Origin of the sequence: Segniliparus rugosus ATCC BAA-974, from assembly GCF_000185725.2 — a bacterium.
GTDB classification, from domain to species: domain Bacteria; phylum Actinomycetota; class Actinomycetes; order Mycobacteriales; family Mycobacteriaceae; genus Segniliparus; species Segniliparus rugosus.
In genome coordinates this window covers 1,136,223-1,359,440 of sequence record NZ_KI391953.1, presented here as the reverse complement: position 1 = coordinate 1,359,440, position 223,218 = coordinate 1,136,223, and the positions used below count along the sequence as shown (strand labels likewise).

222 protein-coding genes, 3 tRNA genes and 2 pseudogenes (2 of these 227 running past the window's edge) are annotated in these 223,218 nt (G+C 68.2%); 104 read left to right on the top strand and 123 right to left on the bottom strand.

Features of this window, described 5'->3' with window-relative positions; all coding sequences use genetic code 11:
- Positions 1-2,288 carry the 3' portion of an alpha-(1->3)-arabinofuranosyltransferase domain-containing protein gene (locus HMPREF9336_RS19290; protein ID WP_051357171.1) on the top strand. It extends 1,930 nt beyond the left edge of the window, so only the last 2,288 of its 4,218 coding nucleotides appear in the window; its start codon lies beyond the left edge, outside the window; the stop codon is at positions 2,286-2,288.
- An 11-nt stretch (positions 2,289-2,299) separates the two neighbouring features.
- Here the strand turns inward: HMPREF9336_RS19290 and HMPREF9336_RS17815 are convergent.
- Positions 2,300-3,349 (bottom strand): annotated as a pseudogene (locus HMPREF9336_RS17815) (acyltransferase family protein); the annotation flags it as partial.
- Positions 3,350-3,418: 69 nt separating this feature from the next.
- On the opposite strand from HMPREF9336_RS17815, the gene HMPREF9336_RS06660 reads away from it, so the two are divergent.
- Together HMPREF9336_RS06660 and HMPREF9336_RS06655 are read left to right on the top strand one after the other, a co-directional pair.
- Complete coding sequence (locus HMPREF9336_RS06660) at positions 3,419-3,709, top strand: DUF3311 domain-containing protein (protein ID WP_007470251.1); 291 nt, start codon at positions 3,419-3,421, stop codon at positions 3,707-3,709.
- Positions 3,703-5,202 (top strand): sodium:solute symporter family protein, encoded by a 1,500-nt coding sequence (locus tag HMPREF9336_RS06655; RefSeq protein ID WP_244431602.1) that lies wholly within the window; start codon positions 3,703-3,705, stop codon positions 5,200-5,202. Before HMPREF9336_RS06660 ends, HMPREF9336_RS06655 begins: the two co-directional genes overlap by 7 nt.
- On the opposite strand, the gene HMPREF9336_RS06650 is transcribed toward HMPREF9336_RS06655, so the two are convergent.
- A complete protein-coding gene (locus HMPREF9336_RS06650) occupies positions 5,180-6,163 on the bottom strand; it encodes an LLM class F420-dependent oxidoreductase (protein ID WP_007470247.1) in 984 nt (327 codons plus the stop codon). The genes HMPREF9336_RS06655 and HMPREF9336_RS06650 overlap by 23 nt on opposite strands.
- A gap of 16 nt (positions 6,164-6,179) precedes the next feature.
- Positions 6,180-7,586 (bottom strand): amino acid permease, encoded by a 1,407-nt coding sequence (locus tag HMPREF9336_RS06645; RefSeq protein WP_007470245.1) that lies wholly within the window; start codon positions 7,584-7,586, stop codon positions 6,180-6,182.
- 171 nt (positions 7,587-7,757) lie between these two features.
- Between HMPREF9336_RS06645 and HMPREF9336_RS06640 the strand changes: the two genes are divergently transcribed.
- On the top strand, positions 7,758-8,909 hold the full coding sequence (locus HMPREF9336_RS06640; RefSeq protein WP_021030237.1) for an ATP-binding protein: 1,152 nt from the start codon (positions 7,758-7,760) through the stop codon (positions 8,907-8,909).
- A complete protein-coding gene (locus HMPREF9336_RS06635; RefSeq protein WP_007470242.1) occupies positions 8,906-10,078 on the top strand; it encodes a helix-turn-helix domain-containing protein in 1,173 nt (390 codons plus the stop codon). Before HMPREF9336_RS06640 ends, HMPREF9336_RS06635 begins: the two co-directional genes overlap by 4 nt.
- Here the strand turns inward: HMPREF9336_RS06635 and HMPREF9336_RS06630 are convergent.
- A complete protein-coding gene (locus tag HMPREF9336_RS06630) occupies positions 10,075-10,989 on the bottom strand; it encodes a S1 family peptidase (RefSeq protein ID WP_007470240.1) in 915 nt (304 codons plus the stop codon). The genes HMPREF9336_RS06635 and HMPREF9336_RS06630 overlap by 4 nt on opposite strands.
- 52 nt (positions 10,990-11,041) lie before the next feature.
- Here HMPREF9336_RS06630 and HMPREF9336_RS06625 point away from each other — a divergent pair, with 52 nt between their 5' ends.
- Positions 11,042-11,839: a fructosamine kinase family protein gene (locus tag HMPREF9336_RS06625; protein WP_007470238.1), complete on the top strand. Its 798-nt coding sequence runs from the start codon at positions 11,042-11,044 to the stop codon at positions 11,837-11,839.
- 80 nt (positions 11,840-11,919) lie between these two features.
- Here HMPREF9336_RS06625 and HMPREF9336_RS06620 read toward each other — a convergent pair whose 3' ends face one another.
- On the bottom strand, positions 11,920-13,404 hold the full coding sequence (locus HMPREF9336_RS06620) for a sodium:solute symporter family protein (RefSeq protein ID WP_007470236.1): 1,485 nt from the start codon (positions 13,402-13,404) through the stop codon (positions 11,920-11,922).
- 56 nt (positions 13,405-13,460) lie between these two features.
- Here HMPREF9336_RS06620 and speB point away from each other — a divergent pair, with 56 nt between their 5' ends.
- The 4 genes from speB (at position 13,461) to HMPREF9336_RS06600 (ending at position 17,558) form a co-directional block, all read left to right on the top strand.
- Complete coding sequence (gene speB / locus HMPREF9336_RS06615) at positions 13,461-14,462, top strand: agmatinase (protein WP_007470234.1); 1,002 nt, start codon at positions 13,461-13,463, stop codon at positions 14,460-14,462.
- A 466-nt stretch (positions 14,463-14,928) separates the two neighbouring features.
- The gene (locus HMPREF9336_RS06610; protein WP_007470232.1) at positions 14,929-16,194 is read left to right on the top strand and encodes a type III PLP-dependent enzyme; all 1,266 of its coding nucleotides are present in this window, start codon (positions 14,929-14,931) and stop codon (positions 16,192-16,194) included.
- A gap of 120 nt (positions 16,195-16,314) precedes the next feature.
- Complete coding sequence (gene speD, locus HMPREF9336_RS18925) at positions 16,315-16,695, top strand: adenosylmethionine decarboxylase (protein ID WP_007470230.1); 381 nt, start codon at positions 16,315-16,317, stop codon at positions 16,693-16,695.
- Positions 16,692-17,558 carry a spermidine synthase gene (locus tag HMPREF9336_RS06600; RefSeq protein WP_007470228.1) on the top strand — a complete coding sequence of 289 codons (867 nt, stop codon included), beginning with the start codon at positions 16,692-16,694 and terminating at the stop codon, positions 17,556-17,558. The genes speD and HMPREF9336_RS06600 overlap by 4 nt, the downstream gene beginning before the upstream one ends.
- Here HMPREF9336_RS06600 and HMPREF9336_RS06595 read toward each other — a convergent pair.
- Together HMPREF9336_RS06595 and HMPREF9336_RS06590 are read right to left on the bottom strand one after the other, a co-directional pair.
- Entirely contained in the window at positions 17,555-18,217 is a 663-nt protein-coding gene (locus tag HMPREF9336_RS06595; protein ID WP_007470226.1) for a pyridoxamine 5'-phosphate oxidase family protein, read from the bottom strand. The genes HMPREF9336_RS06600 and HMPREF9336_RS06595 overlap by 4 nt on opposite strands.
- Positions 18,218-18,504: 287 nt before the next feature.
- Positions 18,505-18,684: a hypothetical protein gene (locus HMPREF9336_RS06590; protein WP_007470224.1), complete on the bottom strand. Its 180-nt coding sequence runs from the start codon at positions 18,682-18,684 to the stop codon at positions 18,505-18,507.
- Positions 18,685-18,726: 42 nt separating this feature from the next.
- On the opposite strand from HMPREF9336_RS06590, the gene HMPREF9336_RS06585 reads away from it, so the two are divergent.
- Positions 18,727-19,047 (top strand): hypothetical protein, encoded by a 321-nt coding sequence (locus HMPREF9336_RS06585; protein WP_007470221.1) that lies wholly within the window; start codon positions 18,727-18,729, stop codon positions 19,045-19,047.
- 57 nt (positions 19,048-19,104) lie between these two features.
- Here the strand turns inward: HMPREF9336_RS06585 and HMPREF9336_RS06580 are convergent, their stop codons facing one another.
- Positions 19,105-20,061: an alpha/beta fold hydrolase gene (locus tag HMPREF9336_RS06580; protein WP_007470219.1), complete on the bottom strand. Its 957-nt coding sequence runs from the start codon at positions 20,059-20,061 to the stop codon at positions 19,105-19,107.
- 28 nt (positions 20,062-20,089) lie between these two features.
- Positions 20,090-21,070 (bottom strand): LLM class F420-dependent oxidoreductase, encoded by a 981-nt coding sequence (locus HMPREF9336_RS06575; protein WP_021030236.1) that lies wholly within the window; start codon positions 21,068-21,070, stop codon positions 20,090-20,092.
- A 119-nt stretch (positions 21,071-21,189) separates the two neighbouring features.
- Between HMPREF9336_RS06575 and mhuD the strand changes: the two genes are divergently transcribed.
- The 3 genes and pseudogenes from mhuD to HMPREF9336_RS06560 all read left to right on the top strand — a co-directional run bounded on the left by mhuD (position 21,190) and on the right by HMPREF9336_RS06560 (position 23,004).
- The gene (gene mhuD / locus HMPREF9336_RS06570; protein WP_007470217.1) at positions 21,190-21,498 is read left to right on the top strand and encodes a mycobilin-forming heme oxygenase MhuD; all 309 of its coding nucleotides are present in this window, start codon (positions 21,190-21,192) and stop codon (positions 21,496-21,498) included.
- Positions 21,499-21,529: 31 nt separating this feature from the next.
- A pseudogene (locus HMPREF9336_RS06565) lies at positions 21,530-22,535 on the top strand (YHYH protein).
- Between the two features lie 82 nt (positions 22,536-22,617).
- Positions 22,618-23,004, top strand: a complete 387-nt coding sequence (locus HMPREF9336_RS06560; protein ID WP_021030234.1) for a hypothetical protein — start codon at positions 22,618-22,620, stop codon at positions 23,002-23,004.
- Between the two features lie 13 nt (positions 23,005-23,017).
- Here HMPREF9336_RS06560 and HMPREF9336_RS06555 read toward each other — a convergent pair whose 3' ends face one another.
- From HMPREF9336_RS06555 to HMPREF9336_RS06545, 3 genes are all read right to left on the bottom strand, one after another.
- Positions 23,018-24,472, bottom strand: a complete 1,455-nt coding sequence (locus HMPREF9336_RS06555) for an APC family permease (protein WP_021030233.1) — start codon at positions 24,470-24,472, stop codon at positions 23,018-23,020.
- A gap of 46 nt (positions 24,473-24,518) precedes the next feature.
- The gene (locus HMPREF9336_RS06550; protein ID WP_007470213.1) at positions 24,519-26,525 is read right to left on the bottom strand and encodes a primary-amine oxidase; all 2,007 of its coding nucleotides are present in this window, start codon (positions 26,523-26,525) and stop codon (positions 24,519-24,521) included.
- A gap of 65 nt (positions 26,526-26,590) precedes the next feature.
- Positions 26,591-27,544, bottom strand: coding sequence for a hypothetical protein (locus HMPREF9336_RS06545; RefSeq protein WP_021030232.1), 954 nt, complete (start codon positions 27,542-27,544; stop codon positions 26,591-26,593).
- A 106-nt stretch (positions 27,545-27,650) separates the two neighbouring features.
- Between HMPREF9336_RS06545 and bla the strand changes: the two genes are divergently transcribed.
- Genes bla through puuE form a run of 4 tightly spaced genes read left to right on the top strand, consistent with a single transcriptional unit; the run spans position 27,651 to position 31,781 of the window.
- Positions 27,651-28,604 carry a class A beta-lactamase gene (bla, locus tag HMPREF9336_RS06540; RefSeq protein WP_021030231.1) on the top strand — a complete coding sequence of 318 codons (954 nt, stop codon included), beginning with the start codon at positions 27,651-27,653 and terminating at the stop codon, positions 28,602-28,604.
- Positions 28,605-28,628: 24 nt separating this feature from the next.
- Positions 28,629-29,849: a DUF6986 family protein gene (locus HMPREF9336_RS06535; protein ID WP_007470210.1), complete on the top strand. Its 1,221-nt coding sequence runs from the start codon at positions 28,629-28,631 to the stop codon at positions 29,847-29,849.
- Positions 29,846-30,886 carry an allantoicase gene (gene alc / locus HMPREF9336_RS06530; protein WP_007470209.1) on the top strand — a complete coding sequence of 347 codons (1,041 nt, stop codon included), beginning with the start codon at positions 29,846-29,848 and terminating at the stop codon, positions 30,884-30,886. Before HMPREF9336_RS06535 ends, alc begins: the two co-directional genes overlap by 4 nt.
- Positions 30,879-31,781, top strand: a complete 903-nt coding sequence (gene puuE, locus HMPREF9336_RS06525) for an allantoinase PuuE (protein ID WP_007470208.1) — start codon at positions 30,879-30,881, stop codon at positions 31,779-31,781. The genes alc and puuE overlap by 8 nt, the downstream gene beginning before the upstream one ends.
- A 203-nt stretch (positions 31,782-31,984) precedes the next feature.
- On the opposite strand, the gene HMPREF9336_RS06520 is transcribed toward puuE, so the two are convergent.
- Complete coding sequence (locus HMPREF9336_RS06520; protein ID WP_021030230.1) at positions 31,985-32,764, bottom strand: sensor domain-containing protein; 780 nt, start codon at positions 32,762-32,764, stop codon at positions 31,985-31,987.
- Positions 32,761-34,026 (bottom strand): DUF4185 domain-containing protein, encoded by a 1,266-nt coding sequence (locus tag HMPREF9336_RS06515; RefSeq protein WP_007470206.1) that lies wholly within the window; start codon positions 34,024-34,026, stop codon positions 32,761-32,763. Before HMPREF9336_RS06515 ends, HMPREF9336_RS06520 begins: the two co-directional genes overlap by 4 nt.
- Here HMPREF9336_RS06515 and HMPREF9336_RS06510 point away from each other — a divergent pair.
- The 6 genes from HMPREF9336_RS06510 (at position 34,025) to HMPREF9336_RS06485 (ending at position 41,236) form a co-directional block, all read left to right on the top strand.
- Positions 34,025-35,650 (top strand): APC family permease, encoded by a 1,626-nt coding sequence (locus HMPREF9336_RS06510; RefSeq protein ID WP_007470205.1) that lies wholly within the window; start codon positions 34,025-34,027, stop codon positions 35,648-35,650. The genes HMPREF9336_RS06515 and HMPREF9336_RS06510 overlap by 2 nt on opposite strands.
- A gap of 87 nt (positions 35,651-35,737) precedes the next feature.
- Positions 35,738-36,952 (top strand): D-alanyl-D-alanine carboxypeptidase family protein, encoded by a 1,215-nt coding sequence (locus HMPREF9336_RS06505; RefSeq protein ID WP_156920307.1) that lies wholly within the window; start codon positions 35,738-35,740, stop codon positions 36,950-36,952.
- Positions 36,953-37,028: 76 nt separating this feature from the next.
- Positions 37,029-39,332, top strand: a complete 2,304-nt coding sequence (locus HMPREF9336_RS06500; protein ID WP_007470202.1) for a carbon starvation CstA family protein — start codon at positions 37,029-37,031, stop codon at positions 39,330-39,332.
- Positions 39,333-39,353: 21 nt separating this feature from the next.
- Positions 39,354-39,938 (top strand): HdeD family acid-resistance protein, encoded by a 585-nt coding sequence (locus HMPREF9336_RS06495; RefSeq protein WP_007470200.1) that lies wholly within the window; start codon positions 39,354-39,356, stop codon positions 39,936-39,938.
- Entirely contained in the window at positions 39,935-40,624 is a 690-nt protein-coding gene (locus tag HMPREF9336_RS06490; RefSeq protein ID WP_007470198.1) for a hypothetical protein, read from the top strand. The genes HMPREF9336_RS06495 and HMPREF9336_RS06490 overlap by 4 nt, the downstream gene beginning before the upstream one ends.
- A 9-nt stretch (positions 40,625-40,633) precedes the next feature.
- Positions 40,634-41,236, top strand: coding sequence for a hypothetical protein (locus HMPREF9336_RS06485; protein ID WP_007470197.1), 603 nt, complete (start codon positions 40,634-40,636; stop codon positions 41,234-41,236).
- Positions 41,237-41,239: 3 nt separating this feature from the next.
- Here HMPREF9336_RS06485 and nudC read toward each other — a convergent pair whose 3' ends face one another.
- From nudC to HMPREF9336_RS06470, 3 genes are all read right to left on the bottom strand, one after another.
- A complete protein-coding gene (gene nudC, locus HMPREF9336_RS06480; RefSeq protein ID WP_156920306.1) occupies positions 41,240-42,187 on the bottom strand; it encodes an NAD(+) diphosphatase in 948 nt (315 codons plus the stop codon).
- A gap of 1 nt (position 42,188) precedes the next feature.
- Positions 42,189-43,217 carry a potassium channel family protein gene (locus HMPREF9336_RS06475; RefSeq protein WP_007470192.1) on the bottom strand — a complete coding sequence of 343 codons (1,029 nt, stop codon included), beginning with the start codon at positions 43,215-43,217 and terminating at the stop codon, positions 42,189-42,191.
- Between the two features lie 68 nt (positions 43,218-43,285).
- A complete protein-coding gene (locus tag HMPREF9336_RS06470) occupies positions 43,286-43,861 on the bottom strand; it encodes a CGNR zinc finger domain-containing protein (RefSeq protein ID WP_007470190.1) in 576 nt (191 codons plus the stop codon).
- 23 nt (positions 43,862-43,884) lie between these two features.
- On the opposite strand from HMPREF9336_RS06470, the gene HMPREF9336_RS06465 reads away from it, so the two are divergent.
- Positions 43,885-44,871 carry a DMT family transporter gene (locus HMPREF9336_RS06465; RefSeq protein ID WP_007470188.1) on the top strand — a complete coding sequence of 329 codons (987 nt, stop codon included), beginning with the start codon at positions 43,885-43,887 and terminating at the stop codon, positions 44,869-44,871.
- On the opposite strand, the gene HMPREF9336_RS06460 is transcribed toward HMPREF9336_RS06465, so the two are convergent.
- The gene (locus HMPREF9336_RS06460) at positions 44,868-46,418 is read right to left on the bottom strand and encodes a sensor histidine kinase (RefSeq protein ID WP_021030227.1); all 1,551 of its coding nucleotides are present in this window, start codon (positions 46,416-46,418) and stop codon (positions 44,868-44,870) included. The genes HMPREF9336_RS06465 and HMPREF9336_RS06460 overlap by 4 nt on opposite strands.
- Positions 46,419-46,489: 71 nt before the next feature.
- On the opposite strand from HMPREF9336_RS06460, the gene HMPREF9336_RS19285 reads away from it, so the two are divergent.
- Positions 46,490-46,564, top strand: coding sequence for a 50S ribosomal protein bL37 (locus HMPREF9336_RS19285; protein WP_156920367.1), 75 nt, complete (start codon positions 46,490-46,492; stop codon positions 46,562-46,564).
- A gap of 3 nt (positions 46,565-46,567) precedes the next feature.
- Here HMPREF9336_RS19285 and rsrA read toward each other — a convergent pair whose 3' ends face one another.
- Complete coding sequence (gene rsrA, locus HMPREF9336_RS06455; RefSeq protein WP_021030226.1) at positions 46,568-46,993, bottom strand: mycothiol system anti-sigma-R factor; 426 nt, start codon at positions 46,991-46,993, stop codon at positions 46,568-46,570.
- Positions 46,990-47,655, bottom strand: a complete 666-nt coding sequence (locus tag HMPREF9336_RS06450; RefSeq protein WP_007470182.1) for a sigma-70 family RNA polymerase sigma factor — start codon at positions 47,653-47,655, stop codon at positions 46,990-46,992. Before HMPREF9336_RS06450 ends, rsrA begins: the two co-directional genes overlap by 4 nt.
- A gap of 247 nt (positions 47,656-47,902) precedes the next feature.
- Between HMPREF9336_RS06450 and aroA the strand changes: the two genes are divergently transcribed.
- From aroA to HMPREF9336_RS06430, 4 genes are all read left to right on the top strand, one after another.
- Entirely contained in the window at positions 47,903-49,177 is a 1,275-nt protein-coding gene (gene aroA / locus HMPREF9336_RS06445) for a 3-phosphoshikimate 1-carboxyvinyltransferase (RefSeq protein ID WP_040584667.1), read from the top strand.
- Complete coding sequence (gene rsgA / locus HMPREF9336_RS06440) at positions 49,150-50,169, top strand: ribosome small subunit-dependent GTPase A (protein ID WP_007470177.1); 1,020 nt, start codon at positions 49,150-49,152, stop codon at positions 50,167-50,169. The genes aroA and rsgA overlap by 28 nt, the downstream gene beginning before the upstream one ends.
- 62 nt (positions 50,170-50,231) lie before the next feature.
- Positions 50,232-50,822, top strand: a complete 591-nt coding sequence (locus tag HMPREF9336_RS06435; RefSeq protein ID WP_007470175.1) for a nucleoside deaminase — start codon at positions 50,232-50,234, stop codon at positions 50,820-50,822.
- Between the two features lie 79 nt (positions 50,823-50,901).
- A complete protein-coding gene (locus HMPREF9336_RS06430) occupies positions 50,902-51,372 on the top strand; it encodes a nuclear transport factor 2 family protein (RefSeq protein ID WP_021030222.1) in 471 nt (156 codons plus the stop codon).
- Between the two features lie 23 nt (positions 51,373-51,395).
- Here the strand turns inward: HMPREF9336_RS06430 and HMPREF9336_RS06425 are convergent, their stop codons facing one another.
- The 6 genes from HMPREF9336_RS06425 to secA form a co-directional block, all read right to left on the bottom strand.
- Positions 51,396-52,763 carry a fatty acid desaturase family protein gene (locus HMPREF9336_RS06425; protein WP_021030221.1) on the bottom strand — a complete coding sequence of 456 codons (1,368 nt, stop codon included), beginning with the start codon at positions 52,761-52,763 and terminating at the stop codon, positions 51,396-51,398.
- Positions 52,764-52,859: 96 nt separating this feature from the next.
- On the bottom strand, positions 52,860-53,018 hold the full coding sequence (locus HMPREF9336_RS18345; RefSeq protein ID WP_007470169.1) for a hypothetical protein: 159 nt from the start codon (positions 53,016-53,018) through the stop codon (positions 52,860-52,862).
- Between the two features lie 10 nt (positions 53,019-53,028).
- Positions 53,029-54,363, bottom strand: coding sequence for a fatty acid desaturase family protein (locus tag HMPREF9336_RS06420; protein ID WP_007470167.1), 1,335 nt, complete (start codon positions 54,361-54,363; stop codon positions 53,029-53,031).
- 128 nt (positions 54,364-54,491) lie between these two features.
- Positions 54,492-55,640 (bottom strand): ferredoxin reductase, encoded by a 1,149-nt coding sequence (locus tag HMPREF9336_RS06415; protein ID WP_007470165.1) that lies wholly within the window; start codon positions 55,638-55,640, stop codon positions 54,492-54,494.
- A 224-nt stretch (positions 55,641-55,864) separates the two neighbouring features.
- Positions 55,865-56,398 carry a DUF6912 family protein gene (locus HMPREF9336_RS06410; protein ID WP_021030219.1) on the bottom strand — a complete coding sequence of 178 codons (534 nt, stop codon included), beginning with the start codon at positions 56,396-56,398 and terminating at the stop codon, positions 55,865-55,867.
- Entirely contained in the window at positions 56,395-59,169 is a 2,775-nt protein-coding gene (gene secA / locus HMPREF9336_RS06405; RefSeq protein ID WP_040585145.1) for a preprotein translocase subunit SecA, read from the bottom strand. Before secA ends, HMPREF9336_RS06410 begins: the two co-directional genes overlap by 4 nt.
- A gap of 194 nt (positions 59,170-59,363) precedes the next feature.
- On the opposite strand from secA, the gene HMPREF9336_RS06400 reads away from it, so the two are divergent.
- Complete coding sequence (locus HMPREF9336_RS06400; RefSeq protein ID WP_007470159.1) at positions 59,364-60,182, top strand: LLM class F420-dependent oxidoreductase; 819 nt, start codon at positions 59,364-59,366, stop codon at positions 60,180-60,182.
- Between the two features lie 30 nt (positions 60,183-60,212).
- On the opposite strand, the gene hpf is transcribed toward HMPREF9336_RS06400, so the two are convergent.
- The 7 genes from hpf to mtrA form a co-directional block, all read right to left on the bottom strand.
- A complete protein-coding gene (hpf, locus tag HMPREF9336_RS06395; RefSeq protein WP_007470157.1) occupies positions 60,213-60,929 on the bottom strand; it encodes a ribosome hibernation-promoting factor, HPF/YfiA family in 717 nt (238 codons plus the stop codon).
- Between the two features lie 226 nt (positions 60,930-61,155).
- Positions 61,156-61,863 (bottom strand): DUF1707 SHOCT-like domain-containing protein, encoded by a 708-nt coding sequence (locus HMPREF9336_RS06390; RefSeq protein WP_007470155.1) that lies wholly within the window; start codon positions 61,861-61,863, stop codon positions 61,156-61,158.
- 4 nt (positions 61,864-61,867) lie between these two features.
- Entirely contained in the window at positions 61,868-62,605 is a 738-nt protein-coding gene (locus HMPREF9336_RS06385) for a ComF family protein (protein WP_021030217.1), read from the bottom strand.
- Positions 62,606-62,798: 193 nt separating this feature from the next.
- A complete protein-coding gene (lpqB, locus tag HMPREF9336_RS06380; protein WP_007470151.1) occupies positions 62,799-64,601 on the bottom strand; it encodes an MtrAB system accessory lipoprotein LpqB in 1,803 nt (600 codons plus the stop codon).
- A complete protein-coding gene (gene mtrB / locus HMPREF9336_RS06375; protein ID WP_007470148.1) occupies positions 64,601-66,268 on the bottom strand; it encodes an MtrAB system histidine kinase MtrB in 1,668 nt (555 codons plus the stop codon). The genes lpqB and mtrB overlap by 1 nt, the downstream gene beginning before the upstream one ends.
- A 39-nt stretch (positions 66,269-66,307) precedes the next feature.
- Complete coding sequence (locus HMPREF9336_RS19170; protein ID WP_280110249.1) at positions 66,308-66,436, bottom strand: hypothetical protein; 129 nt, start codon at positions 66,434-66,436, stop codon at positions 66,308-66,310.
- Positions 66,433-67,119 (bottom strand): MtrAB system response regulator MtrA, encoded by a 687-nt coding sequence (mtrA, locus tag HMPREF9336_RS06370; protein WP_007470146.1) that lies wholly within the window; start codon positions 67,117-67,119, stop codon positions 66,433-66,435. Before mtrA ends, HMPREF9336_RS19170 begins: the two co-directional genes overlap by 4 nt.
- A 231-nt stretch (positions 67,120-67,350) precedes the next feature.
- Here mtrA and HMPREF9336_RS06365 point away from each other — a divergent pair, with 231 nt between their 5' ends.
- From HMPREF9336_RS06365 to HMPREF9336_RS06345, 5 genes are read left to right on the top strand one after another with little or no spacing between them, the layout of a single operon-like run.
- The gene (locus tag HMPREF9336_RS06365; protein WP_021030216.1) at positions 67,351-69,018 is read left to right on the top strand and encodes a thiamine pyrophosphate-binding protein; all 1,668 of its coding nucleotides are present in this window, start codon (positions 67,351-67,353) and stop codon (positions 69,016-69,018) included.
- Positions 69,015-69,707 carry an SRPBCC family protein gene (locus HMPREF9336_RS06360; protein WP_021030215.1) on the top strand — a complete coding sequence of 231 codons (693 nt, stop codon included), beginning with the start codon at positions 69,015-69,017 and terminating at the stop codon, positions 69,705-69,707. The genes HMPREF9336_RS06365 and HMPREF9336_RS06360 overlap by 4 nt, the downstream gene beginning before the upstream one ends.
- The gene (locus tag HMPREF9336_RS06355) at positions 69,704-70,720 is read left to right on the top strand and encodes a 3-oxoacyl-ACP synthase III family protein (protein WP_021030214.1); all 1,017 of its coding nucleotides are present in this window, start codon (positions 69,704-69,706) and stop codon (positions 70,718-70,720) included. Before HMPREF9336_RS06360 ends, HMPREF9336_RS06355 begins: the two co-directional genes overlap by 4 nt.
- A gap of 13 nt (positions 70,721-70,733) precedes the next feature.
- On the top strand, positions 70,734-71,747 hold the full coding sequence (locus tag HMPREF9336_RS06350; protein ID WP_040584665.1) for a pyridoxal phosphate-dependent aminotransferase: 1,014 nt from the start codon (positions 70,734-70,736) through the stop codon (positions 71,745-71,747).
- A gap of 37 nt (positions 71,748-71,784) precedes the next feature.
- A complete protein-coding gene (locus HMPREF9336_RS06345; protein ID WP_007472586.1) occupies positions 71,785-72,309 on the top strand; it encodes a MarR family winged helix-turn-helix transcriptional regulator in 525 nt (174 codons plus the stop codon).
- Here HMPREF9336_RS06345 and HMPREF9336_RS06340 read toward each other — a convergent pair.
- Complete coding sequence (locus HMPREF9336_RS06340) at positions 72,237-73,286, bottom strand: hypothetical protein (protein ID WP_021030213.1); 1,050 nt, start codon at positions 73,284-73,286, stop codon at positions 72,237-72,239. The two genes, HMPREF9336_RS06345 and HMPREF9336_RS06340, sit on opposite strands and share 73 nt — an antisense overlap.
- Positions 73,287-73,468: 182 nt before the next feature.
- Here HMPREF9336_RS06340 and HMPREF9336_RS06335 point away from each other — a divergent pair, with 182 nt between their 5' ends.
- Positions 73,469-73,666: a tautomerase family protein gene (locus HMPREF9336_RS06335; RefSeq protein WP_007470138.1), complete on the top strand. Its 198-nt coding sequence runs from the start codon at positions 73,469-73,471 to the stop codon at positions 73,664-73,666.
- Here HMPREF9336_RS06335 and HMPREF9336_RS06330 read toward each other — a convergent pair.
- From HMPREF9336_RS06330 to HMPREF9336_RS06295, 8 genes are all read right to left on the bottom strand, one after another.
- On the bottom strand, positions 73,663-74,292 hold the full coding sequence (locus HMPREF9336_RS06330; protein ID WP_007470136.1) for a dTMP kinase: 630 nt from the start codon (positions 74,290-74,292) through the stop codon (positions 73,663-73,665). The genes HMPREF9336_RS06335 and HMPREF9336_RS06330 overlap by 4 nt on opposite strands.
- Positions 74,293-74,458: 166 nt before the next feature.
- Positions 74,459-75,931: an adenosylhomocysteinase gene (ahcY, locus tag HMPREF9336_RS06325; RefSeq protein WP_007470134.1), complete on the bottom strand. Its 1,473-nt coding sequence runs from the start codon at positions 75,929-75,931 to the stop codon at positions 74,459-74,461.
- A gap of 175 nt (positions 75,932-76,106) precedes the next feature.
- The gene (locus HMPREF9336_RS06320; RefSeq protein ID WP_007470131.1) at positions 76,107-76,667 is read right to left on the bottom strand and encodes a hypothetical protein; all 561 of its coding nucleotides are present in this window, start codon (positions 76,665-76,667) and stop codon (positions 76,107-76,109) included.
- A gap of 46 nt (positions 76,668-76,713) precedes the next feature.
- Positions 76,714-78,243, bottom strand: a complete 1,530-nt coding sequence (locus HMPREF9336_RS06315) for a phospholipase D-like domain-containing protein (RefSeq protein ID WP_156920304.1) — start codon at positions 78,241-78,243, stop codon at positions 76,714-76,716.
- A gap of 17 nt (positions 78,244-78,260) precedes the next feature.
- Positions 78,261-79,811: a phospholipase D-like domain-containing protein gene (locus tag HMPREF9336_RS06310; RefSeq protein WP_007470127.1), complete on the bottom strand. Its 1,551-nt coding sequence runs from the start codon at positions 79,809-79,811 to the stop codon at positions 78,261-78,263.
- Positions 79,811-80,146 carry a type VII secretion target gene (locus HMPREF9336_RS06305; RefSeq protein WP_007470125.1) on the bottom strand — a complete coding sequence of 112 codons (336 nt, stop codon included), beginning with the start codon at positions 80,144-80,146 and terminating at the stop codon, positions 79,811-79,813. The genes HMPREF9336_RS06310 and HMPREF9336_RS06305 overlap by 1 nt, the downstream gene beginning before the upstream one ends.
- Positions 80,147-80,389: 243 nt before the next feature.
- On the bottom strand, positions 80,390-81,949 hold the full coding sequence (locus HMPREF9336_RS06300) for an APC family permease (protein WP_007470123.1): 1,560 nt from the start codon (positions 81,947-81,949) through the stop codon (positions 80,390-80,392).
- A gap of 110 nt (positions 81,950-82,059) precedes the next feature.
- Entirely contained in the window at positions 82,060-83,205 is a 1,146-nt protein-coding gene (locus HMPREF9336_RS06295; RefSeq protein WP_007470122.1) for a Nif3-like dinuclear metal center hexameric protein, read from the bottom strand.
- Between the two features lie 160 nt (positions 83,206-83,365).
- On the opposite strand from HMPREF9336_RS06295, the gene HMPREF9336_RS06290 reads away from it, so the two are divergent.
- Both HMPREF9336_RS06290 and HMPREF9336_RS06285 read left to right on the top strand, forming a co-directional pair.
- Complete coding sequence (locus tag HMPREF9336_RS06290; RefSeq protein WP_007470121.1) at positions 83,366-83,845, top strand: low molecular weight protein-tyrosine-phosphatase; 480 nt, start codon at positions 83,366-83,368, stop codon at positions 83,843-83,845.
- A 4-nt stretch (positions 83,846-83,849) separates the two neighbouring features.
- Entirely contained in the window at positions 83,850-84,737 is an 888-nt protein-coding gene (locus HMPREF9336_RS06285) for an SURF1 family cytochrome oxidase biogenesis protein (protein ID WP_007470119.1), read from the top strand.
- On the opposite strand, the gene HMPREF9336_RS06280 is transcribed toward HMPREF9336_RS06285, so the two are convergent.
- From HMPREF9336_RS06280 to HMPREF9336_RS06250, 7 genes are all read right to left on the bottom strand, one after another.
- On the bottom strand, positions 84,734-86,290 hold the full coding sequence (locus HMPREF9336_RS06280; RefSeq protein WP_244431601.1) for a carboxylesterase/lipase family protein: 1,557 nt from the start codon (positions 86,288-86,290) through the stop codon (positions 84,734-84,736). The two genes, HMPREF9336_RS06285 and HMPREF9336_RS06280, sit on opposite strands and share 4 nt — an antisense overlap.
- A gap of 54 nt (positions 86,291-86,344) precedes the next feature.
- On the bottom strand, positions 86,345-86,830 hold the full coding sequence (locus HMPREF9336_RS06275; protein ID WP_007470115.1) for a barstar family protein: 486 nt from the start codon (positions 86,828-86,830) through the stop codon (positions 86,345-86,347).
- Positions 86,830-87,243, bottom strand: coding sequence for a guanyl-specific ribonuclease (locus tag HMPREF9336_RS06270; RefSeq protein WP_021030209.1), 414 nt, complete (start codon positions 87,241-87,243; stop codon positions 86,830-86,832). The genes HMPREF9336_RS06275 and HMPREF9336_RS06270 overlap by 1 nt, the downstream gene beginning before the upstream one ends.
- Positions 87,244-87,317: 74 nt before the next feature.
- Positions 87,318-88,793, bottom strand: coding sequence for a hypothetical protein (locus tag HMPREF9336_RS06265; RefSeq protein WP_021030208.1), 1,476 nt, complete (start codon positions 88,791-88,793; stop codon positions 87,318-87,320).
- Positions 88,793-89,143, bottom strand: a complete 351-nt coding sequence (locus HMPREF9336_RS06260) for a hypothetical protein (RefSeq protein WP_007470109.1) — start codon at positions 89,141-89,143, stop codon at positions 88,793-88,795. Before HMPREF9336_RS06260 ends, HMPREF9336_RS06265 begins: the two co-directional genes overlap by 1 nt.
- Before the next feature lie 25 nt (positions 89,144-89,168).
- The gene (locus tag HMPREF9336_RS06255; protein WP_007470107.1) at positions 89,169-90,398 is read right to left on the bottom strand and encodes a hypothetical protein; all 1,230 of its coding nucleotides are present in this window, start codon (positions 90,396-90,398) and stop codon (positions 89,169-89,171) included.
- On the bottom strand, positions 90,395-90,943 hold the full coding sequence (locus HMPREF9336_RS06250; protein WP_007470104.1) for a hypothetical protein: 549 nt from the start codon (positions 90,941-90,943) through the stop codon (positions 90,395-90,397). Before HMPREF9336_RS06250 ends, HMPREF9336_RS06255 begins: the two co-directional genes overlap by 4 nt.
- Before the next feature lie 313 nt (positions 90,944-91,256).
- On the opposite strand from HMPREF9336_RS06250, the gene lipB reads away from it, so the two are divergent.
- From lipB to lipA, 7 genes are all read left to right on the top strand, one after another.
- Positions 91,257-91,952 carry a lipoyl(octanoyl) transferase LipB gene (gene lipB, locus HMPREF9336_RS06245; RefSeq protein WP_021030207.1) on the top strand — a complete coding sequence of 232 codons (696 nt, stop codon included), beginning with the start codon at positions 91,257-91,259 and terminating at the stop codon, positions 91,950-91,952.
- Positions 91,953-92,014: 62 nt separating this feature from the next.
- Positions 92,015-92,782, top strand: coding sequence for a hypothetical protein (locus HMPREF9336_RS06240; RefSeq protein ID WP_007470100.1), 768 nt, complete (start codon positions 92,015-92,017; stop codon positions 92,780-92,782).
- Complete coding sequence (locus HMPREF9336_RS06235; protein ID WP_007470098.1) at positions 92,776-93,366, top strand: hypothetical protein; 591 nt, start codon at positions 92,776-92,778, stop codon at positions 93,364-93,366. Before HMPREF9336_RS06240 ends, HMPREF9336_RS06235 begins: the two co-directional genes overlap by 7 nt.
- Positions 93,367-93,408: 42 nt before the next feature.
- Positions 93,409-94,113 carry an RAD23 family protein gene (locus HMPREF9336_RS06230; RefSeq protein ID WP_156920303.1) on the top strand — a complete coding sequence of 235 codons (705 nt, stop codon included), beginning with the start codon at positions 93,409-93,411 and terminating at the stop codon, positions 94,111-94,113.
- Complete coding sequence (locus HMPREF9336_RS06225) at positions 94,107-94,694, top strand: hypothetical protein (protein WP_007470095.1); 588 nt, start codon at positions 94,107-94,109, stop codon at positions 94,692-94,694. The genes HMPREF9336_RS06230 and HMPREF9336_RS06225 overlap by 7 nt, the downstream gene beginning before the upstream one ends.
- A 28-nt stretch (positions 94,695-94,722) precedes the next feature.
- Positions 94,723-95,340 carry a hypothetical protein gene (locus HMPREF9336_RS17425; RefSeq protein WP_007470093.1) on the top strand — a complete coding sequence of 206 codons (618 nt, stop codon included), beginning with the start codon at positions 94,723-94,725 and terminating at the stop codon, positions 95,338-95,340.
- 34 nt (positions 95,341-95,374) lie between these two features.
- Positions 95,375-96,397: a lipoyl synthase gene (lipA, locus tag HMPREF9336_RS06215; RefSeq protein WP_007470091.1), complete on the top strand. Its 1,023-nt coding sequence runs from the start codon at positions 95,375-95,377 to the stop codon at positions 96,395-96,397.
- 10 nt (positions 96,398-96,407) lie between these two features.
- Here the strand turns inward: lipA and HMPREF9336_RS06210 are convergent, their stop codons facing one another.
- Both HMPREF9336_RS06210 and HMPREF9336_RS06205 read right to left on the bottom strand, forming a co-directional pair.
- Positions 96,408-97,097, bottom strand: coding sequence for an MOSC domain-containing protein (locus HMPREF9336_RS06210; RefSeq protein WP_021030206.1), 690 nt, complete (start codon positions 97,095-97,097; stop codon positions 96,408-96,410).
- A 13-nt stretch (positions 97,098-97,110) separates the two neighbouring features.
- Entirely contained in the window at positions 97,111-99,174 is a 2,064-nt protein-coding gene (locus HMPREF9336_RS06205; RefSeq protein WP_007470087.1) for an MDR family MFS transporter, read from the bottom strand.
- Between the two features lie 88 nt (positions 99,175-99,262).
- Between HMPREF9336_RS06205 and HMPREF9336_RS06200 the strand changes: the two genes are divergently transcribed.
- From HMPREF9336_RS06200 to menE, 7 genes are all read left to right on the top strand, one after another.
- The gene (locus tag HMPREF9336_RS06200) at positions 99,263-100,006 is read left to right on the top strand and encodes a DUF4191 domain-containing protein (protein ID WP_007470085.1); all 744 of its coding nucleotides are present in this window, start codon (positions 99,263-99,265) and stop codon (positions 100,004-100,006) included.
- An 84-nt stretch (positions 100,007-100,090) separates the two neighbouring features.
- Positions 100,091-101,344, top strand: a complete 1,254-nt coding sequence (locus HMPREF9336_RS06195) for an HNH endonuclease signature motif containing protein (protein ID WP_021030205.1) — start codon at positions 100,091-100,093, stop codon at positions 101,342-101,344.
- 219 nt (positions 101,345-101,563) lie between these two features.
- Entirely contained in the window at positions 101,564-101,962 is a 399-nt protein-coding gene (locus tag HMPREF9336_RS06190) for a VOC family protein (protein WP_007470078.1), read from the top strand.
- 136 nt (positions 101,963-102,098) lie between these two features.
- Positions 102,099-103,358: an inorganic phosphate transporter gene (locus tag HMPREF9336_RS06185; protein ID WP_007470076.1), complete on the top strand. Its 1,260-nt coding sequence runs from the start codon at positions 102,099-102,101 to the stop codon at positions 103,356-103,358.
- On the top strand, positions 103,355-103,642 hold the full coding sequence (locus HMPREF9336_RS06180) for a hypothetical protein (protein WP_007470074.1): 288 nt from the start codon (positions 103,355-103,357) through the stop codon (positions 103,640-103,642). The genes HMPREF9336_RS06185 and HMPREF9336_RS06180 overlap by 4 nt, the downstream gene beginning before the upstream one ends.
- A gap of 67 nt (positions 103,643-103,709) precedes the next feature.
- On the top strand, positions 103,710-104,024 hold the full coding sequence (locus tag HMPREF9336_RS06175) for a DUF3349 domain-containing protein (protein WP_007470072.1): 315 nt from the start codon (positions 103,710-103,712) through the stop codon (positions 104,022-104,024).
- A complete protein-coding gene (gene menE / locus HMPREF9336_RS06170; RefSeq protein WP_007470070.1) occupies positions 104,017-105,168 on the top strand; it encodes an o-succinylbenzoate--CoA ligase in 1,152 nt (383 codons plus the stop codon). Before HMPREF9336_RS06175 ends, menE begins: the two co-directional genes overlap by 8 nt.
- A gap of 24 nt (positions 105,169-105,192) precedes the next feature.
- Here the strand turns inward: menE and HMPREF9336_RS06165 are convergent, their stop codons facing one another.
- The 3 genes from HMPREF9336_RS06165 to HMPREF9336_RS06155 all read right to left on the bottom strand — a co-directional run bounded on the left by HMPREF9336_RS06165 (position 105,193) and on the right by HMPREF9336_RS06155 (position 107,275).
- Entirely contained in the window at positions 105,193-105,624 is a 432-nt protein-coding gene (locus HMPREF9336_RS06165; RefSeq protein ID WP_007470068.1) for a DoxX family protein, read from the bottom strand.
- A gap of 49 nt (positions 105,625-105,673) precedes the next feature.
- Positions 105,674-106,432: a DUF1906 domain-containing protein gene (locus HMPREF9336_RS06160; protein WP_007470066.1), complete on the bottom strand. Its 759-nt coding sequence runs from the start codon at positions 106,430-106,432 to the stop codon at positions 105,674-105,676.
- A gap of 108 nt (positions 106,433-106,540) precedes the next feature.
- A complete protein-coding gene (locus HMPREF9336_RS06155) occupies positions 106,541-107,275 on the bottom strand; it encodes a DUF1906 domain-containing protein (protein WP_007470064.1) in 735 nt (244 codons plus the stop codon).
- A 97-nt stretch (positions 107,276-107,372) separates the two neighbouring features.
- Here HMPREF9336_RS06155 and HMPREF9336_RS06150 point away from each other — a divergent pair, with 97 nt between their 5' ends.
- Positions 107,373-107,870 (top strand): Imm61 family immunity protein, encoded by a 498-nt coding sequence (locus HMPREF9336_RS06150; protein WP_007470063.1) that lies wholly within the window; start codon positions 107,373-107,375, stop codon positions 107,868-107,870.
- A gap of 1 nt (position 107,871) precedes the next feature.
- Here the strand turns inward: HMPREF9336_RS06150 and HMPREF9336_RS06145 are convergent, their stop codons facing one another.
- Both HMPREF9336_RS06145 and HMPREF9336_RS06140 read right to left on the bottom strand, forming a co-directional pair.
- On the bottom strand, positions 107,872-108,579 hold the full coding sequence (locus HMPREF9336_RS06145) for a DUF1906 domain-containing protein (protein ID WP_021030204.1): 708 nt from the start codon (positions 108,577-108,579) through the stop codon (positions 107,872-107,874).
- Between the two features lie 106 nt (positions 108,580-108,685).
- Positions 108,686-109,558: an HpcH/HpaI aldolase/citrate lyase family protein gene (locus tag HMPREF9336_RS06140; protein WP_021030203.1), complete on the bottom strand. Its 873-nt coding sequence runs from the start codon at positions 109,556-109,558 to the stop codon at positions 108,686-108,688.
- A gap of 56 nt (positions 109,559-109,614) precedes the next feature.
- On the opposite strand from HMPREF9336_RS06140, the gene HMPREF9336_RS06135 reads away from it, so the two are divergent.
- Complete coding sequence (locus tag HMPREF9336_RS06135; protein WP_007470058.1) at positions 109,615-109,899, top strand: hypothetical protein; 285 nt, start codon at positions 109,615-109,617, stop codon at positions 109,897-109,899.
- Positions 109,900-109,946: 47 nt separating this feature from the next.
- Here the strand turns inward: HMPREF9336_RS06135 and HMPREF9336_RS06130 are convergent, their stop codons facing one another.
- The 7 genes from HMPREF9336_RS06130 to priA form a co-directional block, all read right to left on the bottom strand.
- Positions 109,947-110,873 (bottom strand): class I SAM-dependent methyltransferase, encoded by a 927-nt coding sequence (locus HMPREF9336_RS06130; RefSeq protein ID WP_007470056.1) that lies wholly within the window; start codon positions 110,871-110,873, stop codon positions 109,947-109,949.
- A gap of 108 nt (positions 110,874-110,981) precedes the next feature.
- Positions 110,982-111,884: a LysR family transcriptional regulator gene (locus HMPREF9336_RS06125; RefSeq protein WP_007470054.1), complete on the bottom strand. Its 903-nt coding sequence runs from the start codon at positions 111,882-111,884 to the stop codon at positions 110,982-110,984.
- A gap of 102 nt (positions 111,885-111,986) precedes the next feature.
- Positions 111,987-112,664: an MmpS family transport accessory protein gene (locus HMPREF9336_RS06120; RefSeq protein WP_007470052.1), complete on the bottom strand. Its 678-nt coding sequence runs from the start codon at positions 112,662-112,664 to the stop codon at positions 111,987-111,989.
- A gap of 68 nt (positions 112,665-112,732) precedes the next feature.
- Positions 112,733-113,278 (bottom strand): MmpS family transport accessory protein, encoded by a 546-nt coding sequence (locus HMPREF9336_RS06115; protein ID WP_040584659.1) that lies wholly within the window; start codon positions 113,276-113,278, stop codon positions 112,733-112,735.
- Between the two features lie 41 nt (positions 113,279-113,319).
- Positions 113,320-113,682 (bottom strand): phosphoribosyl-AMP cyclohydrolase, encoded by a 363-nt coding sequence (hisI, locus tag HMPREF9336_RS06110; RefSeq protein WP_007470048.1) that lies wholly within the window; start codon positions 113,680-113,682, stop codon positions 113,320-113,322.
- Positions 113,679-114,440: an imidazole glycerol phosphate synthase subunit HisF gene (hisF, locus tag HMPREF9336_RS06105; RefSeq protein ID WP_007470046.1), complete on the bottom strand. Its 762-nt coding sequence runs from the start codon at positions 114,438-114,440 to the stop codon at positions 113,679-113,681. The genes hisI and hisF overlap by 4 nt, the downstream gene beginning before the upstream one ends.
- The gene (gene priA, locus HMPREF9336_RS06100; protein ID WP_007470044.1) at positions 114,437-115,168 is read right to left on the bottom strand and encodes a bifunctional 1-(5-phosphoribosyl)-5-((5-phosphoribosylamino)methylideneamino)imidazole-4-carboxamide isomerase/phosphoribosylanthranilate isomerase PriA; all 732 of its coding nucleotides are present in this window, start codon (positions 115,166-115,168) and stop codon (positions 114,437-114,439) included. Before priA ends, hisF begins: the two co-directional genes overlap by 4 nt.
- A gap of 182 nt (positions 115,169-115,350) precedes the next feature.
- Here priA and HMPREF9336_RS06095 point away from each other — a divergent pair, with 182 nt between their 5' ends.
- Positions 115,351-115,638, top strand: a complete 288-nt coding sequence (locus HMPREF9336_RS06095) for a hypothetical protein (protein WP_007470042.1) — start codon at positions 115,351-115,353, stop codon at positions 115,636-115,638.
- On the opposite strand, the gene HMPREF9336_RS06090 is transcribed toward HMPREF9336_RS06095, so the two are convergent.
- The 4 genes from HMPREF9336_RS06090 to HMPREF9336_RS18670 form a co-directional block, all read right to left on the bottom strand.
- Entirely contained in the window at positions 115,635-116,858 is a 1,224-nt protein-coding gene (locus tag HMPREF9336_RS06090; protein ID WP_021030199.1) for an acetyl-CoA C-acetyltransferase, read from the bottom strand. The two genes, HMPREF9336_RS06095 and HMPREF9336_RS06090, sit on opposite strands and share 4 nt — an antisense overlap.
- Before the next feature lie 92 nt (positions 116,859-116,950).
- A complete protein-coding gene (locus tag HMPREF9336_RS17420) occupies positions 116,951-117,580 on the bottom strand; it encodes a TetR/AcrR family transcriptional regulator (protein WP_021030198.1) in 630 nt (209 codons plus the stop codon).
- Positions 117,547-118,413, bottom strand: coding sequence for a lysophospholipid acyltransferase family protein (locus HMPREF9336_RS06080; protein WP_169727298.1), 867 nt, complete (start codon positions 118,411-118,413; stop codon positions 117,547-117,549). The genes HMPREF9336_RS17420 and HMPREF9336_RS06080 overlap by 34 nt, the downstream gene beginning before the upstream one ends.
- A gap of 44 nt (positions 118,414-118,457) precedes the next feature.
- Positions 118,458-118,772, bottom strand: a complete 315-nt coding sequence (locus tag HMPREF9336_RS18670; RefSeq protein ID WP_007470033.1) for an LIM domain-containing protein — start codon at positions 118,770-118,772, stop codon at positions 118,458-118,460.
- A 181-nt stretch (positions 118,773-118,953) separates the two neighbouring features.
- Between HMPREF9336_RS18670 and HMPREF9336_RS06070 the strand changes: the two genes are divergently transcribed.
- Positions 118,954-119,412: a nitroreductase/quinone reductase family protein gene (locus HMPREF9336_RS06070; RefSeq protein WP_007470031.1), complete on the top strand. Its 459-nt coding sequence runs from the start codon at positions 118,954-118,956 to the stop codon at positions 119,410-119,412.
- Positions 119,413-120,332: 920 nt separating this feature from the next.
- Here the strand turns inward: HMPREF9336_RS06070 and HMPREF9336_RS06065 are convergent.
- From HMPREF9336_RS06065 to glf, 7 genes are all read right to left on the bottom strand, one after another.
- Positions 120,333-121,583 (bottom strand): amidase domain-containing protein, encoded by a 1,251-nt coding sequence (locus HMPREF9336_RS06065; RefSeq protein ID WP_244431599.1) that lies wholly within the window; start codon positions 121,581-121,583, stop codon positions 120,333-120,335.
- Positions 121,584-121,643: 60 nt separating this feature from the next.
- The gene (locus tag HMPREF9336_RS06060; RefSeq protein WP_007470026.1) at positions 121,644-121,970 is read right to left on the bottom strand and encodes a hypothetical protein; all 327 of its coding nucleotides are present in this window, start codon (positions 121,968-121,970) and stop codon (positions 121,644-121,646) included.
- 364 nt (positions 121,971-122,334) lie between these two features.
- Positions 122,335-122,407, bottom strand: a tRNA-Leu gene (locus tag HMPREF9336_RS06055).
- Between the two features lie 8 nt (positions 122,408-122,415).
- Positions 122,416-124,239, bottom strand: coding sequence for an arabinofuranosyltransferase AftB family protein (locus HMPREF9336_RS06050; RefSeq protein WP_169727310.1), 1,824 nt, complete (start codon positions 124,237-124,239; stop codon positions 122,416-122,418).
- Positions 124,240-124,354: 115 nt separating this feature from the next.
- Positions 124,355-125,269: a decaprenyl-phosphate phosphoribosyltransferase gene (locus tag HMPREF9336_RS06045; RefSeq protein WP_007470022.1), complete on the bottom strand. Its 915-nt coding sequence runs from the start codon at positions 125,267-125,269 to the stop codon at positions 124,355-124,357.
- Positions 125,266-127,185 carry a glycosyltransferase gene (locus HMPREF9336_RS06040; RefSeq protein ID WP_007470020.1) on the bottom strand — a complete coding sequence of 640 codons (1,920 nt, stop codon included), beginning with the start codon at positions 127,183-127,185 and terminating at the stop codon, positions 125,266-125,268. The genes HMPREF9336_RS06045 and HMPREF9336_RS06040 overlap by 4 nt, the downstream gene beginning before the upstream one ends.
- Positions 127,182-128,387, bottom strand: coding sequence for a UDP-galactopyranose mutase (gene glf / locus HMPREF9336_RS06035; protein WP_007470018.1), 1,206 nt, complete (start codon positions 128,385-128,387; stop codon positions 127,182-127,184). Before glf ends, HMPREF9336_RS06040 begins: the two co-directional genes overlap by 4 nt.
- Before the next feature lie 83 nt (positions 128,388-128,470).
- On the opposite strand from glf, the gene HMPREF9336_RS06030 reads away from it, so the two are divergent.
- Complete coding sequence (locus HMPREF9336_RS06030) at positions 128,471-129,625, top strand: MFS transporter (protein ID WP_021030194.1); 1,155 nt, start codon at positions 128,471-128,473, stop codon at positions 129,623-129,625.
- 27 nt (positions 129,626-129,652) lie between these two features.
- Here the strand turns inward: HMPREF9336_RS06030 and HMPREF9336_RS06025 are convergent, their stop codons facing one another.
- Positions 129,653-130,039 (bottom strand): PPOX class F420-dependent oxidoreductase, encoded by a 387-nt coding sequence (locus HMPREF9336_RS06025; RefSeq protein ID WP_007470010.1) that lies wholly within the window; start codon positions 130,037-130,039, stop codon positions 129,653-129,655.
- A gap of 35 nt (positions 130,040-130,074) precedes the next feature.
- On the opposite strand from HMPREF9336_RS06025, the gene HMPREF9336_RS19245 reads away from it, so the two are divergent.
- Entirely contained in the window at positions 130,075-130,740 is a 666-nt protein-coding gene (locus HMPREF9336_RS19245; protein WP_021030193.1) for a DoxX family protein, read from the top strand.
- A gap of 68 nt (positions 130,741-130,808) precedes the next feature.
- Here the strand turns inward: HMPREF9336_RS19245 and HMPREF9336_RS18920 are convergent, their stop codons facing one another.
- From HMPREF9336_RS18920 to HMPREF9336_RS06010, 3 genes are read right to left on the bottom strand one after another with little or no spacing between them, the layout of a single operon-like run.
- Positions 130,809-132,875, bottom strand: coding sequence for an ATP-dependent DNA helicase (locus HMPREF9336_RS18920; RefSeq protein ID WP_021030192.1), 2,067 nt, complete (start codon positions 132,873-132,875; stop codon positions 130,809-130,811).
- Positions 132,863-134,020 carry a UvrD-helicase domain-containing protein gene (locus tag HMPREF9336_RS18915; protein WP_021030191.1) on the bottom strand — a complete coding sequence of 386 codons (1,158 nt, stop codon included), beginning with the start codon at positions 134,018-134,020 and terminating at the stop codon, positions 132,863-132,865. The genes HMPREF9336_RS18920 and HMPREF9336_RS18915 overlap by 13 nt, the downstream gene beginning before the upstream one ends.
- Positions 134,017-137,124, bottom strand: coding sequence for an ATP-dependent DNA helicase (locus HMPREF9336_RS06010; RefSeq protein ID WP_021030190.1), 3,108 nt, complete (start codon positions 137,122-137,124; stop codon positions 134,017-134,019). The genes HMPREF9336_RS18915 and HMPREF9336_RS06010 overlap by 4 nt, the downstream gene beginning before the upstream one ends.
- A 219-nt stretch (positions 137,125-137,343) precedes the next feature.
- Here HMPREF9336_RS06010 and HMPREF9336_RS06005 point away from each other — a divergent pair, with 219 nt between their 5' ends.
- From HMPREF9336_RS06005 to HMPREF9336_RS05990, 4 genes are all read left to right on the top strand, one after another.
- Positions 137,344-138,801: a condensation domain-containing protein gene (locus HMPREF9336_RS06005; RefSeq protein ID WP_007470000.1), complete on the top strand. Its 1,458-nt coding sequence runs from the start codon at positions 137,344-137,346 to the stop codon at positions 138,799-138,801.
- Between the two features lie 325 nt (positions 138,802-139,126).
- Positions 139,127-140,536 carry a condensation domain-containing protein gene (locus HMPREF9336_RS06000; protein ID WP_244431598.1) on the top strand — a complete coding sequence of 470 codons (1,410 nt, stop codon included), beginning with the start codon at positions 139,127-139,129 and terminating at the stop codon, positions 140,534-140,536.
- A gap of 41 nt (positions 140,537-140,577) precedes the next feature.
- Entirely contained in the window at positions 140,578-141,939 is a 1,362-nt protein-coding gene (locus HMPREF9336_RS05995; RefSeq protein WP_007469997.1) for a condensation domain-containing protein, read from the top strand.
- 93 nt (positions 141,940-142,032) lie between these two features.
- On the top strand, positions 142,033-142,605 hold the full coding sequence (locus HMPREF9336_RS05990) for an SRPBCC family protein (protein ID WP_007469994.1): 573 nt from the start codon (positions 142,033-142,035) through the stop codon (positions 142,603-142,605).
- Positions 142,606-142,644: 39 nt separating this feature from the next.
- Here the strand turns inward: HMPREF9336_RS05990 and HMPREF9336_RS05985 are convergent, their stop codons facing one another.
- Genes HMPREF9336_RS05985 through HMPREF9336_RS05975 form a run of 3 tightly spaced genes read right to left on the bottom strand, consistent with a single transcriptional unit; the run spans position 142,645 to position 144,670 of the window.
- Complete coding sequence (locus HMPREF9336_RS05985; protein WP_156920301.1) at positions 142,645-143,280, bottom strand: hypothetical protein; 636 nt, start codon at positions 143,278-143,280, stop codon at positions 142,645-142,647.
- Between the two features lie 23 nt (positions 143,281-143,303).
- The gene (locus HMPREF9336_RS05980; protein ID WP_007469990.1) at positions 143,304-143,984 is read right to left on the bottom strand and encodes a sirohydrochlorin chelatase; all 681 of its coding nucleotides are present in this window, start codon (positions 143,982-143,984) and stop codon (positions 143,304-143,306) included.
- 29 nt (positions 143,985-144,013) lie between these two features.
- The gene (locus tag HMPREF9336_RS05975) at positions 144,014-144,670 is read right to left on the bottom strand and encodes a histidine phosphatase family protein (protein ID WP_021030189.1); all 657 of its coding nucleotides are present in this window, start codon (positions 144,668-144,670) and stop codon (positions 144,014-144,016) included.
- Positions 144,671-144,700: 30 nt separating this feature from the next.
- On the opposite strand from HMPREF9336_RS05975, the gene HMPREF9336_RS05970 reads away from it, so the two are divergent.
- Entirely contained in the window at positions 144,701-145,105 is a 405-nt protein-coding gene (locus HMPREF9336_RS05970; RefSeq protein WP_007469985.1) for an NUDIX hydrolase, read from the top strand.
- A gap of 37 nt (positions 145,106-145,142) precedes the next feature.
- Here the strand turns inward: HMPREF9336_RS05970 and HMPREF9336_RS05965 are convergent, their stop codons facing one another.
- The 5 genes from HMPREF9336_RS05965 to HMPREF9336_RS05945 form a co-directional block, all read right to left on the bottom strand.
- Positions 145,143-146,285, bottom strand: a complete 1,143-nt coding sequence (locus HMPREF9336_RS05965) for a PDR/VanB family oxidoreductase (RefSeq protein ID WP_007469982.1) — start codon at positions 146,283-146,285, stop codon at positions 145,143-145,145.
- Positions 146,282-147,175: a metal-dependent hydrolase gene (locus HMPREF9336_RS05960; RefSeq protein WP_007469980.1), complete on the bottom strand. Its 894-nt coding sequence runs from the start codon at positions 147,173-147,175 to the stop codon at positions 146,282-146,284. The genes HMPREF9336_RS05965 and HMPREF9336_RS05960 overlap by 4 nt, the downstream gene beginning before the upstream one ends.
- A 19-nt stretch (positions 147,176-147,194) precedes the next feature.
- Entirely contained in the window at positions 147,195-147,728 is a 534-nt protein-coding gene (locus tag HMPREF9336_RS05955) for a nitroreductase/quinone reductase family protein (protein ID WP_007469978.1), read from the bottom strand.
- A 248-nt stretch (positions 147,729-147,976) separates the two neighbouring features.
- Positions 147,977-149,164, bottom strand: coding sequence for a uroporphyrinogen-III synthase (locus HMPREF9336_RS05950; protein WP_007469976.1), 1,188 nt, complete (start codon positions 149,162-149,164; stop codon positions 147,977-147,979).
- A gap of 13 nt (positions 149,165-149,177) precedes the next feature.
- Entirely contained in the window at positions 149,178-150,326 is a 1,149-nt protein-coding gene (locus tag HMPREF9336_RS05945; protein WP_007469974.1) for an AI-2E family transporter, read from the bottom strand.
- Positions 150,327-150,380: 54 nt separating this feature from the next.
- On the opposite strand from HMPREF9336_RS05945, the gene HMPREF9336_RS05940 reads away from it, so the two are divergent.
- Genes HMPREF9336_RS05940 through HMPREF9336_RS05925 form a run of 4 tightly spaced genes read left to right on the top strand, consistent with a single transcriptional unit; the run spans position 150,381 to position 155,257 of the window.
- A complete protein-coding gene (locus HMPREF9336_RS05940; RefSeq protein ID WP_021030188.1) occupies positions 150,381-151,469 on the top strand; it encodes a lysylphosphatidylglycerol synthase transmembrane domain-containing protein in 1,089 nt (362 codons plus the stop codon).
- Positions 151,470-151,477: 8 nt separating this feature from the next.
- On the top strand, positions 151,478-152,680 hold the full coding sequence (locus tag HMPREF9336_RS05935; RefSeq protein ID WP_021030187.1) for a serpin family protein: 1,203 nt from the start codon (positions 151,478-151,480) through the stop codon (positions 152,678-152,680).
- 10 nt (positions 152,681-152,690) lie between these two features.
- Entirely contained in the window at positions 152,691-153,962 is a 1,272-nt protein-coding gene (locus HMPREF9336_RS05930) for an MFS transporter (protein WP_051357160.1), read from the top strand.
- Between the two features lie 32 nt (positions 153,963-153,994).
- Positions 153,995-155,257, top strand: a complete 1,263-nt coding sequence (locus tag HMPREF9336_RS05925; protein WP_021030186.1) for a saccharopine dehydrogenase family protein — start codon at positions 153,995-153,997, stop codon at positions 155,255-155,257.
- Between the two features lie 15 nt (positions 155,258-155,272).
- Here HMPREF9336_RS05925 and HMPREF9336_RS05920 read toward each other — a convergent pair whose 3' ends face one another.
- The 6 genes from HMPREF9336_RS05920 to rpsL all read right to left on the bottom strand — a co-directional run bounded on the left by HMPREF9336_RS05920 (position 155,273) and on the right by rpsL (position 161,811).
- Positions 155,273-156,196 (bottom strand): cyclopropane mycolic acid synthase family methyltransferase, encoded by a 924-nt coding sequence (locus tag HMPREF9336_RS05920; protein ID WP_007469962.1) that lies wholly within the window; start codon positions 156,194-156,196, stop codon positions 155,273-155,275.
- Positions 156,197-156,395: 199 nt separating this feature from the next.
- Positions 156,396-157,325: a class I SAM-dependent methyltransferase gene (locus tag HMPREF9336_RS05915; protein ID WP_007469960.1), complete on the bottom strand. Its 930-nt coding sequence runs from the start codon at positions 157,323-157,325 to the stop codon at positions 156,396-156,398.
- Between the two features lie 171 nt (positions 157,326-157,496).
- On the bottom strand, positions 157,497-158,690 hold the full coding sequence (tuf, locus tag HMPREF9336_RS05910; protein WP_007469958.1) for an elongation factor Tu: 1,194 nt from the start codon (positions 158,688-158,690) through the stop codon (positions 157,497-157,499).
- 87 nt (positions 158,691-158,777) lie between these two features.
- Positions 158,778-160,886 carry an elongation factor G gene (gene fusA / locus HMPREF9336_RS05905; RefSeq protein ID WP_007469956.1) on the bottom strand — a complete coding sequence of 703 codons (2,109 nt, stop codon included), beginning with the start codon at positions 160,884-160,886 and terminating at the stop codon, positions 158,778-158,780.
- Positions 160,887-160,966: 80 nt separating this feature from the next.
- Positions 160,967-161,437 (bottom strand): 30S ribosomal protein S7, encoded by a 471-nt coding sequence (gene rpsG / locus HMPREF9336_RS05900; RefSeq protein ID WP_007469954.1) that lies wholly within the window; start codon positions 161,435-161,437, stop codon positions 160,967-160,969.
- Entirely contained in the window at positions 161,437-161,811 is a 375-nt protein-coding gene (gene rpsL, locus HMPREF9336_RS05895) for a 30S ribosomal protein S12 (protein ID WP_007469952.1), read from the bottom strand. The genes rpsG and rpsL overlap by 1 nt, the downstream gene beginning before the upstream one ends.
- Positions 161,812-162,073: 262 nt before the next feature.
- Here rpsL and HMPREF9336_RS05890 point away from each other — a divergent pair, with 262 nt between their 5' ends.
- The gene (locus HMPREF9336_RS05890; RefSeq protein ID WP_021030184.1) at positions 162,074-163,588 is read left to right on the top strand and encodes an alpha/beta hydrolase; all 1,515 of its coding nucleotides are present in this window, start codon (positions 162,074-162,076) and stop codon (positions 163,586-163,588) included.
- 4 nt (positions 163,589-163,592) lie between these two features.
- Here HMPREF9336_RS05890 and HMPREF9336_RS05885 read toward each other — a convergent pair whose 3' ends face one another.
- Both HMPREF9336_RS05885 and HMPREF9336_RS05880 read right to left on the bottom strand, forming a co-directional pair.
- Positions 163,593-164,471 carry an SDR family NAD(P)-dependent oxidoreductase gene (locus HMPREF9336_RS05885; protein ID WP_007469948.1) on the bottom strand — a complete coding sequence of 293 codons (879 nt, stop codon included), beginning with the start codon at positions 164,469-164,471 and terminating at the stop codon, positions 163,593-163,595.
- Between the two features lie 54 nt (positions 164,472-164,525).
- Entirely contained in the window at positions 164,526-165,548 is a 1,023-nt protein-coding gene (locus HMPREF9336_RS05880) for an alpha/beta hydrolase (RefSeq protein ID WP_007469946.1), read from the bottom strand.
- 195 nt (positions 165,549-165,743) lie between these two features.
- Here HMPREF9336_RS05880 and HMPREF9336_RS05875 point away from each other — a divergent pair, with 195 nt between their 5' ends.
- The gene (locus HMPREF9336_RS05875; protein ID WP_007469944.1) at positions 165,744-167,348 is read left to right on the top strand and encodes a flavin-containing monooxygenase; all 1,605 of its coding nucleotides are present in this window, start codon (positions 165,744-165,746) and stop codon (positions 167,346-167,348) included.
- A 24-nt stretch (positions 167,349-167,372) separates the two neighbouring features.
- Complete coding sequence (locus HMPREF9336_RS05870) at positions 167,373-167,903, top strand: SRPBCC family protein (RefSeq protein WP_007469942.1); 531 nt, start codon at positions 167,373-167,375, stop codon at positions 167,901-167,903.
- A 60-nt stretch (positions 167,904-167,963) separates the two neighbouring features.
- Here the strand turns inward: HMPREF9336_RS05870 and HMPREF9336_RS05865 are convergent, their stop codons facing one another.
- On the bottom strand, positions 167,964-169,556 hold the full coding sequence (locus tag HMPREF9336_RS05865; RefSeq protein WP_007469941.1) for a flavin-containing monooxygenase: 1,593 nt from the start codon (positions 169,554-169,556) through the stop codon (positions 167,964-167,966).
- 192 nt (positions 169,557-169,748) lie between these two features.
- Here HMPREF9336_RS05865 and HMPREF9336_RS05860 point away from each other — a divergent pair, with 192 nt between their 5' ends.
- Positions 169,749-170,651 carry a TIGR03560 family F420-dependent LLM class oxidoreductase gene (locus tag HMPREF9336_RS05860; RefSeq protein WP_007469939.1) on the top strand — a complete coding sequence of 301 codons (903 nt, stop codon included), beginning with the start codon at positions 169,749-169,751 and terminating at the stop codon, positions 170,649-170,651.
- Positions 170,652-170,669: 18 nt separating this feature from the next.
- On the opposite strand, the gene HMPREF9336_RS05855 is transcribed toward HMPREF9336_RS05860, so the two are convergent.
- Together HMPREF9336_RS05855 and HMPREF9336_RS05850 are read right to left on the bottom strand one after the other, a co-directional pair.
- Positions 170,670-172,169 carry a flotillin family protein gene (locus tag HMPREF9336_RS05855; RefSeq protein WP_007469937.1) on the bottom strand — a complete coding sequence of 500 codons (1,500 nt, stop codon included), beginning with the start codon at positions 172,167-172,169 and terminating at the stop codon, positions 170,670-170,672.
- 190 nt (positions 172,170-172,359) lie between these two features.
- Complete coding sequence (locus tag HMPREF9336_RS05850) at positions 172,360-173,319, bottom strand: prephenate dehydrogenase (RefSeq protein WP_007469935.1); 960 nt, start codon at positions 173,317-173,319, stop codon at positions 172,360-172,362.
- 228 nt (positions 173,320-173,547) lie between these two features.
- On the opposite strand from HMPREF9336_RS05850, the gene HMPREF9336_RS05845 reads away from it, so the two are divergent.
- The 4 genes from HMPREF9336_RS05845 (at position 173,548) to HMPREF9336_RS05830 (ending at position 175,527) form a co-directional block, all read left to right on the top strand.
- Positions 173,548-174,057 carry a hypothetical protein gene (locus tag HMPREF9336_RS05845; RefSeq protein WP_021030183.1) on the top strand — a complete coding sequence of 170 codons (510 nt, stop codon included), beginning with the start codon at positions 173,548-173,550 and terminating at the stop codon, positions 174,055-174,057.
- 46 nt (positions 174,058-174,103) lie between these two features.
- On the top strand, positions 174,104-174,634 hold the full coding sequence (locus HMPREF9336_RS05840; RefSeq protein WP_007469931.1) for a tRNA adenosine deaminase-associated protein: 531 nt from the start codon (positions 174,104-174,106) through the stop codon (positions 174,632-174,634).
- A 35-nt stretch (positions 174,635-174,669) separates the two neighbouring features.
- Complete coding sequence (locus HMPREF9336_RS05835; RefSeq protein WP_051357282.1) at positions 174,670-175,131, top strand: nucleoside deaminase; 462 nt, start codon at positions 174,670-174,672, stop codon at positions 175,129-175,131.
- Positions 175,132-175,438: 307 nt separating this feature from the next.
- Positions 175,439-175,527, top strand: a tRNA-Ser gene (locus HMPREF9336_RS05830).
- A 57-nt stretch (positions 175,528-175,584) separates the two neighbouring features.
- Here the strand turns inward: HMPREF9336_RS05830 and HMPREF9336_RS05825 are convergent.
- Positions 175,585-176,505 (bottom strand): metal-dependent hydrolase, encoded by a 921-nt coding sequence (locus HMPREF9336_RS05825; RefSeq protein WP_007469925.1) that lies wholly within the window; start codon positions 176,503-176,505, stop codon positions 175,585-175,587.
- A 218-nt stretch (positions 176,506-176,723) separates the two neighbouring features.
- Here HMPREF9336_RS05825 and HMPREF9336_RS05820 point away from each other — a divergent pair, with 218 nt between their 5' ends.
- Both HMPREF9336_RS05820 and HMPREF9336_RS05815 read left to right on the top strand, forming a co-directional pair.
- Positions 176,724-177,272, top strand: a complete 549-nt coding sequence (locus HMPREF9336_RS05820) for a hypothetical protein (RefSeq protein ID WP_007469923.1) — start codon at positions 176,724-176,726, stop codon at positions 177,270-177,272.
- A gap of 33 nt (positions 177,273-177,305) precedes the next feature.
- On the top strand, positions 177,306-178,316 hold the full coding sequence (locus tag HMPREF9336_RS05815) for a malate dehydrogenase (protein WP_007469921.1): 1,011 nt from the start codon (positions 177,306-177,308) through the stop codon (positions 178,314-178,316).
- 73 nt (positions 178,317-178,389) lie between these two features.
- On the opposite strand, the gene glnA is transcribed toward HMPREF9336_RS05815, so the two are convergent.
- Together glnA and HMPREF9336_RS05805 are read right to left on the bottom strand one after the other, a co-directional pair.
- Positions 178,390-179,730, bottom strand: coding sequence for a type I glutamate--ammonia ligase (gene glnA, locus HMPREF9336_RS05810; RefSeq protein WP_007469919.1), 1,341 nt, complete (start codon positions 179,728-179,730; stop codon positions 178,390-178,392).
- A gap of 188 nt (positions 179,731-179,918) precedes the next feature.
- Positions 179,919-181,544 (bottom strand): alpha/beta hydrolase, encoded by a 1,626-nt coding sequence (locus HMPREF9336_RS05805; RefSeq protein ID WP_084206620.1) that lies wholly within the window; start codon positions 181,542-181,544, stop codon positions 179,919-179,921.
- Between the two features lie 170 nt (positions 181,545-181,714).
- Between HMPREF9336_RS05805 and panB the strand changes: the two genes are divergently transcribed.
- Positions 181,715-182,542: a 3-methyl-2-oxobutanoate hydroxymethyltransferase gene (panB, locus tag HMPREF9336_RS05800; RefSeq protein WP_007469917.1), complete on the top strand. Its 828-nt coding sequence runs from the start codon at positions 181,715-181,717 to the stop codon at positions 182,540-182,542.
- 327 nt (positions 182,543-182,869) lie between these two features.
- Here the strand turns inward: panB and HMPREF9336_RS05795 are convergent, their stop codons facing one another.
- The 6 genes from HMPREF9336_RS05795 to HMPREF9336_RS05770 all read right to left on the bottom strand — a co-directional run bounded on the left by HMPREF9336_RS05795 (position 182,870) and on the right by HMPREF9336_RS05770 (position 186,228).
- Entirely contained in the window at positions 182,870-183,403 is a 534-nt protein-coding gene (locus tag HMPREF9336_RS05795; RefSeq protein ID WP_007469916.1) for a hypothetical protein, read from the bottom strand.
- Positions 183,404-183,527: 124 nt separating this feature from the next.
- Positions 183,528-184,361 (bottom strand): alpha/beta hydrolase, encoded by an 834-nt coding sequence (locus HMPREF9336_RS18910; protein ID WP_244431596.1) that lies wholly within the window; start codon positions 184,359-184,361, stop codon positions 183,528-183,530.
- Between the two features lie 14 nt (positions 184,362-184,375).
- Positions 184,376-185,353 (bottom strand): hypothetical protein, encoded by a 978-nt coding sequence (locus HMPREF9336_RS18905; RefSeq protein ID WP_021030180.1) that lies wholly within the window; start codon positions 185,351-185,353, stop codon positions 184,376-184,378.
- Entirely contained in the window at positions 185,350-185,643 is a 294-nt protein-coding gene (locus HMPREF9336_RS05780; RefSeq protein ID WP_007469913.1) for a hypothetical protein, read from the bottom strand. The genes HMPREF9336_RS18905 and HMPREF9336_RS05780 overlap by 4 nt, the downstream gene beginning before the upstream one ends.
- Entirely contained in the window at positions 185,640-185,921 is a 282-nt protein-coding gene (locus HMPREF9336_RS05775) for a hypothetical protein (protein WP_007469912.1), read from the bottom strand. The genes HMPREF9336_RS05780 and HMPREF9336_RS05775 overlap by 4 nt, the downstream gene beginning before the upstream one ends.
- An 82-nt stretch (positions 185,922-186,003) precedes the next feature.
- A complete protein-coding gene (locus HMPREF9336_RS05770; protein ID WP_021030179.1) occupies positions 186,004-186,228 on the bottom strand; it encodes a MerR family transcriptional regulator in 225 nt (74 codons plus the stop codon).
- A gap of 307 nt (positions 186,229-186,535) precedes the next feature.
- Here HMPREF9336_RS05770 and pip point away from each other — a divergent pair, with 307 nt between their 5' ends.
- The 4 genes from pip to HMPREF9336_RS05750 are packed head-to-tail and all read left to right on the top strand — an operon-like array spanning position 186,536 to position 190,112.
- On the top strand, positions 186,536-187,489 hold the full coding sequence (gene pip / locus HMPREF9336_RS05765; RefSeq protein ID WP_007469909.1) for a prolyl aminopeptidase: 954 nt from the start codon (positions 186,536-186,538) through the stop codon (positions 187,487-187,489).
- Between the two features lie 42 nt (positions 187,490-187,531).
- Positions 187,532-189,022: a CYTH and CHAD domain-containing protein gene (locus HMPREF9336_RS05760; protein WP_021030177.1), complete on the top strand. Its 1,491-nt coding sequence runs from the start codon at positions 187,532-187,534 to the stop codon at positions 189,020-189,022.
- A 9-nt stretch (positions 189,023-189,031) separates the two neighbouring features.
- On the top strand, positions 189,032-189,550 hold the full coding sequence (locus HMPREF9336_RS05755) for a hypothetical protein (protein ID WP_007469904.1): 519 nt from the start codon (positions 189,032-189,034) through the stop codon (positions 189,548-189,550).
- Positions 189,551-189,584: 34 nt separating this feature from the next.
- On the top strand, positions 189,585-190,112 hold the full coding sequence (locus HMPREF9336_RS05750; RefSeq protein ID WP_007469902.1) for a PaaI family thioesterase: 528 nt from the start codon (positions 189,585-189,587) through the stop codon (positions 190,110-190,112).
- Here HMPREF9336_RS05750 and HMPREF9336_RS05745 read toward each other — a convergent pair.
- Genes HMPREF9336_RS05745 through HMPREF9336_RS05735 form a run of 3 tightly spaced genes read right to left on the bottom strand, consistent with a single transcriptional unit; the run spans position 190,109 to position 193,001 of the window.
- On the bottom strand, positions 190,109-191,689 hold the full coding sequence (locus HMPREF9336_RS05745) for a flotillin family protein (RefSeq protein ID WP_021030176.1): 1,581 nt from the start codon (positions 191,687-191,689) through the stop codon (positions 190,109-190,111). The two genes, HMPREF9336_RS05750 and HMPREF9336_RS05745, sit on opposite strands and share 4 nt — an antisense overlap.
- A 6-nt stretch (positions 191,690-191,695) precedes the next feature.
- The gene (locus tag HMPREF9336_RS05740; RefSeq protein WP_007469895.1) at positions 191,696-192,196 is read right to left on the bottom strand and encodes an NfeD family protein; all 501 of its coding nucleotides are present in this window, start codon (positions 192,194-192,196) and stop codon (positions 191,696-191,698) included.
- Between the two features lie 31 nt (positions 192,197-192,227).
- Positions 192,228-193,001, bottom strand: a complete 774-nt coding sequence (locus HMPREF9336_RS05735) for a rhomboid-like protein (protein ID WP_007469892.1) — start codon at positions 192,999-193,001, stop codon at positions 192,228-192,230.
- A gap of 260 nt (positions 193,002-193,261) precedes the next feature.
- Between HMPREF9336_RS05735 and HMPREF9336_RS05730 the strand changes: the two genes are divergently transcribed.
- From HMPREF9336_RS05730 to HMPREF9336_RS17405, 6 genes are all read left to right on the top strand, one after another.
- The gene (locus HMPREF9336_RS05730) at positions 193,262-193,534 is read left to right on the top strand and encodes an acyl-CoA carboxylase subunit epsilon (protein WP_051357155.1); all 273 of its coding nucleotides are present in this window, start codon (positions 193,262-193,264) and stop codon (positions 193,532-193,534) included.
- Positions 193,531-194,223, top strand: a complete 693-nt coding sequence (locus HMPREF9336_RS05725) for a Maf family protein (protein ID WP_156920300.1) — start codon at positions 193,531-193,533, stop codon at positions 194,221-194,223. The genes HMPREF9336_RS05730 and HMPREF9336_RS05725 overlap by 4 nt, the downstream gene beginning before the upstream one ends.
- A 128-nt stretch (positions 194,224-194,351) precedes the next feature.
- Positions 194,352-195,245 carry a sulfurtransferase gene (locus HMPREF9336_RS05720; RefSeq protein ID WP_007469886.1) on the top strand — a complete coding sequence of 298 codons (894 nt, stop codon included), beginning with the start codon at positions 194,352-194,354 and terminating at the stop codon, positions 195,243-195,245.
- 81 nt (positions 195,246-195,326) lie between these two features.
- Entirely contained in the window at positions 195,327-197,117 is a 1,791-nt protein-coding gene (locus HMPREF9336_RS05715; protein ID WP_007469884.1) for an acetyl-CoA carboxylase biotin carboxylase subunit, read from the top strand.
- A 47-nt stretch (positions 197,118-197,164) separates the two neighbouring features.
- Positions 197,165-197,878, top strand: a complete 714-nt coding sequence (locus HMPREF9336_RS17410) for an MFS transporter (RefSeq protein WP_021030174.1) — start codon at positions 197,165-197,167, stop codon at positions 197,876-197,878.
- Positions 197,851-198,576, top strand: coding sequence for an MFS transporter (locus HMPREF9336_RS17405; RefSeq protein WP_021030173.1), 726 nt, complete (start codon positions 197,851-197,853; stop codon positions 198,574-198,576). Before HMPREF9336_RS17410 ends, HMPREF9336_RS17405 begins: the two co-directional genes overlap by 28 nt.
- 30 nt (positions 198,577-198,606) lie before the next feature.
- Here HMPREF9336_RS17405 and HMPREF9336_RS05705 read toward each other — a convergent pair whose 3' ends face one another.
- The gene (locus tag HMPREF9336_RS05705) at positions 198,607-199,029 is read right to left on the bottom strand and encodes a GNAT family N-acetyltransferase (protein WP_007469881.1); all 423 of its coding nucleotides are present in this window, start codon (positions 199,027-199,029) and stop codon (positions 198,607-198,609) included.
- A gap of 453 nt (positions 199,030-199,482) precedes the next feature.
- On the opposite strand from HMPREF9336_RS05705, the gene HMPREF9336_RS05700 reads away from it, so the two are divergent.
- A complete protein-coding gene (locus HMPREF9336_RS05700) occupies positions 199,483-200,052 on the top strand; it encodes a cupin domain-containing protein (protein WP_021030172.1) in 570 nt (189 codons plus the stop codon).
- A 2-nt stretch (positions 200,053-200,054) separates the two neighbouring features.
- Positions 200,055-200,441 carry a rhodanese-like domain-containing protein gene (locus HMPREF9336_RS05695; protein WP_040584651.1) on the top strand — a complete coding sequence of 129 codons (387 nt, stop codon included), beginning with the start codon at positions 200,055-200,057 and terminating at the stop codon, positions 200,439-200,441.
- A 4-nt stretch (positions 200,442-200,445) separates the two neighbouring features.
- On the opposite strand, the gene pth is transcribed toward HMPREF9336_RS05695, so the two are convergent.
- The gene (gene pth / locus HMPREF9336_RS05690) at positions 200,446-200,991 is read right to left on the bottom strand and encodes an aminoacyl-tRNA hydrolase (RefSeq protein ID WP_007469875.1); all 546 of its coding nucleotides are present in this window, start codon (positions 200,989-200,991) and stop codon (positions 200,446-200,448) included.
- A gap of 50 nt (positions 200,992-201,041) precedes the next feature.
- Entirely contained in the window at positions 201,042-201,665 is a 624-nt protein-coding gene (locus HMPREF9336_RS05685; RefSeq protein ID WP_007469873.1) for a 50S ribosomal protein L25/general stress protein Ctc, read from the bottom strand.
- Positions 201,666-201,919: 254 nt separating this feature from the next.
- Here HMPREF9336_RS05685 and HMPREF9336_RS05680 point away from each other — a divergent pair, with 254 nt between their 5' ends.
- The 3 genes from HMPREF9336_RS05680 to HMPREF9336_RS05670 all read left to right on the top strand — a co-directional run bounded on the left by HMPREF9336_RS05680 (position 201,920) and on the right by HMPREF9336_RS05670 (position 203,950).
- Positions 201,920-202,594: a sensor domain-containing protein gene (locus HMPREF9336_RS05680; protein ID WP_021030170.1), complete on the top strand. Its 675-nt coding sequence runs from the start codon at positions 201,920-201,922 to the stop codon at positions 202,592-202,594.
- Positions 202,595-202,599: 5 nt separating this feature from the next.
- A complete protein-coding gene (locus HMPREF9336_RS05675) occupies positions 202,600-203,157 on the top strand; it encodes a hypothetical protein (protein ID WP_021030169.1) in 558 nt (185 codons plus the stop codon).
- A 118-nt stretch (positions 203,158-203,275) separates the two neighbouring features.
- On the top strand, positions 203,276-203,950 hold the full coding sequence (locus HMPREF9336_RS05670; RefSeq protein ID WP_007469868.1) for a sensor domain-containing protein: 675 nt from the start codon (positions 203,276-203,278) through the stop codon (positions 203,948-203,950).
- Here HMPREF9336_RS05670 and HMPREF9336_RS05665 read toward each other — a convergent pair.
- The gene (locus HMPREF9336_RS05665) at positions 203,947-204,507 is read right to left on the bottom strand and encodes a 5-formyltetrahydrofolate cyclo-ligase (RefSeq protein ID WP_021030168.1); all 561 of its coding nucleotides are present in this window, start codon (positions 204,505-204,507) and stop codon (positions 203,947-203,949) included. The two genes, HMPREF9336_RS05670 and HMPREF9336_RS05665, sit on opposite strands and share 4 nt — an antisense overlap.
- 255 nt (positions 204,508-204,762) lie before the next feature.
- On the opposite strand from HMPREF9336_RS05665, the gene HMPREF9336_RS05660 reads away from it, so the two are divergent.
- The 10 genes from HMPREF9336_RS05660 to HMPREF9336_RS05615 all read left to right on the top strand — a co-directional run bounded on the left by HMPREF9336_RS05660 (position 204,763) and on the right by HMPREF9336_RS05615 (position 212,918).
- Complete coding sequence (locus HMPREF9336_RS05660) at positions 204,763-205,638, top strand: UTP--glucose-1-phosphate uridylyltransferase (RefSeq protein WP_425277261.1); 876 nt, start codon at positions 204,763-204,765, stop codon at positions 205,636-205,638.
- Positions 205,639-205,647: 9 nt separating this feature from the next.
- Entirely contained in the window at positions 205,648-206,901 is a 1,254-nt protein-coding gene (glp, locus tag HMPREF9336_RS05655) for a molybdotransferase-like divisome protein Glp (protein ID WP_007469862.1), read from the top strand.
- Position 206,902: 1 nt separating this feature from the next.
- Entirely contained in the window at positions 206,903-207,550 is a 648-nt protein-coding gene (locus tag HMPREF9336_RS05650) for a GNAT family N-acetyltransferase (protein WP_040584647.1), read from the top strand.
- Between the two features lie 67 nt (positions 207,551-207,617).
- Positions 207,618-208,544 (top strand): divisome protein SepX/GlpR, encoded by a 927-nt coding sequence (sepX, locus tag HMPREF9336_RS17400; protein ID WP_021030165.1) that lies wholly within the window; start codon positions 207,618-207,620, stop codon positions 208,542-208,544.
- A gap of 92 nt (positions 208,545-208,636) precedes the next feature.
- Positions 208,637-208,709: transfer RNA gene (locus tag HMPREF9336_RS05640), tRNA-Ala, on the top strand.
- 241 nt (positions 208,710-208,950) lie between these two features.
- On the top strand, positions 208,951-210,555 hold the full coding sequence (locus HMPREF9336_RS05635; protein WP_007469856.1) for a flavin-containing monooxygenase: 1,605 nt from the start codon (positions 208,951-208,953) through the stop codon (positions 210,553-210,555).
- Positions 210,556-210,558: 3 nt separating this feature from the next.
- The gene (locus HMPREF9336_RS05630; RefSeq protein WP_007469854.1) at positions 210,559-211,125 is read left to right on the top strand and encodes an SRPBCC family protein; all 567 of its coding nucleotides are present in this window, start codon (positions 210,559-210,561) and stop codon (positions 211,123-211,125) included.
- 135 nt (positions 211,126-211,260) lie between these two features.
- Positions 211,261-211,896, top strand: coding sequence for a hypothetical protein (locus tag HMPREF9336_RS05625; protein ID WP_040585095.1), 636 nt, complete (start codon positions 211,261-211,263; stop codon positions 211,894-211,896).
- Between the two features lie 188 nt (positions 211,897-212,084).
- Positions 212,085-212,495, top strand: a complete 411-nt coding sequence (locus tag HMPREF9336_RS05620) for a hypothetical protein (RefSeq protein WP_007469849.1) — start codon at positions 212,085-212,087, stop codon at positions 212,493-212,495.
- 3 nt (positions 212,496-212,498) lie between these two features.
- Positions 212,499-212,918, top strand: a complete 420-nt coding sequence (locus HMPREF9336_RS05615; protein ID WP_007469847.1) for a hypothetical protein — start codon at positions 212,499-212,501, stop codon at positions 212,916-212,918.
- Between the two features lie 15 nt (positions 212,919-212,933).
- Here HMPREF9336_RS05615 and lepA read toward each other — a convergent pair whose 3' ends face one another.
- From lepA to HMPREF9336_RS05565, 10 genes are all read right to left on the bottom strand, one after another.
- Positions 212,934-214,772, bottom strand: coding sequence for a translation elongation factor 4 (gene lepA, locus HMPREF9336_RS05610; RefSeq protein WP_040584646.1), 1,839 nt, complete (start codon positions 214,770-214,772; stop codon positions 212,934-212,936).
- Positions 214,773-214,841: 69 nt separating this feature from the next.
- A complete protein-coding gene (locus HMPREF9336_RS05605) occupies positions 214,842-215,867 on the bottom strand; it encodes an aquaporin (RefSeq protein ID WP_007469844.1) in 1,026 nt (341 codons plus the stop codon).
- Positions 215,868-215,948: 81 nt separating this feature from the next.
- Positions 215,949-216,413, bottom strand: a complete 465-nt coding sequence (locus tag HMPREF9336_RS05600; protein WP_007469842.1) for a nitroreductase family deazaflavin-dependent oxidoreductase — start codon at positions 216,411-216,413, stop codon at positions 215,949-215,951.
- Complete coding sequence (locus tag HMPREF9336_RS05595; RefSeq protein ID WP_007469840.1) at positions 216,410-216,910, bottom strand: nitroreductase family deazaflavin-dependent oxidoreductase; 501 nt, start codon at positions 216,908-216,910, stop codon at positions 216,410-216,412. Before HMPREF9336_RS05595 ends, HMPREF9336_RS05600 begins: the two co-directional genes overlap by 4 nt.
- A 261-nt stretch (positions 216,911-217,171) precedes the next feature.
- On the bottom strand, positions 217,172-218,434 hold the full coding sequence (locus HMPREF9336_RS05590; RefSeq protein WP_007469838.1) for an acyl-CoA dehydrogenase family protein: 1,263 nt from the start codon (positions 218,432-218,434) through the stop codon (positions 217,172-217,174).
- 10 nt (positions 218,435-218,444) lie between these two features.
- Positions 218,445-219,317, bottom strand: a complete 873-nt coding sequence (locus tag HMPREF9336_RS05585; RefSeq protein WP_007469837.1) for an SDR family oxidoreductase — start codon at positions 219,315-219,317, stop codon at positions 218,445-218,447.
- A 58-nt stretch (positions 219,318-219,375) separates the two neighbouring features.
- Positions 219,376-220,245 (bottom strand): MaoC/PaaZ C-terminal domain-containing protein, encoded by an 870-nt coding sequence (locus tag HMPREF9336_RS05580; protein WP_007469835.1) that lies wholly within the window; start codon positions 220,243-220,245, stop codon positions 219,376-219,378.
- A gap of 13 nt (positions 220,246-220,258) precedes the next feature.
- Entirely contained in the window at positions 220,259-220,693 is a 435-nt protein-coding gene (locus HMPREF9336_RS05575) for a type II toxin-antitoxin system Rv0910 family toxin (RefSeq protein ID WP_007469833.1), read from the bottom strand.
- Positions 220,694-220,767: 74 nt separating this feature from the next.
- Entirely contained in the window at positions 220,768-221,970 is a 1,203-nt protein-coding gene (locus tag HMPREF9336_RS05570) for a lipid-transfer protein (RefSeq protein ID WP_007469832.1), read from the bottom strand.
- Positions 221,971-222,175: 205 nt separating this feature from the next.
- Positions 222,176-223,218, bottom strand: partial view of a globin domain-containing protein gene (locus tag HMPREF9336_RS05565; RefSeq protein WP_007469830.1) — the 3' portion only. Its footprint extends 232 nt past the window's final position; only the last 1,043 of its 1,275 coding nucleotides appear in the window; its start codon lies beyond the right edge, outside the window; it ends in the stop codon at positions 222,176-222,178.

Here is a 223,218-nt window from a genome sequence, read left to right as displayed (position 1 = left end):
CGCGGCGGGCGGGCCTCGATCCTCCGGTGGTCGTGGTGACCGACACCCCCATGCTGCGCGGAACCGATTACGGCCGAGTGGACGACCACGTCTCGGCCGTCCAAACCGACAAAGACCCGAAGCGGGTGGCCAACGCCGTCCCCGACTACCCGACCGAAGGCGCGGCGGTCGTGCGCGGCGTGTGGGAAGGCGCGAGAGTGAGCGTGTCGAGCTCCGTCTCCGAGGCCAACGGGCTCTCTCTGGTCTCCCCCGGCAACAGCCCGCGCGCCGCCTTCGACGGCGACCCGTCGACGAGCTGGCTCTCCGCCGGACTGGACCGCGCGGTCGGGCAATGGCTCCAGCTCGACTTCGACGCTCCGGTCTCCGATCCACAAGTGACCGTGACGGTGAGCCGGGCGATCGGTCCTGCGGTCAACCAGTTGGAAATCGCCACCGAGCAAGGCACCGCCACCCTGCGCGACGTCGTCGCCGACCGGCCCGCCAGCGCCACCGCGCCCACCGGGCAGACCCACTGGCTGCGGATCACCGCGACCGGCACGGAGAACGGCACGGCCGGCAATCAGTTCGGCATCAGCGAGCTGCAAGTCTTCGACCGCAAAACCGGCGAAGCGGTGCCGGTGCGCTTCAAAGTGCTCGTCCCCGACGCGGGCCCGGACGTCCGTGTCCGCCAGTGGGAGCTGGGCCAGGAGTTCCCAGGCAGGCCCAGCTGCGCGCGGGGGCCGGTCCAGACGCAGTGCGCGCAGTCGCTCACCCTCGCCCCCGAAGAGCCGACCGTGTTCTCGAGGACGATCGGGGTGGCGCGGGCGACCGAAGTGCTGCCCGCCCTCTTCGTCCGCTCCCGGCTCTCCCCCGCGAGCACGGACCTGCTGGCCGAACCCGGCCGTATCCTCGCGACCGGGGAGAGCGCGAGCGGCGATTCCCGAGGCTCCGCCTTCGCCTCGGCGGACGGAGACCCGCGCACCGCGTGGACGGCCTCGCCGAACGCGCTCAAGCCCGGCGCGCCCAAACCGAGGCTGACCCTTCAGCTCCCCGCGCCCGCCGATGTGGCGCGGGTGCGGATCGTCCCCGCTGCGGGGGCGCTGCCCGCACGGCCGACCAGGATCGCGGTGGACCTCGGCGACGGCAGGCAGATCCGCGATATCGACCCCGACGCGGATTCGACCACTGTCGAGCTGCGTGCGCATCGCACCGACCGCGTCGTCATCACCGTGCTCGACTGGCAGGACACGCTCAACGTGAACTCGCTCGGCTTCGCGGAGCTCCAACCGCCCGGCCTGGCGGAAGTCGAGCTGCTCGGGCCGGACGGCGGCCTGGTCCCCGGCTCCGCGCGGCAGAGCGGGCTCCGCCGCGACGAAGACCGGGTCGTCACCGTGGACTGCGAGCACGGCCCAGTGCTCAAAATCGGCTCCCGAGCCGTGCCGACCTCCGTGACCGCGACCGTCGGGGCACTGCGCTCGGGCGCTGTCGTGCGCGCGACGCCGTGCGATTTCAACCCGATCCCGCTCGGCCCAGGATCGCACGACGTCGTCGCCGCCCCCGGCAACGCCTTCGTCGTGGACTCGCTCGTGCTGCGCGATGTGCGGCTCCCTCCCCCACGCGCTGCCGATCCCCAGCGGGCCGACGTCCGTTCCTGGGACGTGACCGCGCGGGACATCGCCGTGCGGCTGTCTGAGGAAGTGCGAATCCTCGTGGTCCCCGAGAGCGTCAACCCCGGATGGCAGGCGACCGCAGCCGGGCAAACGTTGCGGCCGGTCACCGTCAACGGCTGGCAGCAAGGCTGGATCGTCCCCGCGCATCTCGCGGGGACGATCCAGCTGCGCTTCCCGCTGAACACTTGGTATCGCGCCGGGCTCGGCATAGGCCTCGCCGGGCTCGTGCCCCTCGCGGCGCTCGCGCTCGCCCCCGCTCTGCGCCGGAAGCAGCGGGACCTCGGCACTCCTACGGCCCTCCCGCGCGCGCGGCTGTTCGGAGCCCTTGCTGGGCTCGGCTGCGCATGGCTGATCACGGGCCCGGCGGGCGCGGCCATCGCCGCGACCCTCGGGCTCGGTTTCTGGAGCTTGTCCCGGCGCGGCGGCGACGTCCCCCGCGCAGCGGCCATCGCCGCCGGACTTTCAATGACAGCGGCTGCGGGCATGCTCGCGCTCGGCCCCTGGCGCAGCCCGCACTACCTCGGCAACGCCCTCGCGCCGCAACTGCTGACGCTGATCGCGCTCGGCAGCGTCGTCTGCTCCTCGGTCTTCGACCGCGAGCCCCAGAGTTTGGAGCAAGGAGCCTCGACCCAGGCGTAGCTCAACGCGGAGACGCCGATAGAGAACACTGTCGCGGCGGCCAGAGCCAATGGCATCCGGAAGGCCGACTCGGGCAGCCCGAGGATCGGCAGCAGCACGCCGAGCACCGCCAAATGCCAGAGGAAGAAGCTGTAGGACCAACGCCCAAGAGTCAGCGTGATCGGATGTCCGAGCACCTTGTGCCCGCTGTCGGGCCCGGCGAGCGCCGCAGGGGCGACGAGCGCCGCCGCGAGCACCGCCCCGAGGGCGATCTTCGTGGCGAACTGCCACGGCAGCACCGAGGCGAGGTCCGGCGGGCCGCCCAAATCGGTGCATTCCAACCCGAACGCGACGACCGCGACGGCCAGGCAGATCCGTTTCGCCCGCGCGCCGACGGCCCGCCCTTGGCCGCGCAGCTCGGCGAGCACCATGCCCGCCGCGAACCACGGCACGTACCCTGGGAGCCACAGCTTGGGACTGCCCAGGTTTTCGTCCTGCCACGGCAAGAACGCCCAACCGAGGGAAACCGCCGAGGCTGCGAGGAGCACCGGCACCCGCCACCGGGCGCGTTGCCCGGAGAGCTTCGCCATCGCCGCCGCGAACACCGGCAACGCGATGTAAAACGACACCTCCACCGACAGGCTCCACATCTGCGTGAGGCCCGTCGTGAGCGTGAACGGCACGAACGGCTGGGCCAACGCGAGGTTCGCGAGCCAAACGCGCGAGTCCGCGCCGACCGCGACGAGCGCGACGCACACCACGACCCAGTACGCGGGCAAGATGCGCACCGCTCTGGCGCGGTAGTAGTCCAGCAACCGGGGCGCGGAGCCAACTCCTGCGGCGGCTGCCGCGTGGGGCCGCCAGAGCAAGAACCCCGAGAGCGCGAAGAACACCCCAACCGCCAAATCCAACCTGCTGAACACGTGCTGGTACCAGTGGCCAACGCCCGCGCCGGTCATGAACGCCGTGTGCGTGCCGAGCACCGCGAGCGCGGAGAACCAGCGCAGGCCCTGCAACGCCGGCAGGAACTCGCGGGGCGGTGTGGCTCCGCCTGCGGGCGGGGCGGGCGTGGTCTCGCTCATCGGATCCAGAATAGGTCGGCCGTCGCCGCCGTCCTGCACGACAGCCGTCGTCGGCTTATGCTGGGCAGAATGTCCGCCCCCGACCTGCCACGCCCGGCGGAGCCTGTTCCTGGCCCGCTCCGCTCGGCCCCGCTCTGGCGCAAGCTGGCCATGGCCGTCGCCTCAGGCCTGCCCCCGCTCGGCTTGCTCGTCGCCATTCCCTTTGTGAACCGCCCTGCCCCGATTGTGCTGGGCCTGCCGTTCTTCCAGTTCTGGACCACCACGTGCGTGGCGCTGACCGGCGTGTGCCTGACGCTGGTCTTCCACCTCGACCCGCGCAATTCCCCGAAGAACGGGGACGGGGATGAAAAACTGTGCTGAGCCTTTCTATGCTCGCCGCCACTGCGGCGGCGGCGCTCGGCGCGGTGTGGCTCGCCGCCCGCAGACGGGCGAAAGACCTTTCCGAATGGGCGGTCGGCGGGCGCAGCTTCGGAGCCGTCATGGTGTTCGTGCTCTTCGCCGGGGAGAACTTCACGACGTTCACCCTGCTCGGCGCGGCCGGATGGGCGTACGACAAAGGCGTCGCCGCCGTCTACAGCTCCTGCTACGCCCCGCTCGCCTGCGTCTTGAGCTATTGGTACCTCCCGAAGATCTGGCGGTACGCCAAGGAGCATCGCTCGGTGTCCCAGTCGGACTATCTGCGCTCCGCGTACCGCAGCAAAGCGCTCGGCGTGATCGTCACGCTGGTCGGCGTCGTCGCGATGGTCCCGTACCTCGCCCTCCAGCTCAAAGGCCTCGCGATCATCGCGCACGAGACGAGCCATCAGCGGATCTCCATCGAAGCGGGCACCATCGCGGGCGCGGCGCTGATCGCGGCGTACGCGGTGCTCGGCGGGCTGCGCGGGGCCGCGCTCACCTCGATCGTCAAGGACTTCGTCGTCATCGTCGTGGTGCTGGGAGTCGGCGTGTGGCTGCCTTATCGCCTCTACGGCGGCTGGGGCGGGGTCACCCGGGCAGTCGCGAGCACGCACCCGGAGCATCTGGCGCTGTGGCCGGACCGAGGCTACGGCCCGGTCTGGTTCAGCACGACCGTCTTGCTGTGCGCGCTCGGCGCGCATATGTGGCCGCACTTGTTCGCCTCGTTCTTCTCCGCGAAGGACGAGCGGAACCTGCGGCGCACCTTGGCGACCGCGCCGTTCTACGGCATCGCGCTCGTGACCACGATGGTCATCGGCTTCACCGCGCTGGTGTCGCTCCCTCCGCTCGGCAAGGGGAACGAGGACCTCGCGTTCCTTCGCCTGGCGGCCGCCGAGCTTCCCGATCCGGCGCTCGGCTTCGTCGGCGCGACGGGCCTGCTCACCGCGCTCATCCCCGGTTCTGTGCTTGCCACAGCCATCGCCGCGTCGCTCGCCCGCGACGGCTACGCGAATCTGCGTCCGGACGCGTCCGAGGCCGGGCTCGCCCGTGCGGCGAAATGGCTGCTGCCGGTCGCAGTCGCGTTCGCGGCGGTCTTCGCCCTCGCGGGCGGCAAAACTATTGTGGGGCTGCTGCTCGCCGGGTACGCGATCGTCGTCCAAGTCTTCCCCGCCGTCCTGAGCTCCGTGCTGCCGCGCAGTCCGCTCACCCGCGAAGGCGTCGTCGCCGGGCTCCTGCTCGGATCCGCGCTCGCCACGGCCGCGCCGTTCGTCGGCGGCGATTGGCAGCATTTACGAGCGTTCCTGCCCGAACAACTCGCCGAGGTGAACGTCGGAGTCCTCGCGTTGGCGGCGAATGTGCTGGTCGCCGTCGCGGTCTCGGCCTGGACGCGGGCGAGAAGGCCGCCGGAGCCCGCCGTGGCCGAGCAGACCGAGGCTATTCGGCCAACAACGGTCTGAGCGTCTTGCCCGCGAGCTCGACGACTCCCGGCTCGTGGCCGTTCGCGGCGAGGTTGATGACCAGCCGGTCCACCCCGTGGTCGAGCACCCTGGTCTTGATCTCGCGGGACACTTCGACCGGATTGCCCGCGAACATCCGGTCGGTGAGCGCGAGCCGCTCCGCCTCGGAAAGAGCCGGGAAGTCGATCCCGCGCTTCGCGAACCGCTCGCGCAGCAGCTGCCGCGCCCGTTCGCCGTCCTCGTCGAGGATCACCTGGGCGAAATAGCTGACCTCGAGGGTCGCGGGGTCGCGGTCCGCTTCGAGCAGCCGCTGGTGCAGGACGTCGAGCTTGTGCGGCAGCTCGGAGGTGCCGCAGACGAGGTTGAGGTGGTCGGCGTGCCTGACGGCGAGGCCGAAGGTCTTGCGCTCGCCGCCGCCGCCGATGAGCACCGGGATGTCGTCGCGCAGCCGGGGCTCGTTGACCGCGTCCTCGACCCGGTACCACTTGCCTTGGAACGTCGGACGGCTCCCCCGCAGCATCGGGACGGCGATCTCGAAGGCCTCGGCGAGCCGTTCGAAGCGGTCGGCGAACGTGCCGAACTCGTAGCCGTAGCCCTCGTGCTCCTGCTCGAACCACCCCGCCCCGACGGCGAACATCGCCCGACCGCCGCTGATCACGTCCAACGTGGTGACGATCTTCGCCAGCAACGCCGGATTGCGGTAGGTGTTGCTCGTGACCAAGGCGGAGAGGCGAATGCGCTCGGTCGCCGCCGCAATCGCGCCCAGCGTCGTGTACGCCTCCAGCATCGGCTCGTCCGGCTCTCCGAGCGTCGGAAGCTGGTAGAGGTGGTCCATCAAGAACAGGCTGTCGAATCCGGCCGCCTCCGCGTCCTGGGCCTGCGCGAGCACCGTTCGGAAGACCTCGGAGGGCGAACCGCCATAGGTGAAGTTCGGTATTTGATAGCCCAGCCGGATACTCACGTGGGTCGAGCCTATCTCATCCGGCCGTCGTCTGCGCCGCGCGCCTGCGGGCGCAGGCGTCCCGAGCGAGGCCCCACGCCACCACGACGACCGCGATCGCCGTGGTCAGCAGGAATTTAGGGCGGGTCGCCCGTTCCAGGCCGAAGCCGAGGTAGAGGACCACGATTCCCGCGATAGCCGCCACCGTCAAGTGCGGATACCCCCACATCCGCACGGGCAGGAGCACGCCGTCGCGCTCGAACGTTTTCCGCATGCGCAGCTGGGACACCGCGATGACGAGCCAGATCAACAGCGCTATGCCGCCGGTGGACTCGATCAGGAACGAGAACACGCCGTCTTTCCACTTGTAGCTGCACGCCACTGCGGCAAAGCCGACCACCGTCGCCGCGAGCACCGCGTTCCGAGGAGACCCCGCCCCGTTGAGCCTGCTCAAGAACTTCGGCGCGTCCCCCCGCTCCGACAACGAGAACAGCATGCGGCTCGCGGTGTACAGGCTCGAATTGAGGCAGGACAAGACCGCGGTGAGCACGATGACGTCCATGATCGTCGCAGCGGACCCCGCGTCGTACAGCTTCATCACCGCCACGTACGGGCTCTCTTTGACCGACGCGTCGTCCCACGGCAGGAGCGTGACGACAATCGCGAGGGAGCCGACGTAGAACACGAGCACCCGCCAGACCACCGAGTTCACCGCTTTGCGCACCGCGTTCGCCGGGTCCTGCGACTCCCCAGCCGCGATGGTGGCGATCTCCGCGCCGATGAACGAGAAGGCCACAACCGGGACCGCGCCCAGCACCGCGAGCGGTCCGTGCGGGAAGAGCCCGCCGTGCCCGAGCAGGTTGCTCGTGCCCGGCGCTCGCAGCCCTGGGATCAGCCCGGCGACCGCCAGCACCCCGACCGCGAGGAACAACGTGATCGCGACGACCTTGATCGAGGCGAACCAGAACTCGAACTCGCCGTAGTTGCGCACGGAGAGCACATTGGCCACCGTGAGCGCGGTCATGAGCGCCAGCGCCCAGATCCACTGCTTGCTGTCGTCCCAACCAACCCAGCGGTTGATCGTGAGCGCGCCCGCCACCGCCTCCACCGGCAGGACGAGAATCCAGAACGCCGCGTAGAGCCAGCCGACGGAGAACCCCGCCCAGCGCCCGATCGCGCGGTCCGCGTAGGCCGAGAACGAGCCGGTCTCGGGACTCGCCGCCGACATCTCGCCGAGCATCCGCATCACGAGCACCACCACCAGCCCGGCGAGCGCGTAGGACAGCAAGACTCCGGGTCCGACGTCGTGGACGGTCTTCCCCGAGCCGACGAAGAGCCCGGCCCCGATCACGCCGCCGATGGCGATCATGGACAGATGCCGCTGCCGCAGGCCTGGGCGGAGCCCGGTATCGGACCCGGTCTCGCTGGTGTCGAGTTCGGCCATCGGCGATATCTCCTCTTGCGCAGTGCTTCACACCCTAGCTCCTGCCGCCGTGTCCCGCCGGGTTACGAGGCGCGCGGCGGGCGGCCGTCAATTGTACGACATAAATGTCGTACGTCATATCTGTCGTACGTCAATATTGACGTACGACAGATATGACGTAGGATGAAAGCTATGAGCTCTCCGCGCGAGCTACGCCCGATGCCCCTGGTCATCGGAGGGGTCGTCGCGTTGAGCGACATCGTCGGACGGGATCGGGAGGTCCAAGAGATCCTCGCCGCCATCCCCACCGGCGGAGTCATCTTGGTCGGCGACCGCAGGCACGGCAAAACCTCTTTGACAAGGCTCGCGCACGAAGCCGCCCGCGAAGCCGGACATCACGCGGTGCAGCTCTCCGCCGAGCGCGACTCGTACGAGAACTTCGTCCGGGCTCTCGCGGACGAGTTGGGGCGGCTCGGCTCTTCGGCCGCCCGCGAAGCAAAACGCTGGAAACTCACGCTGAGCGCCGGGCCGATGAAAGCCGAGCGAACCCCCGCCCCGGAACAGCACCTCGAAGGGTTGATCCGGTCGGCGATCCCCAGGGACAAGAGCAAAGCGCTCGTCCTTTTCATCGACGAGATCACTGTGCTCGCCCGCAACCTCGAGCGCAAAGAACGCGGGTCCGGCGAAGCGTTCTTGCACCTGCTTCGCCGGCTGCGCCAAGAGCACCCCGGCCGCCTCGCGACCGTGCTCTCCGGCTCCATCGGCTTCCACCACGTCTCCGACGAAGCGCTGACCACCGTCAACGACATCCCGAAGCTGCTTGTCGGCCCGATCTCCGAGCCAGACGCGGCCTGGCTCGCCGAATGCCTCCTGCTCGGCGGCCATGTGCCCGCGCGAGAAGGGACGGCCGCCGCCATCGCCACGGCAGCCGAGCGCATCCCGTATTACGTGCAGCTGCTGGCGAAGGCCGCGCGCGACGACGCGACGGCCATGCGCGCGCAGATCACCGTCCACGACATCCCGCATCTGATCGAAGACGCCCTCGCCAATACGTCCGACCCGTGGAATCTTCGGCACTACCGAGACCGCATACCCGAGTACTACGGAACCGAAGCGGGCCTGGTCCGCGCGCTGCTCGACGTCTACGCGAGCAGCGTCCCCGCGCTCGACATCGACGAGGCCCGCCGGCTGCTGTCTTCGACGAGCGATCACGTAGCGGACCGGGACACGCTGGTCGCGCTGGTCGAACGGCTGGAGCAGGACCACTACCTGCGCCGCCAAGGCAATGCCGATCGGTTCGCGTCGGAACTCTTGCGCCGCGCCTGGGTGGCGATGCGCCGATGAGCCAAGAAGATCTCGCGAACGTGTCCGACTATTTCTCAGCGGCCAGGAGCACAAGCGAGCACCTTGACCGATTGGACCGAGTCACCGTCGGGAGCGGTCCGCTCATCGAACGATTGGCGGAGCGCATCACGCAGGCGAGCGCCACCGGAGCGCGTCCGCACACATTGGTGATCGGCCCATACGGATCCGGGAAGACGCACGTCCTCAAACTCGCCCAGCACCGGGCGCTCCGCCAGGTCCGGGCGAAGGAGCACATCCTGCCGGTCTGGGTGGACGAGCGGACCCTCGGCATAGGATCCTATGCCGACCTTCTGCTCGAAATGATCAGGGGCACTTGGCCGCCAAGCGTCCAAGAGTCCGCCCTTGAGCTCCGAGCCTCGGCGGACACAGCAGGCCTGGAACAACTCTTCCTCGACCAATGCCGAGGCAAAATGGCGCTCGTCGTTGTCGAACAGCTCGACGATATTTTCAAGCGCATCGGCCTCGCTGGACAATCCGCTCTTCGCGGCTTTGTCGAATCGCAGAAATCCATTCTGCTCCTCGCGTCGGCAAGGGGGTTGTTCCCCGGCGTCGCGAATCGCGAATACCCCTGGTACGGATCTTTCGATGTGGAGAGAACCGTTGAGCTCACCGAACTCGAAGCGGAGGAATTAGTGCGGAAGCTCGTCCCTCGGTTCGCGCCGGAGAATTCGAGGCTGGACGGATTTACCGCGCTCAAAATTTCGACTCATTACGCGATGCTCGGAGGCTCCCCGAGAGTATGGCAATTCTTCGCCGCAGAGCTCGACGGCGAGACAAGAAATGACTTCCCCACCGCGTTCATACGGGTGATCGACCGGCTCACCCCTTATTACGCGCAGCAGCTGCAACGGCTCTCCCCCGCCGAACAGCGCCTGTTGGTCGAGCTCGGTCGCGGCGGGCGGCAGAACACCCCGCATCGGGTGACCGATCTGGCGAAGGCAGCCGGCATGAGCGTCTCGTCCGCGGCTTCCCTTCTTGGGCGGCTCGCGCGCTCGGGATGGGTGCGACCGCAAAAACATCCCTCAGGAGACCAACGCGCCAGTTGGTACGCCTTCACCGAACGGGCGCTCGCCACCTGGGTCGACGCGGTCTATTGGAGCACACGGCTCCGCGACAGCCCAGAAACGTCCGACACTGCCCTCGACTAGTCCGACCAGACCGCGTCCGGGGCGTGTTCTTCGATGAAACCCCTGGCAGCGGCGACGTCGGCGAACGCGTTGAAGCCGAACGAGAACACCCGCCCGGTCGTCTCGGTGCCGAAACTGACCACGCCGACGAGCACGTCCTCGCCGCCGGGGCCCTTCACGACGAGCGGGCCGCCGCTGTCGCCGAACCCGACCTGGACCGATAGTTCCGGCAGCACTGTGGTCTGCGCGCACACCGCGCCGATGTATTTGACGTCGACGAAAGTCTGCGCGTCGCAGTCTTGGTTCGAGATGAGGGTCAGACCGCCGCGCAGCAAATCGTCCGAGATATCCCCCGTCGGGGTGAGCCCGTGGCCGTAGACGCGGGCCCTCGCCCCCGGATCGGGCAGCGCGGCCGTCAGCGGGATGACCGCTTTCGGATCGCCGAACGGCCGGTCCAGCACCAAAACCGCGAGGTCGTGCCGCGCTGCCGCGCGGGACGGGTCGAGCGGCTCGATGGGCGAGGCGAGCAGGCGGAAGTCCGGGTCGACGAAGACCGACACCACCCTCCTCGCCACGGTGTTCGGCGCGTTCAAACCTCGGTTGGCCCGAAGCACTTCGACGGAGCGGGCGCTCATCGGACGCGGCGAGACGGCGGGGTCGACGCTGAACGAATCCGGGGCGACCGCGCAATGCGCGGCAGTGAGGACTTTGTCCGGCGCGATGAGCACGCCGCCGCATTTCAACCGGTCGGTCGACGGAATTCCCTCTTTTGTCGGAATGGTCAGCGCCACCACCCAAGGCGCCTCGTCAGGATCGGACACCACAGCGCCGTTGGACATCGCGACCGCGCGAGAGTGATTAGAAAACACCACGGCCAGAGCAAGCGCCATCGAATACGCGAGCATGCGCACGATGGGCGCAGTCCGGTGCATAAGAATCACTCTAACCGATGAGCCGTCGCTTTTTGCGGCGATAATTGGAAATATGGCAGAGTCGGTCTCGACAACGGACCCGCCCCGATTCGTGAAACGCAATCGGGCGGCTCCGCCCGGATTTTTCGCGTGCGAGGCGGCGGGGCTGCGCTGGCTCGCCTCGGCTCCGTCCGGAGTTCCTTGCGTGCCGGTGCTTGACGTGACCGACCACGCGCTGACCTTGGTCCGCCTCGATCCGGTCCCGCCGAGCGTCGGTGCCGCCCACGAGTTCGGTCGCGGGCTCGCCCGAACGCACCAGGCCGGGGCTCGCGGTTTCGGGGCGGGCCCCGACGGATGGGACGAGGACGGATGGTTCGGCCCGTTGGACTCGCCGATGCCGGTCCCGCTGCGCGACCGGGCGCGCTGGGGCGAGCACTACGCATACGACCGTCTCGGACCGATGGCCGAACGGGCGGGCAGAGCGTTCTCGGAAGAGCATCAGGAGATGCTGGCGCAGCTCGTGCGCCGCTGCGCGGACGGAGACTTCGACGACGAAGAGCCGCCGAGCCGGATCCACGGGGATCTGTGGAGCGGCAATGTCATGTGGACAGCGGCGGGGGCGGTGCTCATCGACCCCGCCGCCCACGGCGGGCACCGCGAGACGGACCTGGCGTATCTGAGCCTGTTCGGCGCGCCGCTCTTCGCGGAGACCGTCGCGGGGTACCAGCGCGAGTATCCGCTGCGCGCCGGATGGGAAGAGCGCCAATGCCTGCACCAAGCGTTCATGCTCCTCGTCCACGTGGTGCTGTTCGGACGCTCCTACGTGCCGCCGACGATCTCCGCGGTGGAGCGGGCGCTCGCGCTCCCCTGACGAGCCGGCCCGAGGCGGCGGCCGAAGCCGGGCCGGATTCCGCGTCGCGGCTGTTCCGCTGGCGCGCTTCGGCCTGAGGGCTACGCCTCGGCCTGCTCCGCCCGCAGATCGGACCGGAGGCGGGCCGCCCACCTCGCGCGGACCTGCGCCGGAGTCGGCGCGGTGGCGAGGCTCGTCGCGACGAACACGACCGCGGAGCAGGCCAATCCGAGATAGACCGGGGTGATCGCCTCCGGATCCCCGGTCCGCAGCAACTCGAACACCGCCCCCGCCGAGCCCGCGCCCATCGCCGCCAACGCCCCGGCCCCGGTGGCCCTCGACCACAAGAAGCCGCCGAAGACCGGCACGATCAACGCGCTCACGACGATGGCATAGCCGACCGAGAGCGCGGCGAGCACGTTGTCGATGAAGCAGGCGACGAACACGTTCGCGAGGCCGAACGCCAACACGTACGCGCGGTCGAGGCGGACTTCCGAGCGGCCTGGCTCGTCCTCGCCGGGCTTCTCCCGGTGCGGCTCTGACCTCCCGAGCAGGGCGGCCAACAACGGGACCACGTCGCGGCGCGCCACGGTGGCCGCCGCGAGGATCGAGCCGGACGCGGTGGACATCATCGCGGCCATCGCGCCCGCGAGGACCAAAGCGCCCAAGACAGGCGGCAGAAGCGAGACGGCGAGCTCGGCGTACACCTGTCCCGGGCGCAGCTCGGGGCGCAGCAACGCGCCGGCGGCCCCGATGAGCGCCACCGCGACCCCGTACGCGACGCAGTACAGACCGCTGACCGCCCCGGCCCAGCGCGCGACCGACGCGGAGCGGGCGGTCGCCGCCCGTTGCCACAGGTCCTGGGAGACTAGCGAACCGACGGTGTAGAGGACGAAAAAGGTGAGGATCTGCCGCCAACCGACGGCGAACGGGTCGAAGGCCTGGCCGTGGAATTTCTCCTGCGCGCCCGCGAGGCCGTGCGAGGCGGCCAACGCGGCTGGGAGCAGCAGCAGAAAAATCGCGGCCGTCTTCATCGCGAACTGCACCAGATCGGTCAGGCTGATGGCCCACATGCCGCCGAGGACGCAATACAGGACCACCACCGCGCCGCCGAGCAGCGTGGATCGCGTGTGGTCGAGCCCGAGGAGGGCGTGGAAGACCGTGGCGTAGGCGACGGTCGACGTCACCGAGACCAGGAAGACGTGCGCCGTCATCACCAGTCCGGACCAGCCCGCCTCTTCGACACCGTAGCGCAGTTTGAGCATCTCCGCGATGGTGTAGATCCGCAACGCCCGGATCTTCCCCGCCAACAGCAGGCTCACCCCCGCCGCGCCGAAACCGATGGCGACGACCATCCACATTCCGGCGAGCCCGTGCTGGTAGCCGTATCCGACCCCGCCGACGGTGGAGCCCCCGCCGATGACCAGCGCGCCCATGGTCGAGCAATACAGCACCGGACCGAGGCTGCGGCCGGCGAGGAGGAAATCGGCGGAGCCCTTCGCCTTGCGCCGTCCCCACCAGCCGATGGCCACCATGAGCGAGAAGTACGCGGCGATGACCCCCGCATTGACGATCGTCGGGCTCATCCCGCCAGCCTAAGGCTCGCGAGCGCGCCTCGCGCGGCGGCGGTAGCCTAGCGGGCATGACCGACAACGCCGACGGCCCAGGGGAGATTCGCCCCGATAGAGAGATCCTTGGCCCTTTTGACGGCTTCAAACGCCCCCGGTTCACCGAGCCGACCACCTTCGCCCGCCTGCCCCGGCTCGACCAGGTGGAGCGCGCGGACATCGCGATCCTCGGGGTTCCCTTCGACGGCGGGACGAGCTACCGGCCCGGAGCCCGGTTCGGCCCCGGCCACGTCCGCGCCTCCTCGAAGCTGATCCGCCAGTACCACCCGCCGCTCGGCGTGTACCCGTTCCAGAACTGGCAGGTGGCCGACGCGGGCGACCTCGGGATCGGGCCCTACAGCATTGTCGACGCGCTCGCGGTGATCGAGGAGGCGGCCGACGAGCTGATCGGCGGCGGGACCACGGTGCTCGCGATCGGCGGGGACCACACCATCGCCCTGCCGCTTCTGCGCTCCACCGTCAAAAAGCACGGCCCGGTCGCGGTCCTGCACTTCGACGCGCACCTTGACACCTGGGACAGCTATTTCGGCGCGGACTTCACCCACGGCACTCCGTTCCGCAGGGCGAGCGAAGAGGGCCTCATCGACCTCACCCGTTCGATGCACGTCGGCATCCGGGGCTCGCTCGCCGGGCACAAAGACCTCGAAGACGACGCGGTGCTCGGGTTCCAGATCATCCACACCGACGACTTCCAGACCGGCACGGTCGCGCAGGTCGTGGAGCGGATGTGCAAACGGCTCGGGGGCTCCGACGGGGCGGGCGGCCCGGTGTACGTCTCCATCGACGTCGACGTGCTCGACCCGGCGCACGCCCCTGGCACCGGCACGCCGGAGGCGGGCGGGCTCACCACACGGGAGCTGCAGCACGCGCTGCGCGGCCTGGTGGGGCTGCCGGTGGTCGGGGCGGACGTGGTGGAGGTCGCCCCTGCCTACGACCACGCGGAGATCACCGGAATCGCGGCCGCGCATATCGTCTACGAGCTTTTGGCGCTCCTCACGAAGAACCGGTTCGGCTGATAGCGTGTGACCGCTCCCGCAGGCGGTGTTCGGGTCCGAAGGGGGACGCACACGGCCTATCCGCCGCAGGAAGCCTCACGGGGCACGGCCAGCAGTGCAGGCCAGGTCTGCCCTTCCACCCCCCCCGGCGAAGAAAAAGCTTCCCCCTCCCGTGGGTTCTCGGCGCGGCGGGAGCTGTGGTCGTCATCGGCGTCGTGACCGCACTCGTCTTCGCCCTCGGCGGCAAACAGCCAACGCGCGGGCTCCGCGCGCCTGAGATGATCATCACGCCCCAGGCTTGCCCGCAGACTCCCGCAGACCGCCGGAATGCTGTAGTCTGGCTGGCTGGGCCGAGCGCGCGACGCCCTTGACCTTGGCGTATTTTTACTCGCCAAGAGCACAACAACACGTAACCCGCAACTGAACGAAACACCGCAGGACGGTTCACCACGGACACAGACCACCACCCGGAAGGAGGGGCAGCGCTATGACGGGTATTGCCAGCGATGTCGACGGACTTTCGACCCGCGCCGAGCAAAGCGCGTTGTCGCTCTTCACCCATGGTGGCGGTGATCGTCCCGAAGCGGGCGCGCCGAAAGCGGTGGCCAGAATCCGCGAATTCCTCCGCGACAACCCGACGCCGTCGCCGTGCGTGGTGATCGACCTCGCGACCGTGCGCGAGCGCTATTGGCAGCTGACCGCCGCGCTGCCGAGCGCCCGGATGTACTACGCCGTGAAAGCGAACCCCGCGCCGGAAGTGGTGCGCGAGCTCGCGACTATCGGCTCCTCTTTCGACGTGGCGAGCGTGCCGGAGATCGAGCTGTGCCTCGCGGAAGGCGCGAGCGCGCAGAACCTCTGCTACGGGAACACCATCAAAAAGCGCGCCGACATCGCCAGAGCCTATGAGCTCGGCGTGCGCCTCTACACGACGGACAGCGAGGCGGACCTCGAAGCGCTCGCCGAGCACGCCCCCGGCTCCTCGGTCTTCTGCCGGGTCCAGGCCGCCGGCCACGGAGCCGTGTACTCCTTCGGGTCCAAGTTCGGCTGCTCCCCCGAGCTTGCCGAGTCTTTGCTGCTCCGCGCGGGCAAGCTCGGCCTGGTCGCGGGGGGCGTGTCGTTCCACGCCGGATCGCAGCAACTGGACCCGAGCGCCTGGTCCGCCGGGATCGAGCAGGCCGCGTCGATCGCCTCCCGGCTCGCCGCCCAGGGAGTGCGGCTGCCGCTTTTGAACATCGGCGGCGGCCTGCCCGGCAGCTACACGCAGTCCGCTCCCCCGCTCGGGGACTACGCGGACGCGATCAGCGCGGCGGCGCGCGAGCATTTCGCCGCCGTCGGGCTCGAAGCCCCCCAACTGGTCCTCGAACCGGGGCGTTTCCTCGTCGCCGACGCCGGGCTGCTGCGCTCGGAGGTCGTGCTGATCTCGCGCAAGTCCCCCGAGGACGAGCACCGCTGGGTGTACGTGGACGCGGGCCGGTACAACGGTTTGACGGAGACAGAGGGCGAATGCGTCGCATACCTGATCTCCTCGCCGGAGCACACCGGGGAAGAAGCCGAATCCGAGAGTGGACCGGTCTATCTGGCCGGTCCGACCTGCGACGGAGACGATGTTCTCTACCAAAGGACGGTTTACAGGTTGCCGTCGGCGCTCCGCGTCGGCGACCACCTGGACTTTTTGAGTACCGGGGCCTACACGGCAAGCTACGCGTCGATCGCCTTCAACGGGTTCTCGCCGCTGAAGACGCTCTGCATCTGAACCCGATCAATCTCAAAACCACCGACCACAGTCGGCAACCCAGGACGGACACGTCCGCTCATCATGGCCGTTCGCGGCCGTCAGCCGTATGGCACGAGCACCTTCCGAAGGGAGTGAAAAATGACCCAAGTATTGGAGTCGGCGCACGCAGTTGGAGCTTTCACCGGGCAACACATCATTGCCGAGGTGAAAGGAGTCAAGGCCAAGCGCCTCAACGATGAATTGCTGCTGCGGGACATCATGGTCTCCGCCCTCGCCGAGGCCGGGGCGACCGTCCTCGACGTCACCTCGAAGCGGTTCGATCCGCAAGGGGTCACCGTCCTCGTGCTCCTCTCGGAGTCGCACGCCTCTCTGCACACCTACCCCGAGATCGGCTCGGCGTTCATGGACGTCTTCACCTGCGGGCACCGGGCGGACCCCGAGCACGCGGCGCGCCTGATCGCCGACCGGCTCAAGGCTCCGGTCTTGCAGCTGAAGACCATCCAGCGAGGGATTCAGTGACCGCCGGGCAGATCCACGAGCCGCTCGCGCCGGGCTTGACCCGTGTGTGGGAGCTGGAGAAGATCGTCTGGGAGGGCGACACGCCCTTCCAGCACGTCGTGATCGCGCAGACCGAGCAGGGCGTGTCGCTCTTCTCCGACAACGACCGGCAGTCGACCGAGTTCAGTCAGCTCGTTTATCACGAGGCGCTCATGGTCCCCGCGCTGCTGTTGGCCGACCAGGTCCGCTCCGTGCTGGTCATCGGCTCCAGCGAAGGCGTGGTCTGCCAGATGGCCGTCGCCGCGGGCGCGACCAAGGTCGACCACGTGGACATCGACGAGCAGGCGGTCAAGCTGTGCGCCGAGCACCTGCCGTACGGCTACACCCTCGACGAGCTCGCCGAGGCGGAGCGCGGCGAGGGCCCCGTCCGGGTGCACTACACCGACGGCTTCGGGTACCTCGCGGAAGCCGCCGGACGGCCCGAGCGCTATGACATCGTGCTGGTGGACTTGCCCGACGAGCGGCCCGACGATCCCGAAGCCCAGATCAACCGGCTGTACGGCGCGGACTTCTTGCGCCAGTGCAAGGCGGTGCTCGCCCCTGGCGGCGTGGTCGTGAACCAGTCCGGCTGCCCGACGCTGTGGCGCAACGAGACGCTCGCCACCTCGTGGCGACGGTTCAACGAAGTGTTCGAGACGGTCGCCTACTACGGTTCGGACGAGCACGAGTGGGCGTACCTGTTCGGGCGCGCGGACCAGGTCGCGGATCCGACCGAGCTGATGGTCTCGCGCCTTGCCGCGTGCGGCTACCGGCCCGTCTCCATCGACGCGGCGGCGTTGCGCGCGGGCGCGACGCCGCCGTACCACGTGCGCCACAGCGGCTAAGAAGCGGAGCGTTCGCGGAGCTGGGCCTCCAGCTCCGCGACTCTGCGCCGCAGCTGCTCCGCTTCGGCCTGCGCCTCCTCGACGTCGCGCTGATAAAGCTCCCGCATTCGGTCGATCGACGCTTTGGGCCACAACGGCTCGATATGCCTCGGGCAGTTGAGGTCGACAGCTTCCACCGCGACGAGGAAGGAGCGCTCCGGCTTGCCCAGCGTCGCCTCGCCCACCGAGGCGAGTCGCGCCAGCAGCTCCGGATCGTCCGCTTTCTCCACCACGCGCGCCCTGCCGTAGATTTTGGCCCGGCGTTTGCGCACGTAGTCGATGAAGAAGAGCGCCACCCGGTCGTCGGATTCGACGTTCCCCGTCGTGACGAACTGCCGATTGCCCGCCACGTCCGCGAAGCCGAGCGTGCGCTCGTCGAGCACGTGGACGAACCCTTGCGGGCCGCCCCGGTGCTGGATGTACGGCCAGCCCGACGGCGTTGTCGAGCCGAGGAAAAAATGCCAGGACTCGCGGATCATCGACTGGACTTGGGGCTCCAGCGCGTCGGGGCCCGCGTCCGGGGAGCCCAGCTTCGCCCCATAGGCGACGAAGCTGCCGACCTCCTCCTGACGGCGCACCGCCCCAGGGCCGAAGGCCAACTGGCCGTATCTCGTGCTCACGAACGCTCCTTCCCTGTCGAGCCCGCCATGCCTCGGGCCGGGCGGCCCAGCGCTGACTGCGCTTGCCAGCCCGCGATGCGGGCACTGTTGTATTGAACTCCTCCGGATTCCTCGGTATTCCGAAACGGCAAGCCTCCGAGGGAACCCCACGTCGGACTCCGGGGGCGCAACAACTCATACATGCACACATGCGCATTCTTAGATAAATATCAGGTGCGGGATGTTTTTCACGGCTAGCGTGGTGGCATCGCTGCGAAACGCAGCGGAGCGAGAAAGGAGAAAACATGTCACACAAACCATCGTTTTGGAGCAGAATCCTCGGAGGAAATCCCACCCCTCGCCGCGACCATGGCGGCGGGCGGGAGCCGCGCGAGCACGGGCACGGCGATGAGCACGAGCAACGAGCGCACCACCGCGAAACAGGTCGGCAAGAATCCCACGGCCGCCCCCGCCACCATTGAGAACATGCCGGACCTACCCGCCTTCCGCCGCGGACGAGAGGACAAAACATGAGATTCGCTTTTTTCATCGCGCTCTGCGCGCTCGCGGGCATGTTCGGGGCCGAGGCGAACGCCGCCCCCGCGCACAGCCTGTCCCTCGCCGCCGACGGCGACGAGGGCGAAGCCAGCAGTGACGACGGCGACGCCAATGATGCCGACAACGCCAATGACGGCGACACGATCGGCACTCCCAGCAGGCCGGGCGGCAACACCCACTATCCGAGAAATGGCACAACGCTGCACAAGGACGACGACGACGAGTCGAGCCAGGGCGCTCAAAACTTGGACGACGCCCTCGACACCGCAGGAGGGCAACATCCTGGGCATTGAAGCCAGCGGCCGCGCTTCGGCCCGGCCCGCCGCCCGTCGTCGGCCCAACGCCGACGCTTAACCCAAAAAGTCCAGCACTGCCGTGTTGAACTCCTCGGGGTTCTGCAACATTCCGAAATGGCTGACGTTCGGGAGTATGGCCAGGCGCGCTCCGGGGATCGTCGCCGCGATGTGCTCGGTGTGCTCGCGCTTGATGACCTCGTCGTACTGCCCGTCCGCGATCATCGTGCGCACGTGGATGGAGCGCAGCTGGTCGTCGCTGATGTCGGGCTGAGTGGCCCACATCTTGTTGACCTTCGCGTTGAGGTTGTCCCAGTCCTGCGGATGGGGCGCGACCCGCATGTACTCCTCATGGGCGCGTTCAGCGCCGAGCACGAAGACCGGGCTTTGGTCGCCACCTGGAATCAGCCCCTCCGGCTTGGTGTTCGCCCCGTATGCGAAAAGGCTGGAGAGCAATTCGGGGTTATGGATCGCGAGTTCGATCCCGATGATCCCGCCGTCGCTCCAGCCGACCAGATCCACCCTGGGCACCTGCAGATAACGGAGCAGCTGCTGGACGTCCTCCGCCAACAGGTCGTAGCTGTACGGCTGGGGGCTGATCGTCATGGTGCGCCCATGGCCCCTGCTATCCATGACGATCACCGTGCGGCCCTTCGCGACCAGCGCTGGCACCAGGTAGTTCCAATAGCTCGAATCCGCCAAGCCGCCGTGCAGGAGCAGCACCGGGGGCTTGGCCGACTCTCCCCCGGGCTCTGGCCCGTATTCGGCGTACCAGATCGCGATCTCGTTCGCCCGCGCCACGCCCACTCGGGCTCCTTCGGGTTGCGGGCCGAGCTCGGGAAGCGTCTTCCACGCCGCCCCCGCCCCGAGGACTTGCGCAGAGGCCGATTCCGCCCTCACCCACATCGAGGCGGCCCAGGCGATGACCAGCGCGGCCACGACGATCAACACGGCGAACGGAGCGCCGAATAGCAGCGTGATTCGTTGGGCTCTCCGGAGGGCGGTTGACGACATGAAGGTCAGCTTAAGCGAAAAACGCCCCCTACGAGAAAAGCGGGGCGAGCGTCGCTCCGGCGAGTTCCACGATCCCCGGCTCGTGGCCGCCGAACAAGACGACCGTCACGCCGCCGACGCCGGCGCTGAGGATCTGGCTCTTGATCCCCTCGGCCACCTCTTGGGGCGTGCCGACGAAGTGGCCTGCCGTCTGGGCCGCCCGTTCCTCGGGCGAGAGCGCGTCAAGGTCCACGCCGAGTTTGGCGAAGTGCTCGCGCTGCGACTGCCGCGCCCGCTCGCCGTCCTCGGACACTCCCACACAGATCATCGTGCTGGTCGCGAGCGTGGCCGGGTCGCGGCCGATCTCGGCGCAACGCTCGGCGAGCACGTCGAGTTTGCGGGGCAGCTCCCCCGGCGAAGTCCCGACGATGTTGAGGTGGTCCGCGTATTTCGCCGCGAGCCGGAAGGTCTTCTGCTCGCCGCTGCCGCCGAGCATGATCGGCAGGTCGTCGCGCAGCCTCGGCTCGTTCAACGCCTCCTTCGCCCGGTACCACTTGCCGTCGAAGCTGGGCCGCTCGCCGCGCAGCATCGGCGCGATGATCTCGAAAGCCTCCGCCAGGCGCTCGAACCGGTCGGTGAACGTGCCGAACTCGAAGCCGAGCGCGGCGTGCTCCAACTCGTACCAGCCCGCGCCGATTCCCAGGAACGCCCGGCCTCCGCTCACCACGTCCAAGGTGGTGACCACCTTGGCGAGCAAGGCCGGATTGCGGTAGGTGTTCCCGGTGACCAGCGTCGCGAGTTTGAGCCTCGACGTCGTCGAGGCGAGCGCGCCGAGCAGCGTGTACGCCTCCAACATCGGCTCCTCCGGCTTGCCGAGGGCGGGGAGCTGGTAGAAGTGGTCCATCACCGTCAGCGCGTCGAAGCCGGAGGCCTCCGCCGCTTTCGCTTGGGCTGCGACCTGCGGGAAAATGTCTTCCACCGTGCCGGGGTAGGTGAAGCTCGGGATGTGCAAGCCGATTTTGAACGTCATGCCGACCACGCTAGTACCTGGAGCGCTCTCCATGTCAAAACCCGCGAAGGCGCGAGCCGCCCCTGCCGGGCTCGCGGAGCCCGTTGCCCGCTTTCGGCGGCGAGGCGTAGGCTGGCTTTATGACCGTCGTGAAGATCAACGCCATTGACGTGCCGGAGGGCGCCGGACCGGAGCTGGAGCAGCGTTTCGCGAACCGAGCGCACGCCGTGGAGAACTCCGAGGGGTTCATCAGCTTCCAGCTGCTCCGTCCGGTCAAGGGCGAGAGCCGCTACTTCGTGTTCACCGAGTGGGAGTCCGAAGAGGCGTTCCAAGCCTGGGCGAACGGCCCGGCGCGGGAGGCGCACGCTGGCGAACGCGCGAAGCCGGTGGCCACTGGCGCGAACCTCTTGGAGTTCGAGGTCGTGCTGAGGGCCGAGAAGAAAGCCTGACCAGGCTTTCTCCGGAGAAGACACAACTGATATGAGCGTCACGGGGGGCCGTCGCGTCGGCCGTCTCGCGCTCGGGGCCGTGCTCCTGCTCGCAGCGTGCTCGCCAGAGACCAGGTCGGCCGATCCGCGCCCCGCGCGCCCGAACGCGGCGCAGCCGCTCCTGCTCGACCCTGGCAAGCGCTACGGCAACCGTTACGCCGACGGCAGGCTGCCGGTCGGCGACGGGAAGCACACGGTCGACGGGCCGCGCCCGGGCTATCTTTTCACCTGTCCCCAGTACGAGCGGAGCCTGACCGGGTTCGCGGGCGGGGCCGAGGTCCGAGGGCCGTGGTTCTCGGAGGACGGGCAGTGGTATTACCCCAGTAAAAAAAGTCCATGTGCAAGGCCATGTCCACCACCACGGCTCTTTCGCAGAGACGCATTCGGAGCAGGCTCGGGTGATCACCACGAACGACCTGCCGCGCGATCACCCCACCGGCCAGTTCCCCGTCGCCCAGGACGACACCGCCTACCAGTACGACCGCAACCCGAACACGATCCGGCCCCAGCGGTTGACCTACGTGCTGCCGCCGAAGCCGACCTACGGGAAGCCGCAGTGCGTCGCGAACGAGGTCGGGGTCATGCTCTCCGGCGTGATCTTGTTCAACGCGCTGGACTCCAGCGGCCGAGACGCGGGCGCGTGGGAAGTGCAGGACTCATGCTCCGGCCATCCGGAGATCGTGGGCGAATACCACTATCACACGCTCAGCCCGTGCATCCCCAATCCCGGCGTCGGCGAAGTGCTCGGCTACGCCCTCGACGGATTCCCGATCACCGGAGGACAGCTCGGTCCGGACAACGTGCTCACGACGGGCGACCTCGACGAATGCCACGGCATCACCAGCGCCATCGTGCTCGACGGGGAGGAAGTCACCATGTACCACTATGTGATGACCGAGGACTTCCCGTACTCGGTCGGCTGCTTCCGGGGCAGGCCGACGACCGTGCAGGGCCATCCCCAGCCCGGTCCGCCGCCGCCCCCTGCCCCGCCGCGATAGACTGCGGAACCAACCGCAACGGGGCGGGCGCGATGATCCACGCCGAACGGCGCGCTGTCGGCTGCCGGGAATGGAGTCCTTTATGTCTTGCCAACGCATTGCCACAGTCTGGCGAATCGCCGCCAGCGCCGCGCTGATGCCCGTCGCCGTCGCTTCTTCCTCCTCTTGGGCCGCCGCCGAGGAGGAAGGCTGGTCGCTCTCGGTGTGCGGGACCACGAACGCCGACGGCTCGCTCGTCGGCTCGTGGTCTGGGACAGGAGCGTCGAAACAAGCCGCCGTGGACGACATGAGAGACACCGCGCCGAGCGGCCTCACAGCCAGCGGCCCCTGCTTCGCCTTCGACAACCTCTCCGAATCGCAGGCGCGCGAAGGCCAAGAAAAGGTTCGCGGCAAACTCAACGCCAAACTGCCCGCAACGGTCTGGACCGAGCTGACCGGCAAAGAGGCTCCAGCCGAGCTGCGGCGATAATCCGCGCGAGCTGTCATCCCGCCGATTCGACGAGCGCCCGCGCGGGCCTCGGCTCGCCGCGCCGCCGCGCGGGGCCCGCGACGTACCAGGCCGAGGCTGCGAGCAGCACCCCGACGAAAAGCCACGGCATGAGGCTCGTCGGCCACTCCGGAACGGGGTACACGTTGCGGTAGAACACATACGCGAGGCAGATCGCGACAGCGCCGCCGACGGCGGCGGCCAGCGCGACGCCGGCTTGCGGAGCGAGCTTGCGCAGCAGCACGGGAGCGCCGAGGCCCATGAGGATATAGGCCATCATGTAGCCGAACGTGCCGAGGGTCCCCGAGTAGGAGTAGACGTCCAGCTCGTTGACCCCGCTCAGCGCCATGCCGACTGCGACCGCCAGCGCGGTGGCGCTGAGCAGCAGGATCGCGATATGCGGAGTCCGACGCTTGGGATGCGCGGAACCGATCTTCGCGTGCACGAGCCGCGATTCCCCCATGGAGTGGAGCACCCGGCTCGCCGCGGTGAGCGAGCCGGTGACGCAGGCGAAATTCGACGCGACCGCGCCGAGGTCGATGACGAGGGCGAGCCAGTGCTGCCCGATCCCGTCCGCCAGCGTGTTCAGCGGCGTCGCGTCGGCGGAGAGCTTGTCCGCGCCGCCGAAGCTGACGACTTGGGCGTACGAGGAGCACAGATACAACGCTCCGGCCAACAAGGCGCTGCCGAACACCGCGCGCGGGATGGTCCGCTGCGGATCTTTCGCCTCCACCGACAGGCACGCCGCCGATTCGAAGCCGACGAAGCCGAGGATCGCGAGCACCATGCCCGCGACCACCTGTCCCGGGGTGATCCCGGTCGCCAGCAGCGGAGCCGCCGAGAGGCCGTGCCGGACCAGGGCGAGCGTGAGGACCAGCAGAATCGCGCCGATGGACAGCACCTCGAGCACCACGCCGGTCCACGCCGAGACACGCACGCCCCGGATCATCATGACCGAGGCGGCGGCGACGCAGACGACCTCGATGACGAAGGTGAACCCGAACGAGGTCCCCGGAGCCCCCGCGCTGACGGGCGGGGCGACTCCGAAGAGCGGCTTGGTGTACTGCGCGAACTGGGCCACGCAGCCGACCGCGATCAAGAGGTAGCCGAAAGCCAGACCCATCGATCCGACGAACCCGACAGCCCGCCCGAACGCGGCGGTGATATGCGAGAGCAGGTCCTCGCCAGGGCGCAACCTCGCCACCTTGGCGACGCACCAGCCCACGAGGAGCAGCACGCCTAGGGAGACCGCGTAGGAGTACAGCGTGCCAGGCCCGGCGCTCGCCGCCACCAGCGTCGCGCCGGACACCATGACCGCGCTCGGCGCGATGCCCGCGGTGGACTGGGCCATGAGCTCGACGCCCCCCATCGTCCCTGCCGCGAGCCCCGTTCCGGCGCTCTGTCGGGCTTTCGCGTCCTCAATCTCTTCCACGATCGGCAAAGACGGCATCGGTGGGCGCTCCTCGGTTCAGTTCTCGGGCAGGGGCAGAGCAGGGTCAGTTGGGGACGTCGTCCTCGCTCGGGGGGCAGTGGCAGCCGGTCGCGCCGCCGTGCTCAGGCCTCTCCGGAGGCAGGTCCAGCACGGGGTTGCCGTCGAAGAAGCCGAACGGCTTGAGGTGGAAGCCCACCTTGGTCACCGGCATCACCGGCCAGTCCTCCGGACGCACGACGTGGTGCGCGCCGACGGTGTACCAGAGGACGAGGTCCGAATCCTCGAGCGAACGGTCCCCCGCCGTGTACGCGCCGCCGAGCCCGTCGCCGCCGGGATGCTGCGCGATGAACTCCCCAGCCGCGTAGCGCTGCTCGGAGTCGAACGGCGTGGCCCAGAGCTGTTTAGTGGCGAAGACTCCCCGGCTCGCCTGCTGCGAGCCGGGGAGCCAGAGCGGTCGGGTGTACGCGCCCGGCTCGATCTTGTACGCCGTCGGCGCGCCCAGCGCGGATTTCTTCTCCGCGCTCGCGACGAGCCAGGTGCGCCCGGCGAGCGGATCCGGCAGGCGTTGCGCCTCGGATTCGCTCCTCAGCCGCGTCTTCACCGTCTTCCACGCGTTGCCGTGCGGGTTGGTGGGCCCCTCGGGCTCGGCCACGGAGTTCACCTCGTAGAGGTTGTTGCGGTCCCCGTCCACCCGCATGTCCAGGCGCACCGAGAAGTAATGCTCGTGGTTCGGCGCGTACAGGCCAGGAGCGACCATCGTGCCGAATGCGGGCTCCTCGCCGACGGGCACGGCTCCGAGCGAGAGGATCCCGGTCAGCTTGATCTCGAACTCGATGGAGCCGTCAAGGTAGAAATGCCAGTAGAAGCCGTACTCGTAGTTGCCGACGGTCGAGACGAACGAGATCACCAGCCTGCGGCTGCGCCGGACCTCCGGCCGTCCGTGGCGGAAGTCCGTGTGCTTCCAGGCGATGGAGGCGTCCTCCTCGTGCATGCAGATCGCGTTCTTGATCACCACGGGCCTGCCGTCCTGGTCGTTGACGAAACCGTCGAAGTAGCGGATCTCGCCGAGGCAGTCGCAGCCGAGAGTCAGCGGGTTCGCGAGCCAGCCGAGGCCGTACTCCCCCTCGTCGAAGACGTTCTTGTTCCAATGCGTCGGCTGCGGGTCCCCGTACGGGACGTACATCTCGGAGAGCGAGGCGCGGTGCAGCACCGGGCGCTCGATCCCTTTGTCCACGTACCGGACGTCATGGAGCACAAGGCCCTCGCGCGGGGTGAACCCGATTCGCAGCCGCCAGTTCGCCCAGCTCACGGCGTGCCCGTCCACCTCGAACGAGGGGCCTTCCGGCTGGGCGATGACGATCGGCTTGAGCGGCGCGCGCTGGCCCTCGAACGCGGGCACGTTGTCGGGGCCGAGCAGCTCCGGGTAATAGTTGCCCGGTTTGGGCGGGAAGGGCACAGCGCCGTGGTCGACGACCTCCACCACCTCCATCGTGTCCAGATCCACTGTGACGATGAGCCCCTCCACCGGTCTCGCGTAGCCGTTGTCCGTCGGATGCGAGCGAAGGAAGGTGAGCGGACGGGCGATGCGCCGCACCCCTGGGTCGTCCTGCGGGCCGGTGTAGCCCGAAGCCCACGGGTCGACCATGGCGAGCGAGAAGTCCTCGACGCCCCGTCTGCGCATCGCCTCCTGCCAGCGGGGGTCCGCGATGACCGCCTGCTCGCTCGCCATGAACTCTTCGAACGTGAACGGGGTGGCTCCGGAGACTTCGCGGAGCGAGACGACTTCGGCGGCCGTGATCGAGACGACGGCCTTCATCGTGGTCCGACTGGCGGGGACGCGCAGCAGGATCGCGGCTCGCCGGTCCCAGCCCGAGCCCGGACGGAAGTCCGAAACCATCGCTTTGGGCGGCTCGGCGAGCTCGACGAAGACGAAACGCGCCCCGGCGGGGAAATCGGGATGCGCGGCGAGGATCGCGCTCGCCGAGGCGATCTCCTCCGCGCAGAGCGGTTCGAGCGGATGATTCGGGGACGCTGCAGCGGCGGCTGGCTGCTGCTCTGCGGCGAGGGTCATCACCCCAACGTAAAGACGAGGTGTTACCTGGGCTTGCCGCCGATGTTACGAACGTGAACAGCCCGTCAGGGCAGGTCGTGCAACCGTTGCGTGGTCAGCTTGTAGAGCTGCTCGGCGAGCGCGACGTCTTGGTCCGACTTGTCCCCGGTGACGTCGACCTCGGCGAACACGCCTCGGACCTCGGAAGCCATCGTGCGCATCTGCGTGACCGTGCCCCCGTGGCTCTGCCCGTCGAACGTCGTGGTCAGCGTCATCTGCATCTTCAGCCCGAAGGCTTTTTCGCCTGCGGTCGCGGGCGGATCGAACTGGCTCCAGGCGATATCCATCGCCATCGAGAATCCCCCGCCCGGCTCGCTTCGCTCCCCGTGCACCGTGGGGCATCTGCCGACGAACTCCTTGAACTGGTTCATCAGCCCGATGATTTCGGCCGTCACCCCGCCGGTGATCTTCACCTGGATCGCCCTGCCGCCGAAACCGGGAATAACCAGCCCGCTCTCCCCCGGAGGCGTCGCCTGCGCGTATCCGAGGATCTCCGGCGAGCCGGGGCCGACCCCGGCTCCGGGGGATCTCGGCATGGCATTGCCCAGCACCGCGCCCATCTTCTCCATCTCCGCCGAGAAATCACAGCCTGCGGGCGTGAATTTCATCCCGTCAGCCTCGTCGTCCTTGGACTCCGACGTCGCGACGGGATGCTCGGACGCGAGGCTGGCGAACTCGTCCATGGGATTCTTCGTGCTCAGCGTCCATCCGGCCGGCAAGTCGCCCTGCTGCGGGAGGGCTTGGGCCAGCTCCGCTTTCGACCTGCCCGCCAGGGAGCTCTTCTGCTCCGCCGCGCTCCCCGACGTGGGCAGCGGGAGGTGCGACCGGCCGTTGCGGCTGACGAACAGGACCGCGACAATCGCGATCACGAGGATGACCGCCGTCGCCCCCAGAATTCCGAACACCGCTCGCGCTTGTCTCCCGGTCTTCGGCGGCTGGGCCCCCGCTCCGGGCAATCCGTACGGCCCCTGCTCCGACATCGTCATCCTCCTCGGACTCGTCAGCTCGGAAAAGCGCTTCTTCTTCAAGCCGATTCACGCGCGGACCACTCTATCGCATCGCGATCACGTTGTTTACAGTGCGAGCATGTCCTCGCACTCGCCGACCCGGAACGCCCAGCTCCCCCGACGCGCCGCCCTTTGCGGCCTTTTCGCCTTGTCCGTGCTCTCCGCGTGCGGCGGCCCGAAGGACGGCCGAGGCGGCCGAACCTCCTCGCCGGAATCCGCCGATCTCGCGGCGGCCGCCGCGTTCGCCGACGCGGTGACGGCGCTCGAGCGCGGCCACGAAGCCGAAGTCGGCGTGTTCGTCCTGGACACCGGGTCGGGCAAAACCCTCGAGCACCGCGCCGACCAACGCTTCATGATGTGCTCGACGTTCAAGGCGTTGCTCGCAGGGGCGGTCCTGCGCAAAGCGCAGGACGAGCCGGGGCTGCTCGACCGGTCGATTCCCGTCCCGGCCGAAGCCGCAGCAGGGGCGGGCTACGCGCCTTTCGGCAACAGCCGCCTCGGCAAGAGCGCGACCCTTGCGGAACTCTGCGAAGCCTCGATCCAGATCAGCGACAACATCGCGGCCAACCTCTTGATCGACTTCCTCGGCGGTCCGCCCGCTGTGACCTCTTTCTTCCGTTCGCTCGACGACACGGTGACCAGGCTCGACCGGCACGAAGAGGCGATGAGCGACGGCGAGGCAAAGGACTTGCTCGACACCACGACTCCGCGCGCCATCGCGAAGACTTTGCACAAGCTCGCGCTTGGCGAAGCCCTCGCCAAGCCGCAGCGACAACAGCTGGTCGACTGGATGCTCGGCTCCGTCACAGGGACCGAATGCATTCGAGCCGGGCTGCCATCGGAGTGGAAGGTCGCGGACAAGACCGGCACCGGGGCGCGCGGCGAGCGCCACGACATCGCCATCGTCTGGCCGACCGGCGGGAAAGCGCCGTTGGCAGTCGCGATCCTCACCCGCGTGCAGAACAAAGCCGAGCGGAACGACCAGCTCCTCGCCGACGTGGCGAGCGCGGCGAGGGTCGCTCTGACGCGCTAAACGCCCGTCAGGTTCAATACAGAGATGGCCGCATCCGCCGATATCACCGTCGAATCCGTCCTCGCCGACGTCGACGCCCGGCTCGCCAAACGCTATCCGGGCAACAAGGTCGAGGGGCAGCCCGCGCACACCGTCTACGTGAGCGCGGCGAAGGCCGAGGCAGATCTGCCCGAGCAATGGGGAGCCGAAGCGCTCAACGCCGTGAAACGGCACGCGGACGTGCTGCGCGGGCTCGACGAGGCCGATTCGCTCAAACTCGTCAAAGCCCGGCTCGCCTCCCAGCCGATCCAAGACCTGCGGTTCGACTTCGAGGACGGCTACGGGGCCCATGACGACGAGGCCGAGGACGCGCACGCCCGGCGCGTCGGCGAGATCTTCAAGAGTTGGACCGAGCCGGGGTCGCCGGAGACGTTCGGGGTGCGGATCAAAGGGCTGACCACCGCCTGGCACGCCCGTAGCCGCCGCACGCTGGAGTTGGTCTTGGACGCTGCGGGCGGGGCGCCGGAAGGCTTCGTCTTCACCGTCCCCAAACTGCGCCTGCCCGTGCAAGCCCTCGCCGCCCGCCTGCTCTGCGAGGAGCTGGAAAAAGCGCACGGGCTTGCAGAAGGCTCGCTGCGCTTCGAGCTACAGATCGAGAGCCCGCAAATCGTGCTCGGCCACGACGGCGCGGCGGCGCTCGCCGAGGCGATGAACCTGGCCGCCGACCGGGTGACCGCGCTGCACTACGGAACCTACGACTACAGCGCGGCCTGCGGGATCGCCCCCAGCCAGCAGTCCCTCAAACATCCGGTGGCCGACCACGCGAAAGCGGTGATGCTCGCCGCCAGCGCCGAGCGCGGCGTGTGGGTCTGCGACGGCGGGTCCATCGTCGTCCCCGACGGCGGGCCTGACGAGGCGGACTGGGCCGTGGCCGAGCATTTCCGGCTGGTCACCCGTTCCCTCGACCACGGCTACTACCAGGGCTGGGATCTGCACCCCGCGCATTTGCCGACCCGATGGCTCGCCGCCTACGGCTTCTACCGGGAGGCTTTCGCCGAGGCCGCCCCCCGACTGCGCGCCTATCTCACGAACACCGCGTTCCGGGGCAAGCTCGACGAGCCGGCGACAATCCAGCAACTGGCCGCCATCACGCTGCGCGGCCTGTCGGTCGGCGCGTTCACCGAGAAGGAGGTCGCGGCCAAGACCAAATTCGCCACGACCGACGTGCTGCGCGCCCTCTATCGAAGGGAAAGGCCCACGCCATGAACGGACCCCGACCAGAGGCCGAAGCGGGGCCCCAGGACTTCGCCGAACTGCCCGACCTCGCGAGCCGCGCCCTCGGCGGCGCGGTGATCTGGGCGAACGACGAGTTCTTCGCCGAGAAAGAGAACCTGATCAAACCGGGAGCGCCCGCCTTCACTCCGGCCGATTTCGGGCACAAGGGGCAGGTCTACGACGGTTGGGAGACGAGGCGGCGGCGGGCTGCCGGCTCCGACCAGGCCATCGTCCGGCTCGGCGTGCCGGGCCGCGTGCACGGTGTCGTGGTGGACACCGCGTGGTTCAAAGGCAACGCCCCCACCCACGCGAGCGTCGAGGCGCTGTTCCTGCCGGGGCATCCGGACTCCGACGAGGTCCGGCAGAGCGAGCGGTGGGAGACGCTCGTGCCCAAAAGCCCGCTCGTCCCGGATTTCCCGAACGCCCTCCCGGTCCCCGAGGAGAACCGAGGCGAGCGCCGCACGCACCTGCGCCTGACCATCCACCCCGACGGCGGCGTGGCGCGGTTCCGGGCGCACGGCTTCGCGACCCCCGACCCCGCGTTCCTGCGCGGCGACAACATCGACCTCGCCGCCTCGGAGAACGGCGGGCGCGTCGTCGACTGCTCCAACCGGTTCTACAGCCACCCGCACCAGCTGCTCGGCCCCGGGAAGGCCCGCGTGATGGGCGATGGCTGGGAGACCGCGCGCAGGCGGGACTCCGGCAACGACTGGGTGCTCGTGCGCCTGGCCGAGGAAGGCGTCGCGGACTGGGCGGAGATCGACACCTCGTACTTCCTCGGCAACGCGCCAGGGGCCGCCAGCCTGACCGGCCTCACCGCTTCCGGTGAGCAGGTTCCGCTTTTGGGGCGGACCAAGCTCGCGCCCGACACGCGGCACCGGTTCCGGCTGGCCGAGGGCGGCGCGCCGATCACGCACGTGCGCCTTGACATCTTCCCCGACGGCGGCCTCGCGCGGTTCCGGCTCTGGGGCTCCTTCACCCCGAAGGGGTTCGCCGGCCTGGAAAAGGCGTGGGGCAAGGATGGCTGAATACCCGAGGGACATGGTCGGGTACGGGAAAAATCCCCCGGACCCGCAGTGGCCGGACGGCGCGCAGATCGCCGTGCAGTTCGTCCTCAACTACGAGGAGGGCGCGGAGAACTGCGTGCTCGACGGGGACGCGCACGCGGAGACCTTCCTGTCCGAGATCGTTCCCGCCGAGCCCTTCCCCGACCGGCACATGAGCATGGAGTCGCTCTACGAGTACGGTTCGCGCGCCGGGGTGTGGCGGGTGCTGCGCGCTTTCGAACGGCGCGGGCTGCCGCTGACGATCTTCGCGGTGACCAGGGCATTGGAGCGCAACCCCGAGGCGACGGCGGCGTTCGTCGAACTCGGCCACGAGCTCGCCTGCCACGGATTGCGCTGGAAGTCGTACCAGAACATCGCCGAAGCCGTCGAGCGCGAGCACATGCGCGAGGCGGTCGAGCTGCACACCGCCCTCGTCGGCTCCCGTCCGCTCGGCTGGTACACCGGCAGGGACTCCGCGAACACCCGCAGGCTCGTCGTCGAGCACGGCGGTTTCGCCTACGACTCCGACTCCTACGCCGACGACCTGCCGTATTGGGCCGAAGTGTCGGGCCAAAAGCATCTCGTGGTGCCGTACACCCTCGACACCAACGACATGCGGTACTCCTCCCCCGCAGGCTTCCCGAGCGGCGATCAGTTCTTCGCGCACTTGCGCGACGCGTTCGACGTGCTGTGGCGCGAGGGCGGCGAAGGCTCGCCGAAGATGCTCTCGGTCGGGCTGCACTGCCGCCTCGCAGGCCGCCCCGCCCGCGCGGCGGCGTTGGAGCGGTTCCTCGACCACGTGCTGTCCCACGAGCGGGTGTGGGTGGCCAGACGGATCGAGATCGCCGAGCACTGGCGGCGGGTCCACCCGGCGTAGCGTCCCCGCACGGACGGGCTCAGCCCATCAGCTTGGGCAGCGCCCCGCCGAGTCAGCCCATCGCAGCCTCCCGCACCACGAAACGGGTGATTCCCATCGCCGTTCGCAGGCCGCGGCCTTGGCGAGGATCTCGTCCTCCGTCCCGACGAGGACGAACGGCGCCGCGTCCAGCTGCGCTTCGACCTGGTCCCGCCGCCATAAGCTCAGTCTGGGATTTTCTCGCGCGACAGCTCGATCAAGGCGTCCAGCGGATCGCGGCCTTTCTTGGGCACGGGGCGGTGGAGCACCTCGAACTGGTACAGCACATTGCCCTTGTGCCCGACGACCAGCGGGTATGACCGCCTGGCCGCTCCAGCCGGGCTCCACTTCGCCCAGTCCGGCCCGACGGAGACCTTCGCGAGGCGCGCCGAGGACGCTTGGTCCTCGTCCACGGGGGCTTCGACGGCCTCCTGGAGCAAGTCGCAGCTCTCGAGCGCGTCGAGGAACGCGTCGAACGCGGCCTCGGCGCTCTTGGGGTCGGGGAAAAGCCCGACGTGCTCGACCACCGTCCACTCCGCTTTGCCCGCTTTGCGCCCGCGAGAGCTGTAGCGCACCGAGATCGGCGGCTCCGACGCACCTGAGAAGGCTTCCGGCCTGCCGAGCCCGGCCAGCACGGCGCATTGCGCGGGCTGGGACGAGGCCGCGCCGTCGCCGACCTCGCGCGCAGCGCGCGCGACCATATGCATCCGGCAGCCCACGATCAGACTGACCTCATCCGCGGTGACCAGCGCCTGCTTCGCCTGGCGCGAGCCGGGCAGCAACGACCCCGCAGGCTCCGAAGGGTCGTCGGGCGAGCAGGCTGGCCTCTTCGCCGCCGACGACGATCCGGCACGGGCCGCCGCGCCGACGAGAACGCCCCCGGATCCGCTGTTCAAATAGACCGCGAGGAGCAATCCCGCCGTCAGCAATGCCGCGCCCCAAACGCCCCACCATCTCATTGTCATTCGTAGTGTACATCCAACAGGTAGACGCTATACGGGTTCCATCGCGAGAGGGCGACTGTGATGATCCGCGCGGTTTCGTCCACGTCCTGGACGAAACCGCCGTACGGCCCGCCCGGCTCGTTGAAATGCGCGCCGACCGGCCCCCGGCCCTGGCCGGGATCGCAGGTGACGACGAGCTGCGGGGGGCTGAAGCTCGCCAAGTCCGAGAGCGGGGCCGAGCGCAGCGCGACGCCGAGCCGTTCGTCGGTGTAGACGATGACGAGTTTGCCGCCGACGACCGCCGCGCCGCCCTCGCCGACGTTCGGGAAATCGGGGATCGGGCGCGCCTGCTCCCGCGCGCGCCCCGGCTCGCCCCAGCCGTCCTCCCCGAAATGCCGCCACCTGGCGGGGTCCATGAGATCTTCGGCGGAGGCTTTCGCCAAATGCGGGCCGGGATTGCCCCGCGCGACCGCCGATCCGACGATGAAAAACTCCTCCTTGCCGTCCGCCGTGTGCGAGGCGAGCTGGATCTGCTGGAAATCGGAGTCCCCGACCGCCACCGGCTCGCCGGCCCGCACCTTCGAGCCGGTCCGCGTCTCGGCGTCGAGGTCGAACTGCTGCAGCCACGAGCCCTCGCCGCGCGCGGGCCCCGCCCCGCCGGGGCCCCAGTCCACTTGTTGCCAGGCCACGACCAGCTTGCCCGCCGCCATGACCGCGCCAGTCGGCACCACCGACCTCGGCCTGCCGTCCGGGTACTGCGTGCCGTTGAAGCGGCCCTCCCTCGCGCGCAGCGGCCTCGTCCGGACATGCGGGCGCTCCACCGGGAAAAGCTCCCAAGGCAGGAACCGGTATCGCGGGTCGCGGACGAAGCCGTCCAACTCCATCCGTCCGTCCGCGTCCTTGTGGGCGAGGAGCGCGGCGTTCCCCGCGATCCTCGGACCGCCGAAGCCGCCCGCGTTGTTCCCGCTCCCGTCGAGGTTGTCCTTGTCCCCGGTGTCCCCCATGAGGTACGCGTACCGCCGCACGCCGCCCCGGTCCTCGCCGAGGAAGACGGGGACGCCGAGGTCGGCGTTGCGCACATTCGGCAAGAGAGTTCTAGAGCGCCGCCCGCTGCCGAAAAGAGCACGGGCGATCCGCGCGCGGCGGCTCGTGTAGCCCCGGCCCTGGTTCTCAGGCCGCCAGAAGAAAATCTGCGCGCCGCCGACGATTTCCGCCGGTCCCGATTGCGAGGCCTGGACCTTCGTCACCGTCAAGAAACGACGCTCGCGCACGTCTTCGGACATGGCGGTCTCCTCTCGTCTGCGTCGACCTGTGAGCCAGGCTAGCAGCGGGGTCCGGCGCGGGCCAGCCCCGCTCGACAGAGCCGGAGCCGCCCGGTACGCTCGGCGCATCGCGACCACAGACCTCTCCCCCGAGCCCACCACGCGCGGCGAAGCCCCCAAAGGCCTGAAGTCCGGCGCCATCGGCCTGATCGGCAACATCGTCATCGGACTTTCCGCGACCGCGCCCGCCTATAGCCTCGCCGGGGCGCTCGGGCCGCTGGCCGGGACCGTCGGCGCGAAAACGCCCGCGATCCTGCTGCTCTCGTTCCTTCCGACGCTCTTCATCGCCTTCGCCTACCGCGAGCTGTGCCGCGACACCCCGGACTGCGGCACCACCTTCACCTGGGCCACCAAAGCCTTCGGCCCGTGGACGGGCTGGATGTCCGGCTGGGGCCTCGCGGTTTCGGGCATCATCTCGGTCGGCAACGCGTCCGAGATCGCCTCGATCTATCTGTTCCGGCTGTTCGGCCACGAGCCTTCCGCCGCCGCGAAAATCGCCACCGCCTCCGCGATCATCGTGCTCATGACCTGGGTCAGCTACCGGGGGGTGGATCTCGGGGAGCGCATGCAGAACGTGCTCATGGCCGTGCAGTTCGGGGTGCTCGGCTGCATCGCGGTCGTCGCGCTCGTCCGCGTCTTCGCCCATCGCGCGGGGCCGCAGGCCCTCACCCCGAGCCTGAGCTGGTTGGTCCCGACCGGCCTTTCCACCTCGCAATTCGCCACCGGCGTCATCCTCTGCGTGTTCATCTATTGGGGCTGGGACGCCTGCCTCGCGGTCGGCGAGGAGACCGAAGACTCGACCCGCACGCCGGGACGCGCCGCCGTCATCGCGACTTTGCTGCTCGTCACGACGTACATCCTGGTCAGCTACGCCGCGCAAAGCTTCGCGGGGTTCGGGAGCACTGGGATCGGGCTCAACAACCCCGAGCACGAGAGCGACGTGCTGACCGTGCTCGGCCTGCCTGCGGGCGGCCAGATCGCGGCGGTCGCCCTTCTGCTCACCGTGAGCGTCTCCGCCCTCTCCTCCACGCAAACGATCATTCTGCCCACCGCCCGCCAGGCCCTCTCCATGGCCACCTACCGCGCCTTGCCGGAGCGGTTCGGCGAGGTGAGCCCGAAGTACCTCACGCCGGGCTTCGCCACCGCGGTCACCGGCGCGTGCTGCCTGCTCTTCTATTTCGTGCTCTCCCTCGTGAGCTCGAACGTGCTGGTCGACTCGGTGTCCTCGCTCGGCTTGGCCGTGGCGTTCTACTACGCGATGACCGCCTACGCCTGCGTCTGGTACTTCCGCCGCAGCCTGACCGCGTCGCCGCGCAATTTTTTGTTGCGCGGGCTCCTGCCGCTGCTCGGCGCGCTCACCATGACCTGGGCGTTCGCCAGAAGCAGCATGGACATGCTCGGCCGCGACTACGGCGAAACCCATTTCGGACCGGTCGGCGGGGTCTTCGTCATCGGGATCGGCATCCTGGTGGCGGGCGTGCCGCTCATGCTCCTCGCGACGATCACCGGGAAGGACTTCTTCGCTGGTAGGACGCTCAACGCCACGACCGAGGCCAGGATTCCTCCACCGCCCGACTCGCTCTGATCACAACACCGCTGTTGCTCAGGTGAACATTGTGACTCGCGGGCGCGGCGGCCCGGATGGCGATGACCTCGACGTTATGCTCGGTCCGTGCCTAGGACCTCATTGCAGAGCCTCACGGCCGCCTCGCTCGCGATGCTCGCCGCCACGACAGTCGCGCCTTTGAGCTGGGCAGATCCCGACGACTCGCACAACGCCGCCTGCGCGCAACGCGTCACCCCGCCGCCCGCCGTCGACGCCTCCGAAGCCCCCCAGCCGGGGCATCCCGAGCTGCCGCCGCTTCCCGTCCCTTCGCCGCCGATCGGCGGCGAACTGCTCGCCGCCTGCGGCGTGGTGCAGCCGGCCGGCTCCCCCGCCCTGCCGGAGGGCCCCGCGCGCGGCTGGCTCGTCGCGGACCTCGACAGCGGCCAAGTGCTCGCGGCCTCGGACCCGCACGGCCGGTTCCGCCCCGCCAGCACGATTAAGACGCTCCTCGCCCTCGCCGTCCTCGACGAGCTGGACCCGAACCACGTCGTGCAGCTGACCGACGGCGACCAGACCGCCGACGAGGAGAGCCAGCACCCGTTCATCGAGCCCGGCGGCAAGTACACCGTGTTCGAGCTGCTCGAAGGGGCGCTCATGGTCTCATCCAACGGGGCCGCGAACGCGCTTGCCCGAGTGCTCGGCGCTGGCGGCGGCGTGGAGGCCGCCGTGAAGAAGATGAACGACCTCGCGGGCCTGCTCGGCGCGAAAGACACCAGGGCGACCACCCCTTCCGGGGTCGAAGCCCCCGGAGGACCGTCGACCAGTTCGCCCTACGACCTCGCCCTCATCTTCCGCGCGGCGATGAAGCAGGACATCTTCCGCAAGATCGTCAGCCAGAAGTCGATCACCATGCACGGCGATCCCGACGACTTCCCGCTGGTGAACGACAACGCGATGCTGGACGACTACCCCGGCATGCTCGGCGGCAAGACCGGCTTCACCGAAGACTCCCAGAAGACGTTCGTCGCCGCGGCGGAACGAGACGGGCGGCGGCTGGTGGTGACCCAGATGTACGGGCTCAACGGCGCGACGACCTTCCGCGAGCAAGCCTCGGCGCTTTTGGACTGGGGCTTCGCCCTCGATCCCGCGCTCGGCGTCGGCAAGCTGGTCAACCCCGCGCCGAAACCTGTGCCGCCCGCGCCCGTCCCTGCCGCTCAGCAAGCCTCCTCGTCCTCCGGAGCAACGACCACGCTGCTGCTCGTCGGCATCCTCGCGGGCGGCCTCGTGCTCGCGAACCGGGAGGTCCAGCGCCGCAAAGACCACACCCCGACCCACGCGTAGTTCAGTTCCGCGTCAGCGTCTGCCGGTATAAACGCGAGAGTGGCCGATTCGGCCTCCCACGAGCTGAAGGGTCGATATGACACATCGAACTGCCTGGCCCCACGCCGCTGACGAGCGCGACGGCGAGGTCGTCTACCTTCGCGCGGATCCGGACCTCCCCCCGGTCGGAGTCGTCGAACGCCGTCCGCCGAGCCTGGTCGAACGCGCCGCCCTCCTCGGCGTCGCCCTGCTCGGCGCGCTCGCGTGGAGCGTCGTCGCGCTGAGCCGGTCCGAACCGGTCAACGCGGTCTGGTTCGTCGTCGCGGCCATCGCCAGCTATCTGATCGGCTATCGCCTGTACGCGAAATTCATCGAGCGCAAAGTCGTCCGGCCTCGCGACGACCACGCCACCCCCGCCGAACTGTTCGAGGACGGGCGGGATTTCGTCCCGACCGACCGGCGCGTCCTGTTCGGCCACCATTTCGCCGCCATCGCCGGGGCCGGACCGCTGGTCGGGCCGGTGCTGGCCGCGCAGATGGGCTATCTGCCGAGCACACTGTGGATCGTCGTCGGCGTGGTGTTCGCCGGAGCGGTGCAGGACTACCTCGTCCTCGCCTTCTCGACCCGCAGGCGCGGGCGGAGCCTCGGCCAGATGGCGAAGGAGGAACTCGGGCCGATCGGCGGCGGGGCCGCGCTGGTCGCCGTGCTCGCGATCATGATCCTGCTGATCGCCGTCCTTGCCATGATCGTCGTCAACGCGCTCGCCGAGAGCCCGTGGGGCGTGTTCTCCATCGCCATGACCCTGCCCATCGCCTTGCTCATGGGGGTCTGGCTGCGCTTCGTCCGGCCTGGCAGAGTCGGGGAGACCACAGCGATCGGCGTGGTCCTGCTGATCCTGGCAGTGGTCGGCGGAGGCTGGGTCGCGCACACCGCGTGGGGCGCAGAAACCTTCACCCTGTCGAAGACGACCATCGCGCTCGGGATCGCGGCGTACGGGTTCGTCGCCTCCTCGCTGCCGGTCTGGCTGCTGCTCGCGCCCCGCGATTACCTCTCCTCCTTCATGAAGATCAGCGTCATCAGCCTCCTCGCCGTCGCGGTCCTCCTCGCCCATCCGACCGCGCAGATGCCCGCGATCACCTCGTTCGCCACGAACGGGGACGGCCCCGTCTTCGCGGGCAAGCTCTTCCCCTTCCTCTTCATCACCATCGCCTGTGGCGCGCTCTCCGGCTTCCACGCCCTCGTCTCCTCCGGCACCACCCCGAAGCTCTTGGAGAAGGAGAGCCAGGCGCGGCTCATCGGCTACGGCTCCATGGTCACCGAGTCTTTCGTCGCGATCATGGCGCTCGTGTCCGCCGTGATCCTCGACCCGCACCTGTACTTCGTGATGAACGCGCCGGCCGGAGTCACCAAGGGCACGGCGGAGGCGGCGGCGAGCTGGGTGAACAGCCTGGGCCTGCCCGGAGCCCCGCTCACGCCTGGAACGCTTGAGAAGGCCGCGTCGGAGGTCGGCGAGCACAGCGTCGTCTCCCGCGTCGGGGGCGCGCCGACGCTCGCGCTGGGGATGTCCAAGGTGCTCAGCGTGTTCGGCGGCTCCGCCCTCGCCGGGTTCTGGTACCACTTCGCGATCATGTTCGAGGCGCTGTTCATCCTCACCACGGTCGACGCGGGCACGCGCGTCGCGAGGTTCATGCTCTCGGACACCCTGGGCAACGTGCCCGCGCTCGCGAAGTTCAAAGACCCCTCGTGGCGGCCCGGATCCCTGTTGTGCTCCCTCGCCGTCGCGGGGGCGTGGGGCGGCCTCCTCCTTATGGGGGTCACCGACCCGCTCGGCGGGATCAACACGCTCTACCCGCTGTTCGGAGTCGCCAACCAGCTGCTCGCCGCCGTGGCGCTCACCGTGGTCACGATGACCCTGGTGCGCACCGGGCTCGTCCGCTGGGCCTGGGTGACGCTGGTCCCATTGGGCTGGGACCTCGTCGTCACCCTCACCGCCTCGTGGCAGAAGATCTTCTCCGCCGATCCCGCCGTCGGCTACTGGTCGCAGCATCAGCGCTACGCCGCCGCGCAAGGGCGGGGGGACCGCTCCTTCGGCTCGGCGAGGAACCCCGACCAGATCGACGCGGTCGTGCGCAACACGCTCGTGCAGACCGCGCTCTCCGTGCTCCTCGCGGTCCTCGTGCTCGTCGTCGTGCTGGCCGCGGCCCGGACCGCCTGGCGGACGCTGCACGGCTCCCCGGCGCGAGTCGAAGAAGAGCCCCCCGTCCCGTCGCGCATGTTCGCCCCGCGCGGTTTTTTCCCGACCAAAGCCGAACGCGCGGTGGCCCTGGAATGGGCCGAGACCGGCGCGAAACGGCGCTCCGCCCTGCCGCAGACCTCGGAAGTCACCCAGCGTTGCTGCTGAGATCGACGTATAATCGAAACTATGAACGCTACGCCTCGCTCCACCGGGTCCAGCTTCCTCGACGAGATCGGCCGTGTCCTTCGATACTGGCCGGCCGTCCTCATCTCCGGGATCGTCACCGTCATCGCGGGCGTCTTGGCCATCGCGTGGCCCGGCATCACGGTTTTCGTCGCGGCGATCTTGTTCGGCCTCGGGATCCTCTTCCAAGGCGTTCTGTTTTCCGCCACTGCCTTCGCCGCGAAACCAGGCACGCCCGGACGTGCCTGGATCGGCGTGTGGGCGGCGTTGAGCATCCTGGCGGGCGTGCTGACGCTTGTTTTCCCCGGATCCGGCGTGCTCGCCCTCGCCTACCTGCTCATCTTCTGGTTCCTCGTCAACGCCGTGAACAACATCGTCCGCGCGTCCTCGGACAAGGAGCACCGGGTCTGGTTCGGCGTGCTGGGCGCTTTGGAGCTGATCGTCGCGATCTGGTTGCTCTTCGACCTCGCCGCCGCGATCGACACCATCGCCCTCATCGTCGGTTTCGGACTGCTGCTGCGCGGCACGGCTGAGATCGCCCTCGCGTTCCGGCTCCGCCACGTCGGCAACGTGCTCAACGGGAAGTGAGCCCGAAGCGACGCGGAGCCCTCGCAGCGGCCTGCGCCCTCGCGGCCGCGGTCAACGCCGGGCACAGCGCTTGCGCCGATCCCGCGCCGATTCCGCCAGAGGCCGACCTCGCGCAGTTCCTGCCCCCTCGGCAGGAGTTTCCCGCCGGGTGGACCGTCGGACGGGCGGAACGGCATGAGGAGGCAGCGCGTTTCTCCAAGGACGGAGTCCTCTCCGACTTCGGCAAACACGCCACCCCGAAGAACTGCTACCCCGACGCTCTCGTCTTCTTCTCCGCCTTCGGGATCGCCGAAGGCGGGAAGCCTCCCGAACCCGCGACGGGCCCCTACGTCTTCGTCACCATCGCCCGTCCCGACGAGGACCCCCGATCCCGAGGGTATGCGAAGATCCTCCACTACTGGATCGACAACTGCTCGCAGTACTCCGTCGAGGCGATACCGAACTGGTCGTCCTCGCTGAACGGGAACGTCGTCGCCCGGAGCATGCCCGTCGTCGACGCGGACGACTCCGTCGCGATCCGCGTCAAAGAGAAGGGCGCGGCAGGCCGCGACGTGGAGCTGACCGCGATAGCCGCCCGGCTCCGAGGCGTGGAGATCCTGGTGACGGGTTATCCTGGTGCCGACGAGCAACTCGTCGACGCCCTCTTCCGCGAGACGGTCGAGCGGGTCAACGGGTGGGAGCCCTAGGAGGGGATCATGAGGCACAGGCTGACCCGACGGCTTGCGGTGTTCGGATTCGCGGCAGCGATGCTGCTCGCAGGGGCCAAGGCCCACGCGGAGCCGAACGATCTCCCCGCGAGCGCCGACCTCGGCCAGTTCTACCCGAAACAGGCCGATCTGCCCGACGGCTGGTCGCTCACCAGCCAGGAAGCGCTGGCCGCGCCCTCGCCGGATTCAACAACGCCCGCTGGCTGTTCCCTCGCCCATTTCTTCCCGCCGGGGAGCGCGCGCACCGTGGCGGGGCCGGGAAACTCGACCCTCGTCGTGCGGTTGCTCGTCGGGCGCGACGGCCTCCACACGGTTCGGTCCTGGGCCGAGAAATGCGCGAGCTTCACCATGCTCGGGGGCGGCGGGACGACCGGGAAGAACTGGATGAGCGTCCAGACCGCCGACGCTCCCGCCTCGGGCGCGCTCGCCTACCGGGTCACCGGGCAGGGGCCGTACGCGCCAGCCGAGCTGCTGCTCGCGGGGTCCGTCCGGGGAGCGCTCGTGCTCGTCGCCCAACTCGATCCGGCCGACGACGCCGCCGCCGACGTGTACCGCGCGGTCGCGGCGAAGATCAACGACTGGCGCGGCTGAGCGCTAGACACCGGCGCGTCTGCTCTGCACCCAGGATTCGATCATCGCCCTCGCGATAGAGATCGACCCCGGCAAAAGCAGCGGGGCTTCCGGCACATCGCCCCAGTCGCGACGGCGCGCCAGCGCCTCGGCCACCTCGTCGAGGTGGAACCAGCGCGCCTCCTCGATTTCGCCGTCGGCGAGGACGAGCGGCTGCGCCGGGTCGGCCACGGCCTCGAAACCGAGCATGAGCGAGCGCGGGAACGGCCAGGGCTGGCTGCCGAGATAGCCGATCTCCGACACCTCGACGCCGACTTCCTCGGAGATCTCCCGCTCGACGCACTGCTCCAACGACTCGCCCGGCTCGCAGAACCCGGCGAGGACGGAGAACCAGCGCTGCGGCCATATGGGCTGGCGGGCGAGGAGCACTTGGTCCGCGCCGTCGTGGACCAAGCAGATGACAGCGGGATCGGTCCGGGGGAACTCTTCTTTGCCGTCCGGCGCGACACGCACCCAGCCGCCTTTGGCGAGGGCCATAGGCTCTCCCGACCACGGGGCGAACTTCGAGCGGCCCTGCCAGCCCAGCATCGCGACCGCCGTGGTCGCCAAACTCGCCTCGACCGCCGAAAGCGTATGCCCGGCTGAACGCAGGTCGAGCAATTCTCCCCCGAACTCGGCGCTGTCAAGCTCAGGGACCTGGACCGCCCACACATGCGTCTCGGCGGCCTCGCCGAGGTTGATCTCACCAAGAAAAACCGCCCCCTCGGCAGGCGGCTCGTCCGCGAGCTCCGATGCGGGGCACAGCGCCAGGGCTCCGCCCCGCGCCGCGAGCTGCCCGCGCCGGGTCACCCGGAGCGCCCTGCCCGCGCGCCAGCCCACGGCGAGCGCCGCTTGGTCGGCGCGCAGCCGCTCGTTCCGGTCCAGCTGCGCCCTGGACAGCAGCGGCGGGTCGATCAACGAAAAGCCCATCAGGTCACTCCTTGTTCGTCGTGTGGACGTAGAGCAACCGGTCGCCTGGTTCCAACGCGTCCACCCGTTCGTCGCCGACGCGGATCAGATCGCCCCCGCGCACCACGCCGAGCACGATGTCCGCCACATGCTTCGGGTCCGCTCCGACTTCGGATTGCTCCACGTCCCGCTCGGACACCGCGAACCCCTCTTCCGGGGTGAGCAGGTCCTCGATCACCTCGACCACGGACGGGGCGCTCGTCGCGATGCCCAAGAGCCTGCCCGCGGTCTCCGAGGAGACGACCACCGAGGTGGCCCCGGACCGGCGCAAGAGGTGCACATTCTCGGTCTCGCGGACCGAAGCCACCACCTGCGCGGTCGTGGTGAGCTCCCGCGCGGTCAACGTCACCAGCACGGCGGTGTCGTCCCGGTTCACCGCGACGACGATGGACGCGGCGCGCTCGGCCCCCGCGGATTTGAGCACGTCCGACCGAGTGGCGTTGCCCTGCAACGTGACCAGCCCCAACTCGGACGCGGCGGAGAGCAGGCCGGGGTCCGCGTCCACGACGACGATGCGGGTCGGCTCGACGCCGTCGGCGAGCATGGCCGCCACCGCCGAGCGGCCTTTGGTCCCGTACCCCACGACAATGGTGTGATCGCGCACTGCGTGCCTCCAACGTTGGACTCGAATAGCTTGGCGGCTGCGCTCAGCGAGCACCTGCAAGGTGGTGCCGACCAAGATGATCAGGAAGAGCACCCGCATGGGGGTGATGACGAGGACATTCACCAGCCGCGCGCCCTCGGTCACCGGGGTGATGTCCCCGTACCCGGTGGTCGTCAGGGAAACCGTGACGTAGTAGAAGCAGTCCAAGAGGGTGAGCTGGCGCTCCACCACGTCGCGGTAGCCCGATCGGTCCGCGTAGACCACGAAAGCCGCGATCACCAGGAGCGAGACCGCGAGCAGCAGGCGCCCTGCGATGGCCCGCAACGGGCTGATCCGGCGGTCCGGGACCAGCAGCCCCGGCGACGACTCGGACGTTAGTCGCGCAGCCATCCCCTCAGCCCCCGATCACACAGACATCGCGGCGGGCTTCGGACACGAGCGCTAAGACTACCGCCCCTTCAAAGGCGCTGCGCGGCGCGTCTGGCCCGGTGCGCCCTCGCTTTGTCCCGGTTCCCGCAACCAGCCATGTCGCACCAGCGCCGATCGCCCCGCCGGGAGCGGTCGACGAAGATCCGCGTGCAGTTGTCGTCCTCGCATTGGCGCAACGCCGTGTCCGAACCGATGAGCCGGACCGCGTGCAGCGCGATGGTGGCGAGAGCCTCCAGCGCCCCGCCCTCGCGCCGGATCGCGCCGGACTCTGTGAGCTGCGGCGTCACCCGAGGCCGCCTGGCCCGCGCGTTGACGAGGCTCATGGCGTGCTGCGGGAGCGGATCCCCTCCGATCTTCGCCTGCGCGAGCACATACACCGCCTTTCTGAGCTCCATCGCCATCACGCGCTCCGCGTCCCCCACGACGGGCTCCTGGTCGAGCAGCCCGGCCAGCACCAGCCAACGCGCGAAGTCCGCCGGGGCGCGCAGCAATTCTTCGCGCCGCGTGTTCCAGTAGCGGAGCGTCCCGGCGAAATCCAAGGCCACATCGCCGCTGACGAATGTGAAGCCTGTCTCTTCGCCGACCGATCCCGACGCGCTAACCATATAAATAGGTTACGCTTTTCGGCATGGCAGCACAACACGAGGTCCCGGAGCGCTACGCGGAGACAATCGAGACGATGGAGGCTGCCGCCAACGGCTTCGCCGTCGAAGCAGGGCGCGGGCCCTCGGACAAGCCGCGCCATCTCGCGCTCGCCGAAGCGATCCAGGGCCCGGTGCTCATCGTCTCCTGGTCCAGCGCCTTCGTCGCAGGCGTGATCGGCACCAAAGCCGGCACACCGCTCTTGCTGTGCTTCCTGCGTTTCGCCTGCGCCGCGCTGCTGCTGACCGCGCTCGCGTTCGCGCTGCGCTCGAAATGGCCGAAGGGCAAGACGCTCGCGCACACCGTGTTCGCCGGCGTCTTCATGCACGCCGTCCAGTTCTGCGGCTTCTACTACGGCATGGCGCACGGCCTCGGCGGCGGCGTCTCCGCGCTCATCCAAGGTTTGTCCTCGATGATCGTGGTCGTCCTCGCTGCGCTCACCCTCGGCGAACGCCTCGCCAAAGCCCAATGGCTCGGGTTCGTCATCGGGATCGTCGGCGTCGTCGTCGCGATCGAAGACCGGCTCGCCTTCTCCCCCGTCGCCGTCGCCTCCGCGTTCCTCGGCCTTGCCGGGATCAGCGTCGGCACCTACTGGCAGAAGCGTTTCGTCTCCGGGGTCGACGTCGTCTCGGGCACCGCCGTCCAACTCGCCGCGTCGGCCCCGCTGGGGCTCGCCGCCACCCTCCTGTTCGAGCATCCCCAGGTGACCGACTCCACGAGGTTCGCCGGCGCGGTCGCCTGGATCGTGCTCGTGAACTCCCTCGGCGTGTTCTTGCTGCTCAACCACATGTTGCGCACGCTGCCCGCCAGCTCGGTCTCCACGCTCTTCCTCGCGGTCCCCGCGACGACCTCGCTCCTCAGCTGGGTCTTCGCCGGGCAGACGATGAGCGCCCAGGCGGTCGCGGGCCTGGTGATCGGCGGAATCGGAGCCGCGCTCGCCGCATGGGGGGCCACCAGGCGGACGAAGGCTTAACGCCCCGAGGCCCAGCGGCGGTCCACCACGGGGGTCACCGGCACGTCGAGTCTCGCGGACGATCCGCCGAGTTCGCTGCTGCCCAGCTCCAAGGAGGCCTGCAGCTCCGACTCCGCGAGCGTGGCGGCGATGCGCAACCCGAGCCGTTTGGTCGCTTTCGGGTCGAAACCCTCTGGAAAACCGACGCCGGTGTCCGCCACCTCCACGCTGAGCCATTTGCCCTTGCGCTCCGCGCGGATCACAACCTCGCCCTTGTCTCCGGGCTGGAAGGCGTGCTCAAGGGCGTTCTGCGCCAGCTCGGTGAGGATCGTCGTGAGCGACATGGCCCGCTCCGCCTCCAGGGAGCCGAACCTGCCTTCTCGCCGGATCGACACGCTCGTCCCCGGCGCGCCGAGGTCCGCCAGCAGCAGCATGAGCTTGTCCACGATCTCGTCGACCGAGACATGCTCGTCCGACGAGATCGACAACGCGTCGTGCACGAGGGCGATCGATCCGATCCGGCGGACCGAGTCCTCCAGCGCTTGGCGGGCCTCGGCGTTCTCGGTCCGCCTCGCTTGCATGCGCAACAGCGCCGAGACGGACTGCAAATTGTTCTTCACCCGGTGATGGATCTCGCGAATCGTCGCGTCTTTGCTGATCAAGGCTCGATCTCGATGGCGAAGCTCGGTGACGTCGCGGAGCAAGACCACCGCTCCCGCCATCTCCCCCGACTGGCGCAGTCCGACCATGCGCCACAAGGTGACCGCCCCGTTCGCCTCCACCTCGACCCTGGCGTCGGCGATCTCGCCTTGCAGCGCGGCGACCAGCGCCGTCAGCGTGTCTTCGACCGTGAGCGAATCGGGCACCGCCGCGCGGACGATCTCCACCAGATCCGAACCCATGAACGTGCCCTCCCATCCCAGCCTGCGCAGGGCGGAAGAGGCGTTCGGGCTGGAGTACGTGATGGCCCCCGTCTCGGCGAGCCGCAAAAAGCCGTCGCCGGCCCTCGGCCCCGGCCCTTTGTCGAGAGGATCGGGGAAGGCACCGTCGCACACCATCTGGCACAAAGCGTCCGCCGCGCTCGTGTACGCCGTTTCCAAGTTGCCCGAGGACCGGTTCTGGAGCAGATTCACGTAGCGGGAGATGACCGCGATCACCTCGCCGTCCTTGCGCACAGGGATCACTTCCCGACGAGTCGGCACGTACTCCAGCCACATCGGATCTTCCGGCTCGACGATCCTCCCCTCGACCAGGCCCCGGCGCAGCTGGCTCACCAACGGCTCCCCGACCTCGGTGCCCACCATGTCGCCCGGTAGCAGCGTGGCCGCCGTGGTCGGACGGCATTGCGCCACGCACACCACCCGCTCGCTGGGGTCGCCGAGGCTCTCCCTGCGCGCCGGGTCCTCCCCCTCGCACGCGGTCGGCGAGTCTTGGCGCACCCACATGAGGAAGTCGGCGAAAGCCAGGTCCGCGATCAGCTGCCACTCCGCGACAAGCCTTTTCAAATGTTCGACTTGGTCTCCGGTCAGCGTGGTGCGCTCGGCGAGCAGCTCGCTCAACGTCGCCACAACACAACCCCCGAATACCTCTTCGACCCCCCGGCTTCGCGACCGCCGCGTCTTTGTGTCATGCTTTCAGTATGGCAAAACGAGGACGTAAGAAGCGCGCACGGCGCAAGAGCAACGCTAACCACGGCAAGCGCCCGAACAGCTGACGATCAGTCGGCCGTTTCGGGCCTCGCCTCGACCCGAGGGTGCGAGACGTTGAGCATGTTCCGGATCTCGCCTCGAAGCTTGTCTTTGAGGCCTTCCGGCGCGCACGGCTCGGATTTGCACTTCTTCGAGAGCAGCTCCTTGATTCGGATTTCCACCTCGTACTGAGCGTGGCACGAGGAGCAGCGCTCGAAATGCGCTTCGAGCCGCGCGCGGAGCTTGACGTCGCACCCTCCGTCTGCGACCAGCCACAGCGCTTCGACCTCTTCCCGGCACTTCGGAATCGCTCCATCGCAGTCGAAGCTCTGCAAGATCTCGGCAAGTTTGGGGTCGACCGGCTCGAAGGCGCGCCGCATCTCTTGCAGCTGCGCCAGCTCGACCGCGCTCACGCTGACTTCGGATACTCGGCCCGATTCGTCATCCGCGCTCAACTTGCCACCTCTTCACTTTCGACTTCATTGTTGACACGACGCGCACGGCGCGACTCCGGGCCGATGCCGTACTCGGCGGCGAGGCCTGCGAGCTGGGCGCGCAACTGCTTTCTGCCCCGGTGCAGCCGGGACATGACCGTTCCGATCGGGATCTCGAGGATCTCTGCGATCTCACGATACGGGAAACCCTCGACGTCCGCGTAGTAAACGACCATCCGGAAATCCTCCGGCAGCGACTGCAAGGCTTTCATGATCTCCGTGTCGGGCAGGCCGTCGAGCGCCTCGACCTCCGCCGAGCGCAGCCCGACCGAATCGTGGCTCGCCACATCCGCGAGCTGCCAATCGGTGATCTCGTCGGTCGGGTACTGCGAGGGCTGGCGCTGGCGTTTGCGGTAGGAGTTGATGTAGGTGTTCGTGAGAATGCGGTGCAACCAAGCGGAGAGATTGGTCCCCTCCGCGAAGGTGTGGAACGCGCCGAACGCCTTGATATAAGTCTCTTGCACCAGGTCTTCCGCGTCTTGCGGGTTGTGCGTCATCCGCATCGCAGCCCAGTAGAGCTTGTCGAGCAACGGCATCGCCTCCTGCTCGAAACGACGGGTGAGCTCGGCCTGGGACTCGTCGGATCCCCCGGGCGATTCATCCGCTGGCCCCTTCACAGGCATCCGGACTCCGCCCTTTGGCAACGAACGCATGGTTGACGGCGCATAGTCAAAGATTACCGCAGCTGCTGCTGTTTCGGGCTTGGGGTCGAGCGCGGCCTGTTCGGGGCATAGCACTGGCATGGGATCCAGACTCCTCTCTACGCCCTGGAAAACACTCCAGAGCCAGAGTTTGTTCCCACGCCCCGTCCTGGCCGAACCGCAACGCCCCACTCGTCGCGCGAACGGCGGCGACTGCGACAATAGCGAGGTGAGCTTTTGGGACGCGCCTACGGTCAACGGTCCGCTCGACGCGACAGTGGGCCTGCCCGGCTCCAAGTCCATCACCAACCGGGCGCTCGTGCTCGCGGCGCTCGCCTCCTCCCCCTCCCGGATCGTCGGCACGTTGCGCAGCCGCGACACCGACCTCATGCTCGACGCGCTGCGCCGGATGGGCGCGGGCGTGCGGATCCACGACGATCAGACCACCGTGGACATCGAACCCGGCCCGTTGCGCGAGGCATCGGTGGACGTCGGGCTCGCAGGGACGGTCATGCGGTTTTTGCCCCCGGCCGCGGCCCTCGCCACCGGCGCCGTCTCCTTCGACGGGGACGAGCAGGCCCGCGCCCGGCCGCTCGACACCATCCTGAACGCCCTACGCGACCTCGGCGTGGCGGTGGACGGCGACAGCTTGCCGTTCGTGGTCCGAGGCCAAGGCCGGGTCCGAGGCGGCGAGGTCGCAGTCGACGCCTCCGCCTCCTCGCAGTTCGTCTCCGGCCTCCTGCTCTCCGGGGCCAGGTACGACGAGGGACTGACCGTCCGGCATGTCGGCGGGCCGCTGCCGTCTGCGCCGCACATCGAGATGACCGTCCAGATGCTCGAAGATTCCGGTGTCCGGGTCGAACAGCCCGAGCAGCACGTGTGGCGGATTCCGCCCAGTCCCATCGCCGGACGGGAGTGGTTGGTGGAGCCCGACCTCTCCAACGCGAGCCCGTTCCTCGCCGCCGCGGCGGCGGCCGGGGGCGAGGTCCGAGTCCCGCGCTGGCCGACGACCACCACGCAGGCGGGCGACGCGATCCGGCACATCCTCGCGAGAATGGGCGCGACCGTGCGGCTGCAAGACGGCTGGCTCACCGTCCAAGGAGCCGACGAGCTTATCGGGATCGACATCGACCTCGGCGACGTCGGGGAGCTCACCCCGACTGTCGCCGCGCTCGCGGCGCTCGCCTCCTCCCCCTCCTGTCTGCGCGGGGTCGCGCATTTGCGCGGCCATGAGACTGATCGGCTCGCGGCGCTCGCCTCCCAGATCAACGGTCTCGGCGGGCACTGCGTCGAACTGGACGACGGGCTGTCGATCACCCCGAAGCCGCTGCGCGGCGGACTGTGGAAAGCCTTCGCCGACCACCGCATGGCCACCGCTGGCGCGATCATCGGCCTGAAGACCCCAGGGGTGCAGGTGGACGACGTGGACTGCACGAGCAAGACGCTGCCCGGATTCGCCGACCTCTGGGCCACGATGTGCGCGACGGCGGGAGCTGGCTCCTGAGGCGCGGACAAGACCTCAGCCGGTACGACGAGTCCGACGTCCGGCTGCGGCCGGGGGCTCCGAACCGGGCTCGGACCAAACGCAGGCCAGAGCACACCGAGGCGAAACCCGCGATGGTCGTCGGCATCGCCCGCGGCCGCCAGCTCTGCGCGATGGACGGCTCCGACACGCTGGTCACCACCGTGCGCGCCCGCGAGCTGGGGCGGCGCGGGGTGGTGGTCGGCGACCGGGTGCACCTTGACGGCGATGTGTCCGGAACCCCGGACACCTTGGCGCGGATCGTCCGCGTCGACGAGCGCTCCTCCGCGTTGCGGCGCACCGCCGACGACGAGGCGGGCTCCGCCAGCGGACCGCTTGAGCGGGTCGTGGTGGCCAACGCGAGCCAGCTGCTCATCGTCGTCGCAGCCGCCGACCCGCCGCCGAGCGCGGGCCTGGTGCGGCGGGCGCTGGTCGCCGCCTACGCGGAAGGGATCACCCCTCGGCTCGCGATCACGAAGACCGACCTCGCCGACCCTTCCCAGTTCCAAGCCGGGTTCAACGGGCTGGGCCTCGACGTCGTGCGCTGCGGCAAAGAAGACGACCTCGCCGAGCTTGAAGGCGTGTTCGAAGAGCAACTGACGGTGCTGCTCGGCCACTCCGGAGTCGGCAAGTCCACGCTGGTGAACCGGCTCGCCCCGAGCGCGAACCGCGTGGTCGGCGAGCTGACAAGGATCGGCAAGGGCAAACACACCTCCACCGACGCCCGCGCCTTCCCCCTGCCCGAGGGCGGTTGGATCGTGGACACCCCCGGCGTCCGCTCCTTCGGGCTCGCCCACGTCACCGCCGAACAAGTCCTCGGCGCTTTCCGCGACCTCGCGGAGACCGCGGAGGACTGTCCCCGAGGTTGCGGGCATCTCGGCCCGCCCGCCGACCCGGAATGTCTGCTCGACGAGTTCCCCGACCGAGAACGGGTCTGTGCCGTGCGCGGGCTCATGCAGGCAGTCAGCGGGTAATCGAGCAGGTCAGGGCACCAAGATCTTCTGCGCGATCCACAATCGCGGGTTACCCTGGTCAGGTGAACCCGGCTTCGCGACGGACCTTCCTCACCGCCGCCCTCGGCGCATCGGCGGCCGCCTGCTCGCCGACGAGTTCCGACGGGCCGCACGCCGCCGCGCTCGCTAGATTGAACAGTTACAAACCTTCAGCCCAGGAGCTCGCGACGCACGAGGCGAACATGCGCAAGGCCATGCACGCCGCAGCTGGCAACCCTCGTCTCCCGTTCGGCTCGGTGATCGTCCGGACTTCGGACAACGCCATGCTCGCCAAAGGCGTCAACCACAACACGGAAAACCCCATGTGGCACGGGGAAGTCGTCGCGCTCAACGACTACACCGCCCGGCACGGCAACGCCGACTGGCGCGACGTCACGCTGTACACCACGGGCGAGCCCTGCGCGATGTGCGCTGGGGCGATCATCTGGGCAGGCATCCCACGCGTGGTGTGGGCCAGCTCGATCGCGACGATCCGAGCGTCGGGCGAAGGCCAGATCGACATCCCCGCGACCGAAGTGGCCGCCCGCGCGGAGGAGTTCTACCGGCCCGAATACTTTCTCGGGGGCGTGCTCTCCGACCAGACCGACCCTGTCTTCCTCTCCCGTCCGAGATAGGCTCCCCGCAGACTGTGCTATATCGAAGGGGCGAGAACGACCGTTCTCGGCGCATCCGAACTCCGTGAAAGAAGGCGCTGTGCCCGAAGAGCGTCCGCCCCTGCCCCCGTTCGACCGCGAGAGCGCGTTGGTCAAAGTCCGCGCCGCCGAAGACGGGTGGAACACCCGCGATCCCGAACGGGTCTCGCTCGCGTATTCCCCGGACAGCCGATGGCGCAATCGGTCGGAGTTTGTGACCGGACGCGAGCGCATCGTCGAATTCCTCGCCCGCAAGTGGGACCGGGAGCTGGACTACCGGCTCGTCAAAGAGCTTTGGGCTTTCGACGGCAACCGCATCGCGGTCCGTTTCGCCTACGAATGGCATGACGACTCCGGCAATTGGTACCGCTCGTACGGCAATGAGAACTGGCAGTTCGGGCCCGACGGCCTTATGACGCATCGGCACGCCTGCATCAACGACCTGCCCATCGCGGAGGCCGAGCGCCTGTTGCGTTGGCCGCTCGGGCGGCGCCCGGACGATCACCCCGAACTCTCGGACCTCGGCCTATGAGCTGATCAACGATCAGAAGTGCCTCAGGCGATTCGGTGCTCGATCGAACGCGCCGCCTCGCGAGCGCGGTCGGCTGCCTCGCGGGCCCGATCCGCAGCCTCAAGGGCGCGGTCCGCCGCGCGGTCGGCGGCCTCGCGGGCCCGCTCCGCAGCACGGCGGGCCTTGCGCTTAGTCGCCTCATACGCCGATTTGAGGCCGCGGCGCACGCCCGTCGCCGGGTCCACCCAGGCCTTCGCGGGCTCGCCCGCCACACGGAAGCGCAGCTCAGAGGAGGTTTCCGGAGCGTTGTCGCTGGTCGCTTTCAAAAAGCGGTCCGGCAACGAGAGCTTCGCGATCGTCCGCCACGTCAAGAAGTATTGCTTGGCGAACGAGCCGGTCGTGTAGGGCAGGTCGTACTTCTCGCACAACGCCCGCACCCGCTGTTGGATCTCGTGGTAGTGGTTGCTCGGCAAGTCCGGGAAAATATGGTGCTCGATCTGGTGCGAGAGATGCCCCGACAAGAAGCCGAGCACCCGGCCCGCGTTGAAGTTCGCCGAGCCAAGCATCTGCCGCAGATACCACTGCCCCCGGGTCTCGCTCTCCACGTCCGACTGGGCGAACTTCTCCGCGCCGTCCGGGAAATGCCCGCAGAAGATCACCGCGTTCGACCAGATATTCCGGATCACATTCGCCAGCGCGTTGGCGGTGAGCGTGGTGCGGAACGCCTTGCCCGTCATGGCGGGGAACAGGACGTAGTCCTTCGTGAGCTGGCGGCGGATCTTGGCCACTGCCTCGCGACGGCGTTTTTTGGCCAGCTCGCGTTCGGCGGGGTCTTCGATCTCGGCGATCTTGTGGTTGGTCAACGACACGCTCTGCAGCCCCACCCCCCATTCGAAGAACACGGTCAGCAGGGTGTTCCAGACCAGGTTGCCCAGGTGGCCGGGCTTCCAAGGGTCGTCCCTTGTGACCCGGATCGTGCCGTAGCCGATGTCGTCGTCCAGTCCGAGGATGTTCGTGTACTTGTGGTGCATGAAGTTGTGCGTGTACTGCCAGTGCGCGGACACGCCGACCATGTCCCACTCCCAGGTGGAGGAATGGACCTCGGGGTCGTTCATCCAGTCCCACTGGCCGTGCATGACGTTGTGCCCGATCTCCATGTTCTCGACGATCTTCGCGACGCCGAGCGAGACGGCCCCGAGCCACCACAGGCCCCGCCGCTTGCTGCCGATCAACGCGGCCCGCCCGACAAGCTCCAACGCCCGCTGGAAACGGATCGTGTTGTGGATGTACCGGGCGTCGCGCGCCCCGAGCGACTCCTCCACATCCCGGCGGACCGCGTCGAGCTCCGCGCCGATGGCCTCGACGTCCGCCTCCGTCAGGTGCGCGAACTCTTTGATGTCACTGATCGCCATATCGACCTTTCCAAGCAATAGGCACGCCGTCCGCAACCGAAAGCGTGTCGCGCGGATCATACCAGGCGCCCGCGCACGTCACATTGATATGAAAAATCATAAAACTCTGCGTCGGCCCTCCGGGCCCCACGCGCCAAAGGCCGCCGTCCTCGGCGGGCCCTCGACATCCCGGCGGGCCGCGCCAAGCTCCGCGCCGATGGCCTCGACGTCTGCCTCCGTCAGGTGCGCGAACTCTTCGATGTCGCTGATCGCCATATCGTGCTCCTTAGAGCGCGCTGTCCTCGGCCAAGGGAGCGGCGGGGCGAGCCGCAGCCCGGCCGACACGCCCTCGGACTGTCCGCAACGCCCTCGACCACACGGGCCGCGCCGCCCCGTACGCCGTCTTCAGCCCGCGCCGGACCCCCGTCACGGGGTCGGTAGTCGGCTTCGCCCGCTCCCCGTCCACGCGGAAACGCAGCTCGGAGGAGGTCTCTGGAGCGTTTTCGACCGTGGCCCGCAGGAACCGGTCGGGCAGGGAGAGTTTCGCGATCGTCCGCCACGTCAAGAAGTACTGCTTGGCGAAGGATCCGGTGGTGTAGGGCAGGTCGTACTTCTCGCACAACGCCCGCACCCGCTGTTGGATCTCGTGGTAGTGGTTGCTCGGGATGTCCGGGAAGATGTGGTGCTCGATCTGGTGCGAGAGATGCCCAGACAAGAAGCCGAGCACCCGGCCCGCGTTGAAGTTCGCCGAGCCAAGCATCTGCCGCAGATACCACTGGCCCTTGGTCTCGTTCTCGACGTCCGCCGTGGTGAACTTCTCCGCGCCGTCAGGGAAATGCCCGCAGAAGATCACCGCGTTCGCCCACACGTTGCGGATGAGGTTCGCCGTCGCGTTCGCCGTGAGGGTCGAACGGAACGCCTTCCCCGTCAGCGCGGGGAAGAGCACGTAGTCCTTCACGACCTGGCGGACGGCCTTATGCCGGAACTCGCCGAGCCGCTTTTGGATCTCGGGCAGTTTGATGCCCTCTTTGAACGGAAGTTTGACCCCGTCTTTCACCATGCCGCTCGCCAGGTGGAGGTGCTGCATGCCCACGCCCCATTCGAAGCCCGCGCACAGCAGGGCGTTGAAGAAGACGTTGCCGATGTTCATCGGCTTCCACGGGATGTCACGGGTCACGCGGAGCAGGCTGTAGCCCACGTCGTCGTCCATCCCGACGATGTTCGTGTACTTGTGGTGCGTGTAGTTGTGCTGCTGCTTCCAGTGGGCGGAGGCCCCGACGTTGTCCCACTCCCACACGCTGGAGTGGACCTCGGGGTCGTTCATCCAGTCCCACTGGCCGTGCATGACGTTGTGCCCGATCTCCATGTTCTCGACGATCTTCGCGAGGCCGAGCGTCGCCGCGCCGAGCCACCACAGGCCCCGCCGCTTGCTGCCGACCAACACGGCCCGCCCGACAAGCTCCAACGCCCGCTGGAAACGGATCGTGTTGTGGATGTACCGGGCGTCGCGCGCCCCGAGCGAGCTCTCGACCTCGCGGCGGATCGCGTCGAGCTCCGCGCCGATGGCCTCGACGTCCGCCTCGGTGAGGTGCGCGAACTCTTTGATGTCGCTGATCGCCATATCGACCTCCGCAGTCTGCTTCATGGCTCGCGATCACCGTCGATCACGCGCTCAAACCCGGACGAGGCCATGTCTTCTATGGCCTTCCGTGGCCAACCGCCACAGAGTGTGACGGCTCCCACTGACCACTATAAGTCGATAATGCAGTTTCCGACAGCAGCGGTGCAACAAGTTTGTATGCGCTCGCCCTCTTCATGCAAATTGCCGTTGCGCAGATCACATGCGACACCTGCGGAGAGCTGGGCGGTGCAGGTATGGCAAATGCCCATCCGGCAGCCGAAAGGCAGCACCAGGCCCGCCGCCTCGCCCGCTTCGAGGATGGTCGTCGCCCCGTCCGCCGTCACCTCTTTCTTGGACCGCTCGAAACGGATCGTGCCGCCGAGCGCTCCCGAGCCCGATCCCTCCGGCGAGCCTTTGCGGCGCAACGAGAACTGCTCCGTCTTCAGCCGCTCGGGGACTCCCGCCGCCGACCACCACGACGCGAGCGACTCCAGCAGCTCCGGAGGACCGCACGCCCACGTCTGCCGCTCTCGCCAGTCCGGGACGAACTCGGCAAGGCGACGCTCGTCGAGGCGGCCCTGCGCGCCGGTGAGCTGGAGGTGGAAAGCGAGGTTGGCGAAATTCCGGTCGAACTCGCGCAGCTCGCCGCCGAAGATGACCGATTGCTCGGTCCGCTCGGAGTGCACGTGGGCGACGTCGACCGGCATGTCCTGCCTTGCGAGGGAACGCAGCATCGACATCACCGGCGTGATCCCGCTGCCCGCCGAGAGGAAGAGGATCTTCCCAGGCAGCGGATCGGGCAGGCGGAAGTCTCCCGAGGGGGCTTGCAAGCGCACCACCGTCCCCGGACGCACTCCCGAAGTCAAGTGCGTGGAGAGCCTGCCCGCAGGCACCGCGCGCACAGTCACCGAGAGCGGCTCGTGCAGCGCCCTGCCCCGGATGGAATACGCCGGGACGCTCGTCAACGAATACGAGCGCCACACCCACCTGCCGTCGATCCGGACGCCGACCCCGACGTACTGTCCGGGCGCGAATCTCGGGTCGAACCCCCAGCCCGGACGGATCACCAGCGTGGTCGAGTCCGCGGTCTCCGGACGCACCTCGATGATCTGGCCGCGCAGCTCGCGGGCCGACCACAGCGGGTTGAACAGCTGCGCGTAGTCGTCCGGCAACAGCGGATGCGACAACCGGGCCACCGCCCCCCTGACCATGTTCACACCCCAATTCCGCGTCGGAACGTGCTGCGCGGGCTTCTCCAACCAGGTGCGTATACCCATATCGCGAGTCTAACGGCCAGCGCCGATGCGCTATTACGCAATACGCGGCAGCTCCCCTGACTGCTGGACAGGGAAGCCAGTCGCCGGACCGCCCAGCGGGATGGGCTGCGAGACGCGCCGGGCCGCGACGCGCGGACCGAGAGGAACTGGCGGGCACGCGATGCGGGCTTCCCCCACAAGCTCTGCGAATCGGGGAACGCCGCAGATCGCCAGCCGGGCCAGGGCTAGTCGGCCAAATGCAGGACTAAGGACAGCTCCGTGGAGGCGTACCACGCCAAAGGCTCGTCTTGCGCGTCGGCCACGACATGCTCCGCGTCCGGGTCGCCGAGGTCTGCCGCGTCCACCACCGCCGAAGCCTTCGCCACGGCTTCTTTCGCCGAAAGCAGATCGACGTACAGGCAGTCGACCGCATCGAGCCCGACTGGGCCCTGGATCCGGACCACCGCGTCGTCGAGGTCGGGGCGCGGCTGAGCCGACGGCACCTCCAGGACGAGCACGACCCGCAGCGGAGGAGCCCCAGGCTCTCCGGACAGCAGCCGCAGCGCGGCCAACGCGGCCTCGTCGAGCGCCACTTCGGCGAGCTCTTCCTCGTCGCCGCTGGCGTACGCCTCGCGCAATGCGGGCGTCACCGCGAACGCCGTGCCCGAGCGGGGACGGATCTCCCCGGCCTCCAGCCATTCGGCCAAGAGCGGCAAGGTCGCGGGCACGAACACCCGCCATGTCTGATCCGACGGGACGTGCCCCTCCGGCTCGGTCAACGTCCCCGCCTCAAGCCTCTGCCGCCCTTCGTCTGATCACGGGCGGCGGCGCGGCGCTCCCGGCGCGTGCCCGGCCCCAGCTCGCCCGGCGCGGGGCTGCGGCTCACCACAGCGGAGCCGTCCTCGCCCGGCGCGGTGTACGTGAGCGGCTCTTCCGGTTCCGACGGAGCCTCGAGCGCGCGCGCGACCTGCAGTTGGGGCTGCTCCTCCCCGGATGACGGCTCCTGCTCGGCTTGCGCTGGCTGCGCCGGGCCAGAAGGAGGTGCCTCGACGGTGACGCTCACGTTGAAGAGGAAACCGACGACCTCTTCCTTCAAGCCGTCGAGCATGCCGGTGAACATGTCGAAGCCTTCGCGCTGGTACTCGACCAAGGGGTCGCGCTGCGCCATCGCGCGCAGGCCGATGCCCTCCTTGAGATAGTCCATCTCGTAGAGGTGCTCACGCCATTTGCGGTCCAGCACTTGCAGCATGATCATGCGCTCCAGCTGGGCCATCCCGTCTTCGCCGACGACGGAATTGATCTCCTCCGTGCGCTTCTTGTAATGCGCGCGGGCGTCCTCGAGGAGCAATTCGAGCAGTTCCTCGGCGCTCACGTCTTTCCGCTGGCCCCGCTTGTCGGTCGGCACCGCTTGCTCTTGGGTGATCCCGACCGGGTAGAGCGTGCGCAGCGCCGCCCACAGCGCGCCGAGGTCCCAGTCCTCCGCGTACCCTTCCGCCGTCGCGCCGTTCACATACGCGGTGATGGTGTCGGTGATCATGTGCTGGACCTGGTCGCCGAGGTCTTCGCCTTCCAGGATCCGCCGACGCTCGGCGTAGATGACCTTGCGCTGCTCGTTCATCACGTCGTCGTATTTCAGGACGTTCTTGCGGCTCTCGAAGTTCATCTGCTCGATGTCGGTCTGCGCGGTCTTGATCGCCCTGGTCACGAGCTTGTGCTCAAGCGGGACGTCGTCGGGCTGCCCGCCCGAGCGCAGCGCGAATTCCAAGATGCCCTGGTTGAACCGGCGCATCAGCTCGTCGCCGAGGGAGAGGTAGAACCGCGACTCCCCAGGGTCGCCCTGGCGGCCCGCCCGGCCTCGGAGCTGGTTGTCGATCCGCCGGGATTCGTGCCGCTCGGTGCCGAGGACGTAGAGCCCGCCCGCCTCACGAACCTTCTCCGCCTGCTTCTCGGCCTCCTCCTTCACCTCGGTGAGGGTCGACTCCCACTGGGCCTCGTACTCCTCCGGCGTGTTCACGGGGTCCAGGCCCTGCTCGCGCAGACGCTGGTCGGCGATGACATCGACGTTGCCGCCGAGCACAATGTCCGTGCCTCGGCCCGCCATGTTCGTCGCCACCGTGACCGCGCCGAGCTGGCCCGCGCGCGCGATGATGGCCGCCTCCTGCTCGTGGTACTTCGCGTTGAGCACGGTGTGCGGCACCTTGCTCTTCTTCAAGAGCCGGGAAAGGGTCTCCGAGCGCTCCACGCTGGTGGTGCCGATGAGCACCGGCTGTCCCTTCTCATGCCGCTCTGCGACGTCCTTGACCACCGCGTCGAACTTCGCCTCCTGCGTTCGGTAGATCAGGTCGGCCTGGTCGGTGCGGATCATGCTCCGGTTCGTGGGGATGGAGACCACGCCGAGCTTGTAGATCTGCTGGAACTCGCTCGCCTCGGTCCGAGCCGTGCCGGTCATGCCCGCGAGCTTGTCGTAGAGGCGGAAGTAGTTCTGCAAAGTGATCGTCGCGAAGGTCTGGTTCTCGGCCTTGACCTCGACGTTCTCCTTGGCCTCGATGGCCTGGTGCAGGCCCTCGTTGTATCTTCTGCCCACCAGGAGCCGGCCTGTGTGCTCGTCGACGATGAGCACTTCCCCGTTCTGGACCAAGTAGTCCTTGTCCCTCGTGAAGAGCTCTTTCGCCTTGACCGCGTTGTTGAGGTAGCTCACCAGCGCGGAGTTCGCGGCCTCGTAAAGGTTGCCGATGCCGAGCTGGTCCTCCACGAAGCCCACCCCGGCTTCGCTCACGCCGATGGTGCGCTTGCGCAGGTCCACCTCGTAGTGCACGTCTTTCTGCATCCGCTCGGCGATCCGCGCGAACTCCACGTACCACTTCGAGGAGGAATCGGCGGGGCCGGAAATGATGAGCGGGGTGCGCGCCTCGTCGATGAGGATGGAGTCGACCTCGTCCACGATGGCGAACGAATGGCCGCGCTGCACCAGGTCGTTCACGTTGTGCGCCATATTGTCGCGCAGATAGTCGAAGCCGAACTCGTTGTTCGTCCCGTACGTGATGTCGGCGTGGTACGCCTCCCTTCGGCGGGCGGAGCCGCCCCCGGCAAGGATGGCCCCGACGCTCAGGCCGAGGAAGCGGTGCACGCGGCCCATCCACTCGGAGTCGCGCTTGGCCAGGTAGTCGTTGGTCGTCACGACGTGCACGCCCTCGCCCGTCAACGCGTTGAGGTATGCGGGCAGCACACAGGTGAGGGTCTTGCCCTCGCCCGTCTTCATCTCGGCGATGTTCCCGTAGTGCAGCGCCGCCCCGCCCATGACCTGCACGTCGAAGTGGCGCTGCGACAGCACGCGGCGCGACGCCTCCCGCGCCGTGGCGAACGCGTCGGTCAGCAGGTCGTCGAGGCTTTCGCCGTCCTCGTGCCGCTTCTTGAACTCGTCCGTCTTCGCCCGAAGCTCGGCGTCGGTCAGCTTCTCGTACTCGTCGGAGAGCGAATTGACCCGGCTCACGACGTCGCCGAGGCGTTTGATCGCCCGGCCTTCTCCGATTCGCAGCAGCCTGTCGAGCAACGACACTGAAGCACCCATTTCTCTCGTCGCCAGGCAAGTTCGCATCCCCTGCCCAACGTTCTTCTCGAAGCCGGACCTTCATCCGGCGAACGCATCTATACTAGGGGACGGAGCTGATCGGGCGCGTTATGCTCGGGGCACGCCCCTTTGACGGCATTGGACCGCCCCGAAGGACGGCGTGGAAAGGCGTTGCCATGACCACCCGCAAAATCCGTGTCGGCGTGCAGCTCCAGCAGCAGCACGCCCACGATTACCGAGCGATCCGCGAAGCCGTGTCCCGAGCCGAAGACACGGGCGTGGACATCATCTTCAACTGGGACCACTTCTACCCGCTGCACGGCGACCCCGACGGAACGCACTTCGGCGACGGCTGGACCCTCCTGGCCGCGTGGGCGGAGCAGACCTCTCACGTCGAGCTCGGCGTGCTGGTCACCTGCCTCGGCTACCGGAATCCGGACCTGCTCGCCGATATCGCCCGCACCGTCGACCACATCAGCGGCGGCAGGGTCACCCTCGGCGTCGGCGCGGGCTGGTTCCAGAAGGACTACGACGAGTACGGCTACGAGTTCGGCGCCCCCGGCTCCCGGCTCGGCCTCTTCTCCGAAAACCTCGAACGGGTCAAAGCCCGCCTGGCCAGACTCAACCCTCCGCCCCGCCACGACATGCCGATTCTGATCGGCGGCAGCGGCGAGCGCAAGACGCTGCGCGAAGTGGCCAAGCACGCCGACATCTGGCACAGCTTTCTCCCCCTGCCCGAATTCCTCCGCAAGAACGCACTGCTCGAAGAGCACGGAGCCGCCGTCGGTCGCGACACCGCGCAGATCGAGCGCTCGATGAACTGGCCGGGGTCGGGCAGCACGGTCATCGAGGCGGTCGCCCCCTCCGAAGCGCCCGGCGTCGCCGACGATTTCCTCAAGGCCGGGGTCACGCTCTTCACCGTCGGGGCCAGTGGACCCGACTACGACTTCGCCACACTGCGGGAGGCCATCCGCTGGCGCGACGCGAACTCGTAGGAGCGCGTCGCGCCAGCGCGGCGCTCGCGGCTACTGCTCCAATCTGATCAGCCCATAGTCGAAGGCGTGCCTGCGGTACACGACCGAGGGCAGTCCCGTCGCCTCGTCGTGGAACAGGTAGAAGTCGTGGCCGACCAGCTCCATGTGCGACAGCGCCTCGTCCACGCTCATCGGCGCGGCGGGGTGCGACTTGACTCGGACGATCTGGCCCGGCCCCGAGGGCTCCTTGTCCAGCTCGACGTCCCACTGCCCGGACTGGACGCGGCCCTCTGCGGACGCGCCATCGGCCCTGTCGCGCGCGATCGCGTCTCGGCCTGGGACGAACCCGGCGTACCCGTTCGCCGTGGCCTCGGCGACCGAAGTCGGGCGGTGCAAGCCTTGGTGCACTTGACGGCGGTCCTTGCTCCGCCGCAGCCGCTCCATGAGTTTGTCTCCGGCGAGCTCCAAAGCGGCGTAGAAGTTTTCCGCCCGAGCTTCTGCGCGGACGACCGGGCCTTTGCCCAGCACGGTCACTTGGACTCGTTGGCAATGCTTGGACTGCCTGGGATTCGCCTCGTGGGCGAGCTCCACTTCAATCCTGTGGCAGCGCGGGTCGAATTTCTCCAGACGTAACAGCTTTTCGGCGACGTGCTCCCGAAAATGCTCCGGAACGACAACGCGACGACCGGTCACCACGATGTTTGGATGGGATTCGGACTCCTCCGCGAACTCCGCCGCGTCCTGCCTGACTGCCAACTGCTGGGTCATTCTCGAACCTCCTTAGTTCTCAGGCCCCGGCTGCCGCAACCTTGAGGCAGCCTCCGGGCAACGAACTGGCGGTCCGAGCCCGGACGTGTCGCCAGTCCGCTACCTGTGACGTTAGTCGCATTTTCGCGATCTTGCCACCCAGGCCGTCGGCCGGTGATCAACTCGACGTCATATCCTGTTCAACTCGCGGTTCCCCCGCCGTGTTCGGCGGCGGCAGGGGGTCGCGCTAGACGCCTCGGGAATTCTTGCGCCGCAGTTTCGCGCGCAGCGCCCTGTTCCGTCCGGACGAGCGCACCACGTTGACCCCGCCCCAAAAGGCGAAACCTCCGATCACGACATGCGGCTGCCCCGCATCTCCAGCGCCGCTCGCCCGGTCGGCGAAACTGCCCATCAAGCCGGTTCCCACAACCTGGACGCTGAGTTCGGGCGGAACGATGACTGTCGCGCCGCCCATCAGCGCCTTGATGTTGATGACCGCCTCCGGCTCGGCGAAGACCGCATCGCGCAGATCCAGCACGCCGCCGCCCCAAAACACGAAGACATTGACCCTGCGCGGCACGATCCACTCGCCCTTGCGCCGGAAGCCGCCCATGACGCCGAGAAAAGTGCGCGCGCGCCCGCTCGGGCCGACGATCGCCCCCGAGCGGCGGACACCCGCCTGGACGTCGAGGTCGCAGGTCACCGTTTCGAGCTCGGCGTGGGTCTTCGCCGCGTACACGGCTTTCGTCCGCTGGTCGAACTCGTGCACGTCGAGCTGTCCCTCGCTCAAAGCCTGGCTCAACAGTCGGACGACCTGGTCCCGGTCCGCGTCAGAAGCACGGTACGCGGGCGGATCGGGCCGGAACGGCGCGAAAAGATCGGCGGCGTTCGGCCGCCGCTGCAGCTCAGAGCCTTGCTGCCCGTTGCCGGGCCGCTCGGGTTGCGCGTTCGCCATCGCCTCACAGTACCCCTCGGCAGCGCGTTCCACCAGAGCGAGGCGGCCCGGCCCGCGCGACCGGCGACGAGCTGGCGAGCACGACCACCGCCGCCACCTCGACGTGCGCGAGGGCCAGCGCCCGAACTGCCTCGCACGCCGTGGAGCCGGAGGTGAGCACATCGTCCACAAGGACTGTCAGCCTCCCGGAGGCGGGCTGCGGGCGCGTTCGCAGCCGCGCGTTGCCCCGCACGTTCGCGAACCGCTCTGCGGCCCCGAGCCCGACGGAATCGCGCACGCCGATCCGATAGCGGAGCAAGTCCTCCACGTCGGCCCCCGGCACGCTCGCCGAAGCAGCCGAGGCGATGCGGAGCACCGGATCGCCGCCGCGCGTCCGCGACGAGCGGGAGCGCGATGGCGCGGGGACCAGCCGCAGGCCCCGGTCCGGCGGGAGCACGCCCCTCCGGCGCAATTCGACGAGCGCGCGGGCGAGCTGCTCCCCGAGCGGGATCGCCATGTCCCGACGGCCGTGCGCCTTCGCCGCGAGCACCGCGCAGCGGCGCGGTCCGCCGTAGCGCCCGCACGAGTACACCGGGACGCCAGGGTCGAACTCCGGGCGCACCAGAGAAGGCTCCGGCCGGGTCTCCCGCTCGCAGCGCTCGCACCACGCCGCGCCCCGCGACCGGCAACCGCCGCACTCCTGCGGCACGAGCACATCGAGGAACGACCGCCCCGCCCACCGCAACCCAGCCCGGAAATCCATGCCGCCAGTGTGCGCGCGGAGTCCGACAAGAACGGGGCTCGAAACCTAGGAACCCGACCGCATCCGCGTGGAAGTATCCGGGGAATCCCGTGTGGATGAGATGCGAGGCGCGGCAGCCCGCGGCGCGTTGGGGAGCGGAGGCACACATGAGGGCCGCCGCAATGCGCAGACCGCCGCGCGGACCCCGGAGACGCTACTTGGGCAGGACGATGGTCGAAAGCGTCCCGTGCAGCATCGGGATCTCCTTCCAGAAGTCCTCCGGCCCGCCGTTCTTGCGCAGCTGCAGCACCGCCCTCGAGTCGGTGACGTAGATCATCGTCGCGGAGGCGGTGATGGAGGAGATCGGCGGAGTGAGGTTCCGGCTCGGCACGGGCGTGGAGAACGGGCTGCCGACGGGGACTTCGAGCACGGGGGGCTCGAGCCCCGGCGGGCCCGCGAGCGCCTGCGCCACGTACAGCACGTCGCTCGCGCCCCAGTCGACGCTCGTCACCTGCACCGGATGCTCCGGGTTCGACGTGAGCAGCGATTGCGCGTCGGTCAGGGCGTAGCCGCCGTTCGCGTTCTGCCGGACGTTCATGGTGATGAGCCTGCCGCCCACCACCAGCGCGGCTCTGACCCCGTCGTGCGATAGCCGCAGCTCGGTGATCGGACCGTCCTGCGGCGTGCGGCCGAGCTCGGAGATGTCCACTTCGGACCGGGTCAACTGGCCGTTCGCGTCGACGCTCACGCAGATCACGTCGCTGCCGTCGAGCACCGTCCACACTTTCAACCCGTCCGGGGTCCAGGTCGGACGGGTCATGGTGCGCTCGGCGGTTGCCCCGAGGTTCACGGTTTTGTCCGGCGGCCCGACCATCAGCTGGACCGAGCCGTCCGGCCCTTTCACCGCTGCGGCGGCGTAGCTCTCCTGGCTGTTCACAGCGGCCGCGAGAATCGAGTTCACCACCCCGAGCGCGCCCGACACCTTCTGCACGCCTCGGTCGGTGACCCGCGCCAACGTGCCCCCGTAGACCGCGTACATCGTGTTGCCGGAAGCCTCCGAAGTCGGATCCCAGCCCTCAACGTCCTTGGTCGTCCACCCCGCGCTCAACCGCTCCTCAATCGGCATCCCGCCGATGGAGATCGAGTACGGGCCGGTGACGCCCGCCCCGGCCAGCGTCCAGATCACTTGCGCCGCGAGCTGCTGCTTCTCTCTCTGGCCAAGCTCGCCCAGCCCTTTGAGATCGATGTTGAGCCCATGCGCGTTCGAGTTCCCCGGCTGTCCGCCCGACCGCGTGATCGCCGAGCGCAAAGCCGCGTGCTGGGGGAACTGCGTGCGGACCGCGCTCGCCAGCACCGGCCTCGGCCCGTTGATGAGGAGCTGGATCAGCTGTTCCGCGAGCGAGGTCGGGTCGCCAGAGACCCACCGGGGGTCTGGCACCAGCTGGGTTCCCGACGGGTTCAGGAAGTACAGGTTGCGGCGCTGGTAGCGGTACTGGAACTGCTTGGCGTCCACCAGCACGCCCTTGTCGAGCGCGCTGATCCGCCACTCCCCGTGCACCCTGGTCACTTCGATCTGCCGGTCCACAGCGGTGTCGTCCCGGCCCACCACGCCGTCCGGCTCGATATGGCCCACCGCCATGGCGCGGATCTGAAAGCGCATCCGGTCCGACTGATGCTCGTTCTGCTCCTCCGGGAGAAGCACGTCGATGGTGTCGATGACTGTGCCGCCCGGAGAGTCGTCCCAGGCCCGAGAGGCTTCCTCGGTCAGGAACTCGCGGGCCTTGCCGTGCCGCGCGGCGGGGTCGACGGCGGCTTTCAAGAAGTCTCGGATCAAGGTCTCTGGCGACATGCCGGGGGCGGGCTCCGGGACGGCCATGGTGTCCTGGGCTCCGGCCGCGCGCTGCACCGGCCCCAGCGCATGGGGCGGGCTGCCCGTCGGAATCGTCGCGCACGAGGCCACCAGCGCCGCGCAGAGGAGCGCGAGGACGACGCGCGACAAGAAGAAACGGCTCCGCATCACTCCTCCACCTTCCCCCGAAGCGGCGGCGAGTCCGCGAGGACCTCGCGCAGCTCGTGCGCGGATGGAATGCGCTGCGGGCTTGCCGGTTTGAGCGGCAGTGGGCTGCCGACCACTTTATGCCCGCGCACGAGCGGCAACGTCAGCCGGAAGCAGGCCCCTCGGCCAGGCTCTCCCCACGCCTCCAGACGGCCCTGGTGCAATCGCGCGTCCTCGTAGCTGATCGCGAGCCCAAGGCCGGTGCCGCCCATGCGGCGCACCCGCGAGGGGTCGGCGCGCCAGAACCGGTTGAAAACGAGCTTCTCCTCGCCAGGCTTGAGCCCGACGCCCCAGTCCCGGACCGTGACGGCCACCGCGTCCGCGTCGGCGCGCATCTTCACTTGGACCGGACGCGCCTCCCCGTGGTCCACCGCGTTGGCCAAGAGGTTGCGCAGCACGCGCTCCACCCTGCGCTGGTCGACCTCCGCGATCACCGGCGTGTCGGGGAGGTCGAGCTGGATCACCGTGCCCGAGCTTTTCGCCCCCGGCTCGACGATGTCGACGGCGGCGTGGACGCAGCGGCGCAAATCGACCTGCTCCGCGGAGAGGTCCGCGACGCCCGCGTCGTGCCGGGAGATCTCCAGGAGCGAGGTGAGCAGGGATTCGAACCGGTCCAGTTCGGCCTCCAAAAGCTCCGAGGCCCTCGCCAGCTCCGGAGAAAGCTCGTCGCGGTAGCCGCCGATGAGATCGGCGGCAAGGCGCACCGTGGTCAACGGCGTGCGCAGCTCGTGGCTCACGTCGGAGGTGAACTGCCGCTGCAGCTGTCCGTACTCTTCCAATTGGACGATCTGCCTTGACAAGCTCTCCGCCATCTCGTTGAACGACATCGCCAGCCGCGCCAAATCGTCCTCGCCCCGGACCGGCACGCGTTCGTCCAGCCTGCCGTTGGCGAATCGGACCGCGATCCGCGCGGTCTGCCGCACGGGCAGCACCACCTGCCTGGCCACGAACATCGACACCGCCGCCATCAGAATCGAAAGCACGAGACCGCCAGTGATCAGATTGCGCTGCACGAGGCTGAGCGTGGACTGCTCGTTGGACAGCGGGAAGATCAAATACAACTGCACGCCTACCGCCCCGGTGGCCATCGGGGTGCCCATGACGAGCACCGGCCTCGTCCCGCCGTCCGGCACGGGCTCGGTGCCGTAGATGTAGCTGACCTGCCCGGATCGCACGAAGTCCTGCAGCGCCTCACTGACCGTCTGGCTCGGCCCGAGGACGATCTTCCCCTGTTTGCCGTTCTCCGGGACGATGATCACCGAGTCGAACACGCCCGCGAGGCCCGCCGCCGAGCCCGGATCGGAGAGCCGGAGCCGGACCGCCCGCATCCGGCTCTCCAGCCCCTCGACCTCTCCCGCGCCGACCAACTCGCTCTCGACCGTGGTGCGGGCTCGGGCGAGCTCGTCGGAGGCCGCCGCGATCTTCTGCGAGAGCAACCGGTCTGCGATCTGGCTCGACAAAAAGAAACCGAGCACCAGCATCAACGTCAGCGACAACGCCATCGCGGAAACAAGGACGCGCAGCTGCAACGAGCGCCGCCAGCGCCGCCCCACGACCCTCGACCCGCGCTCGATCCAGGTCAGGAACGTGGCCGGGCCATGCTGCAGGCGACGGCTACCCCCGATCACGCGTCATCTCCTGTCACGATATCTAGTGAACCACGCCTCTCACACTTCCTGGGAAACCCGATGCGGATGGCGGTGTCGGCCGAACACGCCGAACGGCGAGCCGAGCCCGCCCGGCGGCGGCAGGGGCGAAGCGCCGTGCCGCGTCGGCCCCAGGAAGGTGAAGATCACGGCGGGCCGGCTTTGTAACCGACGCCGCGCACGGTGAGGACGACGCGCGGGGCGTCCGGATCCTTTTCCACCTTCGCGCGCAACCGCTGGACGTGGACGTTCACCAAACGCGTGTCCGCCGGATGACGGTAGCCCCAAACCTGTTCGAGCAGGACTTCCCTGGTGAACACCTGGCGGGGCTTGCGCGCGAGGGCGACGAGCAGGTCGAATTCGAGCGGGGTGAGGGAGATGATCTGGTCGGCCCGGCTGACCCGGTGGGCGAGCACGTCGATCTCGACATCGTCGATCGTCAGCACCTCCGGAGCCGCCACCTCGTTGCGCCGCAACCGGGCCCTGACGCGCGCGACCAGCTCTTTCGGCTTGAACGGCTTCATCACATAATCGTCCGCGCCGGATTCGAGGCCGACCACCACGTCGATGGTGTCGGTGCGCGCGGTGAGCATGACGATCGGCACCCCGGACTCGGCCCGCACCTGGCGGCACACGTCGATGCCGTTGAGCCCTGGGAGCATCACGTCGAGGAGCACGAGATCAGGGCGCAGTTCGCGGACGGCGGGCAGCACCTTGCTCCCATCGGACACGACAACCGGGTCGAACCCTTCTCCGCGCAGGACGATGGTCAGCATTTCCGCCAAGGCCACGTCGTCGTCAACCACTAGAATCCGCTGTCGCATGGGGTTCATGGTCGCATTTCAACCGGATAACGGTCCAGGCGGCGCGCCGTGACACGGCCATGCCGAACCCGCAGGCAGCGCGAGTCAGGCGAAATTCAGCCACATTTTCTCCGAGAAACCCTTGCGCTGCGCCTGTGACGCAACTAACGTCGAGCCAGATACATCGCTCGCAATTGAACTTGTTTCGCTTCGATTACCAGATCCTCACACCATCCCGCCGATCCCCCGGGAAGGGGCGACATGGCCACCGGCAGCAGGGCGACGAGCGTCGCGGATCACCTGGTCGCACGTATCGCCGACGAAGGAGTCGACACTGTTTTCGGCGTCGACGGCGCGAACATCGAAGACGTCTACGACGCCATCGACCGGTTCGGGCCCAAATTGCGCGGGATCGTGGCGAAGCACGAGTTCGGGGCCGCCACCATGGCCGACGGCTACGCGCGGACCGCCAACCGGCTCGGCGTCGTCGTCGCGACGTCCGGCGGCGGGGCGCTCAACCTCGTCGCCGCGCTCGGCGAGGCGTTCGACTCCGAAGTGCCCGTGCTCGCCCTCGTCGGCCAACCGCCCGTCGCCCTCGAAGGCCGGGGAGCTTTCCAAGACACGAGCGGCGAGGCCGGAACGATCGACGCGGTCGGCCTGTTCTCCCATGTCGCGAGGTTCTGCGCGAAAGCGACCGCCGCGAACGAGGTCCCGGCGCTTCTCGAACGAGCCATCGCCGCCGCCTGGGACGGCGGGCCCGCCGTGCTCCTCCTGCCCAAGGACGTCCAGCAGGCGGCTCTGTCCGCGACGGACCTGGCCGCCGGACCCCGTCCCCTCGGCTCCGCTACACCCCTGCGGCCCGCGCAGGCCGCCCAGCTGGAGCAGGCCGAGCGCATGCTCGCCGAAGCCGGCCGCGTCGTGGTCATCGCGGGCCCCGAGGTCGCCAGAGCCGACGCGAGGTCCGAGCTCGAAGCATTCGCGGCCGGCCTCGCCTCTCCCGTGCTCGTCGCCCCGGACGCGAAAGACGTCTTCCGCAACAGCCATCCGCTCTTCGCCGGAGTCTGCGGGATCATGGGGCATCGCGGCGGCGCGCAAGCCGTCGCCGACGCTTCGGTGTGCGTCCTTGCGGGCACGCGGTTGCCGCTCGTCGCGCGCGGCGGATTGGAGGAGGCGCTGGCCCGCCCCCGGCTGCTGCATCTCGGCGCGCGCCCTCCGCTCGTCGACGTCGAGCTCAGCGTGGGCGCTCCCCTCAAAACGGCCCTCGCCGCGCTCGCCGGCTCCCGTCCCGACCCCGAGCGCCCCGTCGTCCTGCCTTCGGTTCAACCGCTGAGCGTGCCCGTCAAAAGCGGCCCCGGAGTCTCGTACCGCGAAGCCGTCGCCGCCCTCGCCGAGCGGCTCCCGCCAGGGACGGACGTGTTCGCCGACGCGGGCAACACGGGAGCCTCCGTGGTCCACCACCTGCCGGTCCCGGACGGCGGCAGGTTCGTCGTCGCGCTCGGCATGGGCGGGATGGGCTACGCGTTCGGCGCGGGGATCGGCGGCTCGCTCGCCAGGGGCAGGCGGACATTCGTCGTCGCAGGCGACGGCGCTTTCTTCATGCACGGCTTCGAGGTCCACACCGCCGTCGAGCAACAGGCCCCGGTGACGTTCGTCGTCTTCAACAACAACGCGCACGCCATGTGCGTGACTCGCGAGCAGCTGTACTACTCCGGCGAGTACAGCTTCAACAGGTTCTCCGAGGCCAGGATCGGAGAAGCCGTCCGCGCGCTGCTCCCCTGGCTGCCGTCCCGAGCCGCCCGCACCCTCGCCGAGTTCGAGGCGGCGCTCGACGACACCGCCTCGGAGCCGGGGCCCGTGTTCATCGCCGTCGAATGCGATCCCGACGAAATCCCGCCGTTCATCCCGTTCCTGAAGGAGTTGACCGCATGACAACCACAGCCAATGCCCCCACCAGCGCCGTCCCCAAGGACGAAATCCCCCCGCTCGAGGTCCCCGGGGTCTACCGCGTCGAGAACATCAGCGTCAAAGAAGGGATGCCCCTCGTCTTGGAGATGACGCGCTCGGTGTACCCGCACGAACAGGTCTACGGCCAGTACTGCAGCATCCAGGACTTCATCGACGCGCCGCCAGACGAGGTCTACGAATACCTGGCCGACACGCGCAGCCTCGAGGAGTGGACCTACAGCATGCGCGGATTCCGAGAGACCGACACCCCCGGCCTGTGGGTCTCCGACGACCGCATCGGCAAGCACACCAAGATCTACACCCGCACGGCGGCGAACCCCCAGGCCCGGACCGTGGACTACCACTGCGCCTGGGACCAAGGCGAGCATCTGTGGATGATCTACCTCATGCGCGTCGTCGACGCGCAGCTGGTGCTCGACAAGCCGGGCTCGGTGGTGCTCTGGACCAACTGCCGCCACCCCTTCTACGACAAGAACCCTTATCCGCAGACCGCCCCGGAGGGCAGGCCCGTGTGGGTCGGCGACTTCTGGGACCTGTTCTACGCGGGGCATCTCCTCGAACTGCGCAATTTGAAGGCCATCTGCGAGCACCGCCATTCGCGCGGGCAGTCGATCACACCGGATTGGATGCACCAGGATTGGAGAAAAGCATGACCACGCTCAGCCTTCTCGACGTCGCCAGCTATCTGCCCGAGAACCGGGTCAGCGCCGACTGGTACGCCGAAGTCGCAGAGTCGGACGAACTCAGCGAGAACGTCATGTTCAAAGCGCCGAAGTTCCGCCACCACATCGCCGAGGACGAGACCGCCGTGGACATGGTCGAGCGGGCCGCGGCGGGGATCCTCGAGCGGCACGGCCCCGCGGCGGTCGCCGGGGCAGATGTGCTCATCATGCACACCCAACTGCCGGACTTGCCGTTCGTCGGTTGCGGCGGCGAAGTGGCCAAACGGCTCGGCATGAAGCCGAAATGGATCCTCGACGTGCACAACGGCGGCTGCGCGGCGTTCCCCCACATGATCAGCCTCGCCCAGAAAATCCTCGCCGGGGCGGAGCCGGGGACCAAAGCCGTGATCGCGGCGGCGCAGAACGCGGCGGGCCAGATCTTCACCCAGCCGCACGTGCGCACGCTCGCCCAGGCCGCCATCCCCGGCGACGGGGCGGGCTGCGGCCTCTTGGAAGTCTCGGACGCGTCCCCGATCCTCGGAGTCGAATGCCGCAATTACAGCGAGTACGCGGGCGACATGGTCTACAAGGTCGACCCGCCGCGCAAGTACTGGCAAGCAGGGCCGGGCGAAGGCCACGTCGGGTTCACCGAGAGCAAGATCATCAAAGTGCTCGCCCGAGGCAACCGGCAAGTGCCCGAGGTGGCGCACGCAGTCTGCGCGCAGATCGGGATCGCCTCGAAAGACCTCGACCTGCTCGTCACCAACCAGCCCAACCGATTGTTCCTGCGGAACTGGCGCGAGGCGCTCGAACTCCCAGAGGAGCGCCACCCCGACACCTTCGACGAGTGCGGCAACCTCTTCGCCGCCGGCATCCCGGTCACCTTCGACCACGCCATCGCCGAAGGCAAGGTCAAGCGGGGCGACGTGGTCATGCTGGCCGCCTTCGCCCACGCGGGCGACTTCGCGGGCGCGGCGGCCGTGCGCTGGGGGGGACGATCATGATCGTCCCCCCAGCCTGGCCGAGGTCCAACCGGAGCTCTCACGGCCGGTCCGGTTCCTCCTCTCGCTGAACGAGAACCCCTTCGGCCCGCTGCCCTCGGTGCGCCGCGCCTTGGCGGCCGCGGCGCACAGGGCCAACCGCTACCCGGAGTTCTTTCCCCGGCGGCTGCCCCGGTTGATCGCCGAGCACGTCGGCGTCGGGCATCGGCAGGTCTCGGTCGGAACGGGCATCACCGGCGTGCTGATGCACATCTTGCAAGAGTTCGTCGCCCCTGGCGAGCGCGTGGTGATGGCGACTCCCACGTTCGACGGCTATCCGATCCTGGTCGGGATGGTCCAGGGCGACCGGGTGCAAGTCCCCCTCGCCCCGGACGGGAGCCAGGACCTCGAACGGATGGTCCGGGCCGTCGACCGGACGACCCGGCTCGTCGCGTTGTGCAGCCCGCACAATCCGACGGGATCGCGGATCACCAGGGCCGAACTCGACTGGTTCCTCAGCCGCGTCCGCCCGGACGTCCCTGTCCTCCTCGACCAGGCGTACGTCGAGTTCGACGTGGGCGGCGAACTGGCCGAGATCGGCCCGATCGTCGCCCAGCATCCGAATGTGATCGTGCTGCGGACGTTCTCCAAAGCGTTCGGGCTGGCCGCGCTGCGGGTGGGCTACGCGGTCAGCTCGACCGAGATAGCCGCCAGGATCCAACGCTGGCAGGTCCCGTTCGAGACCAACGCCTTCGCCGAAATCGGAGCCGAAGCCTGCTACAACGCCGAGCACGAGCTGATGCGCCGGGTGGAGCGGATCTGCGCCGAGCGCGACCACCTCTCCCGACGGTTGCGGCGGCTGGGGCTCGACGTGCCCGAAAGCTTCGCCAACTGCGTCTTCGTCGCCCACCGCGACCAGATCGACGCCGAGATCCTCCAGCGCGGTTTCGAGAAGGAGGGCGTACTCGTGAAAGCCTATCCGGGGGGCACCCGGATCACCGTCAGCGACCGAGAGGCTTCCGACACGATCGTCTCAGTGTTCGCGGCGTGATGCGGCGCACATTTCCCGCCCACTGTATCATCTTGTAATGCAACGAGGCGCATATGCCGTCGCCGGGCCAGCCGCGCAGCCCGGCCGCATCGAAGCGCTCCGAATCGGGGCGCAGCTCTGTTTCGCCCTCTATTCGACCACCCGGTCGATGACCGCCTCGTACCGCCCCTACCTCGAGGAAATGGGGCTCACCTACCCGCAATACCTCGTCCTTTTGGTGTTATGGGAGCACGACGAGCTGACCGTGAAAGAGCTCGGCCAGACGATGCGTCTGGACTACGGCACCGTGTCGCCCCTCACGCAGCGGCTCGAGGCCTCCGGACTCGTCGAACGGCGGCAGAGCGCGCACGACGGCAGGGTGACCGTGCTCCGGGCGACCGAGGCGAGCCTGGCGCTGCAGCCGAAGGCCCTCGCGATGATCGAAAGCATCCTCGCCGGGCTCGGCTACGAGATCGACGAGATCATTTCGCTGCGCAACCAGCTCAAGGACTACCGGTCCCGGCTGGACAAAGTCGCCGGGCGCGAGGACTCTGCCCCCGACTCTGCCCCCGTTGAACGCTGACGGCTGTCGCTGATCCGGCACACCGACCAGGCCGCGCCGAGGAAACCCGCCGCCGCGAGCAGCAACCGGACCTCCACATAGCGCGCGGGGGCGCACAGGCACACGAAGCCAACGACGAAGCCCGCGCCCGCCGCGACGAGGTGCGCCGCGCGGTACGCCTCGGCCCGCCAGACCGAGGCCGCCACCACGCCGAGACCCAGAGCGGCGGCGAGCGCGCCGTGTCCGACGACGAAGCCGTAGCGGATCGGAAGCGCCGGGACGAAGAACAGCACGAGGAATTCGCCGAACGCCGCGACCAGCGCGCCCACAGCCGGTCCTGGCCTGGCCGATCCGCGCGCCGCCCACGCCCGCGCGAAACCGAGCACGACGGCCAATGCCCCGACCGCCGGCGCGGCGGCGCGCGCGTGGCCGAGGTTGTACAGCAGGACCACGTCGTAGACGACGAGCACCAGACCGCCGAGCGCGGCGGCGGAGAGCGCGAACGAGCCGAACGACCCGGCCCCGCGCCTGCCGTCTGGACGCAACGCGCCGAGCAACGCCGGGGCGATGAGACCGGAGACGATCCGGACGGCGACGTCCTGCGCCGTGTACGGCGTCGGCAGCCACATCTCGACGAGGCAGAACGTCGCCGTCCACGCTGCGCTCGCCAGCCAGCGCGACCGCAGCGCCCGACCGAACACGTCCGCGCCGAACCAGCGGCAGACCACGAGGTACGCGAGCATCGTGAACGGCAGCTCGATCCCCGCCTGGACCCGCAACGCGGCGAGGGCGAGCAGCGGCGAGCGCGGAACGAGCCGGTCGAGCCAGGCGGGCGGCGCGACGAGGTCGAACCAGCCCGGCGGCAACGCGCTGGCGAGCGCGGCGACACGCTGGGGCTCCCGCGCGGCGTAGACGCTGAAGAACATCTGGTTGACGAGCCCGGCGAGGACGGCGACGAGCAGCCAGAAACCCGGATGGCGGAGCAGGCGCGCGGCCATCGTCCTCCACTTCCTCGGTTCACGGCAGTCTACCCGGCCAGCGCCAGGCGGCAACGGCCTTCGGCGACCGCGCTCTGACAGATTCCGATCAGCGCGACCCCAGGGGAAGAGGTCTGGCCGTCGCATGGTTGTCTACTGGTGGCGAGCACCATCGCCTCGACCCCCGATCCGAAAGGACAGCCATGCCCCTCCTCGACGTCAGTCTGAAAGCCGGCCGGAGCCCCGAGCAGCTGCGAGAGCTTATCGCCGAGCTCACCGCGACCGTCCAGCGCGTGCTGGGCGCTCCCCCGGAGGCTGTTTCAGTGATCCTCCGCGAGGTGGCTCCGACGCATTGGGCGAACGCGAACACCACACTCGCCGAACGCGACGCTCAGTCCTAGAGCAGCTCCGCCGCGAGACCGGCCGGGTCGGCTTCCGGGGCGATCAGCCGCCATGGACCCGCCCAGCCGGTCTCGGCGAGCCCTGCGTACACCGCGCCGACCCGCTCCTGCAACGGCGCGTCCCGTTCGTAGGCGTCGCGTTCTCGTCCCGGATCCGAGGCCGCCCGCCAGCGCGCCCGTTCCGCCGCGAGACCTGGCGGCGTGGCCAGCAGCAGCTGATGATCCGGCTTCGGCAGGCCGAGCCTGCCGAACTCGAACGCCAGCACCCAGGCGGCGAACGGGCCCGTCGCGTCCTCGCCAAGCCGGGCCGCCCCGTACGCCGCGTTGCTCGCGACGTACCGGTCGCAGAGCACCACGTCATGCGCGCCGAGGAGCGCCTCAAGCTCGCCTTTCGCCTCATACCGGTCGAGAGCGAAGAGCAAGGCCATGCCGAGCGGGTCCGCCGCGATCCGCCCGTCGAAATCCCCGCGCAGCGATTCCGCGGCGACATCCGCGTGGACGGACTGCCCGTACCGGGGGAAAGCCATCTTCGCCACCCGCAAGCCGCGCCCGCGCCACGTCTCGGACAAAGCGCTTGTGAGCGTGTTCTTCCCGGCCCCGTCGAGGCCTTCCACCGTGATCAGCACGGAACCACCTTACCGAGCAGAGCGCCGCGCGGACCCTTTTTCGGGGAGCCCCGCGTGGATGAGACCCAAGGCCGCAGGCGACGACGTGTACAGGAAAGAGCGAGGCACGAGCCCAGTACACGAGGAGCCGAGAACGCAGGGAATCACCGCGCGGACCCCGAAAACGTCAGTAGCGGTAGTGCTCTGGCTTATACGGCCCTTCCACGTCTACGCCGATGTACTCCGCCTGCTCCTTGGTGAGCTTGGTGAGCGTGCCACCGAGGGCCTCGACGTGGATCTTGGCGACCTTCTCGTCCAAGTGCTTCGGGAGCCGGTAGACCTCGTTGGCGTACTCGTTCGGTTTGGTCCACAGCTCGATCTGGGCGATCACCTGGTTCGAGAAGCTGTTGCTCATCACGAAGGAGGGGTGGCCGGTGGCGTTGCCGAGGTTCAGGAGCCTGCCCTCGGAGAGCACGATGATCGACTTCCCGTTCCCGAAGAAGAACTGGTCCACCTGCGGCTTGATGTTCAGGCGGGTGACGTCGGGGGCGTGGGTGAGCCCGTGCATGTCGATCTCGTTGTCGAAGTGCCCGATGTTGCCGAGGATGGCCTGGTCTTTCATCATCCGCATGTGCTCGAGGGTGATGATGCCGACGTTGCCCGTCGTGGTGATGACGATATCGGCCTCGCCGATGGCCTCCTCGACCGTCTTCACGTCGAAGCCGTCCATGAGCGCCTGCAGGGCGTTGATCGGGTCGATCTCGGTGACCGTGACGCGCGCGCCTTGGCCCGCGAGGGACTGCACCGAGCCCTTGCCGACGTCGCCGTAACCGCACACCAGCGCTTTCTTGCCGCCGATGAGCACGTCCACGCCCCGGTTGATCCCGTCAATGAGGGAGTGCCGACAGCCGTACTTGTTGTCGAACTTGCTCTTGGTGACCGAGTCGTTGACGTTGATCGCGGGGAACGGCAGCTCCTTGGCAGCGGAGAACTGGTACAGACGGTGCACGCCGGTGGTGGTCTCCTCCGTCACCCCGCGCACCGAGGCTGCGATGTTCGTCCACTTCTGCGGATCGGTCGCGAGCCAGCCCCGGAAGAGCTTGAGCAGCTCCTTGTACTCGTCCGAGTCGCCCTCCTCCTCGGGAGGCACCACGCCCGCCTTCTCGAACTGCGCGCCGCGCAGCACCACGGTCGTGGCGTCCCCGCCGTCGTCGAGGATCATGTTCGCGGGCTCGCCCGACCAGCTCAACGCCCGGTCCAGCGCCCACCAGTACTCGTCGAGGGTCTCGCCCTTCCACGCGAAGACCGGCACGCCCTTTGGCTCGTCGACCGTGCCGTGCGGGCCGACCACCACGGCGGCGGCGGCGTGGTCCTGGGTGGAGAAGATGTTGCACGAGGCCCAGCGGACCTCGGCCCCGAGGGCGACAAGCGTCTCGATCAGCACGGCGGTCTGAATGGTCATGTGCAAAGAGCCGGTGATCCGCGCGCCCTTGAGCGGGAAGACCCCGTCGTACTCCCGGCGCAGAGCCATGAGCCCAGGCATCTCGTGCTCGGCGAGCTGGATCTCCTTGCGGCCGAAATCCGCGAGCGTGAGATCGGCGACTTTGTAATCAAGATCGCCCGCGAAGTCCGCGACGAGCCCGTTGTAGCGCGTGGTCATAAAGTTCCAGCCTTTCACCTGAGTGATCGCTCTCATATAGCGAGAGATAGTTAGCTCATGTCAATGGTAGCTTGCCGAGTCTTCGCCGGCCCCACGGGTCGGCTTGCTCCTATTATCCGGAAAACCGGATGGGACGCCCCCCTCGCGAAAGGGCGTCCCCGTCTGAGCCCCGGACTTACGAACAAGCGGGGCGGAGCGCCTTATACGCTTCGTTGAAGAGCGCCACCTCGGCGTTGATCTGCTCAGAGCCCTTCTGTTCCCGGATCGCAGAGGCCAGCGCCGCCATCGCGTCCCGCAGGGCGAGGACCGCGAGACGCGCCGCCTCGGACAAGCCGTCGGAGAAGCCAGAAAGGAAATCGTTGAGCGCGTTGACCGCGTCCCCCGCCGCCTGCTCGGCTTCGTGCGCCGTGCCTTCGATCTGCGGGTCGTCGTGATCGCCGCCGGCCACCTCGAAAGCCCCGAGGAACGCGGACACCGCGTCCATGCTCTGCTGCAGCTCGTCGGTGTACCAGCCGCAGAAATCGCCGAGCTGCTCTTTATCCCCCGCAGCCGCAGGAACGCCTTTGAACGTGCCCGCGGCCGTTGTCGGCGAGGCGGAGGCCGACGACTCGGCCGAAGCCCCGTGGCGGCCCGACACGCCTGGGCCTTCCCCGCCGCCGTGCGGAGCGCACCCCGCGAGGAGCGCGACCGCCGCAGCGAAGCACACCAGGCGCTCGGCGCGGAGAACGGGGGGCATGGCCCTCATTCTTTCAGGTCAAAGCTGTGAGCTCGCTGTGCGCCGCTCAGCGCTTGCTGTCCGAGGCGGCCGGACGGTACTCGTATCCGCCGACGAAATCCGACGCGTTCGTGGTCTCGAGGCCCGCGACGACGTCGAGGTCGTCGGTGGCGACCGCGAGCTCGCGGTTGTTGAGCATGGAGTTGTCCGAGAGGTTGATCGACCCGACGAGGGCCGAGGTGTTGTCCGCGACGATGTTCTTCGCGTGGATGTACATGTCGGCGTTGCGCCCGTACAAATGCACATCGACGCCCGCCGCCGCGAGCTGGTCCCAATACTTGTAGTAGCTCGGGTTGTTCACCATGGTGACCTGCACGTCCACCCCGCGCTGCGCGGCGGCGACGAGGTGGTCGGTGATGTCCTGGCTCGCCACATACTGCTGGTCCAGGCTCAACGTGTGCTTCGCGCCGTCGATGAGGGCGAAGATCTTGCCCTGCGCGTTGGTCGGGCTCCACACCAGGTTGTCCCCGGTCGGCGGGGTGTAGCCGTCCGTCTTCGTGCCGCCGGTCCCGACGAAGTCGTGGTTGAAGACGTCCTGGATCGCCGCGACGTCGCGTTTGTTCGTGTCGAGGACGACGAAGTCGCGGGCCGTGTCGTAATACTCCGGGTCGAAATTGCCGGTCATGACGGCCGAGGTCTCGCCGTCCACGGTGACCGTCTTCTGATGCGTGAACCGGAAGTCGTCGGTGGAGCTCCACACGGCTTGGACCCCGTGCGAGTTGAGGTAGTCGAAAACCGGCTGGTCCTTCTTCTGCTGTCCGCCCTTGTCGAGGACGACTCGGACCTTCACGCCTCGGGCCGCCGCGTCGACCAGCGCGTCGCGGATCGCAGGGTCCGTGAACCCGTACATGGTGACGTCGACGCTCTTCTGCGCGCCGTCGATGAGCTTGAGGACCTGCTGCCAGTTCGAGTCGTGGTTCACCCCGTCCGGCTGGTGCGGCCCCTCGACGTAGAGGACGAGGTCGTCGCCGCTCCCTTCGGCCGCGAGCTGGCTCGCGGCTGCGCCGAGCTGGCGCACGGCGGCGAGGTTCCCCGCCGCCCGCAGACCGGCCACCGCCCGCGACTCGGCCTCCTTCGCCTGCGCCAACACAGCGGACACCTCGGCAGGCAACTCCACCCGCACCTGCTCATAACGGGCACGGTCCGCAGGCGAAAGACTCCCCACCAAACCCGCGAGCGCATACGAATCCCGAATCGAACCATCCGCCCCGACGCTGAACCCAGCCGATTGCGCCATCGCCTCGACCTCGACCGCCCTCGCCCGCAACCTCCCCATCGCCTCCGCGAAATCCCCCACCTTGGCATCCGCCTGCTCCGTCGCGCTACGCGCCTCAGCCAGATAACCCAACGGCTCCACGAACGAGCCCGAAGCCGCCTCCTTGCCAGGCCCCTGCCAACCAGGCAACTGCCGAGCCGCCACCAGCTTGCCCCCGAAACCGGAAAGCCCTGCGCTGCGATCCGCGAAAGCGCTCTGAATGCGCTCCGCGACCGAGGGGTCGAAGTTCTTCACCGCGCCCCACAGACCGTTGTCCCCCATCATTGTCCCTTCTGGTTTTAGCTCCCCGAGCCGCCCGACGGGGCGGACGGCTTGTACGTGTAGCCACGGGAGAAGTCGTTGTTCGTGGTGGAGTCGATGCCGGAGACGACGTCCACGTCGTCGGTGATGACGCCGAGCTCGCGGTTGTTGGTCATCGAGTTCTCCGAGAAGTTGATCGATCCGACATAGGCGTTCGTCCCGTCCGCGACGATGTCCTTCGCGTGGATGTAGGTGTCCCCGCTCCGGGCGAACAGATGCACGTCGACCCCGGCCGCGGTCAGCTTGTCCAGCTCGTCGTAGTAGCTCGGGTTGTTCGTCATGGTGACCTGGACGGCCACCCCGCGCTGCGCCGCCTGGACCAGGTGGTCCACGATGTCCGGGCTCGCCATCTCCTCGTTCTCGATGTGGAGGGTGTGCTTCGCGCCGTCGATGAGCGCGAGCGTGTTGCTCTTCGCCGTGGTCGGGCTCCAGGTGAGGTTGTCCCCGGTCGGCGGGGCGAACTTTTTGTCGCCGGTGCCTGCGAAGTCGTGGTTGAACGTCTCTTGGATGGCCGCGACGTCGTTCTTGTTCCGGTCGAAGACGACGAAGTCTCGGGTCGTCTTGTAGTCCCGCTCGACGGCATTGCCGCTCATGATCGCGGCGGTGTCCCCGTCCACGGTGACCGTCTTCTGGTGGTAGTAGGCCAGTTTGTTCGCCGTGTCCGGGTCGGCCGAGGTGTTCGCGCTGTCCCAGACGACGTGGACGCCGTTCTGCGTCAGGTAGTCGTACGCCGCCTGGTTCTTCTTCGTCTCGCCCCTGGTGTCCAGGACCACCCGCACGTTCACCCCGCGCTGGGCCGCGTGGACCAGCGCGTCTTCCATATTCTGATCGTCCAAGTGGTACATCGTCATGTCGATCGACTTCTGCGCGCCGTCGATGAGGTCGACGACCTTTTGGAAGTTCGAGTCGTGGTTCACCCCGTCCGGCTGGTGCGGCCCCTCGACGTAGAGGACGAGGTCGTCGCCGCTCCCTTCGGCCGCGAGCTGGCTCGCGGCTGCGCCGAGCTGGCGCACGGCGGCGAGGTTCCCCGCCGCCCGCAGACCGGCCACCGCCCGCGACTCGGCCTCCTTCGCCTGCGCCAACACAGCGGACACCTCAGCAGGCAACTCCACCCGCACCTGCTCATAACGGGCACGGTCCGCAGGCGAAAGACTCCCCACCAAACCCGCGAGCGCATACGAATCCCGAATCGAACCATCCGCCCCGACGCTGAACCCAGCCGATTGCGCCATCGCCTCGACCTCGACCGCCCTCGCCCGCAACCTCCCCATCGCCTCCGCGAAATCCCCCACCTTGGCATCCGCCTGCTCCGTCGCGCTACGCGCCTCAGCCAGATAACCCAACGGCTCCACGAACGAGCCCGAAGCCGCCTCCTTGCCAGGCCCCTGCCAACCAGGCAACTGCCGAGCCGCCCCCAGCTTCGCCTGAAAAGAACTCAGACCGGCGGCACGGTCCGCCAACGCTTGCCGGATCCCCTGCGCGGCCGAGGGGTCGAAACCTCTCACCGCGCCCCAAACCCCGTCGGCCATTACGAAGCCTGCTTGGTCTCGATGTCCAGGGCGAGCGCGTCCGCGTTGCCCGTGTCCGCCGCGTGGTAAAGGTCCGCCGAGGCCCCGAGCCGCTCCGCCGTCCCGACCAGGCGGTCTTTCAGCGCCCCGTCCGCCGCGCTCCACGCGGTCGCCATCTCCTGCCCCGCCGCGCCCACCTCGGCGAACAGCTCGCCGAGGGATGCGAACCCCGAGGCGATCGGGCCTGACGAGATCTGCTCGAGCGCCGACATTGCCTCGTGCGTGTCGGCGTGCAAAGACGCCGAGCTTGCGCGCAGCTGTTCGAGGTTGACCGCGAGCTTGCTGTCGTCTCCCATGATGCGTTCTCCGTTCACTCGGCCATCGCAAGGAAAACCCCGTCGGCTCCTTGCTTGTTGGCCGCCCGCCTCTCTATCCAACAGCATGGCGTCGCCGAGCTGTCTGCGACACACAGGCTGTCAGGCACAGATGAACAAACCGTTACCTGGGCATAAATTGTGCGCAGGCACGCTCTGAACGCCGTATCGCGGCAGGTAGGAAGCTCGTCAGCCGCGATACGCGCAGCAGAAGCCGCGCCCTGCTCACTCGCTCTCCGGCTCCCCCGCGCCGATGGCGGCCCCCACCGGCTCGGCAGACTTGCCGAGCACCGAATGGCGGTAGCCGTACAGGGCGTAGATCAGCAGGCCGATCACCAGCCACACGGTGAACCCGACCCATGTGAGGACGGAGAGATTGAGCATCAGCCACAAGCAGCTCGCGATCGCCGCGATCGGCACCCACGGCATCGCGGGGACGGTGAACCCCCGTTTCAGACCCGGCTGGGTGCGCCGGAGCACGATCACCCCCGCCGCCACAAGGACGAACGCGAAGAGAGTGCCGACATTCACCAGCTCCTCGAGCTTGTCGAGCGACAGGCAGGCGACGACCATCGCGCCCACGCCCGCCCCGACGGTCAACCGCACCGGCACGCCCCGCTCGGTCGTCTTCGACCACGCGCGCGGGAAAAGGCCGTCGCGCGACATGGCGAACGTGAGCCGGACCGCCCCGAGCAGAAGCACGAGGACCACCGTGGTCAATCCCGCGAGCGCCCCGAAAGAGATGAGCTTGGCCGCCCAATCCGCCCCGTGGAGCTCGAACGCCGTCGCCAAGTTCGGCGAATGCTTCGCGCCGGGCGCGTCCGGGCGCAGATCGACGTAGCTCGCCATCCCGGTGGTCACCAGGGATGTCGCGAGGTACAGCACCGTGCAGATCGCCAACGAGCCGATGATCCCCCGGGGCAAATCCTTCGCCGGGTTCTTCACCTCTTCCGCCGTCGTGGCCACCACGTCGAACCCGATGAAGGCGAAGAAGACCACCGAAGCACCGGCCAACAACCCGTACCAACCGTACTGCGTCCCGCCGCCGCCGGTCAGAACGGCGAAGAGCGAGCTGCTCAAGGTGTCCTCCGGCCCCGGTTTCGGCTGGGCGGGCGGGATGAACGGCGTGTAGTTGCTGAGCTTGACGTAGAACGCCCCCGCGATGATGACGAAGAGCACCACCGACACTTTGATCACCGTGATGACGCCGGAGACCCGCGCGGAGAGCTTCACGCCGAACGCCAGGGCCACTGTGACCGCGCCGATGATGAGGATCGCTCCCCAGTCGATGTCCACATAATGGATGACGCTGTACCAGCCCTTGTCGTCTTGCCAAAGGTCGACGCGGGTCTTGATCGCGGAAAGATGCAACGCCCCCGCGAGGTAGCTCGACCACGCCTTGGCCACCACGCCCGCCGCGAACGCCAGCTCCAGCAGCAGGTCCCAGCCGACGATCCAGGCGAACAGCTCCCCGAAGGTCGCGTACGAGAACGAGTACGCGCTGCCCGCCACCGGCACCGTCGACGCGAACTCCGCGTAGCAGAGCGCGGAGAACCCGCAGGCCACCGCCGCGATGAGGAAAGAAACCGTGACCGAGGGGCCCGCGTACTTCCCCGCCGTGGAGGCGCTGACGCTGAAGATGCCCGCGCCGATCACCACGGCCACGCCGAAGACGGTGAGATCCCAGGCGGAGAGGGTCCGGCGCAACCGCCGTTCCGGCTCCTCGGCGCTGGCCAACGCCTGCTCCACCGTCTTGCTCCTGGTCAACCCCGTCCGCAGAGCCATACCGTCGTCTCTCCAATTCTCTTCCACCGCACCAAGTCCTCCACCACGCTGTGAAGTGCAGCACGCCATGAAGTGAAGGCAGTGTACCCCAGCCCGAAGGTTCCCGCAGGTCAACCTGTGGTCGTCGTCCCGACGTGCTGCGACCACGGGCCCGGGGCGGTGGTCGCAGGGACGGCCTCGACCCTGCCGGAGAACACTTTGCCCAGCACCCCCGCCGCCTGATCGCACCATGGCCGCTCGCTCGCCCAATGCCCCACGTCGACCAGCGCGGTCCGATGCGCGCGCACGTGCTCGTCCACCGGATGGTGGCGCAAATCGCCCGTCACATACACGTCGACGCCCGCCTTCGCGACCGCGCCCAAGAGCGAATCCCCCGCCCCGCCGCAGACCGCGACCGTCTCGACCGGCGAGTCCGGATCGCCCGTCGCCCGCAGGCCCTCTGGGGCGAAAGGCAGCGCCGCCGCCGCCCGAGCGAGAAAGTCCCCCAGCGGCACGGGACGTGCCAGCGCGCCGATCCTGCCGAGGCCGAGACTGGTGGGCAGCCGCGCCTGGGCGAACACGTCGAACGCGGGCTCCTCGTACGGGTGCGCCGTGCGCAATGCGGCTAGCACCGCCGCGCGCAGGCTCTTCGGCGCGATCACCTCGATCCGCGTCTCCTCGACCTGTTCAAGCTCCCCGGTCCGGCCTATCGCGGGATTCGCCCCGGCCAGCGGGCGGAACTGCCCGATCCCGTCGGCGCTCCACGAGCATTGGTCGTAGTCGCCGAGCCTGCCCGCGCCCGCTGCGAACAGCGCGGAGCGGACCCGATCCGCCTCGGCGAGCGGGACGAGCACCACCCACTTGTCCAGCTCCGGACCTGTCACCGGTTCGACAGGGCCGAGGACCCGCAAGCCGAGCGCTTCGGCCAGGGCGTCGCTCACCCCAGGATCGGCCCGGTCCGCGTTGGTGTGCGCGGTGAACAACGCGCACCCGGCCCGGATCAACCGGTGCACGAGACGGCCTTTCGGGGTGTCGGCGCTCACCGAGCTCACGCCTCTGAGCAGGAGCGGATGATGCGCGACGATCAGCTTCGCCCCAGCAGCGAGCGCCTCGTCCACCACGGCCTCGGTGACGTCGACGCACACCAGCGCCTTGTCCACCTCATCGTCGGGGTCGCCGCAGACCAGGCCGACCGCGTCCCAGTCCAACGCGAGCCGGGGCGGGTAGGCCGCTTCAAGCGCGGCGACGACGTCCTTGAGCCGGGGAGCCGTTGTCATGTGGGCATATCCTAAACGCCCGCGCCGCGCGAAGGGCCGCGAGCGCGCCGGGCGGTTTCTCGTGAGCGTGGCCGGCAGATCAGGAGAACGACGCGCGCGGCGCCTCCGACCCTGGCTGCGGCTTCGAAGAGGCGAAACCCCGAGCTGTCATACTCGTGTGGTGAGTCAACCGAAGCTGCACGTCACATTCGTCTGCACCGGCAATATCTGCCGCTCCCCGATGGGAGAGCAAATGCTCCGGACTCGGCTCGAAAGCGTGGACTGGGGCCACAACGTCCGCGTGACCAGCGCCGGGACCACTCGCTGGGAGGTCGGCAACCCGATCGACGAGCGCGCCGCCGCGACCTTGGCGAAGCACGGCTATCCTCCGTTCGCCGAGCACGTCGCCAAAGCGGTCGCGGCCGACCACCTGGAAGCCGACTTGGTCCTCGCCCTCGCCGAAGACCACCGCGCGGCCCTCGCGAACCGGGGCGTCCCCGCCGAGCGGCTGCGCATGCTGCGCAGCTTCGACCCCGCCGCCGACGGAGCCGAGGTGGCCGATCCCTACTACGGGAGCTCGTCCGGCTTCGAGACCACACACGCGCAGATCGAAGCCGCCCTCCCCGGCATCGTCGCCTGGCTCGAAAGCCAGCTAACCTGAAAGCATGACCGCCTCGGAGCCGCGCTGGCGCGTGTTTCTGCGTCCGGGCTGGATCGCGCTCGCCGCCGGGGTGGTCCTCTTCGCCGTGCTGTGTTTCTGGGTGTTCGCCCCGTGGCAGCTCGGCAAGAACGGGCGGACCGCGGAGCGCAATGATCGGGTCAGCCGTGCGCTCGAGGCGCCCCCGGCCCCGCTCGCCGAACTCCTCCGGACAGGTGTCGGGCCGCAGAGCGAGTGGCGCGCCGTCGTCGTCGTCGGCGTGTACGAGTCGGACAAGCAGGTGTTGCTCCGGCACCGCCCGGTGCACGGCACCGCCCAAGGTCCGCAGGTCCTCACCCCGCTGCGCTTCGACGACGGCAGGACTGTCCTCGTCGACCGAGGCTATTTGCCACAGGGCGCGACGGCGGCTCCGCCCGCGCCGACTGGCGATGTGGCGCTCAAAGCCCGGCTGCGGCTCTTAGAGCGCACTCCCGCAGGCCGCCCGGCGATCATGACCATCGACGGCTCGCAGCAGCTCGAGGCCATCGACGCCTCGGCCATCGCCCCGCTCGTCGGCGCTCCGCTCGAACCCGCCTATTTGCAGCTGGACCCAGGACAGCCAGGGGCGCTCGGCGCGTTGGCGGAGCCCGACCTCGACCCTGGGCCGTATTTGTCCTACGGACTGCAATGGCTCGCGTTCGGCGTGATCGCCCTCGCCGCGCTCGGCTACTTCGGCTATTCCGAACTGCGCCCGACCGAGGGCCACGAGGCCGAAGAGCCCGACCGGGCGACGGCGCCCCGGCCTGCGCCGCCGCCGAACCGGGCCGAACGCAAACGCCAGCTCCGCGCCGCGTTGGCGGGCAAAGCCTACGAGCCCGCAGCGGCCCCCTCGCTCGCCGACCGGTACGGACGCTAAGCGCTCAAGGGCTCCCAGAACGAGCATCGATGCTCCTCCCACGGAGGGAGCGGCGAAGGGGTTTTCTGCCCCACAGGGTAGATCCGGAGCACCGGCCCGTTCGCGCCTTCGCCCCGACGCGGCCACGGCACGTCCCCTTGCGGCTCAGACCGCCACGCGAAACTCGTCCAATACCGGATCATGCGTTTCGCGAGATCCTCTCGTTTCGGGCCCAGCCGGACCCCGTCCAGCGTGCTCACGTCGAAAAGATAGGACAGCTCCGTCGCATGCGCCGCGCCGAGCGCCACCCCTGACGCGCCAACGTCGACTCTGTTCGGCGCGGTCAGATCGTCGAACTCGTAGGAATACACCGGGGCGATGCGGGCGAGCGCGGCGTCCGCCCGCATCGCCGGACAGATCCACGCCGCATCGGTCGCGATCCTGGCCCACGCGTCCCCTGGGCTCGGAAACCGCGCGAGCGGATACTCTTCGAGCACTCGTCCGCTCTGCGCGCCGAACGCGTTTCGCACGAGTTCCTCGTATCGCGCCCCGTCGATCGGCCCGTCCCGCGACGAGCCCGCCACCGCCGCGGTCCCCTCGTCGTGGTTCGACCCCGAGATGACCGGGATGGCGGACGAGGTTCCGTCCATGACCGCTCGGAGCGGATCTTCGGGCAAGAGCGGCGTGCCGTACGCGAGCAGATTGCCGAACTCGGCAGCGTGGCTCACCAGAGCCTCTGCGGGCAGTCGCCGCAGGCAGTCCAGTGGCTGCGCTTGCGGGCATCCCACCTCCTTCGCGAGCGCGAGCCCGCGCTGCTCGGACTCCGCGACCGGCGCGTAAGGCCGAGCGGGCCGCGCGTCGAGCGCGAGCGTCCCCGCCGGCCAGGACGTGGCGCAGGAACCGGAGGAGAGAATCGCTTTCGCGGCCAGCCCGTTGGCCGAAGGCGAGGACAGCAGCGCGCAAATGCTCATCGCGCCAGAAGACTCCCCGAACATCGTCACGTTCTGCGGGTCCCCGCCGAACGCGGACACGTTGCGATGCGCCCACTGCAGCACCGAGAGTTGGTCGGCAAGGCCGAAATCTCCCGAACCTGGGACTCCCGGCAGGCCCAATTGCGCGAGCACGCCGAGCCGGAAATTCGCGGTGACGACAATGACGTTTCCTTCTTCGACCAGACGAGCCGGATCGTACTGATGCCCGTCGCCCACAGTGAACCCGCCGCCGTGAAACCACACCATCACCGGCAGCGCCTGCCCGACGGTCTGGCGCCTCGGCGTGATCACATTGACGGTGAGGCAGTCCTCGTCCGTCGAGACCGGCTTCCCGTCGACGCCGAGCTGCGGGCACGGCGGGCTGGCGACTTTCGCCCCCCACACCCCGTCATGTTCGGGCATGGGCATGGGCGAGGCGAAACGTAACGCCCCGGTCGGGGCTTGGGCGTACCGAATGCCGAGGAAAGCACGGGTCTTCTCCGTCGCCGTCCCCTCATACCAACCGTCCGCCACGCGCACGCGGAGCGGCGCTTCTGCTTTTTGCTGCGCGGGCTTCGGGGAGCAGCAAACGAGCGACCCCACGAGGGAAGCGATTAGAAAAAGCCGTAAGAGGCGCAAAAGCCAGACGAATCCCGATTAGTCCCAGGCGGTGTCGTGAGCCGCGGCGGGCAGAGCGCCCACCAATTTGCCCCACGCCGCTTGCACCTGATCCGCCTTGTCCTCCGAGACCTGGAGAACGACCTTGAACGGCTTGCGCTGCGACTTCGTCCACGTCTCGTTCGCGTCCTGGACGAGCTTGGCGAATGTGCCAAGCGCCTCCGGTTCGGCGGCGAGGAACTGATCGGTGTTCCAAATCACCACGTAATAGCCGAAAGCCACGCCGAGCCAGTCGAGATCGGTGAGGCTGTCGGAAAGCGCGTCCCAGTTATGACCGAAATGGAAAGGGAATTGCAACGCGGCTGCGAATTCGTCGAACAAAGCCTGCTTCGTGGCTGCTTTGTCCCCCCGGATGAAGCGGACGATATTGCCCTCGGCGGCAAGCAGAGAGGCGCTTGAGTCAAAAGTGGCCGGCTCGCCGACCAGAATCTCGAAAGCAGATACCGCCGGTGTTGCTTCGGTCATCAACGCATCCTCTCAAATGTCCGGTAGTGGTCGCCAGTGTACCAGGCAGAGTGATCGCTTCCGGTGATGATCCGCTCCGCATCCCGATTCCGACCTTGGACTTTGTCATTCACGTCCCATTCGCGGTATGTGATGGGCCGCCCTTGCGGATCCTTCGAGGCCAACCGGCCTTCCCGGTTCTGCCACACGCCGCCGCCCTTGGTGTCGGGGGCTCCCGATTTCGGCCATGTCCCCGCGTCGATCTTCTTGAGCGTCACGTACGCCTTCGCGGGAATCGCGGCGACCACCACTTGGTGGCCAGCGCCCGCAGGCGTCGCGGCCGCCTGCGCAACGGCCCCTTGCGCAAGGCCCGAGGAAAAGCCGACGAGCGCGCACAGCGCCCAAATCAAAGCCGAAGCCTTCTTCATCCTCATGTTTCCCTCTCGATTCCACATAGCTGCAAACGCCATCACTCTATGCCGCACCGGATATCTTCTCCCTGGTAACGCTATCGGACTTCGCCGCTCGGCTCGTCGATACTGGCGATTTGCATCGCCAGCCGCTCCCGCTCGTCCAAATCTCCGAGAATTTCCTCCGAGGCCAACGGCAGACTCGCCGTGAACTGGCGCTCTCCCTGCTCTTTGGAGATCAGGTAATTGGCGACCCGATGCTCGCCGCTCCCGCCGTTCATGCCCGCGGCTCCCATCATCGGCATGCCCATCATGCCGCTCGACGGAGCGGCGGACGTGCCGACAACGGCCGATTCGGCCGACAAGCCCGCCGCAGCCGGGGTCAGCCTGACTTCGGGAGGCGTCCCGACGCGGGCCGAGCCGGGCTCTGCCAAGACGTGCGCGGCTGTGCCGCCCGAGCCGCCGCCGAAATCTCCGGCAGGCTTGGTCGCCGCAGGCGTGGTGTCGCCAAGCGCGCCGCCCACGTCCCCGTCGCTGTCGGTGAAAGCGTCCTCGGCGGCTCCGTCCGCAGCGGCCGGCTGGGCGGCGAGCCCGCCGAGGGAAGCCCCGAGGCCGGTGGCTCCCATGGCGATCCCCGCTCCAGCGCTCGCGAGCCCCGCGCCGCTGCCTGCCGCCCCGGCGAGTCCAGACCCGACCGAGCCCAGCGTCGAGCCCAACTGTCCGAGCGCGGCCAGCGCGCCCCCTGCGGAATCCGCCGGGCCGCCCTGCCTCGAACTGCTCGTGCCAGCCCCGGATTGGCTCGAGGACACCGGCTTGCCGCCGACAGCCCCGCCGGAACCAACGGGCGACGCGGCCCCGCCGCCGCTTGCTTCCGCCGCGCCAGCCGGTCCGCCGCCCGCCTGCGCCGGAGAACTCGAGGGGCCCGCGACCGGCGCGGCCTGCGATGCGGCCGTTCCGACTCCGTCCTGCTGTCCGCCGGACGAGACGGTTCGCCGCGCGTCAGGGGCGTTTTGGCCGGTCCTGCTGTCGGCGCTGCGCTGGCCGCCCTCGCTTCTTCTGCCGTCCGCGCCGATGTCGGGGATCGCCGCTTCGGCGAATGCCGGGGCCACATTGATCGTCGGGTTGCCCGCGAGATCGGTGTACAGCTGGCCGAGTGCCTTGGCGAGCGCGGTCGAAGCGGTCCGCAGCTCGGCGGGCGAGCTTGCCGCGCCATGGCCCAGCTGCGCGTCGTAGACCTGCTGCAAGGTCTGCGCGGCGGGCTGGACCTTCTCCATGTACTGCTCGTAGAAATTGGAGAGCTTCGCCCTCATCCGGTTGCAGGTGTCCGCGATGTTCAGCGCGGCGTAGCTGAGCACCGTCGACTCGTGGTGCGCCTCGTCCACGAACGTGCCGAACAGCTGGCTCGCCGCCGCGCCGTCCACGTCATGGCCGAACTCGCCCGCCTCGGTCATCGTCTGCGTCATCCGCTGGTATTGGCCGAGCAGCTGTGCGACTTTCTGGCCGTCGATGGACCGCGCGACGCTCAGCAGTTCCTCCGGATCGGAGACCATGGCCAAATAGTCGACTCCGGCCATCACCGCTCCCCGTGGGGCGCCGCGCTCGCGATGCTCTGCGCCGCCCCGAGGTCCGTGTTCGTGACCAACTCGCCCCAGGTCCGGAAGTTGGCCCACAGCTTCTCCAGGTTGTCCCGCTCGTCCTGCACCGCAGTGTGCAACGCGTTCGTCAGCGCGCTCGCCGACCGGTAGGCCGCCGAGCCGTCCTCGCCAAGCCCGAAAGGATTGCCCGCTTGCAGCGCCCGCGCCATCTCGCCCGCGAGCGACACGGCTGCGCTCAGGTTGTCGAGATGCCGCTGATGCACACCGCGCATCTGGTCAAGCCCCTCCTCGGAGACCTGCGTGCCTGCGCCAGCGACCTGCGGCTTCATCGCTGCCTCCTCGCCCAGAACCCGGTCATGCCTGGTCGCTGTACGCGAAATCGGTATGCAGCTCGAGCGTCTCGATCTCTTCCTCGGTCAACGCGCCGATCACGTCGGGCGAGACCACCGGCAACTTCTCGATCAGCTCGTAGCCGTTGTCTTCGCTGTACAGGTAGTCCGGAGCTTTGTGCTCTTTGTCGCCCGCGCCGCCTCTGCCGCCCATCATGCCGGGCCCCATCATGCCGCCCATCATCGCGCTCATGCCTCGCGCGGCTCCAGCCGGACCGGCTCCAGGGATTCCCGCGCTGGACGCGGGGTTGGCCGCGCTGCCGGGAGCGGAGCCCAAAGCCCTCGGGTCGAGGCCCGCGCCGCCGACGCCTCCGCCGCCGAGGCCCAAACCCGACGACGAGGGCAGCAGGTCGGCGGATTGCAGGCCCGTGCTCGCCAGCGGGGTGAACGGCGAGTCCGAAAGAGTGGCCGCTGCGTTCGTGCCCTTCTTGCCAGCGTCGGAGGCCGGAGGACTCGCCGGACCGCTCGCGGGGGCCGCCGCCGGGGAGCCTCCCGAGCCGCCGCCGGAGCCGCCGCTTTCGCCTCCCCCGCCGGACGGAGACCCGGAGCCGCCGGAACCGGAGTTGCCCTCTTGCGAGGACTGGTTCGCCTGCGGTTTCGAGTTCGTCGCGGACGAGGCGGGCTGCTGCGCGGGCGCCGGGGAGCCGCTCGGCTGCTGGAGGACGCTGCCGTCCTGCTGCTTGCCGGCCTCGGAAGCTGGGGGCTTCGAGCCGTCCTCGGCCTCGTAGCTCGCCTTCGCCTTCGCCAAAGCCGCCAGCGTCTGGTCGGTCGAAGGAGCCGAGGGAACGCTCACGCTGTAGAGGTTGTTGAGCGCGCTGGCCAGCGGCTCGGCGGCGGACTTCCACTCCGCGGGGCTGCTGGACTGGCTCAGGACCTGCTCCAAGTTCGCGGCGGCGGATTTCACCTGCGGGACGCGGTCGTGGAACTCCTTCAAGGTCATCGCCACCCCGATCAGCGACTCCCCGGTGCTCGTGGAGTCCGTGCCGACCTCGAGCAGCCTCGGCTCGAAGTCGTCGCGCACGACGCTGTCGAACTCGTCCCTCGGGATGTTCGGGAACTGGTTCACGGTGGTGCCGAGCTCGCCGAACCGCTGGATCATGTACATGAGCAGCATCAGCGTCGACTCGGACGCGCCGGTGTCGAGGGAGTTGGCGATCTGGATCAGCTCGTACGGGTCATCGACGCTAAAGCTCACAGCGAGCCTCCCGCGCGGCTGCCGACGCTCGGAGCGGGGATGTCGGCCTTGACTTTCCGGAACGCGCACGCCCACTCGGAGTCCGTGGTCTCCGCTTTCGCCTTGATCTCCTGCGTGCCGTCCGCCACCCCGTTGAGGATGGCCTGCAGCGTGGTCGCCTTCTCCCCCATCCGGTCCATCCACTCGCCGACCGTCTGGGCGTACGCCTGGCCTTGCGCGCAGGACCCGAACATCGCCGAGAGGAAGCCCTTGGCCTGCTCGGACTGGGCCATCGCGTAGTTCGCGTGCTCGGCCCCCTGGTGGCAGATCGTCACGGCCCGCTGGATGCCCTCGGGCGTGACGACGAATTTGCCGCCGTTGTCGAGGAGCTTGCCGAGCTGCCATATCTTCTCGGCGTAGCTGCGCACTTGCTCCCTGGCTTCCGCCGGAGCCCCCGACGGAACCAGGCCGGAAAAGCCGGGGTCGGAAGACACTTGCGCGAGCGCGGCCTCCCTCGTGGCTATCTCCTGACCGTCAATAATGACGGGCTCCTCACCCTCTGCCATGCGATACCTTTCCGAAGGTTCTTCCCGTCCGCCGCGATCCGCTTTGTGTTGCCAACTGCTTGAAACAGCCCAGCTCGAAGGCTATGCGTCCACCCAACATTCCCGACGTCGACGTTGACTTGCCAGAAGTGTAAACCCGTCCGGTATCGACCGCAAGACTTCCGCGCAAACTGATGACCGCGTGAGATAACTCTCACCCGAGGGAACCGAAGCCTCCTCCCACGCGTCTAACAAAAGCTAGGCGAAATCCCGGAACCGAGAGGCCAACGCCCACGCGATGGCCTCCCCCAGGAAGGTGTACGCTCGGACTCCTATGGCAAGCACGCCCATAACCGCAGTGAACGCACGGAGCGTTCGGGAGTCGCGCGCCCCGGTCCAAGTCCGCGAGCTCGGCCTCGTCGACTACGAAGAGGCATGGGAGCTGCAGCGCGGGCTCGCGCAGGCGAGAGCCGAGGGCGGGCAGGACGTGGCGTTGCTGTTGGAGCATCCGTTCGTGTACACGGCGGGCAAGCGGACCGAGCCCGGCGACCTCCCTTTCAACGGGGCGCAGGTCGTCGAGGTGGACCGAGGCGGCAAAATCACCTGGCACGGCCCCGGCCAGATCGTCGGCTACCCCATCGTGAAGCTCGCCGAGCCGATCGATGTGATCAGCTACGTCCGCACCCTCGAGGACGCGTTGATCAGCGCGTGCGCGCACTTCGGCGTGCGAGCGACACGAGTCGAGGGCAACTCAGGGGTGTGGCTGCCATCCGACGGCAGGCGGATCCAGCGCAAAATCGGCTCGATCGGCGTGCGGGTGCAGCGCGGAGTGACTCTGCACGGTTTCTCCCTCAACTGCGACGCGGACCTGTCCGCCTTCGCCAACATCGTGCCCTGCGGCATCCCGGACGTCGGGGCCACCTCCCTCAGCGCCGAGACAGACCGCCAAGTGACCGTCGCGGAGGCGCAGCCGGTGGTGGTGGACCGCCTGCTCGCGGCGCTGGACGGAAAGCTCGCCAGCCACAGGTGAGGAATCCGCCAACGGCGGCGCGCGTTGCCCATGTCGGACTCTGCCTCGCGTATTCTCGCGGCATGAGACTGCGCCACACGCTCGTCGCGGCAGTCGCGATGGCGCTCGTCGGCTGCGGCGGCCCCAGCACCGAGCAATCCCAGACGCAAACCGTGACCAGCACGATCACCTCCGAGTCGACATTCAGCGCGCCCAGCGCGTCGCCGAGCAAGTCCGGAGCCCCCACCGCGAGCGGAGCCCCCTCGGCCACGCCTCCCGGCAAAGGCTCCGGCTTCGCCGAGATCGCCGCGTGGATCGAGGCCGGCCAAGCGGCCCGGCTCTCCGCGTATCAGACGGCGACGGGCTCGTATGCGACCGACGTCGCCGGGCCGACCACCACGACCACGCAAAGCCTCGGGGACGACGTCGCTTTCCGATCCCCATCGAAAAAAATGAGCTGCTTCGGGCTCACATCGCAATCCACGGTCTACTCCCCAGGCGGATTGCACTGCCTCGCCTCGCTGGAGAACCCGCCGCCGCGCCCGAAAGAGATGGGCCAGTGGATTGGCGGCTGGGTGGAGTACAGCGGCGGCTCCGCCTCGATCGGTTCGTTCCACGGGGATCCGGGGCCATTCACGGCAGGCGACGGCCCGGAGCTGCCCTACGGCCAAAAGATCTCCTTCGGCCAGGGCGACGAGCGCATCACCTGCCGCATGGACCAGACCGGGCTGTGGTGCGCCAATAAAGCCAAAGGCTCCGCGATCCTGCTCAACGACCAGGGAGCCACCCCGTACGGCTGCCTGAAACAGATCCCGCACAAAGAAGGCGAAGGCCTCTCTTACACATGCTGAGCCCAGCGGCCGGACCAGATCCCGCCCGAGATCGGGGGGAGCGGTCCGGGTTGCGCCAGAGCGCGCATTGGGCGGCTCTGATCACCGCGCTCGGCGGATCCCTCACGCTTTGCTACAGCGACTACACCCTCGACGCGGGCACGGCCCAGCTCGCGCACCCTCCGCTGATCGCCGCCGCGCTGTTCTGGCTGGCCGAGTTCGCCATCGCGGCCCTGACGAACGCGCTGGACCGGGGGCTGCTCGCCGCCCCCGCCATCGCGCTGATCGGCTTCGGCCTCGTCCACAGCCACGTCCCGTTCCAACTCGCCTGGCATAAGAGCAAGGACGCGTTCGACGGCGCGGCAGCCGAGGTGCGCCGAGACCCGCAGGCCGCCCCGAAGTTCCATCAGACGCTCGGGCCGTGGGAGATCGACCTGGTCCAGACGGAACCAGGCTCGTCGGCCGTGTATTTCGAGGTCGCGGGCGACGGGCCGGACCGACCGGTGTTCGCCAACGTCCCCGGCGGGGAGCGGGCGGGATGGGGCTCGTACCGGGATTGCGAGCGGATCGAGGGCGACTGGTACCGTTGCGTTTGGAGGTTCTAAGCCACGCCGGGGAGGTATGTGTCCGCTATGCGAGCCTGTCGCGTGAGAACAACGCTGCGCCTGCTCGGCGGCTCCGTCATGGCGCTCCTCTTGGCCAGCTGCTCTCCTTCGGGGAACCAGCCGAAGCTGACCATCACCAGCATGGTCACCGTCGCCAGCGCGCCGGCCGCCTCGGACAACCCTCCGACCTCCTCGTCCGCCGCCGCTCCGGAGCCGCCTAGCCCTGGCGCAGCCTTCGACCAGGTCGCGGCCTGGGTCGAGAGCGCGCCGGAAGCAGCTGCGAGCAATTACCGAACCGGGACCGACTACGAAGGCAAGAAACACAGCCTCGACCACGGCGAATTGGCCTTCACCTCGCCCTCTCAGAAGATCACCTGCTACGGGTCGGGCGGGCTCTATTGCTCCGTGGATTTCCAGAATCCACTGCCCAAGCCGCCGACCGCGTACGGGAACTGGCTCCCAGGGATCGTGATATTCTCCGACGACGGCCTCCACATCGGCCAAGGCCGGGGCGACCCTCCCACGTTCTACTTCACCGGCAACGGCCCCGAACTGCCGTACGGGCAGAAGATCTCCTTCGGCGAGGACGGCAACCGCTACACCTGCCGCATGGAGCAAAGCGGACTGACGTGCGTGAACAAGGCTCAGGGCTCGGGCGCGCTGCTGAGCGACCAAGGCGTCGTCCCGTACGGCTGCCTTCGCGAGTCCGCCGAGGTGGGCAACTCGGCGAAAGCGTACAAATGCTGACCGACGGCGCGGCCGAACCGCGCAAACCCGCCCCGCTGCGCTGGCTGCACCGGATCACGCTGGCCGCCTGCGTCTCGGGCTGTCTGTTGTGGCTGTACAGCCATAGTTTCTTCCGAGAAACGAGCTTCCGACCGTGGGTCCAAGGGCTCGTCCTGCTCTTCCTCGCCGGTGCCCTCTGGTTCGTCTTCGCGTCGGTCTCGCTGTTCAAGGAGTATCCGAGTCGGCGGATCTACATCGCTCCCGCCATCGCGGTCGTGGCGCTCGCGTTGGCATCGGCCCATATCCCGTCCAGGCTCGGCTGGCGGGCATCGAAGCCCTCGTTCGAAGCCGCAGCGGCGGAGCTGCGGCACAACCCGGAGCAAGCGCAGGACTTCCGCCGCAGGCTCGGCGTCTACGAGGTCCGAAGGGCGTACGCGGACAAGGACACCGGGGTCGTCTACTTCGTCCTCGACGCGGGCGGATTCTTCACCGGCGACGTGCTCGCATACGCGCCGGACGAGACGCCGCCCGCATCGGGGTCGATCCGAGACTGCCTGCCGTTCGACGGCCCCTGGCTCACCTGCGTCGAATATTTCGACTGAGCCGGAAACCGGATGCTAGCCTTGCGCGGTGGGGGAAGACGAGGCCAGCGCCGATCAAGAGCAATCCGGCACGCCCTCGTCCAGACCAAGGCGAACGAGAGCTGCGGGCACTGAGACATTCCTCGTCGTCGTCGGGTTCTGCCTGCTCCTTCTGCACAACGACCTCTACTACGGCGACGACTTCGTCGTCGTGCTCATCAGCGCCCTCGTGCTGATCCCGGTCGCCTTGTTCCAGTTGGCTCGTTTCGTCTTCAAAAAGTCCCCGCCTGGCCCTCTGCGCACCTGGAGGACCATCGCGACCCCGGCGATCCTCGTGCTGACCTTTCTGCTGGTGCAGGCTCATGCGCCGCGCCGGCTCGGCTGGCTGATCTCGAAGACATGGTTCGAGGAGGCCGCCGCCGAAATCGCCCATGACCCTGGCAAAGCCCATGGCTTCCCTCGTCTGCTCGGCCTCTACTGGGTCGAAAGCGCCGCCGTGAATCCCCCGAGCGACGCGGTGTATTTCCACACCGGATACGGCGTGCTCGACACGGCGGCTTTCGTGCGTATTGAGGAAGGGACTCAGCCGGATATGGGCTCTGTGGGCGCATGCCATCCCCTGGACGAAAGCTGGCAAGTCTGCACCAACGATCTCAACGGCGAATGAAACGCCACGTCCCGACGAACGGTAAGCTGGACCGGTGACGATCGCACCGGAAGGACGCAAGCTCCTACGACTGGAAGCGCGCAACGCCCAGACCCCCATCGAGCGCAAACCGGAGTGGATCCGCACCACCGCGAAGCTCGGCCCGCAGTACAACGAGCTCAAGTCCCTCGTGAAGGGCGCAGGTCTGCACACGGTCTGCGAGGAGGCGGGCTGCCCGAACATCTTCGAATGCTGGGAGGACCGCGAGGCGACCTTCCTCATCGGCGGCGAGCAGTGCACCCGGCGCTGCGACTTCTGCCAGATCGACACCGGCAAGCCCGCCGCGCTCGACCGCGACGAGCCACGCAAAGTCGCCGAGTCGATCCAGACCCTCGGCCTGCGCTACGCCACGATCACCGGCGTGGCGCGCGATGACCTGCCAGACGGCGGGGCGTGGCTGTACGCCCAGACGGTGCGCGCGAACCGCGAGTTGAACCCGGACACCGGGATCGAGCTGCTGATCCCGGACTTCACCGGCGACAAGGATCAGCTCGGCGAGGTGTTCGGCGCGCGGCCCCACGTGCTCGCGCACAACCTGGAGACCGTGCCAAGGATCTTCCGCGAGATCCGGCCAGCGTTCCGCTATCAGCGCAGCCTCGACGTGATCACCGCCGCGCGGGAAGCCGGGCTGGTCACGAAGTCGAACCTGATCCTCGGGCTCGGCGAGAACCCCGACGAGGTGGCCGCGTGCCTGGCGGATCTGCACGCGGCGGGCTGCGAGATCCTCACCATCACGCAATATCTGCGCCCAAGCCCGCGCCACCATCCGGTCGCGCGGTGGGTCAAGCCGCAGGAGTTCCTCGACCACGCGAAGACCGCGGAGGATCTCGGTTTTTCCGCTGTGATGACCGGTCCTTTGGTGCGCTCCTCGTACCGCGCGGGCAGGCTCTACGCGAAAGCCGTGCTGGCCAGGGGCGAGACGCTGCCCCCGGCCATGGCGCACCTCGCCGAGGAGGGCACGGCCCGGCAAGAAGCCTCTGCCGTCTTGGGACAGCATATGGCGCGTACGGCAGGCTGAGCAGTTTTCTTCAGCTCAGCAACTTGTTCGCCACCTGACGGGCGAATCTCGCCTTCGCGTCCCTCGCAACTTTCACGGGCAGGTCCGGAGTGGCGAGGAGCTGTTTGAGCCGGTCTTTGGCAGCCGAGCCGTCGAAGAGCCCCCGGACGGTCACGCCGTGCTGGGGCCGCGAAACCACGTCGATCCGGTCGCCCGCCGCGACCGAGCCCGGCTCGACGACCCGCAGGTAGGCCCCGGTGTCGCCCCGTTGGGTGAAACGCCGGATCCAGCGGTCCTCCTCGGACCAGCGGGCGAAGGTCATGCAGGGGATCCGGGGGATCGTCACCTCCAACACGAGGCCGTCCTCCCCCACCGCCCACCGTTCCCCGACCACCGCGTCGGTGACCTCGATCCCGCTCACTCGGAGGTTCTCGCCGAACCAGCCCGCAGGCAGCGGGCGGCCGAGTTCCTGCGCCCACCGCAGCGCCTCATGCTCCGCGTACGCGTACACCGCCTGGTCCACGCCGCCGTGGTGCTTGGTGTCGCAGACGTGGTCGCCGTCCAAACCGAGTTCGCGCACCAAGACTCGGCCCTCGACGGGGCGTTTGTCGATGGCCGAGTCCTTCAACGCGAACCGAGCGGGCCCGGCGAGTTTGCGCTCCTCGTGCACGACGCACACCGCGTCGACGCAGCCTTGGACCGAGAGCACGGGTTCCGTCATCTTCCCAGAATAGCTACCGGGAGCCCGCCAATGCGGGCTCGTCCGCCTCCGGTTTCCAATCGGCCTCCTCGATGAGCCAGCGCCGCGCGATGCTCCGCAACGCCGCGTCGACCTGGTCTCGGTCGGCTCTGGCCTCGTACCCGGTGCATTCGGCCAGCTTCGCCATGAGGAACTCGCCTTGGCGTTTGACGAGCAGTTCGGCCTTGGCCGCGCCGGCAGGGGTGAACGACAGCTCGTCCCCGGCGCGGACCACGTCCCCGCTCGCCACGAGCGCGTCGAAGACCGGCACGAGCACTTCCGGGGGCAGTTGGTGTTTGCCCGCGATGCCGCTGAGCGTCGCGCGGCCGAACACTTGGATCGCGCGGCTGAGCCTGAGCAGCCCCCAGACCCCGGCAACGCCGAGCCCGATCCCCGGCGTCTGCGCTAGATGCCGCATCCGGACCCCGTGCGTGTTGCGCAGCTGCCAGCTGACCGCGACTTCGAGCTGTTTCTCGGGCGTGCTGCCCGACGGCACGCCGAAGCCTTCGCCGAACTCGACCGCCGGGGAGTTCGATTGCACCAGCGGCTTCTCCTTGAGCAGCAGGGCGAGCAGGAAGCCGAGGACCGCGACCGGGGCCGCGCAGAGGAAGACCAAATCGAGCGACTGCGCGTATGCCGCCACAATCGGGCGGGCCTGCTCGACGGGCAGTTGGTGCAGGATGCGCGGGGACTCCGCGGCCTCGGCGGGAGCCCCGGAGGCGGCGAGCGCCGCAGGCGTCCGCGCGCTGAGGAAAGCGTGGAAGAGCGTCCCGAACACGGCGGCCCCGAACGAGCTGCCGATCGTGCGGAAGAACGTCACCCCGCTGGTCGCCGACCCGAGATCGGCGAACTGCACGGTGTTCTGCACGACGACCGTGAGCACTTGCATGGACAAGCCGATCCCGACGCCGAGGACGAGCAAGATGGCGGACTGGTAATAGATCCGGTGCGGGGAGGTCCCGTCCATCTTGGACAGCGCGAGGAACGCCACCGTCATCACGGCCATCCCGGCCACGGGGAACACCTTGTAGCGCCCGGTCCGGCCGACGAACGAGCCGACCGCCGTTGAGGTGAAGACCATGCCGAGCACCATCGGCAAAGTGCGCAAGCCCGATGTCGTTGGCTCCGCGCCGTCCACGAACTGCATGAACGTCGGCATGAAGGTCAAGGTGCCGAGCATCGCGAAGCCGACGGTGAAGGCGAGCGCGCAGCAGACGCTGAACACCGGGTCGCGGAAGAGCCGGGGCGGGAGCACCGGCTGCGCCGTCCTGGCCTCGACCCAGACGAACAGCACGAGCGCGGCGGCGGATCCTGCGAAAAGCCCCACGATCGTCGGAGAGCCCCACGGATACGTCGAACCGCCCCAGGTGGTCGCGAGGGTGAGGCCGGTGACTCCGAGGCCGACGAGGAGGATCCCCCAATAGTCGATGACCGGGCGGGCCGCCTTCGCGAGCGCCGGAATGGCGGTCGCGGCCACCACGAGCACCGCCGCCCCGACCGGGAGGTTCACCCAGAACGCCCAACGCCAGCTCAGATAGTCGGTGAACAAGCCGCCGATGACCGGGCCGACGACGGAGGTCACCGAGAACATGCTGCTGAGGATCCCCTGGTAGCGGGCTCGGTCGCGGAGCGGGATCACCTCGGCGATCAACGCCATCGAGGTCACCAGGAGCCCGCCCGCGCCAACGCCCTGCACCGCGCGCCACGCCACCAGCGCGGTCATCGACCCGGCCAGGCCGCAAAAGACGGAGCTGACGACGAAGCACGCCACCGAGGCTTGGAAGACCCGCTTGCGCCCGTAGAGGTCGCCGAGCTTGCCCACCACCACCGTCACGATGGTCTCGGTGAGCAGATAGCTGGTCACCACCCAGGACTGCCGGCCCGGACTGCCGAGCTCGGCCACGACTGTCGGCAGAGCGGTGGCGACGATGGTCTGGTCGAGCGCGGCGAGGAGCATGCCGAGCAGGACCGCCGTGAAAATCAGGTTCCTGCGCCGCCCGTCCGTCTCGACGCTGGCCAGCCGGGTTTCCCGCTCGACAACTGCTGTGGAGGAAGGCATCCGGGCAACCGTACCCCGCAAAGCTGGCCGAATCCTGTCAGCAGCCTGCGAGTGGCTCCGGCTCGGGTGAAAGAGGTACCGTACGTATATGCCGAAACCTCCAGCCTCGACGAGCAAAGAAGCGAAAGCCGCAGCCAGACTCGCGCGCAAGCGCCAGTCGAAGGAGCGCCGCCAGCAGCTGTGGCAGGCGTTCAATCTGCAACGCCGCGAGGACCGCTGGCTTTTGCCGCTCATGATCGGGGCGCTTGTCCTCGGCATCGCGATCGGCTTCGGGATCGGCCTGGCCACTGGCGGCATTTGGTTCTTCACCCCGCTCGGCGTCCTCGGCGGCCTGATCGGGGCGTTCGTGGTGTTCAGCCGCCGCATCCAGCGCACGGCGTACGCCAACGCGGAAGGCAAGACCGGCGCGGCGAGCTGGGTGCTCGAACAGCTTCGCGGCGCGTGGCGGATCACGCCAGGAGTCGCGGCGAACGGGCAGTTCGACGTGGTGCACCGGGTCGTCGGCAGACCCGGCGTGATCCTGGTCGGCGAGGGCGTCGCGACCCGGACGCGGGGGCTTGTCTCCCAGGAGAAGCGCAAGATCGCGAAACTCGTCGGCGACACCCCGATCTACGAGGTCATCGTCGGAAACGAGGAAGGGGACATCCCGCTTTCGAAGCTGCAGCGCCACATCCTTCGGCTGCCCAACAACATCGACACGAAGCGCATGGACGCGCTTGAGGCGAAATTCGCCGCGCTGGGGGCCCGCCCCACCCCGTTGCCGAAGGGCCCTCTGCCGCAGGGGGCGAAGATGCGCAACCTTCAGCGCGCGACGCGGCGCACTCGGGCCTGACCTCGGCGTAAGCGGGGTCGCCCCGCATTATTTTGACACGCATTTCCCTTGTGACGTTGGGCACTTTCTGGTAGAATCGAACGTATGATCATCACGATGGGGATCGTGTCGGAGGACATGTTCAGGAGCCTCCGGGCGGAGTCGTGTTCTGACGCGAGGGACGTGCTCGCGGCGCTGAAAGCGTGCGAGCGGGCCGAAGCGATGTTGTTGTCCTGCAAGGCGAGGTTGGTTGCCATGGCCGCCGAGAAAGTGGCGGAGCGGAAGTTGGCGGAGGAGCGGCAGGGCGGGAAGGGGATTTTCTCTTTCTCCATCCGCGAGGCGGCGATCCTCGAACTCGCCCCGGCGTTGGGGGTCTCTTCTCGTGAGGCGAAGGGCATGTTGTCGTTCGCGGAGAACATGACCGAGCACTACCCCAAGCTCGGCGCGAGGCTCGCCGCTGGGGAGGTCACCGCGAAGACCGCCCGTTTGGTGGGCAAGTCGTTGGAGTCCGCTCCTGCGGGATGGCGGGAGAAGCTCGACGTCTGGCTCGCCGAACGCGCTCCGCGTTGGCGTTTGTGCTCGCAGTCCAAGGTCCAGGGCTTGATCGAGGCGCAGTACGTCCGCTGGGACTCCGAATGGACCCGCGAGCGCCGCGAGAAGGCGCACGCGGAACGCGGCTTGTTCTTCCAGCCGGTCGGGGACGGGATGGCGAAAATCTGGGGCGCCATGCCCCTCATGGAAGCCGCGATGGTGAAAGACAAGCTCGACGCCGTCGCCAGGACCGTCTGCCCCGGAGACCCCAGAGCCATGTGGACCCGCCGGAGCGACGCGCTCGCCGCCCTCGCCGGGCACGGGGAAGACAAACTCCGCTGCGAATGCGGACGCGACACTTGCAAAGCGGCGCAAAGGCCTGTGCCCCAGGCCAAACCCGTCGAACTCGTCGTGGACCTCGCCGTCCTCGCCAACCTCTCCGACCTCCCCGCTTGGCTCGACGGATCACCCATCGACCCCGAATTGGCACAGAAATTGGCCAAAGCGTCGAAAACCATCCGCTTCACCACCACCCCCGAACAGTACAAACCGACCCAGGCGGTCGAAACCCACGTCAACGCCCGCGACAAACACTGTCGATTCCCCGGCTGCCACCGCCGAGCGAGAACAGAACTCGACCATACGCACCCCTTCAACCACCACAACCCAGCATCAGGCGGACAAACCGTCCCCCAAAACATAAAACGACTCTGCCGACACCACCACCGCGCAAAAACCCACGGCAAATGGCGAGACACACAAAACCCAGACGGCACCATCACATGGACATCCCCCACCGGCCAGCACTACACCACCAACCCCGGCTAAAACACGCCGCAGGCACCACCATCGAACACCGCGCTTGCCTGGACACCCCGTTCCAACGCGCCCACCCACACGACAAACAGCGAGACAACACCCCCGGCCGATCACGGGAAGCACCCAGCCCCGCAGCCCCCGCAAGACCGGCCAACCGACCAGACCCATGTCACGACGCCAGGCTGATGTGCTGTCGGCGAAAACATCCCGCCTCGTAGGATCAAAGTCATGGATATTCTTGCGAGCCGCTTTATCCTTTATCCCGCCGATTACGCGGAGTCGCTTCGGTTCTATCGGGACGCATTGGGCCTGGCGATCTTTCGGGAGTATCCGGGCGGCACGGTGTTCTTCGCCGGGGGCGGCCTGATCGAGCTTGCTGGACACGGGCCGGCCAGCGCGGCCGAGACGAACAAGGCGGCGGCGATCCTGCTTCAGGTGCGCGATGTGTACGCCGTCGAGCGCGACTTGCGCGCACGAGGGATCGCGGTCGAGCGCGAGGCAAAACAAGAGCCGTGGGGTCTGCACGAATTGCGGCTCCGCGACCCCCAGGGCACGCTCCTGATCTTGGCGCATGTGCCGGAAGACCACCCGCAGCGCCGAGCCGGGAGTATCCCCGCCCAACCGTGATTTCCCACGTGGGCGGCAGGTTTGACATGGAGCGTTTCTGAACATTGCATGAACACGAGTTGTCCTCCGGTGGACCTGGACGACAACCCTCGACCCCGGACTGGACATCGCCAGACTCGCCCCGCACAATGCATGTGTGAACACAGAGCTCATTGTCTTGGCGCTGGTCATTATCACAGCACTCGGCTTCGATTTCACTAACGGATTCCATGACACGGGCAACGCGATGGCCACCTCCATCGCCACGGGGGCGCTCAAGCCGAAGGTCGCCGTCGGCCTCGCCGCCGTCCTCAACTTGGTCGGCGCTTTCCTCTCCACAGAGGTCGCGCTTTCCGTCGCGACGAAGATCGTCAAAATCTACGACGCCAAGACCGGGCACGCTCTGAAGGGGGTCGACCCGAGCGTCCTGCTCACCATTGTGTTCGCGGGTCTGATCGGCGCGATCCTGTGGAACGTCCTGACCTGGCTCCTCGGCCTCCCCTCCAGCTCCTCGCACGCGCTTTTCGGCGGGCTCATCGGCGCGACCATCGCAGGCCTGGGGGTCGGCAAGGTGCTGTGGAGCGGCGTGCTGAAATCTGTGGTCATTCCCGCCGTGGTCTCCCCCATCGTCGCCGCGATCGTCGCCGCGACCGGCACCTGGCTCGTGTACGCCATCACCGCAAGGGTGACCGGCTCCGCCAGGGAGCGCGGGTTCCGGATCGGCCAGATCGGCTCGGCCTCGCTCGTCTCCCTCGCCCACGGCACCGGCGACGCGCAGAAGACGATGGGCGTGATCACCCTCGCCCTCGTCGCCGCGAACCACGCCACCACCGACGAGCACGGCGCTCCGGTGGTGCCGTTCTGGGTCGTGGCCGCCTGCGCCATCGCCATCGCCCTTGGCACCTATTCCGGGGGTTGGCGAGTCATCCGCACGCTGGGCAAGGGCTTGGTCGAGATCGAGTCCCCGCAGGGCATGGCGGCCGAGGCTTCCGCAGCGGCGATCATCCTGAGCTCCAGTTACGGCGGCATGGCGCTGTCCACCACGCACGTGGCGACCGGCTCCATCCTCGGCACCGGGATCGGCAAGAAGGGAGCCGAGGTCCGGTGGGGCGTGGCGGGCCGAATGGCCGCCGCATGGATCGTCACCCTCCCCGCCGCCGCAGTGGTCGGCTGGCTCTGCTTCCAGATCGCCCGCCTCGTCCCCGGCCTCGGCGGGCCGATCACCATCTTCGTCCTGCTCCTTGCCGCCTGCGGCTGGATGTGGCTGCGTGCCCGCAAGCACAACGTCAGCCCGGACAACGTCAACGCGGAATGGGACGAGGAACTCCCGTCCGTCAACGCCGCTCAGACAACGACCGAAGCGGCCGCCCCTGAGAAAGCGACGGTCGGCGCTGGCACGAAAGGATCTGCGGAATGAACCAGTTCAATGCCGAATACTTCCTCGGCGTGGGAAAGGCAGTCGTCACCGTGCTGGTCGTCGGTGTCCTCTTCGGCGCTGGCCTGCCCGCCCTCTTCGCTGCCGGGCTGAACAGCCTTTACGGCGGCGAGCCTGAGGTCGGCGGAGTCGTCGCGGCCACGAAGAACCCCGCCCGGATCGCCCTCGCCTGGGCCGCCTTCGCGCTCGTGATCGCCCTCATCGCCTTCGGCATCCTCGTGATCATCTTCGGCAAGCCGCTGTTGCAGGCTGTCGGCTTGGTCTAAACTGCTCAGCACCGCATGGCGTCGTGCGGTGCGACAAACCGTAGCGCCACGGAAAGAGGTTCCCGCTATGCCGCTTCCTCCGCCATTGAAGGCGATCGTGAAGTGGTTGCGCGCCGGGTATCCCACGGGCACGATCCCCGAACAGGATTACGTGCCGGTGTTCGCGCTTTTGCCGCGCAAGCTCTCCGAGCAGGAGATCCGCGAACTCGCGGACCTGTTGAACGAGACGACGCACGGGGCCGCCTCCCCGATCGACATCGGGGTGTTCATCACCAAGATCACCAACGAGCTGCCGAGGGCCGAGGACGTCGAGCGGGTCCGCAGCCGTCTCGGCGATCTGGTGTGGGAAGACGAAGACACCGACGGCAGCACGAGTGCCTGAGCGGGCGCTCCGAGCACTTCCGGTTCCCGACGGGCAACGGGCGCTCGACCTCCTCCCCGCACTGCGCGCGGCGGTCGACGGCGAAAGCGCGGCCGCCTGGCTGCCGGTTCCCGAATCCGATCCCCGCCACGCGGCGCGGCTCTGCGCGGCGCTGCGCGAAGGAGAGCCCATCGGCGAGGACGTCGCGTTCGTGCTCGCCACATCCGGCAGCACCGCCGAGCCGAAAGGCGCCCTCCTCTCCCCCGCCGCCCTCGCCGCGAGCCGGGCGGCCACGCATGCCCGCCTCGGCGGCGAAGGCTCCTGGCTGCTCGCTCTGCCCGCCTGGCACATCGCGGGACTCATGGTGCTCCTGCGGGCCGCGCTGGGCGGCGCGGAGCCCGTGGCGCTGGACGTGTCGGCCGGCTTCGACCCCGCCGCGCTGCCCGCCTCGGTCGCGGCGTTGGGCGCAGGAAGGCGCTACACCTCGCTCGTGCCGAACCAGCTGATCAAATCGCTCGCCCTGCCCGCAGCGCGGGAGGCGTTAGCGGAGCTGGACGCGGTGCTCGTCGGCGGGGGCGCGTTGGCCCCGGACGTCCGGGCCGAGGCGGAGGGGGCGGGCGTGCGCGTCGTCACCACGTACGGCATGAGCGAGACCTGCGGCGGGTGCGTCTACGACCGGATCCCGCTCGACGGCGTGCGGGTCGAGATCGACGGCGAGCGCAGGATCCATCTCGGCGGGCCGATGCTCGCGAGCGGCTACCGCGGCATGCCCGAGCATCCGGCCTTCGCCCGACCGGGCTGGTTCGCCACGTCGGACGCGGGAAGGTTCGAGGACGGGCGGCTGCGGGTGCTCGGACGGCTGGACGGCGGGATCTCGACCGGCGGCCTGACGATCGCCCCGGAAGTCGTCGCGGCGGCGCTGGCGAGCCATCCCCTCGTCCAGGACTGCGCCGTCGTCGGCGTGCCGGACCCGAAGCTCGGCGAGCAGGTCGCCGCCGTCGTGGTCGCCGCAGGCCCGCCGCCGACGCTCGCGGAGCTGCGCGAGCACGTGACGCGGCTCGTGGACGCGCATGCCGCGCCCCGCGCGCTCAAAGTCGTCGCGGAGCTGCCCCGCACCGCCATCGGGAAAGTGGACCGCCAAGCGCTCCTGCGCTTGTTCCGGTGAGGCCCCGGCCGAGGTCCGGCCCGGTCACTCCCGAGCGCCGAACCACTCCGAGCGTCCGAAGAATGTCTTGTCCAAGCTGAGCCTGCCTGGGCCCGCGACGGTCAAGGCGAGGGCCGCGACGCCGAACCCCAGCGGGAGAGCGCCTTTCCAGTCGGCGGACACCGCCTCTGGGAAGGATTTCGGGAGATGCTGGGTGAGCACCGCCCCGAACATGGCGGCCACCGCGAAAAGCCCGCCGAGCGGGGTCAACAAGCCCAGCGCGAACAAGACGCCGCCGCCGAGCTCTCCCGCGGTCGCCACGAACGCGGAGACCTCCGGGAACGGGACGTTCCCCGCCTTGAAGCCCGCAACCGTCGCGGAGTAGTCGCTCGCTTTGGCCCAGCCGTAGGGGATAAGCAGAAGCGCGAGCCCGAGCCGCGCCAGCAACAGTCCAATGTCTCGAATGCCTCGCGCCACCAGCGCCGCCTCTCATGGTCGGAACATATCCGACCGAAGCATAACGGACTTAGGCCTCCAGCGAGCGCCACTGGCCGTAGTCGGGCTTCAAAATGACGCTGACATCGCACTGCACGTCGTCGATGACGCGCAGGTTCCCCTTGGAGTTCGGGAGTTGATGCAGGTTCGCCGCCGCGTGCTCGGCCCCGGAGGGGTTCCCCCAATCGTGCTGCCAGAAGTACGAGCCGAGCCCCGCGTCCAAGCACCAGTCGATGGTCTTCGGGTTGCAGTAGACGCCAAGGTGGTCGTTGCCGACCACGTCCCGCCACGCGGTCAAATACGGGTTGATGAGCTGATCGAAGAGATCCTTGTCCGGATCGTCGTCAATCGCCGCGTAGATCACGCCGTCTGCGGGGCCGCTCGCCGCCAGATGCAGCTCGACGCCACGATGCGCCGCGTCCACGCCGCCGTCGTAGCCCTCGCGCCAATCCGCCGACTGGTTCTTCCCCCACTGATACACCGAAGTCACGGTGAGGCCGTGCCCCCGCATGCCCGCGACCTCGTCGGCGGTCACCGGCTTGGCGAGCATCCATTGCTCGGTCGGCCTGCGCTCGCTGACGTAGCGGACCGCCCCGAGATGCCCCGCCTCCTTGATCGCGGCAGGATCCGGCACGCGCGCCGAGAAGTCCACCAGGGTGCCGAGCCCCCAATAGCCGCCGTCCCCGTTGTCCGACTCCTGGTCGGCGCGGGCGGGCGCTGCCAGCGCGCCGACCCCGAGGAGCGGCGCGGCCCCCAGACCGCGCAAAACGTCTCGCCGTGTGAGCGTCATGCATTTCCCCATTCATCGATGATCACAATCGTGACCATTTCGATATCTTACGGAGATATTTTTAGCAGACGCGGGCGAGCTTGGCGAGAGGACTGAGCGCCGGAGAGATCACCACTGGCCGAACGACATATTGAGAATACTGCTCACATCGCACTCGATGCCGTCGATGTGCTGGACGAACCGCTTGTCGCCCGGGTATTGGTGCAGATGCGCCGCCGGGTGCACCGTCAACGAGTCGTTGCCCCAGTCGTGCTGCCAGAAGTACGAGCCGAGCCCCGCGTCCAGGCACCAGCCGATGACCGGCGGAGAGCAGAACACGCCTAACCGGTCATGGCCGATCACTTCCTCGAAACCGGTCAGATAGTCCGCGATGCAGTCCTCCCACACCTCGATCGGCGGGTTGTCGTCGATGCAGGTGTAGATGGCGGCGTGGTCCGGGCCGCCCGCGGCCTGGTGCAGCGCCACTGCCCGCCGGGCGGCTTTGACACCCGCGTCGTGGCCGCGCCGCCAGTCCGCGGACCTCTCCCCGCCCCACTGCCAAACCGAGGCGATGAGCAGGCCTTGGGCGCGCATCGCGTCGGCGGCGGCCCTGGTCAGCGGCTTCGCCTTCATCCATTCTTCGCCGCGCGCCTGGTCCGAGATGTAGCACATCGACCCCTTGTGCCCCGCCGCCGCGATCGCGGCGGGCGACGGGAAGCCCGCCGAGTAGTCGAGCATCGTGCCAAGGCCCGGGTCGATCTTCGAGGGAGCGCGTTTCTTCGGAGCTTTCGGAGCCTCGTCTTCGTTGTCGTCGTCGTCCGGATCGGCCCAGGCGGGAGCCGCCTGGACGAGCCCTGCCGCCATGGCAGCTCCGCCAATCCCCCGCAATATCTCTCTTCTCGACAGGGTCATAAGGCTATTCATAGCAGACGCTGCTGTGAGCGGACCGTAGAATACGGGTATGGAAGCCGCTTGCCTTTCCGACCGGTTCCTCGCCTGGCTCGCCCGAGCGGGTTGGGTGGTGAGCCGGTTCGACGACGACGGGGCGTTCGACGACGCGGGCAACTGCGCCATCTGGAAGGAAGACGCCGAGGGCAGGACTCTGACCAGCTTTCTGTTCCACGCCCGAGAGGACGGCTGGTTCGAGGTCGCGGACGGGAACGCCAGGCGCGACCTGTTCGCGACGGGCGAACTCGAAGCCCTTGAGCGGTATTTCTGGGGTTTTCTCGCCGAGGAGATCCGGAAGAAATCGGGGCTTCCCGAACTCGTCGCGCCGACCGAGCCGGCTCCTGGGTACCGGATCGAGGACGGGCTCCTCGCCCCGTCCGGGGCGGTCGTCGCCCGAGGCGACGGGCAGTGCCTCGTCGCCCTGTCCCACTACCTCGCCCCGACGCTCGACGAGCTCGAGGCTTCGCTGCTCCACCCCGAGGGCAAGCCGCTCTTCGCCGTGCGGGGCTGAGTCACCAGGAGCCGAAGGACGGCTTGAGGATATCGTTCACGTCGCATTGGATCCCGTCGACCACGGGCTGCGGCTGCATGGAGGCGGCTCGCTGGTGCAAATGCGCCGCCGGGTGCGTGGCGTAGCCGGGATTGCCGTAGTCGTGCTGCCAGAACCATTTCCCGACTCCCGACCGCAGACAGAAGTCGATGGTCCTCGGGTTGCAGTACACGCCGAGCGCGTTCGGCCCGACGACCTGCTGCCAGCCGCGCAGGTAGCCGAGGATCGGCCCTTGCAGCTCCGCGTCCGAGGGGTTGTCGTCGATCGCCGCGTAGATCGGGGCTCCGGCGGGGCCGCCCGCGGCGAGGTGCAGCGTCACGCCGCGTTGCGCGTGTTTGAGCCCTGCCTGCTGCCCGCCCTTCCAGTCCGCCGTCTCGTTCTTGCCCCACTGGTAGCAGGAGACCACCACGAGCCCCGCCGCCTTCGAAGCCTGGACTTGGTCCCTGGTGAGCGGTTTCGCCCGCAGGCCCGGCGTGCGGGGGTCGCTGACGTAGCGGATCGTGCCGATCGCCCCGGCTCCTCGGATCGCCTCCGGGCTGGGGACGCCGCCTGCGAAGTCCAGCAAAGTGCCGAGCCCGGCCGCTCGTGCTCGAGGGGCGGCGAGCCCGACGGCGGAAGCGAAGCCCAGTGTCGCGGCTCCGCGCAGCACTGCGCGTCGATCAAGGGTCATGCGCAGAGCACAACATAACGCCGCGCCCCCACGCGGCCATGACAAGCTGCTGTGGCCGAGCTGTGATCGAACCGAGCCTCCTCCGGCAGGAGAGCGCTGCCCTCGGTCACAACTGCGCTTGCGCGAGGATCGTTCTGGCCCGGAGCACCTGCGGGGCGTCGACCATCTCGCCCTCGACCCGGACCGCGCCGCCCGACTGCCCCGCCACCACTCGCTTCGCCCAGTCGATCTCCCGCTGGGTTGGGGCGAACCCCGCCGCCGCGGCGGCGACCTGCTTGGGGTGCAGGCACAGTTTGCCGCCGAACCCGAGGGTTCGCGCATGGGCGACTTCGCCCGTCAACACGTCCACATCGTCGAGCTCCACCGTCGGCCGGGCGAGCGGCTGGGCCAGCCCCGCCGCCGCCGAGGCGTTCACCAGCCTCGACTCCGCGTAGCCAAGCGCGACGGGGACCGGGGACGCGCCGACGTCCGCCGCGTAGTCGAGCGCCCCGAACGCGAGCCTGGCCGTGTGCGGGTGCGAGGCGATCTGGAACGCCTCCTCCACCCCGAGCGCGCTTTCGATCAGCGCGACGAGCCGCGCGCCGGGGCCGAGCAGTTCCGCCGCCCTCGCCACGCTCCGCAGCACTGCTTTCGGCGTCATCGCCGCCAGCAGCGGCCCGCCCGCCTTGGCGAAGGGGGCCAAAGCGGCCAAATCTGCCTCGCCCTCGGGAGAGAACGGGTCGTTCGCCCGGACGACCCAGCCCGGCGACGGCTGTGCCGCAGCACGCAGCTGGTCGACCGCAGCGGCCCGCGCGGCTTCTTTGCGCTCCGCCGCGACCGCGTCCTCCAGGTCGATGATCACGATCTGCGCGCCGCTCGCGGCGGCTTTCGCGAACCGCTCGGGGCGATCCCCCGGCACGAACAGCCACGTCCTCGCTTGGCGGAGGAGGCCGCTGTCGCCCCGCCCGGTCTGTCCCGGCGTGCGCCTGTTCTCTGTCATCGCTCCATTGTGTCGGGTCATGGCGCGGCTTTGGGAACCGCGTTCCCCTCTGCCGCGTGGCGGACGGTGCGGCCGCGTGTCAGTCGTCCTTGGACGCGCTGCGCTCCATCCCCCACGCCACGATGGGCGCCGCGCCGAGATCCTCGGACGGCGGCATAGTCGGCATGGTGAACGAATACGTCGAGCTGCTGGACGATGTGCTCGAAGCCGAGCCCCGCCCCTTCCTTTCCGCGTCGAGCGCCATCAGGAAGACCACGCCGCACGCGACGATGAGCACGAGTATCGAGAAGGCCGCGCCCGCTTATTTTATGCCGTATTCCGCGCCGCTCGGCTCATTCTAGGACCGAGAAAGGAGCGGTCGGCCGAGCGCCGGAGCCGGGGCTTCGGCTCAGCGCGGCAGGGACGCGACGAAGTAGCGCATCTTCTCGCTGATTTCGCGCACTTCCTCGGGCACCTCGGGGATCGGCACGCCGTACTTGGTCGCGAGGTCGAACGGGTTTTGGTCGTGGATGGCCCAGCCGCGCTCGCCGAGCCATTCGACCGGGTCGGCGCGCTCGTCGTTGTAGAAGAGCCCGGAGATGTCCATCTTGGCGAACGGGCTTTCGTTGTCCGGGTCGTACTTCTCCTCGATCCGCCGGAAGGACGACGGATCGAAAGCGCCCCGGAAGGATTCGACCGCGATCTGGCTGCCGGGGGCGGAGAGCTCGACGATCCGCTGGAACAGCAGGTCTTGAGCGGCTCCCGGCAGATACGGCAGGAGCCCTTCCGCCGACCACGCCGTCGGGACGGCAGGGTCGAACCCCGCCGCCTTCAGCGCGGCGGGCCAGTCGTCGCGCAGGTCGACGGCCACCTCGCGGCGGTCGGATTTCGGGGTGGCTCCGAGCCCGGCCAGGACTTGGCCCTTGAACGCGAGCACCTGCGGCTGGTCCACCTCGAAGACGATCTCGCCCTCGGGCCAGTCGAGCCGGTGCGCCCGCGCGTCGAGGCCCGCCGCGAGGATGACCGCCTGCGGCGCGCCCGAAGCGGCGGCGGCCAAGAAGAACTCGTCGAAGAATTTCGACCGGATCCCCATATGCCGGGGCGGCCCGAAGGCCCCCCGCTCGGCGGTCTCCGGCTTGTCCATCAGCGCCAGCAGGTTCGGCTCGCCCGCCGCGCGGACGAAGCGCTCGGCGAACTCGTCGCGCACCAGCCCGTCTGCGCGTTTGGTCTCAAGAGCCCGCATCGCCGCGACGCCGAGGGCGGTGAAGCCCACGCTGCTGACGATGTCCCAGCTGTCGCCTTCGGAACGGGTCCACGAGGTGTTCGATGTCGTCATTGCTCGCGCCTTTCAACTTGTTGTGTGGCTGACAACAACAATATAGCACTTTTCCGGAACGGTCGTTCATGATAAATAAAAAACCCGCCCGACCTCGACCTTCGGGGCTCAGCCCCGAGAACGCCGTTCGAAAGCCCACTGGAGAGAGAACTGCTTGAAATCCTGCACCAGGCCCGAGAGCGCCATGCCGGACTTGAAGACCAAGCCGACCTCCCGTTCGGCCCCCGCGTCTTCCAAGGGAAGGACAGCGACATTGCCCGGCTGGAGGCCGCTGGCCTCCTCGTCCTCGAGCGGAATGAGCGCCACGCCGAGCCCGGTCGCCACTAAGCCCCGGATCGTCCAGAGCTCTGTGGATTCGAACGAGATTTTCGGCTGGAACCCCGCTGCGGCGGCCAACTCCTCGACCAGCCGCCGCATGCCGTGGCCTTGGGTCATCATGACGAAGGGCTCGCGGGCCGCGTCGGCGAGGCGCACGCTGCTCTGCGCCGCCAAGCGATGCCCGGCGGGCACCGCCAGACAGAGCTTTTGCCGCAAAAGCGGCTGCCAAGCCAGCTTCGGGTCGTGGGGCCGAGGCGCGACGACCCCGAGGTCGAGTTCCTCGTCCACGATCCGCCTGCACACTTTGTCCGACGCGTCCTGGGTCAGCTCGAAATTGACCGAAGGATGCTCCTCCCGGTACCCGCTGACCAGTTTCGGCACCAGCCACATGCCGAAGGAATGCAGGAAGCCGAGCCGGACGACGCCGGGCGCGGCGACCATGTCTTCGATCGTGCGGACTGCGGTCTCCACCTCGGCGACCGCGCGCCGGGCATGGGTGTAGAGCACACGGCCGCGTTGGTTGAGCGCCAGCCGTTTGCCGTGCCGGTCGAAGAGCCGCGTGCCCAGCCTGCGCTCAAGCCGGTCCAACGCCCTGGACAAGGCGGGCTGCGACATGTTGTGCAGCCGAGCCGCCTCAGTCACATGCTCGGTCTCGGCGAGTGTGATGAACCAATCGAGGTCGTCGTTCAACATGTGTGCGCCTGAGTCATAGATGCGCCTTTATCAGGTAGGTTACTGACGATAAGCGTATCCCCTGGCGGGCAATCTTTCACGCCATGATCGCCGAGACCCTACTCACTGCCCTGGAGCAACGGGAGCGGGCGGGAGCGTGGAGACCCTGGGGGCCCCTGGAGCCAGCGGAGCCGCAGAGGGCGCGGGAGCCGCAGACGAGGCCGGGGGCGCGGGCAAAGTGGTGTCGACGTTCAAGCTCACCGCGCACGTCGCGGTCGCGTTCGGCCCCTGCGCGGTGTCTTGCTTGACCACCGTGCCGTTGACCAGCACCCGGCAGGTGATGCTCCCATCGCCCGGAGCCGCTTGCGCCTCCCCGTCCTCGGGGTCGACCGGCGCGGACTGCGGCAGCGTCGCGTACACCGTCACGATGGACATGGGCGGGGCCACCGCCACCTGCTTGGTCCACGGCAGCGGGACCGGACGGAATCCGACGATCTTGCCGTCCTCGGTGTAGTTGACGTTCGCCGTCGTCACTCCGGGAAGATCGCTCACGACCTGGTAGGAGACCACTGCGGAAGTCGGCACGACGGTGTCGATGATCCCGGTGGTCGGCGCGACGTAGGTGGACGGCATCGTGCCGCCGCCGCCCGGCGGGGGCGGGGGCACGGTCGGCGAGGTGGGGACCGCCTCGGCCTCGCGCATCAAGGCGGAGCCGCCGTGGCCGAAGCCCAAACCGGCTCCGCACGCGCCAACGATCACGAGCGCGCCAAACGCTTGGGCGCGACGAGCGTTCATAAGCATGTCGGCACCCTATCAGAGAAAACCTGGGAATTCCTTGGGTGAATCGGAGCAGTCCGCGAAAGCCGGGCTCAATCAAAGAAGCGGATCGTCACAGCGCAACGGGCCGTGTGGTTGACCCCGCTGACGGTGCGCTCCTGCACGAGCTTCCCGGAGACCCAGATGCGGCAGGTGGCCGAACCCCCGGTCAAACTGGAGTCGCCCTGCCTGCGGGTGTCGCCGTTCGGGGCGATGAGCCAGTCGTTCGTCTCGGGGACTGTCGCGAACATCGGCATGAACTGCACCGGCGGCCAGGCCAACGCCTTCCTGCGGAACGGGAGGACGAACCCTTGGATCCGGTGCATGCCGCCCTCGCCGACGAACTGGATGTCCGCGGAACGGGTCGTGCCGGTGACCTCGTACTCCACCGGCACGCTCGGCTGGTCGGAGTAGATGACCACCGGGTCGTCGGGGTCCACGGGGCCCGCGTTGTTCCAATACGGCGGCGAGCCGCCGTCCTCGTCGTCATCGTCGTCGTCCGCCCAGGCCAGCGGGACCAAGCCCAACGGCATGAGGGCTCCGAGGCACAAGGCTCCTAGTCGCAACGGGGTCGACGTCCGGGACACACGCTTGCTCATCCCGCTATCTTCGCACACTCGCCCGACGCGAGAGAGGCGGCTCACACTTCGGGCTGCAGCAGCACTGCCTCGTCGAAGCATGTGCGCGCCCCGGTGTGGCACGCGGCCCCGGCCTGGTCGACCACGAGGAGCACCGTGTCCCCGTCGCAGTCCAACCGGACCTCGTGCACCTGCTGGGTGTGGCCGCTGGTCTCCCCCTTGACCCAGAGCCTGCCCCTGGAGCGGGAGAAATACGTGCCTCGGCGAGTGGCGAGGGTGAGGGCGAGCGCCTCGTCGTCCATCCAGGCCATCATGAGCACCTCTCCGGTGCCGCGCTGTTGGACCACGGCGGCCACCAGCCCGTCCTCGGTGCGCTTGAGCCGCGCCGCGATGGCCGGATCGAGCGTCGGAGCGGGTTCGGTCATCGGACCACGACCTCTTCGGCGGCCATCGCGGCTTTCACCTGCGCGATCGTGAGCTCCCCGAAGTGGAAGACGCTCGCGGCAAGCACCGCGTCCGCGCCCGCCCGGATCGCCGGGGCGAAGTGCTCGGGGGCTCCCGCCCCGCCGGAGGCGATCACCGGCACCGGCGCGACCGCGCGGACGGCCTCGATCATCTCCAGGTCGAAGCCGGTCTTCGCGCCGTCGCGGTCCATGGAGGTCAGCAAGATCTCCCCCGCCCCGCGCTCGACCGCCTCCTGCGCCCACGCCACCGCGTCGAGCCCGGTCCCTTTGCGGCCGCCGTGCGTGGTGACCTCGAAACCGCTCGCGACCCCTTCGGCCCTGCGGGCGTCGATCGCGAGGACCACGCATTGCGCGCCCCATCGCTCCGACAGCTCGCCGAGCAGCTCGGGGCGGGCGACCGCCGCCGAGTTGACGCTGACTTTGTCCGCCCCGGCCCGCAACAAGGCGTCCGCGCTCGCCACGTCCCGCACCCCGCCGCCGACGGTCAACGGGATGAACACCCGCTCGGCGGCGCGGCGGACCATCTCCAACGTGGTCTGCCTGCCGTCGCTCGAAGCGGTGATGTCGAGGAAGCACAGCTCGTCGGCCCCCGCCGCGTCGTAAGCCTCGGCCAGCTCCACCGGATCGCCCGCGTCGCGCAGGTCGACGAAGTTGACCCCCTTGACCACCCGGCCTTTGTCGACGTCCAGGCAGGGGATGACTCTGGTCGCCAACGTCATACGGCGACCGCCGCCAATGCTTCTTCCAAGGTGAAGTTGCCCGCATACAGCGCCTTGCCGACGATGGCACCCTCCACGCCGCGCGGAATCAGCCCGCCGATCGCGACGAGGTCCGCCACGCTCGACACGCCTCCGGAGGCGATGACTTTGGCCGAGGTCTTGTCCGCCACCTCGCCGAGTAAGCGCAGGTTCGGGCCCGCGAGCGTGCCGTCCTTGCTCACGTCGGTGACCACGTACCGCGCGCAGCCTTGCGCGTCGAGCCTGGCGAGCGCCTCCCACAGGTCCCCGGAGTCCGAGACCCAGCCCCGTCCGCGCAGGCGCCAGCCGGCGCGCTCGTCGTGCAGCACGTCCAGGGCGATGGCGATCTGCTCGCCGTGCTCGGCGAGCGCACGCGCGGTCCACTCCGGGTTCTCCACCGCCGCAGTGCCGAGGTTGACCCTGGCGCAGCCGGTGGCCAGCGCGGCGCGCAACGCGTCGTCGTCGCGCAAACCGCCCGAGAGCTCCACTTTCACGTCGAGCTTCCCGATGATCTCCGCCAGCAGCTCGCGGTTGCTGCCCCGCCCGAACGCCGCGTCGAGGTCCACCAGATGGATCCACTCCGCGCCCGCCTCCTGCCACGCCAACGCCGCCTCGAAGGGGTCGCCGTACGAGGTCTCGCTCCCGGCTTCGCCCCGGGTCAAGCGCACGGCTTGGCCGTCCACCACGTCGACGGCGGGCAAAAGGATCAAAGGCTGGTTCGTTGGCACGGAACCATTGTGCCGCATATGCGGATATGCGGAATGCCCAGTCCGAGACATGCCCCTGGCCACAGGTTGTGTGGCTAGGGTCTCATTTCACGAATACTTATGCTATCCATCATAGTGATATCGCGTCTATAGCGGGAACGAGACCTGGTCGTTATGATTCTGTTATGTCGCAGCTTATGGATTTCGGGTTCTACGAAACAATCGTTCACCAGGACAAAGAGGGGTGTTGGATCGCCCTCTACGACACTCGGCGGGAATTGCGCGACAATCACACCGCGCTCGAAGCCGACTTGCTCTTAGACTCGGAGAGCGCGGACCTCGACAAGATCCGAACCCTCCTGCGCGAGCAGCTCGGACTCACCCCGCTTGAGGCGTGGGAGCCCGTCGCCACTCGCTACGGGCACGGCTGGCGGGCCATCTGCGGCGCGGAGCTGCGCTCCATCGCCGCTTAGACCTGGATGAGGACGGCGATCCCCTGACCGCCGCCGCCGCAGAGCGCGGCGGCTCCGATCCCGCCGCCTCGGCGGGACAGCTCCAGCGCGAGATGCAGGAGGATGCGCGCGCCGGAGGCTCCGAGCGGGTGGCCGAGCGCGATAGCCCCGCCGTTCACATTGATCCGCTCCGAGTCGAGGCCCAACGCCCTCGCCGACGCGACGCCGACCGCTGCGAAGGCCTCGTTGATCTCCACGAGGTCGAGTTCGGTCGGGGCGATTCCGGCTTTCGCGCACGCCTTCGCGATGGCGTCGGACGGCTGGAGCTGCAACGTCGAGTCCGGTCCCGCCACCGAGGCCTGAGCGAGGATCTTCGCCAGCGGCTTCAGGCCAAGCGCGGCTGCCTTGGCCTCGCTCATCACCACCAGCGCGGCGGCCCCGTCGGAGAGCGGGGAGGAGTTCCCCGCCGTGATGGCCCCGTTCTTGTCGAACGCGGGGCGCAGCGCCCCAAGGGACTCGGCGGTCGCGTCGGGGCGGAAGCCCTCGTCCTCGGCGACGGTCACAGTGCCCCGCCCGCCGGCGGCAGAGGCACCAGCACCGTTGCGGCCGGGGACCTCGACCGGGACGACCTCGTTCGCGAAGAGGCCGTCCTTCCACGCCTTCGCGGCCCGCTGGTGCGAGGCGGCGGCGAACGCGTCTTGGTCCGCACGGCTCACCGGCTCCCAGCGCGCGCCGGGCGGCTCGGCGTTCACCTGGTCGGTGAAGGCGCCCATCGACTGCTTGGTGAACACGTCGGTGAGCCCGTCGTACTGCATGTGGTCCACCAGCGGGACGTCGCCGAACTTGAACCCGGCGCGGCTGCCCGGCAAGAGGTGCGGGGCCTGGGTCATCGACTCCTGGCCGCCCGCGACGACGACCTCCTGCTCGCCCGCGCGGATGAGCACGTCGGCGGTCGCGACCGCGTCCAGCCCGGACAGGCAGACCTTGTTCGTGGAGATCGCGGGGACCGACCACGGCACCCCAGCCGCGATGGCCGCCTGCCGCGCGGGCAACTGCCCCGAGCCCGCCGTGAGCACCTGGCCCATGATGACCAGCTCCACCGCGTCCGAGGGCGTGCCGCTGCGCTCAAGCGCCCCGGCGATGGCCGCGGAGCCGAGCTGCGGCGCGGAAAGCGCTTTGAGGTTGCCGAGCAGACGCCCGAACGGGGTCCGCGCCCCTCCGACGATCACCGAGCCTGCCATTGCTGCCGCCTTTCTCGCGAGAACGCGAACCTACAGTCGAAATTCGCGGTCCAGCCTACGCCGCGTCTCCGAGGCGCGGCGGCGGTGGCCGATCACAGGCTGCGATGCAGCGCCTCGAGCGCCTCCTCGAGGATCTGCCTTTGGCCTACGACGCTCCCGCCCCGGACCCACATCTCGACGCACAGGCCGCACAGCCTCCCGGCTATGGCGGTGACGACAGCGGCCTGGAAACTATCGTCGGCGCGCTGGAGGACGACCTCCTTGATCTTGTCGTCGAACTGCTCGGCGGCCTTTCCCAGCCGCCGCCCGAGCTTGGGGTTCTTCTCCAGCAGCTCGCCCAGCACGTTCGCGGTCGCGAAATCGGCCCAGTTCTCCCGCAGCGCCTCGAAAGCCAGCACCGCAGTGTCGCTGAAAAGACAATTCGAGGAGTCGAGGAAACGCCGCACCGCCGAGGGCGGCAGCGCGATCTCGCGGAAGCCGAGGACGGCGTCCTCCTTGGACGGGAAATAGTTGAAAACGGTACGGGCCGAGACGTTCGCGCGTTCGGCGATCTCCTGCACCGAGATGTCGTCGAGCGAGCGCTCCAGCGCGAGCTGTCGAGCCGCCCGGTTGATCGCTTCCCAGGTCAAACGCGCTTTTCGCTGCCGCAGCCCTTCGCCGTTCGAGGACGCCGGATTCGCTTCGGCGGTCACGCCGGCATTGCCGCCCGCTGTCTGGCCCATGGCGCGAGATTACGGAACGGGTCGCGCCCCCGCAAAGCCAACAGCTCGGCGAAGCTGGACTCGATCGCCGCTTTCGTCGCCTCCCTGACCGAGTCGACCCACGCGTCGACGGAGGTCCGGGCGGGCTTCGCCGTCTCGATCGGCGGGGAGAACCGCAGGTACAGCCGTTGCGGGTACCGGATCGACGTGCCGGCGACGCCGCGCATCAACGGCGGAACCTCGACGGCCTCGCCGCCGCCGAGCGCCTTGTTCACGGCCCGGACGGCCCTGCTCCACGCCCCGTCTCGCGTGGTGAGGACCCGGTATTCGTAGTCGGCCCCCACGACGGTCGTCGGGATGATCGGGTACTTGTGCTTCACCGCCACCCTGGCGAAGCCCTTGCGCTCGCCCCAGTCGAGCTGGTGGAGCTGGTCTTTGCCTCGGGCTATCTCGCGCGCCCCGCCGGGGAACACGAGGACCGGCTCGTTCGCCGCCATCAGCTTGTCGGCGTTCTCCGGACTGCCCACCACTGCGCCCATCGCCTGGAACATATCGCCGAAGAACCCTTTGAACTGGCCGAACGCCCAGTGGGCGAGCGGGCGGACCGGTTTTCCGACGTGCCGGGACACCTCGTGCATGATCAGCGGGACGTCCGAACCGGAGAGCACGTGGTTGGCGACCAGCAAAAACCTGCCGTCCGGCGAGAGGTTCTCCAGCCCTTCCACGTACGGCTTTCGCAGAGCCTGGACGAAATCGGCCACGAACTGGTACTCGGCGAACTGCCCCTTGAGCCACTCGACACGGCCGCCCGAGCGCTCCTCGGCTCCGTGTTCTTCATGAGCGCAATCTTGCATGAGTGCAAGCATAGTGAGTCCGGCCGGATCCCGCAGATCGCGCATCACCGCCGCCGCGTCGGCGACCGCCGCTCGCGCGCCTGCCAGCACGCCCGGTGCCAGTGCCTGCGCTCCCCCGCCGCCGCGTCGAACGCGGACCACGCCACCAGGTGCGGCTCGCCGACCCTGATCTCGTGGTCGCAGCCGGGGCAGCGGTACACCTTCGTCGCCTTCGCCCCCGGGACCGAAACCACGATGTACTCGTCGCCATCCGCCCCAGACTCCGACGTGGCGTAGCGGAAACTCGACTGCGCGGGCTGCGGGCGCGCGGAACGCCCGCCCTTGCCGCCAGGCGCTGCGCTCGGTTTCCGTCGTGGCACGCGTCCAGGGTACGGGCAAATCGCCCGAACGAAAGCTCGGCGCGACCGCCCAAGAACGCGACGACGACCGGCGGGGCAATTCGCCCTCGGCACAACCCCGGCATGGGAGCCGACCCCTCGCGCGGCGAGCCCGCCCGCCCCGCCATATTGCGGACCACAGGTATCATATACTTTCGGCAGCATGAAAAAACTACTCGCGTACAAGACCCCGAACTGGTCGCTCAAGCTCATGAACGCCGCTCACCGGGCAATCCTCAAGATCAGCGGCGGAAAGCTCCTGCGCACCTACGGAGCCATGAAAATACTGGAACTCACCACCACCGGCCGCAAATCGGGGCAACAGCACACCATCCTGCTCAGCTCCCCCGTCCAGGTCGGCGAGAAATGGCTCGTCGTCGCCTCCAAAGGCGGAGACCCGAAGCATCCGGCCTGGTACCTCAACTTGGCCGCCAACCCACAAGTCACGTTCAACCCGCCGGGCGAACCCCCGGTCAAAGCCCTCGCCAGCACCGTGACCTCGCCCGAAGAGCGCGCCGAGCTGTGGCCGAAAGTCGTCAAGGCGTTCTGGCAGTACGCCTTCTACCAGTACCGGACCGAGCGGCAGATCCCGCTGGTCTGGCTCGAACCCGTCAAAGGCTGAGCCTCCGCTGGACAGCTGAGCACAAGACGATCGCGCCTCAGCCCGGAATCGGCTCGAAGCTCTTCGGGCGGCCAGAAGGATCGCAGCTTCAACGGGTCGGTGCACCTGGCCAACCCCAGAGCGTTGATCGACCACGGCGTGCCGATGCCGCTCGCTGTCGGATCGCTATCGGAGTTGACGAGCTTATCCAGCGCGCGACCTGTCAACGCCGTCCCCCGCCCTCCAACCAGCGTTTTTCAGCACACCGGCCGGGGCCGGACCGACACTTCGCGGAGTTGACACCCCCTAGAGCGAGCACGCTGCTACCAGCGGTTTTCTGAATCGCCATGCGGAGACGCATTCTAAGACTGAACCTTACTGGCCCTTTGCCTACCTGCTCAGATTCGTTGTGACTCGTCTGCGAACCCCAGTGGACTCCCCCGGACGCCGGGGTAAGGCCGGGGCGGATCAGCCTCGCCCTGGTGTCGGCTTCAGCTCGAAGAGCGCGAGTATCGAGCGGTGCCCATCTGGCTCTCACCGTTAGGAATCGGGGCCAGTGACACTACTCCCGCTGCATGGCTTTGGCCCGTTTTCGCCATAGTACTGATTGCTGTAATTATCAGTGAGCATTGTAAAGGGAAGCAGAGCGATGAAGGCTCCGAGCAAGTAGGCAGAGGAGGTAGCTTTGCTTACCTTCCAGTGCGCGATTGCGGCGATGACAAAACATATGAAAGCTGCTGAAAAGATGCTCATGGCAAGCCATAAGGTGGCCCATACGAACCAAGGCACGGGCGGCGTGGGGCAGGGATGTTTGACGTAATCATCGCTCGCTGCCCCATATGCCCATAGGTAGAGGATGAAGCTTATGATGCCTGCGACGAGGAGGAGGGCGGCGATCATTCCCCAGGGGCGAGGTTTGCGAGTGGCTTGCTCGGCGGTGTTCACCATGTGCATTTGGGCCTCACTGCGACGACTTCGGCACCGCCGACATCTTGGGTCTCATAGCTGTGCTCACGGTCTTGGAGGCTGCGGTTGTAGCCGTCCGCGTCGTGTTGGGTGTAGAGGACTTCGCCGTCAGGCAGGACAGCTGTCGCGAACGCCGCGTGGAACGCGGTGCCTTCGGGCTCGTTACCGCCGCGCCCATTCCAATAGAGGACATCTCCTGGCATCGCTTGAGAGACCGGGAGCTGTTGGCCACCGTTGTGTAGCCAGAACTGCTTGTTGTTCTCAGCGCCAGCCCATGTGTGGGTCATCGCGTGTTCTTGAATCTTGGGCACATGCAATTCGGCTGCTGGTGCGAGCGTCCAGTTGTCGGTGTCGTCAAACATTCCCAAACCATTGTCCTTGAACGGAAGCCCGCCACCGTAGTGGAGCACGTTCGACACGAAGTCGGTGCATTTGCTGTCGGGAACGTGGTTGATGCTGTCGTCGTACGCATGGTCTCGGGCGTAGCGGAGGGCTCCGATGTTGCTGTAGCCACGGCTCTTGTCGTCCAGCTGGTCTTTGACCTGTTGCGGGACCCCTGGCAGGTCGAAGAGGTCGACGGGGCAAGCTTTTTTGAACATGTCTTGGCCGGCTTGGCTGAGCGAGCCCCACCATTTCGCCACGTCCTCGGGCGGCAACCCGTCTGGCAAGAGGTCGCGTATCTGGTTCACGGATTTAGTGACCGCGTCGGCTTGGTGCGCGCGGATGCCGTTGATGAATTCGTTGGCCTTGCTCTGGTCCGATCCTGGTGGCGGCGCAGTGTCCACATCGAGGTCTTTAAGTGCGTCTTTGGCGAGACCGTCCGCCTGGGTTGCCGCCTCGACTGCCTCATTGATGAGCCGCTGCGCCTGCTCCTGGTAGTGGACAAGCTGCTCGTGCTCGCCGTAGGGGGCGTTCGCGGGAATACTCACTTGCCCCGAGTCGGAGACCTCCAACCCCTTGCCCTTGGCGAACTCGACGTAGGAGCGTAGTTCGTTCTGCGCGGTGGTGACGGCGTGGCTGAGCGTGTCGAGCGCAGTGGCGGAGCCCCTGTCGATCAAAGCTATCGCGGAAAGCTCGGTGGTCCCCTCTATAAGCCTGTTCTTCGCCATCTCCCCGAGACGGTCGGCCCAATTCTCCTCAACCTTCTTCGTGCCGTTGTCATGGATCTCGTCAGCAGTGCGCTCCAACTTGTCGGCGGCTGCGCGCAAGTCGTTCGCTGCGGTCATCCACTTCTCAGGCTTCGCGTCGCGCAGCTCCCCAAAACTCACCATCAGCCAGTCCTCGCCTCAGTGCCCGAGATCGTCAAGGCCGCTAACGGCCCTGCTCAGCCCGTCCGCGCTGCCCTGGTCCGCCGAATGGATCAACTGGGCGCTCTCCACAGTCTTCCGCCCCAGGTCGCTCAACACATTGATAGCAGTTTGAGTCTTCGCCCGCATGCTCGTCGCGAAAGCCGCGAGCGCATCGCCAGTGACGAAACCACTGTTGCCGTCCTTGGCCTGAGCACTTGACTCGTAGAGCCCGGACATGTGCGCCGACGCCTCATCCGCCTTCTGCTGCACCAAGCCACCAGCGTCTTTCACCTGATCCGGGTTGATCTTAATGTGCGGAGGCATGGCCCTCGCTCGTTGGTGTTTTCACAGGGAATCCTTCTCAGCGTGTCAAAGCTGCCCCGATGTTAGCATCGCAGCAGGAGTTCACAACACAGAGCGAGCGGGCAAATAGCTTGCCTAGCTGCGCGTTTTATTGCCCTGCCGCTGGCGCTCAGCGCTGTTCTAGTGGGTTTCCTCGTCGGGGTTGCCGTCGCCGTCGCTGCACTCTAAGGCGTAGCAGCAGAGGTAGGCCTGCCCCTAGCTCGTCCGTGAGCTGCTGGCAGTCCCCAACGTCCCCGCCAGGCTGGACTCCGCCAGTCGGCGGGGCAAGACCCTCCAAGACCACCAGCATAGAGAGCGCCAACGCGCCTACCAGCGCAAATGTTAGTACCCCCGGTCGGGGTCGAACCGACACTTGGCGGATTTTAAGTCCGCTGCCTCTGCCATTGGGCTACGGGGGCTCCGGCCCTTACTGTACCGGCGGGAGGCCGCAGCGCTGCAACTCGTATTTGGGCACCCGGTCGATCCGGTAGCCGGTCAGCTTGAGCGAGTGTTTGAGGTTCTGTTTGAACCTCTCCCAGGTGAGCGGCGCGCGGTACGAGTCGAGGAGTTCCACGGTCTCGGGGCAGGTGAGCGCTTCGCGTGCCTGCCGGACCCAGATGCTGTCGAACTGGGCGGGCAGGTACGGATGGTCGTCGGCTCCGCCCGCGTCGGCGATGACCCAGTCGCCGAAGAGCAGCTTGTCGTGCCCGAGCCTGCCGTTGGGGATGCGCTCGGTGTGCGAGGCGAGCGGGTAGGCGAGGCCCATCTGGTCGAGCACTCGCACGTTCAGCGGCAGGTTCATGCTGGACATGCCGAGGTTGAGGAAGTACACGGTGGTCCGGTACGGCTGGCCGCGCAGCGGCGGGTCCGGGAGCGGGTCGAGCACCCAGTCTGCGTCCCAGCCGGGGAAGAGCACCCCGCCGGTCGGGTTGTCCCGGACCGCCTCGACCAGGCCGTGCATCCTCGGGTAGTCGAGGTAGTCTTCGGCGAGGATCGGATGGGCGTGTCCGGTGTTGGCCGAGTAGAACCGTCGCTCGTCGACGATGCCGTACTCGTTCACGGCGGTGGGGTCGCCCCTGTGCGCGCCGAGCGCGGCGAACAGGGCCCATCCCGCGATCCCCGCCCAGAGGAGCGCGGGGATTATCTGAACAAGAACTTCCCGTGGAACCCCGCGCGGATGAGATCCCAGGCGGAAGGGCGCGACGTGTGCTGGGGAGGCGGAGCGCACACGAGCGCCCGACAACGCCGGAGATCGCGCGGACCACGGGAAGCGGACGGGGATGACCATGATGGGCAACAGCGCGCAGAACAAGGGCGCGAGCAGCACTCGGCCGTGCATGAAGTCGCCGCCCTCGTGCACCCAGTAGAGCGCTTCGATCACGCCGAAGCCCGAAAGCACGCTCGCGAGCACGCTCTTGCGCGTCGCCCAATGGGCCGGAGCGGCTTGCCGGCCCTCGCCGCCGCGCCGTCCGGCCAACACGGCGGCGAGCAGCGCCGCCACGAGCAGGACGGGCAGCCACAGCCAGTAGGGCCCGACGAAGTCGAGGAGGTAGTGCCAGCCTTGCGACCATTTCGAGCCGCTGGCGTCTTTCGCGATGGCCGGGGTCGGCACGAGCGCGCCGTAGTAGCCCATGCGGAAGATCTGGTAGCCCACCGGCAGGGCTCCCGCTGCGGCGGTGATCAGGAACCGGTTCGGCCAGCCGACCGGCGCGAGCACCATGAGCAGGAGCACCGCGCCGCCGACCAGGGCCAGCTCCGGGCGCACGAGCGGGGCGAGCCCGGCGAACAAAGCGACTGCGCCCAAGGCGGTCCTCGGCGGCTCCCCCCGCGCCCAGCGCTCGGCCAACCACATGAGCGAGAACCACAGCAGGCCCAGCCAGAAGAGCGACAGGGAGTTCTCCAGGCCGGAGGTCGCGAAGTCTCGCGCGGGATCGGTCGCGATGTAGACCAGCGCCCCGGCCGGGAGCAAGAGCCCGGAGCCGGAGCCCCAGAACCGTCGCGAGCCCGCCATCGCGAACAGCAGGCCCGCAGCGGAGAGCGCCAAGGCCAGGCCCAGCACCAAGTATTCCAGCCGCAGGCCGGTCAGCCACGCCAGCGCGAAGACCAAGTAGGTCCACGCGGTGGAGGTGTTCGCCTCCACCCGCTCCCCCATGTTGAACACGGGCCCGTTGCCCGCCAGCAGGTTGCGGACTGTGCGCAGCACGATCAGCCCGTCGTCCGCGATCCACCGGTGCTCCCACGCGCCGAACATGAACAGCACCGTGGTCAGCGCGGCCCCGATCCAGAACGCCTGGCCTTTGAGCCATCCGGCGAAGCCGTCCCTCCCCGCCCGTATGCCCTCGGCCCATTTCCGGGCCGGTCCCGAGTTAAGAAACGACGACCGCAACGGCCATCACCAGAATCCACGCGAGGGCCATCAGTTGCAGGGTCCGGTCGGAGAACGCGATCTCTTCGGGCTCCCCGGCGTCCGCCCCGTCCACGTGGCGCGCGTAGCGCAGGATCGCGAGCGCGAAGGGCACCATGGAGATCTCGTACCAGACCGTGCCCTTGGGGTGGTCGAACGCCCACAGCCCGTAGCACAGCAGCACGCTGGTCGCAGCCAAGGTCCACACGAACCGCAGGTAGGTGCTCGTGTAGCCCTCAAGGGATTTGCGGATCTTCGCTCCGGTCCGCTCGGCGAGCGACAGCTCGGCGTAGCGCTTGCCCGCCGCCATGAAGAGCGAGCCGAAGGCCATCACCAGCAGGAACCACTGCGACAGCTCGATGCTCGCCGCGGAGCCGCCGCCGATCGCCCGGAGCAAGAAGCCCGAGGAGACCACGCAGATGTCGAGCACGGGCTGGTGTTTGAGCCCGAAGCAATACGCGAGCTGCAATCCGAGGTAGACGGCGACCACGACCGCCAGCCGCCAGTTCGCGAGGAAGGAGCAGCCGAGGGCCGCGAGCATGAGCACCACCGCCGCGCTCGCCGCGAGCGGCACCGGGACCACGCCCGCCGCGATGGGCCGGTTCCGTTTGGTCGGGTGCGCCCGGTCGGCCTCCACGTCGCGGATGTCGTTCACCAGGTACACGCCGGAAGCCGCCGCGCAGAAGACCGCGAACGCGATGAGGATCAGCGGCAGCGTCTGGACGAAGTCCACCTTGCCCTTGCTGCCCAGCGCCGCGAGCGGGGCCGCGAGGACGAGGACGTTCTTCACCCACTGCTTCGGGCGCATCGCGCGGACGAGGCCCGAAACGGGGTTGGATCGGCCAATCGCCACTGAGGTCTGATCGACGTCGGTCATGCCTTGTCCTCTCCTGCGAAGGTCTTCAGCCACGTCTTCTCGCTCGTGAGCTCCGGGGCCGCCGCGCGATAACGCTTCGCGAGCGAACTGTAGTCCTTCGCGAGGCCGACGAACTCATGGGCGAACTCTTTGGCGAGTCGGATCGCCTCGGCCCGAGAGCGTTTGCGGTAGACCACGCCCGATCCGCCGGACACGGTGACCGTGACCCCGTCCACCTTCGACAGCAGCCACCACCAGGAGTCTTGCGCTGCGACGTTGGCCTGGGGACGCTCGTGGTGCTCCGGGCTCTCCGCGCGCAGCTGGTGGATGACGGCGGTGGCCATCCTGCCGATCTTGCCGACCCTGCCGAACGGCTTGCGCGTGCCCGCCATGCCCCGCCCGGAGGGCAGCGGCAGCTCTGTCGCCGAGGCGAGGACCTGCGCGTCCGGGTAGCCCTTGCGCACCTCCTGCGCCTGGCCGAGCGCCTTTGGCAAGAGCGCGTGCAGCCCCTCGGGGCCTGCCCGGAAGTCCCGCACGGCCTTGAGCTGCAGCGCGAGGGTCGAGTACTCCATCGTGAGAGCGTGGAACAGGGTCGCCTTGGCGAGATGGACGTACAGGCCGAGCCGGGAGCCGTCGTGGTGCAGGGCCGCGACGATGAGCCGGTTGCGCAGGTGGAAGTAGGACTGCCAGTCGATCCGGTCGTCCTTGTCCGCCCAGGCCATATGCCAGATCGCCGCTCCGGGCAGGCCCACGGTCGGGTAGCCGTGCGCCCTGGCCCGCAGCGCCAGCTCCACGTCGTCCCACTTGATGAAGAACGGCATCGGCAGGCCGACCTCTTCGAGCACCTTGCGCGGGATCAGGCACAGCCACCAGCCGTTGAACTCCACGTCCACCCGCCGGTGCAGCTCCTTGGTCGCCAAGAGCGGCTGTTTTGCGAAGTCGTGGTCGTACTTCGTGCCGGGAGCCTTCTCCCAGATCAGGCGCACGCGGTCGAGCACCTCGCCCATCGAGTGCAGGTGCGAGCGCTCCTGCAGGTTGAGCATCTGCCCGCCGACGATGGTCGGGGTCTGCGCCCAGCGCCCGAACGAGACCAGGCGCAGGATCGACTCGGGCTCCACGTCCACGTCGTCGTCCATGACGACGAACCGCTCCGCGTCGGTCGTGGTCAGCGCCTCGTGCATGACGCGGGCGTAGCCGCCCGAGCCGCCGAGGTTCCCCTGGTGGTGGACGGTGAGGCGGCCGCCGAGCCGGGCCGCCGCCTCGGCGAAGCCCGGCTCGTCCTTGGCTTTCTTCGTGCCCTGGTCCACCATGATCACCGCGCCGACCCGCGCGTCGAGCGCCGGGTCCGACGTGAGGGCGACCAGCGCGTTCACCGCGTCCGACGGGCGGTTGAAGGTGGGGATGCCGATGGTGACCTTGGCCTGCGCCGGGGAGCTGCCGCCCGGCGGCGGAGTCGGCGAATGCCAGCCCGCCCGCACGAGGACGACGGGCTCCTCCTCGGCGGTGACGTCGAACCACATCCAGCCCCCGTCCTCGAACGCGGTGAGCGGCAGCTCGAAGCTCAAGGTCTGCGGCTGGTCGGGAATCCCCACCGTGGTGACGGCGGAGTCCAACAGCACCGGGGCGGCGTCCGCCTTCGACCGGTAGACCTGGACGCCCGCGCGACCGGTGAGCTCGATCTGGAGCGTCACCGACCGCAGAGCCGTCCACCGCCGCCAGTACGCGGCGGGGAAGGCGTTGAAGTACGTGGCGAAGGAGACCTCGGTGTCCGGGCGCATCCGCAGCTGGAAGCGGTCGATCGCGTGCGCCCTCGGCGTCGCGGGGTTCGGATGCTCCACGTACAGCCTGCGCACGTCCGAGGACTCCCCCGCACGAGGCAGGACAAGACGCTGCAAGAGGGTCTCGTCCGCCTGCGCGGCCGTCTCGGTCTGGCTCATACCGCTGCCTCCTCTTTCTCCCCCGTCCACGCCCCGGTCGCGAAGTACGGGCGCAGATCGTTCTCGAACATTCGCATCGCGCTCGCGATGGCCATGTGCATGTCCAAATACTGGTAGGTGCCGAGCCGCCCGCCGAACAGCACGCGCCGCTCGCGGCTCTCGCCCTTGGCCAGCGCCCGGTAGGCGGCGAGCTTCGCGCGGTCGGCGGAGGAGCTCACCGGGTAGTACGGCTCGTCGTCCCGGCCTGCGAACCGGGAGAACTCGCGCATGACGACGGTCTTGTCCTTCGGATAGTCGCGCTCGGGATGGAAATGGCGGAACTCGTGGATCCGGGTGTACGGCACGTCGAGGTCGGCGTAGTTCATCACCGCCGTGCCCTGGAAGTCGCCCACGGCGAGGACTTCGGTCTCGAAGTCGAGGGTCCGCCACGACAGCTCGCCCTCGGACCAGTTGAAATACCGGTCGATCGGGCCGGTGTAGACCACCGGGGCCGAGGGGTTCTGCTCGCGCAGCTGCTCGGCGAGGTCGAAATAGTCCACGCCAACGCGCACCTCGATCAGCGGATGCTCGGCCATCTTCGTCAGCCACGCGGCGTAGCCGTCCTTCGGCAGGCCCTCGAAGCGGTCGTTGAAGTATCGGGTGTCGAAGGTGAGCCGCACCGGGAGACGCGTGATGATCCCCGCCGGAAGCTCCTTGGGGTCGGTCTGCCACTGCTTGGCCGTGTAGTCGCGCACGAACGCCTCGTAGAGCGGACGGCCGATGAGGGAGACCGCCTTGTTCTCCAGGTTCAGGTCCGGGTCGCCCGTCGCCTCGGCGGCCTGGGCCGCGACGAACTCGCGCGCCTCGCCTGGCGTGAAGGAACGGCCGAAGAACTGGCACATGTTCGCGAGGCCGAACGGCAGCGGGTAGACCTGCCCGGCGTGCTTGGTGAACACTCGGTGCTGGTAGTCGGTGAATTCGGCGAACCGGCGCACGTAGTCCCAAACCGCGCTGTTGGAGGTGTGGAAGAGATGCGCGCCGTAGCGGTGCACTTCGATGCCCGTCTCCGGCTCGGCCTCCGACCAGGCGTTGCCGCCGAGGTGGTCGCGGCGCTCCAGGACCAGCACTCGTTTGCCCAGCTCGCGGGCGGCGCGTTCGGCGACGGTGAGGCCGAAGAAACCGGAGCCGACCACCACGAGGTCATACGAGGAAAGCAGGGGCACGGGGTCTCAGGGTATCAGTATCATCAACCGCATGAGCTTCATCGTGGAGCGGTTCGACCACTCTTGTCTCCGATCTGGCTCGTATGAGGGCTGAGCCCCGGACCGAGCGGGCCTTCCCGCTCGGTCGGATCCTCTTCCTTTCGCTCTGCATGGTCGTGGTCATCACCGTCGAGGTCGGGCCGGTCGGCGTCCTGCCGCAGCTCGCCTCGGCCCTGCGAGTCCCGCAGTCCCGCGCCGCCCTCTTGGTGAGCTGCTACGCGCTGACCGTGGTCGTCGCCTCCGTCCCCGCGATCAGGCTGCTGGACCGCTTCGACCGGCGGAAGGTGCTCATGCTCTCGATGAGCGCCTTCGCCGTTTCGACCGCCGTCCTCGCCGTCACCGAGAGCCTGCCCCTTGCGATCCTCGCCAGAGTGGTCGGCGGCTTCGGCCACTCGATCTTCTTCGGCGTAGGCATGGACATCACCCATCGGCTCAGCCCGCCAAGGCGCATGGTCGCCGCCGTCGCGATCTTCTTCGCGGGCAACGTCGCCGCGCTCGCGCTCGCGGTGCCCCTCGTCGCGGCGGTCGGCGCGCACTGGCGGGAGGCCTTCCTCGCCCTCGCGGCCGGCGCGGGAGCCTGCGCCGTCGCCGCGCGGCTGCTCCTGCCCCCGCTGCCGTCGGGAAGGACCGAGCAGGGGCCGTTGTTCCCCCGGCCCGACCGCAGCGCGGCGGTCGTGTGCCTCGTTGGGCTCCTGTGGCTGACCGGGCACTTCCTCGCGTTCACCTTGCTGCGCGCCGAGCTGGCCTCGTCGGGATTCCCCGACCGGTTGGCCCCGGCCCTGCTCATGGCGTACGGGATCGGCACCATCGCGGGCACCGGCCTCGCCGGGGCGGTGCCGCCCGAGCGGCTGCGCGGGGCCGTCGCCACCGGCTTTCTCCTCCTGTGCGGGGCGCAGCTGTGCTTGTGGTCGCTGCTCCCCTCGGTGTGGCCTTCTTTCGCCGCCGCGGCGCTGTGGGGGCTCGGCTTCGGGGCCGTCCCCGCGCTCAACTCCGCGGCGATGCTCCATTACTCGCGGGTGTCGGCCGATCTGACCGCGAGCATGCTCAACTCGGCCTGCAACATCGGGATCAGCGTCGGGTCGTTCGCCTCAGGCGTGGCGTACCAGCGCCTCGGCCACCAGTCCCCGTTCCTGCTCGCCGCCGGGGTCTTCGTCGCGGGAGGCTTGATGACGCGGGCGCTCAAAGAGCGGACGCGCTAGGCAGGGAGACGGCCCCGCGCGGACGGGCTAGGCCGAGGCCTCAGTGATGGAGAGCCCGACCGTCCGCGACTTTCCGCGCAGGTCGGAGACTTTCACGCCGATCCAGCCGACGACCCCGTACTTGCGGACGATCGCGTTTTTCGCGCGCTGGGTGCCCGCCGCGTCCAACACCGCCGCCCGTGCCTCCAGCGGCTCGCCGAACAGCTTTCTGCCTCGCGCGTCGCAGGCTTGGACCGTGACCCTCGGGGTGTTGCGGATCCGTTTGACTTTCCAGGAGTCGCCCACCGTCCAGATCAGAAGCTCGCCGTCCTCCTTCGCGGCCCAAATCGGGAGCGGTTTCGGGGCGCCGTCCTTGCGGTACGTGGTGAGCATGATGTATTTCGAAGCGCTGATCTGGTCGAAAAGTGCGGTCATGGCACAATGCTACGCGTTGGGCTAGGCTCCTGGATGTGAGCATCTCCGAATCTTTGGCGCTGCCAGAGGCAGACGACTTTGTCGCGAAGCTGGATGAGTTCGTTGTCGATTTCGACCGAGGGAAATCGAAGCTCGCCGAGCTTCTGCCTCGAACGCGGGCGCTCGCGGCGAAAGTCCTCTCGCTCCCGGCCCGGACCCGCGCGGGCGACATCGCGCCCGCGCTCGTCGAGGTCAGCGGCGAACTCGGCGGCCTCGCGCAGATCGTCGTCGACCGCCTGCCCGCGCCGCTCGCCGAACTCACCCCGCTGCGCACGCCCGCAGGGGCGAAGGGGCCGGCCGGCTCGTGGAATCTGGCCGCGATCACCGCTTCCCTCTTGGGAACCGGGCCGCTGCACTTCCTCGTGCCGAAGCCCTTCGACACGATCGTCCCCCCGAGCCTGCCAGGCTCGCCCCGGCTCTGGACGTACTTGTCCGGCCTCGCGGAGATCGGCGTCGGCGTCCTCCTGGTCATTCCGCGCACCCGCAGGCTCGGCGGCCTCGCCGCCGCCTCGCTGTTCGCCGCCGTCTACCCGGCGAACGTCCAAATGGCCAAGGATTTCACCGGCAAGGGCGCAATCCCCGAGGCCATCGCGTACGGACGGCTCCCGCTGCAGTTCCCCTTGATCTACGGAGCGCTGAAGATCGCGATCACGGGCAAGTAGCTCGCGAGAAGCCGACAGCGCCGCCCCGCCCGCCGGCGGCAGAGGCAGAGCGCCGGGCTGTCAGGGCCTCAGCGCAGGAGCCGCGCCAGCTCTTCGGCTGTGTACAGGTCGTCAAAGGTCTTGGTCACACCGGTCGCGACCTCGTGGACCGCTCCCACCACCTGCGTCGCTCCGGTGAGCCGCTGCCAGGCGAGCCGGTAGACCGACAGCTGCGCCCGCGCCTTGCGCGGGTCGGCCCGCCCGGTCTTCCAATCCACCACCACATACCCGCCGCCCGGCTGCGCGAACACCGCGTCGATCCGCCCTCGCACCAGCACGCCGTCGAGGTTGAGCTCGAACGGGGTCTCCACCGCAACCGGGCTGCGGGCCGCCCACGGCGAGTCAAGGAACATCTGCCGCAATCGGGGGGCGTGCCCGCGCTCGGCGGACTCCCAGCCGTCGTCCGCCGCCCCTGGCAGCTCGTCGAGGCCCAAAAGCTCCTCGGACAGGTACCAGCTGCGCACCCATTCGTGGAAATCGGTTCCCGCCTGCGCCTCGCGGGCGGGCGGGCGGGGGCCGCGCCTGGCGCGCTCGCGCGCGAATTCCGCCGGGTCCACCACGAGGCCCACGACATCGCTGACCGTGAGCCCCGAGCGCTCGGCGGCGGCGCGCTCCGCCGCAGCCTCCCGTTCGGCGATCAACGCCTCCGCCGCCGCGAACAGCTCCGCGTCCCGGTCCTCGGGGTCCGCCGCCGCGAAAGAAGCCGACGACGCTTCGGCGGCAAGGGCCGCGCGCACGAGGTCCGCGCCCCGTTCGACCGATGGCCTGCGCCCGAGCAGCGGATCGGCGGGCCAGAGGACGCCTTCGGCCTCGCCGAGCAAGGGATTGGCCGCCTCGCCTGCGGGCGATTCGGCCCACACGTCCGGCATGCCGCCTTGCTCCGCCAGCGCGTCGCGCCACTCGACCAGGAACGCGGACGGCCCGAGCGCCCGTTCGACGCCTTCGGCCCACCAGTGCCCGGAGAGCAGCAGCGTCTGCTTGGCACGAGTCACCGCGACGTAGCCGAGCCTGCGCTCCTCCTCGTCCGCCACCTCTTTCGCCGCCTCTCGCTCCGCGCGCAGCATCTCTTGCAGCTCCGCGCGGTCCTGCGACGATGTGAGCGGGCCGAGATCGTCCGGCGGCAGCTCGGTGAGGTCGCCGACCCAGGTGGACCGCGCCCTGCCTGTTGGGAACACGCCCTTGACGAGATGCGCGACCGCGACGACGTCCCACTCCAGCCCCTTTGCCGCGTGAACAGTCAGCACCTGGACTTTCCTCGGATCCGGCGCGACCTCGCCGACGGGCAGCCCGCGCTCCACCGTCTCAGCGACGCGCAGATAGCCGACGAGGCCGGACAGGCTCGTCGAGCCGCCGGTCGCGGCGACCCCTTTGGCGTGCTCGGCCACCACCGAGGCGAACGCCGAGAGCCGTTCGCGCGCCTGCGCGTCCGCCTCGACTGCGAACCCCATCGTCCGCTCCACCAGCGTCACGAACTCCGGCAGAGGCCGGTCGAGCTGCGCGCGCAGCCGGTCGACCTCCCCCGCCAGCACGGCCAGCCGCGCGCCCCCCGCCGGCCCGTACCTGGCCAGGTCGCCCAAGTCCGCGAGCGCGTCGCCCAGGCTCGCCTGCTCTGCTCCTTCGTCGGCGAGCACGCCCGCGAGCTGGTCGATCAGCTCGGCGGAGTCCTTCGGGGCGGAGCGTTTGGGCCTGCGAGCGCCCAGTTCCGCCGCCCGCGCGGACAAAGCGGCCAGGTCTGCCGCGCCGATCCGCCAGCGCGGGCTGGTGAGCACCTGCAACGCGGCCGTGGACGAACTCGGGTCCGCCACGAGCTCCAGCATCGCGAGCAGGTCTGAGACTTCCGGCGTGTCCAACAGGCCCCCCAGTCCGACCACCTGTGCCTCGAGCCCCGCCGAGGCGAGCGCGTCGGCGACGGCGAGGGCGTCGGCGTTCCGCCTGACCAGCACTGCCATAGAAGGCCGGGAGCCGGTCCCGTCCGCCTCTGCCGCAGCACGGCGCAACCGCTCGGCGATCCACGCCCGTTCCTCGGCCGCGTCCTCGAAGAGCGCCACCCGCACCTCGCCCGCCGGGGCTTCGGGCCGGGCCGTCAGCTCCGGCACGGCGCTCGCACCCCCGCGCGGCGCAACGGGGCGACGGTCCGGTTCGCGAGCCCGAGCACGGCGACCGGATTGCGCCAACTGGTCATGAGCGTGAGCGAGTCCCGCGCGCCGAAATCGTCCCCGAACGCCGCGAGGTTGCCAGCCGAAGCCCCGCGCCACGCGTAAATCGCCTGATGGGGGTCGCCCACAGCGGTGACCGCCACATCATTGTCGCCGTCCTGGCCGAAGAGCGCGCGGAGCAGCATCCGCTGGGCATGGCCGGTGTCCTGGTACTCGTCGAGCAACACCACCCGATGCGCCCCCGACTCCTCCGCCCGCACCTGCGCGAACCTGGCCGCCAGCTCCGCCGCGCGGGCTGTCTGCGTCGCGAAGTCCGCCGCGCCGCTCGACCGCAGCCGCTCCTGCACCTTGGCCACCATCCCCAGCAGCTCCGCCCTCGCCTGCTGCACCGCGACCGCGTCCCGCAACTCGAGGGAAGGCTCGGCGCGCTGCCTCGGCCCCTTCGGCAGCGTGCGCACCAGCCGCTCCAGCTCCTCTGCCGCCGACGTCACCCGCTCCGGCCCCGCCAATTGCTCCGCCATCCGTCGACCCAGCGCGGTGATCGCCTCCGCCGCTCCCGCCGCGCTCCGGTCCACCGAGAGCGAGGACTCCCAGCCGACCACCGTCTCGTACGCCAGCTGCCACATCCCCGAGTCGGACAGCACGACGCGACCGCCCGCGGCCCCGTCCGCCTGGGGAGCGGCGCTCCCGCCCAGCAGCAGCCCCCACCGCGACACCAGCTCGCCCGCGTACGCGTCGTAGGTCATCACCTGCGGCTCGGAGTTCTCCAGCAGCTCGCCCAGCCGCCCGGTCGGGTCCACGCGGCCGAGGAGCGGGGAGGCCGCGAAGCCCGCGAGCCGCGCGCGGATGCGGCTGAGCATCCCCCGCGCCGCCGACCTTGTGAAGGTGAGTCCGAGCACCTGCTCCGGCTCCACCAGCCCGTTGGCGATCAGCCAGACCACGCGGGCGGCGATGGTCTCCGTCTTCCCCGACCCGGCCCCGGCCAGCACCACCGACGAGGCGAGCGGGGCTCCGATCACCCGCTCCTGCTCCTCGCTCGGCAAAGGCGCGCCGACCGCCTGCGCGAGCAGCCTCGGACTGATCATCCGGCGGCCCTTCGCAGCGCGGGGCAGCAACGCCGTCCGGGGCAGCTGGCGCACCCCGCGTTCGGACGGGCGGGGAACTGCGGCCCGACCGCCAAAGCCCCGGCCTCGCGGACCGCGTCGCTCCACGCGCGCGCCGCCTCGTCGTCCAGTCCGGGCTGCTCGCGCTCCGCGGCTCCGGCATCCTTGCGCGGGGCTCCGAGGAAGACCAGCCTGCCGCCCGCCACCGGCTCCTCCCGCGCCGCGCCGACGACGAGCTGGTAGCAGGCCAGCTGCGCGTCCTCGTGGACCGAGGCGACGCTGCGCGGCGTCTTCGCGGTCTTCAGATCCACGATCACCAGCTCGCCGTCCCTCGTCTTCTCCAAACGGTCGATCCTGCCCTTGATCCGCACTTCCAGCTCCACGTCGGCGATCGGGGCGCGCGAGGCTCGGGGCAACGAGCCGGACCGCCCGCCGAGCGCCGGGAGGGTCATTTCCACGGGGACTTCCACGCCGACCTCGGTCAACTCGCCGCGCGAAGCCGCAAGCCAGCCCGAGAACGTGGCGAGGAGCCGTCCGAGCTGCTCCCGTCGCCGCTGCGCCGCCCATGGCGGACGAGCCGACCGCGCGTCCGCCTGGCTGACGGCCTCGTCGAGCGCCGAGGCGAGCTCTTCTTCGGAGAACCGTCCCGAGACCGAGGCCAAAAGATGCACGGCCGTGCCCACAGCGGCGGCCTCGCCAGGAGCCGAGGGGACCGCCCGCTCGAACAGCCAGCGCAGCGGGCAGACGAGCAGTTGCTCCACCCTGGAAGGGCTCAAAGTCACCACGCCGTCCTCGGCCAACGGCTCGTCCGTCGACGGCGCGGCGAGCCCGTGCCAGCTCTTGGGATGCGCGCTCGCCACTCCGACCCGCGCCAGCGCGGCGAGCGCTGCGGCGGCCCGGCTCGCGCGGCCCTCGTCCGCCCCGCACACGAGCCTGCGCAGCTCGGCGACGACGCCCGCCGAACTCCACGGGGCCTGCGGAGCCTGCGGCGCGGGTTCCGCTTCGGGGGCCCGCTCCGAGGCGGAGCCTTGCCACCAGAGCGGCAAGAAGCGAGAGGGGACCAAATCCCCCTCCCCTTCTACGGCGGTGAGCAGCAACTGGTCCCTCGCCCGCGAGCAGGCGAGGTAGAGCAGCCTGCGCTCTTGGGCCAGCACTTGTTTGCGCGCGTCGAGCTTCGCATCGGCGCGCACGCCGTCAAACGCGGCGGCGAGCTCGTCGACCCCGAGCAGGGAATTGGACTCCGAAAGCCCTGGCCACAAACCTTCCTGCACCCCGCACACCACCACGACGTCCCATTCCCGGCCTGCTGCCGCGTGCGCGGACGACAACGTCACCGCGTCGGAGCCGCCGCCGTCCGCGATCCGCCCCGGCGCGGGCAGGCGTTCGCGCTCGATCCGCTCGGCGAACTGGGCGAGGGCCGGGCCGATCTCGCGCGAGTCCGCAACGTGCTGCGCGCGCGCCGAGGAAAACAGCGCGTTCACCGCCGCGAAGTCCGGCTCGGCGAGGATTTCGTCGCCCCAGCGCTCCTCCAAACCGCTCGCCGACCACGCCGCCCACAACACGTCTTCCACCGTTTGCGCCGAGCGCGCCGCCGCCGAGGCCGCCCGCCACACCCGTCGCAGGCGCAGCGCGGGCTCCGGCAGGTCCGCCTCGCCCCGCTCCGCGTCGTCGAGGATCAGCCCGGCGAGCGATTCGAGCGACGGACGGTCCGGCTCCTCCTCGCGCAACCGCCTGCGCAGCGCTCGGGCCTCGGCGACCGTGGCCCCGGCGAGCGGCGAGGTCAACAACTGCAGGGCTGTCGAGGGTTCGAGGTCCGCCGCCGCGACCGCTCTGAGCAAGAGGAGCAGTGCCAATACGGTCGTATTCGATGCGAGCGGGCCGCTGGCGGACGGGGCGCGCAGCGGCACCTCCGCCAGCGCGGCGGCACGCGCGAGGGACGGCGCGAGCGCGGGGACCGAACGGACCAGCACCGCCATCCTGGACCATGGGACCCCGTCGCGCGCGTGCGCCCGCCGCAACGCCTCGACCACGCCCTCTGCCTGCGCGGCCGTCGTCGGGTACAGCCGCACCCGAGCCTCGCCCGGAGCCTCTCGCGCGGTCGCCACCTCGGGGACCGAGCGCGGGGCGACCGCCGCGACCAGCCCCGCGACCTCCGGAGCCAGCCGCTGGCTCGGGCCGAGGCGCAGCCGCCGCGCGCGCCGCCAGAAATTCGGGCCCGCCTCCGCGCCCTGGAACCAGAACACCGACTGGTCCGGGTCGGCGGTGAGGACCGCCAAATCCGCCCGGTCCGAGGCGAGGCCCGCCAGACGGGCCGCCTGCGGGTCGAAATGCTGCGCGTCGTCCACGAACACGACGAACCTGCCCCCCGGGCCGCCGAGCGGCTGCCTGAGCAAGTCCGGGTCCTCGGCCACCGCGTCCAGCGCCGCGGTCAACAGCTCCGCCGCGTCGAGCGCCCCAGGGCTGCCCGTCGGATCCGCCATCCCCACCGCGTTGCGCAAGGTCATGACCTGCTCGTACTCCTGCCACGTCCGCCCCGCCGCGACCCATTCCGGGCGGGCCCGCTCCCTCCCGAGCGCGATCAGGCCCTCGGGGCCGTGCCCATGCTGCGCCGCGCGCTGGAAGACTGCGCGCAGTTGCGCGGTGAATTCGGCGGAGCCGAGCGCGCCCCGCAACGAGGGCGGCCAACGCGCCGCCTGCTCGTCCGCCAGCTCCCGCAGCGTCGCGTCCTGCTCCGCGGCGGGGATCAGCCGGGGCGGCGGGTTGCCGAACGTCCGGGCCCTCGCTTCGAGCAGCGCGAACGCGTACGAGTGCGTGGTGCGCACGAGCGGCTTGGCCAGCGCCAGCTCCGGGCTCGCGCGCAGCAGCCTGCCATGGATCTCGCCTCGGAGCAGGTCCGCGGCGGCGCGGTTCGGGGCGAGGACGACTGCCGAGGTCTGCGGCTGCAGCGCCCAATGGCACGCCAACTCCACGACGAGCCTCGTCTTGCCCGACCCCGGCCCGCCGAGGACGAGGAACGGCTCCCGACGGCCCAGCGCCGACTCTTCGAAGAGCCGGGCCGGCTCTTCGGGCAGCTCGCGCGTGGTCATCACATCCATCTCAACACTGGTCTCTTTTAACACCGCAGTCTGACAATTCAAACAGACGCGGACCCCGGTTCGTGCTGTAGCATTTTGCTCGAAATCGTGACGTGACACGCCCACGCGCTGAGACGATAAGCACAGTCCTCCAAAACTGCGCGCAAATGGCACCGGCCATAGAATAATGCAAGCCGCTGCACGCAGTCGAAACGAGAGAGGAACCGGCCGATGGAATTCGTCGAGCTTTTCGACTATCCGATCACCCCTGGCCGGGTCACGCATTGGATGGCGCACACCGCGTCCGCGCTGCACGAATGGCCGCTGGACCCGAGGGCCGTCTCCTACGTCCACGAAGCGCATCTGCGCGACTACACCCTCGCCAGCTGCGAGACGCGGGAATCCTGGATCGGCACGGCACTGGAATTCGAGGGCGAGCTCGACCACGAGGCGCTGCGCCGCACGCTGCGGATCTGGGCGGACCGCCACGAGGTGCTGCGTTCCCAGGTCGAGTTCGTCGACCTGGTCAAGCCCCAGACCTCCTCGCTGATCCGGCGCACCCTCCCCGAGGGGACCGTGGACTTCGTCCAGGTCGACGTGGGCGACCTGCACTCAGCCACCGCCGTGCACCGCGAACTCAGCCACCAATTCGACACCATCGCCTCGCCCTCGCGCTGGCCCGGATACGTGTTCTCCACCATCGAGCGGGACGACGGCACCTTCACCGTCCTGTTCGTCGCCGACCACAGCCTTCTGGACGGGTACTCGATCTACCTGCTCGGCAACGAGCTGGTGCAGCTGTACCGCCAAGTGCTCGTCGAGGCTCCGGACTTCGTCCCGCCGCCCGCTACGGACAAAGACTCGTACGTGGACTTCTCCGCCGAGGAGCGCGTGACCGCCCAGTCTGTCGATGCCGGGCATCCCGCCGTGCGCGCTTGGGAGGCGGTCCTGAAAGACGGCCGCTCGGCGACTTTCCCCCTCCCGCTCGAAGACGGCAGGTCGCACCGGGGCCGCGTGGCGCAGCGCGGCTACATGTCGTGGCTGTTGGACTCGCAGCTGAGCGAAGACTTCTCCGCCGCCTGCAAATCTGCGGGCGGCGGCTATCAGGCCGGGATCATCGCCGCGTTGGCCCTGAGCACGAAACTCACCTCGGACCGGGACCAGTTCAGCGCCGTCATGCCGTTCCACACCCGCAACAACCCCCGTTGGGCGGAGTCCCTCGGCTGGTTCGTCGGCATCGCGCCCATGGTCGTCGACATCCGCGAAGTCGACTCGTTCTCCCAAGCCACCCCGCTCGCGCAGCAGACCCAGCAGACCGGCAGGCTCGTCGCCTCCGTGCCGTACGCGCGGATCTGCGAGCTGCTCGAGCCCAAGGCGAAGAACTCCTTCCTCGTCTCCTTCATCAACGGCGTGTCCATCCCCGGCGGCGACCAATGGCAGGAATGGCGGCTTCGGGGGCTGCGGAGCAAGAACTACTCGGACGAGGAAGTCGCGCTGTTCTTCAACCGGTCGTCCTCTGGCCTCGTGCTCTGCGGCCGGTACCCGAACACCGAGACCGCCAGTCGCAACGTGCACAAGTTCCTCTCCACGTTCCGGAGCATCGTCGTGAGCGTCGCCGAGACTGGCGATTTCAAACTGTCTGAACAGAAACGCTCCGCTCGGTCGGAGCGTTTGCGCCAGCCCGCATGAATCCAGGTTTCGTTAGCAAACTGCAACCTCGTTTGTTGAACTGGGCTTTCCATCCGGGATCACAGCCGCGCGCGGAGAAACCCGCTGCTCAGATGGCCCGCCTCTCCCGTGCGCGGCGCTCGCCGTGGCAGACTAGATCTTCAACGCGCACACGCTCATCGCTCAGCCACGATTCGAGGGACACCATCGAGTGAATCAATCATCCACAGGCGTCAACGGCGACGCCGATCTCCAGACATCAGATTCGCGCCAGAAGGAGGCGCACGGCATTCAGATCCCTGCGTGCTTCTGGGAGCCTCGGGCCGGGAAAGTCTGGGAGTGGAGGGTGACCGCCCCATCGGAGTCGACGAGCCCCAGCGCGCCGGTGAGCCCGATCCCGGCTTCGTACATCCAGGAGCGGCACATCCGCCGAGCCTCGGCAAACGCCAAACTGCCCTCGCCCCCGCCCGCGGTCTGGGAGGCGGTGTCGATCGAGTTCGACGTCCCCCTCGACAAGGACGCGTTGGGCGAGGTGTGGCAGCGGTTCCTCAAACGGCATGACAGCCTGCGCTCGTGGTTCCAGGTGCAGGAGATCCCGGCGATCGGGAACGCGGGGCAGCCGATCTCGAAGGTGATCCGGCACGAGGTGGACCCCGCCACGCTCACTTGGGAGCTGGTCGAAGGCCCGACGTTCGAGACGGGCGAGCAGGTGCGGGACTACCTGGTGTCGCGCTTCGACGAGACGACCTCGCCCCTGCAGTGGCCCGCGCTCGTGTTCGCGGCGGTCGAACACGAGGACGGCTTCCACGCCGTCCTCGCCGAGGACCACAGCTTCTGCGACGGGTACAGCAACCTCATCGCCATCGTGGAGATCAAATCCCTGTACCGGGAGATCACAGAGGACGAGCCCGCCGTACTGCCGAACCCCGGCAGCCAGCTCGAATCCGCGCGGGAGGAGCGCGCCCGCCTCGCCTCGCTCACCATCGACTCCCCGCAGACGCAACGCTGGATCGAGTACTACCACAGCCTCGGCGGGCAGCTGCAGAAATTCCCGCTTCCGCTCGGCGAGGGCTCGGGCGAGCCCGGCGGGAAGGTGCTCACCTTCGAGCTCATCACCGAGCACGAGGCAGAGATCCTGCACAAATACTGCAAGGAGCACGGCGGCGGCTTCACCGCAGGCGTGTACGCCGCGTTCGCCGCGACGAACTACGAGCTCGGCGGGCAAAGCCAGTTCAACATGCTGCGCGCGGTTGCCACCAGGGACGACGAGCGGTACACCTACACGCACGGCTGGTTCATCAACACGATCCCGGTCATGTTCGGCCTGGACGACGTCGCCGACTTCGCGGACCTCATCCCCCGCTCGCAGCAGGCGATGAACGACACCAAAGAACTCGCCTCCGTCCCGATCCAGCGCGTCATCGACCTCGTCGCCGAGACCATGGGCACCGCAGACTCGACCGGCATCCCCTTCCAGCCCCCGCCGATGATCTCCTTCATCGACGTGCGGCTGTTCCCGACCTGGCTCGCGACGAAAGAGACCTCGTACCACAAGGTGGTCCAGCCGGTGCCGCCGACCACGACGGTGTTCAACTGGCTCAACCGGTACCACGACCTGCTCGAACTCGTCGTGTTCTTCCCCGACAACCCGGTCGCCGAGGCTTCGATCCGCAAATACGTCGACCACCTGCGCAGCGTGCTCCGCAGCGTGGTCGAGACCGGCCGCTACCCCCTCGGTCAGCTCTCCCGCGCCTAAGCTGTCACGCGCCCGACTCGGGCGGCTGCTACATTGCAGCCATGCTGGTCACGACGATCGACTTGGTCGAGTTGGAGCCGGGCGAGTACCTCCGATGGCAGTCCCCGCCCTCGGTCGCTCACACCCCCTCGGACATCCCGCCGTCCGCGAACCAAGGTTTCCACCTCGGCTATCTGCTCCAGGCGACGGCAGCGCGCAAGCCCAAGGCCGACGGCTGGCTCGCGGTGACGTTCGACGTGCCGGGCAGGATCCAGCCGGACGCGCTCGGCGAGTCCTTCGCGGCGCTTCTGCGCAGGCACGAAGGCCTGCGCAGCTCCTTCGCGGCGAAGGACGGCGTGATCGAGCGCCACGTCCACCCGGAGCACGCCGTCCTGCTCATCGCGCCTGAGTCGGGGGAACCCGTGGCCTCCGCCGACGAAGCCCGAGCGCTGCTCGCCGACGAGCTCGGCTCCGCCTGCGATCCGACCCGGTTCCCCGCCGCGCTCTTCGCCGCGATCAGCAGGCCCGAGCGCAGCACCGTGATCTGCGGCTTCGACCACTCCTCGGTGGACGCGCTTTCGCTCGCGCTCATCGTCCGCGAACTCAACGAGGACTACTCGGCCCGTGTCGCGGGCGGGGAGCCGCCCGGACTGCCTCCGGTCGGCAGTTTCCTCGAATACTGCGCGTACGAGACCGGGCAACCGCCGCTGCCCCACGAGCACCAGGGGCTGACGATCTGGCGGGAATTCCTCGCGTCGCAGGACGGGTTCTTCCCGAGCTTCCCGCTCGACCTCGGCGTCGCGCCCGGCGAGGTCGCGCCGCAGCGCACGGCGGTGTTCGAACTGCTCGGCTCCGAGGACACGGATAAGCTCGCGGCAACGTGCCAGGCCCTTGGGGGCAGTCTCTTCGCCGGAGAGCTGACCGCGCTCGCCATGGCCGTCCGCGAGCTTGGCGGGCCGGAGCGCACGGCCACGCTCACCCCGATGCACACCCGGCTGCGGCCAGAATGGGAAGCCGCAGTGGGCTGGTTCGTCACGAATATCCCGCTGGTGTTCGGCTGCGGGGCCGATTTCGCGGACGGGGTGCGGGAGAACCGGGCCGCGTTCCGCGCTGCGCTGCCCGCGGCCAAGGTGCCGATCGGGCACGTGCTCTCCGGCCTGGCCGGGCCGTTCGCCTTCGCGCGCAAGGACGTGTCCATGGTCAGCCACATCGACTATCGCAAAGTGTTCGGGCCGAACGTCGACCCTGCGCTGCGCGCAACGCATATCAGCAACGCCACCGTCGCCGACGACGCGCAGTTCTGGTTCTCCCAAACCGGCGAAGGCCTCTGGCTTCGCGTGCGGCATCCGGACACCTCGCTCGCGCGCGAGCGGATCGCCCAACTGCGCGAACTGCTCGGGGAGATCCTGATCAAACACCTCTGAGGCGGCGAAGATCACCTTCATGGCAGACCTGAAGGCCGGTCATGTAAGCTACCCCACAGTAACTTATCGAGCCAAACTGTGAAGAGGAGCAATATGACTACCGAAACCTGGTTGTGGATCGCCGTCGGGGTCGTGGTCGCCGCCGCGCTCGCGGGCCTCGGCGCGCTCGCCGTGCTGTTCGCCTTGGCGCATGGGGAGCGCGGCCCGCGCCGGTTCCGCGTCGACCCGGTGGAGGGCGACCCAGGGGCGTACCTCGACGAGAAGGCGACGTGGGCGGCGACCGCCGAAGTCACCGTGCCGATCAAGCCGGAGCAGGTCTGGGCGGCGCTGACCGAGCGCGAGCACCTTCGGCTCCCGCTCATCGTCACCGGCCCGACGTGGAAGGGCGAGGAAGCGGTCTATCGGGGAGCCTTCGCCGCGTGGTCGGAACGAGTCGCGCGCAGCGAGCAGGCTCGCGAGCTCACCACCATCGGGGTCGGCGTGTCGGCCCCCCTGCTGATCAAATCGTTCGGACAGCGCTACTTGCTGCGCCCCGGCGACAAGGGGACGACGGTCGCCTGGACCATCGCCATCACCCCGAAATGGGTCGGCTTCCTGCCTCTGCGCTGGACCGGCTTCCTCGCCCGCCCGGTGCTGAAGTTCGCGTTGCGCGACGGGCTCAAGTAACGCCAGCGGACGGCCGGCCTCCTCGCGGGGCTCCCCCGCTCAGGCGGCGCGGAGCCTCGCGAGCACGGCTTCGACGGCGTGGTCGAGCACGTTCCGGGCCGTCTCGCGGTCCTCGTCGGTCGAAACCACCATCACAGCGAGGCCCCGGACACGGGCGAAGGTCACGAAGCCGAAAGCGCGCTGGCCGTCGAGGTCGTCGGCAACGAACGCCGCCGTCGCGGACGGGTTCTCGGCGGTGTCCGGGCCATCGGTCAACGAAAGCGACTCGAACCCCGAGGAGAATCTGGTCTTCTCGTCCTGGCAGCGCGAAGCCCAAGAACGGAACTCCCGCACCGCGTCGTAGCCGCCCGATTCTTTCGCGTACGCCACGATGAACCCGAAATCAAAGCTGTCGTTGGTCGGCTTCGCGAGGAGCGAGGCCATGCCCCGCAGCCGGTCCCCCGCGTCCCCGAGGACGTCGTCGCAGGACTCGCCCTTGGCGCTTGCCGCTTTCCCGCCCAAATCCACTTTCTCGGCGTGCCACTCGGCGGGAGCCGCGTCGTCCGGCAGCAACGCGACCAGCTCGGCGCTGGACTTGCCCGCGAGGCTGTCGTCCGCCGAGGCGGGGCTCGCCAGGCCGACGGCCAGCAACGTCGCCGCCAACAGGCCCGAGGCCCGCCGTGGTGTTCCGATCATGGATTCCCCTTTCGCAGATTTCATCACTCTACCGTATCGGCAACCCTCAAGTACCTATCCGCGATCAGCTCCGCGACCTGCGGATGCGTTCCAAAGGGGGCCGTGATCCCCCGCGCCCCTTCGGCGAGTTCGGCGAGCTTGCGGGAGAAGAGCCCGTCCGCCAGCAGATACTGCGCGATGAACACCGGCCCCTGAAGATCCCGGACCACCGTGTCGATCCGAGGGTCGCCCTGGGCGATGGTCCCGAGCCTCGCCTCCGTCCCGAGCGCGGCTTCGAGCTGGCGCAGCGTCGTCCGGTTCTCGGCCTGCGCGGCTGGGTCGTTCGTGCCGACCACAGCCAGCACGGCCTGCCCAGAACCGTCCCAGCCGAGTTCCCGCAACCGCTCGGCCAGCACCGCCGCGAGCGCAGGGTCCGGACCGAGCGCCGGAGCGATCACCACGCCCTCGCGGCCGCTGCGCCGCACTTGTCTGGGCAGATCGGTCCGGACGTGGTAGCCGCTCGCCAGGAACGCGGGGACGATGACCACCCGGCCGGGCAGCTCGCGCAGCGCCTCCTCCGGCGTGGGGCCGAGCACGTCCACGAAAGCGAGCCGGACTTCCGTCCCCGGCAACCGCCGCGCCGCCTCGGCCCGCAACGCCTGGAGCATCGCCACCCCCTCCGCGCGGCGCGTGCCGTGCGCGACGATCAGCAGGGCGGGCGGCATGCCATCAAACTACCTGCCGCGCGGCAGGGCTACAGCCCGGAGGAGCGATCCCCAGGCAGCACCATCTCGGGAACCTGCGCGAGCTTCCACCCGCTTTTGTTCGCCCGGCAGACCAACACGACGTCGTAGCGGCTGTCGGGCCAGCTCTTCGCCTTCGGAGCCACCGGGCCGTCGAGGCGGTCGACGATCTCCGCTATCGCGCTGTGCTCCCACACCACCAGCGAGGGAAGGTTCGGCCCGAGGATCGAGAGCTGGTTCGCCAGCTTCTTCTCCTCCCCCTCTTTGTAGACCAAATCCACCCCGAGGCCGAGCGCCGCCGCGATCTGCACCGCCGTCTGCCGAGGACGACGGCCTGCCGCGTGCCCGGGAATTTGCCCTGGCGCGTAGACCCGGGCCGGTCGCACGATCCCAGCCTTCGGCGCGGCGAAAAATTTCCCCAAGGCCCGCGCCCTGGCCCAGCCACGCTCCGTGAGGGAATGCGGGTCCTGCTGGCCCTTCTCGTCGATCCCAGGAGGGTTCCCCGAGCTGTCCGGCTTCTCGCCGTGCCGGATGATCATGCAGATGCTGCCCTCGACCGGAGTCGAGGCTTCAGCTTCAGGCGGCTCAAGGCCGCCCAGAGCGAGCCCGGCGCCCCCAGCGCCGAGCAAGACGGCGAAGTCGCGCCGGGACAGATGCAGAGAAGTCACGTGGGGACAGTAAGCAGCTAAGGTTACAGAATGGAGTCAGCCCGTATCGAAGTCCACGTGGTCGCCGCCGTGATCACCGACGCGCACGGACGCTTCCTCGTCGCGCGCAAACGCGGCACCGCGATGTTCATGCAGGCAGGTGGCAAGATCGAGCCAGGCGAAGAGCCGCTCGCCGCCCTCGTGCGAGAACTGCGCGAGGAATTGGGCGTGCAGATCGAGCCCTCCCGCGCGCAATGGCTCGGCCGTTTCGAAGCTCCCGCGGCGCACGAGCCCGGAGCCACCGTGGTCGCCGAGGTCTACCGGGCTCCCTGCTCCGACGAGCCCCGCGCGCAAGCGGAGATCGAGGAAATCGCCTGGATCGCGTCGAACGGAGCCGACGCTCCCGCGCTGGCTCCGCTGACAAGGTTGATCCTGGAGCGAGTCGGCCCCGCATAGCGGGTCGGCCCCGGTACCGGGGCCGACCCGGCGCGGTTCAGAGGTCGAGCACGAGCCGGTCCCCTTCCCCAGCCGCTCTGGAGACGCAAATCAGCATGTCCCCGTTCTGGCGTTGCGCGGACGTCAGCCGGTTGTCGAGGTGCTCGGGGTCGCCGGAGAGGAGCTTCACACGACATGTTCCGCAGAAGCCCTGCCGACAGGCGTAGGAGACGTCCGGCCGCGCCTCTCGGACGACATCGAGGATGCTGCGCTGGCCGGAGACGTGGAGCACTTCGCCGCTGCTGGCCAATTCCACCTCGAACGCCTTGCCGTCGACGATCGGGGCCGAGACGAAGCGTTCGACATGGAACCCGACCGCAGGGCGGTCGGCCAAGGCGCTCGCCGCCGCGGTCACCATGGCTGGCGGGCCGCAACAGTAGATGGCGTCTCGTTCGTCGACGTCTCCCACGATCTCGGACGGAGCCGGCACACCGTCCACGTCGTCCGAGCGGACGACCACCCTGCCGTCGTAACGTTCCAGCTCGCCCAGGAAGGGCATTGACTCGCGGCTGCGGCCGCTGTAGAACAGCGACCAGTCCATCCCCTTCCGCTCGGCGTAATCGAGCATCGGCAGGATCGGCGTGATGCCGATGCCTCCTGCGACGAAGCGGATCCGCCTTGGCCCCCACGATATCGGCGCGTCCGGGCCCGTCGGCATCGCGGCGGGCAGGAGCGGGAAGGCGTTGCGGGGCCCTTGGACGGTGAGCACGGCTCCTGGAAGGAGCGTCTCGTGGATTTCGGCGGACCCGGCTCCGTCAGGAACTCGTCGGACGGCGATCCGGTAGCTGCGCGTGTCGGCGGGGTCGCCGCACAGGGAGTAGTGGCGCACGAGCCCCGACGGCAGCCGCACCGCGATGTGCGCGCCTGGCCACCACCGGGGAAGCGCGGCGCGGTCTGGCGCTTCCAGGAGGAGGCTGACCACATCGTCGTTGACGGCGATGAGCTCCCGCTCCCGCACGACCAGCCGCTGCTCGAGCACAGGACGCGGCTCGAGTTCGGTGGCGCGCACGAGCAAGCCCGTCAGCTTCGCCAACCGAGGGAGATAGGGAGCCGCCAAAGCCATGAGGCACAGCGCCGGCTCTTGGCGGCGTTTGCCGTAGAGATCCCCGGGGACCTCCTTGAGATCGAAGCCTAAGCTCATAGCGTCGCGCTCCGAACTGCCGGCGACTTCGCCAAGTAGGCCACAGCCTGCGCCATGTCCCCCACGTCCTCCGGGGAGTACGACGGCTTGCAGTAGTCCTTCAGCTGCGTGAACAGGATCCGCAGCGGCGGGAGCGCGCCGCGCTTGGACGCTCGGACCCACTCGCGGATCAGGCCGAAGTACCCGAGATTGGGCAGCGAGGGATCCGCGTGGACCAGAAACTTCGTCCCTCTGGCCATCAGAAAGTAGATGCCCAAAGCGGTCCCCACCCCGAGCAGCACGCGCGGGATGTAGCCGAGCCCGAAATAGCGGGCGACGTCGAAGACCGCGCTCCGGTGCTCCACCTCTTCCGCCGAATGCCACCGGAAGAGATCCGCCATGACCGGATCGGCCCCGAACTTCTCCAAGTCGGCGCTCAATATCCACGCCCCCATCGACGTCGCGATCATCTCGACGCCGCTGAACACCGCCAGGTTCAGGACCAAGAGGCGGTGGCTGGCCGCGCCCTTGACCGAATTGAGGATTTTCATCCCGGTGGCGGCCGCGAAGGCCGCCTGCTTGACGAGCGGCTCCGGGTCGATGCCGCCTCGGATGAAGAACTGCCGCAACGCCGAGTCGTGCGCCTTCGCGTGCGCCGACTCCTGCGCGGCGAAGCCGAGCGCGGTCTCGTACAGCTCGGGATCTGTGATGTGCTCGGCGGCCCGTCGGACCGTTTCGGCCATCAGCGACTCGCCCATGGGGAAAATGAAATGCACCGAGGAAGCCCAATGCGACGCGTAGGGCTCCTTGGCCAGCCAATGCACCGGCGTCTCCCGACAGTCGAAACGCACATCGCGCGAATGCACTGCGACCCGCCCGATCTCGTTGGGGACGTTTTGCGTGTTGCTCATTGTCGCTGTTCCTCTCTCATCAGCTTGTTGACTTCTGGGTTCTCGTCTCTGGCTCCAGCGCGAACACCCGGATATCCCTTCCGGCGCGTTCGGCGTACGCGGCGTAGTTCTGGCCGATCTCCGCGAATTCGCGGAGGAACCGCTGTTGCTCCTCCCCGCGCAACAGCGTGGCGACCGCAGGCACTGTCGCGCCGCCGACCGTGACTTCGGCGCGGGGATCAGCCAGCAAGTTCGACGTCCAGGCCGGGTGATGGCCCTGGCCGAAGTTGGTGCCGACCACCACGAGGCGGCCGCCGTCCCGGACATACGTGAGCGGCTGCTGGCGAGGCTGCCCCGTCTTTCGCCCGGTTGTGGTCAGCACCAGCAGGGGCATGCCGATCGGGCCCAGCACGGTGTATCGGCCTTTCGTGCGGGCCAGCACGAAACGGTCCACCGGCACTGACAATCGCGCCAAGGCCGAGGCGAGGGGCGAGGACGCGAGCCGCATCACCCACGCGCGGGTCTTGACTCTGCCTTCACCCCAGATGGCCTCGGGAAAAACCGCCTCGGACATTCTTTCCTCCTTCGCGTCGGCTGCCGCGCCGTCAGACGGGCGCACCGACCGGCTCCACCCCGTTTCCCAGGCTTGCGCCGAAGAAGCGGCAGAAGAGCCACCTCGTAATTTTAAGTATCTGTAACCAGAAGTATCATATGTATAGAAATACACATACACCGCTGGGCGGCTCTGTCCAGACTTTGATCGAAAAAATTCAAAACGCCCCGGCGAGGCCATCGCGGCAACCAGAGCGCGGCAAACGCGACCTAGTACTTGTCGCCGCCGTCTTCCTCGTCGTCGACGCCCAAGTCCACCGCCAGGCGATACCCGCGCTTCACCACGGTCTGCACGATCTTCGGGTCCCCCAGGCCGGTCCGCAGCCTGCCGATCGCGGCCTCCACCGCGTGCGCGTCCGCGCTATGCCCCGGCAGGCTCGCGAGCAGCGTCTCGCGAGTGACCACACGGCCCGGCTGACGGGCCAGCTCCCGCATCAACGTCAACATCGACGGGGCGAGATGGCGCACCTCGCCGTCCACCACCACAGATCGGGCGAGCACCGCGATCTTGTGGCCGTGCGCGGGGAAAACCTTCGCCCGTCTCGGCAGCTCCTCTTCGATGTGGCGCGCCAACGCCCCCAGCCGGGACCGGGACGGGGCCGTGGTCGGCACGCCGAGCGCCTCCAACGGGGCCGCTGTCACCGGGCCGACGCACAGCGCGGCCACATGCGAGCGGAAACCGCTGAGCAGCTGGTCGAGCATATTCGTCTCTTTCGCCCTGCCCAACATCGAAGCCACGGCGGGAGCGCTCGTGAAGCTCACCCCGTCGACCGTGCCGTTCGCGACGGCGGCGATGAGCGTGTCCATCGCCGACTGGTCGCTCGGCGGCTCCCAACGGTAGACCGGAACCGGAAGCACCTGCGCGCCCGCGTGCCGCAACGCCTCGCTGAAATCGGGCAACGGTTCGAACTCGGTCGTCGCCCCGTGCAGCTGCACGGCGACCCTGAGCCCTTCGACGCCTTCCGCGAGCAGCCGTTCGAGCACTTCGCTCGACGACTCCGAGCACGGCGACCAGACTTCGCGCAGCCCTGCCGCGCGGATCGCGCCCGTGGCCTTCGGACCCCGCGCCACCAGCCGGGAGTTCTGCAACGCGGTGCGCAACTCCTCGGCGACCCCCCAGCCCTCGGCGGCTTCCAGCCATCCCCGGAAACCGATGCCGGTCGTCGCCACGACCACGTCGGGCGGATCGGCGATGATTTCCCTGCTCATCCGTTCCAGCTCGGCGTCGTCGGCCAATGGAATGATCACAATCGCCGGAGCGTGCAGAACAGCGCCGCCGCGCCGGGTTAAAAGCGCAGTGAGCTCATCCGCCCGACGCGCAGCCGTCACCCCGACCGTATAGCCTGACAGGCTGAGACCCGTCGCGGCGCGATCGGACTCCGGGCTGATGGTGTCCATGGCCTCAGTCTAGCTACCCAGCCGTGTTGACCGGCTCCTCCTCGGCTTCCGGCTCCTCCTCGGGGAACGGGTCCTCGCCACGGACCAACCGCCCGATGAAAGTGTTGAGCACCGCGACCAGCGGCACAGCCAACAGGGCCCCGACGATGCCCGCGAGCACCACGCCCGTCGCAATGGCGAGGATCACTGCCAGCGGGTGCACTTTCACCGCCCGGCCCAGGACCAGCGGCTGCAGCACATGGCTTTCGAGCTGCATGACGCCAACGAGCAGCGCGATGGTGAGCAGCGCGACGACCGGCCCCTGGGTCACCAATGCGACCAGCACCGCCACCAGGCCCGCGACGAGCGAGCCGACCACGGGGATGAACGCCCCGAGGAAGACCAGCGAGGCGAGCGGCAGCGCCAGCGGCACCCGCAGCGCGGCGAGCCCGATGCCGATGCCGATGGCGTCGGCCGCCGCCACCAGCGCCGTCCCTTTGACATAGCCGGTCAGCGTCCGGTACCCCGCGCCGCCAGCGGCACGGACCCGATCCCGCGCGGGCTCAGGCACCAATTTGGTGAGGTAATACCAAATCTCCTGGCCGTCGCTGAGGAAGAAAATCAACGTGAACAGGGTCAGGAAGAATCCTGTCACGCCTTCGACCAGCGCCGAGGCTGTGGAGAACACGCCGCCGGCGATGTCGGCGCGGTGCTGCTCCGCGAAATTGACCGTCGTGTTGCGCAGCGACTCCAACTTCTCGGCGGAGAAGTGCAGTCCGGCGCGTTCCGCCCAAATGCGCAACTGCTCGAAGCTTTGGAAGACCTGGCCCTGCAATGTCGGCCAGCCGTTGATCGCCTGCTGGACGATGAAGGTGAAGAGGCCGACGAGCAGGCCGAGCCCCAAAATCAGCACCAAGCCGACCGCGAGGGATCTCGGCACTCGACGCGCGGCGAGCCAACCCACCAGCGGGGACATGAGCGCGGCGAGCAGGAGCGCGAGGGCGATCGGGACGACGACCACCTCGAGGAGGATGAAGAGCTTGCCGAGGACCACAAGGCCCAAGAGCAGCACGAGCAATCGCCACGTCCAGTCCGAGAGCTTGCGCAGCGTCAAATGGACGTGGCCGTCCGGACGGAGCGTCACCTCGACGTGTTGCTCGGGCTCGTTCGTCGCAGCTGTCATATTCTCGCGCTCCTCATTGGACTTTCCTACGTCAGTCACAGTACCGTGGCTCGAATGGCGACCCAATCGTCGGAGCGCACACCCGCGCACGGGCGGACCCCGGTGCAGCTGCTGCGCCGCGCGGCGTTGGTCGTGGTCGTGGCCATCTTGGCCGTCGAGGCATGGTACGTCGCCCCAGAAGTCCGGCACTACTGGCAGGCGACCAAGAACGTGCGCTGGCTCTGGGTCGGAGCCTGCGTCCTCGCCGCGGCGGTGTCCATGGAGAGCTTCAGCCAGGTCCAGCGCACCCTCTTCGCGTCCGCCGGAGTCCGGGTGGCCAGCTGGCGCTCGGCAGCGGAGATCTACGCGGCGAACTCGATCAGCTGCAGCCTCCCCGCGGGGCAGGTCCTCGCGACCACGTTCGCCTACCGGCAGACCAGGCGGTGGGGGGCGACTCCGATCATCGCCTCGTGGCAGATCGTCATGTCCGGCCTGATCAAAGGCGCGGGCCTCGCGCTGATCGGTTTCGTCGGCGCGTTCCTCGCCGGGGTGAAGACCACCCCGTTCTCCCTTATCTTCATGGTCGGCGGCTTCCTCGCCTTCCTCGTCCTCGCCCAGTTCATCGCCTCCCGGCCCGACGATATCAACGCGCTGAGCTCCAAAGCCGTCGCCTTGGTGAACCGGCTGCGCAAACGTCCGCCGGAAGAGGGGCTGGCCCGCTGGCAGCAGCTGCTCGGACAAACCCAAGCGGTGAGGCTCAGCCGGATGGACGGGCTCAAAGCGTTCGCCTGGAGCATGACGAACTGGACGAGCGATATCGCCTGCCTCGCGTTCGCCTGCTACGCCACCGACGCGCATCCCAGCCTGCCCGGCCTGCTCACCGCGTATTGGCTGGGCAAAACCGCCGCCGTCGCCGTGCCGCTGCTCCCCGGCGGGCTCGGCGTGGTGGAGGTCGTGCTGGTCCCCGCGCTGACCGGGAGCGGAGTCCCGTCCGGGGCCGCGTTCTCGGCGGTGGTGATCTACCGCTTGGTGAGCTTCCTCCTGGTCACCGCGATCGGCTGGGTGATCTTCTTCCTGTTGTTCCGCAAGAGCGACCCGATCCATCCGAAGAACCGCGACGAATTCGACGAGGAGCGGTTCGAGGCGCAGCAGCCTCCGAGGTGAGGCCCGGCATGCGGAGAGTTGCGGCGCTCGCGGCGCTCGCCCTGCTGGCCGGGTGCTCGAGCCAGGCCGGGCGCGAGGAGCCGCATCTCGCGCCCCTGTACTCAAAACTGAAGTTCGCCGAAATCGGGGTGGACGAGCAGCGCGACGGGGTCGGCGAGATCGCCGAGCAGAGCCGCCAGCTGGCGTTGCGCGAGCTCGGCGCGCTCGCGGCGGACCAGAGCATAGTCTTCAGCCCGTGGGCGATGGCCCGCAGAGAGCGGATCGTGGCCGACGCGAACGGCGCGGGGGACGATCCGGCAGTCGCCGCGATGATCGGCCAGCTCGGCAAATGGGAGGGCGATCCGACCGGCGTGCCGAACGGCGGCGTCGCCCGCCCGCCGATCCTGCGCAGCCAGACCATCTTGATCGCCGACCGATCCCTCGACGTGGCCGCCGAGTTCCTCGATCTGCTCGCCAAGGATTACGACATGGGGATCTACCTCGCCCGGCCGGGGGACGCCGCGCTCCCCGACGCGGTGAGCGCCTGGGCCATGGGCACCGTCGGCACGCGCTTCAACCGCGCCCTGCACGGGCTCGGAGCCACGCGCGGGGTGTACGCGGCCGACGTCACCGCTCTGCTCGCCGGATGGCAGTTCCCTTTCCGCCCCGAACTCACCGTCGAAGCCCCCTTCACAACGGCGGACGGCAGCCGGAAAAGCGTTCCGACGATGCGCGGGGCCGTCCTCGCCCGGACTGCGGCGGGGCCGAGCTGGCGGGCGGCGCAGCTCCCGCTCTCGGACGGGGTCGAGATGCGCGTGATCGTGCCCGCCGACCCTCGCGCTCCCCTTCCGGACTTCTTCATGCCGCCCGCGCGCGCCGCGTTGGCCGCCGCCCAGCCCGCTCCGCTCGGGATCGCTCTGCCGCGCTGGTCGGCGCACAGCGAGCTCGCCGAAGCCGCCGCCCAGCCCGCTCCGCTCGGCCTGCCGAGGATCGCGCCCGGCGCGGGCTTGGGCGGCTGGGCGAGCCTCGCCGCCGCCGCTTTCGGCGAGCAAGGCGTGTCGATGGCCGCCGCGCTCCCGACGGCCTCGACTCCCGGAGCCCAGACGGCTCCCGACGCTGCCGGACCGCCCGCGATCGCATTCGCCGCCGACCGGCCGTTCTGCTTCGAGATCTTCGACCCGGGGACCGGCCTTGTCCTCCTCGCCGGGCGCGTTGCGGCCCCCGACAGGTAGTCTGCCCCGCATGAGCACACCTTCGCCGTGGCGAATGCTGGACCGCGACCAGCGCAGCGCTTTCCTCGCCTCCTGGCTCGGCTGGGCGATGGACTCCTTCGACTTCTTCATCCTGGCGCTCACCCTCACCGAGATCGAGGCCGAGTTCCATATCTCTCCGGTCCAGATCACTTATCTGCTCACTGTCACCCTCGTCATGCGCCCGGTCGGGGCGTACCTGTTCGGGATCTGGGCGGACAAGGCCGGACGGCGGGTCCCGCTGATGGCGAACGTCTGCTTCTACTCCGCCGTCGGGTTCCTCTGCGCCTTCGCCCCGAACTTCACGGTGCTGCTCGTTCTGCGCCTGCTCTACGGCATCGGCATGGGCGGAGAATGGGGGCTGGGAGCGGCGTTGACGATGGAGAAAGTGCCGCGCGAGAAGCGAGGCTTCTTCTCCGGCATCCTCCAGGCCGGGTACGCGAGCGGCTATCTCTTCGCCGCCGTCGCGCATTTAGTGGTCCACTCGGTGTTCGGCCTGTCCTGGCGCTGGATGTTCGCCCTGTCCATCTTCCCCGCGTTCATCTCGATCATCGTGCGCTCCTTCGTCAAAGAGTCCGAAGTCTGGGTGAACACCCAGGAAAAGATGAAGGCGCACGGCTCGTCGGTGCGGTCCGTCTTCTTCAACCCCGTCGTGCTCAGACGCTTCCTGTTCCTCGTCGTGCTGATGACCGCGTTCACCTCGCTCAGCCATGGCACCCAGGATCTGTATCCGAAGTTCCTCAAAGACCACGTGCACGGCGGACCCGGGTTCGACCCCGCGACCTCGGACTGGGTCATGATCGTCGGGAACATCGGGGCGATCATCGGCGGAGTTGTCTTCGGCTCCCTCTCCGACCGGATCGGCCGCAGGGGCGTCATCGTCCTCGGCGCGCTGTTGACCCTGCCGCTCTTGCCGTTGTTCACCCTGCCGCGCGAGGTGTGGCTGCTCAGCCTCGGAATGTTCCTCGTCCAGGCGACCACCCAAGGAGCCTGGGCCGCCGTGCCGGCGCACCTCTCCGAGCTCTCCCCCAACGCCGTCCGAGGCTTCTATCCGGGGGTGACCTACCAGCTCGGCAACCTCTTCACCTCGTTCAACGCGACGTTCCAGACCATGATCGCAGTCGCCTTGGGCTATCCGGCCTCGTTCTGGATCATCGTCGGCGCGGCATGCGTCGCGCTCGCGGCCCTTGCCTGGTTCGGCCCGCGAGCGGACGGGGTCGACTTCGCCGAAAGTCCCGAAGAAGCTCCGGCGACAAGAAATTAGACCGAGACGTATATCTCGCGTATAGTGCCAGTATGGCTAAGAGCACGTCTCGATCCCTTGATATCGTGTTGTACGGGGCGACCGGTTTCGCGGGCGCGCTCACGGCGGAGCATCTCGCCAAGAACGCCCCGCCCGGAGTCAGGATCGGCCTCGCCGGGCGCAACCGCGCCAAGCTGGAGTCGGTCCGCGCCAACCTCGGCTCCGCCGCCTCGGAATGGCCGATCATCATCGCCGACGCGGACGCCCCGTCGACGCTCGACGCCCTGGCGCAGCGCACCCAGGTCGTGATCACGACGGTCGGCCCGTACACGAAATACGGCCTGCCCCTCGTCGGCGCGTGCGCGAACGTCGGCACCGACTATGTCGACCTCACCGGCGAAGTGCTCTTCGCTCTCGACAGCATCAACAAGTACCACGAGCAAGCCGTGGGCAGCGGCGCGCGGATCGTGCACGCCTGCGGCTTCGACTCCGTCCCCTCCGACCTGAGCGTGTACCTCTTGCACCGACGGGCGCAGCAAGACGAAGCAGGCGAGCTGGAGGACACCACGCTGGTGGTCCGGGCCGCGGTCGGCGGGATCAGCGGCGGCACGGCGGCCTCCGGCCTCGAGATCATCGACGCGGCGCGGAAAGACCCTGCGGCCAGACGGGCGACGCTCGACCCGTACACGCTCTCCCCCGACCGGGCCAAAGAACCAGAGTTCGGGTCGCAATCCGACTTGGCCGTCGCACGGGGCGCGGACATCGACCCCTCGGTGCGCGGCTGGAAAGCCCCGTTCTTCATGGGCGTGTTCAACTCTCGGATCGTTCGGCGCAGCAACGCCATCCTGGATTGGGCCTACGGCTCGCGGTTCCGCTACCGCGAGACGATGAACGCGGGGCCCCCGCTCTTGTCGATCCCCGTTTCGCTCGCCATCGCGGGCGGCCTCGGCTTCGGAGCGGTCCTCGCCGCCGTCGGCCTGTCCATTCCCCCGGTGCGCTGGCTGATCGAGCGGCTTTCGCCCAAATCCGGCACCGGGCCGGGCGAATGGCTTCGCAAACGCGGCTTCTACACCATCGACACCTACACGCGCACAAGCAACGGAGCCCGCTATGTGTTGACGTGGTCGCAGAAGGGCGATCCCGGCTACGCCGCGACCGCCGTGATGCTCGGGGAGAGCGCGCTGACCTTGGCCCTGGACCGAGACCGCCTGCCGCATCGCGCTGGCGTGCTCACGCCGGCCACCGCGATGGGCGACGCGCTCGCGGACCGGCTTCGCGCGGCGGGCTTGCAGATCGACATCCGCAAGCTGGGCTAGCCTCGCCGGGCTCTCCTAGCGAGACCTGGCGACGAAGTTCTCCATCTGCCCCGGCGCGGGCTGGAGCCATGAAGGCTGCTGCTTGGTCAGGGTGAACTGCATCAGGTCGATATTCCCGAGCCGGAAATAATAGGCGCAGCTCTCCAGGTACTTCTCGTACTGCTCGTAGACCAAGGGGGAGGTCAGCTCGATCGCCCGCTCCTTGTTGGCGACGAGATTCTCCCGCCAGCAGTCGAGGGTCTTGGCGTAGTGCCAGCCGAGCACCTGGATCATGTCGCAGCGCAGACCCACCCGCGCAGAACCGTTGAGCACCATCTGGGGCGAGGGCAGCTGGGCCCCAGGGAAGATGTACTTCGCGATGAGATGGGAGAAGCGCAACATGCTCGGAGTGATCGGGGTGCCTCGCTTCTGCAGATCCTCGCGACCGTAGCTGACGATGGAATGCAGGAGGTACATCCCGTCGTCGGGCAGAATCCGCGCAACCTTGTCCCAGTACGCGTCGTGGCGCTCGTAGCGGAAATGCTCGAAAGAGCCGATCGTGATAATGCGGTCGGCGTGGCCCTCGAACTCCTCCCAGCCCCGCAGGAGCACCTCGGCCTTGCGACCGCCCTTGATGTCGGCGAATTTCTGGTTCAACAGCTCGTATTGGTTTTGGCTGATCGTGAGGCCGATGACGTTCACATCGTACTTCTCGTACGCCCGCAGCAGCGCGGATCCCCAGCCGCAACCGATGTCCAAGAGGGTCATGCCCGGCTCGAGATTGAGCTTCCCCAACGTCAGGTCCAATTTCGCGAGCTGCGCCTCCTCCAGCGTCATGTCCGGCCTCGGCCAATACGCGCAGGTGTAGGTCATCGTCGGGTCAAGCCACAACGCAAAGAACTCGTTCGAAAGATCGTAATGCGCTTCGATGTCTTCATAAAATGGCCTGAGTTGCGTCATAACTGCCCCTATCTCACGGACCTTCATCCCGCAGACCTTCGTCGTTGGCATGCCCTGCCGCCAAGACTCCGACGGTGGACGACGGCGATGAAAGATCTCCATCTAGCCCATCTCTGGGCGAATTTATTCAAAAAATATTACAGCGCGAAAGCAACGCGCGACCTTGCCCCGCGACTCGCCGACAAGCCTGCTTGGCGGCTCAAATCCCCCAGTTGGAGGAAATCTTCTGCCGCTCGGGCAGCTGCAACCACGCAGGCGGCTGTTTCGTCAGGGTGAATTGCACAACGTTGATGTTGCCCCGACGGAAGTAATGCCCAGACCACTCCAGGTACTGCACATACCGCTCATATACTTCTTTTGAGGCCAAATCGATAATCTTGTCTTTATGCGCGACGAACTCCGTCAGCCACATATCGAGCGTCTTCGCGTAGTGCAGGCCCAAGGGCTGCAAGAGGTCGCAGCGGAAACCCTCCTTGAACGCGTCGGAGACCACGCTCTGCGGGTCCACAAGCTCCGCGCCGGGGAAGATGTGCTTCCTGATGAGGTGGGTGTAGTAGATGACATCGCGGTCGACCTTCCAAAGCCCCATCTCGACGAGGGCCTGGCGGCTGTAGCTGACGATCGTGTGCACCAGGGCGGAGCCGTCCTCCGGGAGGACGCGGTTGATCTTCTCGAAGAACGCGGCATGCCGCTCCTTGCGGAAATGCTCGAACGCGCCGATCACGACCACCCGGTCGGCGTGGCCCTCGAACTCCTCCCAGCCCTGCAGCAGCACTTCCGCCTTGCGCGCGCCCTGGAGCTTGGCGAGGCGGTTCTTCGTGTACTCGTACTGGCTCGGGCTGATGGTCAGGCCGATCACGTTCACATCGTATTTCTCGTACGCGCGGACGAGGACCGAACCCCAGCCGCAGCCGATATCGAGCAGCGTCATTCCCGGTTGAAGATTCAATTTGTCCAGCGCCAAATCGATCTTGGCCAGCTGGGCCTCTTCCAGCGTCATATTCGGGCGAGGAAAATAAGCGCACGTGTACATCATCGTGGGGTCAAGCCAGAGCGAAAAGAACTCGTTCGAGTTCTCGACATCGTAATGCGCTTCGATGTCTTCGTAGAAAGGTCTCAGCTTAGTCACAAATGTATTTCCTCACGTAATATTCAGCATACGATCCACTGGGCTGTGCGTCTCTCAACAAGTTTAGTGTAGACGAATAAACTGGCAAAATCCTGAATACAAAAAAGCTGGGCGGCATGATCTTTTCGATCATGCCGCCCAGCTTTTTATGCAGCTGAAAGCAGGTCCAGCTTACTTGTTGATCTTCGTGACGCGACCGGCGCCGACGGTGCGGCCGCCCTCGCGGATCGCGAACCGCTGGCCTTCCTCCATGGCGACCGGCTGGATCAGCTTCACCGAGATGTCGGTGTTGTCGCCCGGCATAACCATGTCCTTGCCCTCGGGCAGGGTGACCTCGCCGGTCACGTCGGTCGTGCGGAAGTAGAACTGCGGACGGTAGTTGTTGAAGAACGGGGTGTGGCGGCCGCCCTCTTCCTTGTTCAGGATGTAGACCGTGCCCTCGAACTCCGTGTGCGGGGTGGTGGTGCCCGGCTTGATCACGACCTGGCCGCGCTCCACGTCCTCACGCTTGATGCCTCGGACGAGCAGGCCGACGTTGTCGCCGGCCTGGCCCTGGTCGAGCAGCTTGCGGAACATCTCGACACCGGTGACGGTGGTCTTGGTCGCGGTCGGCTTGATGCCGATGATCTCGACCTCTTCGTTGACGTTGATCACGCCGCGCTCGATACGGCCGGTGACGACGGTGCCGCGACCGGTGATCGTGAAGACGTCCTCGATGGCCATCAGGAACGGCTTGTCGGTCTCACGAACCGGGTCGGGGACGTTCTCGTCCACGGCGGTCATGAGCTCGAGCACCGAGTCGACCCACTTCTGGTCGCCCTCGAGCGCCTTGAGGCCGGACACGCGCACCACCGGAGCGTTGTCGCCGTCGAACTCGTTCGACGAGAGCAGCTCGCGGACCTCGAGCTCGACGAGCTCCAGGATCTCCTCGTCGTCCACCATGTCGGACTTGTTGAGGGCCACGAGGATGTAGGGCACGCCGACCTGGCGGGCGAGCAGCACGTGCTCGCGGGTCTGCGGCATCGGGCCGTCGGTCGCGGCGACCACGAGGATCGCGCCGTCCATCTGGGCGGCGCCGGTGATCATGTTCTTGATGTAGTCGGCGTGACCGGGGGCGTCGACGTGCGCGTAGTGACGCTTCTCGGTCTGGTACTCCACGTGGGAGATGTTGATGGTGATACCACGAGCGCGCTCTTCAGGAGCGTTGTCGATCTGCGCGAAGTCGCGCGCCTCGTTCAGGTCCGGGTACTTGTCGTGCAGCACCTTGGTGATCGCAGCGGTCAACGTGGTCTTGCCATGGTCGACGTGACCGATGGTCCCGATGTTGACGTGCGGCTTGGTCCGCTCGAACTTAGCCTTGGCCACTGTTGTGTCCTCTTTCTTTCCTAGGTAACTGTTGGCGGCGGATTCCTAACCCTTTTTGGCAGGGCCGCCGTTACACGTGTGGCGAGATTATTCGCCGTTCGCCTTAGCGATGATCTCCTTGGCGACGCCCCCCGGAACCTCCGCGTAGGAGTCGAAGAGCATGCTGTAGTTCGCCCGGCCCTGGGTCTTGGACCGCAGGTCCCCGACATAGCCGAACATCTCCGACAACGGCACGAGCGCGGAAACGACCCGCGAAGTGCCGCGTTGGTTCATCTCTTGGATCTGCCCGCGACGCGAGTTCAGATCGCCGATGACATCACCCACGTAGTCGTCCGGGGTGATGACCTCCACCTTCATGATCGGCTCGAGGATGACCGGGTCCGCTTTGCGAGCTGCCTCGCGAAGCGCCTGGTTGCCTGCCGTCTTGAAGGAAAGCTCGTCGGAGTCGACTTCGTGGTACGCGCCGTCGAGCAGCGTGACCTTCACGTCGGTGAGCGGGTAGCCGGCCAGGACGCCGCCCTGCAGCGCGTCCTTGACGCCGGCGTCCACCGACGGGATGAAGTTGGTCGGGATGCGACCGCCCGTCACCGCGTTGACGAACTCGTAACCCGAGCCGTCCTCGGCGACCGAGGGCTCCAGCTTGATGATGACGCGGGCGAACTGGCCCTTGCCGCCGGTCTGCTTCTTGTGGGTGTATTCGTGCTTGTCCACCGTGCGGCGAATCGTCTCACGGTACGCGACCTGGGGCTTGCCGACGTTCGCCTCGACCTTGAACTCGCGCTTCATGCGGTCGACCAGGATGTCGAGGTGCAGCTCGCCCATGCCGGAGATGACGGTCTGGCCGGTCTCGTGGTCGAGCTTGACCTTGAAGGTCGGGTCCTCTTCCGCGAGGCGGTTGATGGCCAGGCCCATCTTCTCCTGGTCCGACTTGGTCTTCGGCTCGATGGCGACCGAGATGACCGGGTCCGGGAAGGTCATGGACTCCAGCACGATCTGGTCGTTCACATCGGAGAGGGTGTCCCCGGTCGTGGTGTCCTTCAGGCCCATGACCGCGTAGATGTGGCCCGCCTGGGCGCTCTCGACCGGGTTCTCCTTGTTGGCGTGCATCTGGAAGAGCTTCCCGATGCGCTCCTTCTTGCCCTTGGTGGAGTTCACCACGGCGGAGCCGCCGTCGATCTTGCCCGAGTACACGCGGATGTAGGTGAGTTTGCCGAAGAAGGGGTGCGCGGCGATCTTGAACGCCAGCGCGGCGAACGGCTCGCTCGAGTCCGGGTGCCGCTCGACGACCTCGTCCTCTTTGCCGGGGCGGTGGCCCAGCGTCGCCGGGATGTCCAGCGGGGAGGGGAGGAAGTCGATGACCGCGTCGAGCAGCGGCTGCACGCCCTTGTTCTTGAACGCGGAGCCGCAGAGCACCAGGAAGCGCTCGCTGGAGAGGACGATCTTGCGCAGGCCGCCCTTGATCTCCTCGACCGTCAGCTCCTCGCCGCCGAAGAACTTCTCAAGCAGCGCCTCGTCGGTCTCGGCGACGGCTTCGAGCAGCTGCTGGCGGTACTCCTCGGCCTGCTCCTTCAGGTGCGCGGGGATCTCGACCACGTCGTACTTCTCGCCGAGCTTGGTCTCGCCGCTCCACACCAGCGCGCGGTTGCCGATGAGGTCGATCACGCCCTCGAATTCGCTCTCCGCGCCGATCGGCAGCTGGATCGGCAGCGGCTTCACGCCGATGCGGTCCACCATGGTCTTGATGGTGTAGAAGAAGTCCGCGCCGAGCTTGTCCATCTTGTTGACGAAGCAGATGCGGGGAACGCCGTACTTGTCGGCCTGGCGCCAGACCTGCTCGGTCTGCGGCTCCACGCCCTCTTTCCCGTCGAACACCGCGACCGCTCCGTCCAGGACGCGCAGGTTGCGCTCCACCTCGACGGTGAAGTCGACGTGGCCGGGGGTGTCGATCAGGTTGAGCTGGTGGTCGTTCCAGTACGCGGTCGTCGCGGCGGACGTGATGGTGATGCCGCGCTCTTGCTCCTGCTCCATCCAGTCCATCGTGGCAGCGCCCTCGTGGACCTCGCCGATCTTGTAGTTGACCCCGGTGTAGTAGAGGATGCGCTCGGTCGTCGTGGTCTTCCCGGCGTCGATATGCGCCATGATCCCGAAGTTGCGGACCTTGTGCAGGTCCGTCAATACGCTCTGTGCCCCGGCCATGTCTCTACTTCCTCTCCTGGAATGTCAAATACGTCAACAAGCGACGGTGGAACCAAGCTGCGCGTTGCTCATGGCGCAGGTCACCACCGGTAATGCGCGAAGGCGCGGTTGGCTTCTGCCATCTTGTGGGTGTCTTCCCGACGCTTCACCGAAGCACCCAAGCCGTTGGAGGCGTCGAGCAGCTCGTTGGCGAGGCGCTCCTCCATCGTCTTCTCGCGACGGGCGCGGGAGAACTTCACCAGCCAACGCAGCGCGAGGGTGTTCGAACGCCCAGCGGCGACCGGGCCGGGCACCTGGTAGGTGGCTCCGCCGACGCGGCGGGAGCGGACCTCCATGGTCGGCTTCACGTTCTCGAGCGCGCGCTTGAGGGTGAGCACCGGGTCAGTGCCGGTCTTGTCGCGGGCGCGCTCGAGGGCGCCGTAGACGATGCGCTCGGCGACGGACTTCTTGCCGTCGAGCAGGATCTTGTTCACCAGCTGGGTGACGACCGGCGAACCGTACACCGGGTCGTTCACGACGACGCGACGCGGGGCGGGACCCTTGCGAGACATTAGCTCTTCTCCCTCTTCGCGCCGTAGCGGCTGCGAGCTTGCTTGCGGTTCTTCACGCCCTGGGTGTCAAGCGCGCCGCGGATGATCTTGTAGCGGACACCGGGGAGGTCGCGGACACGACCGCCGCGCACCAGGACCATGGAGTGCTCCTGGAGGTTGTGCTTCTCGCCGGGGATGTAGGCGGTCACCTCAACCTGGCTGGTGAGCTTCACACGGGCGACCTTCCGCAGCGCGGAGTTCGGCTTCTTCGGGGTTGTGGTGTACACACGGGTGCACACGCCACGACGCTGCGGGCTGCCCTTCAGGGCAGCCGTCTTCACCCGGTTGCCTTTGGGCTGCCGGCCCTTGCGCACCAGCTGTTGAATAGTTGGCATACCTTCTACTTCCTCAATAACGTCTTGGCCGTGTGCCAACCACGCGGCGTCTGTTAAGCGGTATCTCTTCATGTGATACGCCAGAACCCTCGGCTTATGGCACGCGAATGAGCCCGACTGCGTCAGGCACGACGGATAAGTTTAGCGCGGCCCGCTCGTGGCGTCAAAAAAGTCCCCCGCCGCCCCGAAACCAAGACCGATGGGCAGCTCGCCGCGCCGGACGGGCGCAGCTCCTCGCGACCGGCACCATACGATGAAGCGTATGCGACTGCCTACGCGACGCGTCCTCACGTCTCTGCTCGCCGTGCTCCTCGCCGCCGCCTGCGAGCACCCGGACGGGGCCAAACCCAGCGGCAAACCCGTCCCGAGCGCCCCTGCGGGCCATTCTCTCGGCTGGGGCCCGTGCGCCTGGGAGCCCGAGTTCATGGGGGCGCTCGGGCCCGAACGGGCCCAGCAGTTCCAGCAAAGCTTCGAACTCGGCTGCGCCAGCGTGACGGTGCCCCTCGACCACGACCACCCCGACGACAAGCAGACCCTCCGCGTCGCCCTCTCCCGGACTCGGCTCAAAGGCTCGAATCCGACGGCCCGCCGCCCGCTCCTTGTGAACTTCGGCGGGCCGGGGGATCCGGGGCTCCGGCAAGCGCCCGCGCTCGCGCTGCGCGCGAAAGAAGACATCGGCGCGGCGTTCGACGTCATCGGCTTCGACCCGCGCGGCGTCGGCGAGTCCGACCCGATCCTCTGCGGCCCCGACCCCGCGAAGGAGGCGCAGCAGCCCGTCCTCGACGTGCGCGACACGGCGCAGCTCGCCAAACTCAGAGCCAGGATCTCGGCCGTCGCGCAGGACTGCGAGGCGAAGCTCGGCCCGAGGCTCGTGCATTTCAACACGTATCAGACCGCGCAGGACCTCGACTCAGTCCGCGCCGCCCTCGACGTGGGCCAGATCGACTATCTCGGCTACTCCTACGGCACGTTCCTCGGAGCCACCTACGCGCACCTGCATCCGGGCCAGCTGCGCGCCCTCGTCCTCGACTCCCCGGTGGACCTGCGCCGGGAGCCGGTGAAAACCGAGGAGGAGACCATCCAAGCGCGGGAAGCGGCTTTCGACTCCTTCTTCGATTGGACCAAGACCCAGCCCAACTACGCCGATATCGGCAACGGCAGAGGCTTCTTGTTCCAAGCCTTCCTCGACCCCGGAGCCGGACAATTGCTCTCCGGGATCAGCTCCTTGCTCTACTCGCCGTCCAGGTGGCCGGAGCTCGCCGACGGGCTGCGCTCGCTGATGGGCACGGGCGACGGAGCCGCGCTGCGCAAGGCCGACCCCGGCCTCTCGATGGCGAACTGGGCGGTGATGTGCAACGACTCGCCGCAAGACCGCCGCGCCGACGACGCGACCGTGCAACGGCTCGCGGCGGACTGGGCGCAGAAGTACCCGACCTTCGGGCTGTGGGAGCTGGGCTACGGCAACGGGCTCGTGGTGGGCTGCTCCGGCTGGCCGGCTCCCGCCCACCCGATAGCGCCCGACTCCATCAACTTCGCCTCAGGCCCGAAGCCGCTCGTGATCGGCGGCGAAACAGACCCCGCGACGCCGCTCGCGTGGGCTGTGCCGTTCGCGCAAGCCGTCGGCGGAGAGCTGCTCGTCACCGCGGAGCCTGGCCACGGGCACTACCTGCGCTCCCCTGCCCAGCGCGCGCCGGAGAAGGGCTGTGTGGACCAGGCGGTCGACACCTACCTCCTCGCCGGGAAGCTGCCCGCAGAAGGCACGCGCTGCCCGGTGTGAGCGGTCAGAGCTTCGCCGTGCCGTCTGCGGAGGAGACCGTCTGCGCGGCGATCCTGCCGTCGTACTCGGCGCGCTTCTCCCGGTCGACGCCGCTCATCCGGCTGTCCCACTGGATGGCCTTGCGGCCGAGCAGCCAGAGCCGCTCCGGGATGAACGGGATCAAGGCCATCAGGCTCACCAGTCCCGGCGGGGCTCCGATCAAGGCCGGACGGCGCTTGAGGGTCAGCAGAACCGTCCGAGCCACCAACGCGGGCGGCAGGAAGATGATGCGCTCGAGGAAGTTCGCCCGGATGCCGTCCACCAGCTGCGTCTTGATCGCAGCGGGCAGCACGGCGCTGACCGACACCCCGGAGCCGAGCAGCTCTTCGCGGAAGCTGCGCGCCAGGCCCGTCGCGGCGTGTTTGGAGGCCACGTAGGAGGCCAGTCCGCCGGAGTGGATCTTGCCCGCCGCCGACGTGATGTTGACGATATGGCCCCGACCTCGGGCGACCATGCGCGGCGCGACGATCTTGAAGCCGTAGTAGTGCGCCCAGTAGTTGACGTTGAACGTGCCGAACGCGACCTCGTCGGACTCTTCGAGCAGCCCGCCGACCGGCATGATGCCCGCGTTGTTCACCAAGACGTCGATCGGGCCGACCTCTTTCTCGACATCGTCGATCCACCGCTGGTAGGAGGCTTTGTCGCCGACGTTGACGGCGTAGGCGCTGGCTCGAGGGCCGAGCTGGGCGGCGGCGGCCTGCGCGGCCTCAAGGGTCAAGTCGCCGATCGCGACCCGCGCGCCCTGCTGGACGAAGAGCGAAGCGATGGCGAAGCCGATGCCTCGGGCGGCTCCGGAAACGGCGACCACTGCGCCGCCCAAGTCGATGGGGGTGAATTTAGGCATACAACACTTCCTCTGATCTGATTGCGGCGAACGGGGAGAACAACGGGGACCGCTTCACGCGGACGCGAGCGACGAGCGGACGAACTGCCCGACCTCCTCCAGCGCCGCCCTCGCTTCGGGCAGCACGACCGCTCCGGCGGGGAACACATGGATCTGCCGGTCCCATATTTTCAAGGAGCACGGGACTCCCGCCTCGCCGAGCCGCTTGGCGAGCAGCTCCGCGTCGGGCAGCAGGCATTCGGTGGAGCCCACGTGGATCGAAGCCGGCGGCAGACCGGCGAAGTCGTGGTTGACCGAGGACCAGCTCGGGTCGATCAGGCCGTCCTTCGCGAGGCCGACTTTCACCACGTTGCCGAGGATCTGCGCCGACAGCAGCGGGTCGAGCCTGTGGTTGGGATGGATAGCTTTTTGCGCGCAGTCCAGGTCGGCCCAAGGAGAGAAGGCGAAGACCGCGCCGGGGACCCCGATCCCGAGGTCGCGGACTTCGATGGCGGCCCGGAACGCCAGGCCGCCGCCCGCGGAGTCGCCGCCGAAGGCGATCTGGTCGGCTCGTCTGCCCGAAGCCAGCAGCCATTCGTACGCTTCCACCGCGTCTTGGAGCGTGTCGGCGAAACTCGCCGACGGCAGCTGCTGGTAGTCCACGTTGAGCACGGCGGCCCCCGTGGTCTTGGCGAGGTCGGAGGCCAACCGCCGATGGGTGTTCAGGCCGCAGGAGGTGAAGCCGCCGCCGTGGAAGTAGAGGACCACCGGCCCCTGGCTGCTGCCCGGATCCGGGGTCCCGTCGTGCCAGACCCACTCCGCCCTGCAGTTCAAGAGTTGGACCCTGCGGCGATGGGTGCCCCGGATCGGCGGCATCAGGAAAAGACAGGGGTCGAGCAGGCGCGGAATCCACAGGAGGTTCTTGTCGTTCACCGACCCGAGGACGGCCGAGGCGAGGCCGAGGGCCGGCCGGACGGTCAGCCGGAAGGCGGTGTGCGCGAGGCGGGCGACCAGCCCGGCCTTCTCGGAATGCTCGACGACGAGTGCGGGTTCCTGCGCGCTCGGCCGCGCACGGCCCGCGCTCACAGCCTGTGACAACGAAAACTCCTCATGAATCCCCGAGGCCGCGATAGCGCAACCTGTTCTCGTTGCGACGGCCTGGACGAGTATGTGATCCAGCAAGTACTATAAACTCACAGTATCAGATCACGACAAGAACCGCGTAAGCGATGGCTCACTGTGGAACGCCGGGCCGATTCCGCCGCGCGGCGTTCCAACGGGAAAGGCGACTCCATGGCAAACACCCCGAAGCAAGACGCGTCACGCGACGCCGCCCCGACCGCGCCGGACACCGAAGTGGTCATCATCGGGACGGGCGTCGGTGGGATTTGCGCCGCTGTGCGCCTCAAACAGGCGGGGGTCAAGAATTTCGTCATCCTTGAGCGCGCCGAGGACATCGGCGGCACGTGGCGCGACAACGTGTACCCAGGGGTCGCGGTGGATATCCCGTCCATCTCGTACCAGTACTCGTTCTTCCCCAACCCGAACTGGTCGCGGGTCTTCGCCCCTGGCGACGAGGTGCAGGCCTACCACCAACGCGTGGTCGACCACTTCGGCATCCGCCCGCACGTCCACTTCGGCGTCACGGTGCTCAGCGAGGAGTGGGACGAGGCGAACCACCTGTGGCGGCTGCGCCTCGAGGGCGGCTCGGAGTTCACCGCCCGCTTCGTGATCTCGGCGGTCGGACCGTTCTTCGAGAAGAAGGGCGGCGTGGACATCCCCGGAATCGACGACTTCGCCGGCACGACGGTGTACCCGGGCAAGTGGAAGCCCGAGTACGACATCCGGGGCAAGCGGGTCGCGGTCATCGGGACCGGCGCGACCGGCGTGCAGCTGGCGGGCCACATCGCGCCCGAGATCGGCGAGATGACCGTCTTCCAGCGCACCCCGGTGTACTGCGTGCCCAAGCCGGACTTCGCGATCCCCAAGCCCGTCCAAACCATCCTGCGCCTCCCCGGTCTCGTCAACGGGATCCGCTCGGTCATCGCCGGAGTCGGCAGCGTCGGCCTGCTCTTCGCGATCCACACCCCCGGCTTCATCGCCCGTCCGGCCATGCGGGTGTTCGACACCGCCGTCCGGGCGGTCTACCGCCGCTATCTGAAAGCCGTCGTGAAGAACGACCCTGACGCGGCGGAGAAACTGCTCCCCTCGTTCGGGATCTTCGGCAACCGGCCGACGCTGAACTCGACGTTCCCCCGCGCCTTCAACCAGGAGAACGTGCACCTGGTCACCACGCCGATCGAGCGCATCGTGCCCGAGGGCGTGCGCACGACGGACGGCGTGGTCCACGAGGTCGACGTCCTCATCACCGCGACCGGGTTCAAGCTGTTCTCCGAGCCCTCGTCCTACGAGAAGGGCCGCGTCATCGGCAACGGGGTCGACCTCTCCGATTTCTTCCACGAGCAGGGGATGAAAGCGTACGAGAGCGTCTCCGTCCCCGGCTTCCCGAACCGCTGGATCATCGTCGGGCCGTACTCCTGGACCGGCGGGATCGCCTGGCACGACCTGGTCGACAACGCCGTGGTGCACATCGTCCGCGCGATCTCGCTGGCGAAGGAGCGCAAAGCCACCCGCAGCGAAGTGCGGGCCGAGGCGTGCGAGGCCTTCCACCAGAAAATGATCCGTCAGGGCCACAACATCCGTTGGTACTTCGTCGAGAAGCACAAGGGCATCCACTCGTACTGGAAGAACGCCGACGGCGACGCCCCGTTGATCCGCCCGACCACGATCTGGCAGGCGCACAAGGCCTCGCGAGAGTTCCCGGCGGACGACTACGCGTATTCCACGCGCGCGACCGCAGGCCAGACAGAGGAATCTGCGGCAGCCTCTGCCCGGTGACGGCGGAGACGAGGGCCGGCAACTATGCAATTCGCCATCGCGCCGGGGGATGATTCGACGTTCGAAACGGCGGCGATCGTCCTGCGGACCGCGCACGATTTCCAGGAGCCGCCGGACGACGTCTGGGCCGTGCTCGACGGCGACCAGGCGTGGACCTGGTTGCCGTTGTGCGGCGTGCGGTACGACCAGTCGCCCCACGGGCCCGGATCGACCCGTGAGATGGGCACGGTTCGCGCGCCGTGGCGGTTCCTCTGGATCCAACGCGAGCGCTTCTGGCGGTTCGAGCCGGGCCAGCGGATCAGCTACGCCGCCTACAGCGGCAGCTGGCCGCTGTTGAAGGCGTGGGCCGAGGACTACACCCTCGTCCCGCTCCCCTCCGGCGGCACACGGATCGTCTGGACGGTGGCCTTCACCCCGGTGCTGCTGGACCTGCTTCCGCTGCGGTGGACGAAGGTCTTCCTCGAGCCGATTTTCACGCTGGGCTTTCGTCCTGGCATGAAAGCCCAGTTGCGCAGGCGCGGGCGGCGGAGTCCACAGCGGCCAAATAAAGAGTAAGGAGAGCGGGCCCAGGCGAATAGCCTGGGCCCGCTCTCCTTACTCTGCGCCCCGGTGGGCTTAGGAGCTGACCGCCTCGGTCTGCGGCTCCTCGACAAGCGCGACCTTCGCCTCAAGGGCCCGGTACGAGTAGTCGTCCAGCGAGAAGGTCTTGCTCGCCTTCGTGGACTGGTACGCCGTCGTCGGACGCAGGAATGAGAACTCGCCGTGGTGGTCGAGGTAGTAGCTGTTGGCCCCGGCGCACGCGGGACGGTGCATGAGCGTGTTCGCAGCCTTCGGACGGATGAAGTCGTTGAACCTCCGGTTCGCCTCCGCCGTCACCTCCACCGCAGTCGCCCCGCGACGGCGCGCCTCGGTGATCACCCGGACCGCGTGACGGGCCGAGTTCTCCACCATGACGTGCCACGAGCTGCCGCTCCACGCGAACGGCCCGAAGACCATGAACGTGTTCGGCAGCTTCGGCATGCTCACGCCCTCGTACGCCTCGGCGGAGTGCTGCTCGTAGAAGTCGGCGAGGTCGAAGCCGTCCCGGCCCTTGACCGGCTTGCGCCGGAACACGGTCGGCGAGTGCGACATCTCGAAGCCGGTCGCGAGGACGAGGACGTCGATGTCCCGCTGCTTGCCGTCCGAGGTCTTGATCCCGGTCGGGGTGACCTCCGCGATGCTGTCGGTGACCAGCTCGACGTTGGGGCGGGTGAACGTGCGGTAGTAGATGTTCGAAACGCTCGGGCGCTTGCAGCCGAACCCATAGTTCGGCGTGAGCTTGCGCCGTAGCTCCTTGTCGCGCACCTGCGTGTACAGGAACGCCTGGCACGCGTACTGCGGGAGCAGCGCGATCGGGCCGATGTACTTCCCGAACACGGTGATCGCGACCAGGCCGACCTCGACGAACGCGGCGACGACCGCGCGGATGAGGCTCTGGACGACCGGCAGTTTGCGGAAGAGGAACCGCACCGGCTTGGGGATCGCGAAATCCGGCTTCGCGAAGACCCAGATGCCTCGGCGCTGGTAGACGTCCAGATGCTCCACGACCTTGGCGACCTGGGGGATCATCTGCACCGACGTGGCCCCTGTGCCGATGACTGCGGCGCGCTTGCCCCGCAAGTCGTACTCGTGGTCCCACGACTGCGTCTGGATGACTTTGCCTTTGAACGTCGACAGGCCCTTGATGTCGGGCACTTTCGGCTCGACGAACGCGCCGACCGCCGTGATGACATAGCGCGCGGTGACCTCGGAGCCGTCCGCGATGCTCAACCGCCACAGATGGTTGTCCTCGTCCCAGGCCCTGGCGAGCACTTCGGTGTTCAGCCGCAGGTGCGAGCGCAGCCGGTATTTGTCCGCGCAATGCTCGATGTACTGCTTGACCTCGGCCCCCTTCGGGAAGGTGCGCGACCAGTCCGGATTCTTCTCGAACGAGAACTGGTACACGATCCCCGGCACGTCGACGGCCACGTCGGGATAGTGGTTGTTGTGCCACGTGCCGCCGATGTCGGCGGAGCGCTCGATGATGATGTAGTCGTCGATCCCGGCCTTCTGGAGGAAGATCGCCGCGCCGAGCCCGCCGAAGCCGCCGCCGATGATGGCCACCTCGTGCTGCGGCTGCTCGTGCGGCACGGCCTTCCCCGCCGCCTCCGCCGCCGTCACAGCGTCCATCCGATCACCGGGCTCAGCGTTGTCACGATATTCGCCTCCAAAATATAAAACTTAATATAAATTTTTGCGCATCACAGCACGCCACCGATGTGATGTGCCGTTCTTTATGCTACACCCCGTATCAGACATCTCGTCCCGCGCGCGGAACCCGCTCCCCCGCCCAAGGGCCGATGACGCGCATAGACTGTCCGCATGCGCTTCTCCGTCTGGGCCTCCACGGCCCAATCCTGGCCCGATCTGCTCGACCTCGCCCAGCTCGCCGACTCCGGAGGATGGCACAGCTTCTACCTCGCCGACCACTTCATGCCCCGCACCGCCACCGCGATCGATCCGGGGCGGCCGACGCTCGAGGCCACCGCCCTGCTCGCGGCCCTCGCTGCCGCGACCACACGGGTGCGGCTCAGCACGATGGTGCTCTCGATGACATACCGGCACCCCGCCGTGCTCGCGAACTGGGCGAGCGGCGTCGACCAGATCTCAGGCGGCAGGCTCACCCTCGGGATCGGCGCGGGCTGGCAGGAAAACGAGCATGCCGCGTACGGCATCGCGCTCGGGAGCCCCAAAGAGCGGGTGGACCGGTTCGCCGAGGGCCTACAGGTGATCAAGGGCTTGCTCACGCAGACGGCCACGACCTTCGACGGCCAGTACTACCGGCTCAACGTCGCCGTGAACGAGCCGAAGCCGATCCAGGAGAACCTGCCGATCCTCGTCGGAGCCTCCGGCCCCCGGATGCTCGGGCTCGTCGCGCAGCACGCCGACGAGTGGAACACGTGGAGCAAACCGGGCGAGTTCCGCAAAGCCGCCGAGCCGCTCGAAGCCGCTTGCGAACGGCTCGGACGCGACCCCGAGTCGGTGCGCCGCTCCACCCAGGCATGGTTCCTCCTCGACGACGAGCCCGCGCACGTGCGGGCGTTCCAAGCGCGCACCCGCGATATGCCAGGAATCTCGGGCTCCCCTCGGCAGATCGCCGAGGCGGTCGCAGTGTGGAAGGAGGAGGGCGTGGACGAGGTCATCGTCCGAGACGACTTCCTCGGCCTCGGCCATCGCCGCGCCGACAATTACGAGGCTTTGTGGGAGGCCTTCGCCGAACTCTAAAGCGATCAGCCCCGCCGGTCAGGACGGGATGTGGTAGAGCCCGAGGTCGAGGTCGAGGTCCGACTGCTCGGCGACGGCCTCTTCCGCATGCGGCTCGGCGACGTCTTCGGGGACGATCTCCGCCAAGTCGACCCCGGAAGCCTTGAACGACTCCAGCACCTTGGCGACCACGGCGGGCGAAACGCCGGAAAGCGCGGCGAGCGAGGCGGGCGCGTTGCTGTTGGCCGAGACCCGGTCCAGCGCGGCGATCGGGCGCGAGGCGGCTTCGGTGGCCGCGACCAGCGCGTTGAGCACGTCCGGCAGCGCCAGAAGACGCGCGCCCACCGAGTTGTAGCGGTTGAGCGCCTCGGCGACTTGCTTTTTCCCTTCGGCCTCGGCGGCCAGCTTGGCGCGCAGCCCGTCGGCCTCCGCCTGCATGAGGGCCAGGACGCCCGCCGCTTCGGCCTGCCGTTCCGCGAGGAGGGCGTCCGCGGCGGACCGCCGCGCGTCCGCGAGCGCCTCGCCGACCTTGCGGGTGGCCATCGCCTGCGACTCCGCTTCGAGCACCGCCGCCTGGTGCTGCCCCTCGGCGCGCTTGACCGCGGCCTGCCCCTCGGCCTCGGCGACCGCGATCACATCCGCCTGCAAAACCGCCTGGGCATGCTCGGCGCGAAGCTGCTGCACCCCGATGCTCGCCTCGATCCGGGCCGCTTCGGCCTGCTCCTTTGCGACAGTGACGTCTTTCTGCGCCTGGGCGTCGGCGAGCGGTCCCGCCTGATCGGCCAACGCGTTCTCGGCGGCGACTTGAGCGCGCAGTTTCGCAAGCTCCACATCGCGCTTCTGCGCCGCCTGGGCGATGGCGATGTCGGCTTCCGCCTTCGCGATCGCCCCGGCCTGCCGCGCTTGCGAAGATTGGATGTTCGCGTCCCGCTCCGCCTCCGCGGTGCCGATGAAGGCGTCGCGCTTGGCCTCGGCGATCCGGCTGCGCCCCAAAGAGCCGAGGAATCCGTTCTCGTCGGAGAGCGCGGCGATTTTGACGATGTCGACGGTGTAGCCGATCCGAGAGAGGTCCGCGCTGGCCTCTTCGACCAGCTTTCGGGTCAGCTGCTCCCGGTCGGCGTTGAGCTCCTCCATGCTCGTCCGCGCCAAGATCTCGGCCAAGCTGCCGGACAAGATCTCGTTGAGCTGCGCCCGCAGCTCCAGCCGGTCCACGCCCAAGAAGCGGCGGATCGCGAGCTGGAGCGCCTCGTCGGTCGCGCCGACCGAAACCATGCCGACCGCCTCCAGGTCGACCGGCACGCCGCTCCCGGAGAGCGCGCCGTCCAGCTTGATGCGGACGCTGAGCGGTTCGAGCGTCAAGTAGTCCACCCGCTCGATGCCCGGCAGGCGCAGTCGGGCTCCGCCACGGACGACCCTCGGCTGTCTGCCCCGCCCGGTGAACACTCCGACTTTGTTCGGAGGCACTTTGACGTAAAGCAGGGGGACAAGGAGGACGAGCCAGGCGAGGGCGACCACAATGACAATCGCGATGGGCGTCACGGGCGGATTCCTCTCGGTCTCGCCGGGCGAGCGCGCCCGACTTCGGTGGCGCGCCACATGCGCGCGCCGTCAGCGGCTCTGCCGCCGCGAGGCATTATATAACGTTTCCGTATCACAACGGCGCGCCTCATGCGTTCCTCGAGTGCGACAGGGTAAAGATCTTAGCTCTCCAGGGCGGTGTCTTGGTTCTTCAGAGCGGCCACGAGCGCAGGACCGCGCCGCTCCTCCCCGCCTCCGCGAGCCGTTCACGCCAATCCGCTTCGCCGAGGTCGATCCTCGAAATCGCCGGGCGGGCCGCCGCGAGCCGGTCGTACGCCGCGCGCGCCGTGTGGCCGGCGCGCACGATCGGTCCGGCCTGTCCGGTCAGCGCCAGCTCCGTCCGCGCCTCGGTCAGCCAGTCCAACGCCTCGTCCAACGCTTCGACCACCGCAGAGGTGTTGTTCGCGCACATCGCCTCGGCGAGCTCGGGGTCCGAGCCCGCCACACGGGTGCCGTCGCGGAACGATCCCGCCGCGAGGCCCAGCGCCAACTCGCCGCCAGCCGCCCCGGTGTTCGCCAGCGCCGCCGCGAGCAGGTGCGGCAGATGCGAGATCCGGGCCACCGCCCGGTCGTGCTCTGCGGCGAGCGCGGGCACGACTGCCGCGCCCAGATCCAAAGCCAACCGCGCCACCCGCGCGAACCCAGCCGAGGACACTGTTTCGTCCACGCTCACCACCCAGGCGGCCCCTTGGAACAACGCCGGGTCCGCGGCCTCCCAGCCGCTGTTCGCCGTGCCCGCCATCGGGTGCCCGCCGACGAACCGCCCGGCGAGGCCGTGCTCCTGCGCGGCGGCGAGGATCGACGCTTTGACACTGCCGACGTCCGTCACGAGGCAAGAGCCGCCGAACGCCGCGATCTGCGCGAACACTCCTCCAGTGGCCCGCATCGGCACCGCCGCCACGATGATCGCCCCGCGCCGCTCGGCTTGTTCGAGGGCGCTCTCCAGCTCGTCGAACACAGCGAAGCCCTCGGCGCGGACAGCTTCGAGGGCTCGGGCCGAACGCACATACCCGAACGCCTCGCGCCCGGCGGCGGCGGCGGCTTTGACCACAGAGCCGCCGATTTGCCCGAGCCCGATGACGCAGACCGGGGAGGAGTCGGGGGTCGTCATGCCTACCAGGCTCTCATGCCCGATAGGCTCTCGGCATGGAGAGGTGGGAGGAACAGCCTGAAGCCGCGCCAACCGCGCAGCGGCTGCACAAAGACGCGATGCGCGACATCCTCGGACCCGCGCTCCGCGCGCACGGCTTCAAAGGCACGGCCCCCCTACTGGGAACGATGGTTTCCGAACGGCGATTTGGCCTGGGTCTGGGTCCAGTCCAGAGCCACGATCACCACCATGATCTACGGCGGATTGGTGTACACGGTGAACTGGGCCTATCTCACCGCGCCCGATATCGCATGGCGAAGACAAACGTTCTCGTCGCCGATCAAACGATTCCATGGCCACTGCGGCATCGTCGACGGACGCATCCCCGCGCTCCGATACCCTGCTGATGCGGACACAGATCGGCAGTGGCGGCGGATCACGACCGCGAACGAGGCGGCTCGCGCGATGACCGATGTCGTCGAGCAGTTCGAAGACGACGTTTGGCCGTCGATTCTCAAACTGAACGATCCGAGCACCTGCCTGCGGGAAGCCGAACGAACCAGGCATCATGTCTTCCCGCATCCGACGCTGCGCCTCCAACTCGCAGCGACGGGCGCGCTCCCCGATTTCGACCAAACCGCCGCAGAGTACCTCGCCGCAAGCGACGAGCGTTCCGCCGAGAACAATCAGCGCTACGTCGCGTTCCTGCGCGCCTGGGTCGAGGACCGACGCGCCAGATCCCGGATTGATGAAAACTGACGACGCGAATAGGCGTTCCACAGGCAGCCCGACTACCGTAGACTCCATGTCGTCACAAGAGGCACACGGGCTCGTCGGAGTCGGGGTCGCGGTCCTACGCGAAGAGGGGCATTGGCGGGTGCTCGAGCTTTCCCCCAAGGTGCTCGCGAGCCTGGAGCAGGCCGAACGCGAATTGCGCGAGCTGCGCAGCACCAGCGCGGTGTTCGGACTGATCAATGTGGACGACGAGTTCTTCGTCATCGTCCGGCCAGGGCCTGGCGGATCGCGGCTGCTCCTCTCCGACGCGACAGCGGCGCTCGACTACGACCTCGCCGCCGACGTGCTCGACGAGCTGCATGTGGAGATCCCCGATCCGGACGAACTCGACGACGACGAGGAGCCATGGGCCGAAGGCGATTTCGCGATCCTCGAAGACCTCGGCCTTTCCGAATCCGTGCTCAGCCTCATCGTCTCCGAGTCCGACGAGCTCTACGCCGACGAGCAGATCACCGCGCTCGCCCGCCAGCTCGGCTTCGAAGAAGAACTCGCCGACCTTGAACGAAAGTCCAAGGGAGCCGACAAGCGCCCCCGCGCGTGAGCGAAGCCCCCGACCACGACCCCGATATCGCGCTGATGCGCGCGGCTCTGGCCGCCGCGTCCGCCGCAGGCGAGCTGGACGTGCCGGTCGGAGCAGTTGTGTTCGGGCCCGACGGCGCGGAGCTGGCCCGTGCCGCGAACGCGAGGGAGGCGCTCGGAGATCCCACCGCGCACGCGGAGATCCTCGCGCTGCGGCAAGCCGCCGCCGTGCTCGGCGACGGTTGGCGGCTGGTCGGATGCACGTTGGCGGTCACGTTGGAGCCGTGCACGATGTGCGCCGGCGCGGCCGTGAACGCGCGGATCGGTCGGATCGTCTTCGGCGCACGGGAGCCGAAGACCGGCGCGGTCGGCTCGTTGTGGGACGTGGTGACCGACCCCCGTCTCAACCACCGCCCCTTGGTGCGCCCCGGAGTCCTTGAGCCAGAGTGCGCAGAGCTCACCAGAAGCTTTTTCCGCAAGCTCCGCGCCCAACGGTCCACGCCAGAGCAATGTCGGTGACATAGGCCATAGCCACTGCCCTGGCATTGCCCTCGCGCTCCGAGCGCCTTGGGCGGAGCCGGCAAAGACCTCGCCCGGCTCGTCGCGAAGCGCGCGCTCCGGGAGGACGCGTGCTTGCCGCTCAGCAGGTTCCTCAGGAAACGACCGCAGGGCAAGGACTGCGCCTGGTCAATCCGGTGACGGTTGGCCCGAGCAAGATCGGCCCGCGCTCCTGGGGCGTTCGGACGGACTGCATCGTCGCCGAAGCCCGGAAGGGCTCCGAACCGGTTTGGACAACCCCCACCACGTCGTGTAGAGTCCACCGCTTGGTGGCGTGTCCGAGCGGCCTAAGGAGCACGCCTCGAAAGCGTGTGAGGCTAACCCCCTCCGAGGGTTCAAATCCCTCCGCCACCGCCACTTTCAAGCGAGAAAGCTCCGCCCAGATCTGGGCGGAGCTTTCTCGCTTTGCGTGCCTCATGAGGAGAGCGCGCGTGCGGCGGGGGACGTGGCCAGGTAGGCGACGGCCTGCGCGGTGTTCCCTTCCTTCTCCGGCGTGTACCGGGGGTTGAACAAGCGCACCGCTGAGCCGAGCAAGGTGCGGATGCGGGGCGAGGCGCCCCGCTTGCCCGATTTGTGCAGCTGCCAGATCAGCCTGGGGTAGCCGAGGTTGGGCAGGCTCGGGTCTTGGCGGACCATGAATTTCAGCCCGCGCAACAAAAGCGCGTACAGGACGCCGCTGGCGAACAGGCCCAAGAACACGCGCTTGCCGTAGCTGGCCCCGAAGTACTGAGCGGCGTTGAACGCGACGTGCCGATGCTCGACCTCCTCGGCCCCGTGCCAGCGCCACAGGTCGCTCATCACCAGGTCCGCGCCGAGCTCGTCCCACCGGTTGTTGAGCACCCAATCGCCGATCACCGCCGTGAAATGCTCGATCGCCGCGACCAGCACGACCTCCGTGACCACGGCATTGCGCCGGTCGTCCGCGCTCGCGTCGTCAATGACCGAGCTGAGGCGGCCGAACAGCCAGTCGACCTGATTCTGAAAAGGCTCAGGGTCGACCCCGTACTTCTCCAGGAACGCCAGCACCGCCCCGTCGTGGCTCTTGGCGTGCACTCCCTCCTGGCCCATGAAGCCGAGCATTTCCTCGCGCAGCCGCTCGTCTTTGACGTATTCGAGAGCGTCGGTGAAGACTTTGCAGAACCACCGCTCCCCGCCGGGCAAGAAGAGGTTGAGGCCGGTGACCAGGTGCGACGCGTACGGCTCGTCCGGGATCCAGTGCAACGGCGATTGCGAGAAGTCGAACCGCACGTCCCTCGGCCGCAACGCGATCTCATGTGTCGCGAACTCGTCGAACGACGAAGACGCTTCTCCCGATGCCCGCTGCTCTTTCAGCATGGCGCGCTCCTCTCAGGCTCGAGGGCAGATCGTGATCCTGCCCACTCAAGAGAGTTTACATTTCTTCTCGTTTGTATACCACCCCTGGAAGGGAACTCACGGGCCGGCGCTGCGCCCCGACGCTCCTCGCGGCCCGCTCCCGAACGCAGCCCGCAGCTGCCCCCTTCCTCGTATACTGGCCTGGGGCCACATCGAACTCTTCCGAGGAGACAAACAACATGGGCATCCGCGTCCGCGCAGTTTCTGCCGTCCTTGTCGCCGCGACCTCGAGCGGGCTCCTCGCCCCGACCGCCCTCGCCGAGCCGACGCCGCCGCCGTCCGCCCCACAGCCGGCCAAGGTGTCCTGCTCGACGCTCGACCAAGTCCAGGAAAGCCTCGACGACGACATCGACGCGGGGGTCGGCGGCCTGCGCATCGTCATCAGCTCTCCGTACGCCTCCGGATCATCCCAGAAGAACAACGCCGACGACAAGATCAACATGGTCGCCCACGGCGTCACCTATCTCAAGGGCGTCGACGACGACAGCCCAGTTCCTGGCCTCGCCCGCATTTTGGACAAGATGGACCGCGGCGTCGACGACATGCGCAACGCCGTGGACTCGCTCTTCCATTGGAGCCCTGGAACCTGGAACGGCCTCGAGTACCTCCAGCCGTCCATGGGCCTCGCGTTCCCGCAGCAAGGCACCTGGGACACCCTCGACTACGTCGACGAGCAGCAAGAAGCCGCGTCCGACCTCGTCGCCCAGCTCCGGGGCAGCTGCTCCTGACTTCTCGCCGCGTCGGTGCAGTAGCCTCGATGTATGACTCGTGATCTTCCCGAAGACGAACCTCCCGCCGTCGTCACGATCACCGGAGCTGCGGGAAACATCGGTTATGCCTCGGTTTTCCGGATCGCGTCCGGCGCGATGCTCGGTCCGCGCAGACGGATCGCCCTGCGGCTTCTCGAGGTTCCCGCCGCCGTCCGCGCCGCCGAGGGAGTCGCCATGGAGCTCGTGGACGGCGCGTTCGAGCTGCTGGACTCCGTCGAGGTGCACGACGATCCCGCGACCGCCTTCACCGGCGCGAATTTCGCGTTGCTCATCGGCGCCCGGCCGAGGACGCAGGGGATGGAGCGGGCCGACCTGCTCCAGGCGAACGGCGGCATCTTCGGGCCGCAGGGCCGCGCGCTGAACGACGGCGCGGCGGATGACGTCCGAGTGGTCGTCGTTGGCAATCCCGCGAACACGAACGCCTTGATCGCGATGAGCCACGCCCCGGACATCCCCCCGGAGCGGTTCACCGCGCTCACCCGGCTCGACCACAACCGCGCGCTCGCGCAGCTCGCCGCGAAAGCCGGGGCTCCGCTCGCGGAAGTCTCCAGGGTGAGCATCTGGGGGAACCATTCGAGCACGCAATACCCCGATATTTTCCACGCCAGGATCGGGCAGCTCTCCGGCGCTCGGCTCGCCGAGGACCGCGCTTGGCTCACCGAGGAGTTCATCCCCACGGTCGCGAAGCGCGGAGCCGCGATCATCGAGGCGCGCGGGGTCTCCTCTGCGGGTTCCGCCGCCTCCGCCGCCATCGACCACATCCGCGATTGGGCGCTCGGACACGAGTGGGGCGAGAACTGGACCTCGGTCGCGCTCCCCTCCCCCGGAGCCTACGGCGTGCCGGAGGGCCTGGTGAGCTCCTTCCCGGCGCGCTCGGTCGGCGGGGAATGGCGGATCGTGGAAGGCCTGGAGCTTAGCTCGTTCTCCCGCGCGCGGATCGACGCGTCCGTCGCGGAACTCGTCGCCGAACGGGACGCGGTGCGAGCGCTCGGGCTGGTCTAGCCGAGACGGGGAGCCCGCCGGACGCGGTCAGCCGCTCGCGATGGCCCGCAGTCCGAGCCGAGCGGCTGACCGCTCACAGAGCCAAGTAGTTGTGCAGCTCGAACGGGGTGACCTGACGGCTGTAGTCGGCCCACTCGCGCCGCTTGTTGCGCAAGAAGTAGTCGAAGACGTGCTCGCCGAGCGCCTGCGCGACCAGCTCGGAGCCCTCCATCGCGGTGAGCGCCTCGGAAAGCGTCTCCGGCAGCGGGCGGTAGCCCATCGCCTTGCGCTCCGCCACGGACAGCGACCACACGTCGTCCTCGGCCTGGGCGGTCAGCTCGTACCCCTTCTCCACGCCGCGCAGCCCCGCCGCGAGCAGCACCGCGAAGGTCAGATACGGGTTGCAGGAGGAATCGGGGCTGCGCACCTCGATCCGCCGCGAAGACGCCTTGCTCGGCGTGTACATCGGCACTCGGACCAGCGCGGAGCGGTTCGACGCGCCCCAGCAGGCCGCGGTCGGGGCCTCGCCGCCCTGCACAAGGCGCTTGTACGAGTTCACCCACTGGTTCGTGACGGCGCTGATCTCGTTGGCGTGTTCGAGGATACCCGCGATGAACGACTTGCCGATCGGCGAGAGCTGCAGCGGGTCGTCCGGGCTGTGGAACGCGTTCGCCTCCCCCTCGAACAGGCTCATATGCGTGTGCATGGCGGAGCCCGCGTGCTGGGTGAACGGCTTGGGCATGAACGTCGCGCGCACGCCCTCGTGGATCGCCACCTCTTTCACCAGGTAGCGCAACGTCATCACATTGTCGGCCATGGAGAGCGCGTCGGCGTAGCGCAGGTCGATCTCCTGCTGACCCGGAGCGTTCTCGTGGTGGCTGAACTCGACCGAGATCCCCATGAACTCCAGGGCGTGCACCACGTGGCGGCGGAAGTCCGGGGCCGAGTCGTGCACGGCCTGGTCGAAGTAGCCGCCGTCGTCCGCGGGGACCGGCGGGGTCAGCTTCGACGGAGAGTCTTTGAGCAGGAAGAACTCGATCTCCGGGTGCACGTAGCAGGAGAAGCCGAGCTCCAAAGCGCGGTTGAGTTGGCGGCGCAGCACATGGCGGGAGTCCGCCCAGGACGGCGAGCCGTCCGGCATCGCGATATCGCAGAACATCCGCGCGGAGTGGTGCTTGCCGCTGCTCGTGGTCCACGGCAGCACCTGGAACGTGGACGGGTCCGGCTTGGCGACCATGTCCGCCTCGTACACGCGGGAGAAGCCCTCGATGGCCGAACCGTCGAAGCCGATCCCCTCGGCGAAGGCTCCTTCCAGCTCGGCGGGGGCGATGGCCACCGACTTGAGATACCCCAGGACATCGGTGAACCAGAGCCGGACAAAACGGATGTCCCGCTCTTCGAGCGAACGGAGGACAAACTCCTCTTGGCGGTTCATGCGCCCAGCTTAAAGCCTTTTCATGAAGCCCGTGTAACCGGGGCGTGGTTTTCCCAAATCAAGATCACGCACAGCGAAACAACAAAAATTGTGAGGCCTCGCCGCCGCCTCGGCCGGGGAGGCCAGACGGACGGATCGCGCGCCGGCGACGCCGGAGACGGCCGCGCGGGCCCGGCGCCCGCAGACGGCTAGCAGGTGAGACCGTCGGCGGGCGAAACCAGATCGATCAGATACCGCTGCACCGCGCTGTCGATGCACTGGCTCTCGCCCTGGAGGGAGACCGTGTGCTGCGTGCCGTTGTACGTGATGAGCGAAGCTCCGAGCTGTTTGGCCAGCTCCACGCCCGCCTGATACGGCGTGGCCGGGTCGTTGGTGGTGGAGACCACCACGACTTTGGGCAGTCCGGCGGGCGGGCTCGTGATCGTCGGCGCGATGGTCGGCTTGACCGGCCAGAACGCGCACGGGTCGAGCGCCGCGTGCCCGGTGCCGCGCTCGTCGTCCTCGAACGGGGCGGCCTGTCGCCCTTGCACGTCCATCTGGTCGACGACGGACCGGTCGGTGATCGGCGGGTCGTCGACGCACCGCACGGCTCCGTTCGCGTCCTGCTCGTTGCTGTAATGCCCGGTCTTCGCGTCCCGGTCCATGTAAAGGTCCGAGAGCAGCTGCAAGATGTTGCCCGAGCCCGCTTTGAGCTCGGTGAGCCCTTCGCGCAGCGCCACCCACAGCTGCTTGGAGTACAGCGCCTGGATGGTGCCGAGGACCGCGTCCGAGTAGCCGAGGCCGCGCCCGTCGCGGGTGTTGACCGGGTGCTCGATCAGCGGCAGGACGAGGGCGTGGAACTTCGCGTCGGCCTGCGAGGCGTCGTTGCCCAGCGGGCAGTTGTTCTGAGTCGCGCAGTCGGCGGCGAAGATGCGGAACGCGTCCTCGAAGCCCTTCGCCTGGTTGACGATCTTGTCCACCGGGCTCTCGTTGGGATCGAGCGCGCCGTCCAGGACCAACGCCCGCACATGCGTCGGGAAGAGCAGCGCGTAATCAGTGCCGATGCGGGTGCCGTAGGAGTAGCCGACGTAGTTCAGCTTCTCGTCGCCGAGCACCTGGCGCAGCACGTCCATGTCCCGAGCCACGTCCATGGAGTTCACATGGGCGAGGAAGTTCGCCCCCGTGCGCTGCGCGCACTTCTGCGCGTAGTCCCGGTTGCGCGCCTCCGCCCTGGCGATGCCCGCGGGGCTGTAGTCGTTGTCGTTGAGCGCGCGCAACGCGTCCTGCTCTTTGTCGTTCAAGCAGTGCACCGAGGGAGTCGAGTGCCCGATCCCCCTCGGGTCGAAGCCGATCAGGTCGAAACGCTGGGCGATCTCCTTGGTCACCAGCGCCGACGCGGAGCCCGCGACGAACCCGACCCCGGAGCCGCCCGGCCCGCCGGGGTTGAAGAGCAAGGAGCCCACCTTCTGGCCGGAGGCCTTGATCCGGTACACGGCGATCTGCGCGCTCTCGCCCTTCGGGTTCTGGTAGTCCACCGGCACCTTGACCATGGCGCAATCGGTCCTCGGGCTCGGCTTGAAATCAGGCACGTAACCCTGGCAGGAGCCCCAAGCGACCTGCTGCTCGTAGAACGGGCGCAATATTTCCGGCACCTCTGGGGTCGCGACGGACTGCGGAGCCCCGGCCAACGCGAAACCCACAGCAGAAGCCGTCGCCGCGACCGCGGCCACAGCAGCGGCCAATGCCTGCGCCCGATTGCGCTTGACCTTGCCGACAAAGGCGCCGCTCCAGCCCACAACAGATGACACATCTCTCACGGGATGCCATCCTGCCATGTCTTCCTGATAAATGCGCACGCTCCGCCTTGGTTCGTGATCGACTTGTGGCCCCAGAAGCCCGCGCGAGGGTTGCCCCGCCCCGGCATTCGGCGTTACACTGACATCGGCCAGAGCCCAACCCGGGGACCCGCGAAGCGGGCCTCGAGGAATGAAAGGTCCGTATTTCTATGTCTTTTTCTGCTGCGTCGTACGCAACTGAGGACCGGCCCCGCGTGCGGGTCAAGCATTTGCAGGAGATGAAGCACGAGGGCCGCAAATGGTCCATGCTCACCGCCTACGACTACACCACCGCGTCGATCTTCGACGAGGCCGAGATCCCGGTGCTCCTGATCGGAGATTCGGCCGCCAACCTCGTCTACGGCTACGACACCACCGTGCCCGTGGAAGTCGAGGAGCTCCTGCCGCTGGTGCGCGGTGTCGTCCGAGGGGCCAAACACGCGCTCGTCGTCGCCGACCTTCCCTTCGGCAGCTACGAGGCCAGCCCTGCGCAGGCGTTCGAGACCGCCGCCCGGTTCATGAAAGCCGGAGCGGGCGCGGTGAAACTCGAAGGCGGCGAGGACTACGCCGAGCACATCGCGCTGCTCAGCCGCGCCGGGGTCCCCGTGATGGCCCACATCGGCTTCACCCCGCAGCGGGTGAACAGCCTCTCCGGATTCCGCGTGCAGGGCCGGGGCGACGACGCGGAGACGCTCGTCCACGACGCCATCGCGGTCGCCGAAGCAGGCGCGTTCGCCGTGGTCATGGAGATGGTGCCCGCCGAGGTGGCCGCGCAGATCACCGCCAAACTCACGATTCCGACCGTCGGCATCGGAGCCGGGCCGGACTGCGACGCGCAGGTGCTGGTCTGGCAGGACATGGCCGGGCTGACCACGGGGCGCACGGCGAAATTCGTCCGCCGCTTCGCGGAGATCGGCAAAGACCTCGGCCAAGCCGCCCGCGAATACGCCAACGACGTACAACGCGGCGCCTTCCCCGCACCCGAACACTCCTACTGAACACCAGGGCGCACAGCACAACCACCCCACACGCCGCCCCGCGGAGACCGGCAAAGACCACGGCCAAGCCGCCCGCGAAGACGATGGTTTTCGATCAAGGCTTTCGGCAGTTCGACCAAGGGTTCCCCCTCGGGGCGCGTTGCGAGCACCGATCGGACCCGGTGCGCTGCGATGGGGAGCAAGTGAGGCCGAACGCCTCGACAGCCGACGTTCTCAACGGCGGCCACGGCCCGTGGGCGCAAGTGCCTCGCTGCGGTTATTTTTCATTCGAGGATGCGCCATGTCAACACGACAGGCTGACGTGTTCGATTGGGAGTGACGCGCCCATTACCAGTTGAATGCCTTGTGTGGTGTCTCCGGCGCCTCTGATGGTGTCGTGGGCGCCGTGTACTGCGGGCCGTCTCGGGTGATTATCGTGGGCGTGGGCAAGAAGTCGAATCGTGTTCTGTCACCCTTGAAACAAGGTGAGCTACCGGTGAACATCACCGGATATGTCGAGTCTGATTCGATCTTGAACATGTAGCCGTCAGGCGCGGTTCCGAAGTAATTGGGCTTGTTGAAACCCTTGCGCTCCTCGACTCGCCATCCCCAGTTCTTCCATATCTCCCCAACTTTGGCCACCAAATCGAGGGGGTTGGTTCCGGGCGGGGTGATGACAGTGCGCCTATCGTGGTACTTGGCCGGGTCGTCGTTGTTGTTCTCGCTGCCGAAGTCGTCGCATGGGGCCACTGACGCTCCTCCTGAGGCCCCATAGCGAGAGTTGTCGAGAGCATAGCCGTCCGGCAGCTCCCGCAGGGTCTTCACGTAGTAGCGGTACACAGCGTCTTGCGCTTGCTGCCTCGTTGTCGGCATGGGCTCCATCGGTGCTCCTTTCACGTTGGGCGGCGGGCGGTCGTCCGGCCCCGCCAACCCTGTGAGCCTGCCGCAACCTGCCGTAGCGAGCGTGATCGAGAACAGTAATGCTGCCGCTCTCGCCATAGCCTTGCTATCTAGGGGTGACATGGCTGTTGTCTCCGATCAAGATCCTGCCCACGTTCTTCATCGCGGGATTGTCGGGGTCCCAATAACTACTGTGACCGCCAGAGCCTCCGTCCATCTGGTAGGCATCGGCCCATTCGGTCGGGCTGACGCCTAGGCCCACAGAGCCGGTGAGTCCGAAGGCATCCATGATGTCGCCTCCGATATTAGCCACGTCGATGGGATCCCAAGAGCCTTTGCCGACGAAGACTTTGGCCCCGTCCTGCAGCGAAAGGCCGTGGGCGCTGTCGGCGAACGCGCCGGGGCTGGCCAGCAACACGACTGCATCCGCGTCGAGGTGGTTGCCGTGCGTTGCGGCTGCGCCGACCTCTGTTGTGCCGTAAGAATGACCGATCACCGTGTTGTAGGAACGTCCCCCTGCCGCCGCGTCGTCGTGGGAGGCCCTGATGCCGCTCTGGAAATCGTCTAGCGGCTTCGCGCCGTTCAAGGCAGGGTCCGGGTCACCGGCCCACGGCCCTTTGCCTTCGAGGCCGCTTATGGTCATAGGCCGGTCGTAGCTCAGCCACTCTGTCATCGAGAGTTGGCCTTCCCTCAGCTGTCCGTGAGATGCGTCCTTAGCCGAATCGATCATGTCTCGCGCATGCGAGTCATAGGAGCTCATTTGCGTCAGGTCCGAGAAGGTGCCGGGCACGATGGTGCCGTGCTGTAACGCGTGATCAGGGTTGTAGATGGAGATGGCCGCGTGGTCATTTGCGTCGATGAATCCGAGGAATCGGGGCAGCCCGTCTGCCTTCGGGTTATCTTTCGACGGCTGCTGCGACCTGTCGAGGGTGTCGCGCACATTGTGATACCCGTTCACCGCGTTTTGGAGATCTGTGCATTTCGCTTCCCAGTCCGCGTAGTCCTTCTGATACTGGTCGAAAGTCTTCCCTCCGAAGTCAGGGGGGCCGGGGGTGGGTGCTGGCGCAAGTCGTCAAGCTGGTGTTGCTTCTGCTCGGTGATCTCCTGCAGATGCATCTGGTTGTAGTGGTCTCGGCCCCGGCCGTCCTCGGGCGCGAACGGGATGCCGCCATGGTTGCCGATGTCGTGGTAGCGGGCGTAGATGTCGTCCTTCTCTTTGGGGCTGAGCTGTTCCCAAAGGTCGTGGAGCTGCTTGGGGTCGCTCGGAACGGCCATGGTGCCGTCCGCGATAGCAGCGGCCTGCACATGCGCGGTTTTGCTGGGATCGTAAGACTCAAAGGGCCGACCTTTAGAGTCCAAAGCGAGTTTGGAGAGGTCGATGGCTTCTTTGATCTTCCCCGCCCACATGTCGGCCAGCTCTTCGAGCTGTTGGACAAGGTTTTTAAGCCCTATCTCGATGTTCAAGGCCATGATTCGCAACACGTCGAATACCTGCTGGGGGAAGTAGGTCGGCAGAGCCTTGACCTGCACGGTGAAGTCGTCCGCGACAGTGAACGGCTCCCCGCACGGCCACAGCATCCCGTCGCTTGTCTGCAGCGTGATCGCGTCCTTCTCCGCGCCCTCGATGTATTCGAGCGTCGTGCCACGGGAATTGCTGATGTACCCCTCGGCTTGATCCAGCTGGCTCGCCGTGTTGGCCAGGCACGAGTGCAACTCCCCGTAGATCCGCCCAGTGGTCGTGGAGCGGGCTTGTAGCGCGTCGGAAGCTGGCCCTGTCCACTCGTCCCCACCGGCTGGGAAGCGCAGGCGGTGCGGGAATCGGGACTCCTCTGACTCGATCTTCGCCGCACGCGCACGCATGGCTGAAGCAATCTCAGAGAGCGCGGACAGATCCAGCGCTTCCAGGAGCGCGCGGGTGAGCTTGCCGGTCATACGGGAATGTCCACCTGATCGAACGAGGCTTTCGCGGCCTCCTCGGTCATGTCCACCACGTCCGCCGCTGAGACGACCGTGTTCCCGAGCCATTCGAGCTCGTTGCCGAAGCGCCGCAAGAAGTCTTCGTATCCGGTGGCAGCGTCGCTGAGCGCGTCCGACAGCTCAAGGCCCCGCAAACGCTGCGAAGCGGATCGGAGCGAGTCGGGCGTTTGGTCGGACTTCAGCTCTTCCGCCGCCGTCAGAACCTCTCGACCCGCCTGACGCGCCCTCTCAGTATTCAGCTTCACCGCACGCCGCCCTTGCTGACCTTGTACGCCTCCTTCTGACGCTCGATCACCTCGTGCGCCTTCGAACCCTGGTAGACGAGGACTTCGGAGCCGTCTTTGGCGTTGATCCTCTGATCCGGCTCAATAGGCGGCAAGCCCTCCTTGTACGCTTCGGCGCGCTGCTGGCCTAGCGCGATGTCGTCTAGCTCGTCCTCGGCCATGCGGTCCATATAGTCGAACCGCATGGTCTTCGCCCCAACATCCTCACGCCCGTAACGCCCCACTCCGTAGTACGCCATACGGGAAACTCCTCCTGTTCAGGGCTTGCGCCTCGCTGGGTCGGATCGTACTGCTCGGCACAGGACGCCACAAGACGACAGTTCACGATCCGGCAGACGCGCAGGGCCGACGCCCGCGCGGGTTCCGTGCTTTGCGTTCCGCGCAGGCGGTTTTCGCCGCGTCGAGTTCGATATCGAGGAACATCAGCTCCCAGCGCTCCCCGTAGGGCGCGATCAAGCCCTGGGTTTTCCACCGGTAGGTCGTCTTCGCGGACTTCCCGACATGCGCGGCGGCTTCCTCGACGGCGAGCGGGCGGGGCGCGTCCACGTCCAATACGGGTTCACACGGCCTCCTGCGCGAGGACAGCGGTGATGTGGTCGAACTCGACTTGTTCGACGGTCCACCCGTATTTCGGGCATTGCACCAGGTGCGGCTCCATGTGCCCCTCCTGGGGGGAGGAACGGCAGGTCGCTCTGTCCACAGTTGAGGCGCTTGTAGCCTTTGACCACCACGGGATTCTCCCGATGTTGCCTTTGCGGCCAGCGTCGGACAGCAATCAGCATCAGAAACGGTCCGCTCTCCTGCGTCGGGGCCGCCGAGGCGGGAGGCGGCGCGCCCGTTCTACGCTGAACGCATGCGGACTCTCTATCCAGAAATCGAACCTTTCGCCTCCGGCTTCCTCGAAGTCGGCGACGGGCAGCGGCTCTACTGGGAGCAGGTGGGCAATCCGGCGGGCAAGCCCGCGGTCTTCCTCCATGGCGGTCCTGGCGGGGGGATCAATCCGAAGCAGCGGCAGTTCTTCGATCCGAAGCGCTACAACGCTCTGCTCTTCGACCAGCGCGGCTGCGGGCGCTCCACGCCGCACGCGGGCGAGGACCCGGACCTTTCGCGCAACACCACGTGGAAGCTGGTCGAGGATATCGAGAAGCTCCGCGAGCATGTCGGGGTCGACCGTTGGCTCGTCTTCGGCGGCTCGTGGGGCTCCACCCTCGCGCTCTCGTACGCGCAGACGCATCCCGAGCGGGTGAGCGAGCTCGTGCTCCGGGGGATCTTCCTGTGCCGGGAGGAGGAGCTGAACTGGTTCTACAACCCGGGCGGGGCGAGCCGGATCTTCCCCGACCTCTGGGAGGAGTACCTCGCGCCGATCCCCGAAGAGGCGCGCGGCAACAACCTCATCGAGGAGCACGCGAGGCTCCTGTGGGGCCCCGACCAGGCCGCCGCCGAGGCTTCGGCCTTCGCGTGGACCGGCTGGGAGGATCGTCTCATCGGTCTCGTCGCCGACCCCGACGACCGTGTGAAAGACCCGCGCACGGCGCTCGCCTTCGCGCGCATCGAGAATTGGTATTTCCGCAACGCGGCGTTCCTGCGGGAGAACCAGCTGCTCGAAGACGTGGACAAGATCCGAAACATCCCCGGCGTGATCGTCCACGGCCGCTACGACGTGATCTGCCCGGTCTCGAACGCCTGGGAGCTGCACAAGCGCTGGCCGGAGTCCAAGCTGTTCATCTCCCCCCGCGCTGGGCACGCGGCTTTCGAGGCGGAGAACACGCACCACCTCGTCGAAGCCGTCGACGCGTTCGCGGAGTAAGCCTCGGCGGCGGGCGGAGCCGAATCCGCGTACAACTGAAGCATGGCAGTGGTCGAGCACCTTGAGGTGGAGCGCAAATACGACGCGGCCCCAACCGCCACGGCTCCGAGCTGGGCGGGCCAGGAAGCGGCGGCTCCGGTCGGCTCGATCCTGCGGGCGGTGTACTTCGACACCGCCGACCTGCGCCTTTTAGCGCAGAAGATCACCTTGCGCTGGCGCTCCGGGGAAACGTCGGAGGGGTGGCATCTCAAACTCCCTGCGCATGCGGGCCGGGTCGAGCTCCAGGTCCGGGCGCGCGGCGCGGACCCGGACCGAACGCCCGACCCGGCCCGGCTGCCGGACGAACTCGCCGTCCGGCTGCGCGCCTGGACCGCGGGCCGCCCGCTCGTTCCGGTCGCGCGGCTCGTGACGCTGCGCGAGGAGACCGAGGTCTCGGGAGCCGGAACCTTCTGCGACGATCTGGTCACCGCGACCCGGTTCGCGGACGGGTCGACCGTGGTGTGGCGGGAATGGGAGTTCGAGCTCTGCCCCGACCCCGACCCCGAGCTGGTCCGGCGCGCGGACGAGCTCATTCTCGGCTCCGGGGCGCGCCCGGCGCGCTCCGATTCGAAAGTGGCGCGCGCGTTGGGGCGTGGTGCGGGGCCAGCGCGGGCACGGCGGGCTCCGCAGACCGTCGCGGCGTTCCTCGCGGTCCGGCTCGGCCCGATGCGGACCCGGCTGTGCGCGCAAGACTTCCCCGTCCGGGCGTACGAACACGACTCGGTGCACCAGCTCCGCGTGACCACGCGAGCGCTCCGCAGCCTGCTCCAGGCGTTCGCGCCGTTCCTGCGCAAAGCCCCGACCAAACGGCTCGCCGACGAGCTGCGCTGGCTCGCCTCGGAGTTGGGCGGAGCCCGCGACGCGGAGGTGCGCGCCGAGCGGTTCGAATCGTTGGCCGCGACGAAAAAACATTCGGAACTGCGCGCGGCCGCTCGTGCGCTCGCGGCGGAGGAACGGGAAGCGTACCGGGCCGCGCACCAGGAAACAGTGCGGGCGCTCGACTCTCGCCGCTATCTCCATTTGCTCGACGCGCTGGACGCGTATGTCGCCGACCCGCCGGTCCGCAAGGCCAATAGGCGGACCGGCGCAGGAGCCGCCTTGGCCGAAGCGGTGGGCGGCGCGGCGGACAGGTTGTTCCTCGCGGACGCGGCGCTGGCCGAGGCGACCGATCAGGGCGAGCGAGAGGAGGGCCTGCACGAGGTGCGCAAACGCGCCAAGGGGCTGCGCTATGTCGGCGAACTCGCTGCGGAGGCGGGGACCGGGCCGTTCGCCTGGGCCGAACCCGTCAAGCAGCTCCAAGACGTCCTCGGCGAGCACCAGGACGCCGTCGTGCTGCGCGATTGGCTGCGCGAGCGCCAACGCAAGGAGGGGAGCCACGCGTTGCAGCGCGGACTCGACCAACTCATCGCGGGCGAACGGGCTCGCGCCCGCAAACGCGAGGCGGCTTACCCGGCGGCGATGAGCGCCGTCACGGAAGCATGGGCGAGCGGATAGGCTCTGCCCATGATCCGGCTCAACTTTCTCTTCGCGCTGCTGTCCTTCGCGCTCGCCCTGGCCGGCCCGGACGGGTACGCGCTCTGGGGCTGGTGGGGCCTCGCCGCGTATCTGGTCGGGGCCGCGCTGAGCGTCGTCCCCTTCGTGCTGGGGCTGATCGCCCGGATTCGGGTCGTCGAGCGCTACGACAAATTGGAGCCGCAGTTCGCCAGGGCCGCCGAGGCGCTTTCCATCGCGAGCGTCTTCATCCCGTTCCTCCGCGCGGTCAACGCGGTGCTCGCGGGCTTCGCCATCGGAGCCTGGCTGATCAGCAGGCGGCGCCTGCTGCAGGGCGCGGTGTTCGTTGTCCAAGCGCTGCTCGCGCTCGGCGGGCCGCTGGTCTGGCTCGCCGCCGAGCACCGACCGCTCGCTTCGACGAACTGGCTGGTGGCCGCCATCCCGCTGGCCGTCATGACCATCGGCTTTTTCGCCCGCAACGGCGGCTTCGCCCCTCGGCCCCGCGCGAAGCGCCCCCGCCTGCCCCGCTGACGTCGTTATAAACTATATGACATAGAATTTCCTAATGGACATTCCTCTGACCCCGACCGTCGCCCCAGATGCCTGGGTACCCGCCCGATCGAAAACCGTGGCTTGGCACGATCCGGGCCCGACCGCGATGGCAGGGCTCGCGATGACGGGGATGGAGTATTTCGCCGCCATGCGGGACGGGAAGCTCCCCGGCCCGCCCATCAGCGCGCTGCTGGGCATAGAGCACGTCTCGTTCGCAGAGGGCGAGGTCGCCTTCCGGTGCGAGCCGGACGAATCCGCGTACAACCCGATCGGGGTCGTGCACGGCGGGCTGGTCTGCACGCTGCTGGACTCGGTGTGCGGCTGCGCCGCGCACACGCTGCTCCCCGCCGGGGTCGGCTACACCTCCATCGAGCTCAAGGTGAGCTATCTGCGCCCGGTCCGAGCCGGCGACGTGCTCACCGCAAGGGGCTGGGTCGTCAAGCCGGGCTCGAGGGTGACTTTCGCCGAGGGCGAGGTGCGCAACCAAGAGGACAAGGTCGTCGCGAGCGCGTCGAGCAGCCTCCTGATCATCAAGCCTTAGTCGAGGTCGAGGCTCAGGTTCAGCTCTTGCGGGGCGGCGGGGACGCTCCCGCCAGAGGAAGCCTGCGCGAGCCAGCCAGCCAGATCCACGCCTGAGGCTTTGAGCGATTCCAACGTCTTCGCGATCATCTGCGGCGAGAGGCCGAGGAGCGCCGAAATCGAGGCCTGAGCGTCCCCGGCGTTCCCGATGATGGTGACCTTGTCGAGCGCCCCGACCGGTTTCGCGGCCGCCTCGGTCGCCGCCACCAGCGCGGCGAGCACGTCCGGCAACGTCTCGATCCGGGCCGCGACGTCGCTGTACGAGTTCAACGCCTCCGCGACCTGCTTCTTGCCCGCCGCCTCGGCGTCGAGCTTGGCGCGCAGACCCTCCGCCTCCGCCGTGAGCCTCGCCTGCAAGCCCGCGGCCTCCGCCTGCTGCTCGGCCAGGAGCGCGGCAGCCGCGGCCTTGCGGGATTCCGCCTGCGCCTCGCCGGAGGCGCGCGTGGCCTGGGCTTGCGCCTCGGCGCTGAGCCGGGCCGCGTCCGCCTGCGCAGCGGCCTGCTGGCGCGTCGCCGCCGCGCGGGCCTCGGCCTGCAGGATCTCGGCCTGGCGCGTGCCTTCCGCACGCTTGACCGCTGCGAGCTGCTCCGCCTCGGCAGGGGCGATCACATCCGCCTGCAACGCCGCCTGCTTCTCCTCGGCGCGACGGCGCTGCACCTCGATGCTCGCCTCGACCCTGGCCGCCTCGGCCTGCTCCTTTGCGATGAGCACGTCCTTCTGCGCGCGGGCCTCGGAGAGCGGGCCCGCCTGGTCCGCCGTGGCGTTCTCCGCCTCGGTCAACGCGCGCATCCTTGCGATCTCCACGTCGCGCTTCTGCGAGGCCTGGGCGATGGCGGTGTCCGCCTCCGCCTGGGCGATGGACCCGGCCTGGCGCGCCTGCGCCGAGCGGATCTGCGAGTCCCGCTCGGCCTCGGCGGTGCCGATCGCGGCATCCCGCTTCACCTCGGCGATGCGCCGCTGGCCAAGGGACTCCAGATACCCGTTGTGGTCGGAGATCCCGGCGATCTTGATGACGTCGACCTCCATGCCGATGCGCCGCAAGTCGCCGCCCGCCTCGTCGACCACGTTCCGGGCCAGCCGGTCCCGGTCGGAGTTGAGCTCCTCGACGGTCATCGTCGCGGTGATCCCGCGCAGGCTGCCCGCGAGGATCTCGTTGATCTGGGACTGCAGCGCCCTGGGGTCGGTGTTCAAGAAGCGCTGCACGGCGGTCTGCACGGCCTCGTCTGCGGAGCCGATCCGCACAAGGCCGACGGCCTCGACGTTCACGGGCACGCCGTTGGAGGAGAGCACGTTCTGCAAGTTGATGAAGACGTTGAACGGCTCGAGGGACATGAAGTCCACCCGCTCGATGCCGGGGATGCGGAAGCGGGCCCCGCCGTGCACGACTTTCGGAGTCCCGCCCCGACCGGTGAACACGGCCACCTGGTTCGGCGGCACTTTGATGTAGTTCTTGATGTACACCGTCGGCACGACGACGAACAACAGCACAACGACGACCGCCACCAGCCCGATAATCGTGATCAACCCCGTTCCCTCCATTCGCTCCTACGTTTCCGAAACATCGACGACGTGCGCAAACTCGTCGTCCATTTCGGCTACGTACACCTTAGCCCCCTTCGGGATGCTCGTCCCGGCGGGTCCGACCGCCCTGATCCGGACTAAATTCCCGGTGGCGTCGGCGAACTGCACTTCGCCCCATCCCGACTCGGGCAGCTCCAAGGTCACGGTGGCGAGCGAGCCGAGGTACGAGGCCCTGCTGGTGAGCGAATTCCCCTGCTGGCGCTGCAGATACGGCACCAGCATTCCTCTGGTGAGGACCATCGCGGCAATCGCGACCGCGGCCCCGATCAGCAGGCTCGGCCCCGACGAGACCCCGGCAAGCGAGGCGATCAGCCCGCCGCCGCCGAAGCCCACCGCCCCAGTCGCCAGGGCGGTGAGGCTCAGGAACGGCAGCGCCTCGTCGTGCATCAGCTCGCCGAAAACGAACGTGCACAGGAGCCCGGCCCCGCCTGCCACGAGCACCACAAGCAACACAACGAGTTCCATGGGAAGGAATGTAGCGCAACCGGCTCCGCGCTCACGCTGTCGCGGCGGCCACACCCCACGCGAGGCCTGCCGCCGAAACCCCGCCCAACAGCGCCGCCGCCGAATGCGCGCCGAAACCGTCCACCAGGACGCCGAAACCGAACGCGAACGCGCCCGCCGCGAGGCAGAGCGGCACCGGGGTCCACCGCGCGCCGTCCCCTCGCGCGAGCCACGCCCCCACCGCCAATCCCAGCACCAAGGAGACAAGATGGCCCGCGCTCGTGAAGTCTCGGTCGAACCACAAGGCCACCGAGGCGACCACGAGCCACCACGCCGCCCACGGCAAGCGCAGCGCGCGCGGCAACGCCCCGACCAGCGCCCCGATCACGCCCATCGCCGCGTAGCTCACGCCGACGTCGGCTTCGTCCGCCACCGAGCCCTCCACCCAGCCCAGCCGCAGCGCGACGACGAGCCCGAGCGCAACGATCACCGTCCCGCCGACATGGCCGAGCACGATGGCGCCCGCCAATCGGCGGGACCGCCAAAGCAACTCCCCCAGCGCCAGCAGGCAGGCCAATCCCGGCAGCCAGACCCACACCTTGCCTGGGTCTTCCTGCGTGACGAACGCGCTCTCGAGCAACGTCTGCAGCCTTCCTTCAGCGAGATTGCGCAGATTCGTGCTCGCGCTGGCGACAAGCTCCTCGTCGCCGACCGAGGAGAGCCTGCGCTGGAGGAAGGCGACGGCGGCGAGCGCGACCACATAGCCAAGAGTCACCGGGAACCGCGTGGCCCACCGCAGCGGAGCCGCTGCTGGGAAGGACGTCATCTGCGGGCTCCTTGTGGATCAGTCGCGACGAAGCGCATAACAAGCCCGAGCGCTCGAAAATTCCCCAGCCGCTGCGCCCTGCCCGTCCGCGCGCCGAGCGGACCGGGTTCTTCCCAGGCCGGGGAAGAACCCCACCGTCGCGAACCTGCGTTTTCGAGACGTTACAGCATGCTCTGCATGCTCTGCGAACTTCGTGAAGGTTTCATGAGAGTTCCGTGAGGGTAACGATCACGCCTCCGCTGAGGGATTATTATAACGACATGACAGCCTCAATCGCCGTTCCCCACACCCCCGAAGAGCGAAACCGTGGGCCGATCGACTTCACCGTCGTGAAGGGCAACCCCACCGACGAAGAAGTCGCCGCGCTGTCCGCCGTGCTCGCCGAGCTGTGGGCCAAGCGGCTGTGGGAGCGGGATACCCGCAGGCACCCGCGCGACTTGTGGCGCGCGGGCGACTCCCAGCTGTCGTACATCCCCGGCGGCTTGCCGCAGTCTTTCATCAAGGACACTCCGCCCGCGTGGCGCGGCGCGTGACGCGGGCGGAAGCCGACCTTCCCGCCACCGCGCTCCGCGTCGTCCTCGCCTCTGGCTCCCCCTCTCGCCTGGCGCTGCTCCGAGCCGCCGGGGTCGAGCCCGATGTCGTGGTCTCAGACGTGGACGAGGAGGCCGTCGCCGCCGCGCTCGGCGCTGAGGCGGCGCCCGGCGACGTAGTGGCCGCCCTCGCCCGCGCCAAAGCCGAGGCCGTCGCCGAGCGGCTGCTCGCGGGCCCCGGCCCCGCCCCGGACACCGTCATCGTCGCGGCAGACTCCGCCTTCCTCCTGCATGGCGAGCTGCACGGCAAGCCGCACACCCCAGAAGTCGCGTGGGCTCGCTGGCAGAAGATGTCGGGCCAGACCGGGACGCTGCTGACCGGCCATTGCCTCCTCCGCCTCACGGACGGGCGGATCGCCGCGAGGGCGTATGAGGTCGGACGGGCCGACATCCGGTTCGGCGACCTCTCCGGCGACGAAGCCAGAGCGTATCTCGCCACCGGGGAGCCGCTGGAAGTTGCGGGCGCGTTCACCCTCGAAGGCAGGGGCAGCTGGTTCATCGAACGCATCGAGGGCGACCCGTCCACGGTGATCGGACTCGGACTGCCGGTGCTGCGCGCGCTGCTCGCTCAAGTCGGCCTCGACGTCGCCGCGTTATGGCAGGCCTCGGGCTCCCCGACCGGGGCCGCGTAGATCACTTTTTCGCATCAAAGGGACACTCCCCAGACGCGCTGGAGCGTGTGGACTTTACCGTTTCCTTAGAAACCGGGTACTCTTCTCAAGCCCACCTTGATTCAGACCTGAAGGATGTGACCCGCGCCGTGCAAGTCGACCCCGCTTCTGTTGCCGTCGGCTACGCCGCACCGGAACGGATCGTCAGCACCGAGTGGTTGTCCGCGAACCTCGGCCATCGACAGCTTCGGCTCCTCGAGGCCAACGAGGACAGCCTGCTCTACGACGCGGGGCATATTCCGACTGCGGCCAAAGTGGACTGGCGCTCGGAGCTCGCGGGCCCCGGCACGCACGACGTGCTCGACCCTGCCCGCCTCGCCGCGCTGATGAACAGCAAAGGGATCGGGCGGGGCCACACCATCGTGGTCTACGGCGACAAGCAGAACCGCTGGGCCGCCCACCTTCTGTGGGTCCTCACCCTGTTCGGCCACACCGACGTGCGCCTGCTCGACGGCGGGCGCGCCGCCTGGCTCGCCGAAGGCAGGGAGACCACGCTCGACTTCCCCCGGCTCGCCCAAGCGGACTACCCGCTCATCAAACGCGACGACGAGACGAACCGGGTCTTCCGCGACCAGCTCGCGCGCTCCCTCGGGGGCTCCACGGTCCTCGACGTCCGCAGCCCGGAGGAGTACGCGGGGCCGCGCAGGCCGATTCCCGAATACCCGGTCGAGCGCTCGGCGCGGGCGGGCCACATCCCCTCCGCCAAGAACATCCCGTGGACGAGCGCGATCACGCCGAGCGGGCATTTCCTGCCCGTCGCCGAGCTCGCGGACGCTTTTTCCGCGCTCGGCGACGGCAAGCGCTCGAAAATCGTGACGTACTGCCAGATCGGCGAGCGGTCCGCGCACACGTGGTTCGTGTTGAAGTTCTTGCTCGGCCTGCCGAACGTGCGCCACTACGACGGAGGATGGAGCGAGTGGGGCAACACCATCACCGCCCCGATCGCCACAGGGGAAGACCCTGGAGCGGCCCCAGGCCCATAGCGCGGACCTGACTTACATCGCCCATTTCCCCACAGCGCATCACGCAGAAGAAAGCTAGACTGCAGACACCAGGAGGTTGCAATGCCCAGTATCACCACAGCGTTCGATTCGGTACTCGTCGCGAACCGAGGCGAGATCGCCATCCGGGTGATCCGAGCGGCCCAAGACGCGGGCCTGCGCAGCATTGCGGTGTACGCGGAGCCGGACGCGAACGCGCCGTTCGTGCGGCTCGCGGACGAGGCGTTCGCCCTCGGCGGGAAGACCGCGCTGGAGAGCTACCTGGTGATCGACAAGATCCTCGACATCGCGCGGCGCTCCGGCGCGAAGGCGATCCACCCCGGCTACGGCTTCCTCTCGGAGAACGCGGAGTTCGCGCAGGCCGTCATCGACGCGGGCCTGGTCTGGATCGGGCCCTCCCCGCAGGCGATCCGCGACCTCGGCGACAAGGTGACCGCGCGGCAGATCGCCCTCAAGGTGGGCGCGCCGCTCGTGCCGGGCACGGACAAGCCGGTCGGCGGCTCCGACGAGGTGCTGGCCTTCGCCCGCGAGCACGGCGTGCCGGTGGCCATCAAGGCCGCGTTCGGCGGCGGCGGGCGCGGTATGAAGGTCGCACGGACCCTTGAGGAGATCCCCGAGCTCTTCGACTCCGCGACCCGCGAGGCCACCGCCTCGTTCGGCCGCGGCGAGTGTTTCGTGGAGCGCTACCTCGACCGCCCCCGCCACGTGGAGGCGCAGATCGTGGCCGACACCCACGGCAACGTTGTCGTCGTCGGCACCCGCGACTGCACTCTGCAGCGCCGGTTCCAGAAGCTGGTCGAGGAGGCTCCCGCCCCGTTCCTCACCGACGCGCAGCGCGAGAGCATCCACTCCTCCGCGAAAGCCATCGCCCGCGAGGCCGGCTACCACGGAGCCGGCACGGTCGAGTACCTGGTCGGCGAGGACGGTCTCGTCTCCTTCCTCGAGGTGAACACCCGTCTGCAGGTCGAGCACCCGGTCACCGAGGAGACCGCCGGAATCGACCTCGTCCTCGAGCAGTTCCGCATCGCCTCCGGCCAGACCCTCTCCCTCTCGGAGGACCCGGAGCCGCGCGGCCACAGCTTCGAGTTCCGGATCAACAGCGAGGACGCGGGCACCGGCTTCCTCCCGAACACCGGCAAGGTCACCACGTACCGCCAGCCGAACGGCCCGGGCGTGCGCCTCGATTCCGGGGTCGAAGCAGGGACGGTCGTCGGCGGCCAGTTCGACTCCATGCTCGCCAAGCTCATCGTCACCGGCCGCGACCGCGAAGAGGCGCTCGCCCGCGCCCGTCGCGCGCTGGACGAGTTCGTCGTGGACGGCCTGGCCACCACCATCCCGTTCCACCGCCTCGTGGTGCGCGACCCCGCGTTCATCGGCGACGGGCAGAAGTTCGGCGTGCACACCCGGTGGATCGAGACCGAGTGGAACAACACGGTCGCCCCGTTCGCCGAGCCCGCCGAGCACCTCGACGAAGAGGGCCCCGGCACTCGCGGCGTTGTGGTCGAGGTCGGCGGGCGCCGTCTGGAAGTCCTGCTGCCCGAGGAGCTGTTCACCGCCGCCAACAACACCGGGGTCATCCGGCGCAAGCCCAAGCCCCGGCACAAGGTCGCGGGCGCTTCGGCGCAGGGCGGCAACAGCGTCACCGCGCCGATGCGCGGCACGGTGGTGAAGGTCGCCGTGGAGCTGGGCCAGACCGTGGAGTCCGGCGAGCTCATCGCGGTCCTTGAGGCCATGAAAATGGAGAACCCGATCAGCGCCCACAAGTCGGGCGTGATCACCAAGCTCCACGTGGAGACCGGCGCGACCGTCTCCCCCGGAGCCGTGCTCGCAGAGCTGGCCGACATCGCGGGCTAAGTCCCACGAGCTGACAAGTCCGACGTGATCGAGCACAGAGCCACCCTGTGGAGCCCGACGCGACCGTCTCCCCCGGAGCCGTGCTCGCAGAGCTGGCCCACATCGCGGGCTCGAGCCCGCGTTCTTCGGGCCGACGAGGGGCGACAGGCTTGATGTCGGCCCGAAACGGGCCTGGCGCGACGGCTCCCGCTCCGTCGAACCCGCGCACGGTGTTCGCCGCCGCCGCGATCGGCTCCGCCGTCGAGTACTACGACTTCTTCGCGTACGGCACCGCCGCCGCCTTGGTGTTCCCGACCGTCTTCTTCCCGAGCCTCGGGCCGGAGGCCGCGCGGCTCGCTTCGTTCGCGACGTTGGGCGCGGCGTTCGTCGCCCGCCCGACCGGAGCCGCCGTCTTCGGGCATTTCGGCGACCGGATCGGACGCAAGCGCATCTTGGTCCTCACGCTGCTGCTGATGGGCGTGGCGACGGCGGCGGTGGGCCTGGTCCCCGGAGCCGACCGGATCGGCGGCGCCGCACCGGCGCTCGTGCTCGCGCTCCGGCTGGTCCAAGGGTTCGCGCTCGGCGGCGAGCAGGGCGGCGCGGTCGTGCTCGCAACAGAGAGCGCGCCGAAGGGGCGAAGCGGCCTCATGGGTTCGTCCGGCGCGGTCGGAGCCGCGTTGGGGTTCCTGTTGAGCAGTCTCTCCTTTTTGCTCGTCAGCCTGCTCGGAGCCGGGCAGAGCGCGGCCTTCTTGGCGTGGGGTGGCGCGTTCCCTTCTTGCTGAGCAGCCTGCTCATCCTCATCGGCCTCGCCGTGCGCCGGCGGGTCTCCGAGTCGCCGGAGTTCCTCGCGGCGCGCCAGTCGGGCGATTTGGTCCGCGCGCCGCTCGCCGCGCTCCTGCGGCAACGGCCCGTCCAGCTAGCGCTGGTGACCGGCTCCATGTTCGCGCTCTACATGATCTCGTTCATCCGCGACTCGTTCTTCGTCTCCGTGGCGCGCGGCGAACTCGGCCTGCCCTTCGCCGAGATTCTGGCGGTCAATACCGTCGGCGGCCTGATCTGGCTCGCCGTCGTGGTCGTGGTCGGCTACTACAGCGACAAGCTCCCCCGAAAACGGCTCTACATCCTCGGGCTCGTCCTCGTCTCGCTCTGGTCGGTCGTCATCATGCCGGTGCTGACTTCGGGAGGCTTGGCGGGATTCGCCGCCGCCGTCCTGCTCTCCGTCCTCGCCCTCGGCGTGACGAACGGGGCCTTCGCGGCCTTTTTGGTCAAAGACTTTCCGGTGCAGCTGCGCTATTCCGGGTTCGCCGTCTCGTTCAACACGGCGGGGATCATCGGCGGGGCGCTGCCGCCGATCTTGGCCGCCAGCCTTTACAGCTGGCGGGGCCCTGGAGCCGTCGGGATCATGCTCCTGGCTTTCTCCCTCCTCAGCCTGGCCTGCGCTGTGGCGAGCAGACGCTTCGTCGACGACGAGGCGCGATAGTCTCGCGGCACGAGCCTGTGGGCCGAAGCCCTAACCCGACTGGGTCTGCCGATGCGCCCGCCCCGGACCGAGCCGCCGGTTCGAGGTCAACGTCTTCCCCGCGCGGTACCCGCCCCGGTTGACCCAGTCCGAAGCGGCTCCCATGAGCCCCTTGGCGACCCCGGAGCCCCGGTGGGCCGGGTCCACCCAGAGGAACTCCACTTCCACCTCTTGCTCCGGGTCGAGCAGCAGCGAGACCACCCCCACCGGGACGCTGTGCACGCTCGCGACGAACTGCGGGTCGGTCGCGATCACCGACCGCCAGGCGAGCTCGTCGAACGCCGCTTCCGCCAGGTACTCGTCGTGGTCCTCGCCGAGCACCTCCGAGAGGCCGGCAAGCCGCAGCTTGCGCAGCACCTGCCACTGGTCAGGCAGGAGCCGCTGGATCACTTGCACCCCGTAGCCCGCCGTCATCGGCGGACGAAAAGCGTCAGGCCCCGACGCGCCGCAAGCGCGCCGTCTGTGGCGATTGTTGTTTGCATCAGCGCGAACTGCTTCCCGAAAATCCCTGCAAAGCTGAATATAGCCGTCTATGGCATTGTACTCCCGGCGCGGGATCCGCGCCTCGGCCAGGCCCTCGGGCGGACTGGTCCCCTGGCGGCGAGGGGAAAAGCGGCAGGAAAAACAGTCACTGTGATCCCAAGTGCGGCGACCACGCCGTTTCACGCTCTTTCGTATGCCGGCGCGCCCTTTCGTACGCCGACGCGCCGAACGGGGCGTGTCGGCGCTCAAGCGTGGTCCGCGACTTTTTGGCATACTGCCGGACATGAGTCTCGGCGCCTTCTTTGCGAGTCGGCGGTGTTGTCTGGGCTAGCCGCCCCGCATCCGCCCTATCCCATTGAAGACCCACGCCCGAGGAGCACCCCCGTGTCGACGCCATCGCTCTTGACCCGGCAGCGTCCGCTGCCCACGCGGCTGAACACCGCAGACCTTCTTCGCATCACCGCAGACGTGGCCGACCAGGTCCGAGACGGAGCCTGGTCGCATCTGCTGCCCCCAGCCGGAGGCTGGCCGACCGACGACCGCTGGTGCAGACAGCTTTTCGCGGACGACGACCTCGACGTCTGGGCGATCAGCTGGGTCCCCGACCGGACCACCGAGCTGCACGACCACGGCGGCTCCCTCGGCGCGCTCACCGTTGTGGACGGGGCGCTCGCGGAATGGCGCTGGACGGGCGACCGGCTTCGCGAACGCCGGTTGGCCTCGGGGGCGCAGGCCGCGTTCCCGTTGGGCTGGGTCCACGATGTGACCTGGGCGGCCTCCGGGACTTCCGCGCTGACCGCAGACGGAACCGGCGCCATCGCGCCGGCGCTGTCCGTGCACGCGTATTCGCCGCCCTTGACGGTCATGAGCTACTACGAGGTGACCGAGCGGCATTCGCTGCGCCGGGTCCGCGCGGAGCTCACCGACATCCCCGAACGCCCGAAGCGAGTATGACTATGGCTGTGGCAGTGAGACGAACCATCGCCGACGTTTTAGCCGAGGCGCGCGAGCGCCTGCGCAGGCTGAGTGCCGACGAGGTCCCCGCCGCGCTGGAGCGCGGGGCGATCCTGGTGGACATCCGGCCCGCCGCGCAGCGCGCCGAGGAGGGCGACGTGCCGCAAGCGCTGGTCATCGAGCGCAATGTGCTGGAATGGCGCCTCGACCCGGCGAGCGACGCACGGATCCCGCAGGCGACCGACCACGACGTGGAGTGGGTGATCCTCTGCTCCGAGGGGTACACCTCCAGCCTGGCCGCGGCGAGCCTGCAGGACCTCGGGCTGCACAAGGCCACCGACGTGGTCGGCGGGTACTGGGCGCTGAAGAACAGCGCCTTCCCCCTCTGACCCGTCAGCCGTGCAAACGGTTCTGCGCGGCCTCGACGCCTTCGCGCACCAGCCACTCCACCGCGTCCGCAGAGCGTTCGACTAGGTCGGGCAGCTCTCGACGCTCGACGGCGGTGAACCCGGCGAGGACGAAGTCCGCGGTCTCCATGCCGACGGGCGGGCGGCCGACGCCGACTCGGATCCGGGCGTAATCCTTGGTGCCGAGCGAGGAGGACAACGACCGCAGGCCGTTGTGCCCCGCTTCGCCGCCGCCGCGCTTGAGCCTGACCAGGCCGAACCCGATGTCCAGCTCGTCATGCACGGCGACGACGTCCGTCGGGGGCACGGAGAAGTATCTCGCGAGTTTCGCGATCTGCGGCCCGCAGACGTTCATGTAGGCGGTGGGCTTGCCGAGGATGACCGCGCGCCCGTGGAACGAGAGCTGCGCGGCGAGCATGCCCGACGTCTTGTGCGCGCGGAAGGACCCGCCTGCCCGTGAGACGAGCAGGTCGACGACCATGTGGCCCACGTTGTGGCGGGTCTTCTCGTATTTGGCCCCTGGGTTGCCCAACCCTGCGACGAGGATCGGCCCTGCGGCAGAAGACCCGCCGACGCTCGCGGTCAGCTCTCCTCGCCGCTCTCTTCGGACTCAGCCTCGGCCTCCGCCGCCGCCGCTTCCTGGATGTCCTCGGTCTGCGCGGCGCGCGCCTCGTTGATCTGCACGACCAGCTGCTCCGAGTCGCCGGTCAGCGACACACCCTGCGGCAGCTCGAGCTCGCCCGCGAGGATCTTGGAGCCGATCTCCAGGCCGTCGATGGAGACCTCGATCTGCTCGGGGATGTGCAGCGCCTCGGCCTCGACAGGGAGGACGGTCGCCTCGTGCTGGAGCACGCCGCCGGAGATCGGGGTTCCGACGACGACGACGGGCACCTCGACCGCGATCCGCTCGCCACGGCGGACGATCTGCAGGTCGATGTGCTGCAAGTAGCTCTTCGTCGGGTGCACGACGACGAGCTTGGTGATCGCGAGGTGCTCTTCGCCGCCAGCGGTCAGGCTCACCACGGCGTTCGTGCCGTTGGCGCGCAGAACGCGCGCGAACTCCTTCGCGGGGAGGTTGAAGTGCTTCGGCTCGGCTCCGTGGCCGTAGAGCACGGCGGGCACTTGGCCGTCCCGGCGGGCGCGACGGGACGCGCCCTTGCCGAACTCGGTGCGGACAGTCGCCTCGACGCGGGCGGTTTCAGCCATGAGATGCTCCTCTAGGTTCGTCAATCGTCGCGCCGCCGAGGCGGTGTCCTTCGGCCGAACCTAGGCTCCCAACAGAGGGGGTTCGCGTTCCGTCGATCACGGCCGACGCTGGCCAGCAAAAGCCAGCGCCCGCCCTCGCCAGCGCTCTTTACGAGGTGCCAGGGTACTGCATCGCCAGAGCCCGCGCAATTCGTCGCGCGCCCGTCACAGCTATTCCTGTGCGCTTATCACGATCCGATCACTACACTGAGATCATGCTCCCATGCTTCCGGCTGCGCGCGGCCCCTCTCGTGCTGTGCGCAGCGCTCAGCCTCGCCAGCTGCACGCCCCACGCGGCCAAAAAGAAAACGGACGACCCGGACCGAAGCGTGGGGCCCATCGTCGCCGACCTCTCCCCCGAGCTGCTCAGCCCGCAGAGCGACAAGAAACACAAGAACCCCGAGGAAGTCGCGTTCGTGAGCGTGGACCCGGCGAACTGCGCCGGAGTGGCCCAGGAAGTGGACCCGCCGTTCCTCATGCACGACCCGGTGACCCTCAACAACGGCTCCTGGGCTCAGGACTCGGGACGAGTGAGCATGATCGAGGAGATCGTCGGCGTCTATCACTCCGACTTCGAGCCCGAGCAGGCCATCGCCTCTGCGGCCAAGACCGTGGAGAGCTGTCAGGGCACGGCTTTCACCATCCGCACCCGGATCAGCAACGCGGGCACGTACCGGCTGCTCCCTCACAAGGACTCCGGCTCCCCGAACATCCTGTTGTGGTCCTTCGCCTCGACCTCGCGGGACTGGGCCTGCGACAACGCGCTGGTCGCCGCGTACAACGCCGCGGTGGAGATCACGACGTGCTCCTTCACCAACGGCACCGACGTGCTCTCGCTCGCCAAGGGCGCGTTGGACCGCATCAACAAGCTCGCGAAACCCCTGGACTGAGCCACATGCCAGCACGTCGACCTCTGCGCTGCGCGCCGTCCCTCGTCGCCGCGATCATCATGGCCGTCTCCTCCTGCGCCCACCCCGGCAAGGACGGCGAAAACGGGGAGCCGTCCACGCCCAAAGTGGCTCCGATCCCCGCGGACGCGATCCAGCAGCTCTTCGAGCCCGGCCACTTCGACGCCAGCGGCAACTTGGAGAACATGTACTCCAGCGCCTCCCCGCCCGAATGCCGGGGCTTAGTGCTGGAGGTGGACTCGCCGCTGCTCATGCGCGACCACGTGGCCACGGCCTCCGTCATCGCGCCGAAGCCAGGGGACCCCGAGCACGCGCAGATCGTCGAGATCGCGGCCATCTACCGGGACGACTTCTCGCCGACCGACCTGATCGCCGAGGCCGCCAAGACGAGGGAACGCTGCCAGGGCACGCCGATCACCGGCTCCACCCAGGGCGGGGCAACAGCACCTTCCAACTGGTCGGGCAGCCGGACTCGGGGTCGCCGAACGTCCTGCTCTGGACCCTCGCCGCGGTCGGCAAGTCCTGGTTCTGCAACAACGCGCTGATCGCGGCGCACAACGCCGCCATGGAGGTGACGTCGTGCTACCCCACGCCCGCACCGGGGATGAAGGAACTCGCCCAATCCGTCTTGCTCCGCATCCAGGGCCAGGCTCGGACTCGGCCATGAGCCGGGCGGCGGCATTGCTGCTCGGCCTCGCGCTGTTGGCCTCGGGCTGCGAGCGCCCCGCGCCCGCCCGGCACGAAACCGCGCAGGCGCAGGCCCCCGACGTGGGCCCGATCCTCCCGGCGGAGGCTCCCGAGCTGCTGAGCAAACCCGGCGAGCTCGTCATCGGCGGCACGCAGGCGCATCAAGCGGACTTCACGCACAGCGTCTACACCCATGCGGATCCGGCGCAGTGCCCGTTCATGGTGGCCGAGGAGTCGCCGATCCTGCCGAAAGGCCCGATCGCGCGAAACTCGGCGTGGTGGGGCACAAACGGCACGCACACCGTCATCGAAGTCGCCTCGGTCTACTCGCGGGGGTTCGACGCGGCAGCCGCTTTGGCCGAAGCCCGGCAGCGGCTCGCGGCGTGCTACGGCAAGCGGGTCGACGCGTTCACCGACCGGGGACCGGGCGAGCCGGGGATGTTCCAGCAAGGGCCGGAAGCCGGGACGGCGAACGCGCAATTATGGTCGTGGGGCAGGGCGAACGTGTGGACCTGCGCGTACGGCCTCGTCGCGAAGTACAACGCAGTGGTGCTCGCCGCCGCATGCGAACAGCGCGGCGACTTCGACCTGCGCGCGCTCGTCCTCGCGAAAGAGCGCCGGATGGACCAGCTCGCCCATCCGCAGGTCTAGCGCGCGTCGTCCAGGCGGACTAGATCCGTCGGAGTGAGCGCCCAGCCGACGCGCCGGTCGTGCGGTTCGCGCGGCAGCCCCTCGACCACTTCCGGATCGTCGACGACTGCGACCAGCCTCGCCTCAGGGTCGGCATGGCGCAAACTGCGGTCGTAATGCCCCCCGCCCTGGCCGAGCCGGGTTCCGAAGCGATCGACCGCGAGCGCGGGCACCAGCACGAGCGCGGCTTCCGCCAGCGCCTCCGGCGGCAGATCGGGGCCGTCCTGCCGCCACTGCCGCCACGCGAGCGCCGCGTCAGGGCCGACCACGACGGGGACGAGCACCCGAGAGCCGCGTTCTGCGAACGCCGCCAGCATCCGTTCGGTTCCCGGCTCCAGCCTGGTCGGCACGTACGAGCTGACCACGGAGCCGGGGCCGAGCCGTTCGGCCAGCTGCGCCGCCCGTGCGTCCACTGCCGCGTCCCTCGCCGACCGCCGCGCGTCGGCGAGCGCGCGCCGCGCGGTCCGGATGCGAAGACGGAGGTCGGCCTTGCGCCGCGCCGAGAGCTGGGGATCCATCGGAATATCGGTACTCAGGCTTCAGAGAGGGAAAAGAAAGGGCGGCCCGCTCAACCCAGCCCTAGACGGGGGGAGGGGAAACAAGGCCGAGGAGCGGGCCGCTCCAATAGAGTAGCAGAAGGTTCCAGCGCGCGCAATGCATCTGCTCCCCGGCGATTTCCGACCGTCCTCCCCAGGCATTTTCCGATCCGACCCTTTAGGCTGTCAGACATGGCTGCGCAAGAGAACACCCCTCCCCCCGTGCCCCGCCCCGGCATGCCCCACACGGCGGTCGTCCCGGCGGCCGGCATGGGCACGCGCTTCCTCCCCGTCACCAAGACCGTGCCGAAGGAGCTCCTCCCCGTCGTCGACACGCCGGGGATCGAGCTCGTCGCGGCGGAAGCCGCCGCCGCCGGGGCCGACCGGCTCATCATCGTGACCTCGGAGGGCAAAGACAGCGTCATCGCGCACTTCGTCAAAGACCTCGTGCTCGAAGGCGTCCTCGAGGCGCGGGGCAAATCCGCGATCCTCGAACGGGTGCGCCGCGCCCCCAGCCTCATCAAAGTCGAGTCGGTGACCCAGAACCAGCCGCTCGGGCTGGGCCACGCCATCGCCCAAGTCGCCCCGTCGCTCTACGTCAACGGCGACGACGCCATCGCGGTGCTCCTCCCCGACGACCTCGTGCTGCCGGTGGGGGTGCTGGAGCGGATGGCCGAAGTCCGGGCGGAACGGGGCGGGAGCGTGCTCTGCGCATTCCCGGTCCCGCCGGAGGAGATCAGCGCGTACGGCGTTTTCGACGTGGTGGAGCCCGAAGGCCCAGTGCGCAGGGTCCGGGGCATGGTGGAGAAGCCGTCAGCGGACAAGGCGCCCTCCAACCTCGCCGCCGCCGGACGCTACATCCTGGACCGGCAGATCTTCAGCGCGCTGCGCCGGGTCGCGCCGGGCGCGGGCGGGGAAATCCAGCTCACCGACGCGATCAGCCTGCTCATCGAGGAGGGGCACCCGGTCCACATCGTCGTCTGGGAGGGCGAGCGGCACGACCTCGGCAACCCTGGCGGCTACCTGAAAGCCTGCGTCGATTTCGCGCTGGACCGAGAAGAGTACGGGCCCGGCCTGCGCGCTTGGTTGATCAGCAGGCTCGGGCTGAGTTAAGCTCCCCGCGTGCGATCAGTCGCTGAACAGCTCCGGCGCGTCCTCACCGCCGCCGTTGCCCCGAGCCCCATCCGCGTGGCGATCTCCGAGGCGCAGGGTTTGCAGTGCGCCGAGGACGTCATCTCCGGCCGCTCCTTCCCCGGCTTCGACCAGGCCGCCGTCGACGGTTACGCCGTCCGAGGCGTCGACGTGTCGTTGCCGGAGCCGAGCGACGAGGACCCGCATCCCGACCCGCTGGTGCTGCCGGTGGTCGGCGACATCGAGGCGGGCAGCAAGCAGCCAGCCCGGCTCCAGCCGCACCAGGCCGTGCTGCTGCAGACCGGCGCGCCGCTGCCCTCCCTCGCCGACGCCGTCCTGCCGATCGCGTTCACCGACGGCGGCATCGAGCGCATCCGGGTGGACCTCGGCGTGCGGTCGGGTGACTTCGTCCGCAAGGCGGGCGACGACCTCAAGGCGGGCGACGTCGTCGTCCGCTCGGGCACGATCATCGGCCCCGCGCAGGTGGGCCTGCTCGCGGCGGTCGGCCGCGACCGGGTGCTCGTGCACCCCAAACCCCGCGTCTCGGTGCTGTCGGTCGGCGGCGAGCTGATCGACGTGGACCGCACCCCCGGCAACGGCCAGGTGTACGACGTGAACTCGTACGCCCTCGCGGCGGCGGCGCGGGACGCCGGGGCAGAGGCGCATCGGGTCGGCATCGTCTCGCACGACGTGCGCGAGATCAAAGACATCGTGGAGGGCCAGCTCGGCCGCGCAGAAGTGGTCATCATCTCGGGGCCGGTCGGCGGCGACATCGGCCGCAACGTGAACCAGGCGCTCTCCGAGCTCGGCCCGTGGGAAGTCTCCAGGGTCGCCATGAGCCCCGGCTCGGTGCAGGGCTTCGGCGCGCTCGGCGAGGAAGGCGTCCCGACGTTCTTCATCCCGAGCAACCCGGTGAGCGCGCTCGTGGTGTTCGAGGTGATCATCCGCCCGTTGATCCGCGCGGCGCTGGGCAGGCTCTCGCCCAAACGGCGGGTGATCAAAGCGGTGGCGACCGAGACGCTCGCCTCGGTGCTAGGCCGGACCAGCTACATCCGGGGCAAGCTCATGCGCGACGACGAGACCGGCGAATACCTGGTCGAACCCCTCGGCGGCGTGCTCGCGAGCAATCCGCACCTGCTCTCCCAGCTCGGCGAGGCGAACTGTCTGATCAACATCCCCGAGAACGCCTCAGGCGTGCGCGAAGGCGAGTCGGTGGACGTGATCTTCCTGGGGCAACGAGGCTGAACTGGCAACAGCGGTCAGGAATCCCGTTCTCGGCCCGGTCAGAACCCCCGCCGGCGAGGTCCGGCTGCGCCCGATCCGACTGACCGACGCGCATCTCTGGAGCCACGCGAGGACCGTCGACCAGGCGCATCTAGAACCGTGGGAGCCGGGGCTTTGGCAGGATTGGGAAACCAGGCACCAGGCGCAGAACTGGTTCCCGCTCTGGCGGCAGTTGCGCGCCCAGACCAGAAAAGGGCTCGTGTATCCGCTGGTCATCGAGGTCAACCAGAAATACGCGGGCCAATTGACCATCGGCGGACTGCAGCGCGGCGCGCTGCAGTCCGCGTGGCTCGGCTACTGGGTCGCCGCCCGCGCCTGCGGCGGCGGGGTCGCGACGGCGGCGGGAGCGCTGGCGCTGGACTGGTGTTTCGGCCCGCTGAGGCTGCACCGCATCGAGGCGACCGTCCGTGCCGAGAACCATCCGAGCAGAGCCGTGCTCGGCAAGCTCGGCTTCCGCCAGGAAGGGCTCATCCGGGACTACCTCCGCGTGCAAGGCGAGTGGCGCGACCACCTCCTCTACGGGCTCACCGCCCCGGAGACCGGCAGCGGGATCGCCGCCCGGCTCGTCCGGGAGGGCAAGATCCTCGGCGCGGCACCCCCGGCGGCCTAGCAGGCGCGGCTACTCTGAAATCACACATGTGTAATTTGTCGATCGACGCGTGAAGGAGCTGGGTCAGGTGTCAGTGCCCAATTCGATCCTCTCGGTGCTGCTCGTGGTGGTGTGGTTGTTCGTCCTCGTCCCCATGTTCGTCAACCGCCGCCCGAAGGTGATGACCGTGAGCCAGACAGCGCTCAACACCCGCGTCCTGTTCCGGGGGGGACTGGACAAGCTCAAACACCGCATTCGTCCCGGCGTCGCCGGCGACGCCCCGGTCGAGCGCGAGGAGGAAGACGAAGAAGAGGCGAGCACCGCGCGCCGCCCTGTCGCCGAAGTCTTCGCGGAAGAGCACGACGAGGACTTCGAGGTCGCCGACGAAGCCGAGTTCGTCGAGGACGACGTGCCGCCGAGACGGGCGCGGGAAGAGGAGATCGTGGACGAAGCCGAAATCGTCGCCATCGCCGACACGGCGGAGGCGGACGAATACTCCGAACTCGAGGAACAGGACGAGCTGGAGGACGAGCAGCTCGCACGCCTCGCCCACCGGCTCGGCAGGGGCGGCTACAACCCGACCGCCGACGCCTCGGCCCGCGCGCAGCGCTACGCGGTCCGCCAACGTATCGTGCTGGGCCTGTTGATCTCGCTCATCGCCGCAGCGGTCCTCGCCTTCGCGATGAGCTCCTTGGTCTGGTACGCGGTGGCCGCGATTGCCACCGCCCTCGTCGGCTACCTCGCCTACTTGCGCCGCCAAGTCCGCATCGAGGAACGCATCCGCGCGCGCCGGATGGCCCGCTTCGCCCGCACGCAGCACACGCGTGGGGAAGCCGAGCCCGCCCGCCGCGCCCCCGCCCCGCAGCGCGAGCCGGGGCGGAGCGAACGCGCCGCGCAGCGCCCCGCCAAGAAAGCAAGGGGCCCGCAGGTCGTTGCCATCGACGACGACGACCCCGATTTCGCAGACCTGCCCTCGCCGCACGAAGGCAGGCTCCGCCGCGCCTCCGGCGAGTAGCGCCGAAGCACAGGCCGCACGGCTGGGACGGATTTGAGAACCGGCACATCGATCAGCTACACTGGTCGAGCTTTGACAGCAGTCAGAGCGCTGGGGCTGTAGCACAGTTGGTAGCGCGCTTCGTTCGCATCGAAGAGGTCAGGGGTTCGATTCCCCTCAGCTCCACAGAGACCAGGGCCGGTCAGAAGAGATTCTGACCGGCCCTGAGCCGTTTTTGGACAAGCCCGGCGCGCCGGAGCCCCGGCGCGCTTCGCTCCGCGCCTCCCCGCAGCATGTCGGCGCAACCTGTCTTCTCCTCCGCCCCACTCCGTTGACTTTGATTCAATATATGACCGGGATTCACAAATCGCTCCGATCTGTGCTAGTTTGACTCCCACAGACAAGCGATCATGTGAGGTAGATTCGAGTGGCAAGTCACAACGAACCGCAGTACGAAGTGGTGGTCATCGGCGCTGGAGCGGGCGGCATCTGCGCCGGGATCAAACTGCAGGAGCAGGGGATCGACAATATCCTCCTGGTCGACCGCGACCACGATTTCGGCGGCACTTGGCTGGCCAACACTTACCCGAACGTCGGGGCCGACCTCCCCTTCCTCGTCTACCAGTTCTCCTTCGCGCCTAAGCCCGACTGGGACCGGTTCTTCGCGAAGGGGGCGCAGATCCAGGAGTACCACGTCAGCCTGGCGCTCCAGGCCGGGTTGGACAAGAAGGTGCGGTTCAACACCAACATCGTCAAGGAGGAGTGGGACGAGGAGAACCACCGCTGGCTCCTGCATGTCGAGGGCGGCGAGATCATCACCGCGAGGTTCGTGCTCAGCGCGATCGGCGCGTACATCAATCCGAAGGACAAGCCGGACATCCCCGGCCTCGACGAGTTCGAGGGCAAGACCATGATCCCGGCCCGATGGGACCACGACTACGACTTCACGGGCAAGCGCGCGGCGATCATCGGGGTCGGGTCCAGCGCCGTGCAGATCGCGCCCGCGCTCGCCGAGCAGGTCTCCTCGCTCGACATCTACCAGCGCACGACGCAGTGGTACTTCCCCAAACCGGATTTCAAGACCCCTCGCTGGCTCACTTCTTTGCTCAAGATCCCCGGCGTCGCCGGTTTGACCAACAGGGCTATCCTCGCGTGCGTCGACGTCGGCCTCGCGGTGCTGATCCACACTCCCGACGCGGTGTTCCAGCCTGCGGCCAAAATCTTCGACATCGGAGCTTTGCAGCTGTACAAGCTATGGCTGCGGATGACCGTGCGGTCGAAGGAGAACCGCAAGAAGCTCACGCCGAAGTTCGGCGCGGGCTGCACCCGAGGCACCCTCGGCGGAGGCTACCTCTCGGTGTTCAACCGCTCGAACGTGCAGCTGCACACCACCTCGATCCAGCGGATCACCAAGAACGCCGTGGTCACCTCGGACGGGGTCGAGCATCCTATCGACGCGCTCGTCCTCGCGACCGGCTACGAGATGTTCTCCGACCCGGAGACCTACCGCGAGGGCACGGTGATCGGCCATAACGGCTTCGACCTCGGGAAGTTCTACAACACCGTGGGGCTGCGCACCTATCACAGCACCGCCGTCGCGGGGCTGCCGAACCGCTGGGTGCTCGTCGGCCCGTACTCGTGGACCGGCAACGCCTTCCACTCGATCCTGGAGATCGCCATGAGCCACATCGGGGCCGCCCTCGGCGAGGCGCGCACGCGCAAGGCGACGCGGATGGAGGTGCGCCAGGAGGCGCAGGACTGGTTCCAGGCGGAGATGGTCAAGAACGGCCGCAACCTGCACCATTACTTCAGCGTCCGCTGCGCGGGGTCGAACACGTATTTCGTCAACTCCCAGGGCGAGGCCATCTACGTCCGCCCGTGGACGGTCACAAGCTCCCGCAAGAACAGCGTCGGCTTCCCTCGGGAGGACTACACCTTCGCGACGTTGCCCGCGCGGCGGCCGGCTGCGGACGCGAAGGCTGCCGTGCCCGTCGAGGCGGCTGCCGTCCCCGTGCCCGCCGAGGAGGGGTAGCCGATGCCGTACGCCTTCTTCGCAAAGCGCCGTTTCCAGGCCACCGAGCCGGTGTCCGCCGAGAGCTATCCGGAGTTCGTCGAGCGGGCGCAGTACTGCGTCGTGAGCGAGGCCGAGTACCCGTACTCGGTCGAGCAGGTCTGGGGCGCGATCAGCGGCGAGCGGATGTGGTCCTGGCTGCCGACCTGCTGGGGTCCGCGCTACCCTGCGGGCGGCGGGGCTCCCGGCGTGGTCCGCGACTGGCAGATGTACGTGTTCGATTGGCTCTACTACTCCCAGCACGAGCGGATCTTGCACTGGGAGCCGCTGCGCAAGATCGCGTACACCGTGGACAACGCGACTCTGCCGTTCTTCGGGTCGTGGCTGGAGGAGTACCTGATCGAGCCGACCGCGGACGGGAAGGGGACGCGGCTGCGCTGGACGTGGGCGATGAAGATCCGTTTCATCGGCTGGCTGCCGTTGCGCTGGCTGGCGCCGATCCTGCGTCCGATCTTCGAGTTCGCGTTGCGCGGGGTGATCCGCGAGATCGAGGGCGGCCCGATGAGCGCCCCGAAACCGACCTCGGCCTAGTCCCTATCCCTTTTCGAAAGGAAGACCACAACCATGCCAGATTGGCCGTCGCCGCAGAGACTGGAAGAACTCGCTCCGCAGTTGCGGGAGGCGTTCGCCTCACGGACCCGCCTGATCAACTCCGCCCCTGAAAGCGTGCTCGCCGGATTGGACGAGCTGGCCGCCGCCGACCCCGCTGCCGCAAGCGATTTGACGGCGCTGTGGATCGACGCGCTGGGACGCGCGGGACGAATGGCCGCCTTGGAGGCGGTGTTCTTGCGCGGGAAGCCGTTGGGGACGAGAACCGGGCTCACTCAAGCCCATTACATCGCGAGCCATTACGGCAGGCTCGTCGACGCGGCACTGCGGTTCGGATTGGGCCGCTGGTGGCAAGGCCACCACTTCTACGACGAGGGGCGCTGGGGCATCACCAACACCGCCTGGGGGTTCCGCTGGGTCTGGCGGATCATGTTCCCCGGCTACCCCCGGCTCCCTGGCGTGCGGGAAGCGCGGGGAGAAGAGGTCTTCGACTTCCGCTGCGTCGTGGTCGACGACGCGAAGACTCCGGGGCATCCGGTCACGCTGCTGGACTGGTGCCTGCCGGACGGGAAGATGAACGCGCTGGTCACAAGGGCTGTGCGGCCCTTCGTGCGCTGGTTCGTCTGGGACTTGACTCGTAGCGAATTGGTGGGTCTGATCGACGGAGCCATCATCCTCGCTCGGATCCCGGTCCGGATCCCGTTCGGGAAGAAGTGGCGCACGACCACCTTTTATATGCACCATTGGCTCTGACGGCACGACTCGGCGGGGGCGTTCTCGTGGGAGCCGCCGACGGTCCCGATGGAACCAAAGCGCCCGCGTCCTCGAGGCACCTTCGGGCACTCGATTTCAGGCCGAGGGGAACAACCGAATTCGCGATATCGAACCTCGGGCGGGCAAAGCGCCGCGAGCCGCCTCCTTCGCATGGCTATACTTCCGCCATGCGACGTACCCTTCTCATCGGGCCGCTCTGCCTGTGCTCCGCGGTCTCCGGCTGCGCCGACCACAAAAGCGGCAGCGGGGACCACAACGTGACCTACGAGATCACCGCAAACGGGCTCACCGGCAAGGTCAAGATCAACTACCTCTCCCACATGGACCAGAACAGCCCGAACAGAAAGGTCAACTCGCGCCGAAGCTCGGACTACGCTGCTGTCCCCTACACCAAAGAGGTGGCCCTCGGCGACTATTGGGACCGCGCGCACATCTACGCCCGCGCCGCGTCGTCGAAAGACTCCAAGGCCACGCTCACCTGCACGATCAAACACGACGGGACCGTGGTGGCCACCAAGACCGGCAACCAGTCCGTGAGCTGCGACGCCCCGAGGGGCGCGGCGGACGAGAGCAAATAGACGATGCGGCCGATCCAGCTCGCAGCCGTCCTCGTCGCGGGCGGCCTGGTTTTCTCCGGTTGCGAATCGAACGCCAAGGACGAAGACTCCGACGTCACCTATGAGATCACCTCGCTCGGGCAGGGCGCGGTGCGGGTCCGCTACCTGAAAGAGACCCGGCCGGGCGACGAGCCCGGCAAGTTCCGCGCCGCCGAGGGGCAGCAGAACACGAAACCCCCGTTCACCGTGCAGGTCCATCTCGGGGACGGGTGGACGCACGCCTGGATCGAGGCGAAGACCGAGCCGGTGGACCGGACCATCAAGCTGCACTGCGTGCTCAGGCACAACGGCGCGGTGCTGACCGAGGGGGACGGGATGGGCTTCGTCTCCTGCCGCGCCCACTCGAACGGCGCGCCGCCGCCCCCGCCCCGTCCGTCCGCGTGACGGCCTCGGGCCGGCTCAGTCCTTTTTCTTGCCCTCGTCCCCGACTGTGAGCGCGGCGATGAACGCCTCCTGCGGGACTTCCACCCGTCCGATGGTCTTCATCCGCTTCTTGCCCTCTTTTTGCTTCTCCAAGAGCTTGCGCTTGCGGGTGATGTCGCCGCCGTAGCATTTCGCGAGCACGTCTTTTCGGATCGCGCGGATGTTCTCGCGGGCGATGATCTTCGAGCCGATGGCGGCCTGGATCGGCACCTCGAACTGTTGGCGCGGGATAAGCTCGCGCAGCCTGCCGGTCATCTTCGCCCCGTACGCCTGCGCCGCGTCCTTGTGCACGATCGCCGAGAACGCGTCCACCGCCTCGCCCTGCAAGAGGATGTCCACCTTCACCAGGTCCGACTCCCACTCCCCCGAGCGCTCGTAGTCCAAGCTGGCATAGCCCCTGGTGCGGGACTTGAGCTCGTCGAAGAAGTCGAAGATGATCTCGCCCATGGGCATCTGGTAGACGAACTCCAACCGGGTCGGCGAGAGGTAGTCCATGCTCGTCAGCTCGCCGCGCCGGGACTGGCACAGCTCCATGATCGCGCCGGTGAACTCGTTCGGCGCGATCACGGTGCAGCGCACGACCGGCTCGAAGACCCGCGCGACCTTCCCGCTCGGCCATTCCGCCGGGTTGGTCACGGTCACTTCGGACCCGTTGTCCAGCTCTACCCGGTACACCACGGCGGGCGCGGTGGCGATCAGATCCAGCCCGAACTCCCGCAGCAGCCGCTCTTTCGTGATCTCCATGTGCAGGAGGCCGAGGAAGCCGCAGCGGAAGCCGAAGCCCAGCGCCACCGAGGTCTCGGGCTCGAATGTCAGCGCCGCGTCGTTGAGCTGCAGCTTCTCGATGGCCTCGCGCAAGTTCGGGTAGTCCGAGCCGTCGATCGGGTACAGGCCGGAGAAGACCATCGGCCTTGGCTCCCGATAGCCGGGCAAGGCGTCAGTCGCCCCGTTCCTGGCGCTGGTCACCGTGTCGCCGACCTTGGACTGGCGCACGTCCTTCACGCCGGTGATGAGGTAGCCGACCTCGCCGACCCCGAGGCCTTCGCACGCCTTGGGCTCCGGGGAGACGATTCCGATCTCCAGCAGCTCGTGCTGTGCCTTTGTCGAGACCATCTGGATGCGCTCGCGCGGGGTGAGCTTCCCGTCCACCACCCGCACGTAGGTGACCACGCCCCGGTAGGTGTCGAAAACGGAGTCGAAAATCATCGCGCGGGCGGGCGCGTCCGCGTCGCCCTTCGGCGCGGGCACGAGCCGGACCACCGCGTCGAGCAGCTCTTTGACGCCCTCGCCGGTCTTTCCGGAGACCGAGAGCACGTCGGCGGGGTCGCAGCCGAGGATGTGCGCGAGCTCGCCCGCGTGCAGCTCCGGCTCGGAGGCGGGCAGATCGATCTTGCTCAGCACCGGGATGATCGTGAGGTCGCGGTCCATCGCGAGGTAGAGGTTCGCGAGGGTCTGCGCCTGGATGCCCTGTGTGGAGTCCACGAGCAGGATCGCGCCCTCGCACGCCGCGAGCGCGCGGGACACCTCGTAGGTGAAGTCCACGTGGCCGGGGGTGTCGATCAGGTGCAGGACGTAGTCCTCCCCGTCCGTCTGCCAGGGCAAACGGACGTTCTGCGCCTTGATGGTGATGCCGCGCTCGCGCTCGATGTCCATCCGGTCCAGGTACTGCGCGCGCATCGAGCGCTCGTCGACGACCCCGGTGAGCTGGAGCATCCGGTCGGCCAGGGTGGACTTGCCATGGTCGATGTGCGCGATCACGCAGAAGTTGCGGATGCGCGCGGGGTCGGTGAACGTGGTGTCAGCGAAAGTGGGGATCTTGCGTGTCCTTTGGCCTCAGGGACGATGTCGGCGCGGTTCTGTCAGCTCTGTCAACGCACCATCATCTCACGAGGACTCGTGCTGCTGCGAATCTTCGCCCTCAACAGGAGTTTCTTGCGCGGTCTCGCCCTCGCCAGGCCCGTCCTGCTCGGACTCCTGATCCTCAGGCTCGGGCTTCTGATCCCCTGCCTCCGTGTCCTCTTCCTCCGGCTCGGGCTCCTGATCCTCAGGCTCGGGCTCGACGAACTCGGAGTCCGCTTCTTCCTCCTCCTCTTCCGTGTCCTCTTCATCTTCCTCCGCTTCCTCCGCCTCCGCGACCGGGCGCGGCGCGACGAGCTCCCGGTACAAGAGCGCGCCGATGTACGCGCCGATCAGCGGGAACAGCACGAGGACCGGCAGCGCTTGAAAGGCCGACGCGTACCCGTTGAACACCACGTCCGGCACGCTCGCGGCGGGATAGACCATGTTGCCCAGCCAGAACGTCGCGCCGACCGCGGCCCCGATCCACGCCGCGGCTTGGGGCTCCTGCCGGAACCTGTCCCGAGCCGCGAGCACCGCGGCCACCAACAGCGCGGGCAGCAGGATCAAAAGCGGCCACTGGGCGAGGAACCAGGGGACCTGTCCCTGCCGCGCGCCCACCAGATGGTCCACGCTTGCGCGCAGCGCGGAGCGGGCCGCGTCGTCCAGCGGCGGACGCATCGCCCACACGAGGCCGTACGCCGCGAAACCCGCCGTGAACTGCACGAACAAATACACCCATGCCAACTCCGCCCGGATTCGGCCGAGCAGGCCGACCGCAGCGGTGACGACCGGGTTGAAATGACCGCCCGAGACCGGCCCGAAGAGGAAGAACAGCACAGCGGCGGACAGGCCGACCAGCGCGGGAGCCGTCGAGCCGTCGACCGAGGCGATCACCAAAGCAAGGAAGAACGTCCCGAGGAACTCCGCGAGCAGACGACGGACGATCCCGCCGTCCGAGAGTTCGGGCCCTTCGTGCTCGCCCAGCTCCTCGCCGGTCTCTTCTTCCTCTTCTTCGGGAACAACCGCCTCTGGGAGGACCGCCTCGGCCTCATCGATCTCATGATCTGTCACACATCCACCCTACCGGTAGCCGATGCGCGATTCCGACTGCGGGAGGCGCGAGATCCCAGCTCGCGCGGCGGACCGCTCCGCTCAGCGCACGAGTTCGAAGAGCCGGATGCGCCGGTCGGTCTTCGCCTGGTATTCGGCGAAATTCGGAGCTGTCTCGACAAGGCGCGCCCAGATCTCCTCGCGCTCCTCGGCCTCCAGCTCCCGCGCGACGGCTTCGAGCGTCTGGCCTTTCACCTCGATCCGCACGTTCGGATGCGCGAGCAGGTTGTAGACCCAGGCCGGATGCTTCTGGTTCCCCCAGAACGAGCCGATCAGGTACCAACGGCCCTCCACGTCCAGATAGAACAGCGGGGTCTGCCGAGGCTCGCCCGACTTCGCGCCGACCGAGTGCAGCACAAGGAACCGGTCCGCCCCCGCGTACGGCCCCTCCTCGACCACGCCTCCGGTGCGGCGCAATTGCGCCACCACGTCCTCGTTGAACGCGTCCAGCTCTGCCCGGTTCGCGAACACGGTCTTCCCATGCCCGATCTGCTCTGCGCCGCTCATGGCTGCCATCCTCGCACCAGCTCGAAGAGCGGGATCACCCGGCTGGTGCTCTTCTGATACTCCGCGAAGCCGGGAGCCCTCCCGACGAGCACCGCCCAGATCCTCTCGCGCTCGGCCCCGGCCAGCTCCTGCGCGGTCACCTCGAACGAACGCACCGAGCCCTCCTCGCCGGGGACGTCGACCCGGACCTTCGGGTTCGCGCGCAGGTTGTGCGCCCACCCCGGAGCCTTGGGGCTGCCGCCGTAGGAGCCGACGAGGAACCACCGCCCGTCGACGTCCAAATGGTAGAGCGGGTTCGTCCTCGGCTCGCCCGACTTCGCGCCGACCGAGTGCAGGACGATCAGCGGCATGCCCGCGTACCGTCCGCCGACTTTGCCGCCGTTCGCCTGGAACTCTTCGAGCACGCCGGGGTTCACCAAGCCCGTCGCGCCGGGGTCGTACCACTTCATGCCCTTCGGCAAGGTGTGCCGCAACTGCGCTTCGCTGTGCTCCGTCATACCGGGAACAACCAAAGCGGCGCGGGGGCTTATTCCGTTTCGCGCGCCGGGATCACAACGGCGCGGGCATCGCAGAGGCCGCCGCGTAGCTCCCCGTTCGCCGGTTGCACGACGCTGGTGTCCGCAGCTGGGGGAAGGGCGTTGAGCGCCTCGTTCAGCGGAGCGTCCTCCGAAGCGCACCCGGCGGCGACAAGGGCGAGGACGAGCAGACCCCGGCGGACCCACGAGAAGGCGGACCCGCTTGGATCCTACGGCGCGCGGCTAGGCCGAGAGCAGTCCCTTCGCGATGTGCGTCACCTGGATCTCGTTGCTGCCGGCGTAGATCATGAGCGACTTCGCGTCCCTGGCCAGCTGCTCGACCCGGTATTCGCGCATGTAGCCGTTGCCGCCGAAGAGCTGCACCGCCTCCATCGCGACTTCCGTCGCAGCCTGCGAGGAATAGAGCTTCATCGCCGAGGCCTCCGCGAGGGTGGGCTGTTTGCCCGCGCGGGCCATCTCGATCGTGCGGAACACCATGTTCTCGACGTTGATCCGCGCGACCTCCATCTGGGCGAGCTTGAGCTGGATGAGCTGGAAGCTGCCGATCTCCTGGCCCCACAGCTTGCGGGTGCGCGCGTACTCCGTGCACAACCGCAGGCATTCCTCGATGATCCCGAGCGAGAGCGAGGCGATCCCGGTCCGCTCGGTCACGAAGTTCGACCGGGCGCTCTCCCGCCCGTCGCCGGACTCGTGGTCCTCGGTCTCGCCGAGGAGGCGGTCCTTCGAGAGCCGGACGTCGGTGAAGAACAGCTCCCCGGTCGGGGAGGAATTCATGCCCATCTTCTTGAAGGGCTTGGCCTGCACGAGGCCCTCCATGCCCGTGTCGAGCACGAAGGTGAGCACCTTGCGGGCGCGGCGGTCGGTCCCGGAGCCGTCGTCCAGCTTCGCGTAGACCACGATGACGTCGGCGTCGGGCCCGTTGGTGATAAAGGTCTTCTGGCCGTTGAGGATGTAGTCCTCGCCGTCGCGGCGCACCGTGGTCTTCATACCGCCGAACGCGTCGGAGCCCGAGTCGGGCTCGGTGATGGCCCATGCGGCGATCTTCTCCGCCGTCACCAGCTGCGGCAGCCAGCGCTTCTGCTGCGCGAGGGTGCCCTTGGCCATGATGGTCCCGGCTCCGAGCCCAAGGCTCACCCCCATCGAGGCGATGATGCCGAGGCTCACCCCTGCCAGCTCTTTGGAGAGCACTGCCATGAGGCTGTCCTGGCCGTCCGCCCCGAGCCCGGCGGCGGACGTCTTCTCCTTCTTGGGCAGCTCCTCGCCACGGGCTTTCGCGGCCTCGCGCTCCTCTTTCCTAGCGAGCTGCTTCTCTAGCGCCGCGACGGCCATGTCGGCGATCCCGAAGTCCACGAAGAGCTTGCGGATGATTGGATACGGCGTGAGTTCGCCGGATTCGAGCTGGTCGCGCACCGGCTCGATCTCCTTCGCGATGAACTCGCGGACCGCGCCTTGGACCAAGAGGTCGGTTTCTGACCATTCGTACATGCTGGTCCTCCTATCCTGCGAGATGCTTCGCGACGAGATCGACGCTCCACGGGCCGTCGGTCTCATAGCTGTTCACTTCGTGCCAGCCGCCCAGTTCGGCGATATACCCGCCGCCGACGCGGAACACCTTGCCGGTGACCTCGCAGTCCGCCGTGGCCAAATACGCCACGAGCGGGGAGATGTTCGCCGGGGAGAACCCGTCGAACTCGCCATCCGGCACTTCTTCGGCGAAAATCGCGCCCATGCCGGGCGTGGCGAGGGTGAGCCGGGTGCGGGCCATCGGGGCGATGGCGTTCGCCCGCACCCCGTAACGTTCCAGCTCGCTGGCCGCGACCTGGGTGAGCGCGGCGATGGCGGCTTTCGCCGCCCCGTAGTTGGCCTGGCCGTCGTTGGGCACGGTCACCCCGGAGTCCGAGACGGTGTTGATGACCGAGGCATTGGGCTGGCGGCCCGCCTTGCTCTCCTCTTTCCAGTACTCCGAGGCGTGCCGCAGCACGTTGAAGTGGCCTTTCAGATGCACGGCGACAACCGAGTCCCACTGGGACTCTGACAGGCTCGCGATGAACCCGTCGCGCAGGATGCCCGCGTTGTTGACCACGACGTCCAACCGCCCGAAGTCGCGGACCGCCTGGCCGACGAGGTCCTTCGCCCCGTCCCATTCGGCGATGTTGTTCGTGTTCGCCGAGGCTTCGCCGCCGAGGGCGAGGATCTCCTTGACGACTTCCGCCGCGGGCCCGGCGTCCTGGCCGGTGCCGTCGTTCGCTCCGCCGAGGTCGTTGACCACGACCTTCGCGCCTTCCTTCGCGAACAAGAGCGCATGCTCGCGTCCAATGCCGCGTCCGGCCCCGGTGATCACCGCGACGCGTCCGTCCAATGCTCCCATGTGTTTTCCTCTGTTCAATCGTTCAATCGTTCAATCGTTCAATCGGCGATCGCGTTGTTCAATCCGCGATGAGGACGAGACCGTCTTTGATGACCACGGCGTCCCCGACCGTGGTCTCGTACGCGTAGCTGACCGCTCCGTCTCCGGAGCCCGACCGCCACAGCGTCGTCTCCAGTTCCTGCCCCGGCAACACCGGTTTCGCGAAGCGGACCGCGAGGCGCTTGAGCCGCTCGGTCTTCCCGTCGGCCAGCGCGGTCAGCGCCGCCCACGAGGTGAAGGCGAGCGTGCACAGGCCGTGGGCGATGATGCCCGGCAGGCCTGCCTCAAGCGCGACTTCCCGGTCCAAGTGGATCGGCATCGGGTCGCCCGATGCCTCGCTGTAGCGATAGGTCTGGTCCTCGTCCACACGAGCGCGCACCCGCGCCGCGGGAGCCTGCTCGCGCAGCGCCTCTGGGAACTTGTGCTCGGGCGCGAGCACGCCGGCCGTCTCGGGGTTGGTGAACTTCCGGATGAAGAAGGTCACGTACTGCTCGTTGACCAGCTCGCCGCTCTCCAACCGGGTCTCGATGAGGGTGACCCCCCGGCTGCCGTTCTCCAGCCCGTCGAACCCGATCATCTTCGATCGGGTCAAGAGCACATCGCCCGGATAGATCGGCCGGTGGAACCGGAAGTCCTGCTCGCCGTGCAGCACGAGGCCGAACAGTTGCAGCGGGACCACTTCGAGCACCGGCTCGGTCATGTTCTCGAAAACCGGGACGATGGCGAACACCGGCGGGGCGACGAGGCCAGCGCGGTGCTCGGGGATCGGGTCGTTCGTCGCCTCGGCGTATGCGACGATCGCTTCCTTGGTCACCTCGTAGCGGGACTCTTCGGTCCATTTGTCGAGGCCGTCCGCGTCAAAACGCAGCTCTTCAGTCGGTGCAGACATCCGCCGCCTCCGCTCAGGACTGCAGAAGCTCGGTGAGCTTCGCGATCGAGGCCTCGAGATCCTTCAGGCCGGCTTTCTCGATGGCCTTGGCGAGCGGGCCTTTGATGATATTGCCGCTGAACTCGCTGCCGATGGTGACCTTGGTCCCGTCGCCTTCCGGTTCGAGCCTGATGCTGGTCGTGGTCTTCACCCCGGCCATGCCCGTGCCGGTGCTCTTCCAGAACTTGTTCTCCTCGAACTCGTCCACGGTCCAGGTGATGACGTTCGCCATGCCCATCATCGTGACGACCTCGGCGTACTGCGAGCCTTTCGCCAGCTTTGCGGGCATTTCGCCCTTCCACTTGGTGTGGATGGTCATCCACTTGCCGTAGTCCTCGAGGTTGGTGATCCCGGCCCAGACCTTTTCCGGCGGCAGGGGGACGGTAGTGGTTGTTTCAATGGCGCCCATGGGGTGCTCCTTCTCTCGATATTCCTTGTTCTTTGGCGTTGGTTCTTTGGTGTTGCGGACGGGGGTCGGACTGCTCAGCGGACGGCGCGCTGGTAGGCGGTGACGACCGCGGCCCCGCCGAGGCCGATGTTGTGCTGCAGCGCGGCGGTCACGCCGCCCACTTGGCGTTTGTCCGCGTCGCCGCGCAGCTGCCAGGTGAGTTCGGCGCACTGCGCGAGCCCGGTGGCCCCGAGCGGGTGCCCTTTGGAGATGAGCCCGCCGGAGGGGTTGACCACCCATGTGCCGCCGTAGGTTGTCTCGTTGTTCTCGACCAGCTTGCCGCCCTCGCCCTCGGCGCAGAGCCCGAGCGCCTCGTAGGTCAGCAGCTCGTTCGCCGAGAAACAGTCGTGCAGCTCGACGACCTGGAAGTCTTCTGGCCCCAAGCCGGACTGGTCGTAGACCCGCAGTGCGGCCTGTTTGGACATGTCGTAGCCGACGATGTTCTTCGCCGTGCCGTCGAAGGTGGACTGGAAGTCGGTGGTCATCGCCTGTCCGACGATCTCCACCGCCCGGTCCGCGAGCTGATGCTCGGCCACGAACGCCTCGCTGGCGAGGATCGCGGCGGCGGAGCCGTCCGAGGTCGGCGAGCACTGCAGCTTGGTGATCGGGTCGTAGATCATCCGCGAGGCGAGGATGTCGTCGAGCGAATACTCGTCGCGGAACTGGGAGTTCGGGTTGTTCACCGAGTGGCGGTGGTTCTTCTCGCCGATCTTCGCGAAATGCTCGGCGGTCGTGCCGTAGAGCTTCATATGCTCGCGGCCCGCCGCGCCGAACATCCACGGGGCCGGGGGGAAGAGCACTTCCGAGATCTCGGCGAGCGCCATGATGTGCCGCTCCATCGGCTGCTCCCTGTCGTCGTAGGTGGAGCCAAGCGAGCCGGGCTGCATCTTCTCGAAACCAAGCGCCAGCACGCAGTCCGCCAGGCCGCCCCGGATCTGCTGCGCCGCGAGGTAGAGGGCCGAAGATCCGGTCGAGCAGTTGTTGTTGACGTTGACCACGGGCACGCCGGTCATGCCGAGCTCGTAGACGGCGCGCTGTCCGGAGGTCGACTCGCCGTAGACGTATCCGACGTAGGCCGCCTCCACCTTGTCGTAGGAGATCCCGGCGTCCGCCAACGCGTTCGTGCCCGACTCGCGGGCCATTGCCGGATAGTCCCACCCCTCTCGCCGACCCGGCTTCTCAAACTTCGTCATCCCGACGCCGACCACGAAAACCCTCTCGCCTTTTCGCTTGGCCATGCTCTTCCACCTTTCGCCTTAGGGCGCCGCAACAGCGCCCTAACATTGTTATGCCTTCATTGAGATGGAGCGTACCACAACATGAGCTAATCATAACAATGTGATGTTGTCTACGTCATATGTATTGGTCACACCGCTATGTCCGGCGGCGCGCAGCAAAAAGCCCCGCCGAGGCCGTCGACCTCGGCGGGGCTTTGCGCGGCGGCTACGCGTCCAAGAGCGAGGCGTGCGGCCCGAAAAGCTCGTACCGGACGTCCGATTCGGGGATCCCCTTGTCCATCAGCGCCGCCACGACGTACCGCATGAACGGCTTGGGCCCGCACACGAACGCGATGGAGCCCGGCGCGATGTCGACGGCCTCGAAGTCCATCAGCCCGGACAGCACGCCCTCCCTCGACCGGCCGACGCTCTGGTACCACGTCCACAGCCGCCCGTCGGGCAGCCGGTCGACCAGCTCCGCGAGCTCCGCGCGGTAGGCGTGGGCCGACAGCGCCCGGTCCGCGTGCAGCACCTTCGTCGGGCGCTTCGAGCGTTCGGCGGCGAGATGGTGGAGCATGCCCATCATCGGCGTGCAGCCGATCCCCGCCGACACCAGGACCAGCGGGCGGTCGGACTCGTCGAGGACGAGATCGCCCGAGGGGATGGACACGCGGAGCAGGTCGCCCTCGAAAACATGCTCGTAGATGAAGCCGGACACCTCTCCGTCCGGCACGCCAGCCTCGCCCTTGATCCGCTTGACCCCGATCCGCCAAGTGCCGGGGGCCTGTCCCCGCGAGAGGCTGTACTGCCGGATCTGGCGCGCCCCGTCTGGCAGCGCCACCTGGACCGAGACGTACTGCCCCGGCAGGAACGCGGGCAGCTCGCCAGAGACCGAGGCCAGCTCAAGGCTGATCACATCCGCCGACTCGAAGGCGCGCGAGACCACTCGCGCCTCGCGCCACACGTCGCCGGGGGCCACATGCGCCGCGTCGTACAGCGCCCGCTCCCTCGCGACCAGCTCGTCCGCCATCAGCCAGTACAGCTTGGTCCACGCCGAGGCGACCTCCGGGGTGATCGCCTCGCCGAGCACGTCGACAATCGCGGCGAACAAGTGCTCGTAGACGATCGGGTACTGCTCCGCCACGACGCCGAGCGAGGCGTGCTTGCTCGCCACCCGGTCGAGCACGGAGCCATAGCCCTCTTGGCCTCCTTCCAGCACGAGACCGGCGAACGCGACGATGGAGCCAGCCAGCGCGCGGGGCTGGTCGC

Coding starts and splice junctions, on each gene's coding strand:
- HMPREF9336_RS06660 (WP_007470251.1), top strand. CDS start 3,419: ATGTCCGCCCCCGACCTGCCACGCCCGGCGGAGCCTGTTCCTGGCCCG.
- HMPREF9336_RS06645 (WP_007470245.1), bottom strand. CDS start 7,586: ATGGCCGAACTCGACACCAGCGAGACCGGGTCCGATACCGGGCTCCGC.
- HMPREF9336_RS06640 (WP_021030237.1), top strand. CDS start 7,758: ATGAGCTCTCCGCGCGAGCTACGCCCGATGCCCCTGGTCATCGGAGGG.
- HMPREF9336_RS06635 (WP_007470242.1), top strand. CDS start 8,906: ATGAGCCAAGAAGATCTCGCGAACGTGTCCGACTATTTCTCAGCGGCC.
- HMPREF9336_RS06630 (WP_007470240.1), bottom strand. CDS start 10,989: ATGCACCGGACTGCGCCCATCGTGCGCATGCTCGCGTATTCGATGGCG.
- HMPREF9336_RS06625 (WP_007470238.1), top strand. CDS start 11,042: ATGGCAGAGTCGGTCTCGACAACGGACCCGCCCCGATTCGTGAAACGC.
- HMPREF9336_RS06620 (WP_007470236.1), bottom strand. CDS start 13,404: ATGAGCCCGACGATCGTCAATGCGGGGGTCATCGCCGCGTACTTCTCG.
- speB (WP_007470234.1), top strand. CDS start 13,461: ATGACCGACAACGCCGACGGCCCAGGGGAGATTCGCCCCGATAGAGAG.
- HMPREF9336_RS06610 (WP_007470232.1), top strand. CDS start 14,929: ATGACGGGTATTGCCAGCGATGTCGACGGACTTTCGACCCGCGCCGAG.
- speD (WP_007470230.1), top strand. CDS start 16,315: ATGACCCAAGTATTGGAGTCGGCGCACGCAGTTGGAGCTTTCACCGGG.
- HMPREF9336_RS06590 (WP_007470224.1), bottom strand. CDS start 18,684: ATGTTCTCAATGGTGGCGGGGGCGGCCGTGGGATTCTTGCCGACCTGT.
- HMPREF9336_RS06585 (WP_007470221.1), top strand. CDS start 18,727: ATGAGATTCGCTTTTTTCATCGCGCTCTGCGCGCTCGCGGGCATGTTC.
- HMPREF9336_RS06580 (WP_007470219.1), bottom strand. CDS start 20,061: ATGTCGTCAACCGCCCTCCGGAGAGCCCAACGAATCACGCTGCTATTC.
- HMPREF9336_RS06575 (WP_021030236.1), bottom strand. CDS start 21,070: ATGACGTTCAAAATCGGCTTGCACATCCCGAGCTTCACCTACCCCGGC.
- mhuD (WP_007470217.1), top strand. CDS start 21,190: ATGACCGTCGTGAAGATCAACGCCATTGACGTGCCGGAGGGCGCCGGA.
- HMPREF9336_RS06560 (WP_021030234.1), top strand. CDS start 22,618: ATGTCTTGCCAACGCATTGCCACAGTCTGGCGAATCGCCGCCAGCGCC.
- HMPREF9336_RS06555 (WP_021030233.1), bottom strand. CDS start 24,472: ATGCCGTCTTTGCCGATCGTGGAAGAGATTGAGGACGCGAAAGCCCGA.
- HMPREF9336_RS06550 (WP_007470213.1), bottom strand. CDS start 26,525: ATGACCCTCGCCGCAGAGCAGCAGCCAGCCGCCGCTGCAGCGTCCCCG.
- HMPREF9336_RS06545 (WP_021030232.1), bottom strand. CDS start 27,544: ATGTCGGAGCAGGGGCCGTACGGATTGCCCGGAGCGGGGGCCCAGCCG.
- bla (WP_021030231.1), top strand. CDS start 27,651: ATGTCCTCGCACTCGCCGACCCGGAACGCCCAGCTCCCCCGACGCGCC.
- HMPREF9336_RS06535 (WP_007470210.1), top strand. CDS start 28,629: ATGGCCGCATCCGCCGATATCACCGTCGAATCCGTCCTCGCCGACGTC.
- alc (WP_007470209.1), top strand. CDS start 29,846: ATGAACGGACCCCGACCAGAGGCCGAAGCGGGGCCCCAGGACTTCGCC.
- puuE (WP_007470208.1), top strand. CDS start 30,879: ATGGCTGAATACCCGAGGGACATGGTCGGGTACGGGAAAAATCCCCCG.
- HMPREF9336_RS06520 (WP_021030230.1), bottom strand. CDS start 32,764: ATGACAATGAGATGGTGGGGCGTTTGGGGCGCGGCATTGCTGACGGCG.
- HMPREF9336_RS06510 (WP_007470205.1), top strand. CDS start 34,025: ATGGCGGTCTCCTCTCGTCTGCGTCGACCTGTGAGCCAGGCTAGCAGC.
- HMPREF9336_RS06515 (WP_007470206.1), bottom strand. CDS start 34,026: ATGTCCGAAGACGTGCGCGAGCGTCGTTTCTTGACGGTGACGAAGGTC.
- HMPREF9336_RS06500 (WP_007470202.1), top strand. CDS start 37,029: ATGACACATCGAACTGCCTGGCCCCACGCCGCTGACGAGCGCGACGGC.
- HMPREF9336_RS06495 (WP_007470200.1), top strand. CDS start 39,354: ATGAACGCTACGCCTCGCTCCACCGGGTCCAGCTTCCTCGACGAGATC.
- HMPREF9336_RS06485 (WP_007470197.1), top strand. CDS start 40,634: ATGAGGCACAGGCTGACCCGACGGCTTGCGGTGTTCGGATTCGCGGCA.
- HMPREF9336_RS06475 (WP_007470192.1), bottom strand. CDS start 43,217: ATGGCTGCGCGACTAACGTCCGAGTCGTCGCCGGGGCTGCTGGTCCCG.
- HMPREF9336_RS06470 (WP_007470190.1), bottom strand. CDS start 43,861: ATGGTTAGCGCGTCGGGATCGGTCGGCGAAGAGACAGGCTTCACATTC.
- HMPREF9336_RS06465 (WP_007470188.1), top strand. CDS start 43,885: ATGGCAGCACAACACGAGGTCCCGGAGCGCTACGCGGAGACAATCGAG.
- HMPREF9336_RS06450 (WP_007470182.1), bottom strand. CDS start 47,655: ATGCCTGTGAAGGGGCCAGCGGATGAATCGCCCGGGGGATCCGACGAG.
- HMPREF9336_RS06425 (WP_021030221.1), bottom strand. CDS start 52,763: ATGGCGATCAGTGACATCAAAGAGTTCGCGCACCTGACGGAGGCGGAC.
- HMPREF9336_RS18345 (WP_007470169.1), bottom strand. CDS start 53,018: ATGGCGATCAGCGACATCGAAGAGTTCGCGCACCTGACGGAGGCAGAC.
- HMPREF9336_RS06420 (WP_007470167.1), bottom strand. CDS start 54,363: ATGGCGATCAGCGACATCAAAGAGTTCGCGCACCTCACCGAGGCGGAC.
- HMPREF9336_RS06415 (WP_007470165.1), bottom strand. CDS start 55,640: ATGGGTATACGCACCTGGTTGGAGAAGCCCGCGCAGCACGTTCCGACG.
- HMPREF9336_RS06400 (WP_007470159.1), top strand. CDS start 59,364: ATGACCACCCGCAAAATCCGTGTCGGCGTGCAGCTCCAGCAGCAGCAC.
- hpf (WP_007470157.1), bottom strand. CDS start 60,929: ATGACCCAGCAGTTGGCAGTCAGGCAGGACGCGGCGGAGTTCGCGGAG.
- HMPREF9336_RS06390 (WP_007470155.1), bottom strand. CDS start 61,863: ATGGCGAACGCGCAACCCGAGCGGCCCGGCAACGGGCAGCAAGGCTCT.
- HMPREF9336_RS06385 (WP_021030217.1), bottom strand. CDS start 62,605: ATGGATTTCCGGGCTGGGTTGCGGTGGGCGGGGCGGTCGTTCCTCGAT.
- lpqB (WP_007470151.1), bottom strand. CDS start 64,601: ATGCGGAGCCGTTTCTTCTTGTCGCGCGTCGTCCTCGCGCTCCTCTGC.
- mtrA (WP_007470146.1), bottom strand. CDS start 67,119: ATGAACCCCATGCGACAGCGGATTCTAGTGGTTGACGACGACGTGGCC.
- HMPREF9336_RS06365 (WP_021030216.1), top strand. CDS start 67,351: ATGGCCACCGGCAGCAGGGCGACGAGCGTCGCGGATCACCTGGTCGCA.
- HMPREF9336_RS06360 (WP_021030215.1), top strand. CDS start 69,015: ATGACAACCACAGCCAATGCCCCCACCAGCGCCGTCCCCAAGGACGAA.
- HMPREF9336_RS06355 (WP_021030214.1), top strand. CDS start 69,704: ATGACCACGCTCAGCCTTCTCGACGTCGCCAGCTATCTGCCCGAGAAC.
- HMPREF9336_RS06345 (WP_007472586.1), top strand. CDS start 71,785: ATGCAACGAGGCGCATATGCCGTCGCCGGGCCAGCCGCGCAGCCCGGC.
- HMPREF9336_RS06340 (WP_021030213.1), bottom strand. CDS start 73,286: ATGGCCGCGCGCCTGCTCCGCCATCCGGGTTTCTGGCTGCTCGTCGCC.
- HMPREF9336_RS06335 (WP_007470138.1), top strand. CDS start 73,469: ATGCCCCTCCTCGACGTCAGTCTGAAAGCCGGCCGGAGCCCCGAGCAG.
- ahcY (WP_007470134.1), bottom strand. CDS start 75,931: ATGACCACGCGCTACAACGGGCTCGTCGCGGACTTCGCGGGCGATCTT.
- HMPREF9336_RS06320 (WP_007470131.1), bottom strand. CDS start 76,667: ATGCCCCCCGTTCTCCGCGCCGAGCGCCTGGTGTGCTTCGCTGCGGCG.
- HMPREF9336_RS06315 (WP_156920304.1), bottom strand. CDS start 78,243: ATGGGGGACAACGGTCTGTGGGGCGCGGTGAAGAACTTCGACCCCTCG.
- HMPREF9336_RS06310 (WP_007470127.1), bottom strand. CDS start 79,811: ATGGCCGACGGGGTTTGGGGCGCGGTGAGAGGTTTCGACCCCTCGGCC.
- HMPREF9336_RS06305 (WP_007470125.1), bottom strand. CDS start 80,146: ATGGGAGACGACAGCAAGCTCGCGGTCAACCTCGAACAGCTGCGCGCA.
- HMPREF9336_RS06300 (WP_007470123.1), bottom strand. CDS start 81,949: ATGGCTCTGCGGACGGGGTTGACCAGGAGCAAGACGGTGGAGCAGGCG.
- HMPREF9336_RS06295 (WP_007470122.1), bottom strand. CDS start 83,205: ATGACAACGGCTCCCCGGCTCAAGGACGTCGTCGCCGCGCTTGAAGCG.
- HMPREF9336_RS06285 (WP_007470119.1), top strand. CDS start 83,850: ATGACCGCCTCGGAGCCGCGCTGGCGCGTGTTTCTGCGTCCGGGCTGG.
- HMPREF9336_RS06275 (WP_007470115.1), bottom strand. CDS start 86,830: ATGACCGAAGCAACACCGGCGGTATCTGCTTTCGAGATTCTGGTCGGC.
- HMPREF9336_RS06270 (WP_021030209.1), bottom strand. CDS start 87,243: ATGAGGATGAAGAAGGCTTCGGCTTTGATTTGGGCGCTGTGCGCGCTC.
- HMPREF9336_RS06265 (WP_021030208.1), bottom strand. CDS start 88,793: ATGGCCGGAGTCGACTATTTGGCCATGGTCTCCGATCCGGAGGAACTG.
- HMPREF9336_RS06260 (WP_007470109.1), bottom strand. CDS start 89,143: ATGAAGCCGCAGGTCGCTGGCGCAGGCACGCAGGTCTCCGAGGAGGGG.
- HMPREF9336_RS06250 (WP_007470104.1), bottom strand. CDS start 90,943: ATGGCAGAGGGTGAGGAGCCCGTCATTATTGACGGTCAGGAGATAGCC.
- lipB (WP_021030207.1), top strand. CDS start 91,257: ATGGCAAGCACGCCCATAACCGCAGTGAACGCACGGAGCGTTCGGGAG.
- HMPREF9336_RS06240 (WP_007470100.1), top strand. CDS start 92,015: ATGAGACTGCGCCACACGCTCGTCGCGGCAGTCGCGATGGCGCTCGTC.
- HMPREF9336_RS06235 (WP_007470098.1), top strand. CDS start 92,776: ATGCTGAGCCCAGCGGCCGGACCAGATCCCGCCCGAGATCGGGGGGAG.
- HMPREF9336_RS06225 (WP_007470095.1), top strand. CDS start 94,107: ATGCTGACCGACGGCGCGGCCGAACCGCGCAAACCCGCCCCGCTGCGC.
- HMPREF9336_RS06210 (WP_021030206.1), bottom strand. CDS start 97,097: ATGACGGAACCCGTGCTCTCGGTCCAAGGCTGCGTCGACGCGGTGTGC.
- HMPREF9336_RS06205 (WP_007470087.1), bottom strand. CDS start 99,174: ATGCCTTCCTCCACAGCAGTTGTCGAGCGGGAAACCCGGCTGGCCAGC.
- HMPREF9336_RS06200 (WP_007470085.1), top strand. CDS start 99,263: ATGCCGAAACCTCCAGCCTCGACGAGCAAAGAAGCGAAAGCCGCAGCC.
- HMPREF9336_RS06195 (WP_021030205.1), top strand. CDS start 100,091: ATGATCATCACGATGGGGATCGTGTCGGAGGACATGTTCAGGAGCCTC.
- HMPREF9336_RS06190 (WP_007470078.1), top strand. CDS start 101,564: ATGGATATTCTTGCGAGCCGCTTTATCCTTTATCCCGCCGATTACGCG.
- HMPREF9336_RS06180 (WP_007470074.1), top strand. CDS start 103,355: ATGAACCAGTTCAATGCCGAATACTTCCTCGGCGTGGGAAAGGCAGTC.
- HMPREF9336_RS06175 (WP_007470072.1), top strand. CDS start 103,710: ATGCCGCTTCCTCCGCCATTGAAGGCGATCGTGAAGTGGTTGCGCGCC.
- HMPREF9336_RS06160 (WP_007470066.1), bottom strand. CDS start 106,432: ATGACGCTCACACGGCGAGACGTTTTGCGCGGTCTGGGGGCCGCGCCG.
- HMPREF9336_RS06155 (WP_007470064.1), bottom strand. CDS start 107,275: ATGGCGGCAGGGCTCGTCCAGGCGGCTCCCGCCTGGGCCGATCCGGAC.
- HMPREF9336_RS06150 (WP_007470063.1), top strand. CDS start 107,373: ATGGAAGCCGCTTGCCTTTCCGACCGGTTCCTCGCCTGGCTCGCCCGA.
- HMPREF9336_RS06145 (WP_021030204.1), bottom strand. CDS start 108,579: ATGACCCTTGATCGACGCGCAGTGCTGCGCGGAGCCGCGACACTGGGC.
- HMPREF9336_RS06140 (WP_021030203.1), bottom strand. CDS start 109,558: ATGACAGAGAACAGGCGCACGCCGGGACAGACCGGGCGGGGCGACAGC.
- HMPREF9336_RS06130 (WP_007470056.1), bottom strand. CDS start 110,873: ATGACGACATCGAACACCTCGTGGACCCGTTCCGAAGGCGACAGCTGG.
- HMPREF9336_RS06125 (WP_007470054.1), bottom strand. CDS start 111,884: ATGTTGAACGACGACCTCGATTGGTTCATCACACTCGCCGAGACCGAG.
- HMPREF9336_RS06120 (WP_007470052.1), bottom strand. CDS start 112,664: ATGCTTATGAACGCTCGTCGCGCCCAAGCGTTTGGCGCGCTCGTGATC.
- HMPREF9336_RS06115 (WP_040584659.1), bottom strand. CDS start 113,278: ATGAGCAAGCGTGTGTCCCGGACGTCGACCCCGTTGCGACTAGGAGCC.
- hisI (WP_007470048.1), bottom strand. CDS start 113,682: ATGACCGAACCCGCTCCGACGCTCGATCCGGCCATCGCGGCGCGGCTC.
- hisF (WP_007470046.1), bottom strand. CDS start 114,440: ATGACGTTGGCGACCAGAGTCATCCCCTGCCTGGACGTCGACAAAGGC.
- HMPREF9336_RS06095 (WP_007470042.1), top strand. CDS start 115,351: ATGTCGCAGCTTATGGATTTCGGGTTCTACGAAACAATCGTTCACCAG.
- HMPREF9336_RS06090 (WP_021030199.1), bottom strand. CDS start 116,858: ATGGCAGGCTCGGTGATCGTCGGAGGGGCGCGGACCCCGTTCGGGCGT.
- HMPREF9336_RS17420 (WP_021030198.1), bottom strand. CDS start 117,580: ATGGGCCAGACAGCGGGCGGCAATGCCGGCGTGACCGCCGAAGCGAAT.
- HMPREF9336_RS06080 (WP_169727298.1), bottom strand. CDS start 118,413: ATGCAAGATTGCGCTCATGAAGAACACGGAGCCGAGGAGCGCTCGGGC.
- HMPREF9336_RS06070 (WP_007470031.1), top strand. CDS start 118,954: ATGAAAAAACTACTCGCGTACAAGACCCCGAACTGGTCGCTCAAGCTC.
- HMPREF9336_RS06065 (WP_244431599.1), bottom strand. CDS start 121,583: ATGACCGCAGCGAACGACTTGCGCGCAGCCGCCGACAAGTTGGAGCGC.
- HMPREF9336_RS06060 (WP_007470026.1), bottom strand. CDS start 121,970: ATGCCTCCGCACATTAAGATCAACCCGGATCAGGTGAAAGACGCTGGT.
- HMPREF9336_RS06050 (WP_169727310.1), bottom strand. CDS start 124,239: ATGTTCGGCGCGTGGGAGCACCGGTGGATCGCGGACGACGGGCTGATC.
- HMPREF9336_RS06045 (WP_007470022.1), bottom strand. CDS start 125,269: ATGACCGACGTCGATCAGACCTCAGTGGCGATTGGCCGATCCAACCCC.
- HMPREF9336_RS06040 (WP_007470020.1), bottom strand. CDS start 127,185: ATGAGCCAGACCGAGACGGCCGCGCAGGCGGACGAGACCCTCTTGCAG.
- HMPREF9336_RS06030 (WP_021030194.1), top strand. CDS start 128,471: ATGAGGGCTGAGCCCCGGACCGAGCGGGCCTTCCCGCTCGGTCGGATC.
- HMPREF9336_RS06025 (WP_007470010.1), bottom strand. CDS start 130,039: ATGACCGCACTTTTCGACCAGATCAGCGCTTCGAAATACATCATGCTC.
- HMPREF9336_RS18915 (WP_021030191.1), bottom strand. CDS start 134,020: ATGATCAGTCCGAGGCTGCTCGCGCAGGCGGTCGGCGCGCCTTTGCCG.
- HMPREF9336_RS06010 (WP_021030190.1), bottom strand. CDS start 137,124: ATGACCACGCGCGAGCTGCCCGAAGAGCCGGCCCGGCTCTTCGAAGAG.
- HMPREF9336_RS06005 (WP_007470000.1), top strand. CDS start 137,344: ATGGAATTCGTCGAGCTTTTCGACTATCCGATCACCCCTGGCCGGGTC.
- HMPREF9336_RS05995 (WP_007469997.1), top strand. CDS start 140,578: ATGCTGGTCACGACGATCGACTTGGTCGAGTTGGAGCCGGGCGAGTAC.
- HMPREF9336_RS05990 (WP_007469994.1), top strand. CDS start 142,033: ATGACTACCGAAACCTGGTTGTGGATCGCCGTCGGGGTCGTGGTCGCC.
- HMPREF9336_RS05985 (WP_156920301.1), bottom strand. CDS start 143,280: ATGATCGGAACACCACGGCGGGCCTCGGGCCTGTTGGCGGCGACGTTG.
- HMPREF9336_RS05980 (WP_007469990.1), bottom strand. CDS start 143,984: ATGCCGCCCGCCCTGCTGATCGTCGCGCACGGCACGCGCCGCGCGGAG.
- HMPREF9336_RS05970 (WP_007469985.1), top strand. CDS start 144,701: ATGGAGTCAGCCCGTATCGAAGTCCACGTGGTCGCCGCCGTGATCACC.
- HMPREF9336_RS05965 (WP_007469982.1), bottom strand. CDS start 146,285: ATGAGCTTAGGCTTCGATCTCAAGGAGGTCCCCGGGGATCTCTACGGC.
- HMPREF9336_RS05960 (WP_007469980.1), bottom strand. CDS start 147,175: ATGAGCAACACGCAAAACGTCCCCAACGAGATCGGGCGGGTCGCAGTG.
- HMPREF9336_RS05955 (WP_007469978.1), bottom strand. CDS start 147,728: ATGTCCGAGGCGGTTTTTCCCGAGGCCATCTGGGGTGAAGGCAGAGTC.
- HMPREF9336_RS05950 (WP_007469976.1), bottom strand. CDS start 149,164: ATGGACACCATCAGCCCGGAGTCCGATCGCGCCGCGACGGGTCTCAGC.
- HMPREF9336_RS05945 (WP_007469974.1), bottom strand. CDS start 150,326: ATGACAGCTGCGACGAACGAGCCCGAGCAACACGTCGAGGTGACGCTC.
- HMPREF9336_RS05940 (WP_021030188.1), top strand. CDS start 150,381: ATGGCGACCCAATCGTCGGAGCGCACACCCGCGCACGGGCGGACCCCG.
- HMPREF9336_RS05935 (WP_021030187.1), top strand. CDS start 151,478: ATGCGGAGAGTTGCGGCGCTCGCGGCGCTCGCCCTGCTGGCCGGGTGC.
- HMPREF9336_RS05930 (WP_051357160.1), top strand. CDS start 152,691: ATGAGCACACCTTCGCCGTGGCGAATGCTGGACCGCGACCAGCGCAGC.
- HMPREF9336_RS05925 (WP_021030186.1), top strand. CDS start 153,995: ATGGCTAAGAGCACGTCTCGATCCCTTGATATCGTGTTGTACGGGGCG.
- HMPREF9336_RS05920 (WP_007469962.1), bottom strand. CDS start 156,196: ATGACGCAACTCAGGCCATTTTATGAAGACATCGAAGCGCATTACGAT.
- fusA (WP_007469956.1), bottom strand. CDS start 160,886: ATGGCCGGGGCACAGAGCGTATTGACGGACCTGCACAAGGTCCGCAAC.
- rpsG (WP_007469954.1), bottom strand. CDS start 161,437: ATGTCTCGCAAGGGTCCCGCCCCGCGTCGCGTCGTCGTGAACGACCCG.
- rpsL (WP_007469952.1), bottom strand. CDS start 161,811: ATGCCAACTATTCAACAGCTGGTGCGCAAGGGCCGGCAGCCCAAAGGC.
- HMPREF9336_RS05890 (WP_021030184.1), top strand. CDS start 162,074: ATGCGACTGCCTACGCGACGCGTCCTCACGTCTCTGCTCGCCGTGCTC.
- HMPREF9336_RS05885 (WP_007469948.1), bottom strand. CDS start 164,471: ATGCCTAAATTCACCCCCATCGACTTGGGCGGCGCAGTGGTCGCCGTT.
- HMPREF9336_RS05875 (WP_007469944.1), top strand. CDS start 165,744: ATGGCAAACACCCCGAAGCAAGACGCGTCACGCGACGCCGCCCCGACC.
- HMPREF9336_RS05870 (WP_007469942.1), top strand. CDS start 167,373: ATGCAATTCGCCATCGCGCCGGGGGATGATTCGACGTTCGAAACGGCG.
- HMPREF9336_RS05865 (WP_007469941.1), bottom strand. CDS start 169,556: ATGGACGCTGTGACGGCGGCGGAGGCGGCGGGGAAGGCCGTGCCGCAC.
- HMPREF9336_RS05860 (WP_007469939.1), top strand. CDS start 169,749: ATGCGCTTCTCCGTCTGGGCCTCCACGGCCCAATCCTGGCCCGATCTG.
- HMPREF9336_RS05850 (WP_007469935.1), bottom strand. CDS start 173,319: ATGACGACCCCCGACTCCTCCCCGGTCTGCGTCATCGGGCTCGGGCAA.
- HMPREF9336_RS05845 (WP_021030183.1), top strand. CDS start 173,548: ATGATCTACGGCGGATTGGTGTACACGGTGAACTGGGCCTATCTCACC.
- HMPREF9336_RS05840 (WP_007469931.1), top strand. CDS start 174,104: ATGTCGTCACAAGAGGCACACGGGCTCGTCGGAGTCGGGGTCGCGGTC.
- HMPREF9336_RS05835 (WP_051357282.1), top strand. CDS start 174,670: ATGCGCGCGGCTCTGGCCGCCGCGTCCGCCGCAGGCGAGCTGGACGTG.
- HMPREF9336_RS05825 (WP_007469925.1), bottom strand. CDS start 176,505: ATGCTGAAAGAGCAGCGGGCATCGGGAGAAGCGTCTTCGTCGTTCGAC.
- HMPREF9336_RS05820 (WP_007469923.1), top strand. CDS start 176,724: ATGGGCATCCGCGTCCGCGCAGTTTCTGCCGTCCTTGTCGCCGCGACC.
- HMPREF9336_RS05815 (WP_007469921.1), top strand. CDS start 177,306: ATGACTCGTGATCTTCCCGAAGACGAACCTCCCGCCGTCGTCACGATC.
- glnA (WP_007469919.1), bottom strand. CDS start 179,730: ATGAACCGCCAAGAGGAGTTTGTCCTCCGTTCGCTCGAAGAGCGGGAC.
- HMPREF9336_RS05805 (WP_084206620.1), bottom strand. CDS start 181,544: ATGGCAGGATGGCATCCCGTGAGAGATGTGTCATCTGTTGTGGGCTGG.
- panB (WP_007469917.1), top strand. CDS start 181,715: ATGTCTTTTTCTGCTGCGTCGTACGCAACTGAGGACCGGCCCCGCGTG.
- HMPREF9336_RS05795 (WP_007469916.1), bottom strand. CDS start 183,403: ATGGAGCCCATGCCGACAACGAGGCAGCAAGCGCAAGACGCTGTGTAC.
- HMPREF9336_RS18905 (WP_021030180.1), bottom strand. CDS start 185,353: ATGACCGGCAAGCTCACCCGCGCGCTCCTGGAAGCGCTGGATCTGTCC.
- HMPREF9336_RS05775 (WP_007469912.1), bottom strand. CDS start 185,921: ATGGCGTACTACGGAGTGGGGCGTTACGGGCGTGAGGATGTTGGGGCG.
- pip (WP_007469909.1), top strand. CDS start 186,536: ATGCGGACTCTCTATCCAGAAATCGAACCTTTCGCCTCCGGCTTCCTC.
- HMPREF9336_RS05760 (WP_021030177.1), top strand. CDS start 187,532: ATGGCAGTGGTCGAGCACCTTGAGGTGGAGCGCAAATACGACGCGGCC.
- HMPREF9336_RS05755 (WP_007469904.1), top strand. CDS start 189,032: ATGATCCGGCTCAACTTTCTCTTCGCGCTGCTGTCCTTCGCGCTCGCC.
- HMPREF9336_RS05750 (WP_007469902.1), top strand. CDS start 189,585: ATGGACATTCCTCTGACCCCGACCGTCGCCCCAGATGCCTGGGTACCC.
- HMPREF9336_RS05745 (WP_021030176.1), bottom strand. CDS start 191,689: ATGGAGGGAACGGGGTTGATCACGATTATCGGGCTGGTGGCGGTCGTC.
- HMPREF9336_RS05740 (WP_007469895.1), bottom strand. CDS start 192,196: ATGGAACTCGTTGTGTTGCTTGTGGTGCTCGTGGCAGGCGGGGCCGGG.
- HMPREF9336_RS05735 (WP_007469892.1), bottom strand. CDS start 193,001: ATGACGTCCTTCCCAGCAGCGGCTCCGCTGCGGTGGGCCACGCGGTTC.
- HMPREF9336_RS05730 (WP_051357155.1), top strand. CDS start 193,262: ATGACAGCCTCAATCGCCGTTCCCCACACCCCCGAAGAGCGAAACCGT.
- HMPREF9336_RS05715 (WP_007469884.1), top strand. CDS start 195,327: ATGCCCAGTATCACCACAGCGTTCGATTCGGTACTCGTCGCGAACCGA.
- HMPREF9336_RS05705 (WP_007469881.1), bottom strand. CDS start 199,029: ATGACGGCGGGCTACGGGGTGCAAGTGATCCAGCGGCTCCTGCCTGAC.
- HMPREF9336_RS05695 (WP_040584651.1), top strand. CDS start 200,055: ATGGCTGTGGCAGTGAGACGAACCATCGCCGACGTTTTAGCCGAGGCG.
- HMPREF9336_RS05685 (WP_007469873.1), bottom strand. CDS start 201,665: ATGGCTGAAACCGCCCGCGTCGAGGCGACTGTCCGCACCGAGTTCGGC.
- HMPREF9336_RS05680 (WP_021030170.1), top strand. CDS start 201,920: ATGCTCCCATGCTTCCGGCTGCGCGCGGCCCCTCTCGTGCTGTGCGCA.
- HMPREF9336_RS05675 (WP_021030169.1), top strand. CDS start 202,600: ATGCCAGCACGTCGACCTCTGCGCTGCGCGCCGTCCCTCGTCGCCGCG.
- HMPREF9336_RS05670 (WP_007469868.1), top strand. CDS start 203,276: ATGAGCCGGGCGGCGGCATTGCTGCTCGGCCTCGCGCTGTTGGCCTCG.
- HMPREF9336_RS05665 (WP_021030168.1), bottom strand. CDS start 204,507: ATGGATCCCCAGCTCTCGGCGCGGCGCAAGGCCGACCTCCGTCTTCGC.
- HMPREF9336_RS05660 (WP_425277261.1), top strand. CDS start 204,763: ATGCCCCACACGGCGGTCGTCCCGGCGGCCGGCATGGGCACGCGCTTC.
- HMPREF9336_RS05630 (WP_007469854.1), top strand. CDS start 210,559: ATGCCGTACGCCTTCTTCGCAAAGCGCCGTTTCCAGGCCACCGAGCCG.
- HMPREF9336_RS05620 (WP_007469849.1), top strand. CDS start 212,085: ATGCGACGTACCCTTCTCATCGGGCCGCTCTGCCTGTGCTCCGCGGTC.
- HMPREF9336_RS05615 (WP_007469847.1), top strand. CDS start 212,499: ATGCGGCCGATCCAGCTCGCAGCCGTCCTCGTCGCGGGCGGCCTGGTT.
- HMPREF9336_RS05600 (WP_007469842.1), bottom strand. CDS start 216,413: ATGAGCGGCGCAGAGCAGATCGGGCATGGGAAGACCGTGTTCGCGAAC.
- HMPREF9336_RS05595 (WP_007469840.1), bottom strand. CDS start 216,910: ATGACGGAGCACAGCGAAGCGCAGTTGCGGCACACCTTGCCGAAGGGC.
- HMPREF9336_RS05590 (WP_007469838.1), bottom strand. CDS start 218,434: ATGTACGAATGGTCAGAAACCGACCTCTTGGTCCAAGGCGCGGTCCGC.
- HMPREF9336_RS05585 (WP_007469837.1), bottom strand. CDS start 219,317: ATGGGAGCATTGGACGGACGCGTCGCGGTGATCACCGGGGCCGGACGC.
- HMPREF9336_RS05580 (WP_007469835.1), bottom strand. CDS start 220,245: ATGTCTGCACCGACTGAAGAGCTGCGTTTTGACGCGGACGGCCTCGAC.
- HMPREF9336_RS05575 (WP_007469833.1), bottom strand. CDS start 220,693: ATGGGCGCCATTGAAACAACCACTACCGTCCCCCTGCCGCCGGAAAAG.
- HMPREF9336_RS05570 (WP_007469832.1), bottom strand. CDS start 221,970: ATGGCCAAGCGAAAAGGCGAGAGGGTTTTCGTGGTCGGCGTCGGGATG.